210 protein-coding genes (1 of these 210 only partly in view) are annotated in these 225,358 nt (G+C 60.4%); 97 read left to right on the forward strand and 113 right to left on the reverse strand.

Going from position 1 to position 225,358, the window contains the following annotated elements; genetic code table 11:
• On the reverse strand, positions 1-292 hold the beginning of the coding sequence (locus LGH74_RS19025) for a M1 family metallopeptidase (protein ID WP_226178068.1). Its footprint begins 1,709 nt before the window's first position; only the first 292 of its 2,001 coding nucleotides appear in the window; its start codon is at positions 290-292; its stop codon lies beyond the left edge, outside the window.
• Between the two features lie 149 nt (positions 293-441).
• On the opposite strand from LGH74_RS19025, the gene LGH74_RS19030 reads away from it, so the two are divergent.
• Entirely contained in the window at positions 442-2,640 is a 2,199-nt protein-coding gene (locus LGH74_RS19030) for a T9SS type B sorting domain-containing protein (protein WP_226178070.1), read from the forward strand.
• A gap of 227 nt (positions 2,641-2,867) precedes the next feature.
• On the opposite strand, the gene LGH74_RS19035 is transcribed toward LGH74_RS19030, so the two are convergent.
• The 3 genes from LGH74_RS19035 to LGH74_RS19045 form a co-directional block, all read right to left on the reverse strand.
• On the reverse strand, positions 2,868-3,515 hold the full coding sequence (locus LGH74_RS19035) for a cytochrome c oxidase subunit 3 (RefSeq protein ID WP_226178072.1): 648 nt from the start codon (positions 3,513-3,515) through the stop codon (positions 2,868-2,870).
• Between the two features lie 135 nt (positions 3,516-3,650).
• Positions 3,651-4,007 carry a hypothetical protein gene (locus LGH74_RS19040; RefSeq protein ID WP_226178074.1) on the reverse strand — a complete coding sequence of 119 codons (357 nt, stop codon included), beginning with the start codon at positions 4,005-4,007 and terminating at the stop codon, positions 3,651-3,653.
• A complete protein-coding gene (locus LGH74_RS19045; protein ID WP_226178076.1) occupies positions 4,000-4,263 on the reverse strand; it encodes a hypothetical protein in 264 nt (87 codons plus the stop codon). Before LGH74_RS19045 ends, LGH74_RS19040 begins: the two co-directional genes overlap by 8 nt.
• Before the next feature lie 207 nt (positions 4,264-4,470).
• Here LGH74_RS19045 and LGH74_RS19050 point away from each other — a divergent pair, with 207 nt between their 5' ends.
• From LGH74_RS19050 to LGH74_RS19070, 5 genes are all read left to right on the forward strand, one after another.
• A complete protein-coding gene (locus tag LGH74_RS19050) occupies positions 4,471-5,280 on the forward strand; it encodes a TapB family protein (RefSeq protein ID WP_226178078.1) in 810 nt (269 codons plus the stop codon).
• A 74-nt stretch (positions 5,281-5,354) separates the two neighbouring features.
• A complete protein-coding gene (locus LGH74_RS19055; protein WP_226178080.1) occupies positions 5,355-5,870 on the forward strand; it encodes a DUF4920 domain-containing protein in 516 nt (171 codons plus the stop codon).
• A gap of 173 nt (positions 5,871-6,043) precedes the next feature.
• On the forward strand, positions 6,044-8,203 hold the full coding sequence (gene ligA / locus LGH74_RS19060; RefSeq protein WP_226178083.1) for an NAD-dependent DNA ligase LigA: 2,160 nt from the start codon (positions 6,044-6,046) through the stop codon (positions 8,201-8,203).
• Between the two features lie 170 nt (positions 8,204-8,373).
• Entirely contained in the window at positions 8,374-8,814 is a 441-nt protein-coding gene (locus tag LGH74_RS19065) for a rhodanese-like domain-containing protein (protein ID WP_226178085.1), read from the forward strand.
• A gap of 11 nt (positions 8,815-8,825) precedes the next feature.
• A complete protein-coding gene (locus LGH74_RS19070; protein WP_226178087.1) occupies positions 8,826-9,374 on the forward strand; it encodes a hypothetical protein in 549 nt (182 codons plus the stop codon).
• Between the two features lie 143 nt (positions 9,375-9,517).
• Here the strand turns inward: LGH74_RS19070 and LGH74_RS19075 are convergent, their stop codons facing one another.
• From LGH74_RS19075 to LGH74_RS19085, 3 genes are all read right to left on the reverse strand, one after another.
• Complete coding sequence (locus LGH74_RS19075) at positions 9,518-10,726, reverse strand: acyltransferase family protein (protein ID WP_226178089.1); 1,209 nt, start codon at positions 10,724-10,726, stop codon at positions 9,518-9,520.
• Between the two features lie 128 nt (positions 10,727-10,854).
• The gene (locus LGH74_RS19080; RefSeq protein WP_226178091.1) at positions 10,855-12,063 is read right to left on the reverse strand and encodes a helix-turn-helix domain-containing protein; all 1,209 of its coding nucleotides are present in this window, start codon (positions 12,061-12,063) and stop codon (positions 10,855-10,857) included.
• A 260-nt stretch (positions 12,064-12,323) separates the two neighbouring features.
• Positions 12,324-13,259 (reverse strand): polysaccharide deacetylase family protein, encoded by a 936-nt coding sequence (locus LGH74_RS19085; RefSeq protein ID WP_226178093.1) that lies wholly within the window; start codon positions 13,257-13,259, stop codon positions 12,324-12,326.
• Between the two features lie 135 nt (positions 13,260-13,394).
• Between LGH74_RS19085 and dapA the strand changes: the two genes are divergently transcribed.
• Positions 13,395-14,264, forward strand: a complete 870-nt coding sequence (gene dapA / locus LGH74_RS19090) for a 4-hydroxy-tetrahydrodipicolinate synthase (protein ID WP_226178095.1) — start codon at positions 13,395-13,397, stop codon at positions 14,262-14,264.
• Between the two features lie 170 nt (positions 14,265-14,434).
• Here dapA and LGH74_RS19095 read toward each other — a convergent pair whose 3' ends face one another.
• From LGH74_RS19095 to LGH74_RS19110, 4 genes are all read right to left on the reverse strand, one after another.
• The gene (locus LGH74_RS19095) at positions 14,435-15,169 is read right to left on the reverse strand and encodes a (Fe-S)-binding protein (RefSeq protein ID WP_226178096.1); all 735 of its coding nucleotides are present in this window, start codon (positions 15,167-15,169) and stop codon (positions 14,435-14,437) included.
• 135 nt (positions 15,170-15,304) lie between these two features.
• Entirely contained in the window at positions 15,305-16,153 is an 849-nt protein-coding gene (locus LGH74_RS19100; protein WP_226178098.1) for a hydroxymethylglutaryl-CoA lyase, read from the reverse strand.
• A 72-nt stretch (positions 16,154-16,225) separates the two neighbouring features.
• The gene (locus LGH74_RS19105; protein WP_226178100.1) at positions 16,226-17,203 is read right to left on the reverse strand and encodes a hypothetical protein; all 978 of its coding nucleotides are present in this window, start codon (positions 17,201-17,203) and stop codon (positions 16,226-16,228) included.
• Between the two features lie 132 nt (positions 17,204-17,335).
• Positions 17,336-18,094: a helix-turn-helix domain-containing protein gene (locus tag LGH74_RS19110; RefSeq protein WP_226178101.1), complete on the reverse strand. Its 759-nt coding sequence runs from the start codon at positions 18,092-18,094 to the stop codon at positions 17,336-17,338.
• A gap of 358 nt (positions 18,095-18,452) precedes the next feature.
• Between LGH74_RS19110 and LGH74_RS19115 the strand changes: the two genes are divergently transcribed.
• Positions 18,453-19,802 carry a M23 family metallopeptidase gene (locus LGH74_RS19115; RefSeq protein ID WP_226178109.1) on the forward strand — a complete coding sequence of 450 codons (1,350 nt, stop codon included), beginning with the start codon at positions 18,453-18,455 and terminating at the stop codon, positions 19,800-19,802.
• Positions 19,803-20,020: 218 nt separating this feature from the next.
• Here LGH74_RS19115 and LGH74_RS19120 read toward each other — a convergent pair whose 3' ends face one another.
• The 3 genes from LGH74_RS19120 to LGH74_RS19130 form a co-directional block, all read right to left on the reverse strand.
• Positions 20,021-20,617 (reverse strand): hypothetical protein, encoded by a 597-nt coding sequence (locus LGH74_RS19120; RefSeq protein WP_226178111.1) that lies wholly within the window; start codon positions 20,615-20,617, stop codon positions 20,021-20,023.
• Between the two features lie 174 nt (positions 20,618-20,791).
• Positions 20,792-21,508 carry a PorT family protein gene (locus tag LGH74_RS19125; protein ID WP_226178113.1) on the reverse strand — a complete coding sequence of 239 codons (717 nt, stop codon included), beginning with the start codon at positions 21,506-21,508 and terminating at the stop codon, positions 20,792-20,794.
• The gene (locus LGH74_RS19130) at positions 21,505-23,313 is read right to left on the reverse strand and encodes a S8 family serine peptidase (RefSeq protein WP_226178115.1); all 1,809 of its coding nucleotides are present in this window, start codon (positions 23,311-23,313) and stop codon (positions 21,505-21,507) included. Before LGH74_RS19130 ends, LGH74_RS19125 begins: the two co-directional genes overlap by 4 nt.
• Positions 23,314-23,532: 219 nt before the next feature.
• On the opposite strand from LGH74_RS19130, the gene LGH74_RS19135 reads away from it, so the two are divergent.
• Positions 23,533-24,366 carry an OmpA/MotB family protein gene (locus LGH74_RS19135; protein ID WP_226178118.1) on the forward strand — a complete coding sequence of 278 codons (834 nt, stop codon included), beginning with the start codon at positions 23,533-23,535 and terminating at the stop codon, positions 24,364-24,366.
• A gap of 168 nt (positions 24,367-24,534) precedes the next feature.
• On the opposite strand, the gene LGH74_RS19140 is transcribed toward LGH74_RS19135, so the two are convergent.
• The 6 genes from LGH74_RS19140 to surE all read right to left on the reverse strand — a co-directional run bounded on the left by LGH74_RS19140 (position 24,535) and on the right by surE (position 30,727).
• On the reverse strand, positions 24,535-25,089 hold the full coding sequence (locus LGH74_RS19140) for a 2'-5' RNA ligase family protein (RefSeq protein WP_226178120.1): 555 nt from the start codon (positions 25,087-25,089) through the stop codon (positions 24,535-24,537).
• Between the two features lie 260 nt (positions 25,090-25,349).
• A complete protein-coding gene (locus LGH74_RS19145) occupies positions 25,350-26,738 on the reverse strand; it encodes a M20/M25/M40 family metallo-hydrolase (protein WP_226178122.1) in 1,389 nt (462 codons plus the stop codon).
• 113 nt (positions 26,739-26,851) lie between these two features.
• Positions 26,852-28,066, reverse strand: coding sequence for a hypothetical protein (locus LGH74_RS19150; RefSeq protein WP_226178124.1), 1,215 nt, complete (start codon positions 28,064-28,066; stop codon positions 26,852-26,854).
• On the reverse strand, positions 28,063-28,644 hold the full coding sequence (locus LGH74_RS19155) for a histidine phosphatase family protein (protein ID WP_226178126.1): 582 nt from the start codon (positions 28,642-28,644) through the stop codon (positions 28,063-28,065). Before LGH74_RS19155 ends, LGH74_RS19150 begins: the two co-directional genes overlap by 4 nt.
• Before the next feature lie 13 nt (positions 28,645-28,657).
• Positions 28,658-29,659 carry a DUF1028 domain-containing protein gene (locus tag LGH74_RS19160; protein ID WP_226178128.1) on the reverse strand — a complete coding sequence of 334 codons (1,002 nt, stop codon included), beginning with the start codon at positions 29,657-29,659 and terminating at the stop codon, positions 28,658-28,660.
• A gap of 246 nt (positions 29,660-29,905) precedes the next feature.
• Positions 29,906-30,727 carry a 5'/3'-nucleotidase SurE gene (gene surE, locus LGH74_RS19165; protein WP_431357455.1) on the reverse strand — a complete coding sequence of 274 codons (822 nt, stop codon included), beginning with the start codon at positions 30,725-30,727 and terminating at the stop codon, positions 29,906-29,908.
• 199 nt (positions 30,728-30,926) lie between these two features.
• On the opposite strand from surE, the gene LGH74_RS19170 reads away from it, so the two are divergent.
• From LGH74_RS19170 to LGH74_RS19190, 5 genes are all read left to right on the forward strand, one after another.
• Positions 30,927-31,574, forward strand: a complete 648-nt coding sequence (locus LGH74_RS19170; protein WP_226178133.1) for a hypothetical protein — start codon at positions 30,927-30,929, stop codon at positions 31,572-31,574.
• Between the two features lie 117 nt (positions 31,575-31,691).
• A complete protein-coding gene (locus tag LGH74_RS19175) occupies positions 31,692-32,126 on the forward strand; it encodes a DoxX family protein (protein WP_226178135.1) in 435 nt (144 codons plus the stop codon).
• Between the two features lie 102 nt (positions 32,127-32,228).
• The gene (locus LGH74_RS19180; RefSeq protein ID WP_226178137.1) at positions 32,229-33,989 is read left to right on the forward strand and encodes a M14 family metallopeptidase; all 1,761 of its coding nucleotides are present in this window, start codon (positions 32,229-32,231) and stop codon (positions 33,987-33,989) included.
• An 83-nt stretch (positions 33,990-34,072) separates the two neighbouring features.
• On the forward strand, positions 34,073-34,969 hold the full coding sequence (locus tag LGH74_RS19185) for an ABC transporter ATP-binding protein (protein WP_226178146.1): 897 nt from the start codon (positions 34,073-34,075) through the stop codon (positions 34,967-34,969).
• Positions 34,970-35,086: 117 nt separating this feature from the next.
• Entirely contained in the window at positions 35,087-35,848 is a 762-nt protein-coding gene (locus LGH74_RS19190) for an ABC transporter permease (protein WP_226178148.1), read from the forward strand.
• Positions 35,849-36,088: 240 nt separating this feature from the next.
• Here LGH74_RS19190 and LGH74_RS19195 read toward each other — a convergent pair whose 3' ends face one another.
• The gene (locus LGH74_RS19195) at positions 36,089-36,868 is read right to left on the reverse strand and encodes a hypothetical protein (RefSeq protein WP_226178151.1); all 780 of its coding nucleotides are present in this window, start codon (positions 36,866-36,868) and stop codon (positions 36,089-36,091) included.
• A 168-nt stretch (positions 36,869-37,036) separates the two neighbouring features.
• On the opposite strand from LGH74_RS19195, the gene LGH74_RS19200 reads away from it, so the two are divergent.
• The 3 genes from LGH74_RS19200 (at position 37,037) to LGH74_RS19210 (ending at position 39,003) form a co-directional block, all read left to right on the forward strand.
• A complete protein-coding gene (locus tag LGH74_RS19200; protein ID WP_226178152.1) occupies positions 37,037-37,621 on the forward strand; it encodes a Crp/Fnr family transcriptional regulator in 585 nt (194 codons plus the stop codon).
• A gap of 92 nt (positions 37,622-37,713) precedes the next feature.
• Complete coding sequence (locus LGH74_RS19205; protein ID WP_226178164.1) at positions 37,714-38,088, forward strand: DUF4260 domain-containing protein; 375 nt, start codon at positions 37,714-37,716, stop codon at positions 38,086-38,088.
• Between the two features lie 225 nt (positions 38,089-38,313).
• Positions 38,314-39,003, forward strand: a complete 690-nt coding sequence (locus LGH74_RS19210) for a hypothetical protein (RefSeq protein ID WP_226178166.1) — start codon at positions 38,314-38,316, stop codon at positions 39,001-39,003.
• A gap of 116 nt (positions 39,004-39,119) precedes the next feature.
• Here LGH74_RS19210 and LGH74_RS19215 read toward each other — a convergent pair whose 3' ends face one another.
• From LGH74_RS19215 to LGH74_RS19225, 3 genes are all read right to left on the reverse strand, one after another.
• The gene (locus LGH74_RS19215) at positions 39,120-39,749 is read right to left on the reverse strand and encodes a hypothetical protein (protein ID WP_226178168.1); all 630 of its coding nucleotides are present in this window, start codon (positions 39,747-39,749) and stop codon (positions 39,120-39,122) included.
• Positions 39,750-39,883: 134 nt separating this feature from the next.
• Positions 39,884-40,525 (reverse strand): hypothetical protein, encoded by a 642-nt coding sequence (locus tag LGH74_RS19220; RefSeq protein WP_226178170.1) that lies wholly within the window; start codon positions 40,523-40,525, stop codon positions 39,884-39,886.
• A gap of 1 nt (position 40,526) precedes the next feature.
• Entirely contained in the window at positions 40,527-41,006 is a 480-nt protein-coding gene (locus LGH74_RS19225) for an RNA polymerase sigma factor (protein ID WP_226178172.1), read from the reverse strand.
• 389 nt (positions 41,007-41,395) lie between these two features.
• On the opposite strand from LGH74_RS19225, the gene LGH74_RS19230 reads away from it, so the two are divergent.
• Complete coding sequence (locus LGH74_RS19230) at positions 41,396-41,674, forward strand: hypothetical protein (protein WP_226178174.1); 279 nt, start codon at positions 41,396-41,398, stop codon at positions 41,672-41,674.
• A gap of 367 nt (positions 41,675-42,041) precedes the next feature.
• Here the strand turns inward: LGH74_RS19230 and LGH74_RS19235 are convergent, their stop codons facing one another.
• From LGH74_RS19235 to LGH74_RS19280, 10 genes are all read right to left on the reverse strand, one after another.
• Entirely contained in the window at positions 42,042-42,275 is a 234-nt protein-coding gene (locus LGH74_RS19235; protein ID WP_226178176.1) for a hypothetical protein, read from the reverse strand.
• A gap of 242 nt (positions 42,276-42,517) precedes the next feature.
• Positions 42,518-43,765 (reverse strand): bifunctional 3,4-dihydroxy-2-butanone-4-phosphate synthase/GTP cyclohydrolase II, encoded by a 1,248-nt coding sequence (locus LGH74_RS19240; RefSeq protein WP_226178178.1) that lies wholly within the window; start codon positions 43,763-43,765, stop codon positions 42,518-42,520.
• 397 nt (positions 43,766-44,162) lie between these two features.
• Complete coding sequence (locus tag LGH74_RS19245) at positions 44,163-45,344, reverse strand: glycosyltransferase (RefSeq protein WP_226178186.1); 1,182 nt, start codon at positions 45,342-45,344, stop codon at positions 44,163-44,165.
• A 13-nt stretch (positions 45,345-45,357) separates the two neighbouring features.
• Positions 45,358-46,575 carry a glycosyltransferase family 4 protein gene (locus LGH74_RS19250; RefSeq protein ID WP_226178188.1) on the reverse strand — a complete coding sequence of 406 codons (1,218 nt, stop codon included), beginning with the start codon at positions 46,573-46,575 and terminating at the stop codon, positions 45,358-45,360.
• Positions 46,576-46,890: 315 nt separating this feature from the next.
• A complete protein-coding gene (locus LGH74_RS19255; protein WP_226178197.1) occupies positions 46,891-47,907 on the reverse strand; it encodes a potassium channel family protein in 1,017 nt (338 codons plus the stop codon).
• 86 nt (positions 47,908-47,993) lie between these two features.
• Complete coding sequence (gene dnaG / locus LGH74_RS19260) at positions 47,994-50,078, reverse strand: DNA primase (RefSeq protein ID WP_226178199.1); 2,085 nt, start codon at positions 50,076-50,078, stop codon at positions 47,994-47,996.
• Between the two features lie 455 nt (positions 50,079-50,533).
• Positions 50,534-51,388 (reverse strand): DUF4097 family beta strand repeat-containing protein, encoded by an 855-nt coding sequence (locus LGH74_RS19265; protein WP_226178200.1) that lies wholly within the window; start codon positions 51,386-51,388, stop codon positions 50,534-50,536.
• A complete protein-coding gene (locus tag LGH74_RS19270) occupies positions 51,388-52,254 on the reverse strand; it encodes a DUF4097 family beta strand repeat-containing protein (protein ID WP_226178202.1) in 867 nt (288 codons plus the stop codon). The genes LGH74_RS19265 and LGH74_RS19270 overlap by 1 nt, the downstream gene beginning before the upstream one ends.
• The gene (locus LGH74_RS19275) at positions 52,202-53,143 is read right to left on the reverse strand and encodes a HEAT repeat domain-containing protein (RefSeq protein WP_226178203.1); all 942 of its coding nucleotides are present in this window, start codon (positions 53,141-53,143) and stop codon (positions 52,202-52,204) included. Before LGH74_RS19275 ends, LGH74_RS19270 begins: the two co-directional genes overlap by 53 nt.
• Entirely contained in the window at positions 53,133-53,657 is a 525-nt protein-coding gene (locus tag LGH74_RS19280) for an RNA polymerase sigma factor (protein WP_226178205.1), read from the reverse strand. The genes LGH74_RS19275 and LGH74_RS19280 overlap by 11 nt, the downstream gene beginning before the upstream one ends.
• A 416-nt stretch (positions 53,658-54,073) precedes the next feature.
• Between LGH74_RS19280 and LGH74_RS19285 the strand changes: the two genes are divergently transcribed.
• Both LGH74_RS19285 and LGH74_RS19290 read left to right on the forward strand, forming a co-directional pair.
• Positions 54,074-55,177: an Mrp/NBP35 family ATP-binding protein gene (locus LGH74_RS19285; protein ID WP_226178207.1), complete on the forward strand. Its 1,104-nt coding sequence runs from the start codon at positions 54,074-54,076 to the stop codon at positions 55,175-55,177.
• 131 nt (positions 55,178-55,308) lie between these two features.
• Positions 55,309-55,641, forward strand: a complete 333-nt coding sequence (locus tag LGH74_RS19290) for a NifU family protein (protein WP_226178209.1) — start codon at positions 55,309-55,311, stop codon at positions 55,639-55,641.
• Positions 55,642-55,930: 289 nt separating this feature from the next.
• Here LGH74_RS19290 and LGH74_RS19295 read toward each other — a convergent pair whose 3' ends face one another.
• Both LGH74_RS19295 and LGH74_RS19300 read right to left on the reverse strand, forming a co-directional pair.
• Positions 55,931-56,515: a hypothetical protein gene (locus LGH74_RS19295; protein ID WP_226178211.1), complete on the reverse strand. Its 585-nt coding sequence runs from the start codon at positions 56,513-56,515 to the stop codon at positions 55,931-55,933.
• Positions 56,516-56,699: 184 nt separating this feature from the next.
• A complete protein-coding gene (locus tag LGH74_RS19300) occupies positions 56,700-57,107 on the reverse strand; it encodes a hypothetical protein (RefSeq protein ID WP_226178213.1) in 408 nt (135 codons plus the stop codon).
• A 141-nt stretch (positions 57,108-57,248) separates the two neighbouring features.
• Here LGH74_RS19300 and fahA point away from each other — a divergent pair, with 141 nt between their 5' ends.
• Positions 57,249-58,532 carry a fumarylacetoacetase gene (gene fahA, locus LGH74_RS19305; protein ID WP_226178215.1) on the forward strand — a complete coding sequence of 428 codons (1,284 nt, stop codon included), beginning with the start codon at positions 57,249-57,251 and terminating at the stop codon, positions 58,530-58,532.
• Between the two features lie 74 nt (positions 58,533-58,606).
• Here the strand turns inward: fahA and LGH74_RS19310 are convergent, their stop codons facing one another.
• Positions 58,607-58,798, reverse strand: a complete 192-nt coding sequence (locus LGH74_RS19310; RefSeq protein ID WP_226178217.1) for a hypothetical protein — start codon at positions 58,796-58,798, stop codon at positions 58,607-58,609.
• A gap of 274 nt (positions 58,799-59,072) precedes the next feature.
• On the opposite strand from LGH74_RS19310, the gene LGH74_RS19315 reads away from it, so the two are divergent.
• The 3 genes from LGH74_RS19315 (at position 59,073) to LGH74_RS19325 (ending at position 62,263) form a co-directional block, all read left to right on the forward strand.
• Complete coding sequence (locus tag LGH74_RS19315; RefSeq protein ID WP_226178224.1) at positions 59,073-60,212, forward strand: zinc-dependent alcohol dehydrogenase; 1,140 nt, start codon at positions 59,073-59,075, stop codon at positions 60,210-60,212.
• Positions 60,213-60,238: 26 nt separating this feature from the next.
• The gene (locus LGH74_RS19320) at positions 60,239-60,757 is read left to right on the forward strand and encodes a hypothetical protein (protein ID WP_226178227.1); all 519 of its coding nucleotides are present in this window, start codon (positions 60,239-60,241) and stop codon (positions 60,755-60,757) included.
• A 651-nt stretch (positions 60,758-61,408) separates the two neighbouring features.
• Positions 61,409-62,263, forward strand: a complete 855-nt coding sequence (locus tag LGH74_RS19325; RefSeq protein WP_226178229.1) for an FkbM family methyltransferase — start codon at positions 61,409-61,411, stop codon at positions 62,261-62,263.
• 113 nt (positions 62,264-62,376) lie between these two features.
• Here LGH74_RS19325 and acs read toward each other — a convergent pair whose 3' ends face one another.
• The 5 genes from acs to LGH74_RS19350 form a co-directional block, all read right to left on the reverse strand.
• The gene (gene acs / locus LGH74_RS19330; RefSeq protein WP_226178231.1) at positions 62,377-64,293 is read right to left on the reverse strand and encodes an acetate--CoA ligase; all 1,917 of its coding nucleotides are present in this window, start codon (positions 64,291-64,293) and stop codon (positions 62,377-62,379) included.
• A gap of 132 nt (positions 64,294-64,425) precedes the next feature.
• Positions 64,426-65,595, reverse strand: coding sequence for an FAD-dependent oxidoreductase (locus LGH74_RS19335; protein ID WP_226178239.1), 1,170 nt, complete (start codon positions 65,593-65,595; stop codon positions 64,426-64,428).
• A 34-nt stretch (positions 65,596-65,629) separates the two neighbouring features.
• The gene (locus LGH74_RS19340; RefSeq protein WP_226178241.1) at positions 65,630-66,385 is read right to left on the reverse strand and encodes a helix-turn-helix domain-containing protein; all 756 of its coding nucleotides are present in this window, start codon (positions 66,383-66,385) and stop codon (positions 65,630-65,632) included.
• Positions 66,386-66,566: 181 nt separating this feature from the next.
• A complete protein-coding gene (locus LGH74_RS19345) occupies positions 66,567-68,048 on the reverse strand; it encodes an MFS transporter (RefSeq protein WP_226178243.1) in 1,482 nt (493 codons plus the stop codon).
• Between the two features lie 140 nt (positions 68,049-68,188).
• Positions 68,189-68,614, reverse strand: coding sequence for an IS1/IS1595 family N-terminal zinc-binding domain-containing protein (locus LGH74_RS19350; protein WP_226178245.1), 426 nt, complete (start codon positions 68,612-68,614; stop codon positions 68,189-68,191).
• 391 nt (positions 68,615-69,005) lie between these two features.
• Here LGH74_RS19350 and LGH74_RS19355 point away from each other — a divergent pair, with 391 nt between their 5' ends.
• Positions 69,006-69,290: a hypothetical protein gene (locus LGH74_RS19355; RefSeq protein WP_226178251.1), complete on the forward strand. Its 285-nt coding sequence runs from the start codon at positions 69,006-69,008 to the stop codon at positions 69,288-69,290.
• Between the two features lie 45 nt (positions 69,291-69,335).
• Positions 69,336-70,823: a phytoene desaturase family protein gene (locus LGH74_RS19360; RefSeq protein ID WP_226178255.1), complete on the forward strand. Its 1,488-nt coding sequence runs from the start codon at positions 69,336-69,338 to the stop codon at positions 70,821-70,823.
• A gap of 33 nt (positions 70,824-70,856) precedes the next feature.
• Here the strand turns inward: LGH74_RS19360 and LGH74_RS19365 are convergent, their stop codons facing one another.
• The 3 genes from LGH74_RS19365 to LGH74_RS19375 are packed head-to-tail and all read right to left on the reverse strand — an operon-like array spanning position 70,857 to position 73,800.
• Positions 70,857-71,792, reverse strand: coding sequence for a M28 family peptidase (locus LGH74_RS19365; protein WP_226178264.1), 936 nt, complete (start codon positions 71,790-71,792; stop codon positions 70,857-70,859).
• Between the two features lie 41 nt (positions 71,793-71,833).
• Complete coding sequence (locus LGH74_RS19370; protein ID WP_226178266.1) at positions 71,834-72,763, reverse strand: diacylglycerol kinase catalytic domain-containing protein; 930 nt, start codon at positions 72,761-72,763, stop codon at positions 71,834-71,836.
• Complete coding sequence (locus tag LGH74_RS19375; protein ID WP_226178267.1) at positions 72,760-73,800, reverse strand: SPFH domain-containing protein; 1,041 nt, start codon at positions 73,798-73,800, stop codon at positions 72,760-72,762. The genes LGH74_RS19370 and LGH74_RS19375 overlap by 4 nt, the downstream gene beginning before the upstream one ends.
• A 146-nt stretch (positions 73,801-73,946) precedes the next feature.
• Here LGH74_RS19375 and LGH74_RS19380 point away from each other — a divergent pair, with 146 nt between their 5' ends.
• Entirely contained in the window at positions 73,947-74,477 is a 531-nt protein-coding gene (locus LGH74_RS19380) for a hypothetical protein (protein WP_226178269.1), read from the forward strand.
• Between the two features lie 46 nt (positions 74,478-74,523).
• Positions 74,524-75,450 (forward strand): flavin reductase family protein, encoded by a 927-nt coding sequence (locus LGH74_RS19385; RefSeq protein ID WP_226178271.1) that lies wholly within the window; start codon positions 74,524-74,526, stop codon positions 75,448-75,450.
• 210 nt (positions 75,451-75,660) lie between these two features.
• Here the strand turns inward: LGH74_RS19385 and LGH74_RS19390 are convergent, their stop codons facing one another.
• The 3 genes from LGH74_RS19390 to tsaE form a co-directional block, all read right to left on the reverse strand.
• Positions 75,661-76,509, reverse strand: coding sequence for a GNAT family N-acetyltransferase (locus LGH74_RS19390; protein WP_226178273.1), 849 nt, complete (start codon positions 76,507-76,509; stop codon positions 75,661-75,663).
• A 135-nt stretch (positions 76,510-76,644) separates the two neighbouring features.
• Positions 76,645-77,871 (reverse strand): alanine dehydrogenase, encoded by a 1,227-nt coding sequence (locus LGH74_RS19395; protein WP_226178275.1) that lies wholly within the window; start codon positions 77,869-77,871, stop codon positions 76,645-76,647.
• Positions 77,872-77,964: 93 nt separating this feature from the next.
• Complete coding sequence (tsaE, locus tag LGH74_RS19400; protein ID WP_226178279.1) at positions 77,965-78,399, reverse strand: tRNA (adenosine(37)-N6)-threonylcarbamoyltransferase complex ATPase subunit type 1 TsaE; 435 nt, start codon at positions 78,397-78,399, stop codon at positions 77,965-77,967.
• A gap of 270 nt (positions 78,400-78,669) precedes the next feature.
• Here tsaE and LGH74_RS19405 point away from each other — a divergent pair, with 270 nt between their 5' ends.
• From LGH74_RS19405 to LGH74_RS19420, 4 genes are all read left to right on the forward strand, one after another.
• Entirely contained in the window at positions 78,670-79,101 is a 432-nt protein-coding gene (locus LGH74_RS19405; RefSeq protein WP_226178281.1) for a MarR family winged helix-turn-helix transcriptional regulator, read from the forward strand.
• A gap of 280 nt (positions 79,102-79,381) precedes the next feature.
• Positions 79,382-81,901: a TonB-dependent receptor domain-containing protein gene (locus LGH74_RS19410; protein ID WP_226178282.1), complete on the forward strand. Its 2,520-nt coding sequence runs from the start codon at positions 79,382-79,384 to the stop codon at positions 81,899-81,901.
• 327 nt (positions 81,902-82,228) lie between these two features.
• Positions 82,229-83,599 carry a sigma 54-interacting transcriptional regulator gene (locus LGH74_RS19415; RefSeq protein WP_226178284.1) on the forward strand — a complete coding sequence of 457 codons (1,371 nt, stop codon included), beginning with the start codon at positions 82,229-82,231 and terminating at the stop codon, positions 83,597-83,599.
• A gap of 129 nt (positions 83,600-83,728) precedes the next feature.
• Positions 83,729-84,250 carry a hypothetical protein gene (locus LGH74_RS19420; protein WP_226178286.1) on the forward strand — a complete coding sequence of 174 codons (522 nt, stop codon included), beginning with the start codon at positions 83,729-83,731 and terminating at the stop codon, positions 84,248-84,250.
• A gap of 158 nt (positions 84,251-84,408) precedes the next feature.
• Here the strand turns inward: LGH74_RS19420 and LGH74_RS19425 are convergent, their stop codons facing one another.
• The 9 genes from LGH74_RS19425 to LGH74_RS19465 all read right to left on the reverse strand — a co-directional run bounded on the left by LGH74_RS19425 (position 84,409) and on the right by LGH74_RS19465 (position 96,325).
• Entirely contained in the window at positions 84,409-85,233 is an 825-nt protein-coding gene (locus LGH74_RS19425; RefSeq protein WP_226178288.1) for an amidohydrolase family protein, read from the reverse strand.
• Positions 85,234-85,255: 22 nt separating this feature from the next.
• Positions 85,256-86,371 (reverse strand): GIY-YIG nuclease family protein, encoded by a 1,116-nt coding sequence (locus LGH74_RS19430; protein ID WP_226178290.1) that lies wholly within the window; start codon positions 86,369-86,371, stop codon positions 85,256-85,258.
• The gene (locus LGH74_RS19435; RefSeq protein ID WP_226178292.1) at positions 86,355-87,470 is read right to left on the reverse strand and encodes an aminotransferase class I/II-fold pyridoxal phosphate-dependent enzyme; all 1,116 of its coding nucleotides are present in this window, start codon (positions 87,468-87,470) and stop codon (positions 86,355-86,357) included. The genes LGH74_RS19430 and LGH74_RS19435 overlap by 17 nt, the downstream gene beginning before the upstream one ends.
• 6 nt (positions 87,471-87,476) lie before the next feature.
• Complete coding sequence (locus LGH74_RS19440) at positions 87,477-89,429, reverse strand: hypothetical protein (protein WP_226178294.1); 1,953 nt, start codon at positions 89,427-89,429, stop codon at positions 87,477-87,479.
• Positions 89,407-90,774, reverse strand: a complete 1,368-nt coding sequence (locus LGH74_RS19445) for a hypothetical protein (protein ID WP_226178296.1) — start codon at positions 90,772-90,774, stop codon at positions 89,407-89,409. Before LGH74_RS19445 ends, LGH74_RS19440 begins: the two co-directional genes overlap by 23 nt.
• Before the next feature lie 4 nt (positions 90,775-90,778).
• Positions 90,779-91,624, reverse strand: a complete 846-nt coding sequence (locus LGH74_RS19450; protein ID WP_226178298.1) for a hypothetical protein — start codon at positions 91,622-91,624, stop codon at positions 90,779-90,781.
• A 226-nt stretch (positions 91,625-91,850) separates the two neighbouring features.
• Entirely contained in the window at positions 91,851-92,735 is an 885-nt protein-coding gene (locus LGH74_RS19455) for a hypothetical protein (protein WP_226178300.1), read from the reverse strand.
• A gap of 405 nt (positions 92,736-93,140) precedes the next feature.
• The gene (locus LGH74_RS19460) at positions 93,141-93,818 is read right to left on the reverse strand and encodes an HAD family hydrolase (protein WP_226178302.1); all 678 of its coding nucleotides are present in this window, start codon (positions 93,816-93,818) and stop codon (positions 93,141-93,143) included.
• 107 nt (positions 93,819-93,925) lie between these two features.
• Positions 93,926-96,325: a TonB-dependent receptor gene (locus tag LGH74_RS19465; protein ID WP_226178306.1), complete on the reverse strand. Its 2,400-nt coding sequence runs from the start codon at positions 96,323-96,325 to the stop codon at positions 93,926-93,928.
• Positions 96,326-96,434: 109 nt separating this feature from the next.
• Between LGH74_RS19465 and LGH74_RS19470 the strand changes: the two genes are divergently transcribed.
• Both LGH74_RS19470 and LGH74_RS19475 read left to right on the forward strand, forming a co-directional pair.
• Complete coding sequence (locus tag LGH74_RS19470) at positions 96,435-98,108, forward strand: histidine kinase (protein ID WP_226178309.1); 1,674 nt, start codon at positions 96,435-96,437, stop codon at positions 98,106-98,108.
• A gap of 13 nt (positions 98,109-98,121) precedes the next feature.
• Complete coding sequence (locus LGH74_RS19475; protein WP_226178311.1) at positions 98,122-98,820, forward strand: LytR/AlgR family response regulator transcription factor; 699 nt, start codon at positions 98,122-98,124, stop codon at positions 98,818-98,820.
• Between the two features lie 218 nt (positions 98,821-99,038).
• Here the strand turns inward: LGH74_RS19475 and LGH74_RS19480 are convergent, their stop codons facing one another.
• Both LGH74_RS19480 and porX read right to left on the reverse strand, forming a co-directional pair.
• Complete coding sequence (locus LGH74_RS19480; RefSeq protein WP_226178313.1) at positions 99,039-99,560, reverse strand: hypothetical protein; 522 nt, start codon at positions 99,558-99,560, stop codon at positions 99,039-99,041.
• An 86-nt stretch (positions 99,561-99,646) separates the two neighbouring features.
• Positions 99,647-101,212 (reverse strand): T9SS response regulator signal transducer PorX, encoded by a 1,566-nt coding sequence (porX, locus tag LGH74_RS19485; RefSeq protein WP_226178315.1) that lies wholly within the window; start codon positions 101,210-101,212, stop codon positions 99,647-99,649.
• 363 nt (positions 101,213-101,575) lie between these two features.
• Between porX and LGH74_RS19490 the strand changes: the two genes are divergently transcribed.
• From LGH74_RS19490 to LGH74_RS19520, 7 genes are all read left to right on the forward strand, one after another.
• Positions 101,576-102,808 (forward strand): HD domain-containing protein, encoded by a 1,233-nt coding sequence (locus LGH74_RS19490; RefSeq protein ID WP_226178317.1) that lies wholly within the window; start codon positions 101,576-101,578, stop codon positions 102,806-102,808.
• 128 nt (positions 102,809-102,936) lie between these two features.
• The gene (gene lpxD / locus LGH74_RS19495; RefSeq protein WP_226178319.1) at positions 102,937-103,977 is read left to right on the forward strand and encodes a UDP-3-O-(3-hydroxymyristoyl)glucosamine N-acyltransferase; all 1,041 of its coding nucleotides are present in this window, start codon (positions 102,937-102,939) and stop codon (positions 103,975-103,977) included.
• A 134-nt stretch (positions 103,978-104,111) separates the two neighbouring features.
• Positions 104,112-105,506, forward strand: a complete 1,395-nt coding sequence (locus tag LGH74_RS19500; protein WP_226178321.1) for a bifunctional UDP-3-O-[3-hydroxymyristoyl] N-acetylglucosamine deacetylase/3-hydroxyacyl-ACP dehydratase — start codon at positions 104,112-104,114, stop codon at positions 105,504-105,506.
• A gap of 119 nt (positions 105,507-105,625) precedes the next feature.
• Positions 105,626-106,423 carry an acyl-ACP--UDP-N-acetylglucosamine O-acyltransferase gene (lpxA, locus tag LGH74_RS19505; RefSeq protein ID WP_226178322.1) on the forward strand — a complete coding sequence of 266 codons (798 nt, stop codon included), beginning with the start codon at positions 105,626-105,628 and terminating at the stop codon, positions 106,421-106,423.
• Positions 106,413-107,045 carry an ABC transporter ATP-binding protein gene (locus LGH74_RS19510; protein ID WP_226178324.1) on the forward strand — a complete coding sequence of 211 codons (633 nt, stop codon included), beginning with the start codon at positions 106,413-106,415 and terminating at the stop codon, positions 107,043-107,045. The genes lpxA and LGH74_RS19510 overlap by 11 nt, the downstream gene beginning before the upstream one ends.
• A gap of 50 nt (positions 107,046-107,095) precedes the next feature.
• Complete coding sequence (locus LGH74_RS19515) at positions 107,096-107,671, forward strand: Uma2 family endonuclease (protein ID WP_226178326.1); 576 nt, start codon at positions 107,096-107,098, stop codon at positions 107,669-107,671.
• Positions 107,672-107,807: 136 nt separating this feature from the next.
• Entirely contained in the window at positions 107,808-108,170 is a 363-nt protein-coding gene (locus LGH74_RS19520; RefSeq protein WP_226178329.1) for a hypothetical protein, read from the forward strand.
• Between the two features lie 120 nt (positions 108,171-108,290).
• Here LGH74_RS19520 and LGH74_RS19525 read toward each other — a convergent pair whose 3' ends face one another.
• Both LGH74_RS19525 and LGH74_RS19530 read right to left on the reverse strand, forming a co-directional pair.
• Positions 108,291-109,052 carry a DUF4197 domain-containing protein gene (locus LGH74_RS19525; RefSeq protein ID WP_226178331.1) on the reverse strand — a complete coding sequence of 254 codons (762 nt, stop codon included), beginning with the start codon at positions 109,050-109,052 and terminating at the stop codon, positions 108,291-108,293.
• Positions 109,053-109,215: 163 nt separating this feature from the next.
• On the reverse strand, positions 109,216-110,037 hold the full coding sequence (locus LGH74_RS19530) for a DUF4197 domain-containing protein (RefSeq protein WP_226178333.1): 822 nt from the start codon (positions 110,035-110,037) through the stop codon (positions 109,216-109,218).
• 100 nt (positions 110,038-110,137) lie between these two features.
• On the opposite strand from LGH74_RS19530, the gene LGH74_RS19535 reads away from it, so the two are divergent.
• The 3 genes from LGH74_RS19535 to LGH74_RS19545 all read left to right on the forward strand — a co-directional run bounded on the left by LGH74_RS19535 (position 110,138) and on the right by LGH74_RS19545 (position 113,224).
• Positions 110,138-111,391 (forward strand): competence/damage-inducible protein A, encoded by a 1,254-nt coding sequence (locus tag LGH74_RS19535; RefSeq protein ID WP_226178335.1) that lies wholly within the window; start codon positions 110,138-110,140, stop codon positions 111,389-111,391.
• Between the two features lie 132 nt (positions 111,392-111,523).
• Entirely contained in the window at positions 111,524-112,924 is a 1,401-nt protein-coding gene (locus LGH74_RS19540) for a dihydrolipoamide acetyltransferase family protein (protein WP_226178338.1), read from the forward strand.
• A gap of 78 nt (positions 112,925-113,002) precedes the next feature.
• Positions 113,003-113,224, forward strand: a complete 222-nt coding sequence (locus LGH74_RS19545; protein ID WP_226178340.1) for a hypothetical protein — start codon at positions 113,003-113,005, stop codon at positions 113,222-113,224.
• Between the two features lie 112 nt (positions 113,225-113,336).
• On the opposite strand, the gene LGH74_RS19550 is transcribed toward LGH74_RS19545, so the two are convergent.
• A complete protein-coding gene (locus tag LGH74_RS19550) occupies positions 113,337-115,967 on the reverse strand; it encodes a valine--tRNA ligase (protein ID WP_226178344.1) in 2,631 nt (876 codons plus the stop codon).
• Between the two features lie 236 nt (positions 115,968-116,203).
• Between LGH74_RS19550 and LGH74_RS19555 the strand changes: the two genes are divergently transcribed.
• Positions 116,204-117,127 (forward strand): carbon-nitrogen hydrolase family protein, encoded by a 924-nt coding sequence (locus tag LGH74_RS19555; protein WP_226178347.1) that lies wholly within the window; start codon positions 116,204-116,206, stop codon positions 117,125-117,127.
• 74 nt (positions 117,128-117,201) lie between these two features.
• Positions 117,202-118,365, forward strand: a complete 1,164-nt coding sequence (locus tag LGH74_RS19560) for an N-acetyl sugar amidotransferase (RefSeq protein ID WP_226178350.1) — start codon at positions 117,202-117,204, stop codon at positions 118,363-118,365.
• 273 nt (positions 118,366-118,638) lie between these two features.
• On the opposite strand, the gene LGH74_RS19565 is transcribed toward LGH74_RS19560, so the two are convergent.
• Positions 118,639-118,989: a 4Fe-4S dicluster domain-containing protein gene (locus LGH74_RS19565; RefSeq protein WP_226178352.1), complete on the reverse strand. Its 351-nt coding sequence runs from the start codon at positions 118,987-118,989 to the stop codon at positions 118,639-118,641.
• 194 nt (positions 118,990-119,183) lie between these two features.
• On the opposite strand from LGH74_RS19565, the gene LGH74_RS19570 reads away from it, so the two are divergent.
• The 3 genes from LGH74_RS19570 to LGH74_RS19580 all read left to right on the forward strand — a co-directional run bounded on the left by LGH74_RS19570 (position 119,184) and on the right by LGH74_RS19580 (position 122,113).
• A complete protein-coding gene (locus LGH74_RS19570) occupies positions 119,184-120,197 on the forward strand; it encodes an acyl-CoA reductase (RefSeq protein ID WP_226178355.1) in 1,014 nt (337 codons plus the stop codon).
• A gap of 111 nt (positions 120,198-120,308) precedes the next feature.
• A complete protein-coding gene (locus LGH74_RS19575) occupies positions 120,309-120,608 on the forward strand; it encodes a hypothetical protein (protein WP_226178371.1) in 300 nt (99 codons plus the stop codon).
• A 263-nt stretch (positions 120,609-120,871) separates the two neighbouring features.
• The gene (locus LGH74_RS19580) at positions 120,872-122,113 is read left to right on the forward strand and encodes a serine hydrolase domain-containing protein (RefSeq protein WP_226178374.1); all 1,242 of its coding nucleotides are present in this window, start codon (positions 120,872-120,874) and stop codon (positions 122,111-122,113) included.
• A 305-nt stretch (positions 122,114-122,418) separates the two neighbouring features.
• Here LGH74_RS19580 and LGH74_RS19585 read toward each other — a convergent pair whose 3' ends face one another.
• From LGH74_RS19585 to LGH74_RS19620, 8 genes are all read right to left on the reverse strand, one after another.
• On the reverse strand, positions 122,419-123,291 hold the full coding sequence (locus LGH74_RS19585) for a nucleoside phosphorylase (RefSeq protein ID WP_226178388.1): 873 nt from the start codon (positions 123,289-123,291) through the stop codon (positions 122,419-122,421).
• 154 nt (positions 123,292-123,445) lie between these two features.
• Entirely contained in the window at positions 123,446-124,399 is a 954-nt protein-coding gene (gene trhO / locus LGH74_RS19590) for an oxygen-dependent tRNA uridine(34) hydroxylase TrhO (protein ID WP_226178391.1), read from the reverse strand.
• A gap of 102 nt (positions 124,400-124,501) precedes the next feature.
• The gene (locus LGH74_RS19595; protein ID WP_226178406.1) at positions 124,502-125,134 is read right to left on the reverse strand and encodes a NeuD/PglB/VioB family sugar acetyltransferase; all 633 of its coding nucleotides are present in this window, start codon (positions 125,132-125,134) and stop codon (positions 124,502-124,504) included.
• Between the two features lie 96 nt (positions 125,135-125,230).
• A complete protein-coding gene (locus LGH74_RS19600; protein WP_226178976.1) occupies positions 125,231-126,487 on the reverse strand; it encodes a hypothetical protein in 1,257 nt (418 codons plus the stop codon).
• Positions 126,484-127,788 carry a DUF2851 family protein gene (locus LGH74_RS19605; protein ID WP_226178409.1) on the reverse strand — a complete coding sequence of 435 codons (1,305 nt, stop codon included), beginning with the start codon at positions 127,786-127,788 and terminating at the stop codon, positions 126,484-126,486. The genes LGH74_RS19600 and LGH74_RS19605 overlap by 4 nt, the downstream gene beginning before the upstream one ends.
• A gap of 188 nt (positions 127,789-127,976) precedes the next feature.
• Complete coding sequence (gene lolA1, locus LGH74_RS19610; RefSeq protein WP_226178411.1) at positions 127,977-128,621, reverse strand: outer membrane lipoprotein periplasmic chaperone LolA1; 645 nt, start codon at positions 128,619-128,621, stop codon at positions 127,977-127,979.
• Between the two features lie 110 nt (positions 128,622-128,731).
• Positions 128,732-131,725, reverse strand: coding sequence for a DNA translocase FtsK 4TM domain-containing protein (locus tag LGH74_RS19615; RefSeq protein WP_226178413.1), 2,994 nt, complete (start codon positions 131,723-131,725; stop codon positions 128,732-128,734).
• Between the two features lie 81 nt (positions 131,726-131,806).
• A complete protein-coding gene (locus tag LGH74_RS19620) occupies positions 131,807-133,516 on the reverse strand; it encodes a DUF6044 family protein (protein ID WP_226178416.1) in 1,710 nt (569 codons plus the stop codon).
• 125 nt (positions 133,517-133,641) lie between these two features.
• Here LGH74_RS19620 and LGH74_RS19625 point away from each other — a divergent pair, with 125 nt between their 5' ends.
• Entirely contained in the window at positions 133,642-134,094 is a 453-nt protein-coding gene (locus LGH74_RS19625) for a hypothetical protein (protein ID WP_226178419.1), read from the forward strand.
• Between the two features lie 299 nt (positions 134,095-134,393).
• Here LGH74_RS19625 and LGH74_RS19630 read toward each other — a convergent pair whose 3' ends face one another.
• The 3 genes from LGH74_RS19630 to LGH74_RS19640 form a co-directional block, all read right to left on the reverse strand.
• Complete coding sequence (locus tag LGH74_RS19630) at positions 134,394-134,837, reverse strand: hypothetical protein (RefSeq protein ID WP_226178422.1); 444 nt, start codon at positions 134,835-134,837, stop codon at positions 134,394-134,396.
• Positions 134,838-135,109: 272 nt separating this feature from the next.
• The gene (xerD, locus tag LGH74_RS19635) at positions 135,110-136,012 is read right to left on the reverse strand and encodes a site-specific tyrosine recombinase XerD (protein WP_226178425.1); all 903 of its coding nucleotides are present in this window, start codon (positions 136,010-136,012) and stop codon (positions 135,110-135,112) included.
• 39 nt (positions 136,013-136,051) lie between these two features.
• On the reverse strand, positions 136,052-136,627 hold the full coding sequence (locus tag LGH74_RS19640; RefSeq protein ID WP_226178428.1) for a Riean_0653 family protein: 576 nt from the start codon (positions 136,625-136,627) through the stop codon (positions 136,052-136,054).
• 90 nt (positions 136,628-136,717) lie between these two features.
• Between LGH74_RS19640 and aroQ the strand changes: the two genes are divergently transcribed.
• From aroQ to LGH74_RS19680, 8 genes are all read left to right on the forward strand, one after another.
• Positions 136,718-137,164, forward strand: coding sequence for a type II 3-dehydroquinate dehydratase (aroQ, locus tag LGH74_RS19645; protein WP_226178447.1), 447 nt, complete (start codon positions 136,718-136,720; stop codon positions 137,162-137,164).
• 418 nt (positions 137,165-137,582) lie between these two features.
• On the forward strand, positions 137,583-138,647 hold the full coding sequence (locus LGH74_RS19650) for an aminotransferase class V-fold PLP-dependent enzyme (protein ID WP_226178450.1): 1,065 nt from the start codon (positions 137,583-137,585) through the stop codon (positions 138,645-138,647).
• 112 nt (positions 138,648-138,759) lie between these two features.
• Positions 138,760-139,320, forward strand: coding sequence for a MarC family protein (locus LGH74_RS19655; protein ID WP_100335794.1), 561 nt, complete (start codon positions 138,760-138,762; stop codon positions 139,318-139,320).
• Between the two features lie 129 nt (positions 139,321-139,449).
• Positions 139,450-139,914 (forward strand): ribonuclease HI, encoded by a 465-nt coding sequence (gene rnhA, locus LGH74_RS19660; RefSeq protein ID WP_226178453.1) that lies wholly within the window; start codon positions 139,450-139,452, stop codon positions 139,912-139,914.
• Between the two features lie 232 nt (positions 139,915-140,146).
• Positions 140,147-141,301 (forward strand): acyltransferase family protein, encoded by a 1,155-nt coding sequence (locus tag LGH74_RS19665; RefSeq protein ID WP_226178456.1) that lies wholly within the window; start codon positions 140,147-140,149, stop codon positions 141,299-141,301.
• Between the two features lie 84 nt (positions 141,302-141,385).
• Complete coding sequence (locus LGH74_RS19670; protein ID WP_226178459.1) at positions 141,386-142,495, forward strand: acyltransferase family protein; 1,110 nt, start codon at positions 141,386-141,388, stop codon at positions 142,493-142,495.
• A 42-nt stretch (positions 142,496-142,537) separates the two neighbouring features.
• Complete coding sequence (locus LGH74_RS19675) at positions 142,538-143,266, forward strand: hypothetical protein (RefSeq protein ID WP_226178464.1); 729 nt, start codon at positions 142,538-142,540, stop codon at positions 143,264-143,266.
• A 32-nt stretch (positions 143,267-143,298) separates the two neighbouring features.
• On the forward strand, positions 143,299-144,021 hold the full coding sequence (locus LGH74_RS19680; protein WP_226178467.1) for a tRNA1(Val) (adenine(37)-N6)-methyltransferase: 723 nt from the start codon (positions 143,299-143,301) through the stop codon (positions 144,019-144,021).
• A gap of 122 nt (positions 144,022-144,143) precedes the next feature.
• On the opposite strand, the gene LGH74_RS19685 is transcribed toward LGH74_RS19680, so the two are convergent.
• Positions 144,144-145,508, reverse strand: coding sequence for a saccharopine dehydrogenase C-terminal domain-containing protein (locus LGH74_RS19685; RefSeq protein WP_226178470.1), 1,365 nt, complete (start codon positions 145,506-145,508; stop codon positions 144,144-144,146).
• A 257-nt stretch (positions 145,509-145,765) separates the two neighbouring features.
• Between LGH74_RS19685 and LGH74_RS19690 the strand changes: the two genes are divergently transcribed.
• Complete coding sequence (locus LGH74_RS19690; RefSeq protein ID WP_226178473.1) at positions 145,766-146,260, forward strand: cytidine deaminase; 495 nt, start codon at positions 145,766-145,768, stop codon at positions 146,258-146,260.
• A 200-nt stretch (positions 146,261-146,460) separates the two neighbouring features.
• Positions 146,461-147,117 carry an alpha/beta hydrolase gene (locus LGH74_RS19695; protein WP_226178476.1) on the forward strand — a complete coding sequence of 219 codons (657 nt, stop codon included), beginning with the start codon at positions 146,461-146,463 and terminating at the stop codon, positions 147,115-147,117.
• Positions 147,118-147,172: 55 nt separating this feature from the next.
• On the opposite strand, the gene LGH74_RS19700 is transcribed toward LGH74_RS19695, so the two are convergent.
• The 4 genes from LGH74_RS19700 to LGH74_RS19715 all read right to left on the reverse strand — a co-directional run bounded on the left by LGH74_RS19700 (position 147,173) and on the right by LGH74_RS19715 (position 151,784).
• Entirely contained in the window at positions 147,173-147,922 is a 750-nt protein-coding gene (locus tag LGH74_RS19700) for an SDR family NAD(P)-dependent oxidoreductase (RefSeq protein WP_226178479.1), read from the reverse strand.
• A 9-nt stretch (positions 147,923-147,931) separates the two neighbouring features.
• Complete coding sequence (gene porT / locus LGH74_RS19705) at positions 147,932-148,678, reverse strand: type IX secretion/gliding motility protein PorT/SprT (protein ID WP_226178481.1); 747 nt, start codon at positions 148,676-148,678, stop codon at positions 147,932-147,934.
• A gap of 5 nt (positions 148,679-148,683) precedes the next feature.
• Entirely contained in the window at positions 148,684-149,409 is a 726-nt protein-coding gene (ubiE, locus tag LGH74_RS19710) for a bifunctional demethylmenaquinone methyltransferase/2-methoxy-6-polyprenyl-1,4-benzoquinol methylase UbiE (RefSeq protein ID WP_226178484.1), read from the reverse strand.
• A gap of 128 nt (positions 149,410-149,537) precedes the next feature.
• Entirely contained in the window at positions 149,538-151,784 is a 2,247-nt protein-coding gene (locus tag LGH74_RS19715) for an OmpA family protein (protein WP_226178487.1), read from the reverse strand.
• 467 nt (positions 151,785-152,251) lie between these two features.
• Here LGH74_RS19715 and yihA point away from each other — a divergent pair, with 467 nt between their 5' ends.
• From yihA to LGH74_RS19730, 3 genes are all read left to right on the forward strand, one after another.
• On the forward strand, positions 152,252-152,869 hold the full coding sequence (gene yihA / locus LGH74_RS19720; RefSeq protein WP_226178492.1) for a ribosome biogenesis GTP-binding protein YihA/YsxC: 618 nt from the start codon (positions 152,252-152,254) through the stop codon (positions 152,867-152,869).
• 76 nt (positions 152,870-152,945) lie between these two features.
• The gene (locus LGH74_RS19725; protein ID WP_226178495.1) at positions 152,946-153,437 is read left to right on the forward strand and encodes an energy transducer TonB; all 492 of its coding nucleotides are present in this window, start codon (positions 152,946-152,948) and stop codon (positions 153,435-153,437) included.
• 29 nt (positions 153,438-153,466) lie between these two features.
• The gene (locus LGH74_RS19730; RefSeq protein WP_226178497.1) at positions 153,467-154,087 is read left to right on the forward strand and encodes a DUF5606 family protein; all 621 of its coding nucleotides are present in this window, start codon (positions 153,467-153,469) and stop codon (positions 154,085-154,087) included.
• Between the two features lie 83 nt (positions 154,088-154,170).
• Here the strand turns inward: LGH74_RS19730 and fbp are convergent, their stop codons facing one another.
• Positions 154,171-155,193: a class 1 fructose-bisphosphatase gene (gene fbp / locus LGH74_RS19735; protein WP_226178500.1), complete on the reverse strand. Its 1,023-nt coding sequence runs from the start codon at positions 155,191-155,193 to the stop codon at positions 154,171-154,173.
• A gap of 83 nt (positions 155,194-155,276) precedes the next feature.
• On the opposite strand from fbp, the gene LGH74_RS19740 reads away from it, so the two are divergent.
• From LGH74_RS19740 to rsgA, 5 genes are all read left to right on the forward strand, one after another.
• Positions 155,277-156,572, forward strand: a complete 1,296-nt coding sequence (locus tag LGH74_RS19740) for an aspartate kinase (RefSeq protein WP_226178503.1) — start codon at positions 155,277-155,279, stop codon at positions 156,570-156,572.
• A 101-nt stretch (positions 156,573-156,673) separates the two neighbouring features.
• Positions 156,674-157,135 carry a Fur family transcriptional regulator gene (locus LGH74_RS19745; RefSeq protein ID WP_226178506.1) on the forward strand — a complete coding sequence of 154 codons (462 nt, stop codon included), beginning with the start codon at positions 156,674-156,676 and terminating at the stop codon, positions 157,133-157,135.
• A gap of 116 nt (positions 157,136-157,251) precedes the next feature.
• Positions 157,252-157,890, forward strand: coding sequence for a peroxiredoxin (locus tag LGH74_RS19750; protein WP_226178508.1), 639 nt, complete (start codon positions 157,252-157,254; stop codon positions 157,888-157,890).
• Between the two features lie 171 nt (positions 157,891-158,061).
• Positions 158,062-159,315, forward strand: coding sequence for a 3-deoxy-D-manno-octulosonic acid transferase (locus tag LGH74_RS19755; RefSeq protein WP_226178511.1), 1,254 nt, complete (start codon positions 158,062-158,064; stop codon positions 159,313-159,315).
• A 104-nt stretch (positions 159,316-159,419) separates the two neighbouring features.
• The gene (gene rsgA, locus LGH74_RS19760) at positions 159,420-160,346 is read left to right on the forward strand and encodes a ribosome small subunit-dependent GTPase A (protein WP_226178514.1); all 927 of its coding nucleotides are present in this window, start codon (positions 159,420-159,422) and stop codon (positions 160,344-160,346) included.
• Positions 160,347-160,550: 204 nt separating this feature from the next.
• Here the strand turns inward: rsgA and LGH74_RS19765 are convergent, their stop codons facing one another.
• Positions 160,551-161,186: a fasciclin domain-containing protein gene (locus LGH74_RS19765; RefSeq protein ID WP_226178517.1), complete on the reverse strand. Its 636-nt coding sequence runs from the start codon at positions 161,184-161,186 to the stop codon at positions 160,551-160,553.
• A gap of 207 nt (positions 161,187-161,393) precedes the next feature.
• Between LGH74_RS19765 and LGH74_RS19770 the strand changes: the two genes are divergently transcribed.
• Positions 161,394-161,855: a peptidylprolyl isomerase gene (locus tag LGH74_RS19770; RefSeq protein ID WP_226178520.1), complete on the forward strand. Its 462-nt coding sequence runs from the start codon at positions 161,394-161,396 to the stop codon at positions 161,853-161,855.
• A gap of 215 nt (positions 161,856-162,070) precedes the next feature.
• Here LGH74_RS19770 and LGH74_RS19775 read toward each other — a convergent pair whose 3' ends face one another.
• From LGH74_RS19775 to LGH74_RS19785, 4 genes are all read right to left on the reverse strand, one after another.
• Positions 162,071-162,271 carry a hypothetical protein gene (locus LGH74_RS19775; protein ID WP_226178523.1) on the reverse strand — a complete coding sequence of 67 codons (201 nt, stop codon included), beginning with the start codon at positions 162,269-162,271 and terminating at the stop codon, positions 162,071-162,073.
• Positions 162,272-162,607: 336 nt separating this feature from the next.
• Complete coding sequence (locus LGH74_RS24940) at positions 162,608-162,730, reverse strand: hypothetical protein (RefSeq protein ID WP_262712954.1); 123 nt, start codon at positions 162,728-162,730, stop codon at positions 162,608-162,610.
• Positions 162,731-162,853: 123 nt separating this feature from the next.
• Positions 162,854-163,324 carry a radical SAM protein gene (locus LGH74_RS19780; protein ID WP_226178526.1) on the reverse strand — a complete coding sequence of 157 codons (471 nt, stop codon included), beginning with the start codon at positions 163,322-163,324 and terminating at the stop codon, positions 162,854-162,856.
• A gap of 333 nt (positions 163,325-163,657) precedes the next feature.
• Positions 163,658-165,178, reverse strand: coding sequence for a sigma 54-interacting transcriptional regulator (locus LGH74_RS19785; RefSeq protein WP_226178529.1), 1,521 nt, complete (start codon positions 165,176-165,178; stop codon positions 163,658-163,660).
• Between the two features lie 276 nt (positions 165,179-165,454).
• Here LGH74_RS19785 and LGH74_RS19790 point away from each other — a divergent pair, with 276 nt between their 5' ends.
• Complete coding sequence (locus tag LGH74_RS19790) at positions 165,455-167,107, forward strand: S8 family serine peptidase (RefSeq protein ID WP_226178532.1); 1,653 nt, start codon at positions 165,455-165,457, stop codon at positions 167,105-167,107.
• 104 nt (positions 167,108-167,211) lie between these two features.
• Here the strand turns inward: LGH74_RS19790 and LGH74_RS19795 are convergent, their stop codons facing one another.
• Positions 167,212-168,315, reverse strand: coding sequence for a vWA domain-containing protein (locus LGH74_RS19795; RefSeq protein ID WP_226178535.1), 1,104 nt, complete (start codon positions 168,313-168,315; stop codon positions 167,212-167,214).
• Between the two features lie 196 nt (positions 168,316-168,511).
• Between LGH74_RS19795 and LGH74_RS19800 the strand changes: the two genes are divergently transcribed.
• From LGH74_RS19800 to LGH74_RS19810, 3 genes are all read left to right on the forward strand, one after another.
• Complete coding sequence (locus tag LGH74_RS19800; protein ID WP_489146038.1) at positions 168,512-168,814, forward strand: DUF427 domain-containing protein; 303 nt, start codon at positions 168,512-168,514, stop codon at positions 168,812-168,814.
• Between the two features lie 65 nt (positions 168,815-168,879).
• A complete protein-coding gene (locus LGH74_RS19805; RefSeq protein WP_226178553.1) occupies positions 168,880-169,518 on the forward strand; it encodes a hypothetical protein in 639 nt (212 codons plus the stop codon).
• A 136-nt stretch (positions 169,519-169,654) separates the two neighbouring features.
• The gene (locus LGH74_RS19810) at positions 169,655-170,497 is read left to right on the forward strand and encodes a bifunctional transcriptional activator/DNA repair enzyme AdaA (protein ID WP_348533002.1); all 843 of its coding nucleotides are present in this window, start codon (positions 169,655-169,657) and stop codon (positions 170,495-170,497) included.
• A gap of 250 nt (positions 170,498-170,747) precedes the next feature.
• Here the strand turns inward: LGH74_RS19810 and LGH74_RS19815 are convergent, their stop codons facing one another.
• Positions 170,748-171,725: an acyl-ACP desaturase gene (locus LGH74_RS19815; RefSeq protein WP_226178556.1), complete on the reverse strand. Its 978-nt coding sequence runs from the start codon at positions 171,723-171,725 to the stop codon at positions 170,748-170,750.
• A 105-nt stretch (positions 171,726-171,830) separates the two neighbouring features.
• Entirely contained in the window at positions 171,831-173,453 is a 1,623-nt protein-coding gene (locus LGH74_RS19820; RefSeq protein WP_226178561.1) for a hypothetical protein, read from the reverse strand.
• Between the two features lie 156 nt (positions 173,454-173,609).
• Between LGH74_RS19820 and LGH74_RS19825 the strand changes: the two genes are divergently transcribed.
• Positions 173,610-175,307, forward strand: coding sequence for a hypothetical protein (locus LGH74_RS19825; protein ID WP_226178564.1), 1,698 nt, complete (start codon positions 173,610-173,612; stop codon positions 175,305-175,307).
• Between the two features lie 146 nt (positions 175,308-175,453).
• On the opposite strand, the gene LGH74_RS19830 is transcribed toward LGH74_RS19825, so the two are convergent.
• From LGH74_RS19830 to LGH74_RS19840, 3 genes are all read right to left on the reverse strand, one after another.
• Complete coding sequence (locus LGH74_RS19830; protein WP_226178567.1) at positions 175,454-176,413, reverse strand: glycosyltransferase family 2 protein; 960 nt, start codon at positions 176,411-176,413, stop codon at positions 175,454-175,456.
• 8 nt (positions 176,414-176,421) lie between these two features.
• Positions 176,422-177,723, reverse strand: a complete 1,302-nt coding sequence (locus tag LGH74_RS19835; RefSeq protein WP_226178570.1) for an MATE family efflux transporter — start codon at positions 177,721-177,723, stop codon at positions 176,422-176,424.
• Between the two features lie 276 nt (positions 177,724-177,999).
• Entirely contained in the window at positions 178,000-179,001 is a 1,002-nt protein-coding gene (locus LGH74_RS19840) for a hypothetical protein (RefSeq protein WP_226178574.1), read from the reverse strand.
• Between the two features lie 144 nt (positions 179,002-179,145).
• Here LGH74_RS19840 and LGH74_RS19845 point away from each other — a divergent pair, with 144 nt between their 5' ends.
• A complete protein-coding gene (locus LGH74_RS19845; protein WP_226178577.1) occupies positions 179,146-180,054 on the forward strand; it encodes a hypothetical protein in 909 nt (302 codons plus the stop codon).
• 181 nt (positions 180,055-180,235) lie between these two features.
• Here LGH74_RS19845 and LGH74_RS19850 read toward each other — a convergent pair whose 3' ends face one another.
• Positions 180,236-181,789, reverse strand: a complete 1,554-nt coding sequence (locus LGH74_RS19850) for a carboxylesterase/lipase family protein (protein WP_226178580.1) — start codon at positions 181,787-181,789, stop codon at positions 180,236-180,238.
• A 210-nt stretch (positions 181,790-181,999) separates the two neighbouring features.
• On the opposite strand from LGH74_RS19850, the gene corA reads away from it, so the two are divergent.
• The gene (gene corA / locus LGH74_RS19855; protein WP_226178583.1) at positions 182,000-183,202 is read left to right on the forward strand and encodes a magnesium/cobalt transporter CorA; all 1,203 of its coding nucleotides are present in this window, start codon (positions 182,000-182,002) and stop codon (positions 183,200-183,202) included.
• A gap of 240 nt (positions 183,203-183,442) precedes the next feature.
• Here the strand turns inward: corA and LGH74_RS19860 are convergent, their stop codons facing one another.
• Both LGH74_RS19860 and LGH74_RS19865 read right to left on the reverse strand, forming a co-directional pair.
• The gene (locus LGH74_RS19860) at positions 183,443-186,178 is read right to left on the reverse strand and encodes a PQQ-binding-like beta-propeller repeat protein (RefSeq protein ID WP_226178586.1); all 2,736 of its coding nucleotides are present in this window, start codon (positions 186,176-186,178) and stop codon (positions 183,443-183,445) included.
• A 39-nt stretch (positions 186,179-186,217) separates the two neighbouring features.
• Positions 186,218-186,730, reverse strand: a complete 513-nt coding sequence (locus tag LGH74_RS19865) for a hypothetical protein (protein ID WP_226178588.1) — start codon at positions 186,728-186,730, stop codon at positions 186,218-186,220.
• A 222-nt stretch (positions 186,731-186,952) separates the two neighbouring features.
• Between LGH74_RS19865 and LGH74_RS19870 the strand changes: the two genes are divergently transcribed.
• Complete coding sequence (locus tag LGH74_RS19870) at positions 186,953-187,519, forward strand: hypothetical protein (RefSeq protein WP_226178591.1); 567 nt, start codon at positions 186,953-186,955, stop codon at positions 187,517-187,519.
• Between the two features lie 55 nt (positions 187,520-187,574).
• Positions 187,575-188,135 carry a hypothetical protein gene (locus LGH74_RS19875; RefSeq protein WP_226178606.1) on the forward strand — a complete coding sequence of 187 codons (561 nt, stop codon included), beginning with the start codon at positions 187,575-187,577 and terminating at the stop codon, positions 188,133-188,135.
• 95 nt (positions 188,136-188,230) lie between these two features.
• On the opposite strand, the gene LGH74_RS19880 is transcribed toward LGH74_RS19875, so the two are convergent.
• Positions 188,231-189,163 (reverse strand): hypothetical protein, encoded by a 933-nt coding sequence (locus LGH74_RS19880; protein WP_226178609.1) that lies wholly within the window; start codon positions 189,161-189,163, stop codon positions 188,231-188,233.
• Positions 189,164-189,459: 296 nt separating this feature from the next.
• Between LGH74_RS19880 and LGH74_RS19885 the strand changes: the two genes are divergently transcribed.
• Positions 189,460-190,932 (forward strand): APC family permease, encoded by a 1,473-nt coding sequence (locus LGH74_RS19885; protein ID WP_226178612.1) that lies wholly within the window; start codon positions 189,460-189,462, stop codon positions 190,930-190,932.
• 76 nt (positions 190,933-191,008) lie between these two features.
• On the opposite strand, the gene LGH74_RS19890 is transcribed toward LGH74_RS19885, so the two are convergent.
• From LGH74_RS19890 to LGH74_RS19900, 3 genes are all read right to left on the reverse strand, one after another.
• Complete coding sequence (locus tag LGH74_RS19890) at positions 191,009-191,707, reverse strand: carboxypeptidase-like regulatory domain-containing protein (RefSeq protein WP_226178615.1); 699 nt, start codon at positions 191,705-191,707, stop codon at positions 191,009-191,011.
• 384 nt (positions 191,708-192,091) lie between these two features.
• Positions 192,092-192,469, reverse strand: coding sequence for a hypothetical protein (locus tag LGH74_RS19895; RefSeq protein ID WP_226178618.1), 378 nt, complete (start codon positions 192,467-192,469; stop codon positions 192,092-192,094).
• Positions 192,470-192,535: 66 nt separating this feature from the next.
• A complete protein-coding gene (locus tag LGH74_RS19900; RefSeq protein ID WP_226178621.1) occupies positions 192,536-193,300 on the reverse strand; it encodes a DUF547 domain-containing protein in 765 nt (254 codons plus the stop codon).
• Between the two features lie 152 nt (positions 193,301-193,452).
• Here LGH74_RS19900 and LGH74_RS19905 point away from each other — a divergent pair, with 152 nt between their 5' ends.
• The 4 genes from LGH74_RS19905 (at position 193,453) to LGH74_RS19920 (ending at position 197,830) form a co-directional block, all read left to right on the forward strand.
• A complete protein-coding gene (locus LGH74_RS19905; protein ID WP_226178624.1) occupies positions 193,453-194,778 on the forward strand; it encodes an NAD(P)/FAD-dependent oxidoreductase in 1,326 nt (441 codons plus the stop codon).
• 123 nt (positions 194,779-194,901) lie between these two features.
• Complete coding sequence (locus LGH74_RS19910) at positions 194,902-195,129, forward strand: hypothetical protein (RefSeq protein ID WP_226178641.1); 228 nt, start codon at positions 194,902-194,904, stop codon at positions 195,127-195,129.
• Between the two features lie 101 nt (positions 195,130-195,230).
• Complete coding sequence (locus LGH74_RS19915) at positions 195,231-196,616, forward strand: 4Fe-4S binding protein (protein WP_226178644.1); 1,386 nt, start codon at positions 195,231-195,233, stop codon at positions 196,614-196,616.
• Between the two features lie 5 nt (positions 196,617-196,621).
• Positions 196,622-197,830: a formylglycine-generating enzyme family protein gene (locus LGH74_RS19920; RefSeq protein WP_226178647.1), complete on the forward strand. Its 1,209-nt coding sequence runs from the start codon at positions 196,622-196,624 to the stop codon at positions 197,828-197,830.
• Here the strand turns inward: LGH74_RS19920 and LGH74_RS19925 are convergent.
• From LGH74_RS19925 to LGH74_RS19935, 3 genes are all read right to left on the reverse strand, one after another.
• Positions 197,813-198,802, reverse strand: a complete 990-nt coding sequence (locus tag LGH74_RS19925; RefSeq protein WP_226178650.1) for an alpha/beta fold hydrolase — start codon at positions 198,800-198,802, stop codon at positions 197,813-197,815. The genes LGH74_RS19920 and LGH74_RS19925 overlap by 18 nt on opposite strands.
• 104 nt (positions 198,803-198,906) lie before the next feature.
• Positions 198,907-199,473 (reverse strand): hypothetical protein, encoded by a 567-nt coding sequence (locus LGH74_RS19930; protein ID WP_226178653.1) that lies wholly within the window; start codon positions 199,471-199,473, stop codon positions 198,907-198,909.
• Between the two features lie 35 nt (positions 199,474-199,508).
• Positions 199,509-199,967 carry a peroxiredoxin gene (locus LGH74_RS19935; RefSeq protein ID WP_226178656.1) on the reverse strand — a complete coding sequence of 153 codons (459 nt, stop codon included), beginning with the start codon at positions 199,965-199,967 and terminating at the stop codon, positions 199,509-199,511.
• Between the two features lie 198 nt (positions 199,968-200,165).
• On the opposite strand from LGH74_RS19935, the gene LGH74_RS19940 reads away from it, so the two are divergent.
• Genes LGH74_RS19940 through LGH74_RS19950 form a run of 3 tightly spaced genes read left to right on the forward strand, consistent with a single transcriptional unit; the run spans position 200,166 to position 203,737 of the window.
• Positions 200,166-200,876, forward strand: a complete 711-nt coding sequence (locus LGH74_RS19940) for a glycosyltransferase family 2 protein (RefSeq protein WP_226178659.1) — start codon at positions 200,166-200,168, stop codon at positions 200,874-200,876.
• Between the two features lie 48 nt (positions 200,877-200,924).
• The gene (locus tag LGH74_RS19945; protein WP_226178675.1) at positions 200,925-202,403 is read left to right on the forward strand and encodes a cellulose synthase family protein; all 1,479 of its coding nucleotides are present in this window, start codon (positions 200,925-200,927) and stop codon (positions 202,401-202,403) included.
• Positions 202,400-203,737, forward strand: a complete 1,338-nt coding sequence (locus LGH74_RS19950; RefSeq protein WP_226178678.1) for an MptA/MptB family glycosyltransferase — start codon at positions 202,400-202,402, stop codon at positions 203,735-203,737. Before LGH74_RS19945 ends, LGH74_RS19950 begins: the two co-directional genes overlap by 4 nt.
• Here the strand turns inward: LGH74_RS19950 and LGH74_RS19955 are convergent.
• The 8 genes from LGH74_RS19955 to LGH74_RS19990 form a co-directional block, all read right to left on the reverse strand.
• Entirely contained in the window at positions 203,734-204,642 is a 909-nt protein-coding gene (locus LGH74_RS19955) for a hypothetical protein (protein ID WP_226178681.1), read from the reverse strand. The genes LGH74_RS19950 and LGH74_RS19955 overlap by 4 nt on opposite strands.
• 62 nt (positions 204,643-204,704) lie before the next feature.
• The gene (locus LGH74_RS19960) at positions 204,705-205,298 is read right to left on the reverse strand and encodes a TIGR04282 family arsenosugar biosynthesis glycosyltransferase (RefSeq protein ID WP_226178684.1); all 594 of its coding nucleotides are present in this window, start codon (positions 205,296-205,298) and stop codon (positions 204,705-204,707) included.
• 39 nt (positions 205,299-205,337) lie between these two features.
• Positions 205,338-205,856, reverse strand: coding sequence for a rhodanese-like domain-containing protein (locus LGH74_RS19965; RefSeq protein WP_226178687.1), 519 nt, complete (start codon positions 205,854-205,856; stop codon positions 205,338-205,340).
• A 15-nt stretch (positions 205,857-205,871) separates the two neighbouring features.
• A complete protein-coding gene (gene arsS, locus LGH74_RS19970) occupies positions 205,872-206,921 on the reverse strand; it encodes an arsenosugar biosynthesis radical SAM (seleno)protein ArsS (protein ID WP_226178690.1) in 1,050 nt (349 codons plus the stop codon).
• Between the two features lie 113 nt (positions 206,922-207,034).
• On the reverse strand, positions 207,035-207,373 hold the full coding sequence (locus tag LGH74_RS19975; protein WP_226178693.1) for an arsenosugar biosynthesis-associated peroxidase-like protein: 339 nt from the start codon (positions 207,371-207,373) through the stop codon (positions 207,035-207,037).
• A 98-nt stretch (positions 207,374-207,471) separates the two neighbouring features.
• Entirely contained in the window at positions 207,472-208,011 is a 540-nt protein-coding gene (locus tag LGH74_RS19980) for a heme NO-binding domain-containing protein (protein WP_226178696.1), read from the reverse strand.
• Positions 208,012-208,148: 137 nt separating this feature from the next.
• Positions 208,149-208,997 carry an anti-sigma factor gene (locus LGH74_RS19985; RefSeq protein WP_226178699.1) on the reverse strand — a complete coding sequence of 283 codons (849 nt, stop codon included), beginning with the start codon at positions 208,995-208,997 and terminating at the stop codon, positions 208,149-208,151.
• Between the two features lie 2 nt (positions 208,998-208,999).
• On the reverse strand, positions 209,000-209,557 hold the full coding sequence (locus LGH74_RS19990) for an RNA polymerase sigma factor (RefSeq protein ID WP_226178717.1): 558 nt from the start codon (positions 209,555-209,557) through the stop codon (positions 209,000-209,002).
• Between the two features lie 233 nt (positions 209,558-209,790).
• On the opposite strand from LGH74_RS19990, the gene LGH74_RS19995 reads away from it, so the two are divergent.
• Positions 209,791-211,188, forward strand: a complete 1,398-nt coding sequence (locus LGH74_RS19995) for an NAD-dependent succinate-semialdehyde dehydrogenase (protein WP_226178720.1) — start codon at positions 209,791-209,793, stop codon at positions 211,186-211,188.
• A gap of 256 nt (positions 211,189-211,444) precedes the next feature.
• Here LGH74_RS19995 and LGH74_RS20000 read toward each other — a convergent pair whose 3' ends face one another.
• The 3 genes from LGH74_RS20000 to LGH74_RS20010 form a co-directional block, all read right to left on the reverse strand.
• Positions 211,445-212,248 carry a YdcF family protein gene (locus LGH74_RS20000; RefSeq protein ID WP_226178723.1) on the reverse strand — a complete coding sequence of 268 codons (804 nt, stop codon included), beginning with the start codon at positions 212,246-212,248 and terminating at the stop codon, positions 211,445-211,447.
• A gap of 84 nt (positions 212,249-212,332) precedes the next feature.
• A complete protein-coding gene (locus LGH74_RS20005; RefSeq protein ID WP_226178726.1) occupies positions 212,333-212,689 on the reverse strand; it encodes a hypothetical protein in 357 nt (118 codons plus the stop codon).
• Positions 212,690-212,852: 163 nt separating this feature from the next.
• Positions 212,853-214,637, reverse strand: coding sequence for a DUF885 domain-containing protein (locus LGH74_RS20010; protein WP_226178729.1), 1,785 nt, complete (start codon positions 214,635-214,637; stop codon positions 212,853-212,855).
• A 249-nt stretch (positions 214,638-214,886) separates the two neighbouring features.
• Here LGH74_RS20010 and LGH74_RS20015 point away from each other — a divergent pair, with 249 nt between their 5' ends.
• From LGH74_RS20015 to LGH74_RS20035, 5 genes are all read left to right on the forward strand, one after another.
• Positions 214,887-215,459: a helix-turn-helix domain-containing protein gene (locus LGH74_RS20015; RefSeq protein WP_226178732.1), complete on the forward strand. Its 573-nt coding sequence runs from the start codon at positions 214,887-214,889 to the stop codon at positions 215,457-215,459.
• A gap of 168 nt (positions 215,460-215,627) precedes the next feature.
• Positions 215,628-217,076 carry a DNA/RNA non-specific endonuclease gene (locus LGH74_RS20020; RefSeq protein WP_226178749.1) on the forward strand — a complete coding sequence of 483 codons (1,449 nt, stop codon included), beginning with the start codon at positions 215,628-215,630 and terminating at the stop codon, positions 217,074-217,076.
• A 41-nt stretch (positions 217,077-217,117) separates the two neighbouring features.
• Positions 217,118-217,753 carry a DUF6896 domain-containing protein gene (locus LGH74_RS20025; protein ID WP_226178751.1) on the forward strand — a complete coding sequence of 212 codons (636 nt, stop codon included), beginning with the start codon at positions 217,118-217,120 and terminating at the stop codon, positions 217,751-217,753.
• A 98-nt stretch (positions 217,754-217,851) separates the two neighbouring features.
• The gene (locus tag LGH74_RS20030) at positions 217,852-218,415 is read left to right on the forward strand and encodes a cupin domain-containing protein (protein ID WP_226178761.1); all 564 of its coding nucleotides are present in this window, start codon (positions 217,852-217,854) and stop codon (positions 218,413-218,415) included.
• A 50-nt stretch (positions 218,416-218,465) separates the two neighbouring features.
• Positions 218,466-218,954 carry a nuclear transport factor 2 family protein gene (locus tag LGH74_RS20035; RefSeq protein WP_226178764.1) on the forward strand — a complete coding sequence of 163 codons (489 nt, stop codon included), beginning with the start codon at positions 218,466-218,468 and terminating at the stop codon, positions 218,952-218,954.
• An 11-nt stretch (positions 218,955-218,965) separates the two neighbouring features.
• On the opposite strand, the gene LGH74_RS20040 is transcribed toward LGH74_RS20035, so the two are convergent.
• Positions 218,966-220,159 (reverse strand): lactonase family protein, encoded by a 1,194-nt coding sequence (locus tag LGH74_RS20040; RefSeq protein ID WP_226178767.1) that lies wholly within the window; start codon positions 220,157-220,159, stop codon positions 218,966-218,968.
• Positions 220,160-220,570: 411 nt separating this feature from the next.
• On the opposite strand from LGH74_RS20040, the gene LGH74_RS20045 reads away from it, so the two are divergent.
• From LGH74_RS20045 to LGH74_RS20065, 5 genes are all read left to right on the forward strand, one after another.
• Positions 220,571-220,924, forward strand: a complete 354-nt coding sequence (locus LGH74_RS20045) for a DUF5713 family protein (protein ID WP_226178770.1) — start codon at positions 220,571-220,573, stop codon at positions 220,922-220,924.
• 125 nt (positions 220,925-221,049) lie between these two features.
• Complete coding sequence (locus tag LGH74_RS20050; RefSeq protein WP_226178773.1) at positions 221,050-221,487, forward strand: DUF4279 domain-containing protein; 438 nt, start codon at positions 221,050-221,052, stop codon at positions 221,485-221,487.
• Between the two features lie 162 nt (positions 221,488-221,649).
• Positions 221,650-222,045, forward strand: coding sequence for a hypothetical protein (locus LGH74_RS20055; protein ID WP_226178775.1), 396 nt, complete (start codon positions 221,650-221,652; stop codon positions 222,043-222,045).
• 42 nt (positions 222,046-222,087) lie between these two features.
• A complete protein-coding gene (locus LGH74_RS20060) occupies positions 222,088-224,385 on the forward strand; it encodes a GH92 family glycosyl hydrolase (RefSeq protein ID WP_226178779.1) in 2,298 nt (765 codons plus the stop codon).
• Positions 224,386-224,869: 484 nt separating this feature from the next.
• A complete protein-coding gene (locus tag LGH74_RS20065; RefSeq protein ID WP_226178782.1) occupies positions 224,870-225,358 on the forward strand; it encodes a hypothetical protein in 489 nt (162 codons plus the stop codon).

The raw sequence follows: 225,358 nt of genomic DNA on the forward strand, positions 1-225,358 counted from the left end.
CGAGGGCCGGGCCACTCAATGCCTTCATGCGCACTGAGCCGCCTACGGCGCGGGAGTTGTTTTCCAGCGCAATGTCCAGCTTGTAGTACTTCACGTCGTAGCGCTCCATCTTCTGGCGGTGGCGCACAGTGGTAGCGGGCTGCCGGAGCGCAGAGTTCTGGTGCAGCCGGGCACAGCTACGCGCGGCGGTACCGTCGAGGTCGGCCGGCTGGGGCTGGTAGGTGGGAATCTGGGCCTGGGCGGCTCCTACCAGCAGCAGGCTGGCCAGTAAGGAGTAAAAAAAACGATGCATAGGGTACGGAAAATGAATACCGGCGGGGCAGCCAGTCGGCGGCCCGGATAAGCATTGCCAAGATACGAAGCCGTGGACAAACTCAGTTTTTACGCTGGCCTTCCGGCCGAAGGTTTTGTATCTTTCGAGAGCAACTACTTTTCTCGCACATGGCCCGATTTTACTATTTAATTTTTCCGGTGTTTTTGCTGTTGCTGGCCAGCCCTGCGGTCCGTGCCACGCACATCGTGGGCGGCGAGCTGGACTTGCAATACCAGTCGGGCAGCCGCTACCAGATCAACCTGAATCTGTATTTCGACGCGGTGTATGGCAACCCCGGCGCGCTCGACAACAGCTTGTCGGTCGGCATTTTTGAAAAGGGCACCGACCGGCGGATGCAGAACATCATCATGCCGCTGGTGTCGAATACCGATGTGGCCTACTCCGATATTGCCTGCACCCGCCCCATTTTGGGCACCCACCGCATCCGGTATTCCACCGTCATCGAACTGCCGGCCGACAAGTATACCAACCCGACGGGCTACTACGCGGCCGTGGAGCGGTGCTGCCGCAACAACAGCATCCGCAACATCCGCAACCCCGGCAATGCCGGCCAGACCTACTACCTGGAGTTCCCGGCCGTGATGCGCGGCGGCAAGCCTTTCATCAACTCCACGCCCCGGATATTTCCGCCCTTAAGCGACTACGCCTGCCTTGGGGAGTTGTTCTACTACGAGTTTGGGGGCCAGGATGTGGATGGCGACTCCCTGGTTTATGAGCTTTCGACGCCGCTGAATGGGCACTCCAGCACGGCCGAGCCCAAACCCAACCAGGCCGAGCCCCAGCCCTACAGCTCCATTCAATGGATGCCGGGCTTGGACGAACTCAAACAGATTCCCGGCAACCCGGCCCTCACCGTGAACCGCTTTACCGGCCGCCTGCAGGTGCGGCCCAGCCAGCTTGGGCTCTACGTGTTCGGCGTGAAATGCTCAGAATACCGCAAGGGCGAAAAAATCAGTGAGGTGCGGCGCGACTTCCAGCTGCTGGTGGAGGACTGCCCCAAAAACATCAAGCCCACGATGAGTGTACTGATGCCGGGAACCAAGAAAGCCTACCAACCCGGCAAAGACGTGCTGGTGCTGGGACCTACTACTACCCGCTGCCTTACGCTACGCTTCACCGACCCCGACCCCAGCTCCCGCCTGAGCTTGTCGATGCACCCGGTCAACTTCTCGGCGCCGATACCCGCATTTTCGATTACCCAGGGCACGGTGCGCACGGCTGGTTTCCCTGATACCCTCGTTTCCCAGCTGTGTTTCCCCAACTGCCTCAACACAAAGGGGAAAGTATACCTGCTCGACGTCATCGTGGCCGACAACGGCTGCAGCCTGCCCAAGCGCGACACAGTGCGCGTGGCCTTCACCGGCATTCCCGACCCCAACGACCCGCCGGTGGTAGCTACTACGGCCGGCCCGGGCCTACCCCTGCACGTGCGTATCGGCGACTTGGTCACGTTTCAGGTGACGGGCCAGGATGCCGACGCCGACCCGGTGACGCTCGAAATGACGGGCCGGGGCTTTGCGCCGGCCAGCGTGGGCGCAACCATGGTGCAAAACACGACCGGGGCTAACGTACGGGGCACCTTTACCTGGCGTGTGCCGTGCCCTACTACCGATAAGTTTCTCTACGAATTCGAGTTTGGAGCCGCCGCCAGCCCCTGCGCCGACCGGCAGGTGTCGCCGCCCTTGGTTGTTCCCATCCAGATTGACTACACCAACGCCCCACCCACCTTCACGGCCAGTGACACTGTGACGGTGGTGAAAAGGCATCTGGGCGAGCCGTTTACGATGACGCTGGAAGGGCTGGACACCGACCAAGACGCGCTAACCATGACGGCTTCTTCGGAGGGCCTGAGTATGGCGGCGGCCGGCATGCGCTTCACGGCCCAGAACGGCACTGGCAAGTCGACGGGGGTCTTTGAGTGGAACCCCACCTGCGAAGGCGTCGACCGCACCGATATGGCCGTCACGTTTCGGCTGCAGGAAGCCACCTGCCGACCCGTGGCCAAAACCCGGATGCTGCGCTTTGAGCTGCTGCGCCCCGAAGCCCCGCCCTTCATGCCGGCCAACATCTTCACGCCCAACAACGACAAGCTCAACGACTTCTTTGAGCTGCCCACGCTGCCACCCGATTTCTGCGAGTCACGGCTGGCCAACATCAAAATCTTCAGCCGCTGGGGCAACATGGTGTACCAGACGACCAACCGCACCTTCAAGTGGGACGGTGGTGGGCTGCCGGCCGGCGTGTACTTCCTGCTGATTGAGTTTACCGACAAGAGCTTCAAAGGAACGGTTACCATTGCGCCGTAGGGTAGCAATGTCTTCTGAAACAGAACGTCATGTCGAGCCCAGCGAGGAACCTTGCATGCAATGCTTATTAGATTAAGATTACGCTGGCAACATCAGCACGCGAAATATCTCGCAGGCTCGACATGACGTTCAAAGGGTACCAGATTATACAACAGCTACCCACGCAAAAGCCCCGACGCCTGCTGGCAGCCGGGGCTTTTGCGTAGTATCGAGCTATTTATTTCAGCTTAATACAGGAAGAGGAACACGGCAAACAGCGCCACCCAGAGGGCATCGATAAAATGCCAGTAGATGTTCAGCATCCGGAGCTGGCGGTGGCGGTATGGGTCGCGGATAAATACCAAACTCCGCACCGCGTCGCGGGAGGCGTGCAGAGCCCGCAGCATCAGGGCCAGCACCAGCAGCATACCGCCCAGCAGGTGGGCCACGTGCAGGGCCGAAATCAGGTAGATGTAGGTGCCGCTGGCTTCACCGATGAAAAAGATACCCTGAGTCATCAGCTCCCGCCAACCCAGAATCTGGAGGCCGGCAAAAATGCTGCCCAGCGCCAGCGTAGCCCCGAGGCAGCGCGCCAAGCTCCGAATATCGTCGGTGCGGTAGATACGCCGGGCCTGGCTGAGCGTGTAGCTGCTAATGAGCAGCACAATGGTACTCAGGGAGAAATAGCGCGGCAGCGGGTGAATTCCGGTGGGCGTACCGCTCAAGTGGCGCGTCTGGACGTAGGCCGCCACCAGAATGACAAACATGACGGAAATGCCCACCATGGCCAGATACAGCAGCATGAGCAGCGGCGGTACCCGCTCGATGCGGGTGAAGGCCGACGGCGGCCGGCCGGCTCCTACTTTGTCTTTACGTTCCTTATCAGAATTCATCATCGGGGTGCGGGGAGCAGCGTACGTTCTGGAAACCAATCCAGGAGCCATAAGTTCCGTACTCGCCCATGCCGACGGTGCTACTGGCTATTTAGCAAGATACGTAAAATGCCATTCGTCGGGCACTAGTGTGTGGGCTTAATTACCCCGAAAAAAAGACCCGATTTTTCCAAACACCGCGTTGAGCGTAATCTTGGCCGTGCGGCCGGTGCCGAAGGTGACGTAGGTTTTGCCGGCCACCCGTAAGTCGAGCACCAAACCCAGCTGCCGGGCCAGGTCGTTGAGCTGCTGCAGGGGCTCCAGGGGGCCGCCGGATTTCTCCTTTTTTTCCTCTTTTTTCTCGCCCGGCGGCTTGGGTGGGCCGCTGGTCAGCTTGTCGAGCACCCGCTGGCTGGGCAGGTTCACAATCAGATACGAGCCCGAGCCCGCAATCTGAATATCGTCGCCATCCATGGTGATTACCAGCCGGGCCTCAATGTCGAGGCCGCTAGCCAAGGGGCTGCGGGTTGGAAGTCGGCAGCTGGGGAGCCGAAGGGCTGGCAGCCGGCGGGTTTTCGCCCCGGGTGCGGATGCGCAGGGAGCCATTCAGGCGCCAGGTGGCGGGAGCCGCGTTGGGGCCGCCCTGGGGGTTGGGCACCTGCAGCTCCATCTGGTCGAAGGCCAGGTTCAGCTCGACGCCGCCGGAAAGCTTGGACAGTAAGGAAGCGGCCGTGTCGGCCCAGCTGCCGGATGATTGGGAAGAATCAGCCATGGGAAGGAGTGGTTAGTGGGAAAAGAAATACTACCCCGGCAAACGTGGCCGGGCCGCGCAAGTTACGGGGCCGGCGGCTGCCGCGCCAGCCCGGCACTGTTGCGCTTCGGGTTGGCAGGCTGTTTGCCCTGGCCGTCCCGTATATCCAAATAAGGCGGCCTGCGTATGTTGCCCAGATTCCGCCCCACTGTTCACCTTACCACCGCCATGCCCGCTCTGCCCTTTTTTCGCCTTGTATATCCTCTGTCTCTGGTACTTCTGCCCTCCCTGGCGGCCTGGGCGCAGGTAGCCCAGCAACCCACGGATAGCGTAGCGGGCACCACCGGCGCGGCCCCGGCCATCGACTGCACCCACCCCTTTGGGCTGCACGACAATGCGGAGCGGGTGTACCGCCTCACCGACGGCGGCGGCAAGCCAAGCGGCGAAATCCGGATGCGGGTGGTGAGCCTGAGTTCGGAGATGAACAAGAAAAAAACCGTGGAGACCCACAAAGTGCTGCTCAAAAGTGGCCTCTACGATACCAAGAGCCGCTTGCTCAACATGCAGGACCTCACCTTCAGCTGTCGGCCCGATAGTAGCTTCACCGACGGCATGAGCGAGTTTAAGCCCGAAAGCATCCGCTCGTTCCGGGACCGGAAACTGGCATACGCCCCCGTAGCCCTGGTTTGGCCCCACCAGCCTAAAGTGGGCACCCAGCTACCCAGCGGCGGCAGCGAGGTGCAGGTGAGCAGCTCGGTGGTGGATATTGCCAAAGTGAGCAGCTTTGCCCGCAAGCGCAAAGTAGTAAGCGGCCCGGCCCCAGTAACGACGCCGGCCGGCACCTTTGCCTGCTACAAGATAGAGTCGGAGCACGAAGACGCCACGGCGGCCCGCAAGGATATGGTGATGCGCTCAACCTACAAGGTAGTCGACTATTACGCGCCGGCCGTGGGCATTGTGAAAACGGAGGTGTACGACAAGAAAGGTAAGCTGGCCCAAATCCGCACCCTGTTCAGCACGGGCAGCCAAAGCCGCTAGCCGCGTTTTGGGCTACGATGAAAACCAGTAGTTTAGGGGCCGAATCTTCGGCCCCTTCTTTTTTGCCCTGCCCCATGATAACGTTAAAATACGCTGTGCTGGCCACCGGCCTGCTTTCCCTGGCGGCCTGCCAATCGTCGCCCACTGCCGAAACCGCCGCTACGCCTGCCGTCACGGAATCTGCGGCGCCGGCCATCAGCGGCAAAACCTACGGCGCGGCCATTACCGCCGCCGGGGCCCGGCCCATAAGTGAGCTGCGCGAGGTGCTCGGCACCCAGGATTCGGCGCAGGTGAAGCTGGTGGGCACGGCCGCCGAGGTATGCCAGGCCAAGGGCTGCTGGCTCACGATGACCACCGCCGAGGGCAAGCCCATGCGCGTCCGGTTCAAGGATTACGCCTTTTTCGTGCCCAAAGACATCAGCGGTAAAACCATCGTCGTCAACGGCTGGGCGCACCGCGAAACGGTGCCGGTGGAAGATTTGCAGCACTACGCCAAAGATGCCGGCAAGTCGGCCAAGGACGTGGCCGCCATTACCCAGCCCGAGGAGCAGCTCAACTTCGAGGCCGACGGTGTGCTAGTGCAGGAGTAGCTCATTTTAGTGCGCTTAGTAACAAGGCCCTCCGCTGGAGGGCCTTTCTTTTTTGTGCGGCCCAACCCGCGGCAGTGGTTAAAACTGGCCGAGGCCCCGTATTTTTAGCCGGCTGAAGCCTGCCTACCTCCCGCCTGCGGTTCCTTTCCACCTTCGACTTCAGCCCCAGCCCCATGCCCGACCAAGATTCCATCCAGCAGAAAATAGCGGCCCTCACCGAGCGGCTCCACTACCTCAACCACCAGTACTACCAGCAGGATACCTCCGAGGTCAGTGACCAGGAGTTTGACCACTTGCTGGCCGAATTGCAGGCCCTGGAAAAGCAGTATCCCGAGCTGGCCCTGCCCAACTCCCCCACCCAGCGCGTGGGCGGCACCATCACCAAGCAGTTTCCTACGGCCCCGCATAAGTACCCGATGCTGAGTTTGGGCAACACCTACTCCGAGGCCGACCTGCGCGACTTCGACGAGCGGGTGCGCAAAGGGTTGGAAGGTGCCGGGTTTGCCTACGTCTGCGAAATGAAGTTCGACGGCGTGGCCATGAGCCTCACCTACGAAAACGGCCAGCTCACTCAGGGCGTCACGCGCGGCGACGGTACCCGCGGCGACGTGGTAACCAGCAACGTGCGCACCATCAAGAACCTGCCACTGCACCTGCGCGCGGCCGGCCCCCCGCAACCCGCCGAGTTTGAGGTGCGGGGCGAGATTTTCCTGCCCCTGCCCGTCTTCGACGACCTGAACAAGGAGCGCGAGCAAAACGGCGAGGCCCTGCTGGCCAACCCCCGCAACGCGGCCAGCGGCACGCTCAAGCTCCAGGACTCGGCCGTGGTGGCCTCGCGCCGGCTGCGTTTTTTTGCCTACAGCTTCCTGAGCCCCGAGCGCAACGTATTCCCGACCCACAGCGCCGCCCTGGAGGCCCTCAAAGCCTGGGGCCTGCCCGTATCCGACACCTGGCGGCGCTGCACCTCGCTAGAGGAAGTGCTGGAATTCATCCATTATTGGGAGAAAAAGCGCTTTGAGCTGCCCGTAGCTACCGACGGCATCGTGATTAAAGTGGACGACTTCCAGCAGCAGGAAGTGCTGGGCTTCACCTCGAAAAGTCCGCGCTGGGCCATTGCCTACAAGTACCCGGCCGAGGCGGGCCGCACCCGGCTCAACGAAATTCAGTACCAGGTGGGCCGCACCGGGGCCGTAACGCCGGTGGCCATGCTCACGCCGGTGCCCCTGGCCGGCACCATCGTCAAGCGGGCCTCGGTGCACAATGCCAACCAGATTGCGGCCCTCGATTTGCGCCTCGGCGACATGGTATTCGTGGAGAAAGGCGGCGAAATCATTCCCAAAATCACCGGCGTCGACCTCTCGGCCCGGCCCGAGGGCAGCCAGCCGATTCAGTACCCCACCGAGTGCCCGGCCTGTGGCACCCCGCTGATCCGGCCCGAGGGCGAGGCCCACTTCCGCTGTCCCAACGACACGGGCTGCGCCCCCCAACTCAAGGCCAAGCTGGAGCACTACGTGAGCCGCAAAGCCCTGAACATCGACGGGCTGGGCGCCGAAACCGTAGCCCGCTTCTTCGAGTTGGGCCTGGTCCGCACCCCGGCCGATATCTACGATCTGTCGGCCGAGAAGCTTACCGGCCTGGAGCGGCTGGGCGAAAAGTCGATTCAGAACCTGCTCAAGGGCGTGGAAGCTAGCAAGCAGGTGCCCTTCGACCGGGTGCTCTTCGGGCTAGGCATCCGCTACGTGGGCGAAACCGTGGCCGAAAAGCTGGCCGCCCACTACCGCAGCATCGACGCCATTATGCAGGCCACGGCCGCCGAGCTGGCCGCCGTGCCCGAAGTCGGCAACGTCATTGCCATCAGCCTGGCCGCCTGGGTGCAGGACGAAGCCAACCGCGCCCTGGTGGAGCGGCTGCGGGCCGCCGGCGTGCAGCTGGCCCTGACGGGCGAAGCGCCCCAGGCCGTGAGTGACCGACTGGCGGGCCTCACCTTCGTGCTGTCGGGCGTATTCGAACAGCACAGCCGCGAGGATCTGCAGCAGCTCATCACCCAAAACGGCGGCAAGATTACGGGCTCCATCAGCAAGAAGCTCAGCTACCTAGTAGCTGGCGACAAAATGGGGCCCGCTAAGCGCGAAAAGGCCACCGAACTGAAAGTACCCATTATCAGCGAAACCGACTTGCTAGCTATGATTCCGTCGGATTTCGAGACCGTCGAAGCGGATGACATCCTGGCCACCCAAAACCCCGATTCCAGCGCAGAAACGGCCTCGGAAGAAACTTTTTCGGCTCCCGGAAGCACCGCAAACGATTTAGGTGCGCAAGGTTCCTTATTTTAGCCCCCGAAACCACTGTTCCGGTGGTCGTTGGCACCAACCGTGAGCCGGACCGAGCCTTGCTGCAAGCCGGTCGATTCCCACCTCGGCTCACGGTTGTAGCGCCCCGGCGGCGCACTATTTGCGGCCGGCCGCTGTTGGCTGCTCAGCCTCTTTCCCCTTACTTTTCGCCTATGTTTCGCTTCGCCTTTTCGGCAGCCGTGTTCTGTGCGCTGTTGAGCGGTTACTCAGCCGTTGCTCAAACCGTGCCCCCTGCCAACGGACCCGGGCAGGTTGCCTCCGCTCCTGCTCCTGCTAAGCCTGCTCTGCCCGTCACGCCCGTGGCCGAAGCCAAAAAGCTGGTTAAAAAGCGGGAAGTCGTGGTGCTGGACGTGCGCACGCCCGAGGAGTTCGGTACCGGCCACCTGCGCGGGGCCCAAAACCTGAACTTCCGGGACCCGAACTTTCCCACCCTGCTGGCTGGCCTCGACACTGCCAAAACCTACGTGCTCTACTGCGCCTCGGGCAACCGCAGCGGCAAGGCCGCGGTGCTGATGCAGGAAAAAGGCTTCCGCAAGTTGGTGAATGCCGGGGCCTACAAGGATCTGAAAGCAGGTGGATTGAAAACGCAGTAGCTGCGATGATAATGCGACAACCGGCTGGCTATCTTTTCTTTGCTTTACTCCTATTCGGAAGCTGCCAGCAGGACAAGCCCGCAACAGCCGGGCCTGGGGCCGCTACTGCAACACCGGGCGCGAAAGGCCGTGAATTTCGCCGGCCCGCCAAAGCGTATTATCTCGATACAACCTACGCCATAGCGCTGTACCAAGGCCGCAACGACTTCCGGCCCTTCGCTCAGACGGAGGAATACCAGGAATTTGAGCTCCAGCACGATTCGGTGGTAGCCCTATTGCATACGTTGTATGGCACCGAGCCCGGCTTCAGTAGCAACCTGGCCCGGCTAGAGCAGAATAGAGGCAAGTTTCTAGTCAACACCCGGCAGAGCGTGCTGAGCGACTACAGAAAATTCCACATGATTGACAGCAAGGACTTCGACTTTCTGCTGGCCCGGGAAGACTCTATCGTCAAGCCTCTTTTGCTGCGCGTTCTGGCTGATGACAGCAGCAACGCCGATAACAAGGAATACGCCCGCAAAACACTGTTGACCTACTATAACATTCGGCCCAAGAGGTAATTGATGAAAGCCCGTGATGGCAAAAACAGCCAGCGTGCATCCTTTGGGTTGCGTGCTGGCTGTTTTTGCCTGGTAGCTCCGACCGTCTGGCTTAGAAGCGCTGCACGATACGGTTGGGCAATGGCAGTGGCCTTCGTGGCTGGTTATCCATTGCTGGCAGCCACTTCCTTCGATAAGGAACGGGTAACGGCCGGTACTGGAGTTGTTTTGCGGCCTGAGTGCTGGAGCTTGAGGCCAAACAGCACCCGCAGCACCGCAAAACGCCGAATTATCAGGTACAGCAGCAGCGTAAAGCCCAAGGTACCCAGGCTGAGCATCAGAAACTTAGCACCGTTGGTGGCGGGCCAGGGCAGCACGTAGAAAGCCAGAGTGATGAGCACCGTCTGGTGCAGGATGTAGAACGGGTACACGGCTTCGTTGGCCGCTTGCAGCAGGCGTGAGTTGCGGTTGAGGTGGCGCCGCCCGAAGCCCAGGCACACCAGGATCCAGCACCAGCAGTTGAAGCCCTGCACCGCGCGCTTGATGGCCCCGCCAACCTGGGCGTAATAGTAGTCGTCGGCCCAGTAGTAGAAGCTAAAGGCCAGCAGGCCCAGGGCCAGAAACAGGTAGCGCTGCCGCTCGGCCGCCTGCCAGAAACCGTTCAGAGAGCCCAACACGTAGCCGTAGAGGAACAGCGTGAGGTAGAAGGCAAAGTTGAACCAGTCGGAAATCAGGTTACGGTGGTCGGGCCAGTAGGGGCGCAGCACGAGCTGCAGCAGAATAAGGGGCAGGGCCCACAACAGCACCGCGCCCGGCCGGCTCAGCCACTGGCTGAGCTTGGCCAACACTGCCTGGGCCGCGGGGCGGCGCAATGGCAGCAGAATGGGCAGACTAATGAGCGAAAACACCAGCAGGTAGGCAATAAACCAGAGGTGGTTCCAGGTGAAATTGCCCTTCGGATAGGTGCCCTCAAAATAGTGCGGGTAAAAATCAAGCAGGGACGTGTAGGTAGCGCCCTGGCTCAGCCGCTCGTAATACACCTGCGGTACCACCACCACCACCATCCCAAACGCCAGCGGCAGCAGGAGCCGCTGCAGCCGCTCGCCCACAAACTGCCCCGCCGTGCGGTGGCGCAGGGCGAAGGAAATGCCAACCCCGGATATTACAAACAACAGCGGCATACGCCACTGGTTCAAAAACTCCATCGGCAGCTCCAGCATCGGGCTGCTGGGCTGGCTCATGAGGTGAAATTTCCAACCCACGAAAACCATTCCCGTGTGGTAGAAGATGAGTAGGCCAAAGGCCAGTACCCGAAGCCAGTCGAGGTCGTAGCAGCGGGCGGCCGGGGCGAGTAAAGGAAGCGAGGAAGACATAGCAGGAAGTGAGGTAGGTGAATCGATGCTCAAACCTACTTTTGCCACCGCCGCCGCACGACGCACCTCACAAACCCGGCGTACTACCTTACGAATCCGGACGCGACAATACTACCTAAACCTCTCTCCTACTGCACAAACGCGTTTTTACGAAATTGCGACGGGGTAGTCTGGGTATGCTTCTTAAAGGCCGCGTTGAAGGCCGATTTCGAGTTGAACCCCGCCGCAAACCCGATTTCCTCCAGCTTTAGGTGGCCCGATTCAGGCCGTAAGAGTTGGCGCTTCACCTCTTCGATGCGGTAGGAATTAACGAAGTCGAAGAAGTTTTGCTGGCACTGCTCGTTGATAACCTGGGAAAGCTGATAACCAGGCACGCGCAACTGGGCCGCCAGCTCCGCCAACGACAAGTCCGGGTTGCGGTAGGGCTCCCCGGTAGTCATCAGGGTGCGCAGCCGCGTCAGCATTTCAGTTGATACCTCGGGGCTAAGCGCGGTTTTTTCATATTTCCGGCGCGGCGCTGCCGGGTCCTCCACAGGTTCTTCCGCCGGAGCCGGCGCGGCCAGCAGGTCCGACTGGCTGATAGCCCAGCCGTTCATACCGTAGAAAAGCAGGGAAATCAGGGAGGCCAGCCACACGTCCCCGGCATCGTTGACGTCGCCCGTAGCGTGGTGGTAATAGGCCGTAGCTCCTACGTACACGAGCAGCACCAAACCAAACCCCAGCCCCAGGCGGCGCAGCCAGGCCCATTCGGTAGCGGCCTGGCCGGGCTGCGCCGCCCGCTGCCGCCAGTACGGAATCAGGGTGTAGAGCTGCAGGCCCAGGTAGAGCAGCAGGTAGCCGCTGAGCACGAGGTAGAAAACGGGGTAAAACCAGGCGTACGAAGCAAACCACCAGAAATTATGCGCGGCCTCTGGTGCTGCCGGGTGAGCCCGGTGAAACGACTCGGCCACGGTGCGCAGCTTCCAGGCGTCGCTCTGGGCGAAGAAGGGTATTAAGTACACGGCGTGCAGCACCGCCGGCAAAAACAGCCACAGATAGCGCGCATCCCAGCGGAACGCGGGCTTGGCGAGGCTGCGCAGGTAGAGATACAGCAGCGGCGGAGCCACGAAGGTCAGCGGCTCGGTGAGACTCACGAAAAACGGGACGAACCGGATGTAGCCCGAATAGCACAGCAGAATCTCGATGACCAGCAAAGCCAGGCAAAGCATGAGCAGCCCCAGCAGTCGGTTGCGCAGGCGCGGGCCGGGGGCCGAGACCAGGAACGTCCAGCTCAGAAACAGCCCCTGCGCCGCGCCCAGCAGAATCAGTACCGACCAGACGTCAAGAGTAGGCTGCATATACTGGTACATAGGCCGGAAACAGCCTTGGTGGATTGAACGGAACGTGTCCGGGTAAATATAGCGGGATTCAATTGCTTGTGCCGGTTCCTGCGTCATGGTGAGCATTCGGCGCATGAAGCCGGAACGAAGCCAGCTGTCCGCTGCAACGTACCGAGCCTTCTAACGTGAAAAGCCCTAACGTCTGCTCAGGCGTTAGGGCTTTCCGGTAAAAGGGCGCAGTGGACGGATGGCCTAGTATGCCATCCTCAAGCAGCTGCTTAGAAGCTCTGCACGATGCTGTTGTGCAGGGTGCGGGGCGTCCAGTAGCCGCTGGCAATGATGCGGCGGATAGTGAAGAGCGGGTCCTGCTGGTCGCGCTTTTCGGCCAGCACGAAGGCGGCCACCATGCCGCGCTGCTTAAGCTGCGGAATGGCTTCGGGGTTCCAGAGGCCGAAGGGGTAGGCAAAATACTTGATGTCCTTGCCGGTGATTTCTTCCAGGGTTTTGGTTGGCTTCTCAATCTGGGTTACCCAATCCTGGCCCTGGTACTTCTTCACGTTGTGGTGGTCCCAGGTGTGGGAGCCGATGACGTTGCCCTCGTCGGAGAGCTGTTTCACCTGCGCCTTGCTCATGTAGTTGGGGCGGCCCAGGCTCACGGTCATCACGAAGTACACGGCTTTGTAGCCGTACTTATCGAGCGTGGGGCGGGCTACCGTAAACTGGTCGAGGTCGGTGTCGTCGAAGGTGAGCATGATGGGCTTGCTCGGCAATTTGGCCCCGGTGGTCAGGTAAGCGTAGAGCTGATCGGGCAGAATAGTGTGGTAGCCCGAGTCGGCCAGCATCTTAATCTGATCCTTGAACTTCTGCTCCGGAACAATGTAGTCCTTAGCGCCTTTTGAATCCTTGGCACGCCAGTCGCGGATTTGATGGTAGCACAGAATCGGCACCTGGGGGCGGGCCGTGATGGTGGCGGCATCGGCAATGCTGCCGGCCGAAATGCTGCTCGGGTCGGGAGCCGGGGCGGCATTGGCCTCGTCGGTGGCCGTAGCAGCGGTGCCCGACATGGCGCCGGCTTTGGCGGCCGAGTCAGCGGCGACGGTTTCGGCGGTGGGGCTGCCACCTTCGGAAGCCGTGGCAGGCTTGGTTTCGCAGGCGGTGAACAGGGTGCTGGCAGCAACGGCCGCCGCGGCAACGTAAAGCGGGGTACGGAACAAAATCGGGGTGAGATAAGGCCGGCAAGGTGCCAACCGGTACTTTTAAGGAGAAAAAGGCAGAGCGAAGCATCGTGACAGGCGGCTTTGTACCTTTGCCCCACGCTTCCGCTTACAAAACAACAGCTTAATTCCCGCATGGACAAACTCCGTGGCACCGGCATTGCCCTCATCACGCCCTTCACTCCCGCCCCCGACCACGCTGTAGACTATGCCGCCCTGCGCCGGCTGCTCGATTTCTGCATCGAAGGCGGCGTGGAATACCTCGTCATCAACGGTACCACGGCCGAGTCGCCGACGACGACCGCCGAGGAAAAAGCCGAAATCCTGCGCGTCGTGAAGGAGCACGTAGCCGGCCGGGTACCGCTCGTGTACGGCATCGGTGGCAACGACACGGCCGGCCTCGAAATCCTGCTGCGCACCACCGACCTGGAGGGTATCGACGCTATTCTGTCGGCTAGCCCGGCCTACAACAAGCCCAGCCAGCAAGGTATCATTCAGCACTACCTGCGCCTGGCCGACCTGAGCCCGCTACCCATCATCCTCTACAACGTGCCGGGCCGCACCAGCTCCAACCTCACGGCCGACACCACCCTGCGCCTGGCCCAGCACCCCAACATCATCGGCATCAAGGAAGCTAGCGGCAACATGGAGCAGTGCATGGCCATTGCCGCCCGCAAGCCCAAAGATTTCCTGCTCATCAGCGGCGACGATATGCTGACCACGCCCATGATTTCCTTCGGGGCCGTGGGCGTTATCAGCGTGCTGGGTAACGCCTTCCCCAAGCGCATGAGCGACATGACCCGCTATGCGTTGGCAGGAAACTACGCCGAGGCCACCAAGCTGCTCTTCGAGTTTCTGCCCCTGAACCCGCTGATGTACGAGGAAAGCAACCCAGTCGGGGTAAAAGCCGTGCTGGAAGCTCAGGGCCTGTGCTCGGCCGCCGCCCGCCTGCCCCTGCTCGAAGCCACCGAAGGCCTGAAACAGCGGATTCAGAAGCTGCTGTAATACATTCGTGTCATTGCGAGGCACGAAGCAATCTGTCCTCTGCACAGTGACAAACACCCTTTACCCAGAAAGCCCTTTCCAGAACGTTCTGGAAAGGGCTTTTCACTTCAGGCAGCGCCGCACATTTCAGAGGACGGATTGCTTCGTGCCTCGCAATAACAAATGCAGAGTTACCAGCCGCTTGCCAGCACATCGGCGACGTGCATGGTTTTGATGGGCTTTTTCTCTCGCCGAATATACGCGTCCAGGTGCATCAGGCAGCTTGTGTCGGTGCTGATAAGGTAGTCGGCGCCGGTGGCCAGGGCGTGCTCCACTTTCTGCTCGGCCATGGCTACCGAAATGGCTTCAAACTTCACGGCGAAGGTGCCGCCAAAGCCGCAGCAGGTTTCGGTTTCGGCCATTTCCAGGCGCTCCAGGCCCCGCACGGCGTCGAGCAGCTGGCGCGGGGCCTCCCGGATGCCGCACTCCCGCAAGGCCGAGCAGGAGTCGTGGTAGGTGTATTTGCCGGGCAGCTGCGCCCCCTGGATGGACGATACGCCCAGCACGTCGACGATAAACTCGGTCATTTCAAAGATGCGACGCTGCACGCTGTGGTACTGCTTCTGCTCGGGCGTGTTTTCGAACAGCTCAGCGTAGGTATTGCGCACCATGCCCACGCAGGAGGCCGACGGACTCACGATGTAGCGGCCCGTGTCAGAGGGGAAGTCGCGCAGGAACTTGGTGGCCACCGAGCAGCTTTCAGCCTTGTAGCCGGCGTTGTAGGCCGGCTGCCCGCAGCAGGTCTGGTTGCTGTTGTAGTGCACCTCGCAGCCCAGCTTTTCCAGCACCTTCACCATGTTCATGGCGGTGTCGGGAAAAAGCTGATCCACGAAGCAGGGAATGAAAAGGTCGACGGCGGTTGGCATGGCGTGTGGTTGGAGGTTCGTAGATGGCCGGTGTAGAGACACATAGTTGCGTCTTGTCGTCCGCGCCGGGCAGGTGTAATCGTTCAACGACGAGACGCAAATATGCGTCTCTCCACGCAAACTAGCCGTTCAATTCTAAAAATGAAACACCGAGCCGGCCGCCTGCCAAGCCTGGGTAAAGGCCTTGGCATCAAGTCCGGTTTCCTGGCCGATTTCGGCAAAATACGCCACCAGGTTTTCCATGGGCATGTTGCCCGTCAGCTCGTCGGCGGCCATGGGGCAGCCCCCGATGCCGCCCAAGGCCCCGTCGAAGCGGCGGCAGCCGGCCGAGTAAGCCGCCTGCACTTTCTCGCGCCAGGTGCCGGGTGTGGTGTGCAGGTGGGCGCCAAACTCGATGGCGGGAAAAGCCGGAATCAGCTGGCGAAACAGCGGCTCGATTGTATCGGGGGTGGAAGCGCCGATGGTGTCGGACAGGGCCACCACGCGCACGTCCATATCGGCCAGGCGCTGGGTGAATTCGGCCACTATTTCGGGGCTCCAGGCGTCGCCGTAGGGGTTGCCGAAGCCCATCGACAGGTAGGTTACCAGCGTTTTACCAGCCTTTTCGCACAGATTCTGAATGGCGTTTAGCTCGGCCAGTGCCTCGGGGATGGTCTTATTGGTATTGCGCAGCTGAAATGTTTCGGACACCGACAGCGGAAAGCCGATGTACTGGATTTCGGGGTACGTAGCCGCCGTTTCGGCCCCGCGCAGGTTGGCCACAATGGCCAACAGCTTGGTTGTGGTATGACTCAAATCGAGGCCAGCCAGCACCTCGGCCGTGTCGCGCAGCTGCGGAATGGCTTTCGGCGACACAAACGAGCCGAAATCGAGCGTATCGAAGCCCACGCGCAGCAGCGCGTTCAGGTAGGCAGTTTTGGTGGCAGTCGGGATAAAGTCGTGGAGGCCCTGCATGGCGTCGCGGGGGCATTCGATGAGCTTCATGGGTGGCGGGGTTGGGTGGAAGGGCAAAGGTAAGCGCCCACCCCGATAACCACCCGCCGCCCCGGAACGTGCCTACTGGGGCAGCACTCCAAACCGCCCGCCGCGCACATCCAGCAGTAGGGTACGGCCGGCAAAAGGCGCGTTGCCCAGCATACCGCCCATGCCGGAGAAGCGCATCAGGTTTTTCTCTACGAAGCTGGTACCCTCGACGTGCGTGACGGTGCCCAGCGGCACGGCTACTTGCCCTACCGCTACCGTGGCGGCCGTAGCCGCCGTGTATGAGGTCAGGGTGCGGCCCAGGGAATTGACAGCTGCCACTTTTACCGGCGCGGCAGGTTGGGCCATTTCCTCAAAAATGGATTTGCTGGTGAGCAGGGCAAAGGCGCTGCTACCGGAATCGAACAATAGCTGCCGGGGCTGGCCCTGTACGGTAGAGGCAAACTGCACGCGGCGCTCGGCAAAGGACAGCGGCGCAAAGGCGGCGGTGCTGGCCAGCGTCGTAGGCAGACTATCATACAGACGGAACTGCTGGCGGGCAAAGTCGAGCGCCAGGGCGCGGCCGTCGAGCACATCGGCGCCCAGCGTGCCGATGATGATAAAGCGGGAGGTATCGGCGGGCAGCTCGGTGGGACCATAATTCAGCACGCGCACCCGGCGGGCCAGCACCCGGCCCTGGCCCAGCGGAAAGGCAAAGTTGCGGAGCGTATCGTTTTGCACCTGCAGGGCGGCCTGGGTGGCGGGGTAGCGTTGGCGCAGCGCGGCCAGCGGGTTGGCGTAGAGCAGGGACGTAGGTGCGCCGGTATCGAACTGCAGGTAGCAGGTGCGGGGGCAGCCGGGCAGCCGCACGGGCAGCAGAATGGCCGCGTGGGCCGTTACGGGTTTGGTAGAACTATCGGCCCGCCACACAAAGGCCGTGGTGGCCGGCAGCCCCGTAACGGACAGCTGATTGGCCGGCGCCTGGAACTTGGCGCGGAAGAAAAAGTAACCGCCGAGGCTGCTCAGCACAAACAATAGCAGGATAGAGAGCAGGACTTTGTAAATGGTTTTCATAAGGCACCAGATTGGGTTAGTTGATGGCTCAAAACTAGCCGCTCCCCCTCCCCGGCCGTGCGTCATGTTGCCGTCATTTACCCGCCACTCTATATAACTTGCTAAAAATCACCTAATTAAATACGCGTTATATCAGAGTCTGACGGGGTAAATGTCCAGATTGCCCCGGCGTAGCTGCACGGCGCTGCAGCCTACGGTCAGCACATTGAGGGTGTAGGAGACAATGAAAATCTCCAGATAGCCCCCGCGCCACATGGGCCACTGGTAGCTTTTGGCCAGAATGTGGGCCAACATCAACAGCAGGTACGCAAAGAAGCTGCCCACCTGCCACAGCACCTGAAAGCCCAGCACCCGCCGGCCTACTTCGGCCACGTGCGCCGTGGTGTGGCGGTACTTGCGCCAGAGCCACAGCGGCACCACTATATTCAACAACGGCAGCACCAAAAGGCTAAGCGCACTCAGGTTGAGAAGCTGCACCAGCTCCGGATCATGGCGCAGCATGGGCGTGGCGGCCTGTGGCAGCAGTACCAGCGGCTGATGCTCCGGGGCAGGTTGGGCTACGAGTTGGCTGGCCGGTTGAATGAAGAGCTGCGCAGCAGGTTGCGGAGCGGGCTCGGGCTGTTCGGGCTGAAGCGGAGCGGGCGGTGCTTCAGGCGCGGCCAGCTCCGGTTGTGGCTCGGGCGGCGCTTCGGGCGTGGGCTCGGCCCGGAACTGCTCCAGCGGTACTTCCAGGGCGGCAGCCAGCGCGTGCAGCGTGTGGCCCCGGGGCACGGTTTCACCCTGCTCTACCCGCTGAATGGTGCGCAGACTCACTCCCGAACGTTCGGCCAGCACTTCCTGCGACAAGCCCTTACTTTTTCGGATAGCATTGATGCGGGCAGCTGAAAACATAGAAACCAGGCCAGAATAGAAGATGTGGGGCCAATAATACTGCTTTCTGCCGGGGTTGCCGGCTACAGCACACGCGTATCGTGAGCATTTTGCCGCCCAACAAGCCATGGTACGCGCGTACTAGGCTGCTCCAGCTTCATTTTGCTGGCAGTACGCGCGCACTATGGCCTATTGGGCTCGTTCTGTCCATAGCACGCGCGTACCATGGCCGCATTCATTCCGTTGTGCCCACAGTGTGTGCGTACCAGAAGCTTTTCGGCCCCGTTTTGCCCTTGGGATGCGCGTACCACGCCCTTCCCGGCTGGCACCGAACTACCCGCCCGCCGATGGGGTTTATATCTTATACTAACCCCGTTCGATGTCCGCTATCCGCCTGTCCTGCCGCTTTCTTTTTCTGCTCTTCCTTTTTACCGCCTGCAGCCAACAGCAAACCCTGCAGGGCCTTTTCCAGAAAAGTACGCCCCACGAAGCCTACGCCCGCCGCCTGCGCCAGGCTCACCTCGATGAAACGGCCCTGGGCCGCGACTGGCTGGCCGCCGCCGACCGGGCCCTGCGCGACTCACTGGTGGCGACGCTGCCGTTTCAGGAAACCGGTCTGTTCCGGGCTGAGCGGGCCACGGCGGCCTCCTACCGCTACGCCGTGCGGGCCGGGGAGCAAATCAACATCAGCCTTACGCTGGCGCCCGGCACCGACGCCCACGTCTTTCTGGATGCCTACGAGCTGAGTCCCAATCAGCTACCCAGCCCCGTAGCCTCCGCCGATACCACGGCCCTGGCCTTCAACTACACGGCCTCCGACGACCAGCAGCACCTGCTGCGCGTGCAGCCCGAGCTGTTGCGCACCGGCCGCTACACGCTGCGCATTCAGCGGGCCCCGTCTTTGGGCTTTCCGGTGAAGGGCAAGAACGACGTAGCCGTGGCCAGCTTTTGGGGTGCCGACCGGGACCAGGGCAGCCGCCGCCACGAGGGCATCGATATTTTTGCCAAGCGCGGCACGCCCGCCATTGCCGCCGTGCCGGGCCTGATAACGCGAGTGAACGAAACGCCGCGCGGCGGCAAAGTCGTGTGGCTCGCCGACGCCCGCACCGGGCAGCACCTCTACTACGCTCACCTCGATAAGCAACTCGTGCAGCCCGGCCAGGTGGTGCGGGCCGGCGACACGCTGGGCCTGGTGGGCAACACCGGCAACGCCCGCACCACCGCGCCCCACCTGCACTTCGGCGTGTACCGGGCCGGGCGCGGCGCCGTCGACCCTTTCCCGTTCGTGCGCCGCGCCGATGCTTTGCCCGCCGCCCCCAGCACCAACCCCGAACGACTGGGCCAATGGGTGCGGGTGCGCGAAAAAACGACCACCCTGCGGCGCAGCCCGGCCGCGAAGGGAGCCACCGTGGCCGCCATGAGCCGCCATACGCCCCTGCTGGTGCTGGGCAGCCAGGCCAGCTGGTACCGCGTGGAGCAGCCCGACGGCCGCATTGGCTACGTGGCAGCGGCGGCCGTAGTACCGGCGGCCACGCCCGTGCTGCGCCAGGAAAACCTGGCCGCTACCGCCGATTTATACGCCTACCCCACAGCCGCCGCAGCCATGCTCGATACGCTGCCCGCGCGCAGCAAAGTGGCGGTGCTGGGCGAGTTTCGCGGGTTCCGGCTGGTCCGCAGCACATCAGGGGCCATTGGCTGGCTCACCCGGCCCATAGCGCCGCAGGGCTGATTTTTGGTTCTTCACTGAACCCTCATGCAGCGAGCCGCATCTTGCGCTCAGGTGATTGGATTTAGATCTGGCGCGGCTTCTCGTTTGGGGGTCGCGCCACTCTTTTTAACCCTGGCTACGGCCGGCCTACTCACCGATTACCTGTCTCATTATCAAGCAAAAAGCCCCACTGTGCTACAGCGGGGCTTTTTGCTTGGATGGTTGGAAAGCTACTTTATTTATTCGGCAATGACTACCGCTTTCTGCAGCTTCTTGGCGTAGGCAATACGGCGCTCCTTGCCACCGACGGTGATGTAGTCGAAGCCCACGGCGCGGGTGTCTTCCTTCACTGCCGACCACGACTGAGCGTCGACTTCGGCAGGTTGGGTAGCGGCTTTGGGCACGGCGGGCTGGGTAAACCGGTCTTCGCGGAAGAAATTATTCATGCCTTTCAGAATGGCAATTTCCTTGTCGCGCACGGTGGCGGCCTGCGGGTCTTCCAGCTCCCGCTCATCGAGCAGGGCGCTGGCGGGCATCACTTCCTTGCGCAGCGTGTCGCCGGCGCTATTTACAATGATAAACTTGGCCTGCGCATTCAGGATTTTGGGGCCCTGCAGCTGCAGAATGAAGTTATCCTTGGTTTTAGTATTGGAAAAATAGTGCGCGGCGCGCACCGTGTTGAGCACCGTCCGGCTGCTGACGCGGTTGGTTGTGGTGGGAGGCGTGTAGACTTTATCCGCGTTCTGCGACGTTCCAACCTCCCGCTCCGTGTTGATACACGAGGTAAGTTGCAGCGACAGAGCCGCGAATGCAGCGGGGAGAACGAGTTTTTTCATTGTGGGGTAATCAACCATCTTCTAATCAGTTCGGCAAAATACAAAACGTCCCGAACAGCCTTGCTACCTGGACAGTAAATCAGTGCCAATTTTTGTACCAAAGCAGGGTTGTTGGGTGCGTTTACCCCAAAAAGCCGCCGAAGGTTGCCTTTTCCCGGCCGGGTATTTTACAAATTAAAGCCAGCCCAGTTCCACCCCGATCAGCCAGCGCGGCAGCTCGGGATACCGCGCCGCGTAAGGCCCGGTAAACACGTCGGAAAAGCGGTAGCGGCCCGTTACGGCGTAGCGGCTTGAGCCCACCCGCGCGCCTACGCCATAGGACCAGCGGCGCATATAGTCGAGCCCATGCTCGGTTACGGACAGGCGCTTGGCGTTGGGGTATTGCTCGTCTTCGTAGTGGTGGGCCGTGCTGAGTACCCAGCCGCCCCAGCCGCCCAGGTCGAGGTAGCGCCCGATGACGTTGCCGCGCCGGCCGAAGTTGAGCTGGCCGAACAACTCGGCCTGGGCCTGGGGCACCGCCAAGTACTCGCGTGAATGAAGAGTGGCATCGGGCACCACTTTGCCCGGCTCCTGGGCCAGATAGTAAGCCACCCGGGCGTAGCGCAGATCGAGCCCAAACGACAGCGTCTGCGACACCCGCAGCTTGTTGCGCAGCCCCACGACTATTTCGCCCGAACTGCCGTAGCGTAGCTCGGCGCCCGGGCCCGCGCTGGTGCCGGCCACCAGCCCGTAGCCCACGTAGAAATGGTTGTAGTAGGCGCGGTTGGGGCCAAAATGGCTTTGGGCGGTATCCTGCGCCAAGTTTTCCTGGAGCAGAATACGCTGCGCGGCGGCCTGCCTAGTGCCCAGCAGCAGAAGCAGTGCTACAAGCAGAAAACGGCCGTTTTTCATTGCACAGAATAACTTTGGGTGATGCTGCGGTAGCACACGCGCACCGTGTCGCCGGGCTGCAGAAGGCGCAGCGGAATGCGCAGCACGGCCCGTTGCGTCACTTCCCGCACCTCGTAGGAGCGCAACACGCCCTGCCGGTCGGCAATGTGCCAGTAGAGGTAGCCAGGGCGCACCAGCGGCACAAGTTCCGGCTCCGGCTCGGGCGGCAGCTGACTCTGGGCGGGCTGCTTGCCGGGCGGCTTGTTCAGGGGCGGTACCAGCTCTTCGCGCCCCACGGCCGGCACCTTTTGCCCGGAGCCGACCAGCGTAACAGAATCGGAATACATAGGTAGCACCTGGGCCGGAATGATGGCCGCTTCGGGCCGGATGAGCACAGCCAGCATGGTATCCTGCCGGATAAAATCGACGGTAGGCTGGCTATGGTGCGGGGCAGCAGATGGCCGCAAAAAAGCCGCGGCCCGGGGCAGACCGTAGCCGTGGGCGTAGTCGAAATACGGGTACAAGTCGGCGCAGGCCTGGAGCTTCTCAAACAGCTGCATTACCGTTAATTGGCGGTTTTGCTGCCAGGCGCAGGCCGCGAAGCCCACCATCAGCGGACTGGAAAAGGACGTACCCTGCACGCGGGCATAGCCGCCGGGCGCGGCGGCCAGCACCGTGGCAAAGGCTACCACGTTGGGCTTCAGCCGCCCCGCCGCGCTGGGGCCGTAGCTGCTGAAGTCGATGTGCAGGTAAGTATCGGGGTCGAGGCCGCCCACGGTCAGCACCGAGTCGGCGTCGGCGGGCGTGCCAATGGTGTGCCAGTCAGGGTCTTCGCCGTCGTTGCCGGCCGCATTTACCACCAGAATGCCCTTGCGCACGGCCAGGGCGGCGGCGCGGGCCACCAAGCTGGTACGCCCGTTCATCTGCTCGGGAAAGTAGCGCCGGTCGGTGTAGCCCAGGGAGGAGTTGATGATGTCGGCCCCGTTGCGGTCGGCCCACTCAGCGGCGGCCAGCCAGGCTTCTTCCTCGGCGTATATCTCGCGGTTGAGCCGCTCGGTGCGGGCCAGCAGAAATTCGGCCTGCGGCGCCAGCCCCAGCGGCGTGCCGTCGGGTAGGCGGCCGGCCACGCACGAGAGAACCTCGGTGCCGTGCGTGCCGCCCACGAAAACGTTGGGGCTGCGGCGCACGAAATCATAGGTGGCCACGATGCGCTGGTCATTCTGTACCTGTTGGAAGGCCGGACTACGCATCGTGCCCACGAAGCCCACGTCGAAAATGGCGATGCGCAGGCCTTTGCCATCGAAACCAGCCTGGCGGAAGGCCGGGCCCCCAAGGCTGGCCGTCTGGCGGCGGGCCAGCTGCCGGTCGTCGGGCGTGAGCGTCATGGTGCCCCGGTCGGTGGTGCCAGAATGGGAAGCGGGCAACATCGGGCTTTCCTCCCACCGCTCCACGCTGGCTACGCCCGGCAATTGGTGCAACCGCGCCACCTGGGCCTCGGTAGCGCGGCAGGCCACAGCGTTAAACCAGCGGCTGACCAGCGTAACCGAGTCGACGGTGGCCTGTACTTGGCGCAGCAGGTCGGGCCGCACGGGAAAATCGGTGCTGTCGGCGGCGGGCAGGTGCTGGCGCACGCGCCGGGCCTGGGCGGGCAGCGTGAAATAGGTAGCCGCGTCGAACCTGACGCCCTTCTTGTTACGCAGCTGCACCCAGTAGCGCGCCACGGGTGCGGGCGGGCCCACCGGCGCCGCCTGAAGCGCCGGAGCTGCCAGCAGCAAGCCAATAAGGGTAGCCCAGCGCACACCAGACCAACGAACAGCCGAAGTCACAGGGAAATGGGGATGGGAATGAGACAAGAGGCGGAAGGTACGAGGAGCGTGCGAAAACCCGGCTTTTCCGGCCGAAAATTCCCCCACGCCACCGTGCTTTTAGGGCCTCAGCTACCCGCCGGGCCCCACCCACCGCCACTTAGCTTGTGGCAAGCTCGACAACTTGCCGCGCTGCCAGCCCGTTTGAAAGGGCGAATGTTTTTACCATTCCACTTTCCTATGAACCGCCACTTCCTCCGCCCCACCTTTGCCTTTGCCCTCAGTGCCAGCCTACTGGCCTTGGGCACCGGCTGCGTTTCGCAGAAGCAATACACCGCCCTGCAAACCCAGTACGATGAGCTGACCAAATCCCGCGAGCAGCTTCAGGCCCAGAAAACTGCCCTGGAGCAGGAAAAAGCCCGCAGCGAAGACGCGCTACGCTCCAACCTGCTCAATAAGAACCAGCAGGTAAATCAGCTCAACGACAACCTCAGCGGCGCCCAGCAGGCCAACTCTCAGCTTTCGGCCGACCTGCGCTCCAAGGAGCAGCGCATTGCCGAAATGCAGCGCATCCTGGACCAGAAAGACGCGGCCGTGAGGGCCCTGCGCCAGAAAGTGGGCGACGCGCTGCTGGGCTTCAATGCCAACGATTTGACCGTGAACGTGAAAAACGGCAAGGTTTACGTGTCGTTGTCCGAGCAGCTTTTGTTTAAGTCAGGCTCGACTAAGGTAGACCCCAAGGGCCAGGAAGCCCTGAAAAAGCTGGCCACGGCCCTCACTGGCAACCAGGATGTGAACGTGCTGGTGGAAGGCCATACCGACAACGTGCCCATCACGAAAGGTACATTGGGCATGAAGGACAACTGGGACCTGAGCGTACTGCGGGCCACGGAAATCACCCGGATTCTGACCGAATCGGGGCTGAGCCCGGCCCAGGTGACGCCCTCCGGCCGCTCGCAGTACGTGCCGGTAGCGGCCAATACCACCCCGGCCGAAAAAGCCCTGAACCGTCGCACCGAAATCATCCTGACGCCCAAGCTCGATGAGCTGTTCCGGATTCTGGAGGCCAATTAAAGGATACAAAGGCCGTCAGGCTTGATCTGGCGTCCGCTTGTTGAAGCATCCCTACTGCAGTAGTACATGATTTTACCATTGCGGTAGAAATGCTTCGACTACGCTTTGCTTCGCCCAGCATGACGGGCTTTTTTCATCTACTTCAGTTTATACAAAAGCCGCTGCTTCTCACGAGGCAGCGGCTTTTTGTATGTTGTCAGTCAGCAAGAATTCCTGAACCGGCTGCCACTGCTGCCCGTCGTGGCGAAACAGCACGAGGCGTTGCACGTCGAAGGTGGCTTCGTAGTGGCGGCGGGCAAAGTCAGCCTTTAAGCCGGGTACGGCGCTGGCGGGCAGGTCGCGGGTGGCCAGGGTCATGTGGGGCGTGAAGGGCCGGGTTTCGCGCGGAATTTGCGGCAGGTGCGCGGCACACCACGCCGTGAGGGCCGCGTGGAAAGCCTGCACGGCTTCGGGCTGGGCCACGTGCACGAACAACGTCCGGTTGTCGAACCATTTAAAGTCCCGCAGACCAATGGTGAAAGAGCGTTGGGTAGCGGCAAAATCGGCCAGGGAAGCCCGCAGCTCGGCTTCAAAGGCGTTGGGCTGGCGCAGGGGCGGAATCAGGGTAATGTGCGGCGGCAGCCGCACCGCGTTGCGGCTACCCGTAAGCTGATGTACTTCCTGCTTCAGAGCCCAGACCTCGGAAAAAACCGGCTCGGGTGGTAGTATGGCGACGAGAAACATCTGGTTAATGTGCTGATGTGGTGGAATGTGGGTAATGTGCTGATGCCCCAGCCGGGTCATTGCGAGCTTGTGAAGCAATCCGTCCTGTGAAATGTGCTGGGCCTCCTAATGTGAAAAGCCCTTTACTCCGGCGAGAATAAAGGGCTTTCTGGGTAAAGGTTATTACGTGCTGCGCAGAGGATGGATTGCTTCGCACTGCTCGCAATGACACTTCCTTTTGGATTAGCACATCAGCACATTCCCCACATTCGCACATTAACCTACAGTCCGTATTTGCTCAGCAAGTAGATGAGGCTGGCCATACTGGCGCCGCCCAGCTCCAGCTCGCGGCGGTTTACTTTGTCGAAGGTATCGGCGGCGGTATGGTGAATGTCGAAGTAGCGCTGCGAGTCGCAGTCGTAGCCGAAGAGGGCTTTGGCCTGGTCTTTCAGCGGCTCGATATCGGTGCCGGAGTGGCCGGCCAGGAACTCGGAGCTGCCGTAGGGCCGGAACAGCGGCTGCCACTGCTGCACCTTTTTGACGGTAGCGGCCGGGGCCTCAATGTTGAAGCCGCGCGGCGTGAACCCGCCCCCATCCGATTCCATGGCGGCCAGGTGCTTTTCGCCCCCGGTTTTGGCCAGCTCGGCATATTTGGTACCGCCGCGCACCCCGTTTTCCTCGTTCATAAACATCACGGCCCGCACGGTGCGCTCGGGCTTGAGGCCGGTGGCTTTCAGCAGGCGCAGCGCCTCTATGCTCTGCACGCAACCCGTGCCGTCGTCGTGGGCACCCTGGCCCAGGTCCCAGGAGTCGAGGTGGCCGCCCACCACGATGATTTCATCGGGGTATTTGCTGCCCTTGATTTCGCCTATCACGTTGTAGCTTTTCACTTCGGGCAGGGTCTGGCAGGCCATTTCCAGCTCGAAGTTCAGCCCGGGGTCGGCTTTGAGCAACTGGCTGAGACGGTCGGCGCCGTTGGTGCTCAGGGCGGCGGCCGGAATCTTGCTCACCTTCTCGTCGTAGCGCATGGTGCCGGTGTGCGGAAACTCGTCGTGGGCCAGCGTGAGGCTGCGCACCAGGGCCCCCACGGCCCCGCGCTTGGCGGCTTCGATGGCCCCGTTGCGGCGCTGGTCGCCGGCTTCGCCGTAGGCGTGGCCGGTTTCGATGTAGGTCGGGTTCATGGGGCGGTTGAAGAAGATGAACTTGCCTTTCACCTTGTCATCGGGCAGGGCGGCCAGCTCGGCCCAGCTTTTCACCTCCACCACCTGGGCTTTCAGCTTGCCATTGGTACCCACCGAGCCTCCCAGGGCGCACACGTTCATTTCGACGCCTTTGCCCTTGTCGCCCCTGATTTCGGCCTTTTCCTTGGCCCCGCGCACCCAGTGCGGCACCATCACTTCCTGCAGATACACCCGGTCGAGGCCCAGCTTTTCCATCGTGGTTTTGCTCCACTGCACGGCCTGCTCAGCTTGGGGCGAGCCACTGAGCCGGGCCCCGATGGTACCGGTAAGCTGGCGCAGGTTTTCGTAGCTCTGCCCGCGCAATAGGGCTTCATCGTAGATTTTGCGCAGGTTCAGCGAGTCGGCCTTATTAACGGTTTGAGCCTGAGCGGTGAGTGTGCCGAGACCAAGGCCGGCCAGCAGCAAGCCACGGTGGAGAAATGAGCGCATAGGAAACAGTATTCAGCGTAAGAAAAACGTTGGAACAAGGCCCGGACGGCGTAATTACGCCCCTGGCGACGGGCTAAGGTAACAGGAAACGCGGGTGGGCTGCTTGCCGGCCGCTACTTTTTTGGCCGCAGCCCCCGCTCCCGCAGTACCGGCGCCAGCGGCCCGCTAGTCCGGATTAGTGGTAGCAGATCGGCGTATGGAAGCTCGATTTCCAGGTTCCGGTCGGCGTGGTACGGACCCGGCTGGCTCAGGCGGACATCATCTCGGTCGTCGTAGGTGAACACCAGCCCCGCCGGCGTCAGCACGAAGCCCCCGACGGGCAGCGCCGGGCTTGGGCCACCAATGGGGCCGTAAGCGGGCTGGTCGGTCAATACTCGCCGTAACTCCTGGCGAAACAGCGTCAGCAGCCGTTTTTGGTAGTTTGGCACCAGCAGCTCGGCCAGTTGCAGCCGGCGGCCGGTGCGCAAATCATACACCGCACCGTCGTACCACTCGTGGGGCTGATACGCGGGACCTTCCAGCTGGCTCGTCACCCGCAGCACCGACAACAGGTAGTTGCCATTGTAAGTAACGTCGCTGGTGCCGTAGAACTGGTAGCCGGCGGCCTGTTGCTGCTTGCGGCGCAGCAGCGTATCGAGGTAGGCGGGCATGGATGCCGGGGCAGCCGGCGCGGCCAGGGCCCGGCGCAGGCGCTGCTCGGCCGCTGGGCTCTGCGGCAATGACACCTGAATATAAAGCTGGTGAAAAAAGGCTGAATCCAGCGCTGAATGACTCGTTTGGCTACTGTCGGGGCGAAAGTGGTAGCGCCGCAGCTCCCAGAGCGGCTGCTCGTAGCGGGCCGCTCCGGCGTAGGTTTCGCGCAGCACCACCGGAAACACCTGCCCTTCGGAGCTTTGCCAGGTGCCCTTGCGCTGAGTAGCCGTCTGGGTGAGCAGCCGAAACCAGCCGGCTTCCTCCCCCGCTACCGTATCCCGCCGGGGCAGTTGCTGAGTGGCCGAGGCCAGCCGCGCCTCCAGCCACCGGCCGCGCCGGTGAAAGTAGTAGCTGCCCCGGTAGCGCCCCGCCACCGAATCCAGCTCCATCGTAATGGCCTGCTCGCCGATAGTGCCCCGCAGCCGCTGCGGCCCGGGATATTGCACGTGGTATACCCGGCCGAGGGGCACCAGAGGAGCAGCAACAACAGTAGCAGCGGTGTCGGGCGCGGCTGTTAGGGCCGGGCCTTGCGGGGCTGCGCCAGTAGTATCAACCGGAGCAGCGGCAGTCTGGGCCCGGGCCAAAGAGCAGCTGCCCAACAAGCCGCCTAGCAGCGCCCAACGGAATCGGCTCATTTAGCGGCCGGCTGCTGACCAGAAGCCGCGCCGTACTGCCGGCTCGTGGCCGTGGCCGCGCCCGTGGCGGGCAGCTGCACTTCCAGCAGGTAGCTGAACTCATCGTCGCCGATAGTGGGCACGGGCCGGGCAGCGCCCAGGGCTTCGGCGGCTTCCAGGATGGTGTTGGAATGACCCACGACCAGCACCTTTTTGCCCGCGTATTCGGCCTTGATGCGCTCAGCCAGCGCGCTTTGCTGCCGGGCATCGTATACCTGCGGCGTGAGCTTGAGGGCCGTGGCCAGCGGAGCTACCGTGGCGCGGGTGCGGCTGGTATTGGTGGTGAAGATGGCCACAATGAGCTCCTGGCCCAGCTTTTCGCGCAGGGCTACGGCGCGCTGCTCCCCGGCCGGCGTCAGGGGCGGGTCGGCCAGGCCGGGCGTGGTTTCCTTTTCGGCATGGCGCACGATGTAAACGGTAGTAACGGCCGCGGCAGTAGGCCGGGAAGTGGCGCAGCTCAGCACGCCCAGCAGCAGTACCAGGACCAGGGTGGTGAAAGCAAAAAACCGCGAAGCGGCCAACGAGGCAGGAAATTTCATGGGCAAGGGCGGGTTATTTCAAACTCAGAATCTGTTGCAGCTCAGCGGGCGTCACGGTCAGCAGCCCTACTTTGGGTAGCCGCTCGGTGAGGGTGCGCCAGTTGGAGTCCTGGCGGAAGATGGGCTTCAGCAGGGCCAGTGCCGCGGGCAGCTGCTGCTTGTTGGCCAGCGTAATGGCGTGCCAGTACTGCATTTCCAGGTTTTGCGGAAACATCTTCTCGGCCGCCTGATACTCCTCAATGGCCTTGGGCATGTCGTTCTTTCCCACGGCCAGGTCGCCGGCATTCATATGGTCGTAGGCGCGGGTGAGGCGCAGCAGGCGGGCCAGCTCGGGCAGGGGCGCAGCGTTATCCTCCACCCGCAGGTCGATGAGCCGGTCGTCCCAGGGCGCGGCCGTGGCCTGGCCGCGCACCACCAGCAAGGCCACCGACTGCTTGCCCCGAATGTCGCCGCCGGCGGCCTGGGCCGCTTCCAGCGCCGAGAGGACCCGCTCGGCAAAGGGCAGCTTGGCGTTTTGCTCGTAGGCGCGGGCCATGGCCGGCCACACCTTGTCGGTGAGCATCATGTTGGCCTGCACCGAAAACTGCTTGCCCTGCTGGTGCCCGGCCATGTCCACGCACTTTTTGCCGGTGTGCGTGGCCACGTTGCCCCGGGCATCCACGATGGCCACCTGGCGCACGTCGCGGCCTTCGTCGGTAGCCAACAGCTCGTTGAGGGCCTGCTGGGCCGTTTTGCCGCTTTTCAGCAACGCCAGCCCCCGGGTGCCAAACGATTTATTGACGAACGACTGCGTGGCCACCACGCCCACGCCGGCCTCGCCCCAGCTCACGGCCGTGCCCACCGAAAACCAGTGGCTTTGCACGGCTACGGCCATGTCGCCGGTGGCCAGGTCGCGGGCCACGATGGAAAACGTGTGTGCCAGCGGATCGGTGGCGGTGTACACTTGCGCGGCAGCGGGCTGGCTCAGGCCCAGGGCCAAAAGCGCCGCTGCGAAAAGGCGGAATTTGAGCAGCATCGGAGAGAATTGCAAAGTGAATGAGGCGGGGAAGATAAAACACAAACGCGGTTAGCCCCGTCAGGCTGCTTCGGGCAAGCAAGCCGGCATCACTTCTAACTGCTTGTACCAAAACAGGCTGTACCAAAAGAAAATTGGTACAGCCTGTTTTGGTACAACATTAACGGCTGGCGTTGAGCAGACCCACACTGAAAAAGCCCGAGCCCCGAAAGGCTGTTTCGGGGCTCGGGCTTCGGTTGATTCTGCTTACTTCTTCGCGGCTTTCTTCGCCGCCGGCGCGGCTTTGGCCGGCTTGGCGGGTTGGGGCGACGTGGCCTTTTTTGCGGCGGCCTTGGCCTCAGGCTGCTCGCCGTTGAGGGCCAGCTGCCACTGCTCGTTCATCTGGGTAATGCCGTAGAGGGCCGTCAGGTCGAACTGGCAGGGCACGATGGAAATGTAGTTGTGGGCCAGGGCGTACTCGTCGGTATCCTCGCCACGGTCTTCGTTCACGAAGTTGCCAATCAGCCAGTAGTACGGGCGCTTGTGGGGGTCGAGGCGCACGTCGAACTCCTCGGCCCACTTAGCCCGGGCCTGGCGGCAGAGCTTAGCGCCGGCAATGGGCTGCTCCTGCTTTTTGGGAAAATTCACGTTCAGGGCCGTGCCCACCGGAATACCGTTGGCCAGCGCCTGCCGCGTGATATGCTCCACCCACTCTTCCACGTGCGAGAAATCGGCCTGGTGACCGTAGTCGCACAGCGAAAAGCCGATGGCGGGCAGCCCTTCAATGGCCGCTTCAATGGCCGCCGACATCGTGCCCGAGTACAGCACGTTCACCGAGGAGTTGGAGCCGTGGTTGATGCCCGATACCACTAGATCGGGGTTGCGGTCCTTGAGCACCATGTGCTTGGCCAGCTTCACGCAGTCGGCCGGGGTGCCGCTGCACTCGTAGGCCTCAATGCCCTCGAAGATGGTGCTCGGGTCGAGGCGTAGGGAGCTGCCGATGGTAATGGCGTGGCCCATGCCCGACTGCGGCGAGTTGGGCGCTACCACCACCACTTCACCGATGCGCCGCATCACGCGCACGAGCATGGCAATGCCGGGGGCCGTAATGCCGTCGTCGTTGGAAATAAGAATCAGCGGTTTGCGGGCTTTAGCTGGCACGGGCGGCTTGGTTTAGTGGCAGAATATGCGGACAAAGGTACACAAGGCGGCCGGTTGGGTGGTTACTCCCAGATAAAGCCGCCCAACACCAACGCAACGTCGCGTGCCCTCGTATTTGCTGCCAACCATGACCAAGAACACCCTGCTTTCCGCCGCCCTGCTGCTGGCCGCCCTCAGCGCCTGCGACTCGCCCACCGGCCGCACCCCGGCCGCATCCGGCGGCACCGAAACGCCGTTTGCCGGCGCCGAAGGCGCTACCGATGCCGCCGCGCTCAGCTCCTCGGCCGCCCGCCTCCCCGACTCGCTCCACCTCATCAGCCCCAGCCAGGTAGGCCGGCTGCGCCTCAATATGAAGGAGCGCGAATTGCTGGCCGTGGTGCCCGCCGCCCAGCTCACCAAAACTTCCTACCAATATAAAGGAGCCACGTACCCGGCCTACCGCCTGCGCGATGCCCAGCAGCCCAAGGCCCCGGAAACCATTCTGGAGTTTATCAGCGGCCCCGACTCGGTATACACGCTGCGCCGCATCCGCGTCTACGACCCGCAGTACCGCACGGCCGAGGGCATTGGCGTTGGCTCGCCGTTCGGGGCGGCCCGGCAGGTGTACGGCCTCACCCGGGTGCGCCAGGACGAAGACGACTTCGTGGCCATATCGGGCCAGATGCGCATCGGCTGGATTCTGGACGAAAAGTCGTTGCCGGCCGACCACGGCACGGACATGAGCACCTCGGCTATTCCGCCCGCTACCCGCATCATTGGGGTACGGGTGCGGTAGCTCAGCTGTGTCATTATGGGATTCCGTCATAATTCTTGTACTTTGGCAACGATGGTAGCACTGCTATATTATCGTTTCTTCCCCCACAAAACGTCCCGGACTATCCTCGCCTGATCTATGGTCTTGTTTGAAAACCGCTACCGTTACCACGATTTGGGCCTTTTACTGCTCCGCGTGGGGATTGGGGTCATGTTCACAATTCATGGCTACCCCAAGCTCATGGGCGGGCCCGCAATGTGGACTCAGGTTGGAAGCGTGATGAAACTGGTGGGTCTCGACTTTACCCCGGCCGCCTGGGGCTTGGTGGCGGCCCTGGCCGAGGCCGTGGGGGGCCAATTGCTGGCCCTGGGGCTGTTTTTCCGGGTTGCGTGCTTCTTTTTGCTGGGCACCATGATTATGGCCACACTCATGCACGCCCTCAGCGGCGAGGGTTTCAACGCCTACTCGCACGCGCTGGAGTCGGCGTTTCTCTTTTTGGGACTCCTCTTTGCCGGCCCCGGCAAGTACAGCCTCGACCAGGCTCTGTTCCCGGCCCGCCGCCGGCTGTATTAGCAGTAGAGCAAATGGGGTAGCTCACGCTGCCTCAACGCCAGGCAAAGCCGCCCAACCGGCAGTTTAGCACTAGCTTCGCGGCTCTTTGCTACATTCGCCCGTATGCTCGCCTTCCTGCTTTCCATCCTCCTTGCCGTTTCTGCCCCCGCTGCGCCCCCGGCGGCCGACTGGCGCACGCCCTTTGAAAAAGGCAACGGCAATACCACCACCACCCACGCCGAGTGCATTGCCTACTACCAGCGCCTCGACGCGGCTTACCCCGAAATAACCCTGCGCGAAGCCGGTACCACCGATATCGGCCTGCCGCTGCACGAAGTAGTGGTGTCGCTCGACGGGGATGCTGACCCCGTATCGGTGCGGCGCAAAAACCGGCGGGTGGTCTTTATCCAGAACGGTATTCACCCCGGTGAGCCCGAGGGCATCGACGCGGCCATGATGCTGGCCCGCGACTACGTGCAGAAAAAGGAGCTGCGCCGGCAGCTGGCCGACGTTACGCTGGTTATTATCCCGATTTATAACGTGGACGGCGCCCTGAACCGCAACTCCACCACCCGCGCCAACCAGAACGGCCCCGAGAGCTACGGCTTCCGGGGCAACGCCCGCAACCTGGATTTGAACCGCGACTATATCAAGCAGGACTCGCGCAATGCCCGCTCCTTCGCCCAGCTGTTTCGGCGCTGGCAGCCCGACGTGTACGTGGACACCCACACCTCCGACGGGGCCGACTACCAGTACACGATGACGCTCATTGCTACCCAGAAAGACAAGCTGCACCCCGTGCTGGGCCAGTACCTGACCAGCCGCCTGCTGCCGGCCCTGTACGGCGGCATGGACAAGCGCAAGTCGCCGATGACGCCCTACGTGGACTTTGAAGGCCGCACGCCCGACGCGCGCGGCTTAGTGGGCTTCCTGGAAACGCCGCGCTACTCCACCGGCTACACTACGCTCTTCAACACTATCGGCTTCGTGACCGAAACCCACATGCTGAAGGCTTACACACCCCGCGTGCGGGCTCAGTACGATTTCCTGGACCTGCTCATCCGGGCCGTACACCAGGATGCCCCGGCCCTGGCCCAGGCCCGCGCCGAAGCCGACCGGCAGCTCACCACCCAGACCCATTTCCCGCTGGCCTGGGCCCTCGATACCACCGTGGCCGAAAAGGTTATGTTCCGGGGCTACGAGGGCAAAACCAAGCCGAGCGAAGTAAGCGGGCAGCCCCGCCTGTGGTACGACCGAAAAGCGCCCTACACCCGCCAGCTCAACTACTACAACACCTTCCGGCCCACCGTGAGCGTGACGCGGCCCGTAGCCTATATCATTCCCCAGGCCTGGGGCGAGGTGGTAGAGCGCCTGCGCCTGAGCGACGTGGAGCTGCGCCGCCTCACCCGTGATACTACTCTGACCACGGGCGTCTATTACATTGCCGACTACAAAACCGGCCCGCGCCCCTACGAAGGCCACTACCTGCACAACAAGGTGGAGCTGCGCACCGAGCAGCAGCCATTGACTTTTCGCAAAGGCGACTACGTGGCCTACCTCGACCAGCCCGCCGCCCGCTACCTCGTCGAAACCCTGGAGCCCCAGGCCACCGACTCGTTTTTCGCCTGGGGCTTTTTCGACGGGATTCTGCAGCAGAAAGAGTATTTCTCCGACTACGTATTCGAGGACGTGGCCGCCGAGCTGCTCAAGCGCGACCCGGCCCTGAAGCAGCGCGTGGATAAGCTGCGGGCCGCCAACCCGGCCTTTGCCACCAGCGGAGCCGCCCAGCTCGATTTCATGTACCGCCAGTCGCCGAACTACGAGAAGTCGCACCTGCGCTACCCCGTGGTGCGCTGGCAGGGCGGCGCGTTGCCTACGGAATAGTTGTTAGTTGTTGGTGGCCAGTTGTTGGAAACTGGCATCAGCACGAACTAACAACTGACAACCAACAACTAACAACTAGAAGAATGTCCATTCTCCAGCTCGATAATCTTTCCAAGCGCTACGGCGGCACCACGGCCTTGCGCGGCCTCAGCCTGCAGGTGGAGGCCGGCAGCGTGTATGGGTTGCTGGGTCCCAATGGCAGCGGCAAAACCACCACGCTGGGTTTGGCCCTGGGCGTACTGCGGGCTGATGGCGGCGAGGTGCGCTGGTTTGGGCAGCCCATTTCCAGCCAGAGCAAGCGGCGGGTGGGAGCTTTGCTCGAAACGCCCAACTTCTTCCCCTACCTCTCGGCCCGCCAGAATCTGCTGCTGGCCGCCGACGTGAAGCGGGCCGCCCCCGCTACCGTGGACGCCGCCCTGGACCTGGCCGGCCTGACCGCCCGCCAGCACGATGCCTTCCGGGGCTTTTCGCTGGGCATGAAGCAGCGCCTGGCCCTGGCCTCCACCCTGCTCGGCTCCCCCGACGTGCTGGTGCTCGACGAGCCCACCAATGGCCTCGACCCCCAGGGCATTGCCGAAGTACGGGAGCTGATTCAGCGCCTCGCGGCCCAGGGCAAAACCATCATCATTGCCAGCCACCTGCTCGATGAGATTGAGAAAGTGTGCACCCACGTGGCCGTGCTGCAGCGCGGGGAACTGCGCGCTGCCGGCCCGGTCAGCAGCATCCTGGCTGCCACCGACCGGGTGCTGCTGCGCCTCGATGCCGATATTGCCCCGGCCACGCTGCTCCACGCCCTCGGCCAGCTACCCTGGGTAACGGAGGTGCGCCCTGAAACCGGCGGTGGCCACAGCGCCGTACTGGCCCCGGGCCACACCCCGGCCGAGCTGAACCGCGCCCTCTTCGCCAGCGGCGTCGTGCTGGCCGGCCTCGAAATGCGCCAGCGCAGCCTCGAAGCCCAGTTTCTGGAGCTGACCAAGTAAATGAAGCTGGGAGTTCTGCTGGCGCAGTTTGCGCGAGCAGAACCCGCAGCCTACCCTGTCTCACCGGGCACTTATTCACAACACTTCCCTTCACAACGTCACCCTTTCCCCTTGCCCATGCTGCGCGCTGAACTTCGTAAAATCCTGCCCTACCGCACAGTGTGGGTTATTCTGCTGCTCTACGTGCTACTGCTGGCGGGCTTCGTGGCAGTGGGCGGCAGCGTAACGGTGAACGGGCAGCAGTTTGGCGACACGCTCTACGCCTTTCCGGCGCTGTGGAGCCGGCTGGCCTACGTGGCCAGCTACTTCAACCTGCTGCTGGGAATTCTGCTCATTATTCTCATCACCGACGAGTTCCAGTTTCGCACCTTCCGCCAGCAGGTCATTGATGGCCGCTCGGTGGCGGGGCTGGTGCAGGGCAAGCTGGCCGTGTCGGGGCTGCTGGCGCTGTATGGGGTGCTGGCCGTGCTGGGCGTGGGGCTGTTTTTCGGGTTCACCCGCTCGCCCGACACCGTGGGCCGGGCCGCCGAAACCGTAGGCGCCGTGCTGCTCTACGGCGTGCAGGCCCTGGGCTACCTCGCCGTGGCGGCACTGGTGGGCTTTCTGCTGCGCAAAAGCGGCCTAGCCTTTCTGGCCTTCCTGCTCTACGCCTGGATTCTGGAGCCCCTGCTGCGCCTGACCACCCCCGACGACATCGACCGGTATTTCCCCGTCAAGATCTTCGACAGCCTCACGCCCACGCCCGGCCAGGAGCTGCTGAACACTGTAACGGGGCCTTCCAGCGCCCTGCTCCCCACCGAGGCTGCACCCCTGGCCCTGGTTTACATTGCCCTGTTCTGGGCCCTGAGCTACCTAGTGCTCCGCAACCGGGACTTGTAGACGCGTTTGTGTCTGTCTAATGTTGTTTCAACTGTCATTGCGAGGAGGTACGACGAAGCAATCCGTCCTCTGAAATGTGCCGAGCTTCCTTAAGTGAAAAGCCCTTTACCGCTGCGGCAGTAAAGGGCTTTTTACATTTAATGACGTTTATCACTCAGGGGAGCAAGGTCCTTCGCAAGCGTCCGCCAGATCAAGGATGACAGTACTAACAACTGACAACTAATAACGAACAACTAAAAACTACTTCCCTTCCGCCGGCTGCAGCGAGTTAGCGTAGTTCACGATGAAGGCCAGGTCGCGTCCCTGAGTGAAGCTCAGGTTGTTGTCCTTGGCGTATTTCTCAATCTGCTTGGCCTGGGGTTTGAAGATGGCCAGCAAATCCTTCTTCACGCTGCGTAGGGGCCGCACGTTGCCGGTGGGAGTAGCCAGGTAATATTTGTCGTCGATGTCGATATAGGTGGCATTGTAGCCCGGGGCGCCGCCGTAGCCGTATGGGCCGGGGCTATAGGCCCGCTTTTCGACCTGTACTTCGCGGCGCAGCAGCATGTAGGGGCCATTGCTGAGCTGCTCGAAAAAGCCCGGCGACTTGAAGTCGCTGTAGTCGTTGTCGTGGTTCCAGCGGTAGGTACGATACACGCGCACCAGGTCGGCACTTACCCGCGCCCGTCGGGAGGTGGGAGATATCATGCCCGGATTGATTACCGGATTGCCGTAATAGTAGCCCCGGCGGGTGTCGAAGAAGTCGTAGCCATCTACATTGCGGCGCTGCTGCTTTTCGCCTTTCACGGCAAAGCTCTCGATGGCCACGGCCGAGAGCGTACTCACCGTGTTGTCGGGCATGGTGATGCGGATTACGTCTTCGCCGCCATGCAGGGTCAGAGGGCCCTGCAGTGTGTCGCCGTTGGTGAGCAGCACGGTGCTGCCCGCAAATTCCTGCACGTAGTAGGTGCGCTGCGCCTGGGCCGGGGCAGCTAGCAGCCCCGTGAGCAGGAAGAGAAAGAGGAAGCGGAGCGTTGTCATGATGGGAGAAAGATAGCCGAAAAAAGAGCGGAAGCAACGGTGCTGACCCGGTTTTTACCGTGCCGGCGCGGTTTGCCTCCTCCAGTCACCAACCCGAAACCTCGTTCCGAAATTCACCGCGCGCTCCGGAATTGCTTTCTTTGCCCATCACCTCTTTTCCTGCCTGCCATGCATCCCCTGCGCGCCTATTTGCTCCGCTTCGTGCCCACGCTCACCGAGGCCGAGTGGGCCCCGCTGGCCGCTGCTTTGCGCCCCGTGTACCTGCCCCGGGGCGCGCATTTCGTGCAGGCCGGCCATTACCGCCCCGAGGTGGCGCTGCTGCTGCGCGGGGCCTGCCGCCTCTACTACCCCCGCCCCGACGGCGAGGAGCGCACCACCTATTTCTTCTTCGAAAACCACCTACTGGCCGACTACCCCGGCTGCCTCACCGGCCAGCCCAGCCAGCTCAGCATCCAGGCCCTCACCGACACCAAGCTGGTCGTGTTCGACTACGCCGTGCTGCGTCGCCTCTACGACGAGGTGCCGGCCTACGAGCGGTTTGGCCGCCTCCTGGCCGAGTACCACCTACTGGGCACCGATGCCCGCCTGGTGGAACAGCTGCTGCTTTCACCCGAGGAGCGGTACCGGGCGTTGCTGGCCAGCGGCAAAACCAAGATTCTGGAGCGGGTGCCCCAGCACTTGGTGGCCAATTACCTCGGCATCACGGCCGTGTCCCTGAGCCGCATCCGGGCCCGGGTGAACCGGGGCGGGTAGGCGCATTTCTTAGCTTTTGTTATCGTTGGGCGGGGGCCGGGGGCCCGACCTTTGAGGTGTTCAATACTTACTCACCTCAACGCCTTGCCGTCATGAAAAACCTGCTCAAATCCGAAGTCCTGGCCGAATTGCTACTGGCTACCCTAGTATTCAGCCGCCTGCCCTACGCTTGGTGGATGCTGCCCGCCCTCTTCCTGGTGCCCGATCTGAGCATGCTGGGCTACCTGGCCGGGCCACGGGTGGGCGCTTTCTGCTACAATGTGGCCCACCACAAAGCCCTAGCGCTGACCCTGGGCGTGGCCGGGTGGTGGCTGGCCCAGCCCCTGCTGCTGCTGGCCGGCACCGTGCTGCTGTTCCACATTGCCTTCGACCGGCTGCTGGGCTACGGCCTGAAATACCCCACCAGCTTCCACGACACCCATCTGGGCCGCACCGGGCGGGGCCAGGCCGCGCCGGTAGCTGCCTAGCGCCACCCCGAGCCGCCCGAACCATAGTGGCTTGTCCCCTTACACAAGTTTTAAAAGCGTTCCAGCCATAAGCTGAAACGCTTTTCTTATTGTTGTTGGTAACCTCTCAAAAACGGAAGGCATAGCACGTAAGCGGCATGGACCGATCCTTTAATGAAAACCACCCTTTGGCTGAACTAGGGTGCATTGCTTTGGCGGGTCACGGCAAGCGGACTACCTTTGGCCATGACGTGGTCTTTCCGTTCCCTGTTACGGGCGTACAGTGGCTTGCTGGCATGGATGATCGTGCTGGTCGTGTCGACCTGGCTTACCTATGATCCCGACGGATACGTGGGTAATCGTCCGGACCTACTGCGATTGATTACCCCGTCCCTGCACACGGTGCGCAATGCCCACCTGCTCTGGTTTGGGTTCGGCATCGGACTCTTGCTCTTTGTGGGCCGTGCCGTCGCCTTTAGGGTGCACGGGCGCTCCACCCGGCACCGAGTAGCTACACTGGTGCTGGTGCTGGCTGGGTATGCCGGTGGATGCTGGCTCGTCGAGCGAGGACTCCTCTGGTACTTGGCAGAAGAGTATTACACCATCTGGAAATACCAGTATGGGGAAAAGGTTGCTCAGCCGGTGCTCAACTCGCCCACGCTCTTGCCTTGGGCACTCCGGGACGTGCAGGACCCGGCCGAACCCTGGCACAGCCGTGATAAGCTGGTCTTTGCACTCGGCTTCTCAGGAGCGCAGTCCGCATTCCCGGTTCTACTGGACTTGGCGCAGGACAGCGTCCAGGAACCGGACCTGCGCCTACGTGCCCTGCTCGCACTGCGTGTTCTGCACCCTACACGCTTCCAGGCCCTGCTACCCACTTTGCCCACCGATACCGCCGTGGCACTCTACCAACAGCATCAGCGGCGTTACCAATAGCTGGTTTTACCAGAATGCCCCTCTCGCTGAACTATAACACGCGTTCTGCGGCTCAACCCTCTACTCCCTCCCCAGCAAGTCCTGCACTCGTGGAGGCGGCCCGGCCGGCGTTGGTCTCAGTAAGGGTTCTTCATGGTTTGCGCATCCGCGGGCAGCGCGAAGCGCGTGCTGCTGAGCTTCATAGGGTGCACCCCAGTCGCCACGCTCTCCATGCTAAACTGAGGGGTCTCGATCACCATCTTCAGGGGGACCGCACCAGCTTTTGAGAGGTAGGCGTACCAGTTACCGTAACGGTGCGCTTTGAACAGGCCCTGCTGCACCGGCAACCGCGGGCTGAAATAGTATTTCTGTACCCCGCTTCGGCACACCAGGGTCAACTCGTCGCATTGGTACCCCAGGACCTCAATGGCGCCCTTGCGAAGCGTCGTACTCAGCACGCTGTCGGGGTTCATGGCGCCGTCGTTCCAGAGCAGCCGGACTGAACCGGCGACCTTGCTGTACAGCTTGTTTTCGCTGTTACGGTATAATTGCCAGACCATCTGCGTCCCATTGACCTCTGACAAGTAATCGCCTTCTTTAATGTACCAGTTCTGCACCTCGCCCATCAGAGTGGTGAGCTGCCCGTCAGCGAGTCCTGGGATTTTGCTCTGGTAAGTGTTGTGGTAAACGATTTTGCCCTCAAAGTTCTGGGCCTGGGCGGCCAGGCAGCTAACGGCTAAGGCAAGGGTGAATAGGAGCTGTTTCATGGTAAGCGGGTAAGGGGTTAAAAAGTGGTCATTCGTAATGCGGGAGTTGACAAGGGGGCTACCTGGGCCGGTGGATGGCGGGTCGGTTTACCGGTTGCGCTCATTCGGGACGCTGCCGGTAAACAGGCGATGCGTCAACCGCCATTGCCCAGGGTGGATGAGAAGCCGGGGGGATCTTCCAGTTCGCGCAGATTGGCTTCCATGGCCTTTATCCGCCGGAAAAAAACAGCCCGGTAGTACCAGTACCGCAGCAAAAAAGAGAAACCGGTCAGGGCGGCGGAAGCCAGGCTGGTGGTTGCCAGCGAGAGCCCATAGCCGTGGATCTCGAACACCGCGTAGAAGGCCACTGGGGAAACCACTAAAAAGATGGCGTTGGTGAACCGGTAATAGTGGTTAAACGCCGCCAGGATCCGGCCGAGTGCTTCCCGTGAGCTGGCGTCGGGGTGCTCCGAGAAGAGCTCCTCCTGTCGGCGGTAGGTCCACCGGGAAAACAGGGCGAACCCCACCAGGACGGCGGCCAGCAGAAGCTTGCCGGCCAGCGCGCCCCCCAGGCTCTGGTGGCATTGCCACGCCAAGTACCCCACCGTCAGCAGCACCAGCAGGGCGGCGTTCCACCCGCCGAACCGGTTCCAGAAGGCGCTTTTCTCCCGCAACTCCCCCAGGGAACTGGCGTTGCGCGCGATGATCTGATCCACTGCCTCCCGGGTGCGCGCTCCCTGTTCGCGCCCTTCCCGGCGGGCGGCGCCCCAGCTTTTTTTGAATTCGTCCAGTTCCATGTTATGCGATGCTGATGAGTGTCCGTAGTTGGGCCTTGATCCGGTTGAGTTTGAACCCCACGTTCGCCTCCGAGATGCCCAGCACCTCGGCCATTTCCCGGTAGCTGCAGTCCTCCAGGTAGAGCAGGGTCAGGGCCTGGTCTACCTGCGAGAGCCGCTGGATCGCCCGGTACATGGCCGCCATTTCCTCGCCGCAGCCCCCCTCCACGGCCGGCACCTGAAACGCCTCGGGGCCCAGTTCGGCGAACTGCTCGGCCTTGGTCTCCTTCCGCAGCCGGGTGATGGCGGTGTTGAGGGCGACCCGGTACATCCAGGTGGTGACCTTGGCACCTCCCCGGAAAGCGGGGTAAGAGCGCCAGAGCTGCAGCACGATGTCCTGGAAAAGGTCTTCCCGGTCCTGCGTGGAGTTGCAATACATATTGCAGACCTTTTGGATCAGGCCCGGATGGTTTTCAAGGAGGAGAAGGAACTGCTCTTTCAAGATGGTCGGTATTTCCCGATTAGTCGGGGAAAGCGCTGAATCCTTAGGAAAACCCAGTTTTTTTTTACCCTTGAGGGGGAAGTAGCAGGGTGAACCCCTAGCGCAGGGCTGGATTCAGGCGGGTATTTAGCTGGTTCATAGGCAAAAAGCGAATAATCGTTAGCCCCACGCTGTGGGCTCCAGCCGGCCAACCCCGCACCCTGGCACAGGAGGATGTCGTCCTGGCGGACTCAAGATCGGTGTACGGGCAGGTGATTGCGCGCCGATGCATCCATTTGATAATAGCAACCCCTTTGGGTTATACAACTTTCTAGAAGGAAATGGCTCGCTTCACTTTGCGGACCGTTTCATTGAGCGAAGAGTGACTTCTTATCTTGCCGCTTTACTAGATGACTCTTGAACTACCTGTCGCGCATACCCTGAGCCTAATAGATGCTGCCTTGCGCACGCTGGATCCGCACGGTTTGGCCGATGAACAGGTGTTTACCTTGGATCAGGAAGTCAGCACGCCGTTTTATCAACGCTTTGTTTTGACCAATCCCCAGCCCACAAAACTTGCGGCGTGGTTTGAGGTAGCCACGGCAGGGACAAGTTTTTACCTGGACCGCAGCGCGGAACTGCCGGAGTGGTCCTACGACTGGATTCGCGATAATCCCGGTGGCTTCTAAGAAGAAATTCGCGTGCTGTTCTCGTCCTCTGTTTTGGTCGAGCACCAAGGCTCCCACACTGTGCTGCGCCTCTTTGGAGCCGACGGGGTACAGTTGCGGCAGTTCTCCTTCACCCATGGCGTGGCCCTTACTTTTTGCACCAGCGCCGCTTCACACTGTACACACCACTGTTCTCTTAGAACCCTCCTTTCCCTGAACTACTGACTATGCACGTCTACTGGCATGGCAAAGTGGTCCTGCGGCCCAGATTGAGTTCAAGAAACTGGTTCACTTTTCAAAGTTCAGGAAACTCAGATTGGTGATGAGTTTCCTGAACTCGTGGCTTTTCGGAAGATTGGGGTAAGGACAAGGTCGTAACGCCGGGGCCTCATTTCACCACTGGCGGCAGCAACGCGGCCAGCGCGGCTTCGAGGGCCTCGGCCCGCACCCGCAGCAGGTGCCGCTGGGCCGACTGCAACGCGTCGAGTTCGTCGGCGGCATCGGCCTGCCGGGCCAGCAGCTCCCGACTCACCCCGATATAGTCGGCCAGCTGCTGCTGCAGCCCAAAAAACTTACGAACCTCAGCTACTAGCGAGGCCGAGCGGGTGGGACGGAAAAGCATAAAGTGGTGCTAAAACTGGAACAGTATTTCAAAATATGTAAAATAACGTTCCGCACGAGGAACACTATATCTACAGTTTAAAAACAACGATCCATAGATTATTGCTTCGATTTGCCTTTCTGCATTCTGACCAGCAGAGGGCAGCAAACCAACTTCTTGCGCAAAAAAAAGCCCCCGCTCACTAATGAATAGGGGCTCTTTTCCTCTGGCTACAGTGGGTGAAAATATTCTCCTGCGCGCTGCTACCCTACCGACACGGCCGCGTCGGGGTCGGCGTGGGGGGTGCGGTCTTTGGTCAGGATGGTGTGGCCCAGCTTATCGCGCTTGGTGGCCAGGTAGCGGGCGTTGTGGGTATTGGCTTCGATTTCAATCGGCACCGAGTCTACTATTTCGAGGCCGTAGCCCACCAGGCCGGTGCGCTTGCGGGGGTTGTTGGTGAGCAGGCGCATCTTGCTAATGCCCAGCTCGCGCAGGATCTGGGCGCCCACGCCGTAGTCGCGCTCATCCATGCCGAAGCCCAGCTCGATGTTGGCTTCTACCGTGTCGCGGCCCTGCTCCTGGAGCTTGTAGGCGCGCAGCTTGTTGAGCAGCCCGATGCCCCGGCCTTCCTGGTTCATGTACACAATCACACCGCGGCCTTCCTTCTCAATCTGCTCCATGGCCTTGTGCAATTGCGGGCCACAGTCGCAACGGCAGGAGCCGAAGATGTCGCCCGTAACGCAGGAGCTGTGCACGCGCACCAGCACGGGCTCGTCGCCGCTGATGTCGCCTTTCACCAGGGCCAGGTGCTGGGCATTGGTAGAGCGCTGAGTGAAGGCCACCAGCTCAAAGTCGCCGTGCTCAGTGGGCAGCTGCACCGCAATTTCGCGGGTAATGAGACTTTCCTTCTGGAGGCGGTACTTGATGAGGTCCTGCACCGAAATCAGCTTCAGGTCCCAGCGCTTGGCTACCAGCTCCAGGTCGGGCAGGCGGGCCATTTCGCCGTCTTCCTTCAGAATCTCGACCAGCACCCCGGCCGGTTCGAAGCCGGCGAGGCGCGCGAGGTCAATGGCGGCCTCGGTGTGGCCGGCGCGGCGCAGCACGCCTTCCTTGCGGGCTTTGAGCGGGAAGATATGGCCGGGCTTGCCCAGCTCTTCGGGCTTGGTGTCGGGGTCGATGAGGGCCAGAATGGTCTTCGAGCGGTCGGAAGCCGAAATGCCGGTCGTCACGCCGTTCTTGAGCAAATCGATGCTCACGGTGAAGGGCGTGGCGTGCAGGGCCGTGTTGCGGCCCACCATCAGCTCCAGGCCCAGCTCGTCGCAGCGCTGCTCGATGAGGGGCGCACACACCAGGCCGCGGCCGTGGGTGGCCATAAAGTTGATGACCTCGGGCGTGGCGCAACGGGCGGCGCAGATAAAGTCGCCTTCGTTTTCGCGGTCCTCGTCGTCCACTACAATTACCACTTTGCCGGCGCGGATATCGGCAATGGCGTCTTCAATTGAGTCAAGCATGGGGAAGTGTGGGGCAGGGAGAGTAAAGTACCCGGCAGCATAACCACCGACGGCGGGGCGAAGTTACGAGGCTTCGACGGGCTTTTTGGCCGAAGGGCGGGAATGGGGCAAATCGGGGCTGTTGTTGACGCAGAAAACGACGGTTCTGCAGCGGCGAAGGTGAAGTATCTGGCGGGCAATGCTACTCCCACGTCTGTCATCCTGAGCCTTTGCGAAGGACCTTCCTCTCCTACCCCAGTACAGCTTATACCAACGTGCCAAAGCCCTTTGCCACCGGCGCAGTAAAGGGCTTTTGTACATTTAATGACGCTTGTCACTCAGGTGAGGAAGGTCCTTCGCTCTGCGGACATCAGATCAAGGATGACAAATAGAACAACGATAACAGAGTAAAACAACGTCAACCTGCTTCCCCTTCAAACAGCGCTTCCAACCGGCCGGTGGCGGCGGCCCAGTTGTAGTGCTGGCGCACAAAGGTGAGGCCCCGGGCCGCCAGGGCGGCCGTCGGCTCGGTTTCGGCGAGCAGCCGGGTGATGTGCGCGGCCAGCTCCTGAGCCGACTCCCCCACCAGCAGATCCTGGCCGGGCGTGCCGCGCAGGGCGTTGTTGGCCAGTGGGGTAGTTACGCAGGGCAGGCGCATGGCCATGGCTTCGAGCAGCTTGTTTTGCAGGCCCGTGCCCACCCGCATGGGGGCCACAAACACCCGCGCCGAGGCGTAGGCCGTCCGGATATCGGGCAGCCAGCCGCTGATAACGACGCTGGGCGAGGCCAGGGCCAAGACCCGGGCGGCCGGCGTGGTACCGGCAATGAGCAGGCGGGCCCGCGGGTGCGTTTGCTGCACCAGGGGCAGAATTTCGGTAGCCAGAAACTCGGCCGCGTCCACGTTGGGATGGTAGCTCATGTTGCCGCAGAACACCAGGTCGTATTCCTTGGGCTGAGCGTCGGCGGGCTGGAAAAAGTCGGTGTCGATGCCGTTGAGCACCACGTGAATCCGGTGCCGCTCGGGGTGGTCGATGAGCTGGCGGTCCTGGTCAGAAATGATGGTGTGGTGCTGAAACCAGCCAAAGGCAGCGGCTTCGTAGGCCAGCAGGCGGCGGGCTTCGAGGCTGATAACGGGCCGCTGCCAGGCCGGGGCCTGCCGGGCGCGCCGGGCCATGCCGGCCGAAAACACGTCCATGTAGTCCAGCGTCATCGGGTACTTTCCGGCGTGGGGCCGCAAATACTCGGCCATCCGGATGAGCTGGCAATACACGTGCTCGGGCCGGAACTCGCGCAGCAGCGCATCGAGGCGGCGCTGGGCGGCGGCATCGTAGAAGTATCCTACCTGAAACGGCCAGCCCCGGGCCAGCCCCCGGGCCATGTTGGCCACAATACCGGGCTTGCGCAACTCGTGCACGTGCAGCCCACCCCGGCACAGGGGGCGCACGGCAGCGTAGGCGTCGTCGGCTACGGGCTCGTCGGTGAGGGCCAGCAGGCAGATTTCGTGGTAGCGGGCCAGGTAGCGCAGCTGGTGAAAAGCGCGCAGCTTGTCGCCCTTATCGAGCGGGTAGGGAAACCGGGACAGCAGAACGAGCAGCTTCATAAGGAGGGCAAACTTACGCGCTTTGGGCGCGGCTGCGGGCAATGCTGTACAAATCGAGGAAGCCCTCGACCACCCGGCGGTTGTCGTAGAGGCGGGCAATGGTGCGGGCCGCTTCCTGCCCGATGGCCGTTTCGTCCAGCTCGCCGTGGTAGTAGCGGCGCAGGCGCTCCAGCCACTCGGTGGGCTCGTCGCAGAGCACGATATCGAAGCCGTTGCGCACGAAAATACCCTCCGAGCCCAGCCCGGTGCTGATAATGCACTTGCCCAGGGCCATGCCCTCAATGATTTTGATGCGCATCCCCCCGCCCGACAGCAAGGGCACAATCATCAGATCATACTGCTGCATAAACTCGGCCGCCGACTCCACAAAGCCGTGCACGATGACGTTTTTGCGGGCCAGGCTCTGCAGGCGGGCGGGCGTGTTTTTGCCGGCAATGTGCAGCTCCAGCTCCGGCAGTTGCTCGTGGGCGTGGGGCCACACGTGGGTCAGAAACCAGTCGAGCCCTTCCAGATTGGGCAGCCAGTCGAGCGAGCCAATCATAAACAGCGTCCGGGGTTTGGGCCGGATGGCGGGGTTCACCTGGAAGCGGGTCAAATCGACGCCGGCGGGCACGAATACTACCGGCTCGGGGCAGCCCAGGGCCCGCAGGCGGCGCTGGTCGGGCTCGGTAATGGCGGCCACGGCGTCGAAGCGGCTCAGGTACTGCTCCTCAAATTTTTGCAGGCCCTTGGCCAGATGGCGCAGATACAGGCGCTTGAGCGGGTTGGTTTCGCGGGCGGCCAGCATCTGCCAAATGGTATACTCCACGTTGTGGGCCCGCAACACCACCGGCAGCCGCGGCGCTTCGCGCTTGATTACATCCAGATACCAGGCCACGAAGGTGCCTTCCACCTGCACCACGTCGAAGGTTTCGGCCCGCAGCAGCTCTACCAGCCGCGCTTCCACCGCCGGGCTGATAAACCGCTCTACATTATACGGTACGGTGCCTGTCAGCAGGTTTTTCAGGGCCTTCACCGGCGAGAGGCTGGTATCGACGAACACCGTGACGAGGCGCACGCCGGGTAGGTGGCTGAGCACGGTATCGGGCTGGAAGTGCTTGGGCGTGTTGATGGCCAGCACCGTGACCTGGTGGCCCTGCGCGGCCAGGCCCGCCGCCACGTCGTGCATGGCAATGGCCCCGCCATCGTGGGGCGGAAACGGCACGCGCGGACAGATTTGAAGGATATGCACTAAGAAAGCAACGGTAGGGAAAGCACGGGAAGCAGGCGGCAAAGCTACACAGAAGCCTCCGGATGGCGGGTATGCGGGCCAGGGAGGTTTATTAGGCTGTCTTTTTTTCGTCTGTCATCCTGAGTACAGTGAAGAGGAGCGAAAGACTTTCCTTACCTACCCCACCGAAGCTCTTACCAATGTGACAAAGCCCTTTACCACTTCAGCAGTAAAGAGCTTTATGCGTTTAATGATACCTGCCGCTCTGGTGAGAAAAGTCCTTCAACACCGCTTGAAGCGCGGTATGTTCAGGATAACAGATGGAAAAACGGCCCGCTACACCCGGAATAAGTCAACCAGCGCGTTGATCTGCTCTTCGGTGCCCAGTACCAGCAGCACGTCGCCGTGGGTGGGGCGGGTGTCGGCGCTGGGGCTCACCAGAAACTCGCCGGTATATTGCTTCAGGCCGATGACGGTGGCGCCGGTGCGGGAGCGGATATCCAGCTCCCGAATGCTGAGGCCCTGCCACTCGCGCCGGATTTCGCGGTAGCTCAGCTCCTCCAGCCGCAGCTTATTGGGGCCCAGGCCGTTCATCATCTCCAGAAACCGGATTACCTCGGGCCGCATCACCAGATTGGCCATGTGAGAGCCCCCGATTTCGTCGGGCATCACCACCGAATCGGCCCCGGCGCGCAGCAGCTTGCTTTCACTGGTTTTGAGGCTGGCCCGGGCAATGATTTTCAGATTCGGGTTCAATTCGCGGGCCGTGAGGGCCACGAATACGTTGTCGGCATCCTTGGGCAGGGCCGTAATCAGGGCCCGGGCCCGGCGGATACCGGCGGCCAGCAGAGTTTCGTCGGTGGTGGCGTCGCCGAGCACCACCGGAATGGCCTCGCCGTGCTCGGAGGCGTCGCGCACCAGCTCCTGACTTTGTTCCACTACTACCACCGTGGCCCCGTTGGCGCGCAGCTCGTGGTAGGCCTTGCTGCCGTTGCGCCCGAAGCCGCACACAATGACGTGGTCCTGGTAGCCGCGGATTTCCTGGTCGGTTTTGAACATCTTGAAAATAGTACGCAGCTCGCCGTCAAAGATATAGGTAGTCAGCACCGAGACGAGGTAGGCAATGACCAGCAGGTTGAAGAAAATGTAGACCGATACGAACAGTCGCCCCGCCGTCGACAGCGGGTGCAGTTCCCCGAAACCAACCGTGGAAATGGTAATCATGGTCATGTAGAGCGCATCGAGCAGGCCATAGCCCTCGATGGTCATGAAGCCCACGATACCCGTCGCAAACCCGCCCACGGTCAGCAGCAACGCCAGGACAAAGCGGCTCAGGTTAGCGCGTTTCCACATTTCATTTATCGATCATAAGATTCCGGCAATACTACATTTTCTAACAGCCCATTACATCACGACTGTTAATTGATAAATGATCAATGTCAATTGGCACCGCGCGGGATGACGGTGCCGAGCATATTGCCCAACTCGTCGTCCATCTTCTTGAGCAGCTTGATGGTGTGCAGCGTTTCCATCAGGGCCAGCTCGTCCATGGGATGGCGCAGGGCTTCGAGGCGAATGGACAGCTCGTTCTGCACGTTCACCTTGTTGAGGCGCAGAATGGCGTTGTCGCAAGCCTGCTGAAGCTGGTCAATTTCGCGGGGTACGTAGATCTGGTGGGTGCTCCAGTTGGGGCTCAGCTCGTACTTTTCGGTGGCCAGGTCACTGACCATCATTCGAATATCACTGCGGGTGTGCTGAATGAAGGTGCGTACCTCGGGCCAGCGGCCTTCTTCCAGCTCCTGGCGGCAGAGGTGCATCAGGTCGGCGTAAATCGGGGTCTTGATGGGCGTTTCCTCCAGCTGCCCTAGGATGTACTGGGCCACGGCTATTTCCTCGGTGAGGGGCTGGGCGGCATAGAGCAGCAGCAGGCGTACCACTTCCCGCTCACTGGCCTGCAGCACGTCGGGCACGGGCTCCACGTCGGTATCCGCCGCGCTGCCGCCGGCAGCGGCCAGCTCGTCGGACGTGGCGCCGTACATGGCCATTTCGGCCTCTTCCTCGGGACTGAGGCTGGTTGTTGGCGGTTGGCGGTTGGTTGTTGGGGCAGAATACGGACGGCTGCTGGCCCCGCTCCCACCGCTACTCTGGCCGCTGCCGCTGCTGTTGCCCTGCTGGCCCGGGGCGGCGCGCTGCGAATCTTTCTTAACGAGCTTGTTGTACTCGGTAATGAGCACCTGCTCGTCGATGCTGAAGGTAGTACTGGTTTGCTGCAAAAACACCTGCCGCTTGATCGGGTCGGGCACTTTGGCAATGCTTTGGAGCACTTCCCGAATGGCTTCCGCCTTCTTCACCGGGTCGTGGGCCGCTTCCTGCGACACGATGCGGGTTTTGAAGGTGATAAAGTCCTGGCTGTTCTTTTCGAGGTAGTCCTTGAAGCGCTGGTCGCCGACTTTGCGGATATAGCTGTCCGGGTCGTCGCCGTCGGGAAAGAGCACCACGCGCACGTTCAGGGCGCCTTCGAGCAGCATGTCGATGCCGCGCAGCGAGGCCCGGATGCCGGCCGCGTCGCCGTCGTAGAGCACCGTCACGTTGTCGGTATAGCGCCCGATAAGGCGAATCTGGCTTTCGGTGAGCGAGGTACCCGACGAGGCCACCACGTTTTTGATGCCGCCCTGGTGCAAGCTCAGCACGTCGAGGTAGCCTTCCACGAGGTAGCACACTTCCTCGGTCCGGATGGCCTGCCGCGCCTGAAACAGCCCGTAGAGCACATCCGACTTGTGGTAGATGTCCGACTCGGGCGAGTTGAGGTACTTGGCCGTCTTGTCGTTGGCTTTCAGCGTGCGGGCCCCGAAGCCAATAACGCGGCCCGACACGTTGTGAATCGGGAACATGACCCGGCCCCGGAACCGGTCGTAGCGCCGACCCGAGTCTTTGCCCTGCTCATCCTCGCGGATAATGGTCAGGCCGGTTTTCTCCAGGTACTTCGCCTCGAAGCCTTCTTTCTGAGCCGATTTCAGCAGATCGTCCCACTGGTCGAGCGAGTAACCCAGCTCGAAGGTTTTGATGGTGGTCTGGTTCAGGCCGCGCTGCATCAGGTAGCTCAGCCCGATACTCTCGCCTTCCTCCGTTTCGTGGAGCAGCTTCTGGTAGTGGTCCTTGGCCCAGTTGGAGACGATAAACTGCGAGTCCTTCTCATTCTGGACGAGCTGCTCCTCGGGCGTTTTTTCCTCCTCCTGAATATCGATGCTGTACTTTTTGGCCAGGTACTTCAGGGCCTCCACGTAGCTGGTGCCCTCGATATCCATGATAAACTGTACCACCCCGCCGGCCTTGCCGCAGCCGAAGCACTTATAGAGCCCCTTGGCCGGCGCCACCGAAAAGCTTGGCGACTTTTCGTGGTGAAACGGGCAGCAGGCCCACATATTCTGACCCTTGCGCTTCAGGGTCACGAAGTCACCCACCACCTCCACAATATCGGCGTGGTGAATGATCTGGTCAACGGTTTCTTTGGGGATACGAGCCAAGGGTACTTAGGGGCAACAGGGTTTTACAGGAAGCGAAACGGGACAACGAAGGTACGAGGTTCGGGGGCCGAAATGGTTGTTTTCGTTTTGGATGCAGAGAGGCAACCTTGTATCTCAATCGTTGAACAATTGAACCCGCATATTACAATAACAGAACAACGCCCAGCACCGATTGAGACGCAAGGTTGCCTCTCTGCATCCCGGCCAAAATAGAGAAAGGCGGCCCCTGCTCGTGCAGAGGCCGCCTTCCGAAGGATTGTCAGCCGCGTTTCGCCCGGCGGCGGCTGACGTTTTCTGCCCGATTGTGGGCGCGACACTCACCAGCGCGCCCCCAAAACGCCCGGAGCCGTTGCAGCGACTCCTAAGGCGTGGCAGATTGCCGGGTTACTCTTTTTACTACCGATAATGTGCGGCAGAAGGTTGCGAAAAAGTCAATCTTCTATGAAGATTACAAGCTACTTAGCCTTGCGGATGTAGATGTTGCCCATCAGGGACTTCATCATGATTTCCGCGCCGCCGCCGTTGAGCTTGCCGTAAGTCCAGCCGTCGGCGTTGAGGCGGTAGACCCCGTTCTGGGTGGTGCGGCTCACCTTGGCCGGGCTTTTATCCGTTACTAGGTCGAAGTCGCTGTAGATTTCGCCCTGGTCCGACTTAAGCTTCAGCGCGGCTTTGGCCGAGGCGGGCAGCGTCACGTCTACTTCGCCGTTTACGGTGGAAAAGGCCATTGGTGAGCCGCCGGTTACCGATTTGAAGGTGGCTTTGATAGCGCCGTTCACCGTGTTGGCCACGGCCGAGCCCGCTACCTGCCGCAGCACCACGTCGCCGTTCACGTTGCTCACTTCCAGCTCCCCCGTCACGTTTTCGACGAGAATGTCGCCGTCGTTTACGGTCCCGATCTGTAGCGAGAAGCGCTGGGGCACTTTAATGGTCAGGTTGGTGGGCTGCTGCCAGGAGTTCGAATTGATGGTCACGCGGTTGTCGTTTTCCTCGGCCGTCACGTCGAAGCCGGCTTTGCCGGAAATGCGCCGCATACCGCCGCTTTCCCGGGGCTTGTCGTCCTCGTCGTCCCGGCCGCGGGCTTTGGTGCTGGCGTCGATGATGACGTCTTTGCCACTGTAGCCCAGCACGGTGATGGAGCCATTCACGGTTTTGACTTTGAGCAGGCCGGGCTTGCCAGGTGAGCTGAGCGGCACCACCAGCTGCTCCTTATTCTGGGCCAAAACGGCGCCGGCCGTCAGCAAGAGTAAGGCCGTAAGGTAGATGCGCAGGGCGTGGCAGTTGGGCACCAGCCGGTATGGAGGGGTTTTCATTAGGGTTTGCGTTTGATGGTCACGTCGCCGTTCAGGGTTTCGAAACGGAAGTCGTTGCCGCCCTTGCCCAGCCGCACAGCCGTGCCTTTGGAGAGTTTGTACTTGGTGCCGCCGGTGGTGCTTTGCTTGTTCTGCACTACTTGTACCGGTAGGCTTTCCACGTTGGGAAAGTCGGTGAGCAGCTCGCCGTGCATGCTCTTGAAGTGCACGTCGGCGGCCACGTCGGCCGGGTAGGTCACCTTAATGTCGCCGTTGATGGTGCTGTAGGAGCAGTTGCCGGCCGGGCTGCTTAGGTAGGCGGCCTCCACGTCACCGTTGATGGTGCGGGCGTCGGTGATGCCTTGCACGTTTTTGAGCGTCACGGCCCCGTTGATGTTGTGAGCCTTCAGCCGGCCGCTCACATCCTCCACCGTCACGGCCCCGTTGTTGATGGTAGAAACCACGAGGCTCATCTGGGCCGGCACCTTCACCACGTAGTCAAACGAGTAGTGGTACTCAATGTCGCGGTGGTTCTGGTTGCGGTGGTTGCGGGGCCGGGCATCGAAGGGGCCGGCCAGGTAAGCCACAATGCTGTCGTTGCGCTGGGTGAAGCCGAGCACGGCTTCCTTTTTGCCCAGCTCCAGGGTTTGCGCATCGTCGGCCCGGATGATGCGGGTAATTTCAAGCACGACTTTGTTGCCTGAGTAGCCCTGCACCCGCACGCCGCCGTCGATGTTGTAGATGGCCAGCACGCTGCGGCCGGGGTCGGAAGTAAGGGTAAACTCCCGGGTAATCTGCTCTTTGAACTCGCGGCTCTGGGCCTTGGCCTGGCAGCTAGACAGCAGTACCAGCAGGGTCAGCAGGCTGAGGGGTGTAATCCGTTTCATGGTAGGGTTCAGTGGTTGAGGGCGCGGCAGGCCGGCCGTTGGAGAGGTTTTTCAGACTTTCTTCAATCTTACTTTTTACCGCTTTATTCAGGCCGGGCTGATTGAGCAGGCGGCGCAGGGGCTGCACCGAGCGGCGCTCCTGGAGCTGCACCATCACATCGGCCAGCGCCGACTGCACCAGCGGCGAATCCTGGTTCTTGAGGGCTTTTACCAGCCCCAGACGCACGTTGGGCTCGTGGGCCAGCTGGGCCAGGGCTTCGAGGGTAGCCAGACGCACATTCACGTTTTCGTCGTGGTTGAGCGTGCTCAGCAAGGCATCCACCACCCGGTCGTTGGCCCCGCTCAGCTCCTTGGTGTAGCTCACGGCCCGCAGCCGCTCGGTGGCCGAAGGGTTTTCGATGAGCGACAACAGCATCACCTGCCGCATCTGCTCCACTTGGCTCGTCAGGGCCGCCAGCTGCTGCTGATCGGCAGTAGCGGGAGCCACAGCTTTGGGCGAGCTATTCAGCCAGTAGCCGGCCACAAGGCCCATCACCAGCAGCCCCAGCCCGTAGGCCAGCCGCAGCGCCGAACCAGGTACCAGCCACGCCTGCATTTTCTCCCAAATACCAGTAAGGGAAAACGTGGGCTTGGCGGCTTCTTCTTCCTTGTAGGCGGCCAGCATCGAGTAAAAGGCCGGGCGCAGGTTTTCGCTCGGCTCGGGCACCGGCACGGCACCCAGCGTGTGCCACACTTGCCGCAGCGCCTGCAATTCCTCCTGGCAACCGGCGCAGTGAGCTAGGTGGGCTTCCACGCGGGTCTGCTCTTCGGCCGGCAACTCTTTGCTCAGATAATCCAATAGCTCTTGCTGAGCCTGTTCACAGTTCATGTCCATCCCGTCAGTTTTCAATGCGCAGGTAAATGGTTTTCAGCTCGTTCATAGCCCGGTGCACCCGCACTTTCACCGCGCCTTCGGTCGTATTCAACACCCGTGCTATTTCCCCGTACTTCAGCTCCTGAAACCGGCTCAGAATCAACACTTCGCGGTTTTCGGCGCTCAGGTGGCTCAGCGCTTGGTGCAGGGTAGCTACTTCCTGCTCGCGCTGCAGGCTCTCGTCGGCCTGGGTGCCCCCGCCTATCTTCTCGGCAAAGTCGGCCACGTCGGCGTGGTGGGTGCTGTGGCGATTCTTCTTGATGTGGTCGGCCAGTACGTTGCGGGCCAAATGGTACATCCAGGTACGAAACTCGCCGTCGGCCGTGTAGGTGTGCCGGTACTTGAGCATCCGGTAAAACACGGTCTGCACCAGGTCTTCGCTGGTATCGGCGCGCCCCAGCATGTGGTAGAGAAAGCCGAAGAGCTTGCGGTGGTACCGCTCGAAGAGCAGGCCCATTCGGTCCACGTCGCCGGCTTTTACCCGGAGCATAAGCGCATTGTCAGTAAGCGAGTCCAACCGGGCTGAAGGTAGGTAGTGAAGGTTATTTGATTGTGGACACCGCGCCACAACGGGAAGGTTACAGCAAAGCAGGAATTATTTTTCTGGAAACTGTTATTGCCAGACCCGGACCCGTCATCCTTGATCTGGCGTCCGCCTGCGCAGGACCTTCCTCGCCTACCCCACCGCAGCATTGCTAACGCATCAGACCTTTCTGTTATAGCACGACAAAAGGGCTTCGTGCATTGAATTACGTTTGTCACTCAGGTGAGGACAGGCTTTCACTTCGTTCAGGATGAGAGACGAAAAGCGAATAGCTCTGCTATAAAACTTACTCTTCCGCGTCCGGTAACTTCCGCCCGCATTTCCGGGTTATCTTTGCAGTCCGCATTCTGCATTCCTGACCTATGGCTATTACCAAAGAAGACGTCCTCAAGGCCCTCAGCTACGTGGAAGAGCCCGATCTGGGCAAAGACCTCGTGACCCTCAACATGATTGAGGACGTGCATATCGACGGCAAAACCGTCTCGTTTTCCGTCATTCTCACCACGCCCGCTTGTCCGCTCAAGGAGCTGATTCATAACGCCTGCGTGCGCGCCATCCACACGATGGTGGATAAGGACGCGGACGTGAAAGTGAACCTGACCTCGCGCGTGACGACGGCCCGGGCCGCCAACTCGGCCGTGCTCAAGGGCGTCAAAAACATCATTGCCATTGCCTCGGGCAAAGGGGGCGTGGGCAAAAGCACCGTTACGGCCAACTTGGCCATTGCCCTGGCCCGCACCGGCGCCAAAGTGGGCCTCGTCGATGCCGACATTTCCGGCCCCAGCATGCCGCTCATGTTTGGTGTGGAAGATGCCCGCCCACACGTATTCCAGGGCCCCGACGGCCGCAACCTGATTCAGCCCATCGAGAAGTTCGGCGTCAAGCTGATGAGCATCGGCTTCCTGGCCCCTTCCGATAACGCCATCGTGTGGCGCGGCCCCATGGCCTCGTCGGCCCTGAAACAGTTTATCACCGAAGTGCAGTGGGACGACCTGGACTACCTGCTCATCGACATGCCCCCCGGAACCTCCGACATCCACCTCACGCTGGTACAAACGGTGCCCGTTACTGGCGCCCTCATCGTGACCACACCGCAGAAAGTGGCTCTGGCCGATGCTCAGAAGGGGCTGCAGATGTTCCGCCAGCCCCAGATCAACGTGCCGGTGCTGGGCATTGTGGAGAATATGGCCTGGTTTACGCCCGCCGAATTGCCCGACAACCGCTACTTCATCTTCGGCGAAGGCGGTGGCAAGGCTCTGGCCGACAAGCACGAAGTAGCCCTGCTGGGCCAGATTCCGCTGGTGCAGAGCATCCGCGAAAACGGCGACTTCGGCACGCCCGCCATTACCCAGCCCGGTACGCCGGCCGCCGCATTGTTTGAGCAGCTAGCCGAGGAGCTGGCCCGGCAGGTATCCATTCGCAACGCCGTAGCACCCCGCACGCAGGTGGTGGAAATGAAGTCGTAACCGCCGGCTGACGCACTTTAGCCGCGGGCCGGCAACTTTGCTGCCGCGCCGGCTGTTACCTTTCAGGCCGCCAAAAAGCCTATCTTTGCTTCTATTTCACTGATGCCGGCGTCAGTGCCAATTCCTTCCGAATGAATTCTTCCGCAGTTCTTGAGCACCCTTTGCTGGCCCGCGTTGAGCAGGCCCTCGACACGATTCGCCCCTACCTGGCGGCCGACGGCGGCAACGTGCGCGTGCTCGACATTACCGACGAGCTGGTGCTCCAGCTGGAGCTGCTGGGCGCCTGCGGCACCTGCCCCATGTCGCCGATGACGCTCAAAGCCGGCGTGGAAGAGTCGGTGAAGAAAGCCGTGCCCGAAATCGTGCGGGTAGAGGCCATCAACGGTACCTCCATGGCCGAGCAGCCCGCCGGCCAGACCGGCCACCCCGTGTCGCCGGCCCCGGTGCCCACGCCGGAGTTTTAGAATTCTGTTTTAATTGTAAAAAGCCAGCTTTCCTTGCGGAAGCTGGCTTTTTTTGCGTTATCCCGGCCACTGACGTGCTTCTATGGTAAGCGAAGAAGAAACCCTTTCCCCTGTGCTTCGCTGGTTCTGCAGCATCAAGAGCAGAGTTTTAACGCCTGCCAAGCCGAGAGGCCTCCGATAAAATCAGAAAACCGCATTCACAAGCTTAGAAACCAAGCTTGTTTACATAGGCGTTGCGCGATTTACACAATTACCTATTACTATGCTTACCGCTGTTGGTATTGACGCGCTAATCAGACCAATGAAAGAAAAAGTCAAAAACCTCGTAGGGTTTATCGGCAAGCACTGTTCGAACACTAATATCAAAATCAACTTGCTGCGCAAGCTCCTCTTGTGTTAACAGATTATACCTATACTGATGAAAAGTGTCTTTTACCCGGTCGATTTTTTCACCCCACAGCTCCTTGTTTACCTCAGCAATACTCTCGGGCCTTATAAATCCTGACGACCCACCTACGACTTTCCCATTTTCCGTAGTTACGGACCATTCGGAGGCACCATAATACCAGTAAGGTGTCAGATTGGATATATATACTAAAAGCCCTTTTGTATAATAAGTCATTCTATTTCTCTCCTGTAGTGCCTTGGTATCGGACTTATCTTTCTTAGAAATTCTGACTGGTATGTAGGAGGCGAATCCACTGCCATAATAGCTAAAATCAGGCTCCACGATTAGTTGATGATCATCTTTGAGCCTGTCAACAATTACTTTAACATACTTTTCAACCTGCTTGATGTTACCTGTGTGGAATGGCGGAAAATTACCTCTTACCTCATCCTTTGCTAATTGCTTTAAAAAATCTTCGTCAAACATGATTGTTCCGTTTTCAGGTTTTGCCCCAAGGGGTATACACCAGATATATTTCGGCTATTATCCTGCATAATGTGGCGGCAGCAACTTAGCGAGAGTTGCCGCGCTTTAAGGTAGCAGCTTCCTCAATTCCGCCCGACGGCTGCATCGTTCAGCTCCTTAACCTATCCTGTCGCTAATAGGGCTTTTAGTCCGTTTCCTTAGTTACGCTCTCTTCAACGTCCAAAAACAGATACAAGGATTTAATTACCTCATTCTCAATAATAGCTACATCCATTCCGGTTGCAACCGATTGCATTCCTTCAGGGCCAAGCTTCCAGAAGGCCACTTGTGTCGTGTGATTTACCTGTGCAGGCTTGCTTAATTGGAACTGGAATTCAATCGGCCATGCCGCCTGCAACTTTGAGATAAGGTCATTTATTTCTTGATGTCCGACAATGGCTTCTCCTGTATTACTTTCATAAAAATGAATATCTGATGCGTATATTTTTTGCATTGCATCCAAACGCCTGTCCGCATTTCGGTCATTCCAAATCACGAGCAGACTATCTTCCAGCAGTTGGGCTGTTGGTGCCATAAGTTCTTTTGTTACCAAGTTGTGGGATAGGTCGGTTCCAGCACTAGCGCTACTTGGAGCCGCAGCTCAAGGTAGCAGCTTCGCCCGGTTCTACCCAATGGCCGCGCCGTTCAGTGCCCTCTCCTATCTTTGCCCATCACCCTACGCTATTCCTTTCCTATGCCCAACCCGAACAACCCCGCGCTGCACTCCTGGATTGATATTGCCCCGACCCACGATTTTCCCATTCAGAACCTACCCTTCGGCATTTTTGAAACCCCGGAGCGTGGTCCGCGGGTGGGCGTCGCCATCGGCGACTACGTGCTTGATCTGTACGCGGTAAGCCAGTTCGGCTTTTTCGAAGACCTCGACATTCCGACCCAGCCCAAGGTATTCCGCCGCCGCTCGCTCAACCAATTTATTGCCCTGGGCCGGCCGGTGTGGCGGGCAGTGCGCCTGCGGGTGTCGGAGCTGCTGCGCCACGACAACGGCACCCTGCGCGACAACGAGGAAGCTATGCGCAGCTGCCTAGTGCGCCAGAGCGAGGTGCAGATGCTGCGCCCGGTAAAGCCCCACAACTACACCGATTTCTACTCCAGCATCGAGCATGCCACCAACGTGGGCATCATGTTCCGCGACCCGGCCAATGCGCTGCTGCCCAACTGGCGCCACATCCCGATTGGCTACCACGGCCGGGCCAGCAGCATCGTGGTGAGCGGCACCGACGTGCGCCGGCCCAACGGGCAGCGCAAGGCCCCCGACGCCACCGCACCCACCTTCGGCGCCTCCCAGCAGCTCGACTTTGAGCTGGAAGTAGCCTTCATCGGGGGGCAGAATACCGAGCTGGGCCACCCCGTGCCGCTGCAATATGCCGAGGAGCACATTTTCGGGCTGGTGCTGTTCAACGACTGGAGCGCGCGCGACATTCAAAGCTGGGAATACGTGCCGCTGGGGCCGTTTCTGGGTAAGAGCTTCGGCAGTAGCGTGTCGCCGTGGGTGGTAACGCTCGATGCGCTGGAGCCCTTCCGGGTGGCCGGGCCATTGCAGGAACCCGAGCCCCTGCTCTATCTGCGTCAGGTAGATGCCCACAACTTCGATATCAACCTGCAGGTTACTATTCAGCCCGAGGGCGGCCCGGAAACGACAGTTTGTGAGTCCAACTTCCAGTATATGTACTGGAGCATGGCCCAGCAGCTTACCCACCAGACCAGTAACGGCTGCAACCTGCAGGTAGGCGACCTGTACGCCAGTGGCACCATCAGCGGCCACACGCCCGACTCGTTTGGCTCGATGCTGGAGTTGGCCTGGAAAGGCACTAAGCCCTTGCCCCTGGCCGATGGTTCGGAGCGCAAGTTTCTGCTCGATGGCGACACGGTAACTATGCGCGGCTACTGTCAGAAGGATGGCCTGCGCATTGGGTTTGGCGAAGTACGAGGCACGGTGCTACCAGCCAATCCGCTGTAGACAGCTACTTCTTATACAACCAGAAAGGTCCGTTCTGTTAGTCAGAACGGACCTTTTTTATGCCGGATAGCCGCTTATTCATCACCTCTTTTCTTAGAAGAATCGGGTGGCACCGGGGAAGACGCGTCTTCGGTTTCGTCCAGGAGTTCTAACTCGTGCATAGCGGTGGCCGGATCAAGCATGTTCAGCGCCTCCATTACTGACTCCTCCAGGCTTTTGGGCTGAAATGTAGTAGTAGGGAGCGGTTCTTTTTGGGGAGTGTCCATAAGCGTAAAGAAATGGGTTGAACTGCTGACGTTATGTACATGAATCTGGCACTTTAGAATCTAATAATATCTATAAAATAGGATACACCAGCAACGAGAGCCCCGATTTTTACCCAATAAATACGTATTTATAACACATATCATGGGTATAAACACGCAATTGCTTCGGATTATTTAACTGCTCACAACTTTAAACATGAAGGGTAGTAAGTCTTATGTATACCAGAGGTAGTACACCCACTCTCTTTTCCTCCACAACCTTACCCAAAACTGTATGCTAGCTATGGATTACCGGGGCCCGAAGCGGGTCCGTGCCGTGCAAAAGCCCATGCCGGAAATAAAACATCCGCAGGATGCCATTGTCAAAGTTCTGCGCACCTGCATCTGTGGCTCCGACCTTCACTTATACAACGGTAACGTGCCCGATACGCGCGTAGGCTCTACTTTCGGGCATGAATTCGTCGGCGAAGTCGTAGAAGTTGGCTCGGAAGTTACCAAAGTAAAAACCGGTGACCGGATAATTGTGCCCTTCAATATTGCCTGCGGCGAATGTCACTTCTGCCGCCAGGGCATGTTCGGCAACTGCCACGAATCGAATACCGAAGCTACGGCCGTTGGGGCCATCTTCGGCTACTCGCACACGGCCGGCGGCTTCGACGGCGGGCAAGCCGAATACGCCCGCGTACCGTATGCCAACGTGGGGCCCACCATCATTCCCGAGGGTATGGATTTGGATGATGCCGTGCTGCTGACCGACGTGGTGCCCACCGGCTACCAGGCCGCCGAAATGGCCGGCATCCAGACCGGCGACACGGTGGTAGTATTCGGCGCTGGTCCCATCGGCATTATGGCGGCGCGCTGTGCCTGGCTATTTGGTGCCGGCCGCGTCATCATTATCGACCAGGAAGACTACCGCCTCGAATTTGCCCGGGGCTACTCCTATTGTGAGGCCTACAACTTCAAGGAAATGGATGATCCGGTGGTATTTATCAAGAAAATCACCGACTGGATGGGCGCTGACGTGGTAATTGACGCCGTAGGGGCCGAAGCCGCCGGCAATGCCATGCAAACCATTACGGGCCGTAAGCTGCTGCTGCAGGCCGGCTCGGCCACGGCCCTGCACTGGGCCATCAACTCGGTCAAAAAGGGCGGCGTGGTGTCCATTGTGGGCGTTTACGGTCCTACCGACAACCTCATTCCGATTGGTAACGTGCTTAACAAGGGCCTCACCATTCGGGGCAACCAGGCTTCGGTGAAGCGCCTGCTGCCTCGCCTGATAGAGCACGTACAGAACGGTATTATCAATCCGAAAGGACTCATTACGCACCGTATTCCGCTGGCCGAGGTGGCCGATGGCTACCGCATGTTCTCGGCCAAGCTGGACAATTGCATCAAAACGGTGATGATTCCTTAACCCACAACCCGTAACGCCGCCCAACCATGAAAAATCAAACGATAGACCCCAAGCAGATCAAAGGCTGGGGCATAGATGCCGACCCTAAGAACGACCCGACCTACCCCATGCGGGCCCGCATGAACGTGGGTCAGGACCCCGACAGCAAGCACCGCCCGGCTTCTTTGCAGCCACAGGATGTAGAAAAGCTCCGCTCCATTGAGCGCCCGAATGTATCGGCGGTATTCGGCACTACCATACCGCCCACAGGCCTCAGCGGCCTGATTCGTCGGGCTGCCTTTCACTACAGCGAAAACCGCTACCGGCACTGGCTCCCCCTGATAGTGGCCGACCGGGTGCAGGTGGTGGAAGGCGTACTTGATGACCTGGTGCACGGCAAGGTGCCTAATATATTTGCCGAGAAAGGCTACGCCGTGGAGTGGAAGTACAACCGCACGGCATTCGTAACCAAAATGGCAACTATTGCCGCCCTGACGACCGGAGCAATTATCTGGTTTAGCTCTAAGAGTGACAAGCAGGAATCCCGAAAGCGGCCCCGCTATTAATAAACTCGCAGTAGTGTAAGCAGTAACAACAAGACCCAGCTGGTAAGCTCACCAGCTGGGTCTTGTTGTATACACCAAATTCGATTGTGTACCACGACCAATCAAGAGGGAAAATTTATTGCGGCGATGTATAATTTTCACAAAAAATCATAGATAAATTATTGCATATATTTTGAAATTACTTATTCAATAAATTCAGCCTCCTGGTCCATAGGCACATGGGGTAACCAACTCCCTATTTTGCCAATATCAAAGTTATTGGCGCAACATTATTATACCGCATTTCTTCAACCTGATTGACTATTATATGTATACAACATACGCTATATAACTTTCGAGTTTCACGATTGGATGAAAGGTTTTACTTTCCCCAATAATAGCCTCAATTCGTTGGAAAAACCTAACTCCTCCAGTGCCAGGAAATCGTAGCGGCTATTGTGCCTAGCCAGTGCTCAAAGCCACTTATCAAACGCTCAACAGGTGTCCGGCTCCCACCTATAGCCAATTATTACGGGCCCGTTGAGCTTTCTTAACTACCCAATACCGTATAGCTCAGACCATTTCATTATGTTAGCCCTATATTGTGCCTTAACGGCCCTTTGCCTCAGACGTTCCAACCCAGCCCTAACCCACTGCTGCTAAACACCTCTCATGAAACAAGCAATTCTCAAGGCCATAAGATCCTTTTTAAAAAGTGTAAAGGTTGACTACCCAAGGTATTTGGTGCTGAAACCCTTGTTTAAATTGAACGGGGAAGTGCTAAATGGCTTCACCAGTCTGAATAATGACCGTTATTTTATCTATAATGTTAATGGCACCTTTCTTCCTTCAGATGCTTTACATTGGTTTAATAATTATAAGAAGTTTGAAAATTGGTGCGATAATACTGCGCTATATCAGTACCAAGTAAAGCCTGGGGATACAATAATTGATATTGGGGCAGGCATTGGTGAAGAAATCATTGTATTATCCAAAAGAATTGGCAGTACGGGAAAGGTATACGCCATTGAAGCTAACCCCGATGTGAGTGAAGTCCTGCAAAAGGTAAAATACCTGAATAATCTTAATAATACTGAGGTATATAATATTGCAATTGGAAGCACCAATGGCGATGTTGAGCTAGTCAATGCTGGGGACTCTTCTTTAGGCGGCACAATTGGAGACGTAGCCCCCTCGCTGGAGGATAAGACCTATACAGTTAAAGGCTACCGCTTAGACACCTTTCTGGAGGAACATAATATAACCAGTATCGATTTGCTTAAATGCAATATTGAAGGTGCCGAAAGGTTTGTTGTTGATTCAATTAGTGGCGCGCATATCAACAAGATAAAAAACGTAGCCATTGCCTGCCACGACTTTCGTTATCGAGTGGATGGCAATGAGTTTTTCAGAACCAAAGAATACGTAAGCAAGTTTCTGATTGACAACGGCTTTGAAATTACTTCCCAGCACACGGGAGAAGGTCACGTAGATGACTACGTCTATGGCATCAACAAGAACATTTGAGTTAGTTCCCAGTGGTAGGGGCTACCACCGCTGGTAATGCTTGTCGATGTCTCTTAATAAAAACGCCGGACTATCAAGACCGGCGTTTTTATTAAGAGACATCGACAAATAATTTATTTGCGGCCACTGACAATCTCGTCCACTACGCCCGGATCGAGCAGCGTGGTAGTGTCGCCTAGGTTGCTGGTTTCGCCCTCGGCCACTTTGCGCAGAATGCGCCGCATGATCTTGCCCGAGCGGGTTTTGGGCAGCCCCGATACCAGCTGAATCTTGTCGGGTCGGGCAATCTTGCCGATTTCGGCCACCACGGTTTCAATGATGCTGGCTTCCACGTGGGGCTTATCGGCCTCACTGTCGCAGGCCCCGTCGCGGCAGATAACGAAGGCGTAGATGCCTTGGCCCTTCACGTCGTGGGGGTAGCCCACCACAGCGCTTTCCACCACATGCGGGTTCTGGTTAATGGCATTTTCGATTTCAGCGGTGCCGAAGCGGTGCCCGCTCACGTTTATCACGTCATCGACGCGGCCGATAATACGGTAGAGCCCGTCTTCGTCGCGCCGGGCCCCGTCGCCGGTGAAATAGTAGCCCGGATACGGCCCAAAGTAGGTTTGCCGGGCCCGCTCATGGTCGCCGTAGGTGGTGCGGATAATGCCGGGCCAGGGCGCCTTAATGGCCAGGTAGCCTTCCTGGTCGTTGCCCTCTATTTCCTGGCCTTCCTGGCTGAGCAGCACCGGCCGCACGCCCGGCAGTGGCTGCCCCGCGTGAGCCGGCTTGGTGGGCGATACGCCGGCCAGGGCCGAAATCATAACGCCGCCGGTTTCGGTTTGCCACCAGGTATCGATGACGGGGCAGCGCTCCTTGCCCACGTGGGTGAAATACCAATACCAGGCTTCCTCATTGATGGGCTCGCCCACCGAGCCCAGCACCCGCAGCGAGTCGAGCGAGTAGCTGAGCACGTTGTCGAGCGGCGTGGCCATCAGGCTGCGAATGGCCGTGGGCGCGGTGTAGAATACATTTACGCCGTGTTTGTCAATCACCTCCCAGAAGCGGCCGGCATCGGGGTAGGTCGGCACGCCCTCGAACATGAGCGTGGTGGCCCCGCTGAGCAGCGGGCCGTAGAGCAGATACGTGTGGCCCGTAACCCAGCCAATGTCGGCCGTACACCAGTAAATATCGTTTTCCTCGACCTGGAACACGTTGCGGAAGGTATAGTCGGCCCACACCATATAACCCGCCGTGGTGTGCACCACGCCCTTGGGCTTGCCGGTGCTGCCCGAGGTGTAGAGGATGAAGAGCATATCCTCGGCGTCCATTTCCTCGGCCGGGCACGACTTGCTGGCTTCCAGGGCTTCTTCGTGGTACCATACGTCGCGGCCTTCCTGCATGTGCACGGGCCAGCCCAGGTGTTCCACCACAATCACGCGGCGCACCGTGGGGCAATGCTCCAGTGCCTCATCTACCACGCGCTTCACCGGAATCTGCTTGGGGCCACGGTTCAGCCCGTCGGAGGTGAGCACCACCGAGGCCTGGGCATCGTTGACGCGGTCGGCAATGGCGGTGCTGCTGAAGCCGGCGAAGATGACCGAATGCACGGCCCCGATACGGGCGCAGGCCAGCACGGCAATGGCCAGCTGCGGAATCATGGGCATGTAGAGACACACCCGGTCCCCTTTTTCCACGCCGTTGTTGAGCAGCACGTTGGCAAACTGGCACACCTGTTGGTGCAGCTCGCGGTAGGTGTAGCGAATCTGGCGGGTTTTGGGGTCGTTGGGCTCCCATATCAGGGCGAGCTTGTTGCCGCGGGTGGCCAGGTGCCGGTCGAGGCAGTTTTCGGTGATATTGAGCTTCGCGCCACTGTACCACTCGTTGTGACCTTCCACGAGGTCGGCTTTGAGCACGGTATTCCACTTACGCCGCCAGGTGAAGGGCGCGGCTATATCGGCCCAGAACTGCTCGGGGTTTTCCACGCTGCGGCGGTAGGCGTCCTGGTATTCTTCGAAAGTACGGATACGGGAGTGTTCGAGGGGCATAGAGTGTGGCAAATGGAAGTCTGGGCGGCAGTTTACGAAAAAGTTGGGCCCCATCCCTCCCGTATTGTCGCAGTTTGCTTAGTTGAAATAGCACAATCAGCAACTCACCCTAGTCCGCGCCCCGCCTGGCCCCTACTCCACTGCGCTACCCATCACCTGCCCTATCCAGGCCAGCGCCCCGGGCGAGTGCAGCTGCTCCATCGACTCTATCGACATCCGGGCGGCTTCCGCTGCCCGCTGGCGCATGGCAGTTTCGTAGTGGCCAATAGCCTGGCGGATGCTGGAAAAACCCGGGCTGGTCAGGCAATTACTCAGCTCCAGCGCGTCGAGCATAGCCATGTTCACGCCTTCGCCGGCGTAGGGTGGCATCAGGTGGGCCGCGTCGCCGAGCAGAGTTATACTAAGCTGAGCGTCCCAGTGCTGGTCGAGGGGCATGCAGTACTGCGGGCGCGGTACGAAGTACACCGCTTCGGGCGCGGTGAACAGCTCGCGCCAGATAGGACTCCAGCCGGCAAAATCCTGCGCAAACCAAGCCGCCACGTGCTGCGGGTCCTCGAAGTTGATGCCACTGGCGCGCACCCAGGTTTCGGTACTGCGCTGGCAGGTGTAGAACGAGAGGCTGCCGTCGCCCTTGGCACTAAGAATAATGGACTGGTCACCATCAAGGGCAAATACCTTCCCACCCCGAACCAGAGCCCATAGGTTGGGTGCGTGCTGGGCCGCGTCGTACACGTTGCCTTCCACCACGGTAAAACCCGTAAAAAACGGGGGCAGCGGCGTTACCAGGGGCCGCACTTTCGAGTTGGCGCCATCGGCCCCAATAACCAAATCGGCGTAAGCGGTGGTACCGTTGCTCAGGTGCAGCTGCCAGCCGTCGGCCACGGGCTCCAGCGTACGCAGCTGGCAGTTCCAGACGATGGTATGGGGCTGGAGCGAATCAATCAGCAGGTCGCGCAGCGGGCCCCGGTCAATTTCAGGACGAAAGTGGGCATCACCGAAGCCGGGCGAACTGGTTTCCTGGTGCTGGTCGAACACGATGGTAGCCTGGCCATCGGTGAGCCGCAGCTTGTCGGCCCCGGGGCGGTAGAGGGCCGTAAAGGCGCTCAGCAGCCCGGCCGCGCGCAGGGCCCGTAGGCCGGATTCGTCGTGCAAATCGAGGGTGGCGCCCTGCTGGCGGGCGTGGCGGTCGGCGTCGCGCTCATAGATGGTCACGTCGGCGCCGTGCTGCTGCAGCAGGCGGGCCAGGGTCAGGCCGCCGGGGCCGCCGCCGATGATGGCCGTTTTTTTACCGGTAAGAAGCATTGTCTTGCGTAGTTTGTTGATTACGAAGACAAAGCTAGAGAGCGGGCCAGGCGGAAAATTGTATAAATCGGTCGTCCTCGTTGCGGGCCAAGTCTTTGGGCCGGACGCCGGCAAACTTGCGCACTTCCCGGATGAAGTGGGCCTGGTCGGCAAAGGCCTGCTCGGGAAATAGCCGCCCCGCCTTGAGCTGCGGAAACGAGGCCCGAAACCGCAGAATGGCGCAGTATGTTTTCAGCGACAATCCAAAATACTCCTGAAAGTAGCGGTTGATCTGTCGGCTGCTCCAACCTGCACCGGCGGCCAGCTCGTGTACCGGCAATGCGCCCTCGGTGGCGTAGAGCAGCTCGAAAAGCCGCTGCCGGCGCGCGTCGATGGCCGGACTAAGCAGCTTAGGCAACTCGGTGCTTAGCCGGGCGCAGAAATGGTCGAAACTGGTCAGATCAGCCGGCGTGATGCCCCAAAAATTGGCAGGCAGCGGGCGGGCACTATTCAGAATATCGGCCACGCGGGTGTGCAGCAGGTACTCGGCCCCCAGCAGGCGCAAACTCACGGCGTAGATGACCGTTTCGGCCGCCAGAATGGTGTGCTCGGCCTGGGTACCCAGGCCCATGAGCATCACTTGCAGGGGCTCCGTTGGGGAATACGAAAACAGCACATCAATCCGGCCGTCGGGCAGCAGCAGGATGGGCTTATCAACTACGGCCCCGGTTTGCAGCCGCCAGAAGCTCTCGACAATCGATGCCAGGTCGGCCTCGGGTTGCCGGGTTTCATAGTCCAGGTCGGGAGTCATTTTTGGGCAGGGTGCTTCCACGTGCAATGGTAGCTATTTCTGTGCTGTCCTCCTGAGCAGCGCGAAGGACTTTCTCCACCTACCCCAGGCCGATTCTTGCCAACGCTTATCACTCAGGTGAGGAAGGTCCTTCGCGCTGCTTAGGAGGACAGTTCCTATTGCAATCAGCAACTGGCCCGCCTCAGTCCATAATCCGTACGTTGCGCACGTCCTTCATGTATTTCATGCCGACCACAAAGCAAATCAGGGCAATAACGACCGGATAGACCAAGCCGAGTAGGCTGCTGTGGGCTTTGAGGAACGTGCCGTCGGGCTGGGTGGCGGCCCACACCGAAATCCAGGTGGCGACCAGCGGCACGAAGCCCCCGAATACGCCGTTGCCGATGTGGTAGGGTACCGACAGGGACGTGTAGCGCACCTTGGTCGGGAATAGCTCCACCAGGTAAGCCGCAATAGGTCCGTACACCATCGTAACGAACAAAACCAGGCAAAACGTGAGGGCAATAATGGCCGGCAGGTTCGGGTCCAGCGCCTTCATGACGGCGGGCACCACTTTGCCGGCGGCATCCACGGTGGCAGGTGTGACTTCGGTGATGGGGCCGGCAAAGGCCTTGATGCCGTAGAAGAGCGGCACCGTGAAGAGCGCCCCGCAGAGCATACCGGTCATGATGATGCGCTTGCGCCCGATGCGGTCCGACAAGCTGCCGAAGTACACGAACAGCGGCGTGGCCAGCAGCATGGCCACCACCAGCACGATGCTGGCGTCCACGAGGTCCATTTTCAGGGTATTCTGCATAAAGGAATAGGCCTGAAACTGGCTGGTGTAGAAAATAACGCCCTGCCCCATCGTCACGCCAAACAGGGCCACGAGCACGAGGCGGCGGTTTACGGGGTTCATAAAAGAGTCGCGCAGGGGACTAGTGCTGGTTTTGCCCTCGGCCTTAGCCTTGGCAAACAGCGGCGACTCGTGCAGCTTGAGCCGGATGTAGTAGGAAGCCACCACCAGCAGGGCCGAGAGCAGAAACGGCACCCGCCAGCCCCACTCCCGGAAGGCCACTTCGCCCGTGAGCTTGCGGGTGATGACAATGACCAGAATACTCAGAATCAGGCCGCCGGTGGCCGTAATCTGAATAAAGCTGGTGAAGTAGCCGCGCCGCTTGTCGGGGGCGTGCTCGGCTACGTAGGTGGCAGCCCCACCGTATTCGCCGCCCAGGGCCAGGCCCTGCAGCAGGCGCAGCACCAGCACGATGAGTGGCGCGGCCAGCCCGATTTTGTCGTAGCTTGGAATCAGGCCCGTAACAACGGTGGAGCCGCCCATGATGAGCAGGGTGAGCAGAAACGTGTATTTGCGCCCGATCATGTCGCCGATGCGGCCGAAGAACAGCGCCCCAAACGGCCGCACCACGAAGCCCGCGCCAAACACGGCCAGCATGCCCAGCAGGGTTTCCTCGGGCTTGCCAGCCGAGCCGAACAGCACCGGCCCGATGATGGCCGCCAACGAGCCGAAAATGTAGAAATCGTACCACTCAATGACCGTACCCACCGACGAGGCCGTGATGACCTGCCAGATCTTGCCGGTTTCGACGGCGTTGTTGTCGTGGGCTACCGGGGCATCTTCGGCGGCGGGAGTTTCGGAGCTAGGCGTAGCGAGGCCGGGTGCCATAAACGGGGAATTGGTGGAGTGAGCCGGCCGGCCGAAACGGCGGCGCGGGAAAGAACCAGGATTGTTAGCCGGTCACAATGGCCGAAGCTGCGCTTAAGTAAAGCGAAAAATCCGGTTCCCGCTGCCTGCTCCCTCCTGCTTCAGCTTTTTTTGCCGCTCGGGCCTTCCCAGCGCAGCAGCAGAAATTTGTCGCCGGCCTCGGTGACCAGCGTGCCGCCGGCCAGGTTTTCGGGCTGCTGGAAGTAAGTCTGCACTTCCTCGCGGCTCAGCACCTGGCTGGTGGGTCGGGCCTCACTTTGGCGCGGGGCACTCACGGCGTACTTTTTCACCCAGTTCATCACGCTCACGTGGCTCACGCCCAGCAGCCGCTCAATTTCGCGGTAGCTCACGCCCTCCAGGTAGAGCTGCAGGGCCTTCACCACGTAGTAGGTATTGACTTCTCTGCCTATCTTGGCCACCGAGAAATGGTAGCCGCAGTGCTTGCACTTGTAGCGCTGCCGCCCCCCGACGACCCCACTTTTGGCCGCATCTTTCGAAGAGCATTTGGGGCATATGGGTTGGTCCATTATTTCTATTTTAAGCAATGAGAGGCTATAAACTATACCTGTTTAGCATTTCTATACTCTATTTAGCAGGACTGCGTTGCCTTATTTCACAGGCTTTATTATGAAGAAAGTCCGCGGCGGCAAACGCCACCTGAGAATGTTACGACGTACCAGCACAACCCCGGGGGAGTTGAGTCTCACCAGGCTGCAGACCTGGCTGCATCAGCACAATAAGCTAGGGCTGGGTATTTGGCACTGGCACCACCGCCAGCCTCCGCGTGCAGTTCGCCAGTTAGCCGTGCAGCACCTGCTCACAACCTTTTTTGCCTGGCAACCTATACTGGCGACGCTGAACGAGCCGGCCTGTTCTGCGGTCTGGGTTGTTGAGCCCGAGTTTGCTCACAGTTCGCAAGTGGTCGTCGCAATACAGGAGCCAAACGAGAACTTCCAACAATGGCTCGGAGAACCCAAAGCCGCCGGCCCGCCCCTGCCGCCCGAGTACCAGGAGCTACCCGGCGCCGACCGCCTCATCTGGACCACGCATGCCTGGGAAGTGCTGCACGAGGACTGTGACTACCCCGACGGTTGGCCCAATTATCTACTCCGCTTTCCTCACCATGATTACCAATCGGAAGGCCGCACTTTTCTGGTTGTGCAAACCGGGTGGGCTTGGGTGGGCCAGCTGCCCGCCGCCTAAAATCTTAACAACAGCATTCCATCCAGCAGCCTATTTTCTTTCCTAATGCGCAATACTGAGTACGATGCGGTGGTAGTGGGCTCAGGTCCGAATGGGCTGGCGGCGGCTATTGTGCTGCAACAGGCCGGGCTGCAGGTGCTGCTGCTCGAAGGCAAAAAGGAACTGGGTGGTGGCCTGCGCACGACCGAGCTGACGCTGCCCGGCTTCCGCCACGACGTGTGCTCGGCCATTCACCCACTGGCGGCCGGCTCGCCCTTTTTCCAGATCCTGCCGCTGGCCCAATACGGCCTCGAGTACATTACGCCGCCCATAGCCGCCGCCCACCCCTTCGACGATGGCACGGCGGCCACGGTGACCGGCTCCCTGGCCGAGACGGCCCGCCGCCTGGGCGCTGATGGCCCGGCCTACCAGCAACTGCTCGAACCGCTGGTGGCGGCCTGGCCCGGCATCGTGAATGACGTGCTGGCTCCGCTGCAGCTACCGAAACATCCGCTGGACATGGCCCGCTTTGGCTTGTCGGCCTTGCAACCCGCCACCTGGCTCACCAGCCGTTTCCAGACCAAAGAAGCCCGGGGACTATTTGCCGGCATGGCTGCCCACGCTATTCAGCCGCTAGCCAACCTGACGACCTCGGCCATTGGTCTGGTATTGCTGATTGCAGCCCACCGCAAGGGCTGGCCGTTGCCCAAAGGCGGCTCCCAAAGCATTGCCGATGCGCTGGCCGCGCACTTCGTGGCCCTGGGCGGCCGAATCGAAACCGGCACTTTCGTGAAAAGCCTGGCGGAGCTGCCTTCGGCCCGAGCGGTACTGTTCGACATTACGCCGGCCCAGCTGCTGCGTGTTGCCGGCCACAGCTTATCGACGGTGTACCAGTGGCAGCTGCGGCGCTACCGCTACGGCATGGGCGTTTTTAAGGTCGACTGGGCGCTGGATGGGCCCGTACCCTTTGCGGCGGCAGAGTGTGCGCAGGCCGGCACGGTGCATCTGGGCGGGACGCTGGAGGAAATTGCGGCCGGCGAAAAAGCGGCGGCGCGGGGCCTGCACCCCGAAAAGCCGTTTGTGCTATTGGCCCAGCAAAGCCTGTTTGACTCTACCCGTGCCCCAGCCGGCAAGCACACGGCCTGGGCTTATTGCCACGTTCCCAACGGCTCGCGCCACGACATGACTGAGGCCATTGAGCGGCAGGTGGAGCGGTTTGCACCGGGTTTCCGGGAGCGAATCCTGGGGCGCCACACCTTCGACACGGCCCAGCTCGAAGCTTACAACCCCAACTACGTGGGCGGCGACATCAACGGCGGCCTGCTCGACGTGAGCCAGCTTTTTACCCGGCCGGCCCTGCGGGCTTCGCCCTACCGCACCTCCCAGCCGGGCTTGTATCTGTGCTCGTCGGCCACGCCGCCCGGGGGCGGGGTACACGGCATGTGCGGCTACCATGCCGCCAGCCGGGCCCTGCGCGACATTTTCGGGCTGCGGCCTACGCCCCTGTACCAAGAAGTGACGGGGCCGTCGGCTTTGGCGTCTTTGCGGCGTTAGCCAGGCAGTAGAGCGGGTTGCGCGAGGCTGAAGTTACAGCGCCAGAATCGTAGCCAGCACAGCATCTACGGCTAGGGCCAGGCGGCGCATATCCAGACGGTCGAGGGTGTCGGTGGGCTCGTGGTAGTGCTTGTTGCGGTAGAAGGCCGTGTCGGTGAGCAGCACGGCCGGATAGTCGAACTGCCAATAGTTGAGGTGGTCGGAAAAGTCGATACCGGGCAGCCAGGCCGGGGCCTTGAAGCGCCGTACCGGTAGGGCCGCCGTGGCTTTGTAGCGGCGGGCAAACTGCCGGCCGAAGCGGCCGTTGCCGAATTTCTGGGCTACCGTCACGTAGTTCCCCCGGCTGCCATACACCAGCTTCAGCGGCCCCAGGGGGTAGTCTTGGCTGTTTTTCCGGTCGTCGTAGTAGCCCAGCGTTTCCAGGGCCACCATGCCTTTTACCTCAGTTTTAGCGTCGTGTAGCGACTTGGCATGCATGTAGCTGCCCATACTTTTGGTGCGAAAAAACGGCGGCTCTTCCAGGGTGTAGGCCACCAGTTCTACCCGATACGGCAACGTCGGCTGCTGGCCCAGCAGCCGCGCCAGCTCCAACAGCGCGGCCACGCCGGTACCGTTGTCGTCGGCGCCGGGCTGCTCGCCGCACACGTCGTAGTGGGCCCCGATGATGAGGCGTGGGCCGGTTTCGGGGCCGAAGGAGCCGATAACGTTGCGGTAGGTGATGCCCTGCACCTGATAGGGCTGCTCGCCGAGGTGGGCCCCAGCGGTCTGCAGCTGCTGCCCGATGTAGTCGGCAGCCTGGTTGAGGCTGGCCAGGTGGCGGTAGTTACGCGGCTCGGGCGTAGTAGTGAGGGCCAGCAGGTGCTGGCGCAGGCGCAGGGTATCGGTCGTGGCCGGCGCTGAGGCGGCCACGGCGCTGCGGCCGGGCAGCGCCAGCAGGAAGACCAGTAACGTAGAGACGATTTTTGGCATAAACAGCAACATATTCAGGCTACTTCCGCAACCACTCCGGCCTACCCTCGCTCCACCAGCCGGGCTTTTTCCGGAGCCACGCCGATGGTGGCAATAGCGCCGGAATTGAAGTGCAGAAAGTCGGTTTCCACGCCATCAGAGAAGATGACGCCGTTGGTGGGCATAAACGACTCGATGATGAGCGGCTCCTCTTCGTCGAGGATGCCGGCGGCAAGGCTGGCCTGGGTGCGCTTGCTCAAGAAGGCTTCGCGCACCACAAACATCAGCTCCGTTTCGGCAAAGGCCGGCTGAGTCAGCGGCAGTTCGCCCGGGTCGAGAAACTGGCTCATACCGGCCGTCATGTTGAAAATGGAACTGAGCCAGCCCGTCGCGCCCGACTTGGTGGAGACGATGATGCCCGACGAGGAGTGGTTTTCCTCCTCACCCTGGTAGCCGATGCGGTAGCGGGCCGACACGTGCGAAGCAGCCCCGATAAACAGGTCGTTGAAGGCCAGCAGCCGCTGCCCGTCGTTGAGGCGGGCTTCGGCCAGGGAAGCTTCGCGGGCGTGGTAGCGGCCGGCCACCACGCGCTGCACGACGGGCAGAAAATCGTGGGGCGTGAAAGGAAGTAAAACCCCGTCGTAGCGCTCCTGGTCGGGATTAACGGCAATAATGGGAATGCCGCCCACGTACTTGGCCGTGTTGGCCACCAGCCCATCCTGGCCCACCACTACCACCAGTTGCTGCGGGTTGAAGAGAAACGAGGGCAGAAACGCCCGCTCCACTACCTTGTTTTTGATAACGGATGAGAGGCGGCGCTGCACCAGGGAAAACGACTCCTGGAACCGGGCATTTTCCTCCTCATACTCGGCAAACTCACCGCCCAAGCTTTCGATGTAGAACTGCGCCTGGCCCTTGGTATTAAACCGCTCGACGAGCTGCTCCAACCGGGTTTTGTTGCGCACCAGGATGGCGTAATCAATACCACTCATCGTCTGTTCTGCGGGTTTTGGGGCCGCTCGGGCGCGTCATTCACCAGGGAGTCGAGCAGGTCGGGTGAAATGTTGAGGTTGCCGATTTTGGAGGCGTTTTCGGCCAGCTCGCGGAAGGCCAGGGCAATGTTGAACTTGGGGTCGGGGTTGTTGCTCAGGGCTACCAGCAGCTTCCAGTCCATGTCTTTGTAGGGCCGCAGGGTGGTTTCGAGCACGTAGCCGCGGGTATCGGCCTCGCGGCGCTGGTTTTCGGCGTTCTGCTCAATCAGCATCTTGCGCTGCTCTTCCACGGCAATGTCGGCCTGCACCTTCATTTCGCGCAGCTGCCGGGTGCTGGCCGCCCGCTGCATCTCGCCCTCAATCTTCTTCTCGGCAATCTGCTTGTTTTTTTCCTCCACCGCAATTTCGGTGTTCAGCTCACTTTCCTTGATTTTGCGCTCCTGCTCCACGGCAAAGTTGCGGCGCTCAAAAATGGCCTGATCGGCTTCCTGCTGCAGCTTTTCGCGGGTTTCGGTTTCCAGGGCCCGGCCCATTTCGGGTGTGGCTTTCACGGCCAGAATGTTCACGCCCAGCACCTCGATGCCCAGCAGCCCCACGGCCTTCGACGCGGCCAGTCCCTCCACAATGTTGACCTCAATGGCCTTGGCCGCCCGCATGGCGTCTTTCAGCGTGAGGCTCTGCACGAAGGTGGCCGTAGCGGTCTGGGCCTCGTTGATGATGCGCTGGTGGAGCTTTTCCAGGTCGTTTTTCTTGTACACGCCCCGGCTATCCACGGTGAAGTCGAGCACCTCGGCCAGCTGCTTGGGGTTGCCGGCCTTGTAGGTTATCTGGCCCTGAATCGAGACGGTCTGGTAGTCGTGGGTGGTTTCGTTGAAGATGAAGGGCAAGTCATTGCTGCCCATCGGAATGGCCACAATGGAGCTGTTGGGGCCGAAATAATAGAACGACAACCCCCGCCCTTCCTTCACAATCCGGCCATTCTTGTAGTGAATGGCGTAGGTCATCGAATCGAACTTGATATGGTTTATTCCGAACATAGCGGCGGGGTGAAGAGGTTGGCGCGACGGTAAAAGTATCCATAGTTCTGAATACTGCCCACGGGCCGGCCTCACTTCCTCACCCGAAACGAATCCGGCGCTGCATCTTTGGGCTTTGCTGCACCCTACTGCTGACTCCTGATCTTATGCCTGCTTTTTCGCGGCGGCTTTACCGCCCCTGGTTTTTCACGTTGCTGCTGGGGCTGGCATTGGTGCTGCTGGAGCTCGAAACAGGTGCCTGGCTTTGTCCGCCGGTTCTGGTCGTGGCCGGGCTGGGGTTGCCCATCAGCCTGTTGCTGACCTTTCTGGGTTCGGGCCGCCTACAGCGGCTGGCCCGCTCCGTTGCTATTGCGTTGGGGTTGGCAATTCTGGCTTTTCCCGTCGTCAGCCACTGGCAGCAGCAGGTTTCGCAGCGCCGGGCTGCCGGACTTATCCGGGCCCTGGGCGCGTTTCACACCGCCCAGCACGCCTATCCCGATTCACTTGAACAATTGGTGCCGGCCTATTTGCCGCAGTTGCCCCGCACCGGCTACAGCCTGCTGAGCCGAACTCCGTTTGCCTATATCCCGCCCCGCCTGACGCAGAATGTCACCGTCTATGGGCTGGGCTACGGACAGGGCTTTTTCGTGGAGGCCAGCTATAGCAGCAAAACCGGCCGGTGGCACTACGACGATTAAATCAGCGTAAACTCTGAACTTCGCCCGCCAAACCCAGCCCCGCGCCATGCCCACTACGCCCACCGCCCCGTTCCGCACCATCGACCCCGCCCTGATTAAGCCCAGCGAGCTGCACCCGTTTCTGGTGGGAGCTGTAGCGCCGCGGCCGGTGGCCTTTGCCAGCACCATCTCGGCCGATGGCAGCGTGAACCTGAGCCCTTACAGCTTCTTCAACTGTTTCGGCTCCAACCCGCCGATTCTGGTGTTTTCGCCCGCCAACCGGGTGCGCGACAACTCCCAAAAGCACACGCTGCAAAACGTGCGTGAGGTGTCCGAAGTCGTGATTCACATCTGCGACTACGCTATGGTTGAGCAAATGTCATTGGCCAGCACCGAGTATGCAAAGGGCGTGAATGAGTTCGTCAAGGCTGGTTTTACCGAAGTGCCGAGCCAGCGCGTGCGGCCCCCGCGCGTGGCCGAAGCTCCCGCCGCCTTCGAGTGCGTGGTCGAGCAAATCATTGAGCTGGGGCAAAACAACGGGGCCGGCAACCTGATTATCTGCCGCGTCGTGCTGGCCCATTTCCGCGAGGACATCGTGCTGCCCAGCGGCACCGGCATCGACCCGTTCAAGCTCGACGCCATTGCCCGCCTCGGCGGCGACTGGTACTCCCGTGCTTCGGGCAGCAGTTTGTTTGAAGTGCCCAAGCCCAACCGCAACATGGGCATCGGCTACGACCAGCTCCCCGAGCATCTGCGCACTTCCGACCTGCTCACCGGCAACAATCTGGGCCGCCTCGGCAACATCGAGCGCGAAGCCCTGCCCACGCCCGCGCAGGTAGCCGAATTCCGCCAGGAGCCGCTGGTAGCCTACACCCTGAACAAATACCGCGAAACGCCGGCCGAACTGAAAAAGCAGCTGACGCTGCTGGGCCAGCAGTTTCTGGAGGAAGGCAAGCTGCTCGACGCCTGGAAAGTGCTGCTGCTGGCCGAGTAAGCCTTCAGGACAACAAACAGGAAAGCGCGTCAAAAAAAGTTTTGACGCGCTTTCCAAAAAACTGATGACAGGGATTTAGGTCAGGTCTTACGAATTCTATTCCAGTAAACTATTAGTGCTATTCCCACTGCTACCGAGCCGAATATTTTAAGCATCCCAAACCAATTGACATGAACCTCTATTATTTCCATATAAATATAAATGACCTAGTTAGCTGATTCTCCATTCCATTTCAAATAATGACAAGTCCAGCGGCTCCCACCCGGCGGCTTGCAGAAAGCTGTAGCCCGGCCCCTGGGTTACCATTGGCATCATCAGCGGCGGCCCGGAAAAAGCGGATTCCATGGCCTGCAGGAGCCGGCGGCCCCAGCCCTGCCGCCGGTACGCCCGGGCCACAATTATCGTCAGCACCAACGTCCGCTCAGCCTCGGGGCGCAGCAGTACAAAGGCCTTATCATCGAGCGAAAATGCCCGCGTAGGTGCCGAGGCAGCCATCAGCGACTCCGCCGCAAACATCCAGGGCAAATTAGGCTTCCCTTCCCGAGCCACTAAGTAAGCCACTTGCAGCGGGTCGACTTCGGTGAGTGGAGCGGCATTTTCTACCGCGCCCGGCACGCGCCGAAACGTGAACAGCTCCCGGGTATTCTGAAAACCCAGTCGCTCGTAGAGCCGCCGGGCCCGCTCGTTGGGCACAAATACTTCCAGCAGCATGCTCCGGTCGTGGCGGGCTTGGGCTTCGTCGAGGGCCGCTTGCAGCATCTGCTGGCCGTAGCGTTTGCCCCGGGCTTCAATCACCAGGCCCATAGCTGCTACCCGGCTTGTGTAGCCCCGCCGGGCCATGAGCACCAGCCCCACCAGTTTCCCATCCGCAAACCACAGCTTGCTGGCCTGCGCGTCGAGATGCTCACTGCGAAAGCGCCGCTCAAAGGTTTCGGGCGTGAACACCAGCGGCACGAAATACTCCTCGAAGGAGCGGTTCATAGCCGTGGTTACCTCGGCCGAGGCGAAGTCGAGGATGGGACGGGCCGTGAGCAGTGTGGAGTTGGGAGCAGAATTCATAGAAATAGAATAAAAGGAGCTTTGAAGCCACTAAAAAAGCAAAAAGCCCGCACCGAAGCGCAGGCTTTTCAGATTTGAGCACAGCCACAAAATCCGACGACTCCGGAAAATCCGCCGTAATCTGTGGTTCAGAACCTAATTCCGTACGGCAATCATCAGCCCCAGCTCCTTATAGCGCATGTTGAATTTCTTGGCAATCGAAGCGTTGGTCAACGAGCCTTTGTAGACGTACACGCCGGAGCGGAAATGCTCGTTGGTAAACAACACCTCGTTGATGCCCCCGTGCTGGCTGATTTCCTGCAAAATGGGTGTGAAGATGTTGCTCAGGGCATTGGTGGCGGTGCGCGGCACGCGCGAGGCAATGTTGGGCACGCAGTAGTGCACCACGTCGTACTTGCGGAATACGGGCTTGCTGTGGCTGGTCATTTCCGAGGTTTCGAAGCAGCCGCCCTGGTCAATGCTCACGTCGATAATCACCGACCCGGGCGCCATGCTGGCTACCACGCTTTCGGGCACCATAAACGGAATCCTGCCTTCCTCGGCATTCAGAGCGCCAATAACCACGTCGGCCCGGCGGATCTGCTGGTTGAGCACGAATGTGTCGAGCGTGCTGGTATAGAGCGTGGTGCCCAGGTTTTGCTTGAGGCGACGCAGCTTATACAAATGGTTGTCGAACACCTTCACCTCGGCGCCCAGCCCGGTGGCGGCGCGGGCGGCGTACTCGGCCACGGTGCCCGCGCCCAGAATAACCACCTGCGACGGGGGCACGCCCGTAATGCCGCCCAGAATCACCCCTTTGCCCTCGTTGGAACGGGCCAGGTACTCGGCTGCTACCAGCATGACGGTAGAGCCCGCAATTTCGCTCATGGCCCGCACCACCGGCTTGGCCCCTGAGGGGTCCTTGATCAGCTCGAAGCTGATGGCATTCACCTTCTTGCGCAGAATGGCCGAAATGTAGTCCGACGTGAGGGAGCCGAACTGCAGGGCCGAAATCAGGGTCTGGTTGGCCTTCAGATAGTCGATTTCCTCGTGGGTGGGCGGAGCCACTTTCAGAATGATGTCGGCTTCGTATACTTCCTTGGCTGAATAGGCAATGGTGGCCCCGGCCTCGGAGTAGTCGTGGTCGGAATACTTGCTGGGCTCCCCGGCCCCGCTTTCCATCACCACTTCGTGGCCCTCATTCACGAGGTGCTTCACGGCTTCGGGCGTCAGGCAGATGCGGTTTTCCTGCAGCGAGGTTTCCCGGGGCAGACCAATAAACAGCTTGCGCTTGCGCGTTTCCACGGCCAGCATGGATTCCTGCGTGTAGAAAGCGCGGCTCGTGGCCAGCGACTCAAATCCGGGAGGTATTGCTTCGGGCATCTGTTTTCAATTAAGAAGTAAGAATCATGAGTTATGAATTGCAAGCCCCTCTTCCCACTAGTGCTACCATGAACAGCGGGCGGAGCTTACTTCTTAATTCTCAATTCTTAATTCCCTAGAAGTGGGTCCAGTAACGGTGAGCGTGACGAGCAGCCGGTCGGGGGGTAAAAGCGCCGCAACGCGGCTCGGCCACTCTATCAGGCAAAGATAGCCAGAATCGAAGTACTCGAGCGCACCAATGTTGACGGCCTCCTGCGGGTCGTCGAGGCGGTAGAAATCGAAGTGGTAGATGGGCTGGTCGCGGGCGTCGCGGTACTCGTTGACGAGGGCAAACGTGGGGCTGCTCACGTCGTCTAGCACGCCCATCGTGGCGCACAGGGCTTTGATGAGTGTGGTTTTACCCGCGCCCATTTCACCTTCAAACTCGACGATGGTGCGGCCCGAAGCAGCCACGGCGGCATGAAGCCGGGTGGCGGCGGCGGGCAGCTCGGCCAAACTGGCAACCGGAATAGTGAGAGGCAACTGCATCCGGCAAATGTCGGCAGATTTGGCGTTTTACCACGCTTGCCCGGCAAAGTGGCGGCGGAACATTTTTGGTAGTGCCCGGAAAGCAGCTTGCATAAGAAGGCGCCCGGCGGAGCATGTAGCGCACTGTGCCCCGCCGAAGCAGTTCCCGGCTCGATACACGGGAAGCGGGGCCGGCACCACTATTCTACCGACTCAGCACAAAATATCCGTTGGGCAGGCATCCTTCATGACATATCATGCATCTATTAGATACTGCTGGTCTACCTCGCTATGCTTTCCAACATTCTCTTTTACTCGCTCGACAAAGCCATCAAGCAGTATCGGCGCTTTGCCCAGGCCAACATTGACCGGGCCGGCATTGCCATTACCATCGACCAGTGGCTGGTGCTGCGCGTGATTCTGGAAACCGACGACCTGACCCAAACCGAAATCGGGGACCGGGTTTTCAAAGACCAGGCCTCGGTGGCCCGCATCATCCGGCTGCTCACCCAGCGCGGCCTGCTGGTGGCCGAGGCCCTGCCCCACGATGGGCGCCGCACCCAGCTACGCGTGACGGAGGAAGGGCAGCGCATTCTTGATGCCGTGCACCCCATTGTGCTCAGCAACCGCGCTGTGGCCCTACAGGGACTTTCGGCGGCTGATACGGCCCTGCTGCAACAGCTGCTGGAGCAGATTTATTTGAACTGCACCCCTCCTTCCTGAGGTGTTGTCAACGGTTGCTGCCACATAATTCTACTGAAAATACAAAATAAAGCAACCGCCTTTTTTGAATATACGAAATCGTTCGTATGTTTACTACGAAGAAATTCGTATCAAACTCTGCCCTTGTCCGTCGGCCGCGGACCGGTGGTGGGCCAGCCGAGCCGCTTGGCGGCTTTCGGCACCTTTTTGCCGTCTGTTTCCGGCTGGCTCTGCGGCACTTTGTTGCGCTGGCCGGCCGGAAACCAGCCTTCCTTAGCCATACACCCCACACTTTTCGCGTATGAAAACCTCTTTACCCGACCGGCCGCTGCGCCGGCCTGCCCTGCTCCTGCTGCTCTTCGGCTGGCTACTGAGCACGCCGGCCGGGGCTCAGACCCGCGCCACTGTAACCGGCCAGCTGACAACCAGCACCGGCGCGCCCCTCGACTTTGCCACCGTAACGCTGCACCGCGCCGCCGATTCGACGGTAGTGAAATCAGAGTTCAGCGACGAGAAAGGCACGTTCCGCTTCGAGCAGACGGCCGGGGGTAGCTACTTGGTTTCGGCGGCGCAGGTGGGTTTTGTGCGCACCTGGAGCAAGTCCTTTACTGTGGGCGCCGAAACGGTGGCTTTGCCGGTGCTGGCCCTGCCCAAAAGTGGGGCTACTACCCTGAAAGAAGTGACCGTAGTAGGCCAAAAGCCGCTTTTTGAGAGAGAAGCCGACCGCACCATCGTGAATGTGGAGGGCTCGACGCTGGCCGCTGGCAATACCTCGCTCGACGTGCTGAGCCGCTCGCCGGGGGTGACGGTAGACGGCAGCGACAACATCGGGCTGCGGGGCCGGCAGGGCGTGCTGGTGCTCATCGACGGCAAGCGCCAGCCCATGACGGGCACCGAGTTGGCCGACTATCTGCGGGCGTTGCCGGCCGAGCAGCTCAAAAGCATCGAGCTGATAACCAACCCGCCGGCCAAGTACGAGGCCCAGGGCAGCGCGGGTATCATTGCCATCAACCTGAAAAAGGACCAGCGCGTGGGCACCAACGGCACACTGAGCAGCAGCTACGGCCGGGGCCGCTTCGGCAAGTTCAGCTCGGGCCTGACGCTGAACCACCGTACCCCAAAAACCAACACCTTCGGCTCCTACACCTACGCCAACCGCCGCAACTACGGCGCGCTGACCATTCACCGCGACTTTTATCGGCCTCTCGACCAGGGCAAAGTATACGACGGCAGCACCGACCAGGACAACTACAGCATCGGCCACAACCAGTCGCACAGCTGGAAGGCGGGTCTCGACTACACCCTTTCGGAGCGCACGGTGCTGGGCTTTACCCTGAACGGCCTGCAAACCCGCAGCGTACAGGAAGGCACCAACCTGACCACGCTGCTGGATGCCGACGGCCAACCCCTGCGCGGCTACAACTCGACCAACGACCGGGACGCGGAGTTTCCTAACGTGGCCGGTAACGTGAACTTCAAGCACACTTTTCCGGATTCGGTGGGCAACCGGGAGCTGACCGCCGACGCCGACTATGCCCGCTACGACACGCGCCGCCTGCAGTTTCTGAACACCTTCCGCGACCGGGAGCCAGTAGAGCTGTTCGACCGGCTTAATGGCGACCAGGAAGGCCTGCTCACGATTCAGTCGCTGAAAGCCGACTACGTGCACCCGCTCAGCAAGCAGACGCGCCTGGACCTGGGTGGCAAGGTAAGCTGGGTGCATTCCGACAACGACGTGGAGTTTACGGTGCCGGACCGGGATGCTACCACCGGCCAGCCTGACCTGAGCCGGCTGGTGCGGGACCCACGCCGCTCCAACCGCTTCCGCTACGACGAGAACATCAACGCGGGCTACATCAACTTCAACCACACGCTGCCCAAATGGACGCTGCAGGCAGGCCTGCGCGGCGAGCAGACCAAGGGTGTGGGCCGGCAGGACGAGGTGCAATACTCGGACAGCGCCAACTTCACCCGCAACTATTTCCAGCTCTTTCCCAGCGCGGCCGTGAAGCACACCTTCACTGATAAACACGAAACGTCGGTGTCGCTGAGCCGGCGCATCGACCGGCCGGGCTACGGGCAGCTCAACCCGTTTCGCTCCTATATTGATGCCACCACCTTCGGAGCCGGCAACCCCGAGTTGCGGCCCCAGACCAGCTATAACGTAGAGCTAACCCACACCTACCGGCAGAAATACAGCCTGGGCGTGAGCTACAGCCGCACCGACGACCCCATTGTGGGCACGGTGCAGCCCACCAGCGCCACGAGCCGGGTGGTGGTGTCCACGAGCCAGAACCTGGGCACCCAGCACTACTACGCCCTCACGCTGACGGCCCCGGTGGAGCTGGCCAAGTGGTGGAATGTGTACAACAACGGCGTGCTCTACTACAACCGCTACGTGGGCAGCATTGCGGGCACCACCCTGGGCAGCCGCAATGCCCGCCCGGCCTTCAACCTGAGTAGCAACAGCACCTTCACGTTTGGCAAAGGCTGGAGCGCCGACCTGAACGCCGAATACCAGTCGCGGGAGCTAGATGCCTTCTTCAATACTAGGCCGCGTAGCCAGGTGGCTTTCGGTGTCCAGAAAAGCCTCTGGGAGCGGAAAGGCAACTTGAAGCTCAACGTAACGGACGCCTTCTACACGGGCGCTATCCGGGCCACTTCCAGCTACGACAACTACGTGGAGCGCTTCTACCAGCGCGGCGACTTCCGGGTGGTCACGCTGGCCTTTACCTACCGCTTCGGCAACGACAAGCTGGCCCCAGCCCGACGGCGCAGCGGCGGGGCCGAGGACGAGAAGCGCCGGGCCGGCGGCGCGTAGCCGTCTGCTCGTTTATTACCCCACGGCTCCGCTTTTCGCAAGGCAGAGCCGTTTTTTTTAATCCTAAATATCTGTTGCACAACTCTTTTACCAGACTCATCAGGAGCACACCACATATATATGTTATACTATATTAAAACCCAGTGTCGTATCTTCCTTATCCAACGCCTCTTCCCCTACCTTTTGGGTTTGCGGGCTGGCTCAGCTTAGTAAGTAAGCCAGTCTGCGGGCCCACAAGACCTTTTCCGCCCTATTGCAAAGTCCATTGGCGGAACTTCCTGCCAGTGCTGGTCCGGCCCGGTTGCGTGCCGCTACACCACCTTTGCCATGGCTGAATTCACTGTATGGTACAAGCCCTTTACTAGTCAGCACGCGCGGCTGCTGGACATACTGGGGGCGCTGGAGCAGGCCGGCCTGGCGCTGCAGGCCGTGCATATGGGCGACACCCCCAGCGGGGCGGGCATCATCTTTCTGGATCAGCAGGCTTCTCTGGACGACATCCGGGAAACGCTGGAAGCCTTCACGCTCTACGCCGATACCAAAATCATTGCCGTGGCCGTGGGGCTGCTGCCCACCACCAGCACCTGGGAGTTGCTGCGCGGCGGGGTGGCCGAAGTTTTTTCGTGGTTTGAGGTCGAGAAGCCGGTCCAGATCGTGCTGTCGCGCCTGCACTACTGGCAGCGGCTGGAAGAGCATGTGGCGTATCTGCAGCAGCGCATGGTGGGCAACAGCCGGTGCTGGGTGAACACGCTGCGCCAGATTGTGGATATGGCCCTGAGTAACTGCCAGGTGCTGGTGATGGGCGAAAGTGGCACCGGCAAGGAGCTGGTGGCCCAGGAAATTCATCAGCTCGACCCCCGCCCCGACAAGCGCGACTGTGTGGTGGTCGACTGCACCAATCTGATTCCGGGCTTGTCGGGTTCCGAGCTGTTTGGCCACGAGAAAGGCGCGTTTACCAACGCTATCAGCACCCGCGACGGGGCCCTGGCCTTGGCCCACGAAGGCACCTTGTTTCTGGATGAGCTGGGTGAGCTGCCACTGCCCCTGCAGGCCGAGCTGCTGCGGGCCCTGCAGGAAGGTACCTACAAGCGCGTGGGTAGCAATACCTGGCGCAAGGCCCGCTTCCGGCTGGTGAGTGCCACCAACCGCGACCTGCTGGCCGAGGTGCACAAAGGCACATTTCGCCAGGACTTATACTACCGCATTTCGGGCTGGACGTGCCAGCTGCCGCCCCTGCGCGAGCGGAAAGAGGACATTGTGGTGCTGGCCGAGCACTTCTTCCGCCAGCAGCACCACATCCGCCAGCCCGTGGACCGGCAGGTGTACGACTTTCTGCTGCTGCGTGACTACCCCGGCAACGTGCGCGAACTGCAGCAGCTCATCACCCGCATTGCCAACAAGCACCTCGGCGAGGGCCCCATCACCATCGGCGACATTCCGCGCTCCGACTGGCCCGACTTTGCCCGCCTCGGCCCCACCCTGCAGGGCAACGACCTGGAAGCCGGCGTGAAAGGCCTGCTTTACCAGGGTCTGGGCCTCAAAGAAATAAAGGACCAGGTGACCGAAATAGCCAAAAAAGTGGCCATTACCCACGAAAACGGCAACCTGAAGCTGGCCGCCCACCGCCTGGGCTGCAGCGAGAGAATCCTGCAGATGCACCGGCGCGGCGAGCCGGAACTGACGGTGCAGCAGGGATGAGAGTGTTGTATGGGCTTAAGCTGAACCGCTGTGAGAGCCACAATCACCTGACGACAACTATATTGCCGACTGCTACTTCGTACTAAAAGCAGCGCGGCAAACAACGGAGCCGTTGCAAAATATCAAATCATGAAACTTGCGGAACCTGTAGATATTGATCTGCTCGATTTTATTAAGAATGGCAGGTTTGACTACATTCTGTTAGGCAAAACGAAAGAATGGATAATCAATAATTTCCCCGACCCTGATGACATTGACCATAACTGCTACCAAGATCCTATTTGGCGCTACGGGAACATCGAATTTCATTTCCATGAAGACGAAACGTTATCATCAATTTATTCCGACTACATCGACACGTTGAGCGGCGGAGACAGTCTACGACTGGAGAAATGGATATTTAACGAGTCGCAAAAGCTGACAATCGAAACAGCTGTACGTCATTTAATTAAAGAGAGAATAGCCTTTAAACTGGAATATGGGAGTCTTTCGGATGGCTATACCACAGCAGCCGTAAGAATCATCAAAAGCCAAGTAAAACTAAGCTTCGCACTTCCTGAAAGGGAAGAAGATTACGAAGAATACTTAGCACGATGCAAGAGCGAAGACAGTAACTCATTTCGGCTTTTTGCTTTCAGCCTGGGGATTTAACAAATTGATTACCAATGTACGCGAGGTGCTGCGACTCCGCTTTGCTTCGCTCAGCATGACGTTTTAATTGACTCACTTATTAACCAATTCAAACCACCCCAGCAGTGCTTTCTTGTGTTGTTGGGGTGGTTTGGGTAGCTTTTCGAGCATGAGTCGGCTCACGGGCGCACCAGCCACGGGTCGCGCCACTCCTGCTCCGGCTCGCCCGCAGCCACTGAAACCCGCTGTAGCGCGGCAGGCAGGGGCTGTTGCCGCACTTTTTCCAGCAGGCGCAGCAGGTTGCCAGCCACTACCTGCCGGGTTTCGGCAGGGCTCAGGTGCAGGGCGTTGATTTTAGCCAGCTCCACGCCGGGGTGCAGCCAGGGGCCATCGGAGCCGAAGAGAAACTTGTGGGCCCCGGCCCGCGCCACGGCCCGCTGCAGAATATCGAAGCGGCGCACCCCGCTGGTATCGGTGTAGATGTTGGGGAAACGCACGAGGTGGTCGATGAGGCCGGCTTGAGCGCGCCAGTCGTCGGAGAAGCTGCCCAGGTGCGGAATGATGAAGTCGACGTCGGGGTATTGCTCGCCCAGGAGCTCCACCACCGCTATTTCGCCCACCACATCATAGAGCACCGGCAGGCGAAAGGCGCGGGCCACGTCGCAGATTTCGCGGCTGATGCGCGCGTCGAAGCGGTGGCACTTGATGCCGCAGAAGCCGTATTGCTGCACGGCTGTGGCTACCAGTTCCAGCACGCGGCCCCGGTCGCGCTGAGCGTGCACGAAGGCAAATCCATAGAACCGCTCCGGCTGCTGATGCACGAGGCGGGCTACCTGGCGGTTGGCCACGGCGTAGTCGGAGTGAAAGGCGGCAAACAGCACGGTGCGCTGAATGCCGGCCTCGTCGGCCCAGGCCAGGTAGGGATTCAGCGGGGCATCGGTGTCCCAGGGGCCGGTCAGGCCGTCGCCCTGGCCGGCGTGGCAATGGCAGTCGATGATGAGCATGGCGGGCTGGTCGTACGGGAGCCTAAAGTCGCTTCGTTTGCAGGCGTACTGGCGGCACGCGCTGCCGTAGGATGGTGGCCGGATTGGTCCAGTTGGTAGCCGGCTGGGCCAGGCGGCCGGGCCGGGGTGGCGGCGAAGCCCCGGCGGCGGGGCGGTTGGCAGCCTGCGTCAGGCTGGCCATTTGCTGCTGGCCCACCAGCCCCTGCTGCTCCACTACGGCCTGGGTCTGGTCGGCCAGGGCCGCGTCCCGGGCCGGGGCGGGGTTAGCAGCATCCAGCATGCCTTTGAAGACGGCGGCTTTCACCGGATTTTGCCCGAAAAGCCGTCTAAACTTCTCAAACAGGCCCTCGTATTCCAGCACCAGCTCGTTCAGCTCCGACCCGGCTTCGTACTCACCGCTTAGTTCCAGCTCTGTATTGCGGCTGTTGCCCAACCGGATTTTTCGGTTGCGTAGGGCCTGCATCAGCTCCCGTTCCCGCGCCAGCAGTGTGGCCTCATTGGCGGCGGGGTAATGGTGAATCTGTACGGTATAGGGCGCCAGCGGCACCAGCAAATGACTCAGGCACAAGGCGTGCTGCTGCACCCGCACCGGCAGGTCGCTGGCCTTGCCCACGTAGATAGGCGTGCCCTGCCGGTGAATAACGTACAGGCCCCGCTTCCACCCAGGCGCCCGCAGCTTCTGGCTGGCTTCCTGCAACGAAAACGTTTTGGTTGCGCCGGCTACCCCATTTTCCTGGCTCAGGCCCGGCAGGGCTTCAAACAGGGTTGCTGCCAGCTCATCATCCGGCTCTGAGTCATCGTACCCGAAGGTGGTGGGCCGGGCATCGGGCCCACCACCCGCAGCACAGCCACAGCCGCCTCCCGGCGCCCTGGGAGTAAGCAGGCGCAGCTTGCCGGTTAGATTCCAGCGGCGCAGAAACTGGCGTAGCGCGGCCCCACAGGCAGCGCAGGGAGGCCGTTGCAGCACCAGCAGCACGCTTTTTACTCGCACCGAAAAGCCCGGGTTAGCGGCCATTTGGCGTTGGAGCCAGCCGATCAGCTGCCGCTCGGGCGAGGAGCCGGGGCGCAACGGTACGCGTAGCGTATGACCCAGCGTGGTGTACACGGTAGCCCGGGGCGCGCTAGGATGGAGTATCATATTCATGGTGAATTGGGGTAGAAGAAGAGGAAAACCAATCGGTAGTGCGGGCAATTCGCAGCAGCCAGCCAGTAGCGTGGCGGATGTCGGCCGCCGAATGGTCGGCACGCAGGCAGAAGGCCACTTCGGGCACGGCGGGCTGCTGGGCGCTGGCCAGCAGCAAGGCCTGCACGCCCCGCTGTCGCAACTGCTGATACAGGCCCAGCGCGGCCGTAGCCCGGGGTAGTACTAGTTTCTGCACCGGAAAAATTCCGCCAGTAGGCCAGATGCCGCCCGCGCCCAGCTCCCTTCGAAACTGCACCACGCGGGCACTCAGCCGGCGGCGGGCCGCCTCGCCGTGGCGGGCATCGTGGCACAAAGCCTGCTCGGCGGCCCAGGCGTGTACTTCCGAAACCGGACTCGTATGCACCCGCACGTCGCTGCTTTGGCGGTAGCGGGCCAGCAGCGCGGCGGGGCCGGCCAGTACGGCTACCGGCACGCCCAGTCCTTTGGCCAGCGAGGTAATAGTGAGAACTTTGTTGCTAGACAGGCCAGCAAAAGGCAGACTACCGCCCCCGCCCTGCCCCAGCGGCTGTCGTGCTCCGGGTTGGCAGCCCAGCAGCCCAAAGGCCTGGGTATCGTCGAGCAGCAGCACGGCTTCCGGAAAAGGATCCAGCAACTCCAGGTACCAGGCCAGCGGCGCGGGCCGGCTGGCGGCCAGTTGCCAGCCGTCGGTGAGCAGCCAGGGCACTTGCTGCTGCTGCCGGCAGGTGTGCAGCAGGCGGGCCAACTGCTTGGGGTTATCGGCATCAAACTGATACACCGGCCGGCCCCGCAGCAAAGCGCGCAAACTGCCCCACTTGCCGATAGGGTACATCCGGGCATCGAGCAGCACTACGCCCCGGGGCGGCAGCAGGCAGAGAATATCCCAGAACAGGTGTAGCGTGGAAGGCGCCAACAAACCGGTTTCTAGCCCCTGCCGCCGCGCTACTTCCCGTGCTACCCACTGGTGGCGGGCTGGCTCCAGCAAGGCCGCCGGCCGCCCGGTAGTGAGGGCCAGGCCGGCGGGCCAAGTGAAGCGGCGCGCCCCCAGGTACAGGGCCGAGGTGAAATCAGCCACGGGCCGCTAGTAGGCGTCGCGGCGCAGCATGGGGGCGCCCACCATGGGTAGCGGCGGGGCGGCCAGCGGCGTGCTCAGCTGCCGGTTGCGCTGCAGCTGCCCTTGCTGCAAGGCTACCTGCCGCTCAATCAGCTGGGCCGGCTGCAGGTAGCGCTCCTCGTTGTCGGGCAGGTTCAGGCGGGCATCCACTACTTCGGAAGCCAGATCAACGCCCGTTACGGCCTTGTAGGCGTGGATGTAGCGCTGAATTTCCTCGCGCCAGTCGTGGGCCCAGTTGGCAGCATTCTTGGCCCCTACTTCCAGCGTATTCCAGTTGCCGTAGCGAATCGACAAGAGCAACTGCTCGCCAAACGAGGCCAGGTCGTGGAAGTGGGTAATATTGGTCGGGTTCCAGCCCTGGAGCTGCTTCATGTTGTCCACGCGGTCCATCCAGGCCTCGGTGTAAGGCACCATGATGCGGCCACCCAGGAACTCGCGCACCTCGGGCCGGGCCAAAAGCCACTGCTGGGTCAGCATTTCGGAGCGGGCCGTCCAGGGCAGGTCGCCGTACTGGTTGTGGGCGCCCTCGGCCAGCATCAGGTGCACTTCCCGCAGGTGGTTCAGAATTGGGAAGCCGTCGGGAATGACGGTGGTGAAGTTGGCCTGCTGGTAAAACTCGGTGGCGGCCCGCAGCAGACTGTGGAAGCCCCGCAGGAAAAACGTGCGGTGCTCGGCCACGGGAATGTTCTGCACGGCCCTTCCGATGAGCCCGATGCCGTACTCGTACTGGTATTCCAGGTTGCGGCGGTTCAGGGTCAGGCGGTTGCGCTCATCCTCGATATAGCCCCAGAGCAGGTTGTTGAGGGGCCGCAACGGGTCGATGTTAAAGCTGGCCAGCGGGTCGGGGCCGCGGCCGTTGCCCTGGCGCACGTTCTGGAAGCGCAGGCTAATGGCGTTCATGGTTTGCACCAGGCCGCCTTCCTCGTGCCAGTACGACCAGATCAGCTCCATCAGCGGCGGGGCCTGCAGCTTCGATTTGAGAATGCCGTAGCAGATGTCGTAGTCGCCGGCGCTGCTGAGGATGCTCAGGTCGGCCGCATCCTTGAGGGGCACCTCGGCCAGCTTTTCCCGAATCAGGTTGAAATACGGCAGCACCTTGCCTTCCTCGTTGCCCAACTGCTCCAGGTATTCCTCGTGCAGGTTAGTCATTTCGATGCTGTCGGGGCCGGCCAGTATCAGCTGCCCGCTGTTCTGGTTGATGCCCCCGCCCGTGGCCGGCACGATGGCCAGCCCGGCTTCGTGCATCAGATACAGTTCGGTAGCATACTTGAGCATGCCGTAGGAAGCCAGCCGGTTGAAGGGCAGAAACCGGTCTTTCTGACCCTGCCCATCCACGGGCGGCGTGCAGAGCAGGCTGTCGATAAAGGTGCGGTAGCGGTTGAAGCTGATGGTGCGCCGCCGGATCAGGGCCCACAGGGTTTCGTCGGCGGTGGCGCGGGGGCGGGTTTCCTGCAGCACCACCTTCACCGGCTCGGCTTTGGCATCTTGTAGCACGCGCACCTTGGCCGGACCGAAATCGGTATTTTCGGCCACGGCTTCGCCCTTCATAAAGTGGCCCCGCACGGTGTAGGTGCCTTTCCGGTCCCAGCCGTTCACTTCCCAGCTCAGGGTCAGCTTCCGGTCTTTCAGGGAAATTTCCTTGGGGGAAAAGCTGATGTGGTCGAACAGGTGCTGGCCGTCGGCCCGGGCGTTGAGGTCGGGCTTGAGCTGGTTGTCGGCCGTGATGGTGAAGGGCCAGTGGTAGTGCACTTCACTGCCCGATGAGAGCTTGTCGAACTCCAGCTCAATGCTCGTGCAGCCCCTGAGCACGTCCCCAATCGTGTTGCGGATATCTTGCTTGGTCAGCTGCAGGGTGAGCGTGAGCGTGGACGTTTCTCCCAGAATTACCTGCGGAGCATCAATGCTTAGTTTGCGGTTCATGAGTTCGTGAGATTAAAGAGTGAGGAGAAGCCGAATCGAGGCCGGCTTGGGCTTTTGGCCGGGGCGCCGGTGGCAGCAGTTCCGCGCCGTAGGTGCGGGCCCGGTTCAGGGCCCAGCGCGTGAGCAGGCGGGTGAGCACCCGGTACTCTTCGCCCACGGTAATCTGCCCATCGGCGCGGGCCTGCCCGATGACGGCAAACACCAGGGAGGGCGGGCTTTCGTCGCAGAGCGAGGGGCGGCCCTGCCACTCTCCGTACAGTTCCCGCAGCTGGGCCGGCTGGCGCTCGGCCACGGGAAATACATCGGCCAGGCGCTGCCTGTGCAGGCTGGGCGAGCGGTGGTTGAGCACGAGCCGGGCAAAGTCGGGCAACGTATTTACCAGTTGCTCAATCAGGTCCTGTTTGGCTTCGGGCAAGCCTTCAGTGGGGTACAGGCCCGACCATTGCCGGGCCAGCGCCCTCCACTGCGGGTGCGGGTACAGGGCCTCGCCCAGGGCAATGCTGATGCGGACCCGGATCCAGGGAAACGGGTGGGGCCCGTCGGTGCCGATGCGAAACACGAAGTAGCTGGGCAAGCTCACCACGCTCATCAGCCCGTAGGTGGCCGCAATGCCCAGGTGGCCCAGCGCCCAGAAGTCCGACAGGATTTCGTTCAGCCAGCGGCTCAGCAGCTGCCAGCTCAGCACGTTGGGCCCACCGGCCGTTACCTGCCGGTCGATTTCGGCCCGGATGGTGGTCGTCAGATTCAGCAATTCGGAGCCCTGGTGGCCTACTTCGTGAATCAGGGAGGAGGCAATACCGCTGCCCACCATCCGCTCCCGCGGAATCTGAATCACACCGACCGGGTTTTCGTCGCCGCCGGGCAGGCGGGTGCGGGCCCGGCGGATGGCGGCCCCGTGGCCCCGCTCCAGAAAGCAGATCAATGGGGGCGCGTCGTAGCGGGCACCGGCCAGGCGCAGAGCATCGTCGGCCAGCACGTCGAGGCCCGCCAGCCAGATGCCGGTGCCGTGCTCCCCGCGCTGGTTGAGCACGTCGGAGAAGATATCGACCTGGTCGAGCAGGTTGTTGAAGCGCAGCTTGAGCAGCACGAAGCGGGCCTGGGCCTTTTCGGCCGGCAGGTGCTGGCTTTCGGGGCTATTCACCCACTGAATAAAGCTTTTCAGCTTGCGGCGCAAATCGAAGGCAACCTTGGCCAGATGGGCATTGATGGCCGCCTGCGCCGGCGCCGACACGGCCGCCGCCAGCACCATGGGGGTGCTGAGCGTGAACGAGCGCACCGTTTGGAGGCGGCTGAATAGCGCCAGGGCCTCATTGGCCAGAAAGCGGGTATCGGCGGCGGCGCGCATCGGCTCAGAGCTGAATCACGAGGGTGCGCCCCTGCCGCTGCCAGGTGCCCCGGCGCGGCGTGCGGCCGTAGAGCGCGGGCGTATTGCCGCCGCCGTAGTCCTGGCCGTTGCCGTCGCCACCGTAGTCTTGGCCGCCATAGTCCTGATCCGGCTCGCCGTTATAACCGCCCTGCTGGGCATAGCCGGGCATGGCGTAGCCGCGGTAGCCGCGGGGCCCGCGCAGCCGGCCGCCCTGGCGCAGCAGCCCCGGGGCGTGCTGGCGGGCGGCCTGCGAAAGGGCCGAGCGCAGCAGATTGCGCGGGGGCGTACCGGGGCGGCGGCGCTGCATGCCGGCGGCCCGGGAGGCGGCCGAGTTGGCGAAGCGCACGTAGGCCCGGGCCATTTCAAATTCCTGATCTTCGGGGCTCAGGCCTTCCAGTTCCAGCTCGAAAAGGTTGCTGGCCGCCGAGCCCAGCTTATTGCCGATCATGCCGCCCAGGGGTCCGCCGAAGAAGGTACCGGCCGCGCCGCCCACGATGGGCAGGGCTTTTTTGGCCACGGTTTTAAGGATGTTGCCCAGACCCTTGCCCACCGAGGAACGGGCGAAGTTGCCCACGGCCTTGCCAGCACTCTTAATAAGCTTGCCCAGGAACATGTTCAGCTCCTGCTCATTGCTGACTTCGAGTAGCTCGTGGGCCAGCTCCATTTCTTGAGTTTCGTTGAGTTCCTGCTCGCCGTTCATTTCGAAGGTTTCGCCGCTCAGCTCCCCCATGAATTCGGGGTTAAACTCGAAAGCTTCGTTTGAGCCGTACTCCTGCTGCTCCTGGCCTAGCTCCTGCTCAAATTCCTGGGAAAATTCGTTGTTGTACATGGCTGTGAAAGGTGAAATGGTGAAAGTGTGACTTAGCTACTTAGTGATTTAGTGAGTTGATGTTCACGCGGTGCAGCTGGCGCGCATGGCGCGAAGGCTTGCTGCGGCGGCGGCATCCTGCGGGTTCCGACTTAGGAAATAGCGGGGTGGGTTGTCGTTCCGGCAGCGCATGGCGCACCGCCTAAACGTCAACTCACTAAATCGCTAAGTCACTAAATCACCGCCGCTAGGCATTGAGCAGCACGACGGTAGTGCCGCGCCGGATCCAGGTGCCGCTGTTGCGGCGGGGCTGGGCGCCGCCGTTGGCTTTGGGGGTGGTGGGCAGTTTTTTGGCGGCCGCGCCCAGCAGGCCGGGGGCATGCTGGGGGGCCGAGGCACTGAGCACCTGCCGGCCCAGCTCGGCGAGGCCGATGGTGGGGTTGCGCTGCACGGCCTGGGCGGCGCGCTTGGTCACGTCGTTGGCGAAGCCCACGAAGGAGCGGGCTATTTCCAGCTCCTGGTTTTCGGGGCTCAGGGTTTCGAGCTCCAGTCCGAAAATGCGCTGGGCGTTGCCCGCAATCCAGTCGCCGGCCTGGGTACCGGCCCAGTTGCCAGCCTTGCTGCCCGCCCAACTGCCGGCTTTGGTACCGGCCCAGCCGCCTACCTTGGCCCCGGTAGCGCCCAAGCGGCCACCCACGGCCGCGCCCAGCTTGCCCCCGAGCGAGGCGCCGGCCTGCCCACCGTACTGGGTGGCGAGCTGGGGCAGGGTTTTCTTGCCGAAATCGACCAGGTACTGGCCCACGCTGCGGCCGGTGGGCGAGGCCACGAAGCGTGAGGCGGCCCCGGCCACGGTGCCGGCGGCCTTGCTCATTAAGTCGCCTAGGAACATATTCAGCTCCTGCTCGGTACTGATTTCGAGCAGCTGGTAGGCCATTTCTAGCTCCTGCTGCTCCTGGCTCTGGCTGGTTTCGTAGGTTTCCTGGCCAAACTCGTGGCCGAACTCCTGACCGAAAGCCTGCTCCATTTCCTGGCCAAACTCGCCCTGGGTTCCGTACTCGTACTCGTTTTCAAACTCCCCGGCTACGGGAGCGCCGTTTTCCAGCTCTTGTAGCGTCCGATCAATGTTGTGCATGACTCAAGCGGTTAGGTTAGGGTGAAGGATAAATGCCTCCTCCCCTTTTCCAAACCGGGTGCCAGCCTGCCAAACCCCATTTCCAGCCCGCTACGGCCGCTGCCCCCGAAACCCGTTTCGCCCGGCCCCCAAACGAGGCAGCGGCGGCGAAATGTCTTTCGCCGCCGCTGCCATTGCGCGGTTCTACACCGCAGGGTCGCGGTAGTATACCGCAAGGGCGCGGTGCCCGACCGCAGGGTCGCGGTTAAGCATCGGAAAGTCGCGGTGCAGAACCGCAAGAGCGCGGTGCGCAACCGCCAGAACGCTGTATAGACGCATACTTGCGTCTCGTTGTTGAACGATACACCCGCGCAATCGGGCACTTGAAACAATGCTCAGCAACGATTGAGACGCAAGTATGCGTCTCTACCGCAGGCGTCGCAGGGCCGGAATTTCCAGCAGGTGGCCCACAGTGTGCGTAGGCTGCAGGGCCCGGCACTCGGCTTCCTCGCCGAAGCCGAAAGAGACCCAGCAGGAGTCGATGCGGCTGTTGTGGGCAAACTGCAGGTCGGCTGTGGTGTCGCCTACCATCAGGATTCTATCGGCGGGCACTTCGGGGAAGCGGGGCTGCACCACTTCGTGAAACACCATGGGGTCGGGCTTTTTGGCCAGCTGCTTTTCCGGCATCGTACCATCGCCAACTACCAGGGCCACGAAGGGCAGCAGGCCGAGCTGGGCCAGGGAGGCTTCGAGCACCGCCGCGCCCTTGTTGCTGAGCACCCCAATGGTGACGCCCTGGGCCGCGAGCTGCCCAAACAGGGCCAGCGCCCCGGGAAAGGGCGTCACCAGCGGTTCGGCCTCCTGGGCGTAAATAGTGCGGTACGTTACCACCCATTCCGCCACCTCGGCCGCCGACAGCGCCGGCAGCAGCTCCCGAAACATGTCGCCCAGCACCAGCCCTTTGTTGATAGTCGCCTGCAATACCTCGGGCGCGGGCGCGGCTGTCTGGTAGTGGCTGAAGGTACGCTCAAAGCTGAAGACGATGGCGCGGCGGGTGTCGCAGAGCGTGCCGTCGTAATCGAAGAGAAACAGGGAGTACGGCATGAAGCGGGGCTACGGGTAAAAGCTTCGTAAGCTACGACGCCTTAGCTGATTGGGCACCATTCCCACCCGCCATCCGCGTTGAATTCGCCTTACCCTCCCCCCGCTGGCTAGTTGCGGTTGCTGCTCCGGGCCTGCCGGATAGCCTGCCCATCCTGCAGGTTGAAGCGGTAGGTAAAGCTGAGCCGGTAGCGGGCCGCGTTGGGGCTGCTGACCTGGTTGAACACGTAATCCGGGCCGGTAGTCTGGGTGCGGGTCTGGTTGGAGTCGAAAACGTTGCTGCCGTCCAGCACCAGCGTGGCTTTATCGCGCAGCAGGTTTTTGCTTACAGCCACATTCACGAAATGAATAGCGCTGGTGCGGGTCTGGGCGTTGCGCTGGGCCCCGTTGACGTTGTAGCGGGCCTGCACGCCCAGCTTCAGCGGCAGTTTCAGCTGGGTGCTAAGGCGGCCCGTCAGCGTCTGGCTGCTGAAGGCAAAGTCCTGCTCCCGGTAGCGGCCCTGCTGGGTAAAGGTGTACAGGTTGAGCTCGGTATTGAAGCTGAGCCACTTTAGCGGGTTGTAGAGCACCGACAGCTCCAGGCCCCGCCGGGTTTCGCGGCTCAGGTTGATGGGCGTACTGATAAAGGTGCCCGTCGCGTCGCGGTAGGTGTAGGTCTGGATAAAGCCGCTGGTCTGCTGGTAGTACACGGAGGGGTTCAGGGTGAGCGTGGTCCAGTTGCGCAGCAGGCCCAGCTCCAGCACATCGGCGTAGGAAGGGTTCAGGTCGGGGTTGCCCACGTATTGCGCGTTCAGGTCGGTCAGCTCGTTGAACGGGTAGAGCATCCAGATGGTGGGCCGGTTGATGCGGCGGCTGTAGTTGAGCTGGGTGGTCAGGCCTTCACCGAGCTGGTAGCCCAGGTTCAGGGTCGGAAACAGGCGGTGGTAGTTCTTCTCGTTGTTGTAGCGGCCTTCCTCGTCGCGGATGGTGATGCGCGTCAGCTCGGCCCGCAGGCCCAGCAGGTACGACAGCTTTTTCACTTTGCTGCCCCACTGCGCGTACCCGCTGCTGATGAGCTCGTCGTAGCGCAGCTGGTTGTCGATGCCCCGGAACACGGCCCATTCCGCGCCCTGCTCCTGCTCGGCCCCGAAGTTACTGGTTACCTGCCGGCCCTCGGCCTTGAGCCCAAATTCCACCGTGCTTTGCTTGCCAAGCGGCTGCACCAGGTCGGTTTGCATCAGCAAGTCCTTGCTGGCCCCCACCGAGCCGGTCCGAATGCCGGGCAGGGCCTGCGCCTGGGGGTAGAGCCGGTTCGTGGCCAGCTGCCAGCTTTTGTCGCTGTTCCAGAAATCATACTGCACGTCCACCGTGTATTTGCGGCCGGCCTGGGCAAAGAGCCGGGTGTAATTCAGCTCCAGCTGGTTGTAGCTCCGGCTTTCCCACGATTCGCCCTGGCGCTGCAAGGTACTGTCGGTTTGCCCCGCGCCATTCAGGTACGCGTAGTCCAGCCAGGTCTTGTCGTGGTCCTTGGTGTCGTTTTTCAGAAAGGCGGCGGTGATGGTGTTGTGGTCGTTGATGAAATAATCGGCGCCCACGTAGAGCACGCGCCCGTCGTCGTGCCGGTTTTCGCGCTGCCGCTGCTGCAGGCTGGCCGGGCGCCCGTCGGCGAGGCCCGTTGCCTGGTCGGTGCGGTAGCGGCCCCGGTAGTCGGACCAGCGCAGGCCGGCCGTGGCAAACAGGTTGACTTTCGCTGATTTAAAGGTCAGGCTCGGAGTCAGGCGGGTGTCGTTGGGCAGGCCACCCACCAGGCGCACCTGTCCGCCCAGGCCGGGCTGCTTGTTTTTCTTCAGGATGACGTTGATGATGCCCGCGCTGCCGGCTGCGTCGTAGCGGGCCGAGGGGTTGGTAATAACTTCCACCCGTTCAATCTGGGACGCCGGAATCTGGTCCAGGCCGTTGCTCTGCGTCAGGCCCGAGCGGCGGCCGTTGATGAGCACCGTCACGTTGGCATTACCGCGCAAGCTGATGCCGCCCCCGGGGCTCACCGCCACCGAGGGCACCCCGTTGAGCACGTCGTGACCCGAGCCGCCCTGCGAGAGAATGTCCTTGCCCACTTCAAACACCTTTTTATCGAGCTGCAAGCTCACGGTGGGCTTTTCGCCCGTCACGGTTACCTCGCCCAGCTGGGTGGTTACCGGTTGCAGCTTAATCGGGCCCAGGTCGAGCCGGCTGCCCGCCGCCAGGGGCTGGCTCAGGGTTTGGTAGCCCATAAAGCGGAACTCCACCGTGAGCGGGCCCGCCGGAATTCCGTCGAGCCGGAAGCCACCGGCCTCGTCGCTGATGCCGCCGGTAACGAGCTGCGCTGCCGCGTCCAGCACGTTAATGGTGGCGTAGGGCACCGCCGCGCCGGAGCCGGCATCGAGCAGCTTGCCGGTCAGGGCGTGGCCTTTGCCGGGGGCGGTGGTGGGTTGCTGCGCACCGGCAGTCAGGCCCAGCAGCAGGAAAAGACAGAGGTAGAACCAGGTTTTCATGGTCCAAGAGTACGGGGTACCGGGCCAGCTCCCGAGCGAATACATGCCAACAGCTCTATATGTTAATGAACGACACGAGCCGCGCAGCCGCCCGCCTTACCTTTGGGGTATGTACCGACTCAGTGTGTTCCTGTGCTTGCTGCTGACTTTAGGGTCCTGTCAACCGGATGTGGAGTTTGAATCGTCCGGAGCCGTTTTCCGCACCGGCGACAACCCGCAGTGGGCCGCCCCAGGCTACGACGACGCCGGCTGGCGGACCGAGCGGGGCACCACCGGCAGCCAGGTTTTCTGGGTGCGCCACCACGTATTGCTGCCGCACTGGGATTCTACCGCGGCGCTGGGGCTGGTAGTGCGGTCCTTCGGCGGGTTTGACGTGTACTGGGACGGCACCCGCATTGGCCGCAATGGGCAGCCCGCCACCGCGACGCGGGCGGAAGTACCCGGCACCGAAACCAGCTACTATCTGGTGCCGGCGGCGCTAGCCAAGCCCGGCCCGCACGTAGTGGCCCTGCGCGCCACGCAGGTCTACCAGGCAGCTGAGCAGCGTTTCAGCGACGTAAAGCTGCACAGCTACCCCCGCCTGCTGCGCGACCCGCTGCTGATTATGGCCTTCGTCAACCTGATGGCCGGGGCTCTGCTGCTGGCGGCTATTTACTACCTGTTTCTTTTCAGCAGCAGCCGTCAGAAGGACTATGGCACCCTGATCTTTAGCACTATTTGCCTGCTGTGTTTCGCGCTGCTGATGGTGGAGTACGTCAAGTTTTACGTGGACATCCCCTACCCCCGCTTTTACACCCGGCTGACCATCATCGGGCTGCTCACGTTTGCCATTGCCCTGCTGGTGCCGCTGTACTTTACCATTCAGTTCGGCCTGCCGCGCAAGGGCCTCGTGGCGGGCGGGCTGCTGGTCGTACTCAGTGGCATTTACGGGCTCAACTACCCGCACTACGACCAGACGGCCATTTACCTGAGCCAGGCCATGTGGCTTGCCTCGCTGCTGGTGGTGGTGCTGGCTATCCGGCAGCGGGCCAAAGGCAGCCGCCTGGTGCTGGCGGGTCTGCTGGCCAGCGCCGTGACGCACTACTTCCTGTACTTCGATTATAGCCTCTACATCACCTTCACCGTTATTCTGCTGTGCATGCTTTACCTGCACGCGCTGCGGGTGCGGGTGGTGGAAAACGAGCGACAGGCGGCCCAGCAGCTCTCCTCGCGCCTGAAGCTGGAACTGCTCAAAAAGCATATTCAGCCCCATTTCATCAAGAACACGCTCACCTCGATGCTCGATTGGGTGGAAGAGTCGCCCAAACAAGGAGCCGTTTTTATTCAGGCCCTGGCCCGGGAGTTTGACTTGCTCAACGACATGGCCGAAGCCACCCTGATTCCCATCGGCCAGGAGCTGGAGCTTTGCCAGCACCATTTGCAGGTGATGCAGTTTCGCAAAGAAGTGCGCTACGAGCTGGAGCAGTCGGGCCTGAACCCGGAGGAGCTGATTCCGCCGGCCATTTTCCATACCATCCTCGAAAATGGCATCACCCACAGCATACCGGCCGCCGATGGCTCCATCCGGTTCAGAATCAGCGCTGAACCCTGCGCTACCGGCCGCACCTATGCGCTGCTCACCCGTGCCCGGAACCGGCCCGCCGAGCCGGGTGCCAAAGTGGGCAACGGCACCGGGCTGCAGTACATTAAGGCCCGCCTGACGGAAAGCTACGGCACAGGCTGGCGGCTGCACTCGGGCGCGGTGCCCGAAGGCTGGCTCACCTCCATTACGATTAGTCACTAACCAGCCCGGCCCGATGAGAATTGTACTGGTAGAAGATGAGGCCCGCATTGCCCGCCGCCTGGAGCGCATGACGCGGGAGTATTTCGGCAATCAACTGCAGCAGCTGGTCGTCTGCGACTCGGTAACCGAGGCCTTGCAGGCCCTGGACGCCACCGCCCCCGACCTGGTGCTGCTCGACCTGAACCTGAACGGGCAGGATGGTTTCAGCCTGCTGGCCAATGCGGCGGCCGGGGCGTTTCATACCATCATTATTTCGGCCTACACCGACAAGGCCATTACCGCCTTTGCCTACGGCGTGCTGGATTTTGTGCCCAAGCCGTTTGGGGAAGAGCGGCTGTTTCAGGCCTTTGCCCGGCTGGCTACCGCCGAGAAAAAGCCCGACGGCGGCCTGCGGTTTCTGGCCGTCAAAAAGCACGGCGACATCGTCTTGCTCGACATTCAGGAGTTGCGCTATATCAAAGGGGCCGGCATCTACTCGGAGCTGCACCTACAGAATGGCAAAAAGGAGCTGCACGACAAGTCGCTGGAAAAGCTGGTCCAGCTGCTGCCCGCTTCCTTCGAGCGAATCCACAAGTCCTACATCGTGCCTATTGCCCAGGCCGAGCGAATTCTGGTGCAGGAAGGCAGCCGTTACCACTTGCAGCTCAAAAACGGAGAGCTGCTGCCCATTGGCCGCTCCCGCTACAAGGAACTCAAGGCCAAGCTTATTTAGCCGGGCACCTGTCAAGAGCTGCAGGCACCAGCCTACAACTCGCCTGGAGCAACACAAAATAGTACTGGGCCTATATGGCCCGGAGCTTCACTAGCTTCGGCAGGCTCCTAGGAAATGGAAGCACAGTTTCCATTTCCCCACAAAAACCGCGGCCGCAGCTTGCGCAGCTAACAGAAAAGGGCGCCTCAACAGGTACCTTTTTTGTTTAAGATGGGTTTTTACGCTACTCCATTTGCCTGCAGGTCTTCCCAAGTACCTTCCGTTAGATTTAGTCTGACGTTGAAAAAACAATTGCCGCCATCTGTTATATCTACAATTTCCCTTTTCCAATTAGGAAAATCAGCTTCGTCACTACAAAAACAATTTACCCATACTGTTTTAACGCCTTTGCTATTCACGCTTACGACCAACTGCTTCTTATAGGCAGACAGGTCGATGACGTAATTTTCCTTGCGAAAAGGTATTTCTGAATGCGTCTTGTGCATATCTGCATAGTCTGCTTCCGCTGCTCTATTAAACTCGGCAACACAGGCTTTCAACAAACTATCTACCTGGTTCAGCTCCACAGCCGAAACCAGATCTGGGTGGAGAGTCGGTATGACTATGAAATCTGTAAGCGTAGTTTTCGGCTTATACTCAAGCTTTGCAGGAATCGGCAAATGGCTTTGAGGCTCTATTTTACTATCCGGAGAGTTACAGCCGCTCATCAAAGTCAAGCATAGTATAGATAAAGCTTTCATATTTCGGCTTTTACTGATAAGACACAATAGCGGCGGGCCTCCGAAGAAACCCGCCGCTACCAATGTATCTAAAAACTTAACTCCCGCTACGCCTTCGACGTGAGCGTGATGAACGGGATAATCACCTCTTCGAGCGAGATGCCGCCGTGCTGGAACGTGTCCTTGTAGTAGTTCACGTAGTAGTTGTAGTTGTTGGGGTAGGCGAAGAAATAGTCGCCCAGGGTGAAGACGTAGGCGGTGCTCACGTTTTCGCGGGGCAGGAAAATCCGCTCCGGCTTGCGCACCACGTACACGTCCTTATCGGTGAAGCCCAGGTTTTTGCCGTGCTTGTAGCGCAGGTTGGTGTTCGTGTTCCGGTCGCCCACAATCTTGAAGGGACGTTTCACCCGAATCGTGCCGTGGTCGGTGGTGATGATGAGCTTGCCCTTTTTCTCGGCAATGGTTTGCAGCATCTCATACAAAGGCGAGTGCAGAAACCACGAGCGGGTGATGCTGCGGTACGCCGACTCATCGGCGGCCAGCTCCCGAATCATGGCCATGTCGGTGCGGGCGTGGGAGAGCATATCCACGAAGTTGTAGACGATGACGTTGCACTTATAATTGTTGTGCAGGTTGCTCATCTTGCCCAGCAGGTCTTTGCCAGCCTGCAGGTTCGTCACCTTGTGGTAGCTGAACTTGTGCTTCTGGTTGGCTTTCTGGAACATGATTTCCATGAACTCGGCCTCGTTCATGTTCTTGCCCTCGTCGTCGTCGTCATTCACCCACAGGTTGGGGTACTTCTTCTGAATCTCGCCGGGCATCATGCCTGAGAAGATGGCGTTGCGGGCGTAAGCCGTGGTGGTGGGCAGGATGGAATAGTACATTTCCTCCTGATCCACGGTAAAGAGGTCGGCAATGATGGGCTCCAGAATCTTCCACTGGTCGTAGCGCAGATTGTCGATGAGCAGGAAGTACACGGGCGTGTCGCCGGTTTCCTTCAGCAGCGGAAACACGCGCTTCTGAAACAGCTCGTGCGACATCATGGGCGCGTCGTCGGCTTCGTTATTCACCCACTCCTCGTAGTTCTCCATGATGAACTTACAGAAGTAGTTGTTGGCCTCGTCCTTCTGCATATTGAAGACTTCGGCCATGCTCTTGCCTTCCGTCTCGTCAATTTCCAGCTCCCAGTACACCAGCTTTTTGTACACGTCGGCCCACTCGCTCGGGCTCAGCCGGTCGCCGAGCTGCATGCCGAGCTGGCGGAAGTCGCGCTGGTAGCTGCTGTTGGTTTTCTCCGAAATCAGGCGCTTGTTGTCGAGCACCTTTTTCACGCTCAGCAGAATCTGGTTCGGATTAACGGGCTTGATGAGGTAATCGGCAATCTTGGAGCCGATGGCGTCCTCCATGATGTGCTCTTCCTCGCTCTTGGTAATCATGATGACGGGCAGCGTAGGCTTCACGGCCTTGATTTCCGTCAGGGTTTCGAGGCCGGTGAGGCCGGGCATGTTCTCGTCCAGGAATACGATATCGAAATTCTGCTCCTGCACCTGCTCGATGGCGTCGGCCCCGGAATTAACGCCGGTTACGTCGTAGCCTTTTTCGGTCAGGAAGAGAATGTGGGGTTTGAGCAGGTCGATTTCGTCGTCGGCCCAGAGGATGGAGTAACGTTGCATATGGGGTTTTTGGAGACTTAAAAAGGTAGCGTCGGGCCCAAAGGCCCGGCGGGTTTACGAACCGGCACTACAGCCATTGTGTGGCTGCCGCTACGCGCACTCCAATAGAGGGCCGTTGGCGCCGGCAGGTTGCAAATGACGTTTCGTAAGTAGCTTTACTCCCAATCCCCGGTTTTTGGTTCTGAAAAATTACGGCAATCCGATATTCGGCCGCCCAACTCCGCCGTAAAGAAGCCGAAAATTGTTGAGTTGGGTTCCAATGCCCGCCGGTCCGCCGCCCGCTGCGGGGGTTGAGCCGTCGGTCGTTTACCTCGTCCTGTTCCGTTCCACGCGCTTTTAGCAGCGCGCTACTGCCTCTGTCCTTTGAACAAAAAGAAAATCTTCAACGACCCGGTGTACGGCTTCGTCACGGTGCCTACCGAGTTGCTGTTCGACCTGATTGAGCATCCGTATTTTCAGCGCCTGCGCCGGATTCAGCAGCTGGGCCTCACCGGTTTCGTGTATCCGGGCGCGTTGCACACCCGCTTCCACCACGCCCTGGGCGCCATGCACCTGATGACTCTGGCCCTGCGCACGCTTAAAGACAAGGGCGTCAAGATTTCGGCCGCCGAGGGCGAAGCCGCCCAGGCCGCCATCCTGCTCCACGACATCGGCCACGGCCCCCTCTCCCACGCCCTGGAGCACGCCATTTTTCACGAAGTGCCCCACGAGCAGCTCAGCCTGTTTCTGATGCAAAAGCTCAACAAGGAGCATAACGGCGCCCTGGATCTGGCCATCCGCATCTTCCAGGGCACCTACGAGCGGCCGTTTTTCCACCAGCTCGTCAGCAGCCAGCTCGATATGGACCGGCTTGACTACCTCAACCGCGACTCGTTCTACACCGGCGTGCAGGAAGGCCGCCCCGGCGCCGACCGGCTCATCAAGATGCTCACCGTAGTGGATGAAAAGCTGGTGCTGGAGGAAAAAGCGGTGTACAGCATCGAGAATTTCCTGGTGAGCCGCCGGCTGATGTACTGGCAGGTGTATCTGCACAAAACCGTGACCAGCGCCGAGCAGATGATTATTCGCATCATTCAGCGGGCCCGGGACTTGGTGCGCTCGGGCCACGAGGTGCCCGCCACTCCCGATCTGCACTTCTTTCTGGCCAAGCCCGTCAGCCTGTTGCACTTCTCCCAGGACGACACCATTCTGCAGCGCTTCGTGCAGCTCGACGACACCGACGTGTGGAGCGCCGTCAAGATGTGGGCCCAGCACCCCGATAAGGTGCTCAGTTACATGTCGCGCAGTATCCTGGACCGCAAGCTGTTCAAAATCATCCTCCAGTCCGCGCCCTTCGACGACGACCTGGGCCTAGGCATTATCGAGCTCATTGCCGAGAAGTTTGACCTCTCGCCCCAGGATGCCAGCCAGCTGATGCTCGCCGGGCGCATCAGCAACAACGCCTACGACGCCGACGGCAAAGACACCATTGACGTGCTCACCAAGAGCGGCCGGGTTATCAACGTGGCCGAGGCCTCCGACCTGCCCAACATCCGGGCCCTGGGCCAGCGCGTGGAGAAGCACTACATCTGCTACCCCAAGGAAATTGCCCACTAAGGAAGTTTAGGGTCCTTGACGGGTGGTTTTTGGCGCGCTTAGGGAGTTTAAGCGCAATGCAGCAACGCGTTAGGGCATAACCAACGACCAAAAACCAAAAACCAAAAACCAACCGCTACTTTTGCGCCATGGAATTTACGGTAGGCCAGATTGCGGAAGTGCTCCAGGGAATCGTCGAAGGCGACGCCACCCTGCGGATTGACCGCTTGGCAAAAATCGAAGAAGCACAGGCCGGGGCCCTCTCCTTTCTGTCGAATCTGAAGTACGAGCCCCACCTGTACACCACCGGTGCTTCGGCCGTCATCGTGAGTAAAACCCTGATACTGAAGCAGCCCAGCGCCGCCGCCCTGATTCGCGTCGACGACCCGTATACCAGCTTCACCACCCTGCTCGAATTCTACCAGCAGGCCACCCGCACCGGCCGGCGCGGCGTGGAAGAGCCCGCCTTTATCGGCGCGGACTCCGTTATCGGCGACAACCACTACCGCGGGGCCTTTTCCTACATCGGCCAAAACTGCCGCATCGGCCGCGACGTGGTTATTTTCCCCCAGGCCTACATCGGCGACCGGTGCGTTATCGGCGACGGGACCATTATCTACGCCGGGGCCAAAATCTACGCCGAAACCGTCATCGGGGCCCGCTGCACCATTCATGCCGGGGCCGTTATCGGCTCCGACGGCTTCGGTTTCGCGCCCCAGCCCGACGGCTCCTACAAAACCATTCCCCAGATCGGCAACGTGGTGCTCGAAGACAACGTGAGCATTGGGGCCAACGCCACCATCGACTGCGCCACAATGGGCTCCACCATCATCCGGGAAGGGGCCAAAATCGACAATCTGGTGCAGATTGCCCACAACGTGGAAATCGGCCGCCACACGGTGGTAGCGGCCCAAACCGGTATTTCAGGCTCCACCAAAATCGGCGACTTCTGCGTGCTGGCCGGCCAGACCGGTATTGCCGGCCACCTCTCGCTGGCCAACCGCACGACGGTTACGGCGCAGTCGGGCGTGGGCAAGTCCATCAAGACCGAAGGTGTGCTGCTGCAGGGCTCCCCGGCCTTTAACTTGCGCGACAGTCTGCGGGCCAACGCCATTTTTCGCCACCTGCCGGAGATAGAGAGGCGCCTCAGCGACTTGGAGCGTAACTCATCCGTGCCGGAAAAGTCCTAGCTTTGCACTCTGAAAAGCTGCTGGCACTTGGCTACTAGCTAAGGCCCGCAGCTTTTTTATTGTCCCCTTCCCGAATCCCCGAAGTTTTTTGCCCGTCAGCTAGCAGCTGATTGTCAGCCGCTAACAGCCCCACAATGAACGATAAGCAACACACTATCAAGGCCCCGGTAACCGTGAGCGGCATCGGCCTGCACACCGGCGTTTCGGCCACCATGACGTTCTGCCCCGCGCCGGTAAATCATGGCTATAAGTTTCAGCGCATCGATTTGCCCGGCCAGCCCGTGGTAGATGCCGACGTCGACAACGTGGTAGACCTCTCCCGCGGCACGACCATCGAGCAGAACGGGGCCCGCGTGAATACCGTGGAGCACACGCTGGCCGCCCTGGTCGGCCTGCAGATTGATAACGTGATGATTCAGCTCGACGGACCCGAGCCGCCCATCATGGATGGCAGCAGTTTTGAGTTCATCAAAGCCATTCAGGAAGTGGGCCTGGAAGAGCAGAACGCACTGCGCAACTACTTCGAGATTCCCGAGGAAATCCGCTACGTGGAGCACGGCCGGGCCGTGGAAATTGCCGCCCTGCCCCTGAACGACTACCGCCTGACGGTGATGGTGGACTACAACTCGCCGGTGCTAGGCTCGCAGCACGCCTCGCTGAACGACATTACGCAGTTTACCACCGAAATTTCCAGCTCCCGCACCTTCTGCTTTCTGCACGAGCTCGAAGCCCTCTACAAGTCCAACCTCATCAAGGGCGGTGATTTGAGCAACGCCATTGTGGTGGTCGACCGGGTGGTGAGCGACGAGGAGCTGACGGAACTGGCCACCATGCTGGGCAAGCCCAAAGTGGCCGTCAAGAAGGAAGGCATCCTCAACAACGTGGACCTGCGCTACAAAAACGAGCCGGCCCGCCACAAGCTGCTCGACCTCGTGGGCGACCTGGCCCTGGTAGGCCGGCCGCTGAAAGGTCAGATTCTGGCCGCCCGGCCCGGCCACGCGGCCAACGTAGCCTTCGCCAAGAAGATCAAGAAGAAGATGATGGAGGCCAACACTTCCTCGGTGCCGAGCTACGACCCGGCCCGGGAGCCGGTGCTGGACATCAACCAGATCAGCCAGATTCTGCCCCACCGCTACCCGTTCCTGCTCATCGACAAGATCATTCACCTCGACCAGACGACGGTAACGGGCGTGAAGAACGTGACGATGAACGAGCCGTTTTTCCCCGGCCACTTCCCCGGTAACCCCATCATGCCCGGCGTGCTCCAGATTGAGGCCATGGCCCAGACCGGCGGCATTCTGGTGCTGAACACCGTGCCCGACCCGGAAAACTACCTGACCCTGTTTCTCGGCATCGAAAACTGCCGCTTCCGCAAGAAAGTAGTGCCCGGTGATACTATCATTTTCCGCTGCCAGCTGTTGTCTCCCATCAAACGCGGTATTGCCAAGATGAAAGGCCAGGCCTTCGTGAATGGCAAAGTGGTGATGGAAGCGGAGATGAGCGCGGCCATTGTCCGCAAAGACGCCTAGTTTCAATTAGCAGTTATCAGGTACTATTTAACCGAACGGTCCATTTCCACACGAGAAAGACTTCCGAATCCGTTAGATGCGCTTGATACCTGTTAAATGTTAATTGTTAATTGATCAGAATGAACCAGCCGCTCGCCTACATTCACCCCGAAGCCAAAATCGCCCAAAACGTGGTGGTGGAGCCTTTCACCACCATTGATAAGGATGTGGAAATCGGGGAAGGCACCTGGATTGGACCCAACGTGACGATTATGTCGGGGGCCCGCATTGGCAAAAACTGCAAGATTTTCCCCGGGGCCGTTATTGCCGCCATGCCCCAGGACCTCAAGTTCGCGGGCGAGAAAACCACGGTCTACATCGGCGACAATACCGTTATCCGGGAGTGCGTGACGGTGAACCGCGGCACTGTGGATCGGCTCAAGACCATCGTGGGCAGCAACTGCCTGCTGATGGCCTACGTGCACGTCGCCCACGACTGCATCATCGGCAACCACTGCGTGCTGGCCAACGGCGTGCAGCTGGCCGGCCACGTTGAAATCGGCGACCATGCCATCATCGGTGGCACCTCGGCCGTGCACCAGTTCGTGAAGGTGGGCCCCCACGCCATGATTTCGGGCGGCTCTCTGGTGCGCAAAGACGTGCCTCCCTTCGTGAAGGCCGGCCGGGAGCCCCTTACCTACAGCGGTATCAACTCCATCGGCCTGCGCCGCCGGGGCTTTTCCGACCAGAAAATCAGCGAGATTCAGCAGCTCTACCGCCTGCTATTCCTGAGCGGCCTGAACAACAACGACGCCCTCGACAAGATTGAGCTGGAGCTGCTGCCCTCCCCCGAGCGCGACGAAGTAGTGAACTTTGTGCGCAACTCGGGCCGGGGCGTGATTAAGGGCTATTCCCGCAACGGCAACGGTGCAGATTGAAGCCAGCGGGCTGGGCAAGCGCTTCTCCCGGGAGTGGATTTTCCGGGGCCTGAGCCACGTCTTTCACCCCGGTACGGCCACAGCGGTGCTGGGGCCCAACGGCTCGGGCAAAAGCACCCTGCTCAACACCCTTTCCGGTCAAATTCTGCCCACTGAAGGCTCCCTGGCATATTCCTTTCAGGGCGCGGTAGTACCTGTGGAAGATGTGCCGCGCCGCCTGGCCTACTGCGCGCCCTACCTGGAGCTGATTGAGGAGCTAACCCTGACCGAGCTGCTGCACTTTCACACCCGCTTCAAGCCTCTGCGGCCCGGCACGAGCCCGACGCGGCTTATCGAGCTGATGTATCTGGAAAAGTCGCGCCACAAGATGGTGCGCGACTTCTCGTCGGGAATGAAGCAGCGCCTCAAGCTGGCCCTAGCCCTCTACGCCGACTCGCCGTTGCTGCTACTCGACGAGCCCACCACCAACCTCGACCGCACCGGCGTGGCCTGGTACCTGGAGCACGTAGCGGCTACCGTGGCCGGCCGGCTGGTTATCGTCAGCTCCAACGTGCCCGAGGAATACAGCTTCTGCCAGCACCAGCTTAGTGTCACGGACTTTGGGGCGCAGGCGGCCCGTTAAGCGCGGCTTTTGTCGGGTCCGCTGCGTATTTTTGGCTAAACCCCACGCCGATGTCAGCCCAGCCCAAACCGCACTACACGCCCACCGAATACCTTGCCTTCGAGCGGGAGTCCGAAACGAAAAACGAGTATTTCCAGGGCGAAATCTTCGCCATGTCGGGAGCCAGCCGGGCGCATAACCTGTTGGTTACAAACCTCATCATGGGGTTTGGCAACCGTCTGGGCGACTCCTGCAGCGTGTTTCCCAGTGATATGCGCGTACACGTGGCGGCCAATGGTCTTTACACCTATCCCGATGTATCGGTAGTATGCGGCGAAGAGCACTACCTCGACGATGCTCATCTGGACACCCTGCTCAACCCTGTGGTGCTGGTGGAAGTGCTGTCGAAAACCACGGCTAAGGATGACCGCAACAGTAAGTTTCTGCTGTATAAGAGCATTGCGAGCTTACAACATTATGTGCTCGTCGACAGCCAGCGGGTGAATGTGGCGCTGTATTCGCGGGGCGCGGGCAGCAGCTGGCTGTTTGAGGAGTATCAGGGACTTGATGCCATTTTGCCCGTCCTGGCGCTGGGCATCGAGCTGCCACTGGCGGAAATCTACCGCCGCCTGGAGCTGCCGGGCTGAAAAATTTTCGGGCGGCGGCGGCAACTAATTTTGCGTCCCAACAATTAACCCAAAGCGTCGGCTGCCGTATCTTCGCAGCTGAAAGCGCTTCTTTCAGGCTTCCCCATCTTTCACCCAATACCGCCCTCATACGGCTATGAAACAATACGACGACTTCGAGGATGACGACCTGCTCGGCGACGATGATGAGCTGGATACTTTCGCCAAGACCGGCGGCAGCAAAACCCGCGGCAATGAAGAAGACCGCCTTTCGGCCAAGTACGCCGATTACCTGATGTGGCGCGACACGGGCTCCTCGCACGACGAGGCTCTAGATTTGGCCAGCATGACCGAGGAAGAATACACCACTGCCGAAGCCGCCGAAGACCCCGACAGCAGCCGCGGCTTCTCCAGCCTCGATGACGACGATGACGACTTCGCCGACGACGAGGACGACGATTCGTTTGGGCGTAGCAGCAGCCGGGGCGCCAAAGGCCGCTACGACGACGACGATTATTAATGGTTGCTGATTGTTGGTTGTTACTTGTTGACAGCCTCACTAACTAAATAAGCCCGCCCGAATCATTTCGGGCGGGCTTATTTAGTATAAACTTCAACAATCACCCATCAACAACTAGCTCTACCCCTGCTTGCCACCGAATACGCGGCGCAGCAGCTCGGTGGTGCGGGCCACGGGGTTTTCCCGGATGTTGGCTTCCTCCTGCGCAATGAGCGTAAACAGGCCGCCAATGGCCTTATCGGTGGCGTATTGGTTAAGGTCAGTCTGCACGGGCTTCACCAGCGGAATCATGTTGTAGCGCGTAGTCAGGTCGGTGTAGTAGCGCGTAGCGTTTACTTTGTCGAGCGACTGTTGAATGATGGGCTTGAAGGCCGTGGTAAGCTGGGTGGTGGTGGTGCGCTTCAGGTAGTTGGTAGCCGCATCCTTCTGGCCCGTCAGGATGCCCCACACGTCGCTGAACGTGAGGCTCTTGATGGCCGACAGGAAAATCGGCTTGGCACTGCGGGCGGCGTCTTCGGCGCCCCGGTTGAGCGACAACTCAAACTTATCGACCTGGGAACCCAGCCCAATGGCCCGCAGCGAAGTAGCCACGCGCTGGGCATCGGGCGGAAACGGTATCCGAATCAGCTTGTTCAGGTAGAAGCCATCCTGCTTAGAAGCCTGGTCGGCTCCTTTCGAAATACCCTGGGTCAGCGCCTCTTTCAGGCCCATGGCGGCCTCGTTCTGACTCACGCTGCCGGTGGTGGTGCCGGTTTTGGCCGCAGTGCCGACTTTGCCAGTCAGAATCTGGCCAATCTTGGACAAGTCAATCTTCTGGGCCGAAGCGCTAAGGTTCAGACCGAAAATAGCGGCGGCGAGGATGGAATAGCGGAGCGTTTTCATACACGGGAGCAACAAGGAAAAGCGGCCAACGAGGCAGCTACCGGGCATAAGACAGAAACCGGACCAAAAAGATTACCGGCATTGCAGGAAATGCAAAACGGTCCGGGAAGGCCGCTTGGGGCTTCCGGACCGTTTTGCGGTGGGCTACAAATGTCGGTTTAAGCTACTTGCTACGGCCAAAAGTGCGGCTCAGCAGCTCGGAGGTGCGGGCGGCCGGGTTCAGCCGGATGCGGGCTTCCTCGGCGGCCATCAGCGCAAACAGGCCGTTGACCGTCTGCTGGGTGGCATAGGTCGTCAGGCTGGGGTCGAGCTTGGTTACCAGCGGAATCTTGTTGTAGCGGGCCACCATTTCGGCGTAGAGCTTGTTGGCCCCAGCCTGCTCCAGCGAAGCCTGCATAATGGGCGTAAAGGCGGCCAGCAGTTGGGGCTCCGTTTTCTCGTGCAGATACAGCGTGGCCGCGTCTGAGTCGCGGGTGGTGAGCAGGCTCAGCGCGTCCGTGAAGGTCAGGCCCTGAATGGCGTTGGCGAAAATAGGCTTGGCCTGGGCGGCCGCGGCTTCGGCGGCGTGGTTAAGAGCCACCTCGAAGTTACTAACCAAGGCCCCGAGCCGCATCTTCTGCAGCGTAGTGGAAACCAGCACCGCTTCGGGCGGCGTCACCAGGCGGATGTCGGCATTGGCGTTGAAGCCGTCGGGGGCGCTGGCTTCGGCTACGGCCTTGGCAAGGCTCGTGTTCAGGGCCTCGCGCAGGGCCGAGTTGGCATCGTCGGCGGTGAGGGCGGGCAGCGCGGGTACCACCGGCGTGGTGGTCTTCACCGTCGTTTTGGTGGTCGTGGCGGGCTTGGCGGCTACCTTCTTGACCGGCGTGGCCTTCTTGGTGGTCGTCGTCTTTTTAGTAGTGGTGGTCTTTTTGGTCTGGGCCTGAGTGGCGTGGGCACCAGCCAGCGACAGGGCCGCAAAGGCAAAGAGGAGGCGAAAACGGGTCATGGACATAAAAAAAACGAAAACCAGACGCCCTTTGTGGTGGTCTTATTCGCTCAAGGGCACAAATTGCACCAAAATACTCCTCCTTCCTAACTCCCACCCCATGCCCCACATACCCGACGCAGAAATCATTACCATCGGCGACGAGCTGCTCTACGGCCAGGTCATTGATACCAATTCCGCCTTTATGGGCCAGGAGCTGGGCAAGCTCGGCATCCGGGTACGGCAGATTACGAGCGTGTCGGACCGGGCCGATGAAATCGTGCAGGCCCTCGACGCGGCCCGCACCCGCGCCCAGGTGGTGCTCATTACCGGCGGGCTGGGTCCCACCAAGGACGACCTGACCAAGAATATCCTTACCGACTACTTCCACACTGAGCTGGTGCTCAACGAGGCTTCCCTGCGCGACGTGGAAGCCATTTTTGCCCGCTTCAACCGGCCCATGATGGAAGTAAACCGCCAGCAGGCCTTTTTACCGGCTTCCTGCACGCCGGTGCGCAACGTGGTAGGCACCGCGCCGGGCATGTGGTTCGAAGACGAGGGCGTAGTATTCGTATCAATGCCCGGCGTGCCGTTTGAAATGAAGCGCATGCTCACCGACACCGTGCTGCCCCGTCTCAAGCGCCACTTCCAGACCCCGCCCATCGAGCACATCGTGGTGCAGACCGTGGGCTTGGGTGAGTCGTTTCTGGCCGAGAAAATAGCCGCTTGGGAAGACGCGCTGCCCGCCAACATGAAGCTGGCCTACCTGCCTTACCTGGGTGGTGTGCGCCTGCGCCTCACCGGCCACGCCGACGGCCAGCCCGACCTGCGCGGCCGCATGGAAGCCCGCATGCCCGAACTGCGCGCCCTGCTCGGCGACTTTATTTTTGCCGAAGGTGAGGTGCCACTCGAAGCCGCTGTGGGCCAGTTGCTGGCCGCGCGGGGCCTCACGCTGGGCACGGCCGAGAGCTGCACCGGGGGCTACATTGCCCACAAGCTTACCAGCGTACCGGGCAGTTCGCGCTACTTTCTGGGGAGCATTATTTCGTATCATAACGATATCAAAGTCAAAGAATTGGGCGTGCTTCCCGAAAGTCTTGCTGCACATGGCGCCGTGAGTGAGGAAGTAGTGCGGCAGATGGCTGAAGGTGCCCGGCGGCGCCTGGGCGTGGATGTGGCTATTGCTACCAGCGGCATTGCCGGGCCCGACGGTGGCACCGAGGAAAAGCCCGTGGGTACCTTCTGGCTGGCCTACGCCGACGAGCATCAGACCGTGGCACGTAAAATAACTTTCAACCGGGGCCGCCAGCTCAACATCGAGTACGCCACTACCAGCGTGCTGAACCTGCTGCGCCAGAGCCTGCCGACCCGCTAGTTTGCTGCTTTAGCGGCGGCCTTTCTGCCGACCCAGCGCGGCTATTCAGCTCGGGAGCGTTCCGCTTTGCGGTTTCTGTTACCTTTGAGGCCTCAATCTCCCACCCAACAACCCCCAACAACCCAAAACCGCATGGCACGAGTGGAAATGGTGATGCCCAAAATGGGCGAAAGCATTATGGAAGGCACCGTCCTGAAATGGCTGAAGCAAGTCGGCGACGCCATCGAGCAGGATGAATCGGTGCTGGAAGTGGCCACCGACAAAGTAGATACCGAAGTCCCTGCCATTTATGCCGGCGTACTGCAGGAAATCCTGGTGCAGGAAGGCCAGGTAGTCGCGGTGGGCGCCCCCATTGCCGTTATTGAAACCGATGTGGCCTCGGCCGGCACTGCCGCACCCACGGCCGCTCCCGCTGCGCCCCAGGAAACGCCTGCTCCTTCCGTCAATGGCGCGGCTGCTAACGTTCCCTACCTGCCCGAGCAAGCTGATCCGCAGGCCGACCAGCGCCTGGCCGTAGCCCAGCCCGGCCGCTTCTACTCGCCGCTGGTGCTCAGCATTGCCCGCCAGGAAGGCATTTCTATGGCCGATCTGGAATACCTGCCCGGTACCGGCAAGGAAGGCCGCGTAACCAAGCAGGATATTCTGGCCTACGTGGAAGGCGGCAAAAAACCGGCTCCGCAGGCTACTCCCGCCGCTCCGCAAGCTGCGGCCCCGGCCGCCCAGCCTCAGGCTGCGCCGGCGCCAGCCGCCGTAGCCCCCGCGCCGCAGCCCACTGCCGCACCGGCCGCCGTAGCAACTAGCAAGCCTGCCCCATCGGTGAGCGGCAACAACGAGTTGATCGAAATGGACCGCATGCGCAAAATGATTGCCCAGCGCATGGTTGATTCGAAGCGAATTTCGCCCCACGTTACCTCTTTTGTGGAAGCCGACGTGACGGAACTCGTAAACTGGCGCAACAAGCACAAGGACGCCTACAAGAAGCGCGAGGGTGAGAATCTGACTTTCACGCCCATCTTCATTCAGGCCGTGGCCCGCGCCATTCAGGACTTCCCGATGATCAACGTTTCCATCGATGGTGACTACATCATCAAGAAGCGCGACATCAACATCGGCGTGGCCGTGGCCCTCCCTTCCGGCAACCTCATCGTGCCCGTGATTCATAACGCCGACCAGCTCAACCTGAACGGGCTGAGCAAGAAGGTAAATGACCTCGCCAACCGCGCCCGGGCCAACAAGCTCAAGCCCGAAGACCTCGAAGGCGGCACCTACACGCTCAGCAACGTGGGCTCCTTCGGCAACGTGATGGGCACACCTATCATCATGCAGCCGCAGGTGGCTATTATGGCCGTGGGCGCTATCAAGAAGAAGCCCGCCGTGATTGAAACGCCCCAGGGTGATTTGATCGGGGTGCGCCACTTCATGTTCCTCTCCCACAGCTATGACCACCGCGTGGTCGACGGTTCCCTCGGCGGCATGTTCGTGCGCAAAGTAGCTGATTATCTGGAACAGTTCGACCCGAATACGGCTATCTAAGTTAGCCGGGCCCGCCTTTTCTTTACCAGAACAAGCCCATCAGGTTGATGGGCTTTTCTTTTTGATTCTCAAACACCTATGAAGAACACGTTATTTCTCACCGCGCTGGTTGTGGCCCTGGGCCTGATTGGTTTTCTGTACCGGCAGGTAACGGTGTTGGAAGAATCCCTGAAGCTGGAGCAGCGCCGCTTTGCCGACTGCCAGCAGGTTAACTTCCAGCTCCAGATGAAGGCCAACGGCAACGCGCCCCGTGGCAACGGCCCCACCCAGCAGAGTCCCGCCGCCACCCCGAACCGGTAGTCATTCGCCAGCCTTGCTTTGGCTGGCAACCAGTATTGGCACCAAAAGCACAGCTCACAAAAAAGCCGCTCCTGTCGGGAGCGGCTTTTTTATTTGTCCAAAAACCCAGCGGCTACAGCGCGGCTAAGCTTTGCTCCAGGGCCGTAATTTTCGATTCGGCATCGGCCAGCTTCTGCCGCTCCCGCTCCAGCACGTCGGGCTTGGCGTTCTGCACAAACTTCTCGTTGCTGAGCTTTTTGAGCACCGTGTCGCGGAAGCCGCGGGTGTAGTCCAGCTCCTTTTCCAGGCGTACTTTCTCCGCGCCCAGATCAATCTGGCCTTCCAGGGGCACGAAGAACTCGGCACCACCCGAAACGAAGCCTACCGAAGCCGCCGGGGCTTCCTGCACCAGGTTTACTTCGGTCAGAGCCGCCAGCTTGCGGATGATGCCGTCGTAGTCCTGCAGCAGTTGAGCGTCGTCGGTTTTGGCGGCCAAGGTCAGGGGCTTGTTGGGGCCCAAGCCCTTCTGGTTGCGAATGTTGCGTACCCCGGCCACGATGTCCAGCGCCTTTTCCATGCGGCTGAGCAGCTCGGCACTACCGGCCACGGGGGCCAGCTTGGGCCACGGGGCCACGCACACATACTCCTTGGGACCCCGCTCCTTCAGCTCGTGCCAGATTTCCTCGGTAATGAAGGGCATGAAGGGGTGCAGCAGCTTGAGCAGGGTTTCGAGGTAGCCCAGCGTGTGCTTCAGCGTTTCGGCGTCGATGGGAGCCTGGTAGGCAGGCTTCACCATTTCCAGGTACACCGAGCAGAAATCGTCCCACACCAGCTTGTACACGGTCATCAGCGCGTCGCTCATCCGGAACTTGGCGAAATGCTCGTCCAGCTCGGCCACCGTGGTTTGCAGCCGGGCTCCGAACCACTCCACCGCCTTAGCCGAAGCAAAGGGCAGCTCGGCATTCACCTCCCAGCCCTGGGTGAGACGGAAGGCGTTCCAGATTTTGTTGGTGAAGTTGCGGCCCTGCTCCACGAGTTTGATGTCGAAGAGCAAGTCGTTGCCGGCCGGTGACGAAAACAGCATGCCGGTCCGTACGCCGTCGGCACCGTACTGGGCAATGAGGTCGAGCGGGTCGGGCGAGTTGCCGAGCTGCTTGCTCATCTTGCGGCCCTGGTCGTCGCGCACGATGCCGGTGAGGTACACATTGCGGAACGGCACTTCCTGGCGGTATTCCAGGCCGGCCATAATCATGCGGGCCACCCAGAAAAACAGGATTTCGGGGGCCGTTACCAAGTCGTCGGTGGGGTAGAAATAGTTGATATCGGCATTGTCAGGGTCTTTGAACCCATCGAACACCGAAATGGGCCACAGCCACGACGAAAACCAGGTATCCAGCACGTCCTCATCCTGGCGAAGGTCCGTGAGTTGCAGCTCCTCGTTACCGCTCTGCTCCCGGGCCTGAAGCAGGGCCTGCTCCTCGTTCAGGGCTACCACGAACGAGCCGTCGGGCAGGTAGTAGGCCGGAATCCGCTGGCCCCACCAGAGCTGGCGCGAGATGCACCAGTCGCGCACGTTCTCCATCCAGGCCCGGTACATGTTCTTGAACTTGGGCGGGTGCAGCTTGATTTCGTCGTTTTCAACGACCTCCAGGGCCTTTTTGGCCATGTGGTCCATCTTGCAGAACCACTGCAGGCTCAACTTGGGCTCGATAACGGCCCCGGTGCGCTCCGAGGTCTGGAGCACGCTGTTGTAGTCCTCAATCTTTTCCAGCAGGCCGGCCTCTGCCAAGTCCTTGGCAATCTGCTTGCGCACGGCAAACCGGTCCTGGCCCACGTAGAGCTGCGCTTTTTCGTTGAGCGTGCCGTCGTCGTTGAGGATGTCGATAACGGGCAGGTTGTGCTTCACGCCCAGCTCGTAGTCGTTCAAATCGTGGGCGGGCGTCACCTTCAGGCCACCGGTACCGAAGTCCATAGCCACGTACTCATCCAGGATAATCGGAATGTCGCGGCCCAGCAGAGGGATGCGCACTTTCTGCCCGTGCAGGTGGGTATACCGCTCGTCGTTGGGGTTTACGGCCACGGCCACGTCGGCCATAATCGTCTCGGGCCGCGAGGTGGCAATAGTGATAAACTGGCCTTCCTGCCCTACTACCGCGTACTTGAGGTAGTACATCTTGGCCACGGTGTCTTTGGCAATTACTTCCTCGTCGGAAATGGCGGTACGGCCCTGCGGGTCCCAGTTTACCATCCGGATGCCGCGGTAGATCTGGCCTTTCTGGTAGAGGTCCACGAACACGCGCAGCACGGCCGCCGTCAGTTCGGGCTCCATCGTGAAGCGCGTCCGGTCCCAGTCGCAGGAGGCACCCAGCTTCTTGAGCTGCTCCAGAATGATACCGCCGTACTTTTCTTTCCAGTCCCAGGCGTGGGTCAGGAATTCTTCCCGGCTCAGGTCGCGCTTCTCAATTCCCTTCTCCTTGAGCAGGGCTACTACTTTGGCCTCGGTGGCAATGGAGGCGTGGTCGGTGCCGGGCACCCAGCAGGCTTCCTTGCCCTGCATCCGGGCCCGGCGCACCAGCACGTCCTGAATCGTATTGTTGAGCATGTGGCCCATGTGTAGCACGCCCGTCACGTTGGGCGGCGGAATCACGACCGAGTAGGCGGGTTTGCGCGGATTGGGTTTGGCCTTGAAAAAGCCCTGCTCCTGCCAGCGCTGATACCATTTGGCTTCAACGTCGGCGGGGGTATAGGTTTTGGCGATGGACATCGTCAACGGGGAATAAGCGGTTCGGAATAAAAACAAAAGTAGCTAATTCAGGCCGGGGCGGGAAATTCCCGGGTGCAGCTGCTCCGTAGCCTACCCCCCAGCTGGACATTAACATTGTTTTAATCCATTATATAGCGGATTCGCCTTACCTTTGAGGGCGACATAAAAACTGTGCGGAGGTTTAATCAGATTTTGATAACTTCTGATAATTTTTCTCCACCGCCTTCCCCGCCTCCATGGCTGCGCTATTCTCTTTTCGGAAGACCAAGAAACCGGACCCAGCACCTGTTTCATCCTCAATAACCTCACCATCAACCACAACTATCCGAATTGGGCTAGGTCAGCTGCTGGTTGAAGGCGGCGAGCCAGAACGCAACCTGGAACGAGCGGCCCACATGATTGGGGATGCGGCCAAACAGGGCTGCGACCTGGTTTTGCTGCCCGAAACCCTGGATTTTGCCTGGACGCACCCCAGTGCGCTGGAAGAAGCCCAGCCCATTCCCGGCCCGTTCAGCGACCGGCTCTGCCAGGAAGCGTTGCGCAACAATATCATGGTGTGCGCCGGGCTTACCGAACGCCTCAACGGCCGCAACTACAACGCCGCCATCCTCATCAGTGCGCAGGGCGAAATATTGGTCAAGTACCATAAGATCAATCTACTCACGGTGGAGCAGCCCTTTTACGCCGTGGGCCAGACACTGAACGTGGTGGATACGCCCCTGGGCAAGATTGGCGTCAACGTTTGCGCCGACAACTACATCGATGGGCTGGCTATTGGCCACACCCTGGCCCGCATGGGCGCCGAGTTCATCCTGGCCCCCGCTTCTTGGACCGTGGACTTCTCGATTACAGAGGAAAACGACCCGTACCGTGACAAATGGGTGCGGCCATTTTCCATTCTGGCTAAGCTCTACAACGTGGCCGTGCTGAGTACAACTTCGGTGGGCTATATCGTGGGCGGCCCTTACGAGGGCAAAAAAAGTATCGGCTGCTCGTTGGCCGTCGATGCCTCGGGCGTACGTGCCCAGGGCGCTTTTAACGAATTTGCCGGGCAGCTGGTGGTGGCCGATATGCCCCGGCCGGTGCGTCTGGAACAGGGCACGGCCATCGGCGAGATGCTGCAACGCAAAGGCTACCGGTTCGACGAGCTGCCTGTCTAGTACCCTTAAAGAATTTCGATTTGACTTCAGCTCTACTCAACCCTACTCCTGTTGCGTCAACTTTGCCCGCTTCTATGACGTCCAGCTACCAATGCTGCACCCGCTGTATCATGGACACAACCGTACCCGGCATCCGCTTTGATGATCGGGGTGAGTGTAATTTTTGCCTGCTGCACGACAAGATGGACCAGTCTTTCCCACTAGGTGAGGCCGGGCAGCAGAAAGTGCAGGAAATGGCGGCCGACATCAAGGCGTTGGGAAAAGGTCGTAAATACGACTGCGTATTAGGCGTAAGCGGCGGCCGCGACAGTTCCTTTACGCTCTGGTACTGCGTCACGCAGCTTGGGCTGCGCCCCTTGGCCGTGCATTTCAACGACGGCTTCGGCAACCCCGTGGCGGGCGAAAATATGCTCAAGGCCTGCCGCAAGCTGGGCGTAGAGATGCGCACCATCACCTCCGACTGGCGCGAATCGAAGGACCTGAAAATAGCGTTTCTCAAAGCCTCCACGCCCGATATGGAGGAAGGCACCGACGTGGGTATTGCCACCGCCCTCTACGGCGTGGCCGCCAAGGAAGGCATTCAGCGCATCATCATTGGGCAGTCGTTTCGCACCGAGGGCATTGCGCCGTTGTCGTGGAACTACCTCGACGGCAAGTACCTCAAAGCTGTGCACAAGCGTTTTGGCACGGTGCCGCTGCGGCCCTGGTCGCCCAACGACCCGGGCTTCAATCTGGGCCTGAAGGAAATGTTCTATTACGCTTTCGTGCGGCGCATCAAGACCGTTACGCTGCTCTACCACGTCGACTACGTGCGCAGTGAGGTCGATGAGCTGCTGGAGCGGGAGTTGGAATGGCAAAACCCGGGCGCCCATTACTTCGACGACCTCTACCAGAGCGTTATCTACTACCTGAACCGCACCAAGTTCAACATCGACCGGCGGCTGTTCAACTACTCGGCCCTGATACGCTCGGGGCAGATGAGCCGCGAAACCGCCCTGGCCCGCACCAGCCGAATCAACTCCATCGAAGACCCGCGCGTTATCGACCTGTGCATTAAGCGCCTTGGCCTCACCCGTGCCGAGTTCGACCAGATTGTGGCCGCTCCGCCCCGCACCTTCCACGACTACCCCAACAACTACCGCCTGATTCGGCGGCTGCGCTGGCCCATCAAGGTACTGAGCCGCATGAACCTGATTCCCGAGTCAGCCCACGACAAGTACTTCAACTGCGGCACCTGAGGGTAATGTGCTCAGGTGCTAATGTGGTTGAATGTTGGAAATGTGAAAAATGTGCCATTGCGAGCTTGCGAAGCAATCCATCCTCTGCGCAGGTAGTCACACTCTTTTACCAGAAAGCCCTTTCTCGTTGTTACGGGAAAGGGCTTTTCACTTTAGAAGGCTCAGCACATTTCAGAGGACGGATTGACGCCGCTTCATGCGCGGAATGTTCCTCGCAATGACACATTTCTCACATTAGCACTTGAGCACATTCAACCACATTAGCATATTAAACTATGCGCCGGCGTGGAGCCACTCTTTTTTGCTGATGAGCTTTTCCTGGCTTTCGCGGTAGTCGGGGTCGTCTACGCAGCAGTCGACGGGGCAGACGGCGGCGCACTGAGGCTCTTCGTGGAAGCCCACGCACTCGGTGCACTTATCGGAAACGATGTAGTAATACTCATCGGAAACGGGCGTCTGGGGCGCCGAGCCCGATACGGTAGCGCCGCCATCGACCTGCACCTCCTTCAGAGTGGTGCCGTCGGCCCAGCGCCACTGGGCGCCGCCTTCGTAGATGGCAGTGTTGGGGCATTCAGGTTCGCAGGCACCACAGTTGATGCACTCGTCGGTTATCATGATGGCCATAGCCGGGGTCCTCGGGGTTGAGTGGATGCAGATTCGCTACGTATACGCAGCAATTGCGCGGGGAGTAATTCGTAGGGGCACGCAAAAGTAGAAACTAACCCGTACTCTTGCGAGTTTTTTAGTCATTCCGTCGGGCCAGTTGGCCCGGCGGCGTCCGGCCGGGCTTCCGGCCGGCTTTTTCTTCGTTGGTATTTATGAATCATTCCGAACGTCTGGCTGCTTTTGTTGCCCTGGGCCTGCGCCTACAAACTTTGTCTGAAGATGAGCTGGCCGCGCTGGTAAGCCGTGCCCGCAACAGCAACAACTGGTTTGACGCGCCCAATGTGCAGGCGGCCGTGCTGGGCGTGGCCCAGCTGCTGGAAGAAAGCACACTTCGTACCTGGGCCGGCCACTACCCGGCCGAACCGGCTCAGCCACGCCGCGTGGGCGTAGTTATGGCCGGCAACATTCCGTTGGTAGGCTTCCACGACCTGCTGTGCGTGCTGCTCAGCGGCCACCACCTGCTGGCCAAGCCCAGCTCCGAAGACAAAATACTGATGACCTGGATTGCCCAGGAGCTGACCACCATCGAGCCACGCTTTGCCGAGCGGATTGCCTTCGTCGAGCGCCTTAACGAGGCCGATGCCTTCATTGCCACCGGCTCCAACAACACGGCCCGCTACTTCGAATACTATTTCAGCAAGAAACCCAACCTGATCCGGCGCAGCCGCACCAGTCTGGCCATTCTCACGGGCCAGGAAACGCCCGAAACTCTGGCCGCCCTGGGCCGCGACATTTTCCAGTACTACGGCCTGGGCTGCCGCAACGTGAGCAAGCTCTACGTGCCCGAGAACTACTCCTTCACGCCCCTGCTCGATGCCCTGGAGCCCTGGAACACGGTGTTGCACCACAACCGCTACCAGAACAACTACGACTACAACAAAAGCCTGCTGCTGGTCAACAGCGTGCCGCACTACGACAACGGCTTTCTGCTGCTCACCGAAGGCGGCGCGCTGGTGTCGCCCATTTCGGTGCTGCACTACGGCACGTATTGCAGCGAGGTAGATTTGGTAGACCAGCTGACGGACGTGGCCGAGCAGATTCAGTGCATCGTCTCGGACGGGGGCCGCTACGCGGGCAGCTTCGCTTTCGGCCAAGCCCAGTCGCCCAAGGTTACCGACTACGCCGACGGCATTGATACCATGGCCTTTCTGGCAGAAATCGGTTGATAACAGTTGGGGGTAAAAACCGAGTAACATACTGGCATCTAGGTCGCTACCGTTGTATTGCTCAGGTTTTTTCCGCAACTTAATAGAGCCCGTACTATCGGCTGGCTCTATATGCAAACCCTCGAACAGACTCCGGAAATTGTAGCCAAGGAAACGGTTGGGGCGTTGCGGTTCCCGGCTCACGATGTGCTGACCCTGCCCGTGCAGCGGCAGTGGCGCCGCTACGAGGCCGAACGTGCCACTACGCTCGGCAACGGCTACCACACCAAAGTTGATATCTACTTCCAGACTGCGGATGGGGCTACCAAGCGGCTCTATACCACCGTATGGGCCTGCGACCCGGAATACCTGACGCTGAAATCGGGCGCGTCTCTGCCCCTGCGCGCCGTCATCGGCTTCGACTTTTACTAAAGGCCGAAGCCTTTTTTACAAAAAAGCCCAACTGCTACCGGCTTGTCCTTACCCCTATCTTCCAAAAAGCTAGAAGTTTGGAGAACTCGTCGCAAATCTGCGTTTCCTGAACGCTGAAAGGTGAATGAGTTTCCTGAACTCAATCTGGTCCGTAGGACCACTTTGCCTTGCCAATAGACTACATGGGCAGTAGTTCAGGAAAAGGAGCCTTTCTTTGTTCCTTAAGCTGCTCAGCGGCATTATTTGTTCTCTTAGCTTATCGTATGCGTCACCTTCTATTGGTATTTTCCCTTTGTCTCGCGCTCGGCACTTCCACCCAGGCGACTGCGCAGCGGGCCCGGCACCGGGCCGCGCAGGACTCGTTGACGGCCGAACTGGAGGCGTTGCGGAGCCAGGGCCACTTCACCGGCTTCGGGGTGGCCCTCGTGACCCGCCGGGGCGCGCTCTACCAGCACGGCTTTGGCTTTGCCGACGCGCAAGCCCGCACGCCCTACGACGTGCACACCCTCCAACCCATTGCATCGGTGACCAAAACGGTGGTTGGGCTGGCCCTGCTCAAGGCCCAGGAACTCGGCAAGCTCACCCTGGACGACCCCATCAATAAGTATTTGTCCTTCCAAGTCGTCAACCCGTCCTTTCCCAGGGTGCCGATTACGCTCCGTCAGTTGGCGAATCACACTTCCAGTATCCGCGACAACGATTTCTACCTGAGCAAGAATCTCTACCTCAAGCCCAGCCAACCGCTCGCGGGCTTGCCGCGAACCTTCCGGGAGGAGCAGGCCTTCATCCCCGCAGACTCGGCAGTGGCCCTGCCCGTGTTTCTCCAAAATGTGCTGACCCAGCAGGGCAAGTGGTACCAGGCAAAGGGCTTTCTGGCCCGCCCACCCGGCGAGTTGTACGAGTATTCCAACGTGGGGACGTGCTTGGCGGCGTACGTCGTGGAATTGGCTACCGGCCAGTCCTTCCAAGCCTTCACCACTCGCTACCTTACCCGCCCGCTACACATGGGGGCGTCGGGGTGGAATGTTGGTGACGTCGATTTCGCCCGGTACGCGCGGCCGTATCAGGCCCCCGCCGTGCCCTTGCCCTATTACTCGCTGACCACCTACCCCGACGGCGGCTTCATTTCGTCCGTCACCGACATGAGCCGGTACCTGCGCGAATTGATTCGGGGCTACCAGGGCCAGGGCACCGTGCTGCGGCCGGCGAGCTACCGCGACTATTTCCGCCCCCAACTGGCGGCCAGCAATTTTGAGGAGCGCAACGAGCGCAATCCGTTTAGTGAATCCTACAACGTGGGCGTCTTCATGGGCTTCGGCTACACGGGCTACATTGGCCACACCGGCGGCGACCCTGGTGTGGTGACGCTGCTGTTTTTTGACCCAAAGACCGGCACAGGCCGGCTTTTGATGCTGAACACGAATCTGTCCGGCAGGGCTGCAGAAGTCGCGATGTACACCATTTGGAACACGCTGGAAAAATACCAATACCGGCTCGGTCACTGATGACCACGCCGCGGGGCTATTGGGCTCGGGGGCTCCAATGCTTTTCGCTCCTTTGTAACGGGAACCCGTGTCATGTTAAGTACTGCGAAACGATGGTTTTCATTAAAGGAGCGGCGGTTGCCACTCACCGTGCTATACCTTCCGCTTTTGAGAGGCCATCAACAGTAATAAAAAAGCGTTTCAGCTAATGGCTGAAACGCTTTTTTATTTGGATAAGGACAAGCCAGTACCGATCAGGGCTTTTTGTAACGTACTGTGAAATACAAAGCCATTAGGACTGATCTATTTGTCCAGACTAGCTGCCGCTAAATCCGGTCCAGGGTTTTCATGATCAGGTCGTTGACGGCGACTTCGGCGTTAGTAGCAAACTCGCCGGTGGCGCGGTTGGCCACAATGGCGTTCAGCGACACCACTTCGTGGCCCAGCATACGGCCCAGGGCGTAGTAGCCGGCGGTTTCCATCTCGAAGTTGGTTAGGCGGAACTCGCCCTCGGCGCTCTGGTGGCGGAAATTCTGGAAGCGGCTGATCAGGTCGGGCTGGCGCAGGTCGAGGCGCAGCACGCGGCCCTGGGGACCGTAGAAACCGGGGCAGGTGAGCGTATTGCCCACAATCATGCCGGCGCCCAGCTGCTCGCGCAGCAAATCGGTGCCGCGCACGCAGTACGGGCGGTAGCTCAGGTCCAGGCTTTGCTGAATACCGGTAGCTACTTCCACTTCCAGGCCAGTTTCCACCAGTGGATAAAACTGCATCAGCGAGTCGAGGCCCACGGCGTGCTCGGTTACCAGGTGCGAGCCAACCGGAATATCGGCCTGCAGCGCGCCACTGGTGCCCACGCGCACGATGCGCAGGGCAATACGCTCTTCCAGAGGCCGGGCCTCGCGGGTCACGAAGTCGATGTTGACCAGCGCATCCAGCTCGTTGATGAGAATATCGATGTTATCGGTACCCATGCCCGTCGAAATAACGGTGAGGCGCTTGCCCTTGTAGTAACCTACGTGGGTAACAAATTCCCGCTTGTGAATCTGGGTTTCGATGGAATCGAAGTGCTGACTGATCAGCGGCACGCGCTCCGGGTCGCCAACGGTGATGATGGTATCGGAAATATGGTCGGGCAGCAGATTGAGGTGGTACACGCTGCCGTCGCGGTTGATGATCAGCTCCGATTCGGGAATAGGCATGGGAAAGAAATTAAAAGGGTGAGAATGTGAGGTGGAACGGGCGGGCTCCGAGGCCGGTAGCCCTGGAAGCCGCCACGATTGTAACGAAAGCAGCCGGAATAGGTAGTTCCGGCTGCTTTCATTGGATTGCCTTACGGCATGAAATTCGGATAGTTTACGCGCCCGGCGGGCGGTACGAAAGCAGACCCTGCTCGGGATTGTAGTGGTTGCTGAGCTTGGGGTAGGTGCCGGTGCCGTCGTAGGGGCGCTTGTCGGGGTGCTCATAGCAGGCCGGGGAGCAGGCACCCTCCAGTTGCTGGCCGCAGGTTTCGCACATAGCCACGTGGGCGTTGCAGTGCGGATTGGCACAGTTGATCATCCGATCCGACGGCGTAGCGCAGTGATGGCACTGGGCAATAACGCTGGGGTTTATGCGGTTCACGTCGACCGTCACGCGGTTGTCGAACACGTAGCACTTGCCGTCAAAGTCTTCCCCGCCGGTTTCGATGCCGTACTTGATGATGCCGCCGTGGAGCTGGTACACGTTTTCGAAGCCCTGCTCCAACAGGTAGGCACTGGCTTTTTCGCACTTCACGCCGCCGGTGCAGTAGGTCAGAATCTTCTTGTCCTTGAACTCCTTAAGCTTTTCGAGCCGCTCGGGGAAGTCACGGAAATTCTCCATGTCCAGCGTCAGGGCATTCTTGAAGCGGCCCACGTTGTACTCATAGTCGGAGCGCACGTCAACTACTACCACATCGTCGCGGTCCTTGAGCTCCTTGAACTCCTGGGGCGAGAGGTGCTGGCCGGTTTTTTCGTGGGGCCGCACGTGGTGCAGGCTGCTGTGCACAATTTCGGGCTTCACCCGCACGTGCAGCTTCTGGAAAGTATGCTCAGCCGACTCATCGACCTTAAACTCCAGGGCCGCGAAGCGCTGATCGGCTTTCACCACCCGCATGTATTCCTCACAGTCCGCCGCGAGGCCCGAAACGGTACCGTTCAGGCCCTCGTGCGCCACGATGATGCGGCCCAGCAGGTTCAGGCGCAGGCACAGGCGGTGATGCTCAGTGCGAAACGCCTCCGGATCCTCGATAGGCGTGTAGCAGTAGTAGAGTAAAACGCGGTAATCCATAGGGTAGAAATGAGAGCTTAGAACTCAGACCTGAGAGGTTACGACAGAGAGCCGCTGGACAGCAATTCTGAGTTCTAAACTCGCAGCTCCAGGCTCTATCATTTAAACTTTAACAGCCGGGTTGCCGAAAACGGTCTGGTTGGCGGGCACGTCGGCCACGACTACCGAGCCGGCGCCCACGCGGGCCTTGGCGCCAATCTTGACGCCGGCCACCACAATGGCGCCCGAGCCGATGAAGGCCTGCTCCTCGATTTTCACCCCGGAGTTGATGATGGCTCCGGCCCCGAGCTGCACGTAGTCGGCCAGCTCGGCCCCTACTTCCACCACGGCATTGGCCCCGATCAGGCAGCCGTTGCCCACCTTGGCGTTGCTGCCCACTACCGCGCCGGCGCTTACGAGGTTGCCGTGGCCCAGCCAGGCGTGCTCGGCCACGCTGGCCCGGGCATGAATGGAATTAACGGGCACTACTTCGTACTCGTCGCGCAGCATGTTGGTCAGGCTGCGGCGACTGGCCACGTCTTCGGTAGCCACGAATACCTCGCACTTCTTGCCCAGCAGCTTCAGCAGTTGCTTATCGTCGGTGTTGCCCATCACGGGCACCGTGTTCAGCTCCGAGTTCTGCAGCTTGGCATCGTCGTCGAGCAGGCAATAGACTACTACATCATTGCTGGTGAAGGCATCGAGGGCCGTGGTGCCGAGGCTTTGTGCCCCCAGAATAATGACAGGATTTTCCATGCAGACAAATGAAAGCCGGGTGGCTGTTGTGCTTTTAAACCAAACCGCAAAGATACAACGGCTATTGGGCCGCACCAAGTGCCCTGCTAAAGCTGCCTACAACCCAATGCGCCGCAGCCAACGAGCCGCGTAGTCGTTTTGCAGGGCCAGCAGCAGCAGATACGGCAGCATTACGGAGCGGTAGCGGTTGAGCGTGCCCAGATTGGGCGTACTCAGGCCCAGCAAAGCAGCCAGGGCCAGGCAGTAAAACCCCAGGGCCAGCACCAGGGCAAAGGGCAGCTGCCCCGGCTGCCGGCGTACCATGGCTACTACTGCCAGCACCAGTACCAGCAACAGCAGCACGTTTTCCAGGCCGGCCGCCACCGATGCCGGCAGCGCATCTTCCCAGGGCATGGGCCGTACCACGGTGCTCACCACTGCTTTGGGTGCGTTCTGCAGCATACTTTCCACCGTCGGAGCCAGATTGGCGTATTCGATATGGGGCCGGTGACGCGACACCTCGCGCAGCTCGGAGTAGTTGCGGATTAGCTGATTGGTAAACTTATTGAGCCGGAATACGGGGTTTATTTCGCTACCTACCCAACCGCCAGCGGCCAGCGTAGCCGCGAATAACAGCACCTGCCAACGCCGTCGTTGCGCCCCGCCCAGGTGTTGCGCTACCCGCACCACCACCAAGCCGGCCAGGGCGCCCAGCAGCAGCAGCGCAAAGAAAAAGCGCATTTTGAAGTGCAGAAAAACCAGCAGCAGGCCGCCCAATACAGTGCCGGGCCGCAGAGGTTCTGCGCCGTAGAGCCAGCGCAGCACAAAGGCCAGTAACCATGCGCCACTGCCCAGCAATAAGCATTCTTTGGTCAGGCCAGCCGTCCAGTATACCACTGTGGGCCACGCCAGAAAGGCCAGGAGCGCCGCTGCTTTGGGAGTAGCAGGAAACAGCCGGGCCAGCGTGGTGGCCAGCTCCCACCCCCCCACGAAAGCAAACAACGAAAAATACAGACCGTTGAGCAGCAGCACCCCGCCCGAGGCCAGATTCAGCACCGACAGTACTTTGATAACGAAAAACGTATTGGAGTAGCCGTGAAACACCAGCTTCTGTTCAAACGAGTCGCCTAGCATGGTGTGCAGCCAGGCGCCGGGCTCAGCCCACAGCTGGGTAGTCAGGGCGAGGCCCCAGCGCTGAAAGTATCTGGCATCGTCGCTCAGCAGCCAGCAGGCCAGCAGGCAGGCTACCAGCTTCAGGGCCAGCAAGGGCAGCAGCCAGCCCCGAAATGGCGACGTGCGGTGGTGGTGGCGAATCCAGAAAAAGAGCAGTGCCAACAGGAATCCGTTCAGGCCAAGAGCAACGAGCAATTTCACCGGACCAATAGGTTTTGCCGCAGAATATGGCTGCCAATGGTGCAGCGCAGGCATTGGCGCGGCTGGCAGTAGCTGCGGCTCAAAGTCAGCAGCCCCTGCGAGTCGGCGGCTGACTGGTGCACGAAACCCAGGGCCTCGTAGGGCTCGGTAAGGTGGTTGTGTTCGGCAGGCAGTTGTTCGAGAAGGGCCACGGCAGATTCGATAAGCTCGGGTTGGCCCACGTAGCGGGCATACGCCACGCGCAGGGGCACCACCACATTGGCAATAAGCAAATGTAGGCTGCTGCGGCCAAGCGCGGGTACTTTGCCCGGCCGACCCGGCTGAAAGTGCCCACGCCAGTAGGCTGGCACCGGCGCAGTAAAGAATTGCTCCAGCGTCCGGATATCGGTGGCCGTGAGCAGGGCGCTGAACAGCACCGGCCGCGCGTGCAGCACCGCCACCAGCTGAGCCAGCCGCACGGGCGGGAAATTGGCGGGCCGCAGCCGCAGAAAATTCCACTCGTGCACCGGCATTGTTGTGGCCGCCAGCTGGTACTTATGGCGCAGAAACTCGTACTCGCGCCGCAGCTCCTGAATGTAAGCATCGTCGGCCGTGGCCTCGGTTTCGGCCAGAAACCCGGCCTGCCCGAACACCAAGGCTTCGAGCTGCCGCACCTCGTGGCGGTGGCGGCGCACCACGGCCAGCGGCAGGGCTTTGGCCAGCCGGGCCAGGGGCTCCGTGTTCTTTTTGAAGCCAAACCCGGCCGCCAGCGCATGGTAGGCCGTAGCTTCCCAGTCGTCGTCGAGCTGGGCGTGCAAGGCGGCTATAGCCTCTGCTTTCTGCTCCACCCGCTCCAGCAGGGCCCGTTCTACCATCATGGTGCGCGTAATGACGGGTACCTGATCCAGCAGCGCGCCGCAGGGCAGCACGGCCGAAGCGGGCGGCAGTTCCACCAGGTTGCGGTAGGAGTTTACCAGCGCCAGGGCAATGCGCGGCCCCAGCGCCAGGGCCGGAATAACCGAGCCGTTGGTGCGCCAGATATCCTGGTCGGCGGTGTACACGACGTGCAGAATTACCTGGTCGTACTTTTTATCAGTCTGGTGCTGGTGGCGCAGCCAGTCGGAGGCCCGCAGGTGTATTTCGACTGCGCCGTTCCACTCCACTTCGCCAATCTGCAGGCGGGCATCCAGGAAATCGGGGCCGGCATCGGCGTTGCGGCGGCCGGGCCGCAGCACGGTTATCAACTCCCCGGCCTCGGTGCGCAGCTCGTTTTTATCGTAGTACTGGTGCTGCCAGACATAGTGCAGGAATTCTTCTTTCATAACGGATATAGCGGATACGAATAATGCTGCCTAATGCAGTGCGGGAAAGTACTCAATCGGCTTCTCTCTCCCTAACGTAGCCTGCGGCACCTATCCATCAGCTATATCAGTACGCCCAAAACGCAAACCGGCCCGCCCCTGCGCGAGGCAGAAGCGGGCCGGACATTTCGGCAGTCGGACTGACGAGCTTAGCGCAGGTCAATCACCTTCACGCCTTTATACTTGGTTTTATCGAAGTTGAAGGTCGTGGCATCCAGCGGCGGGTTAGGCTGGAACTTGCGGATGGTATAGGTGTAGCGGTTGCCGTTCTTCTTGAACATCTTCCAGCTTTTCACCGACTTATCGGCCTTACTCACCGTCAGACGCACTTTGAAAACCGGGTTGTCCTTGTTTTCCGGCGACAGCTCGATGATGTCGCAAGCCTCGCCGGCTTCTTTGGTCTCCTGCACGTAGGCGTACTTATAGCCCTTTTTGTAGAGCGTGAAGATCTGGGTCGGCGACACGTCCTGCTCCTCGGGGTCGAAATCGGAGATGTTCACCTCGTTTTCGGCCTTCATGTAGGTCCACATGGTCTGGCCGTTGTTGATGACTTCCTGACCGTTGAGCTTGAGACGGAATTTCTGGCCGCTCACGGTAATATCACCGCTCAGATTCTCCTTTACCTTGGCCGCGTCATTCTCCAGAGTCTGGGTGAAATTGGCCTTGAAACCCTTCAGCGCCTGATATTTGGCGCTCATCTGGTCGAGAATCTTGCCAGCTTTGGGGTCCTGCTGAGCTGAGGCCGCGTGGGTCAGCGTAACCGAGAAGGCGAGCAGGGCGAATACTTTTTTCATTACGAGAGGATGGTGTCTTGAGAGAAGGTAGAGGCGGCTGGAGGAACGAGGTTTAAGCCCAGTACGGATTTAATACTAACCGCGGCTAACCCGCTTTTGTCGCACTACCGCTAACTTTTAGGCAGGTTATTCAACAACTGTTCCAAACTGTACTCATCCGGAATTAATACCTCCCGGGCCTTGCTGCCCTCGAAGGGTCCCACGATACCGGCGTGCTCGAGCTGGTCGATGAGGCGGCCGGCGCGGTTGTAGCCCAGCTTGAGGCGACGCTGCAGCAGCGAAGTACTGCCCTGCTGGTGGGTGACGATAACGCGGGCGGCTTCCTCAAACATACTGTCGCGGGAGGCGGCGTCGAATTCTTCGTCGCCGCCGTTGCCGCCGCCGCTTTCCCCGGCCACTTCGGGCAGCAGGTAAGCGTCGGGGTAGCCCTGCTGCTCGCCAATATAGTCGCAGAGCCGGTCGACTTCGGGCGTGTCGATAAAGGCACACTGCACCCGGATGATGTCGGAGCCCTGCGAGATGAGCATGTCGCCCTGGCCCACGAGCTGGTCGGCCCCGCCGGCGTCAAGAATGGTGCGGGAGTCGATTTTGGAAGTCACCTTAAAGGAAATCCGGCAGGGGAAGTTGGCCTTGATGATACCCGTAATAACGTTCACCGACGGGCGCTGGGTGGCTACAATGAGGTGAATACCGATGGCGCGGGCCAGCTGGGCCAGGCGGGCAATGGGCGTTTCGACCTCTTTACCGGCCGTCATCATCAGGTCGGCCAACTCGTCGATTACCAGCACGATGAAGGGCATGAAGCGGTGGCCCTTCTTCGGGTTGAGACGTCGCTCAATGAACTTGCGGTTGTACTCCTTCAGGTTGCGGCAGCCGGCATCCTTGAGCAAGTCGTAGCGCTTGTCCATTTCCATGCACAGCGAGTTGAGCGTGTTCACCACTTTCTTGGTGTCGGTGATAATGGCTTCCTCGGTGTCGGGCAGCTTGGCCAGGAAGTGCCGCTCAATCTTGTTGAAGATGCTCAATTCCACCTTTTTGGGGTCGACGAGCACGAACTTGAGCTGGGCCGGGTGGCGCTTGTACAGCAGCGAGGCTAGTATCACGTTCAAACCCACCGACTTACCCTGGCCCGTGGCCCCGGCCATCAGCAAGTGGGGCATCTTGGCCAAGTCAACTACAAACACCTCATTGGTGATGGTGCGGCCGAAGGCAATGGGCAAGTCCATTTCGGTGTTGATGAACTTATCGGTGGCGAAAACCGACCGGATGCTCACCATTTCCTTCTTGGTATTCGGCACCTCGATACCGATGGTGCCCTTGCCCGGGATGGGCGCGATGATACGAATACCCAGCGCGGCCAGGCTCAGGGCAATATCATCTTCCAGGCTCTTGATCTTGGAAATCCGCACCCCGGCGTCGGGCACGATTTCGTAGAGCGTGACGGTGGGCCCGATGGTAGCCTTGATGCTGGCGATGTTGATGCCGTAGTGCCCCAGGGTTTCCACGATGCGGTCCTTGTTGGCTTCCAGTTCTTCTTTGCTCACCTGAGCTTTGGCTACTCCGTAGTCGTTGAGCAGCTCCAGCGTGGGGTATTGGTAGCGCGAGAGGTCCAGCGTGGGGTCGTAGTTGACGGCGGGCATGGTGTCCATATCCTCGTCGTCGTCGGCAATGGCGGCCATATCGGCACCGGCGGCGGGGTCTAGCTCGCCGGGCTTGCTCTCGATCTGCAGGGCCGGGCCGGCCGTTTCCCGGGGCGCGGGCAGGGGCAGCGTGGCGGGCAGCGGCGCGTCATCGTCGCCGGCCAGGTCGGCCATCGACAACGGCGTGGGAATACCGGACGGCGCGACAGTGAGCGGCTCGGGGTCGGTGGGCGTCTCGAAGGAGAAGCTCGGGCCTTTTGGAGCACTGGCAGCGGCACCCGCAGCGGCACCCGCAGCGGCACCCGCAGCGGCTACGGTAGCCGAAGCGGCGGCCAAGCTGGCAGCGGCGGCCGGCGCTACCGTGAGCGGTAGTGCGGCGGCGCCGGCGGCTAGGGTCGGGGCCGTTTCGGGAGCGGTGATACTGAAGGCCGGGCCGGGCGAGTGGATTGGGCCAGTGCTCATGACGGCTGGCTCAGGCTCATCCTCCTCGTCGTATTGCTCCGGTTCGGGTTCCGGCGCGGGGCGGCTGGCGGCCGTAGGCGTCGCTACGGGGCCCACCCGGATCAGCGTCATGGCCGGCTCGTCCGGTTCCTGCTTATCTTCCTCGAAAGGTGCCGGAGCGGTGGCGCGGCCGGTATTCTGGCCCGCTGTAGCGTAGGTAGCAGTGGTGGGCAGGTCGGCTTCCTCCGGTTCATCGGCCGCGCTGCCGCGCAGGTTCAGGCTAGTGACGTTGAAGAAGTATACCACGAAGGAAATTAGCAGGAAGGCCAGCAACAGCACGGTGCCCCAACCAATGAGGCTGTCGAGCCACAGCGCAGCTTCGTAACCAATGCCGCCGCTGAGGAAATCGAGGCTGTGGGCCAGGCCAGCATCGGCATCGGGGGCTTCGAGCGACAGGACCACGTAACCCAGCAGAATGCTCAGCCAGGCCATCGAAAACAAGCATAGCGCCAGCACGTAGCTCAGTGAAACCTCAGCCCGGCGGAACACGATTTTGTAACCCAGGAAAAACACGATGGGAATGACGGCAAAGGCCGCTACGCCGAAGCCCTTGTAAATCAGTGCCTGGGCCAGCATAGCCCCCACCAGCCCCAGCCAGTTGCCCGACTCCTGGCCGGCTTCCTTCACCGGCGTGCTGCCCAGCGTCTCAACCACGCTCTGATCGGCGTGCCCGGTGAAGAGGAACGAGACGAAGGCAATGGTGAGGTAGATGGAGCTGAGCAGGAAAAAGAAGCCCAGAAACAGCTGGAAGCGCCGGTCGCGCAGAAAAGCAAACGGGTTGCCGAGCTTAATGGACGGCAGCTTGACGGCCGGCCGGCCGGCGGGCTTGGCGGCTTTGGGGGTACTCGTCCGGGGCTCCCGGGCAGGCTCGGGAGCAGGGCGCGTCTGGTTGCGGGCGGGGCGGGGCTCATTGCCCCGGCCCGGAGGCGCGGGAGTGTTCTGCTTGTACGTATTTTTTGCCATTATTATGACGCACTAAAAGGCCAAATCTAGGGAATTCCGGCGGGTTGAAGGCCCCGCCGGGGCTCGGGCAGCCGGGCTTGGCTACGGCTGCACTTCGTAAAGATACAGGTGCCAGTACGCGTTCCTAACCGAAAAATCCTGCCGCAGCCGCAATCCGCTGCGGGCGGGCTGGGCTAACCGGGCGGCAGCCAGCACGTAACGCCCGCCGAGCCGGCGAAAAGCGGCGGCATCGAAGGCAAAATCCTGCACCGTGCGCGCTGGAAACGCCCCAACCCGGAAATTCTTGCCCAGCTCGGCCGAAAACAGGTAGCACCGGTTGCCCCAGGCATCGAAGTAGGCTTGCAGCTCGGGGCTCTTGGCCAGCTCGCCGGCAATAACGGGCCGAAAAGCCTTTTTGTAAGCCAGTGGGTAGTTGTTCTGGTAGCTGTCGAGGGTGTAGAAGCCGTTGAGCTGGGCCACGCCGGGCGGAAATCCCAGGCAGGCCACGCGGTAGGCGGCCGGCAGCTGGCCACTCGTCTGCTGAATGGATTGGCGTACCTGGGCAAACAGCGCCGGGGCCACGTAGGCCTGGTAGCTGGGCTCGGTGGGATTAGGCCGCCCGGCCAGCTCCCGCAGATTGTTCAGCCACTCGGTATTCATAGCTAAGCCAACTAATAACTGCATCATGACCAAAGCAATACCTATCTTCTTCTGACTTAGCCCTTGCAGGCTCAGAGCCAGCACGACAAACCAGAGCAGCGGCATCAGGAAGTTAAACCGGCTCATGTTGAAGGTGCGCAGCACGGGCAGGGCATTCTGCACTTGCTCAATCAACTGGGGGTAGAAGCCGCAGAACCCCGCCACCGCCGCCAGCACGGCCAGCAGCAGCAGCAGCTCCCGCCGGTAGGCTCGGTGAGGGCTGCGCCCGGTGGTCAGGGCCAGCCCGGCGGCCAGCAGAATGGCCCCGTGGAAAAAGCGGCTGGCGTGGTACTGGCCCACGAGGAAATACTGTACCGATGACTTCAACCCGGCCCCAAACGTCTGCGGGCCAAGCCGACCCAGGTCAAACTCCAGGCGGTGGGGCACAAACTGCTTGGCCACGAACAACGAGTAAAACAGCGGGTACTCAACCACCAGGTACACCATCGTGAGCAACACTAGCCCGCCCACCATCGGCCACGACCAGCGCCGGCCCCGGGCTACATCCCAGAGCAGCAGTCCGCCAATGGCGGCCACCACAAACGGGCCCACGAACACAAACATCGACCAAAAGGGGAAGGCAGCAATCAGCAGCCAGTTGGTGGGATGGGCGGGGCCACGGCGCAGGTTCAGGAAGGCGTAGAGCAGCCAGGGCTGGCCCAGCACCGTGAGGCCGTAGATGGTGTAGCCCGGCAGCACGGCCCAGGCCAGGCTGAGGACGGCCGCCAGCCACCGTTTATCGGGGGCGGGCAGCAGGTGACGGCGCAGCAGCAGGTACATGCCCAGCAGCGCCAGCAGCCGCACCAGGGCCTGTTGCACCAGGTAGGCCGGCAGCGGCTCCAACAGCCCAAACAGCAGCATCGTGGCGCTCAGGCCGGGCCGCAGCGCATTGCGGGCCAGTCCGTTCATGATGGGCGGCACTACCGTTGTGGGCCGGTAGTCCAGCGCCACGTGGTGGCGCGTGAGCAGGTAGGGAATGGTCAGCTCCACGTCGAGGTTGTCGTCGATGGTGACGTAGCTGCGCTCCTGCAGCAGGGCAAAGGGCAGCAGAAACAGCAGCAGCGCCAGCAGGGCCCAGCCCAACGGCCTCGAAAACAGGGAATGTGTACGCATGAGCTTACAAGACAAGCCGCAAAAATAGTGACTCCCTCCTCCCCCATTGGCCCAAACATTTTCCTGCCGCCTGCGTGCTACTAAAAGATATTGCCCCAAGTGTCTTACCCTATACCTGTTGGAATATGACTACGCCGCATTTTGCCCTTTCCAGCCGCAGCCTGGACGTATACTGCGCTGCCCGGTACGAACCCGTGCACGAGTGGTTCCGGGTTACCTGGCGCGGCTTCGTGGTGAATGAGGACGGCGTACGGGGCGCTACGGCCTACCTGCAGCTGCTGGGCGCGCTGCCCTGCGCCATGCTGCTCAACGACAACAGCGGCGTGACGGGTCCCTGGTTCGACTCGCTCGACTGGTTGGAGCGTATCTGGGCCCCGCAGGCCATAGCGCTGGGTCTGCGCTACGTGGCCCATGTGTTGCCGGCCCACGATTTCCCATCAGTTTTGCCCCCGGCCGATGCCTTTGCCGGGCAGTTTGAGTTGCAGATTTTCACTACCGTAGCCGAGGCCGAGCAGTGGCTGAGCAGCTGCCGCGCCGCCTTGCACTCCACCTTATCTTCCGGCTTTCAACCCCAGTGAGGTAGGTTTCAGCAAGTGTAAAATCCGGCTACGCACAGCTCAGCCATACACCTGCGCCTGCTGGGAGAAGTCATCGAAGTAAACAAGTGGAAAGCCGAAAAGAATGCTCAAAAGCGAGTTTGCCTATTGTAGATGTTATGTATCCTAAAGTATAAATTCGGACCCTTACTAAGGGTACTCATTTTTGCTAAAAAAGCCCCTCAACGCGAGCTGAGGGGCTAGATTGGTAAAGCAAACAATGGTCTGCAGCGTATTGCAGAGAAAATTTTCATCTGCAATACTGCTGCGTATTTTCGTCTCTATTCATCAAAAATAGGAGTATCGAGACAACCAGGTGTATTAGGTGGACATGGGCAAGTAGTGCACGGTGGGGTAGGCAATGGGAAAAAGGCCATGCCTCCTGCTGATGTTCCTCCCGTAGTGCCGGTATCGGGTAGTTCGCCATGGTAAGGAGACCAGCCGCCGTCGGCGATAAAGTCCGTGTGGAACTCTGGGTCACAGGTTACCATCAGGCTACTGCCATTTGTATACCAATGGCAGGTTCCGGAGACAACCTTCGTTTTGTTCTGCTTCTTTTGGGCTTGTGCTGTGCTGGGCTTGTTTTCTTCGCTCACAGCAGAAGAGGCACGCAATTGATTGGGAAAGCTGGTTACCATTAGTAGGGCTAGCGGAAGCATCCCAAAGGATAGGCGCTTGAAATTGCCCGCAACATAGGAACGAATCGTTGTTGAGTATTTTTTCATGGTATCGGTATAGGTGGAAAAATTGCAAAAAAGTGACTGAATATAGAGAGTATTCAGCAAGAAAAAAGCCTTCTGAATTTAGAACGTTAATTCTTTGTGAAAGAGAGCTGGGGATATGAGCTAATGGCAAGCCGGCCAGTAACAAGCAGTATTTTCGTAGCGAAAAAACAAAGCTCCGAAACTGTGAAGTTGGGCGCCAACTTGTTCGATTATGCGACGAAAAGTTGGTGGTAAGCCGCGCTTCAGTAACTGTGGACCGGCCCGGCCGGACCCTAGCTACGGGGGTGAAACTCGGTGATAATCTGGCGCAGGTAGTCCCGGTCGAGGTGGGTGTAGATTTCGGTGGTCGTGATGCTTTCGTGGCCCAGCATTTCCTGCACGGCCCGCAGGTCGGCGCCGCCCTCAATGAGGTGGGTGGCAAAGCTGTGGCGGAACGTATGGGGGCTCACCACCTTCGGCACCCCGGCCTTGTCGACGAGGTCTTTGATGATGTTGAAAATCATGACCCGGGAGAGCTTAGCCCCGCGCCGGTTCAGAAACACGAAGTCCTCGTGGCCGGGCTGAATGTCGAGGTGGCACCGCACGCCGCTGATATAGAAGCCGATGTGCTTCAGCGCATCGCGCCCGATGGGCACCAGCCGCTCCTTGTTGCCCTTGCCGGTCACGCGCACGAAGCCCTGGTCGGCGTAGAGGTTGGAAAGGCGCAAATCCGTCAGCTCCGACACACGCAGGCCCGAGGAATAGAGCGTTTCCAGGATGGCGCGGTTGCGGGTGCCTTCGTTGGTGCTCATGTCCACGGCCTCCAGCACCTGGGTTATTTCCTCATAGCTGAGCGTATCAGGCAATTTGCGGCCGGTTTTGGGGGCTTCCAGCGTGTCGGTGGGGTCCAGGGTCAGCAAATCCTCCATTATCATAAAGCTGTAGAAGGCCTTGATGCCCGACAGGGTGCGGGCCTGCGAGGTGGCGCTCATGCCCAGCTCACCAAGCCAGGCCAGGAAGTCGCGCAGAATGCGGGTAGTGACCTGGGCGGGGCTGGCGGGCAGCTTGCTTATTTCCAGGTACTGACGCAGCTTGCCGACGTCGCGCACGTAGGCTTCCACCGAGTTGGCGGCCAAAGACTTTTCGAGCTGGAGGTAGCCCTCAAACTGCTTGATGCTAACGGACCAGTTGGACATTCTATAAAGGAGCTTGCAAAGAAAAATGCCGGGCCGGCGCTAGAAGGCTTTCACATCGAACCGGCCTTCGGTGAGCCGGACTTTCTGCCCGGCGGGAGCGGCCGCCTCAAAATCAAAGGTACCCGATACGATGGTATAGCGCACTTCGCCGCCGGTGGGCGTCTTTTCGGTGCGCGGCTCCACCTTCGTAATGGTGAGCGTGGCCGGACCCGCCGCCGAGGTCATGAAATCCTGCTGCGCTTCGAGGCGGCCAGTGAAACCGCTGGCTACGGCATACGTGCCGGGCTTGAGCGCCACCCCCGCCGGGTTATACACGGTAAGGTGAATGTACTGCGAAGTACCAGTAGACGGTTCCTGCTCGGCACGCAGCGTAAACGTACCACCGGCGGTAGACGAATAGCTGGCTTCCAGCTTACTATCGAGCGTGTGCTGCACGAAAGGCAGCCACAGGCTGCCATCAACCAGGCAGCCGAAGGTGCCCTGCCCTTCCTGGGTAGCCTCGGGCAGCTTGGGTTTCACAATGTCCTCCACTTTTTTGCAGCCGCTGCCAGCCAGTAAGCCCAGGGCAAGGAATAACATAACCGGCGCAGCGTCCTTAATAGATAGTTTTTTCATAAGCTCACAAGGTAGAACATTAAACCTGACTGCGGCCGGCTCCCGCCGGATGGGTTTACCTTTACCGCTCAAGCTCCCCAAACCTCCTCCATGCAGATCCTGATCATCAACGGCCCCAACCTCAACCTGCTCGGCCGCCGCGAGCCGGGCATCTACGGCACTCGCTCCTTCGAGGAGTATTTGCCCGAGCTGCGCGCTGCCTTCCCCGACTTCACCCTCGAATACTTCCAGAGCAACCACGAAGGCGAGCTGATCGACAAGCTGCACGAGGTGGGCTTCACCTACCACGGCATTGTGCTCAACGCCGGCGCCTACACCCACACCAGTCTGGCCCTGGCCGATGCGCTGGCCGCCATCAACTCGCCGGTGGTGGAAGTACACCTCTCCAACGTGGCCGCCCGCGAGGAAATCCGCCACAAGAGCCTCATCGGCAAAAACTGCATCGGCAGCATCAGCGGCTTTAAGCTAGACAGTTACCGGCTGGCCCTGCACTACTTCGAAGGCCTGCGCCCCAAGCGCGTGGGGTTCAAAGTCTGATGTGGGTTAATGTGCGAATGTGAGAAATGTGCTGAGGTGCTAATGCCCACTTTGTCATTGCAAGGCGCAAGCCGAAGCAACCCGTCCTCTGCGCAGGTAGTCACGTCCTTTCACCAAAAAGCCCTTTGTTCCCACCGGAGTAAAGGGCTTTTGCCTGTACCGCGAAGTTCTACTTTGCGACGCGTTGAACAACAATCGTTGAAGCGGTGCGGACGCCTCGCGAAGCTCCACTTCGCGATACATAGCTCAGGCATCAGTGCTTGTCGCGAAAGGAAGTACTGCACATTTCAGCGGATGGATTGTTTCGTCGTGCCTCCTGGCAAGGGCACATTCCTCATTAGCACATTACCCACATTTCCCACATTAGCATATTAACCTTCCCTACCTTTGCAGCTCCTTCCTCTAGCCTTTTCCACCTATGTATACATTCAACCCCGGCCCGTCGCAGGTGTATCCCGAGCTGCGCGGCTATCTGCAGGATGCCTTTGATGAGGGCTGGCTCTCGGCCCCGCACCGCGGCGAGCGGTTCACGGGCCTGATGCGCCAGACCGTAGCCGACCTGAAAACCAAGCTCAACATTCCCCAGGACTATACCGTGTATTTCCTGAGTTCGGCCACCGAGTGCTGGGAAGTGCTGGCCCAGGACCTGACGCCCACCAAGAGCTTCCACCTCTACAGCGGCGCATTCGGCGAAAAGTGGTTTGAGTACGCCAAAGCCCTGCGCCCGGCCAGCACCGGCCAGCAGTTCGGTATCAACGAGCTGCCGGAGGTGTACACCCTGCCCCTGCCCGCCGACGATACCGACCTGGTCTGCATCACCCAGAACGAAACCAGCAACGCTACCCAATTGCGCGACGGTTTCATTCTGAACCTCTATAACCGCCTCGGCAACGCCCTGCTGGCCGTGGATGCCACCTCTTCGCTAGGCGGCATTCAGCTCAAGTACATCAAGGCTGACATCTGGTTTGGCTCGGTGCAGAAGTGCTTCGGCATGCCGGCTGGCCTGGGCATCATGGTCTTGTCGCCACGAGCGGTGGCCCGCTTCCGCCAGATCAACGAGCGGCGGCGCTACAACAGCCTGGTAAACCAGTACGAGAAGATGCTCAACTTCCAGACCACCCACACGCCCAACGTGCTCGGCATCTACCTGCTGAGCCGGGTGCTGCAGGATCGGGAGCCGATCAAAGCCGTGCACCAGCACCTGCTCGACCGCGCCACCAAGCTCTACGACTACTTCGACCAGGCCACTCAGCTCACGCCGCTGGTCACGAACCCCGAAACCCGCTCCACCACCGTCATCGGCCTGCAGGGCCCACCCGCCCTCATCGACGAGGTGAAGCGCCGCGCCCTCAGCCAGGGCCTGCAGCTGGGCAACGGCTACGGCAGCTGGAAGTCCAACTCGCTGCGCATCGCCAACTTCCCCGCCATTCCCGACGCGGCCTACGAGCAGCTCGTGCAGTTCTTCGCCCGCGAATTCGCCTAAAGGGTGAAGTTGTGAAAGGTGAAATTGTGAATCGTGCAGTAGATGCAAACTGAGCGGAATCAACAATTCACAACTTCACCTTTCACAACTTCACCATTTCACAACTTCACCTATGTTCAGCCTCAAGGAAATCTTCTCGGTTACGCTCACGCTCTTTGCGGTAATTGATATTCTGGGCTCCATCCCAATTATCATTCAGATCCGGCAGCGCGAGGGGAAGATTCACTCCGAAAAGGCCACGCTGGTGGCCGGCGTGCTGATGGTGGTGTTCCTGTTTCTGGGCCAGAGCATTTTGTCGCTGTTCGGGGTCGACTACCAGTCGTTTGCTTTGGCCGGCGCCATCATCATTTTCCTGATCGGCATGGAGATGATTCTGGGCATCGAGCTGTTCAAAAACGACCCTACCACCCGCACCGGCTCTATCGTGCCGCTGGCGTTTCCCATCATCGTGGGCGCCGGCACCATGACGACCCTGCTTTCCCTGCGGGCGGCTTACTCGCTGCCCAATGTGCTGGTAGGTATCGGCCTGAACCTGGTGTTCGTCTTCATCGTGCTCAAAAGCTCGGCCTGGATTGAGCGCAAGCTCGGCAAGGCCGGCGAAGACATCCTGCGCCGCGTGTTCGGCGTGATTCTGCTGGCCATTGCCATCAAACTGTTTAAGAGTAATTTTTGAGTTCAATCAAACCGTCATATCGAACGAAGTGAGACATCTCGCGTGCTGACGCATAATTAGTGTTGCAACGTCAGTAGGCGAGATTCCTCGGCTTCACTCGGAATGTCGTTCAGTTAAAAACGTTTTTCCTTGATTCAACTTTTCACCGACGGCTCTTCGCGCGGCAACCCGGGTCCGGGTGGCTACGGCGCTATTCTGCGCTACGGTCCCCACGAGAAGGAGCTTACCCAGGGCTTCCGCCTCACGACCAACAACCGCATGGAATTGCTGGCCGTCATCGTGGGCCTGGAGGCCGTGACGCGCCCCGATATTCCGATTACCGTGACGACCGACTCGAAGTACGTGGTAGACGCGGTAGAGAAAAAGTGGGTATTCGGCTGGGCCGCCAAGCCCGACTTCGGCAAAAAAGCCAACGAGGACCTGTGGCGGCGCTTTCTAAAGATTTATAAGCAGCGCAAGGTGCAGTTTCGGTGGGTGCGCGGCCACAACGGCCACGCCGAAAACGAGCGGTGCGACCAGCTGGCCGTGCACAGCGCCACGCGCGGCCCCTTGCTCATTGATGCCGGCTACGAGATGCAGGAAGCCAAGCCCTGAGATAAGCTGCCGCCATAAGTACCAGCTAGTTGCGGCATCCAGACCAGCCACTACGCCCCGGCCGGCCGGGTAGCCGGCAGCGTTGCTTTTCGTAACTTGCCGGCTACCGAAGGTGCTTTACCCCTGCCTGTTGGCTTTTTTTTGATCTGTTGTAACCGTACGCTTTACCGGGCTTTTTCCAGATTCTGGCACCTGCTCACCAAATTTCTTCTTAGTCAGCCAACTTTACCTTATGAAGCAGTATTACAAGTCATTAACCGGCATCAGAGCTATTGCTGCCTTTATGATTTTTTTCCATCATTACAATCCAGGTGAATCGATATTTGATAGCAACACCTTATATGACATATTCAATGAGCTGCACGTAGGTGTCACGGTATTTTTCACGCTGAGCGGCTTTCTTATTGCAAACAGATACCTAGGCAAAACCGAATTTACAGTCCCTTACTTTCTGCGTTATTTCACCAATCGTTTTGCCCGAATATATCCGCTATACTTCCTGCTGACAAGCATAATATTCGGCAAGTATTATTTATCGGACCCGAGTTCGAAAGTAGTGACTGAGTATTTAATGAACATCACCTTTCTGAAAGGGTTTTCCTGGTTCTATTTTGGAACAGGCATTCAACAGGCCTGGTCGCTGACGGTAGAAGAATGCTTCTACCTATTTGCCTTCTTCTTTTTTCTGGCCCTGCAAGGCAGCAAAATCCGCAAAATCCTTGTCTGGCTGTCGGCTATCATTCTGCTCCCTGCCACCGGCTATCTGCTCATAGAGCTGTTTGCCCACCTTGGAATGCCCTTTTTTGAGGACGACAAGCTGGTGCTGTCGTATTCTTTCTTCGGCCGCTTTATCGAGTTCTTCGTCGGGATAGGTCTTGCGCTTCTGATCAGACGCGCCAATTTTACGTTCCGATATTTTACCCACGTCGGCACTTTGCTGTTTGCGTTAGGCATCTATTTCTTAATTCGAATAGAATATATCTACGGGGTTGAATTTGGTATTAAACATCCGCTCGGCGTAGCCATCAACAATATTTACCTACCCTTTACCATCGCCACTGTTTTTCTGGGCCTGCTCCAGGAAAAGACCGTGCTTTCCAGAGTGTTGTCGACCAACCTGTTTTCGGTGCTGGGCAAAAGCTCCTATGCGTTTTACCTGATTCACATGGGCTTTTATCATGCCCTGATTCTACCCTACTTCGACGAGTCGTCTACTCTGGGTTATTTCGGCTCGTTTGCAACGCTGGTGGCTATGTCTATTGCGCTCTTCTACTGTTTCGAAGAGCCCATGAACAAGGGCATTCGGGCGTTATTTGCCCGCATCAGCAAATCGCCAGCGCCCCCCGCTAGCACTGTTGCCGAATTGCATCCAACTCCTGCTGCCTAAAGTCTTTCCCCTACGTCGGATCAAGCCGGCGCTTAGGTAGTCGTTAGAAACGCAATTCATCAGCATCGAAATAGTCATTTCTCCGTGGTAAAACCGGCTTCCTACTTCCCCGCCCTCACCGGCCTGCGGGCAGTAGCCGCCTATTGCGTGTTCCTGTTTCATTTTCCACCGGTGGAGGCCGCCGGTTCGGAATTACAGCAGGTGCTGCACGCGCTGTGCCGCGAAGGGCATATCGGGGTTTCCCTGTTCTTCACCCTCAGCGGCTTCCTGATTTGCCAGCGCTATTATCAGCAGCCCTTAGGCGGGCCGCAGCTGGTGAGCTACGCTTTGCGGCGCTGGGCGCGTATCTGGCCGGTATTCTTGCTGGCTACCACAGCTACCTTTCTGCTGAATAAGCTCTATCTGACCGATAACGCGCTGTGGCTGTACGTGGCTAACATCACGCTGCTCAAGGGCTTCACCGATTCGTTGGCCTTCACCGGCATCGTCCAAACTTGGTCACTCACGGTGGAGGAATGCTTTTACCTGCTGGCCCCGCCGCTATTCTGGCTGGCCCGCCGCTTTTCGCCCGTGGCCTGGCTGGCCGTAGCCGCCGGGCTGCTGGCGCTGGGCTGGGGCATATATGGTAACGCTGAAACCGACTTTCAATCCGCGCACTTCATGCTCGTGGCCACTATTTTCGGGCGCAGCAGCGAGTTTCTGCTGGGGGCGGCTTTTGCGTTGGCAGCGCGCTCTTGGCTGCCGCGCCGCGCTACCTGGCTCGGTGGCCTGCTGCTGGGGCTGGTCGTGGGTACTCTCACACTTATTCAACTCCACACCGGCAAGGTCAGCATCGATACGCTGCCGGGCGTAGCCGTGAACAACTTGCTGCTGCCCCTCGCTACCGGCTTGCTGCTCTGGGGCCTTACCGCCGAAAAAACCTGGCTTCAGCGCGGGCTGAGCACGCCGCTGCTGCAGGTGCTGGGCAAATCATCTTACTGCTTCTACCTCATCCACATGGGTGTGTGGCACGACCAACTTACGGCCTGGCTGCCGGCCGGCTTGCCCGCCTTGTTGCAGTTCGGGCTGGTTTTCCTGCTAACCGTCGCGGCCTCAATTGGCCTCTACTATCTGGTTGAGAAGCCGCTGCACAAACTGCTGACCCGCCAGATTGACCAGGCCGGACCTACTCGGCCGGCCCTCACTTTCCCCTGATCCGGCTGGCTGTTGCCGGCCCGCTTCGCGTAGAATACCCGTATGACAAAGCCTGCCCTTTCTTCCGCCTTTGTGCTGACCTTGTTGGGCCTGACGACGGCCTGCCAGCAGCAGTTGGAACGCTCGACGCCGGCCTCGGCCCAGAGCATTCCGGTGCGGCCCGCCGTGCAGTGCAGCTGCCCCGCCGAGGTGCCTATGGCCAGCACCGCGCCCGACAGCCTGTTTGTATTCTCGACCGGCCAGGCGCTGTCGGTATGCGGCTACAAGGAGAAGCGTAAGCAGCAGGAATTCTTCTCGGAGTTTGCCGTTTCGACCTGCCAGCCCCGCAAGATTCTGAAATATTGGGATATCCGGGAGCGGTGTCGCCTGGTTTTCCGCCACGATACGCTCACCGTCGAATCGTTGAAAAACCTACCGGCCGGCAAAAACTTCACCTACGAATTCGTGCGCTTCCGCCTCGACCAGTTTTACCTGGGCAAAGGTCAGATTCAGCACCGCTCCTTCCTCGATAAGAGCCTGCCGCCCTACACAGCCGCCGAAATAGCTCGGGTAAAGCAGGAATTTGAAACGACGACCACGCTCAAGGAGGAAAAGCGCATCGAGCTGGCCAACCGTCTGCTGCTCAGCGCCCTCAGCGGCGACCAGCAGGCGGCCGTTTACTTCCGCCAGTTTCCGGCCAAATTCCCGCTGCAGGGCGCTTACGAGGCCGAATACGCCGATTTGCAGCGCATGCTGCGCGACTGGGACCGGCAGGCCTCGGCGCGGCGCTAAGCTGATTTGTTTCTGTAGTATCCGCCTCTGCTTTGGCTAACTCTTACTTCCGCTTCAAGCACTTTACCATCGAGCAGGACCAGTGCGCCATGAAAGTGTGTACCGATGCCTGCGTGCTGGGCGCCCTAGCCGAGCTGACGGCTGCTCCCCGAATCCTGGATATTGGCACCGGCACCGGCCTGCTGGCTCTCATGGCCGCCCAGCGCAACGCTACGGCCCACATTGAAGCCGTAGAGCTGGAGCCGCAGGCCGCCGCCCAGGCTGCTGCCAACGTGGCCCGCAGCCCTTGGTCCGGGCGGGTGCGGGTGCAGGCACTAAGTCTGGCGCAGTACGCCGCCACCCGGCCCGCGCCATTCGACCATATTCTCTGCAACCCGCCCTTTTTCCGCCATTCCCTCCCCTCGCCCGACGCGGCCCGCACCACGGCCCGCCACACTACCCCCGATACGCTTTCTTTCCCGGATCTAGCCCGCTTTGCCGCCGATTTTCTCATGCCCGCCGGCCAGCTCACGGTGCTGCTGCCACCGCCGGAAATGCAGCATTTCGAGCGGGCAGCTGCCGTAGCCGGCCTCTACCCTACCGAGCGGGTCATCATGTGCCACCGGCCCGGCAGCAAGCCCCTGCGCCACATTACCCGCTTTGGCCGCATTTCCGTGCCTACTGAACAGCGAGTCTTGCCTCTGCACGAGGCGAGCAGTGAAGCCTACACAGCCGAGTTTCGGCAGTTGCTCCAGAATTTCTACCTGGCGCTGTAACTAATTTTAAAGCACATCATGCAGGGGCAAAGCTGAAGCATCGCGCCCAGCACTATTATCAGGAGCGCACCCAATAGCAGCCGCAACCTCATGGAGTGAGCCATTCTCGCGTAGCCCCTAGATTAAAGCGCTACAACGGCCGCCAGGCTGGTTTCGTGTTCCGCAAACCGGATTCCGTAGTCGGCTGCCAGCTCGTCCAAAATAGGCTCGTAGAGGTTAGCCTCAGTGGGAATCACGACGCCGCGCTGCGCTACCAGCCCGGCCGCCAGCCGCCGCACGGCCATTGCCACGGGCAGGCCCACGGTTTTGGCCATGGCCGTGTGCGTGGCATCGTCGCCGAGCACCACCAATGACGATTCCCAACGGTGGGGCACGCCGGCCAACTCGTAGTCCAGTGTGTGCTGCATCACAATCATATCGTGGTCGTCGGCTCCGAGCTGCCATTTTTCCGTGAGCAGGCGCTCCAGCAGCTGGGCCGGCGTGGCATCAGCCAGCTCCACGGGCCGCGCCGTGAAGATATCCAGCCACGCCAGGCGTTGCATTTCCATGCCTTCGGGCTCCAAGCCCAGGTACTCGGCCGTGCGGGCGGCCAAGGAAGCGTCGCCAGTAGCAGCGGGCAAAAACGACTCGACCAGCGCGGCCCAGGTCATGTCGGCCGGGTTGCTCAGGCGCACCGAGTCGTCGGTGAGGCCCAGGCGCACGAAGGCCTGCCAGGCGGCGCAGTAACCGGCCCGACGCAGCGTACCGCGCAGCATCGTCGGAATGGTTTCCAGGCCGTAGGGGGCGCGGTAGCTCAGTGAGTCGCGGTTGGCATAACCGTCGAAGTCGCCGTAGCCGGCCACCGAAATAGGCGTGGTGCGGGCAAACAACTGCTGGTAGGGAATAAAGCGCAGGTGGCCGTTTTCGAGGTATTTGGCGGTGCTCTGGCCGGCCAATACCACGTTGCGCGGGTTCCAGGTGAATTTATACTTCCACGGATTGTCGCCTTCCGAATCGGGGGCCAGCAGCCCGCCGCAGTATGAGCGGAAGGCTGTAAGCACCCCGCCCCGGTTCCGGATATCGGCCAGGGCCCGCATGGCCGACATATGGTCGAGGCCGGGGTCGAGGCCGCACTCCATCAGAATCAGGATATCGGATTCAGTAGCTGCCGCATCCAGTCCCCGGATTTCCTCCGACACGTAGCTGGCCGTTACCAGATGGCGCTTATGCTGCACGCAGGCCTGGGCCACCGGCAGGTGAAACAGCGCGGGCAACATCGAAATAACGATATCGGCCTGCTGCACCAGCTCGACCAGCTGGGTTTCCTGCTGAATATCAAACGCCACAGCCCGGGCATACTCGGTGTGGGCGGCCAGCACGGGCGCCAGGTGGGCCGGATTTACGTCGGCCACCGTTAGCTGCCAGCCTTCGGTAGCGGCGTGGCGCAGCAGGTAGTGAATCAGGGAAGATGCCGAGCGGCCGGCACCTAAAAGCAGAATCCGGGACATGAGTCGGGGCACAATTTTCATTTACCGACGGGCCATTCAAGACCTTCGGTAAACGGGGTGGGAACTGGAAAGGGAGAATTTCCGCCAATAATCGGCAAAAAAAGCTGTTTTCACTTTCCCCCAACATGCTGCGGCCGGCCTGGCGCCAACTGATAATTGCGAAATGCTAACCGATCCATGTAATTGTAGTACATTCACCGCCCCTTACCGCAACGGGGCCGCCATTCGGTACCCGCACTTAGTTTTCTTACTCCCCGATGGCCCACCCGCTCCATCTGACCATCACCGTTGAGGTGCTGGCCTCCGAAGCCGAACTTTCTCCCGCCGAAGCAACTACCTGGCAACAGGCCCGCGCCGCCACCGACCAAGCCTACGCGCCCTACTCCCACTTCCACGTGGGCACGGCCTTGCTGCTCGACAACGGCACAATTCACAAAGGCACCAATCAGGAAAACGCCGCCTACCCCTCGGGCCTGTGCGCCGAGCGGACGGCCCTGTTTGGCCTGGCCTCGTCGCAGCCCGAGCGGCGCATTCTGTGCATGGCCGTAGCTGCCCGCCCCGCCTCCGGCGACTTCGTGGCCGTTACGTCCTGCGGGGCCTGCCGCCAGGTCATGACCGAGTACGAAAACCGCCAGGGCAGCCCGATTCCGCTGCTGCTGCCCGGCCCCAGCAACACCATCTACCGGTTCCGCTCCCTGGCCGACCTGCTCCCCTTTCAGTTTTCCGCCAGCGACCTGCCGACGGTGAAATAGTGAATTTGTGAGGTGGTGAATTTGTCAGTCGTCGTTTCGGTGGCGCGCTGTTGCGCGGCTTTTGTTATGACTCAGCTTCTTGCCTTTACTATTGCTGTTGCTACTTGCTGAATTCAAAAGATGAAGTCATTGCTCGGCCTGCGTAATCTTGCGCAGTTTGGACAAAAACTCACTATTTCACCATTTCACAATTTCGCCTCATGGAGCGGCACATAGCGGTTACTCGGTCGGCGCGCTATTATCAGGCGGGTGAGCTGAGCAAGGCTACCCGGCAGGTGTGGTTTGTGTGCCACGGCTACGGGCAGCTGGCGGCCTACTTCATCCGCCACTTCCACCACCTCGCCCACGCCGACCCCGCCACGGTTATTATTGCGCCCGAAGGCCTGTCGCGCTTCTACCTGAACGGTACCGGGGGCCGCGTTGGGGCTACTTGGATGACGCGCGAAGACCGCCTGGCCGAAATTGCCGATTACGTGGCTTACTTCAATCAGCTGACCGGCACGGTGCTGGCCGAGTGCCCACCCGACGTGCAGGTAACGGTGCTGGGCTTTTCGCAGGGCGCGGCCACCGTCAGCCGCTGGCTGGCCCAGGCTAGCTTCCGGCCGGCGCGCTTGGTGCTGTGGGCCGGGGCCTTTCCGCCCGACGTGGACTTTACCGTAGCGACCCACCTGCTGCACCAGTTCCCTGTCACGCTGGTGTGCGGCGACCAGGACGAGTTTATCAGCCCCGAGGACCTGACCAAACAGCAGGATTTCCTGCGCAAGCTGGGCGTCGAGCCCACGGTAATTCACTTCCAGGGCAAGCACGAATTAAACGGCCCGATCTTACAACGTCTGCATCAGGCCTTGCAATCATAAAAAAAGCCTTCCCAGCTAGTGGAAAGGCTCTTTTATTGTCTTCAATCAATTCAGGCTAATCCCGCCGGATCAGGGTGGCGGCGCCCTGGGCTCCAGCAAAGACGGTGATTTCCGCAATATGCACGTTGGCCGGACGGGTTACCATAAACTGGATAACTTCGGCAATATCCTCCGGCTTGAGCGGGTCGTAGCCCTGGTACACTTTAGCCGCCCGCTCGGTGTCGCCTTTGAAGCGAACCTCCGAAAACTCGGTCTCCACCGCGCCCGGATTCACCTCGGCCACCCGGATATTAAGCGGCAGCAAGTCGATGCGCATAGCTTTGCTCAGGGCCGCCACGGCTGCTTTCGACGCGCAGTACACATTGCCGTTGGCGTACACCTCGTGGCCGGCAATGGAGCCAATATTGATGATATGGCCCCGCTGCCGCTCCCGCATGCCCGGCAATACCGCCTGGCTCACATTCAGCAGTCCTTTCACATTGCTATCCAGCATTGTGTCCCAGTCGTTGGGGTCACCGTCCTGAATCGGGGCCAGGCCGTGGGCCCCACCCGCGTTGTTGATCAGCACGTCAATCTGCCGGAAGTCGGCGGGCAGGCTGGCTACGGCGGCATCCACGGCGGCCCGGTCGCGCACGTCGAAGGTGAGCAGGTAAGTAGGCACGGGCGCCAGCTGCTGGGCCAGCTCTTCCAGCCGCTCGCGGCGGCGGCCGGTCAGAATTAGCTGGAAGCCTACCTGGGCCAGGGCCACGGCCGTGGCCCGGCCAATACCGGAAGAGGCACCGGTAACGAAGGCAGTACGAGTCATACGGTCAGGCTATTCGAAGTTCAGGTAAAGCGTCACGGTGTTGCTTTTCATGCTTTGCAGGCTGCGGCTGTACACATCCTTGCCGGGCTGCAGCAGGTTGGTCAGGCCGTTGGAAAAGCGCAGCTCCGGAGCGAATTTGAACAACGGATAAAACAGGTCCAGCCCGACGCCATATTCAATGGCAATGTCGTTGCTGGAGGCCTGCAGCTGGTTGCGCACCGGGTCTTTGCGCCGGTTGCCCACGTTCACACTCGACCGGATGCCGCCCACCACGTACACCCGCGCATTGCGCCGCCGCTCCGAGTGAAACTTGAGCAGCAGCGGCAAATCAATCTGGGTGCCGCCTACCTCCTGGGTTTGCACCGAATCGGCCGGCGAATACCCGAAAGGCTTGTACTCCACGCGCCGAGTCATAAAACTCACGCCCGGGGTAAACCGCAAACTGAAATAGTCAGCCAGCTTTATATCCCCGATAAAGCCTACCGACAAACCCGGACTCACCAGTGCGTTGGCCGAAACCCCCGTGCCATTCTGAATAGCCAGAATATAGGCCGAGGACTGCTCGATTTTGTAGCGGGAAAAATTGGGCGCAATATAGAAGCCTGGATGAAACCACTTATCGTCGTAGCCCGGCAGGTTATTCACGGTAATGGACTTCACCCGCCCGCCGCCCCCGCGGCTGGCACTGGACTGGCTGTTTTTCTGGGCCGTGGCGCTGTGCGGCGCCAGGCCGGCCAGCAGCGCTACGGCTGCCAAGGGCGCTATTTTTGGGCCGTATAAATGGAGCTTATGCCAAAAGTGAGGGGTTGCCATGTAGGATTTTTAAAACCAACCTGCGTAAGAATAGTCAGAAAGCTCTGCCCATCCGGAAATGCCTGCACCGACTCGGGTAAGTAGGTGTAGGCCGCACGGTCCTTGGAAATCAATTTGCCGAACACCGGCAGAATGTGCCGGAAGTAAAAGTTGTAGGCCTGCTTCATCGGAAACACCGTGGGCTTGGAAAACTCCAGAATCACGACTTTTCCGCCCGGCCGCAGCACCCGCTGCATTTCGGCCAGGCCTTTCTGCAGGTTTTCGAAGTTGCGCACTCCAAACGAGGCCGTTACAGCATCAAAATGATTATCGGGAAACGGCAGGTTTTCCGAGTCGCCCAATTCCAGCTGAATCCGGTTGGCCAGGCCTTTGGCGGTGAGCTTGCGCCGCCCTACTTCCAGCATACCTTCCGAAATATCGACACCCGTCACCTTCGTTTCCGGCGATAGGCGCAAGCTCTCAATGGCGAAGTCGGCGGTGCCGGTGGCAATATCCAGAATGCGGGCTGGCCGCAACGTTTTGAGCTCGTTCACGGCCTTGCGCCGCCAGTAGATATCGGTGCCGGCGCTGAGGAAGTGGTTCAGGAAGTCGTATTTACCAGCAATGCTGTTAAACATCTGGGCCACCTGCGACTTTTTGCCGGCAGCATCATCTTTGTAGGGAACAACGGACATACTTCTGTAACGAAGAACGAAGACTTAAGGGCAGAATTGCCCAAACATAACGCCAGGCGTTAGATTATGTTGAAAAAAAACGGGCCGGGCGAAATGCCCGGCCCGTTTTACGTGGTGCGAAAAGAAGCTTAGTCGTTGTCCGTCTTCACTTTGGTCTTCTCACCATTGGCATCTTTTGTCTTGGCGTCAATCGTACCTTCTTTGGTTTTGGTCTTCGATTCTTCGCCATTAGCGCCCTTGGCTTTCACCTTCACTTTGTCGCTGTCCTCGTCCACTTTGGTTTTCACCTTGGTGCCGTCGGCCATCTTCACCTTGCTTTTGCCGGGCTGCAACGGAGCGGTAGTGCGGGTGCTGCCCGAGGTAGAAGTACCAGTGCTGGTGCTCGTACCGCTGCCGGTCGACGAAGCGCCGGTGCCGGCGGGGTTCATCGTAGGCATGGTTTCACCTTCCTTCAGAATCACGCGGAACTCTACGCGGCGGTTAAGCTGCATGTTCTCGGGCGAGTCGTTGGTAGCTGCTGGCTTCCGCTCGCCGTAGCTTACAGTCGTCAGGCGGGTCTCAGCAATGCCGTTCTTCTTCAGGTAGTTGTAAGCAGCATCAGCACGGTTCTGGCCCAGCACGATGTTATACTCATCCGTGTTGCGCGAGTCACAGTGGCCTTCAATCGAGATGTTGATGCCGGGGTTAGCCTTCAGAATGCCGCTGATGTTGTTCAGCTCCTTAATAGACTCGGGACGCAGCTTGTACTTGTCGGTATCGAAGTAGATCTTCTTGAACTGAGCAAGGTTGGCATTGGTCGTATCAACATACGGCACGTAGAAATTCTTCTCGATGACGGTCGAATCGTTGGTCGAAATCGGCACCGCGAATTCCTGCGTCTCGATGTTCTTGCCATCCTTGGACACAGCTACCTGATAGGTACGGCCCGAAAGCACATTTACCTGATAGTCGCCGGTTTCTGGCTTGGTTACGTCGCGGTAGCTCAAAGCCGTTTTATCGGCCTGGGTACCCGAGAATACCAACTCTACACCGGGAATAACGGTGCTGTCGCGCAGCGAATACACCTTACCACGGATGATGGCATTTTTGATGTAGTTGATGGTGTAAATGTCTTTCTCACCGTAGCCACCAATGCGGTAGCTGGAGAGGTAGGCATAGCTGCCATCGGGGCTCAAACGGTAATAGGTATCATCGTCGGGCGTGTTTACGGGGTAGCCCATGTTTTCGGGGCGCCCCCAGGTGCGACCCACCGAATCGAACTCCGACTTGAAGATGTCGTAGCCACCCATCGTGTTATGACCGCGTGAGCTGAAATACAGCGTCTTGCCGTCTTTGCTCAGGTAGGGGCTGTCGTCGTCGAAAGGCGTGTTAATCACGTTGCCCAACGACTTAGGCGTGCCCCAGTCGCCACCGGCCTGCCGGGTAGCGTAGTAGATATCCAGCGTGTTCTGATCCGAATACTTGCTGGTCGAGAAGTAAATGGTCAATCCATCGGGCGTGATATAGGCATCCGACTCGAAGGCTTTCGAGTTGATGTTGTTATTCAGCTTCTTAGGCTCGGTCCAGTCGGTGCCACCTTTCTCGGAGTAGAAGATGTCACCGTTTTCATCCTGCCGGTACATCAGCATCTTGGTGTCGTTGTCGAACACCTGAATCGAGGCATCGTGACCTTTACCGTTGAGGGCACCACTCAGCGAGCGGGGCTTTTCCCAGTTTTCGTCATCGATGCGCTTGGCTTCGAAGATGTCTTCATAGTACTCGCCGTCGGCAGCAATGCTCTTGTTCTTAGGGTTAGCCACCGAACCGGTAGCACCGGTTACGTTCTCGCCGCGCGAGGTGAAGAGCAGCAGCTTGTCATCATTGGAAATCACGGGGCTGTGCTCCGAGAAAGCCGTGTTGATGGTCGGGCCAAGGTTTTTCACGAAGATATCCTTGGGGCTGTTGAACTGGATTTTCGCGTTTTTGCTGTGCTGAATCAATTGAGCCAGAGCAACTTTACGCGTATCGTTCTTCTTCAGGGTCGTGTTGTAGGCCTGGAAGTGCTGAATTGCTTCGTCGAAGTTGTAGTTCAGGTGGTCTACGCGGCCGAGCCAGTATTCCACATCTTTCGACACCTTGGGCTTAAGCCGCTGGGCCTTGTAGATATAGTCGCTGGCCTTTTCCTTGTCAAAGGACATGTACGAAATACCAGCCCGGAAAAGGGCTAGGGCATTGTTCGGCTCCTTGGCCAACACCTGCTCGTAGAAAGGGATGGATGCCCGGTAGTTCTCTTGGTCAAAGAACTTGTTTGCAGTCTTTAGCGTCTTGCGAGTGCTCTGGGCCAGCGCAGGCTGGGCCACGGCTGCGGCAAGAGCGAAGGTGCAAGAGGCTTTCAATAACCTTCTGACTAAGTTGTCCATTGTAGGAGGGGTTTGAGAATAAGGAGTTGCAGGGAGGTTTTGCAGAAATAAGGAACCACCAATGTGGCCGCAAATTTTTCAAGAGTTGCCTCTTATACTGAAAACCTGTTCCAGGGTTAAGCCTACCAACCAATTTTTCTGGCCGGAAGCGCTAAGAAAAGACATTCACGCTTTTTGAGAACCAGCTTGACGATACGGAACAAGGCAAGTTGCGGGCAAAGATAGAAATTTTATAATACGACCTTAGCCGTATCCAATTGTAAAGAAGATTTACATAATCTAAGGGTGGAAAAGGGCGTAACCCGTACAGTACCCAAACAGGATGCAAACCGCGCAAATATAGGTGTGCTTTGTAAACTACAAGGATTTCCTGTAAAAATTTATGTCGCGGCACGGCCCACATAGATATGTTACCTTTGCGCCCGTACCCTAGTTTTTGGCTTATGATTATCCGCGAAGCGAAATTTCTGATGAGTAATTCGCGCGTCGACCAGTGCCCGGCGCCCACCTTACCGGAATACGCCTTTATTGGCCGCTCCAACGTGGGCAAGTCCTCGTTAATTAATATGCTGACTGGGCAAAAAGGATTAGCCAAGACCTCTTCCCTACCCGGTAAAACCCAATTAATCAACCACTTCTTAATTAACGAGAATTGGTACTTAGTTGACCTACCTGGCTATGGTTACGCTAAAGTCAGCAAGGATTCGCGGGCTACCTGGGGCAAGATGATTAATTTTTACCTGCGCAATCGGGAAAATCTGGCCTGCGTTTTCGTCTTAATTGACTCGCGCCACGCACCGCTTGCCCCCGATTTGGAGTTCATGGAAATGCTCGGTGCAGGAGGTATTCCGTTTGTAATGGTTTTTACCAAAGCCGACAAGCAGTCTTCTTCCAAGACGCAGCAGAATATCAGCGCATATCTGCAGAAAATGCAGCAGACTTGGGATGAGTTGCCGCGGCATTTTATTAGCTCGGCAGAAGAAAAAACTGGCCGGGGCGAATTGTTGGGCTTCATTGACGAAATCAACCGGCAATTAGCCCAACAAGCGGATAATGCGTAGATTGGCCCTGTAATTGCCACGCTCACCGGCCAACAATTCACCCCTTATTCCCTCTTTTTTCTCCCCGGTTTTTTCCATGAAAAAAATCTCATTTGTATTGGCCCTCGGCCTATTAGCCGGTACCACGTCGGCTTTTGCTCAGAAAACCAAAGTAAAGGTCAAGACCGATGGGCCTGCGCCTGAGCAGCCGACTACGGCTACAGAGGCTGCGCCGGCTGCCGCTGCTGTGCGTGGTCCCAAATCCATTCCGGTGGCCGAGTACTACGAAGGTGGCCAGGAGGCTTTGTATGCCTTCGTGGAGAAGGAATTGAAATACCCGATAATGGCCCGCCGCAACCGGATTCAGGGCACCTGTATCGTGAGCTTCACGCTGAACACCGACGGCACCATGTCGGGCATTAAGCTGGTGAAAAACATCGGGGGCGGCTGTGGCGAAGAAGCTTTGCGCGTGGTACGCCTGCTCAAATTCAACAAGCCCGGCTACGCCGTGCTTACCAGCATGCCCATCGTCTTTAAGCTACCTACGCCCGGTAAGCCCGCCGACGCGGCTGCCACTGACGCCGAATAACTGCATTTTCTTACCCAACCCTTTTTTCTATGCCCTACGACCTCAAGGAGATTGCCGCAATCAGTGGAATGCCCGGTCTTTATCGGCTGGTGCGTCCTACCCGGGCCGGCGTCATTGTAGAGTCGCTTGATGAACGCGGCACCCGCTCCGTAGCTTCCGCCCGCAACAAGGTTTCGCTGCTGCAGGAGATTTCCATCTACACCCAGGACTACGACCAGACCGTTCCGCTGACGGAAGTATTTGACCGGATCTACCAGAAGTTCGGCACCGACCTGGCCGTGACCAACAAGTCGGACGACCGGGCCCTGGCCACGTTCATGGGCGAAATCATCCCCGATTACGACCGGCAACGCGTGTACATGTCCGATATCAAGAAGCTGGTATCGTGGTACAAAGCCGTCAGTGCCCGGCTCGAATACCAGGCCGCCGAAGCCGCCGAGGAAACTCCGGCCGTAGAAGCCACCGAGGATTCGGCCACCGAGCAACCTAAAGCCAAGAAGAAAGCCGCCAAAGATTCGACGGAAGCCGCTGCGGATGAGGCCCTGAGCACGGCGGGTGTAATTCCGGCCGAGCAGGAATCGACGGAGCCTATCAACCCGGAAATCACCGAAACTGCTCCGGCCAAAAAGTCCAAGAAGAAAGCCGAGTAGGTTTCTTTCTGGTTTTAAAGCCAACAAAAAGCCCGGCCGATAGATATCGGCCGGGCTTTTTGTTGATTCTTAGTATTGGCTTTCTAGAGCGAGGCTAGTGCGTCGGAATACTCGGCAGCGAGAAACTCCTCAGCTTTTTCAACCAACTCGGTAGAGCCGATGAACAGGGGGCTTCGCTCGTGCAGGCTCTGCGGGGTTTGCTCCAAGGTGCGGCTGCGGCCGTTGCTTGATTTGCCGCCGGCCTGCTCCACGATGAAGGCCAACGCATTGCACTCGTACATGAGGCGCAGCTTACCGTTGGGAGCCTTCTTCGTGGCTGGGTACATATAGATACCGCCCTTGAGCAGGTTGCGGTGAAAATCGGCTACCAACGAGCCGATGTAACGGGCCGAGTAGCCCTGCTGCTTGCAATGGGCCACAAAAGCGGCGGTGCCTTCCGAGAAATACTCCGAGCTACCTTCGTTGATGGAGTAGATGGCGCCAGTTTTGGGCGTGGTGATGTGCGGGTGCGAGAGGAAAAATTCGCCCAGGGAGTTTTCGTACGTGAAGCCGTTTACGCCATTGCCGGTGGTATACACCAGCATCGTGCTGGAGCCGTAGATAACGTAACCAGCCGCTACCTGGTGGGTGCCGGTTTGGAGGCAGTCCTGCTCGGTGCCTTCGGTACCGGTGGGCGAAATGCGGCGGTAGATGCTGAAGATGGTGCCGATGCTGACGTTGACGTCGATGTTGCTGGAGCCGTCGAGCGGGTCAATGGCCACCACGTACTTGCCCTGGTTGTTGCCGGTCTGAATCATGTCCTCGTCTTCCTCGGAAATGATGGTGCAAACCTCGCCTCCGTTGCGTAGCGCCCGGATAAAGCGGATGTTGGCAATGACGTCGAGCTTCTGCTGGTCTTCACCCTGGATGTTCTGGCTGCCGTAGGCCCCGGCAATATCAATGAGGCCCGAGCGGTTGATTTCCCGGTTCACAATCTTGGCGGCCAGGGCAATATCGCGCAGCAGCTGCGAGAGCTCCCCGGTGGCGTAGGGGAAGTCTTCCTGCTTGCGCATAATGAATCGGTCGAGGGTGGTACCGACGGGGAGAGCCAGTTTGTTGTGGTCCATAGAGTGGGTGGGTGAGCGGTGGTTCTGGCTTACAAAACTAAGGTTTTTCGCCACATCTGCGGCTGGCTGCCTACTTTTGGCCCATGCAGGAACAGCAGTCTTTACAGGTTTATAAGTTCGGCGGCGCCTCGGTGAAAGACGCGGCGGCCATCCGGAATCTGGCGGGAATCGTGCGGGAGCACGCCGTCCATTCGCAGCTGCTCATCGTAGTGTCGGCCATGGGCAAAACCACGAACGCCCTGGAGGAAATCTTTCAACTGGCCTTCACCGGGCAGGACTTTGCCCCGCCGCTGGCTACGCTGCACCGCTTTCATAGGGCCGTAGCGCAGGAGCTGTTTGAAGATAAACCGGCTGAAAATGAGAAGCTGGCCGAGCTACTCGCACAGCTGGAGCAGCACCTGACCGAGCTGCAGCAAAACCCCGCCCCCGCCGACAGCTACGACCAGCACTACGACCAGATCATCAGTTTCGGCGAACTGCTGGCTACCTGCATCGTGGCCCGGGCCCTGGGCGCGCAGTGGCTCGACTGCCGCCCGCTACTGCGCACCGACCACACCTGGCGCGAGGGCCGCATCGACTGGCCGACTACGGAGTGGAACGTGCGCGAACAGCTGCCCGATATGCTGCAACGTGGCCCCGTGGTGACGCAGGGCTTTTTGGGCGGTACGGCCGCGGGCCAAACCACCACCCTGGGCCGGGAAGGCTCCGACTACACCGCCGCCATTTTTGCCTACTGCTTGCAGGCCGAGGCCGTCACTATCTGGAAAGACGTGGCGGGCCTGCTCAATGCCGACCCCAAGTTTTTTGCCGACACGGTACGCTTCCCGGCCATCAGCTACCAGGAAACCATTGAAATGGCTTACTACGGCGCGTCGGTCATTCACCCCAAAACTATCAAGCCGCTGGCCGTGCGCCAGATTCCGTTGTTTGTCAAGTCGTTTCTGGCCCCCACGGCCGAGGGCACGCGCATCGGTGAGGGTCGGCACGAGCAGCTCAGTCCGGCCTTTATCCGCAAGGACGGGCAGTGCCTGATTTCGTTTGAGTCGAAGGATCTGACCTTTATTTCGGAGGAAAACCTGGAAGTAATTTTCGGCGCGCTGGCCCAGGTTCGGCTGAAAATCAACATGATGCAGAACTCGGCCATTTCCTTCTCGGTCTGCACCGACTACTCGGCCTACCGGCTGGAGAAGCTGCTGGGCTTGCTGCGTGAGCAATTCACGATTCACTATAACACCGGCCTGGAGCTCTACACCATTAAGAATTACGACCCGGCCAGCATCGGGCGGCTCACTGCGGGGCGCGAGCTGCTGCTGGAGCAGCGCACCCGCCAGACGTTTCAGTTTGCGTGTCGGGGGCGGGAAGTCAGCGGGCTGCTGTAGATAGCAACGGCTATTCCGAATATTGATTTCAGGCCAATTTTTAAACCTTTTTGCCCCGTATTGGCTTCTCCAACTACCTTTGTGGAGAATCATTCTTACCTGTGACGCTTTCATCTGACCATCTGCCTTCTTCCGCCTGCCAGCCCGACCGGGCCATTCTTCGGCAGCGCCTGACCGCGGCAGGCCTGCGGGCTACCACCCAGCGCATCCTCATTCTGGAGAGCCTGATGGTGCTGCCCGGCCACCCCACCGCCGAACAGGTACACCGCCAGGTGGTGCTGGCCGAGCCTACCGTGTCGCTGGGCACGGTGTATAAAACGCTCGACAGCTTTGTGGCCGCCGGCCTGAGTAAGCGCGTGGCATCGGCCGAGGGCCCCTGTCGCCGCTACGACTCCGACTGCAACGCCCACCACCACCTGTACTGCATCGATACCAAGGAAATCATCGACTACAGCAACCCCGAGCTGGACGCGCTGATTCGCGACTTTTTCGCTACCCACGGCCTGGGCAACTTCCAGCCCCACTCCTTCTCGCTGCACGTGGCTGGTTCCCGCATTTCGTAGTCAGTTGTCAGTTGTCAGTTGTCAGGAAAAGGTAGTCCGAACGACTAACAACGGACAACCAGCAACCAGCAACTCTCCCTTCTCATTCCCCTTTTTCACTTTTCATACTCAATACAATGGCAGTTCTCGTTGGCAAACGTGCTCCTTCTTTCAAGGCTACGGCCGTAATCGACAGCGAATTCGAAGAGGATTTCTCTTTGGACCGCTACCTGGGCAAGAAGCACGTTATCTTCTACTTCTATCCCGCCGACTTCACTTTCGTGTGCCCTACCGAAATCATTGCGTTCCAGGACCGTCTGGCCGATTTCGAAGCTAAAGGCGTGGCCATTGTGGGTTGCTCGACCGATACCCACTTCTCGCACTTCGCCTGGCTGCAGACGCCCCGCGACAACGGCGGCATCGAAGGCGTAACCTACCCGCTGGTGGCTGACGCTACCAAAACCATTGCCTCGAACTACGACGTGCTGGGCGGCCACTACGACTACAACGAAGCCGGCGAGATGACCTTTGTAGGCTCGCCCCTGGCCTACCGCGGCCTGTTCCTGATCGACAAGGACGGCATCGTGCGCCACCAGGTGGTAAACGACGGTCCGCTGGGCCGCAGCATCGACGAAGCCATGCGCATGGTAGATGCTCTGCAGTACTTTGAAGCCAAAGGCGAGGTATGCCCCGCCAACTGGGAAGAAGGCAAAGAAGCCATGCACGCCACGCGTGAAGGCGTTGCCAACTACCTCGGCAAGCAGGCTGCTCACTAATTTCAAAGTCTTGGAGCTTAGGTTCTAGGACTTAGAAATACGAGCCTGAGAAGGCCCTAACCGCTTGGTTGGGGCCTTTTTTCGTTTGTCGGTCGTTAAAAGCCTATTTTTGCGGAATTCAAGCGAATCTGTGCTGGCCGAACTGCAGCACTAGACACTAAGCATCAAAACTTGCGTTTTATCTATACCGTTGGTATCCACCTTTATGCGCTGCTGTTGCGGCTCGTGGCACCTTTCGTGCCCAAGGCTGCCCAGTGGGTGGCCGGGCGGCGGGGGCTGCTAGCTCACATCCGCCACACGCTGCAAACCGATACCGCGCCTCGGGTGTGGTTTCACTGTGCCTCGCTGGGCGAGTTTGAGCAGGGCCGCCCCCTGATTGAAGCCTACGCCCAGCAGCACCCCGAGCACAAAATCGTGCTGACGTTCTTCTCGCCCTCGGGCTACGCGGTGCGCCACAACTGGCCCGGGGCACATTACATCTTCTACCTGCCGCTCGATACCCGTCACAACGCCCACGAATTTCTGGAAGCCGTGCAGCCCCAACTGGCGGTGTTTGTGAAGTACGAGTTCTGGCACTATATGCTGGCGGGCTTGCAGCAGCGTGGGGTGCCTACTATCTGCGTATCAGCCATTTTCCGGCCCAGTCAGGTGTTTTTCAAACCCTGGGGCGGCTTCTACCGCCGGATGCTGCAGTGCTTCACGCATATCTTCACCCAAAATGAAGCCTCGGTGCAGCTGCTGCGGCAGGCGGGCATCACCCGGGCCAGCGTAGCCGGTGATACGCGCTTCGACACGGTGGTGCGCACGGCCTCGGCCCAGCCCCGGCCCCTGCCGATGGTCGATGCCTTTACCGACGACTGGCTGCCGGTCTGCATAGTGGGCAGCAGCTGGCCCGAGGATCTGCCCGTGCTTACGCCACTGCTGGAGAAGTATCAGCAGGAAATGCGCTTTATAGTGGCGCCCCACGAAATCAGTGAAAACAACCTGCGGCTGGTGGAAGCGGCCCTGCCGGGCCAAGTAGTGCGCTACTCCCAGGCCGATGCCGCCACCGTGGGCCAGTATAAAGTGCTGCTCATGGATAACGTAGGGCTGCTCAGCCAGCTCTACCGGTTTGGCCACTTTGCCTACATCGGCGGGGCCTTCGGTAAAGGCCTGCACAACACGCTCGAAGCCGCTGCCTTTGGGCTGCCGCTGTTTTTCGGCCCTACTTACGAGAAATTTCAGGAAGCTATAGACTTGGTGGAAATGGGCTGTGCTTTCCCCGTCCGGACCGCCCAGGAGCTGGAAATTGCCTTTGCGCCCCTTTTCTATCAGGAAGCCAACCGCCTTGTGGTGCAGGACCTAAGCCTGGAATACGTTCACCAGAAAGCCGGTGCCACAGCCATCATTATGCGGTGGCTTGAAAGTGAAGTTGTGAGATTGTGAAGTTGTGAGTTTTAGTTCTGCTTGCGCAGTCTTGCACAAGTCGGGTCAATCCACATTTTCCTATTCAGCAACTTCACAACCTCACAATTTCACAACTTCACCTTATGATCGGTATTGTAGTTAAGTCGACGGGCTCGTGGTATGTGGTGCGCGAAACGGCGACGAACAAGCTGCATCGGTGTCGGCTGCGGGGCAAGTTCAAGAATAAGGGCCTGAAGGTGAGCAACCCACTGGCCGTGGGCGACCAGGTGGAGTTTACGGTGGAAGAGCAGACCGAAGGCGCGGGCGTGATTCATCACATTGAGCCGCGCCGCAACTACATCATCCGCCGCTCGGTGCACAAGGCCGAACACGCCCACATCGTGGCCGCCAACCTCGACCAGGCCCTGCTGGTGGTGACGCTCGTGTCGCCGGCTACCTCGTTCGGGTTCATCGACCGGTTTCTGGTCACGGCCGAGGCCTACAGCATTCCGGTAACGCTCATCTTCAACAAGACTGACCTCTATGACGAAGACCTGGCCGATTACCAGGATCAGATTCTGAAGATGTACAAGCGCACCGGCTACCCCGGCCTGCGCTGCTCGGCCGAAACCGGGGAGGGCGTAAGCGACGTGGACGCCCTGCTTGATGGCAAAGTCTCCTTGCTTTCGGGGCACTCGGGCGTGGGCAAGAGCACGCTCATCAATGCCCTGGTGCCCGATCTGGACATCAAGACGGCCGAAATCAGCGAGTTTTCCGACAAGGGCGTGCATACCACCACCTTCGCCGAAATGCTGGAAGTACGCCCCGGTACCTACCTCATCGACACGCCCGGCATCAAGGAGCTGGGGCTGGTGGATATTCCGCCGGGCCAGCTGGCCCACTTTTTTCCCGAGATGCGCGCCCTGCTCAATCAGTGCCGCTACCACAACTGCCAGCACGTGCACGAGCCCGGCTGCGCCGTGCGCGAGGCCGTGGAAAAAGGCAAAATAGCCCTGCCCCGCTACGACAGCTACGTGAGCATGCTTTCGAATGACGACAACCGGCATTAAGGAATACTAATGACGTTGTTTTCGCCTGTCATGGCGAGCGAAGCGCGGCCATCCGTCCTCTGAAATGTGTTGGGTGTTCTAAACTGAAAAGCCCTTTACTACACGAGTAGTAAAGGGCTTTCTGGTAATAGGTCATTTCGTACTGCGCAGAGGACGGATTGCTTCGTGCCTCGCAATGACGGACGAAATCAGCTTGACTCCAGCTTACGCGCCCGGCGCGGGCGGCAGCAGTACTTGGTCGATGACGTGGGTAACGCCGTTGCTGGAAATAACGTCGGGAATCTGGATGGTGGCGTTGTTAATCATGATTTTGCCACCCTTCACCGAGATTTTAACTTTCTCGCCATTCACGGTGGTCAACTCCTGGCCGTCTTTCAGGTCGGAAGCCACGAGGCGGCCGGCAATGACGTGGTAGGTGAGCACACCTTTGAGCTTCTCCTTGCTTTCGGGCTTCATCAGGCCGGCCATAGCACCCTGGGGCAGCTGAATAAAGGCCGAGTTGGTGGGCGCGAATACCGTGAACGGGCCGGGGCCGCTGAGCGTGCCGCCCAGATCGGCGGCCGACACGGCCCGTACCAGCGTGCTGACGCTGCTGGCCTGCACCGCGTTCTGGATGATATTCTTATCGGGAGTCATGGCCACGCCGTCTACCATCACGCCTTCGGGCTTGGCCATGCGGGCCGAGTCGGTGAGCATGGCGGCCGAGTCGACGGTGGCAATGGCTTCGGTTTCGGCGGTGGCGTTTTCCTGGGTTTTGGTGTCGTTGCAGCTGCTTAGGCTACCGGCACTCAGCACGGCGGCGCACAGGGCGAAAGAGGCGTTTCTCAGGTTCTTTTTCATCGGAGGCAGAACGGGGTTAGGGGATTGGCTTAGAAAAGGGCTTGGGGCAAGGGCGGGCAATATCGGAATATTCACCTGCCAACATACGTGCACTGTGTACAGAACCCCGGCCGTAGCCGGATGTTTTGCCCCGGGGCGAATTGGCTACCTTTGTCCCGCGCGAAAAACATTTCGCGCTTGTACGCATCCACCTATTCCTTTTCCCGCATGAAAACTGCCGAAATCCACACTACGCACGGCGTAATGAAAGTCGAGTTCTTTGAAGCCGACGCACCCAACACCGTCAAGAACTTCACCGACCTGGCTAAGAAAGGCTTCTACGACGGCCTGAAGTTTCACCGCGTCATCCCAAACTTCGTGGTGCAGGGCGGCTGCCCCAACACCCGCGAAGGTGCCAAAGGTGCCCCTGGCACTGGCGGCCCCGGTTACAAAATCGACTGTGAGCTGAAAGGCGGCAACCAATACCACGACCGGGGAGTGCTGAGCATGGCCCACGCCGGCCGCAACACCGGGGGCTCGCAGTTCTTCATCGTGCACAGCCGCGACAACACGGCCCACCTCGACCGCAACCACACCGTGTTCGGCAAAGTAGTGGAAGGCCTCGACATCATCGACCAGATCAAAGCCAACGACGAAATCCAGAAAATCGTAGTGAGCGAGCAGGTGTAAGCAGCAGTTAGTCGAACGATGTAGAGACGCATACTTGCGTCTCCTCGTTGAACGACAACCATTGCAACGTCAGCAACGATTGAGACGCGGGTACGCGTCTCTACACTGCCCAACAACAGAAAAGCCGGCTGAGGATATCAGCCGGCTTTTTGTGTTGCAGAGGTCGGGTGTGTAAAAAAACCAGCAGGAATTTCTCCTAAGCAAGGAGCAGCGGCCTACCAGCGCTGGAAGAACCAACGAGTGCTGTTGGCATTGTATTGCTTGTAGTTGGGGCGATGCAGCGCCACGCGGCCTTTGCTCACGGCCCGCACGAATGGCGTCCGGCCCCGGCCAGCGGCAGCAGCCGGAGCGGCGGGCAGCAGCAGTACCACAACGAGGAGCAGCGAGGCGAAGCGGGCAATGAGGGAAGCAGACATGGCAGAAAAATAATGGCTGGAGAAGTGGCTGAGTTGGATTCCAAAGCCCGTTTGGCCGTTGGAATGATACAAAGCAACGCCAGCGCCGCCGGCCTTTTCCGAAGATTTGCTACGGCGTATATTTTCCTGGCTGAATGAACGATTTTTCTTTCCGAACGGATTTCGGGCTAGCGAAAAAGGATAAAAAAAGCCCTGTAGCACCGCTACCGTTTAGCTACAGCCTAACATCGGCGACCAATCACCAGCAACGGCCTCGCACTCACCATGAGGAAACAACAACGCCCCGCGCACCTTTCGGCACGCGGGGCGTTTGGGTATAGTAGCGCGGTTACGCGGCTATTTCTTCTGTGTTTTCACGGTCTTGCCCGAGGGCTTGTCCTTGATTTCCGTTTCGTTTTCCTTCTCCTTGGCTTTGGTAGCGGGGTCGGTATGCTTCGGAGTGCTGGTGGTATTGGCCATGTTGGGAAGTCCTGATTGTGAAAGAATACTTCCTGTACGGCCGTTGAGCTACAATGACTAGGCACCGGCCACTATTTATTTGGCGCGGGCCGCGCGGCAAGTGCTGCCGGCTACCGTTTGGCGCTACGGTTTCAGCCTTACGTAGCGCTCAATATTCACCCTGTCCACGCCGGCACTTGCTACCTTTTCCACACCGCTTTGGGTGAGGGTATCGTTTTTTAACGTGACGGTGAATGCAAAATCATTATCCTCCCAGTTTCGGGCGCTGCAATACTCCAGGTGCTCACTGTAGAGGCTGTCTTTGAGTGAATACTTGCCGCCCCCGGCCACGAATACGGCAGCTGAATCCTTGCCTTTTTTCAAGTCGTGCTGTAAAAAGGCAAAGTGGCTGTCATTAATGACTTTGATAAAGGATTCGTTTTTGTTGCTGGCAGTGGTTACCGTGTCTCCCTTCTCAATAACCGTTCTGCTAACAAGCTGCCAAGTACCCGTTATGGGCATTTTACCGGCTTCGGGAGCGGTTTCCGTTCCTGACGTGCAGGACAGGAAGCTGCCAAGCACAGCGGTGAGGGCGACTACAGTTACTATTCTCATTGTATTGATTTTTTCACAAACCCAGAAACACTGCTACTGAATTAGCCATGGGCACCGGGCTTTTCTACGACCAGCGCAACTAGCAGCGGCTAAGGTAGCAGTATCTTATATATAGCGTTTTGCATAAATACTTATTGCACGATAGAGCACTATCTTGCTTGTCTGCATTTGGGCGTACGCATCGCGAAAAGCGCTTCGACTGACTCTTATTTCCCCTTGAAGGGCGTTTTCAGCAATTAGAAAATAGTCTGAAATAAAACGCCCCGCGCATCTTTCGATACGCGGGGCGTCTGAGGGTGCTAGCAGCGTGTACTTTGTAGTTCGCGTTAGGCTCTACCGGCGCCGGCGGGGCTTTTCTTCTTCGTCCTCATCATCCTCGCCGCCAAAGCTGGGCATGGTGAACATGGAGGAGAGCAGGTCCTTGAATTGGGTGCCGGCCTGCACCCGGTTGCGCGAAATGAGGCTGTGCTCGGCCAGGCCGTGCAGGCAGAACTCCATCAGGAACCAGGTGGTATCCGCGTCTTCCTTGGGGTGCAGGAAGGTCACGATGTTGCGCAGGCCGGGCACCTGCTCCAGGGCTTTGTGGTAGTCCTTGTCGGACGAGTCGTTGAGCACGTCCACGGTGTTGCCGGCCCCGAACCAGTCCTGCACCTCTTTGTAGGGGTTCGGGATGGTCTTCTTTTTCTTCTGCTTGTCCGGGTCAGGGAAGTAAGTCAGGAACAGCGTGCGGATGGCTTTGCCCATCAGCTTCTCGGCCACGATGCCGGCTCCCTCCTGCTCGCCTTCGTACACCAGCTCCACCTTGCCGGTGAGGGCGGGCACGGCAGCCAGAAAGTCGGCAATGCGCACGTAGGTCTTCTTCTCGCCGTTAATCAGGGCGCGCCGCTCGGCGGCACTGATCAGGCTTTCGTAGGCCGAGATGGTGAGGCGGGCCGATACGCCGCTCTTAGCATCCACAAACTCCGACGAGCGGGCCTCCACGGCCACCTGCTCCACGAGGTCGTGGATGATTTCGTTGGTCGTTACCATGCCCTTTTGCTCGGGCTTGATGCGGGCCTCCTGCTTGGTGATGCGCTTCCCGATTTCGACGCTCTTGGGGTAGTGCGTGATGATCTGGGAGTCGATACGGTCCTTGAGGGGCGTCACGATGGAGCCCCGGTTGGTATAGTCCTCGGGGTTGGCCGTGAATACAAACTGGATATCGAGCGGCAGGCGCACCTTGAAGCCCCGGATCTGGATGTCGCCTTCCTGCAGAATGTTGAAGAGTGACACCTGGATGCGGGCCTGCAAATCGGGCAGCTCGTTGATAACGAAGATGCCGCGGTGCGAGCGGGGAATCAGGCCGAAGTGAATTACCCGCTCATCGGAGTAGGGCAGTTTCAGCGTGGCAGCCTTGATGGGGTCGGCGTCGCCGATGAGGTCGGCCACCGATACGTCGGGCGTGGCCAGCTTCTCGGTGTAGCGGTCCGAGCGGTGCATCCACGCAACGGGCGTGGCGTCGCCTTTTTCGGCAATCAGGTTTTTAGCGTAGATGCTCAGCGGCTCCAGCGGGTCGTCGTTGAGCTCGGAGCCTTCCACGACGGGAATGTACTCATCGAGCAGTTCGACCAGCAGGCGGGCAATGCGGGTTTTGGCCTGCCCGCGCAAACCGAGCAGGTTGATGTGGTGCATGCTCAAAATAGCGCGCTGCAGGTCCGGAATAACGGTTTCCTCGTAGCCGAAGATGCCGGGAAACACGTCCTCTTTGGCCTGGAGCTTGGCAATAAGATTGTCGCGGAGTTCCTGTTTTACGGAGCGGGGCTGGTAGCCAGACTTTTTCAGGTCGCCGAGGGTGCGAATGTCAATTCGGTTCATATAGGGAAAGTAGTACGGCGCCCGGCAGCGTGGTAGCCTGGGCGCGGGAAGATACTAGTATAACTCCCCGAAGGGGTGGTTGGTTCGAGCCCAGTGGGCCGAAGGGCGCGGCTACCGGGCCGCCCATCACCCAAATATGTGAGGCGGCATATTAGCGGATCAGTATATTCTTACCTATTCTTGCAAAAGTTCAAGCCTGCGAACAGTTTGACAGCGGCTCCGCGCCAGAATGCCTTTATGTACTGCTGCCGGCGGGCCACGCTTACTTTCCTGCCTATGAAATCCTTCCCTATTCTGGCGGCCCTGCTGGTGCTGCCGCTGGCTGGCCGGGCCCAGAGCCAGCCCGTCGAGCAGTGGCACCACCTCGATCCGGCTGCCGACCACGCCATGGGCATCAGCACCGCCCGCGCCTACGAGCTATTGCGGCAGTTGCCCGCGCCCAAGGGCGCTCCGCTTATCGTGGCCGTTATCGACGGCGGTATTGATACGGCCCATGCCGACCTGCGCCGGGTGCTGTGGCACAACCCGCGGGAAGTAGCTGGCAACGGGCTCGATGACGACCACAACGGCTACACCGACGATGTGTACGGCTGGAACTTTACCGGGGGGCGCGACGGCCGCAATCTGTTTGTGGAGCAGAAAGAGGAAACCCGCATCTACGCCCGTCTCAAGGACCGCTACGAGGGCAAAACTGCGGCCACGGTACCCGCAGCCAACCGGGCCGAGTTTCAGCTTTACGAGCAGGCCAAGGCCGAATACCTGGCCCGGCGCGCCGAGGCCGAGGCACAACTGCAAGCCGACACCCGCCAGCTGACCGAGGACCGGGCCAACCTGACCCGGCTCAAGCAGGGCCTTAAGGTAACGGTGCTGGACTCGGCCCTGCTCCGCCGCCCCACCACGGCTGATACGGCGTTGCTGCGCTCGGCCAGTATGTACTACGGCGGCCTGCGCCAGATGCGCCTGCCCAACACCGATTCGCTGCTCAACCGCTTCGTGCGCTACAACGAGAAACTCCGCAAGCGCGTCGACTACGCCTACAACCTGGCCTACAACCCCCGCCCGCTGGTGGGCGACCATCCCGACGATCTTACCGAACGCCACTACGGCAACGCCGACGTAATGGCCAGCCGCTCCGACCACGGCACGGTACACGGCTCACACTGCGCCGGTATCATTGCCGCCGACCGCCGCAACGCCGTGGGTAGCCAGGGCATTGCCGACCAGGTCCGCATCCTGTCGGTGCGGTGCGCCCCCGACGGCGACGAGCGGGACAAGGACGTGGCCAACGCCATTCGCTACGCCGTCGACCACGGAGCCAAGGTTATCAGCATGAGCTTCGGCAAATATTTCTCCCCCGGAAAAGCCGCCGTGGATGAGGCCATGCGCTACGCCGGGGCCAAGGGCGTGCTGCTGGTGCACGCGGCCGGCAACGACCACCTGGACGTGGACAAGACTACGCAGTATCCCAGTCCGCGCTTTCTCAATGGCCAGGATATTCCGAACCTGCTGACCGTGGGCGCCAGCGGCCCTACCAACAACGAGCAGCTGATTGCGCCCTTTTCCAACTACGGACAGCAGTCGGTGGATGTGTTTGCGCCCGGCCTCAACATCATGTCGACGGTGCCGGGCAGCCAGTACGCGCCCCTGAGCGGCACGAGCATGGCTGCACCCGTAGTGGCGGGCGTGGCAGCAGTGCTGAAATCGTATTTCCCCCAGCTCACCCCCGCCGAGCTGAAGCATATTATCATGCAGTCGGCGCGGCCTCTGCACACCCAGGTAATGAAACCCGGCACCAAACAGCTGGTAGACTTCGCCACACTGTCGAGAACCGGCGGAGTAGTCAACCTCTACGAGGCCCTGAAGCTAGCCCAGGCCCAGCAAGCGGCAGTAGCCAAAAAGCCGGCACGCAAGACTGCCCGGAAGTCATAGCCGTAGCCATATCCGGCCGCCCGCTGAACGCAAAGGCAACCCAGCAAAAAGCCCGTTACCCTTGCAAGGGTAACGGGCTTTTTGCTGGTGGTATGTGGGGCCGCCTACAGTGTTTTGCGGCGGTTCTTCTTATAATCTTCGAATACCAGGTGGCCCAGGCCTTTGAGGCCCGAATAGTAAGCCTTGCCCTGATTGACCTGGGTGAATTCCTCCACGAACTGCTGCAGATAAGGGTCGGAGGCAATCATGAAGGTGGTAATCGGGATTTTGAGGCGGCGGGCGGCGGCGGCCAGGTTCAGGGTCTTGTTCACCACTTTCCGGTCGAGGCCGAAGCTGTTCTTGTAGTAGCCGTTGCCTTCCTTGAGGCAGGTAGGCTTGCCGTCCGTTATCATGAAAATCTGCTTGTTGGCCGTTTTGCGCTTGCGCAGCAGGTCCATGGCCAGCTCCAGGCCCGCCACTGTGTTGGTGTGGTAGGGGCCCACTTCCAGGTAGGGCAAATCCTTGACCGTGATAGGCCAGGCGTCGTTGCCGAATACGATAACGTCGAGGAAGTCTTTGGGATACTTCTGCTTCACGAGCTCGGCCAGGGCCATAGCCACCTTCTTGGCGGGCGTGATGCGGTCCTCGCCGTAGAGAATCATCGAGTGCGAGATGTCAATCATGAGCACGGTGCTGGTTTGGGTTTTGTGCTCGGTTTCGCGCACTTCCAGGTCGCCCTCGGCCAGCATGAACTCCTCGCCCAAGCCGTGGTTGAGCTGGGCGTTGCGGATGCTTTCGGTCATCGAAATCTGCTCCAGAGAGTCGCCGAAGCGGAAGTCGCGGATGTCGGTGCTCATCTCGTCGCCCTGCCCGGTCTGGGGCGTGCGGTGGTTGCCGGAGTTACCTTTCTTGAGCTTGCCGAAGATTTCCTCCAGAGCGCTTTTACGAATGCCCTGCTCGGTTTTGGGCGTTATCTTAAAGGCGCCCCGCTCCTGCTCGTTCTCATCGATGTAGCCCTTTTTCTTCAGGTCCTCGATGAAGTTGCCGATACCATAGTCGTTGTCGGTCAGCCCGTACTGCTTGTCCAGCTCCGAGAGCCACGACAAAGCTTCCCCTACGTCGCCGGAGGTGATGGTAACCAGCTGCATGAATAGCTTAAACAGCGTCTCGAAGCCTTTCTCGGACGACTCTTCGGGCACGAAATCCCGGAAACGAAAACCTGCGGCCATAATACTGAAGATTGAAGTCTGATAACAAAGCGGCGGGCGGCAATGTTCGTTTATAGATCCCCGCCTGCCATCCTGAACTCTTGCGAAGAGCCTTAATAGGATACGAACGGTGAGCTTAACAACGTCTTGTTCTACCGTAATAAGGTCCTGCGCAAGCTCAGAATAACAAACGATTTTTCAATTCTCGCAGTACCCGATACTTCCAACCACACCCACCATGAAAGCCATTTGGAACGACACCGTAATTGCGGAAAGCAACGACACGGTGGTAGTCGAAAACAACCATTACTTTCCCGCCGACGCCATCAAGCGGGAATATTTCGAGGACAGCATTGCCCAGACTTCCTGCCCCTGGAAAGGCCGGGCCAGCTATTATTCCCTGCGCGTGAATGGCGAGCTGAACAAAGATGCGGCCTGGTATTATCCTCAGCCGAAGGACGCGGCCCAGGAAATTAAGAACCGGGTGGCCTTTTGGAAGGGCGTGAAAGTGGTGGAATAAGCGCGTAGATCTATCTTCACGCCACCGTTGCCGTATAGGCAGCCATACCCTTTTTCGCCTTTTGTATGCGTACCTCTTCCCGCCTCCTGCTGGCGGCTTCCGTGCTGGCTCTTGCCGCTAGCTGCGACAGTGCCCGCGAAACCACTACCGGTCAGCCCAACCCTACCACTTCCAGCGCCCCCGAGGCCCGGCCCACCCCACCGCCCGGCTTCAGCAAAACGCTGACAGCGGCGCCCTACACGTTCGTAGTCAGCACCGCCGGGCCGCTGGGGCAGCGGCAATTGCAGGTGCGCGCCGAGCAGGATGGCCAGGAGCTGACCACGGCCCAGGACACGATTTTGGGCGAAGTCACGGATGCGCGGCTGGTGAAGCTGACTGCCGGGCCCGGCTCCGAGCTGCTGGTGTTCGTGGAAGGGGCGGGCAGCGGCTCGTATGGCGAGCTGCGCGGCTATTGGTTTGGGGGCAAAGACTGGGAGCGGATGACAATGCCTACGCTGAGCGAAGTTGCCGCCCGCGGCTACCAGGGCCAGGATAAATTCCGGGTGCAGGGCAAAGAAGTGGTGCGCTCCTTCCCTATTTATGCCCCCACCGATGCCAACTGTTGCCCCAGCGGCGGCACCCGCACCATTCGCTACGTGCTGCCTGAGCGCAGCCTCACTTTCCGGCAGACGAGCGTAGTAAACGAAGCTCCGGCCGTACAATAGGCGCCTGCCGGTTTATCACGAAGCCGTTTTCCGGATGGAGAACGGCTTTTTGCGTCTACTGGGAGTAAGTGCGCAAGAATCGGGTTTTGAGGCGGCGGGTGCGGCCGTAGCTTTGGAAACCAATTTGCCTACTGCCATGATGACTGACTACCAACGCATTGCCGCCGCCATCGGCTACATCCAAGCCAACTTCCGGGAGCAGCCCACGCTGGAACAAATTGCCGCCCAGGCCCATTGGAGCCCGTTTCACTTCCAGCGCAAGTTTCAGGAGTGGGCCGGGGTAAGCCCCAAGAAGTTTTTGCAGTATGTAAGCATTGAGCACGCCAAAAGCCTGCTCCAACAGCAGCTTTCCGTGGCCGACGCTACCCACGCCACCGGTCTGTCCGGCACCAGTCGCCTCCATGACTTATTCGTGACGCTGGAAGCCATGACGCCGGGCGAGTACCGGCAGGGCGGCGCGGCCCTCACCATTAGCTACAGTTTCGGCGACAGTCGTTTCGGACCATATCTGGTGGCCTCCACGCCCAAGGGCATCTGCCACCTGCACTTCGCTGACGATGCCGACCTAGCCCTGGCCGAGCTGCACCAGCAGTGGCCCCAGGCCGCACTACTGGCGCAGGCAAGGCCGGAGCACGCCCAGGTAGCCCGGTTTTTTGCCCGCGAGTTTCAGCCTGCCGACCGACTCCACCTGCACCTAAAAGGCACCGATTTTCAGCTAAAAGTGTGGGAGTCGCTGCTGCATATTCCCGAAGGTCGGCTTACTACGTATTCCGGGCTGGCCACCGGCGCGGGCTTCGAATCGGCGGTGCGGGCTGTAGGCACGGCCATTGGGGCCAACCCAGTCGGCTACCTCATTCCCTGCCACCGCGTTATTCGCCAGGGCGGCGAGCTGGGCCAGTACCGCTGGGGCGTCACACGCAAAGCCGCGCTGATGGGCTGGGAAGCGGCGCAAACGACAGCGTTGGTTGAGGCAAAGTGAAGGGCATTCAGGAAACAACCTAAACGCCCTCTCGACCATTCTGCGCTTCGAGCAGAGAGGAGGCATGCTGCGTGCAATGCTATTACGTCACGTTACGCTTGCGAAGCATCTCTGCCGCTTCGTTGGGCAATGAGTTACCACTGTGGTAAAGACACTTCGGCAAGCGCAGCATGACATTCTTTACTATCGTCCCTAACGCAAAAAAGCCCTTGTTCCACCGGAGCAAGGGCTTTTCTATCAGCAGGATTCGTTACTCAATCCACTTGAATTTGTATTCCAGCTTGGGCACCGGCATCCGGTCGGCTACCCGGCGCAAGCGCATGGGCAGGGCCATGATATAGTCGCGGGCTTTTTCGGCCGCACCGTTCAGGCCCGTAATCTGGTCGAGCTTCCAGGTAGTGATGAGGCCTTCCAGGATGTCGGTGTAGTCCTGGCTGGTATACACGCCCAAGCGCTGAGCGGCATCGGTGAAGTGACCGAAGGTTTTGCCCATTTCCACGCCCATTTCCCGCATGTAGTGGGCCGGCATCACAATTTTCTTGCGCATCATGTCTTCGAAGGCCAGCATCATTTCGGAGGCGTCTACTTCGAATATTTTGTCGACAAACGTCTGGTAGACCCGGGCGTGGCGGGTTTCGTCGCCGGCAATCATGCCGCAGATCTTGGACAGCTGGGCATCACCGGCCTTGCGGGCCAGGGTACCCACGCGGCGGTGCGAGAGGTTGGTAGCCGCTTCCTGGTAGCTGGTGTAGATGAAGGCGCGGTACGGGTCGTGGGCAGTGCCCAGGTCAAAGCCGTCGGCAATGAGGTATTGCGTGCTGGTTTCAAACTCGCGCATGTTCACGCGGCCCGACAGATAGAGGTAGCGGTTGAGCAGGTCGCCGTGGCGGTTTTCCTCGGCCGTCCAACCCCGGATCCACTGAGCCCAGCCATTGTTGGGGTCACGGTTTAAATCGTCGAGTTGGTGGAACCAAGCTTCGTAGTTGGGCAGGGCTTCTTCGGTGATGGTGTCGCCGATGAGAACTGCTAACAGGTCGTAGCTCAGTCCTTTGGCCCGCTCACGGAGCTCACGCACTTCGTCGAAGAAGGTATCGGAACGGGAATCGGGGAGAAAGTCGGCGGGCTGCCAGCTGTCCTCGACCTTTCTAAGAAAGCCGTCCATATTCTCTTTTAGAAAGGATTCGAGATGCTGAAGCACCTCCCCGCGGGAGGCCACAGTTGCAATCATAGGAAGGGGAAAAGAGGGATTCTGGGGTCAAATGTAGGCATTCGACAATCACACATACGTAAAGCGTCCTTACTCTGCCACCTATAAAATTTTGGCATTTTACCTTTATTTCATCTTCTCCACACGAACTAGGTACTGTTGAGGCTGTAGCGAATCACTGCTGGCACTCCCAGCCACGCGCTGAATGCTCGTTCGTCCGCTGCGGGCCATGAGGTAAGCAGTTAGCCAGGGCACTATTTCTGGCGTTAGCCACCACTGGGCTGCCGGGTTCCCTGCAAGCCGCTTCAACGCCAATGCTTGGTCGGCAGTGCCGGTGAGTTGCCGCAGAAGCTGCCGGTGCGACGGGTCGAGGGTCGTCCAGCCGGTGAGGGGCAGCACCGAATGGGGCGCAAAACGTAGCACCGCAAACGGCGACTGGGACTTGTAGGCGGTTTCCAGGCCGGCCACTACCAGCAGCTGGCCCCGGTGGGTGGCGGCCTGCAGCGGCCCGAGCAGCGCCTGCCCCCGGGCCTGCTCCCGGCCCAGCACCTGCACCCGATGCGCGGTTTTGAAGGTGTAGGCAATAAGCAGCAGCAGCACCGTAGCAAAAAACAGCGGCGACAGGCGCGGCAGCGGGCGGCGGGTATCGCGCAGGAAATAGGTCAGGTTGCTCAGGGTCCAGAGGCTGAAGAGAGGCATGCCGAGGCGAGGCGGCAGCTTCAGCACCAGGCCCAGGCCCAGCAGCAGGCTCAGAAAAAACAGCTGCCCCAGCCAGAAGCCCCGGCGCTGGGCAAAACGTGGGCTGCGCGCCACCAGCCACCAACCCACTGCCAGCAGAATCAGCAGGGCAAAATAGTCGCGTGCAAGCAGGCTACCCCAGGCAGCTAGCTTGCCCGGAGCCATTTCCCGCAGAAAATACACTGCATCAAAGTGGCCGGCCCGTTGAAACAAGCCTTGATTAACCAGGGCTGAGTCGCCAAAAGCCCAGTGGCCCACGGCCTGCATGCCGAGCTGGTCGGCGGCCGTACGCGGGCGAGGCTGGTAGAGCTGGTAGTCGTTGAGGTTGGACTTGAGCACATCCAGAGTGCGGTAGGTGGCCGTGGCCGGACTGCTGGTGAGCAGCAGTACCACGCTGGCCGCGCCCAGCAGTAGCAAAGCCCCACCGGCCAGAGAAGCCCCGCGCCGGCCAGCCAGCCACACTGCGCCCGGCCCCGCTGCCAGCACGCCCAGCACCGCCGCGCTGGGCCGCACCATCCAGGCCAGGGTCAGGGCAACTGCGGCTACGGCCAGCATCCGGCGGCGGCCGGCCCGCTGAGCGGCCAGCAGCACCGCGCCCCCGGCCAGCAGCACCGGCACCCGCACGTAGTTGAACCATAGGCCGTGCTCCAGCCAGGCTAAAGCGTAGAAGCCCACCAGCACCAGCGTAACCTGCGTGCCCGACAGCCGGGTGCGCAACAGCTTATCGAGCACGGCGAAGGCCAGGGCGGTAGCCGCGTAGAGCAGGCCGTAGAGCAGCAGGCCGTACCAGGGCAGGGCGGGAAACTGCTGGTACAACCAGGCCAGCACCGGAGCTAGGCCGTGGAAATACAGGTGCAGATCGGTGACGGGCAGCGCGGCCGTACTGCCCTGCAGCAGCAGCGTGATGCTCACGTCGTCGTTGGTTTCGTAGTAGCAGCCCAGAACCACACCGGAAGCCAGCAGTAGCAGGGCCGGCAGCAGAACAACGCGCAGAAACCGGAAATTGAGCATCGGGGCCGGAAAGGCAGACTGGAAGTGGTGTAGGCGAAGCTTGCCCGGGTAAAGATGGGAAACGGCCGACGGTTTAGCAGCATTAAGCGGCCTGCCCCGCGCAGGCGGTAGTAGTCAGCGCGGGCAATTACGGCTAATATCGGTTGCTTTGCAGCTGTGAAGCCTCTCTCCTCCCGCCTGCCCGATCTGACGCTGGTTTTTGTGGTGCTGTTTACCGTGGCCTACTTTTTCCTGACCCACGAGGGCCTCTACGATCTAGACGACTATTTCTACTCCCGCTACGCCCACCAGCTGGCCGCTGGTACCTTCCGAGTGCTGCCCGACCCGCAGGGGATGCTGCACGACCCGCTGAAGGAGCGGTGGCTGATTTTCGGGCCGGTGGCCCTGCTCTACCGGCTGCTGGGCATCAACATCATTTCCACCACCCTGTGGCCGCTGCTGGCTACGCTGGGGTGTGCCGCGATTATCTGGCGGGTGTACCGCCGGCGGGAGCCGGTAGTAGCGGCGGCGGCCATGCTGTTGCTCGGGCTGCATTATTTCACGCTTAACCTAACCAATTACCTGTATCCAGATAACATTCTGATGTTTTGGTGCTTATGCTGCGCCTTGTGTCTGCTGGCCGGCCGGCACCAAGCCCGCAAGCAGCTGCTCTGGGGCGGTGGTTTTGCCTTGCTCAACTTCGCCGCCTTGCTCAGCAAGGAAACCATCGTGTACTACCTGCCCTTTTACCTAGGCGTACTGGCGCTGGACATTTTCGGGCGGCGGCACGGCCGGTTCTGGCTGGCGGCCGTGGGTGTTGGTGTGGGTTTGCTAGGGGCTTATCTGGCGTTTTACCAAGTCTACACCCACGATGCGCTCTACCGGATTCACCTCATCGAGCATACCAACGAGTTTCTGAAGGAGGGCAACTTTCTGGTGGGCAACCGCGCGGCGCTGCTGGCGCGCATCACCTACCAGCCGCTAGTATTTCTGGTGGGCACCGGGCTGGGCGTAGCCCTGGTGCTGGCCCTGGCCGCGGCCTTTGGGCGTCGGCGCCACCCTGGTTCCGATGCGGGCTTCTGGCTGGCCCTAGCCTTTTCCACACTGACGTTTTACTGGCTGGGCAGCACCTCGCTCACCCAGTACAACCCCATCACCCTCATTCCGCGCATGACCACGCCGCTGCTGCCACCGCTGTGCCTGGCGGCCGGGTTTGGGCTGCGCGACTTTCTGGCCCGCCCCCGCAGCAGCGGCTACTGGCTGGCCCTGGCGCTACTGGCCTGCGCCGCTTGGCTGCACACCAGCGTGGCGGTGCTCTACGGCGGACTGGCGCTGTACTTCGGGCTAGCTACCTGGCTGGCCGATTCGGGCAGTGTCGCCACCTGGCGCCGCCCCGACACGGCTGGGTTTGCCGCGCTGGGCGTACTGGCCCTGGCGGCCGTGCTCAGCATCCGGCCGTTGTACTTTATGCGCAAGCCTAGCGTGTCGGCCCACTTCGAGCAGCAGCAGATTATCCGGCAACAGTTACAGGCGCCGCGGCGGGGCGTGGTTTTCGTCGATGACTTCCTCATTGGCAACTACGATTTCTACTATGGCTACCAGGTGCCGCCGGGCCTGCGCTTCCGCCGCTACTCCGCCGCCGACTCCGTGCCGCTGGGTCCAGGCGAAAAAGCCTGGCTGCTGGTCAACGGCCGCACGCTCACCAACCCCGAGCTCACCCGCAAGCTGATCCGCTATTCGGAGGCCGACGTGCTGGCCCGGTTTCCGGAGCGCCGCCCTGTGGCGCAGGCCGGCGACGTGCGGCTCTATGAAGTGAAGCCGGCCACAGGCCCTGAGCAGCGGTACCAGGCTGGTCAGGTTGGGAATGAAATGTAACTACGACGGCCCTTGTCGTAGGGTACTGCTGTCGGCAAACCGGCCGTAGTTTGCCTGCTTTTTCTCAATTCCGCAAAGACAGTCTTATCGACATAAAAACCTGTAAAACAAATTTATACTAGCCCAACTTTAAAGCCCTGCTGTTTCTAGCGACGCAGCCTGGCGTAGAGGGCCAGGGCGCGGTCCAGGGGGCGGGCGGCCTGGGTGGCGCGCAGCAGGTCGTACAAGTCCTGGGCCTCGCGGTAGTTGCCCCAGCGCACGGCCTGCCGCAGCTCCCAGCGCAGGCGCACGGCCAGGGCAGCCCGCTCGGTGGGCGTGCGGCACAGAGCCAAGGCCTTGCGGCATACCCGGATGGTAGAGGCCAGAAACGGGTCGTTGGGCTGGTAGCCACGCCGCGACATAGAGGCCGGGTGCAGCCGCTTTTGGGTCGTTACCTCATCCTGAAAGTAGAAGCGAAAGTCGCGGGCGGCGCGCACCCAGAAGTCGAAGTCCTCGTAGGCCAGGGTTTCGTCGTAGCCCTGCAGCTGTTCGAGCACGGAGCAGCGCATCATCATGGTGGGCGTGCTGATGAAGTAGCGGCTGAGCACGTCGGCAAAGACGAAGCCCGAGGCGGGGCGCGGGTGCAGCTGCCCCTGCGCGTCGCGGCGGTAGTGGCGGCGCACCAACTGGGAGGCTTCGTCGATTAGCTCAGCATCGGAATAGACCACGCCGTAGTTGGGCGCCAGCTGCTGGAAGCAGGCCACCTGCCGGGCTACCCGCGCGGGCAGCAGCACGTCGTCGGTGGCAAAGTCGATGAAAAACTCGCCCCGCCCCTGCCGGAAGGCCTGATTGAAGGCGCGGCAGTTGCCGATGTTGTCATCCAGAAAAATGGTTTGCCAGGTAGGATGCGCGGCGGCGTATTGCGCCAGCATCGTTCGGCTGCCATCGGTGCTAGCATCATCTACCAGTATCACCTCAATGTTAGGGTAGGTCTGGGCCAGGATGGAATTCAGGGCTTCGGCCAGAAACGGCGCGTGGTTATAACACAGTGCCACGATGGTTACCAGCGGCGCAGCAGCGGCGGGAGGAGTATCTTGGTGCGGGCCGGTGGCGGTGGAGTGTTGCATAGGAGCGGTTAACGCCAGTAGGGCCGAAAATAAACGAGGCAGCCCAGCAGCAGGATGCCGAAGCGGGCGGCGTGGGCCAGGGGCGCGCCCAGCAGGCCGTAGCGAGGCAGCAGCACGGCCAGCAGCACGGCATACAGTGCCGCCGAGCCGGCCTGCACCGCTACGTAGCGCCCCACCTGGGCTTTGGCCATGAGCAGAAACAGGAAGGTCCAGGTCAGGAACTTGGCCCAGTCGCCGAGGAACTGTGGGGCCAGCAGCCCGCGGGCGGCGGCAAACTGCGGGGCGAAGAGCAGCGGCAGCAGCCAGTCGCGCAGCCCAAATAGCACCGCCAGCCCCAGGGCCAGCCCGGGCGCCAGCACCAGCAGCACGGTGCGCACGTAGCCACGCAATGCCTTGGGCTGCCCCACCAGCGCCGCCAGCCGGGGGTAGTACACGCTGCCCATCACGGCCGAAAATACCATCGTGTAATTGTCGGAGAGCTTGGCCACGGCCTGCCAGAGCCCGGTTTGGCCCAGGCTGAAATAGCGGATCAGCACGTCGCGCATTACGAAGTCCACGGCTTTGCTGAAGAGCAGTACGCTGGCAGCCATCAGCAGAAACCGGCCCAGCTGGCGCACGGCCGGGCGGCTCACACGGCCCCGCAGCGGCTGCAGCAGGCCATACCGGGCGCAGAGGCCCAGCGTGGGCAGCAGCGTGGCACCCTGGGCCAGCAGGTAAGTCAGCAGCACATTCGCCACCGGCAGGCCCGCGTACAAAGCCGCCGCCACGCCTGCCACCCCGATGCCGCTCAGAATCCCGGTCAGCCACACGTAGGCCCGCAGCCGCCCGGCCGCCAGCAGCACCGCCACCCAGAAGGTATTGGCCGTGAGCAGCACGATGCCCAGCGCAAACAGCGCCACCCAGCCCACCGACGGCCCAAACACGCCTACCAACGACTGCCGGCCCAGCAGCAGCGCCGCCGTACCCAGGGCCAGGGCCAGGCCATTGAGCAGCAGCCCCGCGCCCAGCCAGGCCCGGTAGCGCCCCGAGCCAGCCCGCAGCGGGGCCAGGTATTTCACGATGCCGATGTGCACGCCGTCGTTGGGCAGCGTGGTAAAGAGGGCCATCAGGTTCTGGAAATGGGCCAGCAGCGTGAGGCCGCCGGGGCCGCCGTACACGGCCAGCAGCTTGTTGAGCAGCAGCGCCCCGGCCGTGCGCGCGCCCACGGCCAGCCCCGAGCTGAATGCGCCCCGCAGGAAACGGCCCACGCCGCTACCGCCGGCTACGGGCGCGGCCAGGGAAGGCGTTTCGGAAGAGTCGTCGGGCTGCATAAGAAGCAAAAGTAGCGGATGTACGGGCGCGGGCCACGCCCGAATGATGGCGCAAGGCCTGTTTGGATGCTTGCCACCGGTAGGCAAGGCCTGCTAGGCCATCAGCAGCGTATTCCCACCGGTGGCAAGGCACCAATGTCTGCCTCGGAACCTCTTGCCACCGGTGGTAAAGCTCTAATGTGTGCGTCGGAAGCTTTTGCCACCGGTGGCAAGGCCCTAATGTCTGCCTAAGAAGCTCTTGCCACCGGTGGCAAGGCGCCGCCAACGGGACTATGCCTACCCCTCGAACGTGAGCTTGAGGCTGGGCACGCCGCCGAGGTGGCGCTTGAACTGTAGCAGCGACTGGTTGAGACCCTCGGGCAGCGTGGAGGTACCCAGGTCCAGCAGCTGTTGCCCGTTGGCCCGCCCAAAGGCGTGCAGCCCCTCGTTGAGCAGCACCACCGGGCTGTAGGTGTTGTAGGCCAGCGGACTGGCCGGATAAAAGTTGTAGAGCACCCCGCTACTGACCCGAATGGCAATGGTGAGGGCGGCCCAGTCGCCGGAAGGAGCGCGCACCGAGAACAGGAAGTGGTCCTGGGGAAACTGCGTGAACAGCTCCTGCAGCCGCTCCAGGCTCAGCGAGAGGCTCTGGCCCTTCTCCTGCCGGCAGCGGCTCAGAAACTCGTAGGCCAGGGGCAGGTACAGCGGCGTTTCCTGCTCCACCACGAAGCCCTGCTGCTGGCACTTGCGCAGCCGCCGCCGCTCCGAGGGATGAAGCCGCGCCCGGAAGTCCTGGGCCAGCGGCAGGTGGTTGTTGATTTCGGCCAGCGCCACCTCGTAGCCCAACTGCTGCAGGGCGTGGGCCAGCTTGGTGCTGCCGGCCGGGTCGTAGGCGAAGGGGTAGCTGCGCAGCCGCAGCCGCAGCCACCCCCGGGCGGCCAGCTGGGCCTGCACCAGCCGCAGAAAAGCCAGCAGCACCGCCGTCGGCAGGCATTCGGCCAGCTGCACCGCGCCAAACGGCGCCTGCCAGGGGCTCTGCGCCAGGCCGTTGCCCGCCTCGCCGAAGATGTGTAGCTGGGCCACGGTGCGCTGGCCGGGCTGGTCTTCGAGGTAGAACGTGAGCAGCTCGCCCGTGTGGCGCTGCAGGCGCAGGTGGGCCGGCCGCAGGTACAGAAACGGCTCAAAAGCCAGCGGCAGCGTGGGTTCGGCGGCCTGGCCGGCGGGGCCCACGTGCAGCCGCACTCCATACTGGCTGCCGTCGGGGGGCAAGGGCAGCAAATGGACGGACTCAGCGGGCATGCGGAAAATAAAAAGGCGACGGACGGGGGCAACAGCGGCGAAAGTACAAGTAAAATCGGGGCGCAGGCGGCAAACCACGCGGCAGAGTCGTATTTTTGCGGCCCTTTTGGCGTTTCCTACCCGTTTATTTCCTTCCCACCCCGCATGCTCGCTCTGCTTTTATCGGTACTCTGTTCGGTTACCATCGTTTTCATCTTCAAATACTTCTCCCGCTTCGGCGTCGATACGTTTCAGGCCCTGATTGTAAACTACATCACCTGTGTAGTAGTGGGCTGGCTGGCCTCGGGCGCCCCTTCCCTAGCACCGGTGTGGGCGGGTGGGCCCTGGCTGGGCGCGGCCGTGGCCCTGGGTGGCCTCTTTATCGGCACGTTTTACCTGGTGGCCCTCACGGCCCAGCGCGTGGGCGTAAGTGCCGCCTCGGTGGCCAATAAAATGTCGCTGATTCTGCCCGTGCTCTTCAACCTGCTGGTGCTGCGCCTCTCGCAGCGGCCCTACACCTTCATCAACTACGCGGGCATGGCGCTGGCCCTGCTGGCTATTCTGCTCACGGCCCTGCCCCGCCGCTCGGCCACCGATGCCGACGGGGCCAAGCCCGGCGCGGGCTGGTGGCTGCCGCTGGTGCTGTTCGTGTCCAGCGGTGCCGGCGACTCCCTGCTCAACTTTGCCAGCTCCACGCTGCTGCCCGATGCCGCTACCCGCACCCTGTTTCCGCTCGTGACCTTTGGCACGGCCGGGGCCATCGGCCTGCTGCTCTTGCTGAGCCGGGTGGCGAAGGGGGGGCAGCAGTTTGCCGGCAAAAACGTGCTGGCCGGCATCATCTTGGGCATTCCCAACTACTTCTCCATCTTCTTCCTGATCAAAGCCCTGGGCAACTTCGGCAACGACGGCGCTTTCGTGTACCCCGTAGCCAACGTGGCCACTATCCTGCTCGGGGCCGTGGGCGCGGCCTTCCTGTTCCGGGAGCAGCTTGGGGCCCGGGGCCGCTTGGGCCTGGCCACCGCCATAGTAGCCCTCATGCTGATTTCCTACCAGGAAATCGTGGCCGCGTTTTAAGCGCTGAAGCTGTGTAAAGCGGAAGCCCGCCTGAGACTTGCTCAGGCGGGCTTCCGCTTTTTCTACCAAACGATGTAAAGACGCAACCTTGCGTCTTCGTAGTTGAACGAGGGGAAACATGCCTAAATAACACCATCAGCAACGATTGAGACGCAACTATGCGTCTCTACAGCTTGCTGGCCTACTGTAGCTCCAGCAGCTGCTTATCGTGGTTCTGGCGCAGCTCGCAGGTGGTGTCGAAAATCATGGTGGCGGTGGTGCCGGGGGCGTAGGGTTTCCAGGTGGGCAGGCCTTGGTGACTGGGGTTGCCGGTGCGGGCAAAGCTCACCCAGGCCTGACTCACCTTCTCGGCCAGGGCCGCCGCTTCGGGCCCGCCGCCGGTCATGCCCGCGCACCGCTCGGTGTTATTGAACACGAAGGGCAGCTCTAGGCAGTGAAACGACTGCATGCGCCCCTGCAACACCGGCGACTGCCAGGCAAACAGGTAGCAGTACACCGGAGCCGCCTTGGCGCGGTGGTTGGCCAGCAGTATCACCGAGGTGCGCACGTCCACGTCCATCAGGTCGAGAGGGCGGGTGGCGGCGGGGTAAGCTTTGCGCACGGCTTTGATATAGGCGTCGGTTTTGTTGCCGTACTTCTCGGCCAGAATCTGGCGGGCTTCGGCCTCCGTTTGCGGGCCGGCAAAGCCCGGGTTGTGGAAGGCCGCCACGGCTTCGTTTTTGGTGGAACCAATGAGCAGCGGCACGCGCCGGGCCACAGCCAGCGCCTCTTCCGAGAGTGGCTGAAAGAGAATAAAGTCACCGTCACGCGAGGGAGCCCAGTCGATGCCGAAGCGGCCGAGCTGGCGGTTTACCTGCTCCAGGGCCCGGGTGCTGGCCGCTTGCAGCCGCTCGTAAGGCATCGTGCGCAGCGAATCGACTTGGCCGGGCTGTAGCCCCAGCTCTTTCAGCAGGGCCAGGCCTACGAGCTGACTGTCTTCGGCTTTGTTGTAGCGCAGGTGGGCCCCACTCTGAATAATGGCCTTGTGAAACAGACCCTTGGCCGAAGGCGCCACCAGCAGCGCGCCCACCTTGCCCCCGCCGCCCGACTGCCCAAACACCGTCACGTTGCCGGCATCACCGCCGAAGCGGCCGATGTTGCCCCGCACCCACTCCAGCGCCGCCACGATGTCCATCATGCCCACGTTGCCCGAGGCCTTGTACTTGGGCCCGCAAGCCGCCAGGTTCAGGAAGCCCAGCACGTTGAGCCGGTGGTTGAGGCTGACGACCACCACGTCGCCGCTGCGGCTCAGGTTTTCGCCGTCGTAGGCGGGCAGCTCCCGGTCGGAGCCCGATACGAAGCTGCCCCCGTGCAGCCACACCATCACCGGGCGCTTTTTGCCATCATTCACGCCCGGCGTCCAGATGTTGAGTTGGGTGCAGTCTTCGCCGGGCGTGCCGGCTTGGCTCTGGAATACGGCCGACAGCTCAGTGCTGCCGGGGGAGGAAGCTTCCTGGGGGCATACCGGGCCGTAGGCCAGGGCGCTGCGCACTCCTTGCCAGGTGTTGGGCTTTTGCGGGGGCATAAACCGCTCCGTCTGGGCGTAGGGAATGCCTTTGTAGGTAACAATGCCGCCCTGCACGTAGCCCTGCACCCGCCCGTACTCCGTGGCTACCACGGCCGCAGCCAGGTTCTGGGCCGGGGCCGCGAAGGTCCGTAGCGCGGCTATCAGTAGCAAGCAAGCGTATTTGAGCATAGTTTACCGGTGGTTATCAGCGCCGGAATATGCATAGAAATTAATATAAAGTTGGGCCGGCCAGGTCCGGAATGGGGCACCGGGCTGGCGGGGCTACCTTTGCCGGCTCCGCCCCACACGGCACCGTGGCTAAAGACACTTGCCTTCCTAAGCCAGCAAACGCTTTGCCCCCTTGCCTACGTACAAGCCCTGCGCTCCTACTCCACACACATGACGGCCGTTACTTCTACTTCCAACCTTCCCACTGCCGAACCCACCACAGCAGAAACGGAGCCCGAAGCCCCGCGCTCCGGCATTTCCGATAGGGCGGCCACCCAGCAGGCCCGCGAGCAGCAGGTGGGCCTGCGGCCCGGCACGCTCACCATCCGGGAAGGCTCCCTGAAACCGCGCCTGTTTCTGATTTCCTACGACAAGTCGTTTTTCGAGGAAAAGGAATACACTCGCTACGACGATATGCTGGCCTATTTCCGGGCCAACGAGCACCTCAAGCACTGGATTGACGTACGCGGCTACAACGACCTGGAGCTGATGCAGCGCATCATGCAGGATTTTCAGATTCACCCGCTGCACATGGAAGACGTGCTCGGCGACTACCAACGGGCCAAGGTAGACGTGTTCGACGACGACCGGTTGTTTCTGGTCTCGCGCATGACGGATTTCACTTCGCTGCTCGAAATTGACGACGACCAGCTTTCCCTGGTGACGGGCGACAATTTCGTGCTTTCATTTCAGGACGATTACGACGACTGCCTCGACGCGGTGCGCAACCGCCTGCGCTCGGGCTTCAGCATGATTCGGCACAAAACCCCGATCTACCTGGCCTACGCCCTCACCGACGTGGTGCTCGACCACTACTACCCCACCATGGCCGCCATCGGCGACTATATCGAGGTTTTAGAAGACCGGATTTTCAACGGCCGGCCCAACCGCCACCTGCTCAGCCGCATCCTGCAGATGAAGAAGGATATCGTGCGCTTCCGGCGGCTGGTATATCCCGAGCGGGAGAAGATTGCCGAGATTCTGCGCATGCCCGAAAACGTGGTGCCGGAAGACACCAAAGTCTTCTTCAAGGACTGCTACGACCACGCCATTCAGGCCATGGACTTGGCCGAGAGCTACCGTGAATCCATCAGCAGCCTGATGGACCTCTACCTCTCCGACCAGAGCAACCGCATGAACGAAGTAATGAAAGTGCTGACCATCATCAGCAGCATTTTCATCCCGCTCAGCTTCGTGGTGGGCCTCTACGGCATGAATTTCCAGCGGGAAAAGCCCGACGGTACCATCAATCACCTCAACATGCCGGAGCTCTACGAGCCTTGGGGCTACCCTGCCCTGCTGGGCCTGCTGGCCCTCATCGTCGCCGGCCAGCTCATCTATTTCTACCGCAAAGGCTGGCTCACGAATCGGTGATTGGTTGGTTGTTACAGAAAGAACGCCATTCCGAGCGAAGTCGAGGAATCTCGCGTGGCGTCGTTGTTTAGCCTGTCGTCCAGAGCCCTGCGACGCACCTGCCTTGCTTGCCCCATTACAGCTAGTACCAACATGACAAAGCCCTTTTCCAGCGGATGGAAAAGGGCTTTGTGCATTCAATGACGTTTGCTCACTCAGGCGAGAAAGGCCCTTCGCAGGGCTCAGAATGACAGTTCCCAATCAATTCATCTTCACGGCTGTGCGCCGCAGCTCGTTACCGATGACGCGGTAGAGTTGGTAGGTATTGCTACCGGGGTCGTAGTTGAGGCCCACGGTGGGCGTGCTGCTGTCGAAGGGCTGGCCGCCCACCAATCGGCCCTGGGTGTCGTAGATGTAGGCCTTGTGCGGGCCGGGCTCGGTAAGCACGTAGGCGCTGCGGCCCAGGCCGAAGTTGAGGTACTGCACCGATTTGGGGCCCGACGTGACGAAGCGCTGACTGAGCAGCGGGCGGCCCGTGGGGTCAAATAAGCTCAGCTGCCCGCCCTCTTCGCGAGCCACCACGTAGCCGCGCTGGTTCTGGTCAGGAATGAGCTGAAACACCGAGCTGCGGCTCCAGGTAGCTACCCGGCTCCGGGCCACCACGTCGCCACTCAGGTTGAAGCTTACCCGCTCGCCGTGCTGCGTTACCACCGTGAGGCGGGCGCGGCGCAGCGTGGGGCCGTTTTCGACGAAAGCGCCCGAGCTCAGCCGTGCCCCCATGCTGATCGGGAAGCCCGGATACACGCTGCCCTGCTCGTCGTAGGCATAGATATAGCCGTTGTTGAGCAGCACCACTATTACGTCGCGCCCCCCTACAACGAGGTAGTGCGGCGGCGCGGCCAGTCCGAAGTCCATGCGCTTGGGCTGCCAGCCTGGGTACGCGCGGCCGTTAGTATCATACAAAAACAGGTTGCTGCCGCCCCCGCCCACCAGCAGCCGCGGGGCCAGCCGCCCGCTTACCGGCGACACGGTCAGGGACGTGGCCTGCACGCTGTCGGGCAGGTTCAGGGGGAAGTTGGGCTGTTCCCGGCCACTTTCGTCGAGCAGGTGCACCCGCGTGGGCGTGGCAAACAGGTAACCGCTGCCCGTGCCCACCGGGATGCGCCGGATGGGGCTGATGAGCGGCCCAGTCAGCGAATCGGACCAGGCCACCACGTTGTCGGGCGTCACGTAGTGGAGCACCTGCTGGGTATCCTGCACCAGCACGCCCGGAATACGCGCCCCGTTTACCGGCACCAGGGTAGGCACGCTGGTCAGCGGAGTTTTGAACGCCAGGGCGCCGCCCGTGCCATTGGCCGACTGCGGCTTGGCCACGGCCGGCCCGATGGCCGGGTGGCGCAGCACGAGCTGGGTGAAATACTGCGCCCCGGGCTCGGCCTCATTGACGGCGGGCACAAACTGCAGGGCAATCTGGGGAAAGCGCTGAAACAGGGTTTCATTGCGCAGCAGGCCCGCGCGGCGCTCCTCGGCTAGGGCCCGCAGCAGCACGTTCCAGCTATTGTGCGTGTCAATCAGCACCCGCATGCGGGCCAGGGGCTGGGTTTCCTGCAGAAAGGCTACCTGTGTAGGCGAGCGGCTCCATACTTCGCCAGCCGCCACATCGGTCAGCCAGACTTTCAGGGCCGCGGCATCTTCGGCAAAGGCCACGTAGTTGCCGACCTGGGCCACATACGGGGTGCCAAAGCCAGTGAACATGGAACCTAGCAGCCGGGCAGGCAGCTCGGAGCTCCCGGTTTGGTAAATCTGGTAGGGCCCCACCCGCTCGAAGGCCGGACTAACCCCATTGAGGCGGCGCAGCTGGCCGAGCAGGGTGGCGGTTTTCAGCGGGGCCGCACAATACGCCAAAGCCAGCCGGGCCGGCCGGATGCGAGCCGAAGGCGTAGCCAGAATGCACAGCGCCGCTTCCTCACGCAGCCCGGCAGCCAGACTATCAATTAGCGGAGCGGCTTGCTGGCTGAGCGAATCGGTAGCGACGGGCCGGGCCGGGCGCAGCACCTGCACCGGCCCCAGCCCCAGGTGCACCAGCACGGCCGTACGCAACGAGAGCACCTCGGCCATGCGCAGGCGCTGGGCGGGCTGCCGGTGCAGGCGCTGCTGCAGAGCATCACGGGCCGTTTCGGGGTTAGCAAAGCCGTTGAAAACGACCTTATTGCCCGCCAGCTTCATTTCAAACTGCCCGTTGCGCGCCAGGCTGGTCACGGCCGCGAAGCCCGGCTGCGACTCATTCCGGAAAAACACGCCCAGAAACTGCGGCAGGCGCCGGTAGTTGATCAGCAGGGTGGCATCCACATCCTTAAGCTGCAGGAAATCGGTGCTTTGAAAGTCGGCGGCTACGGAAGGCAGCCCGGGGTGCTGCAGACGCTGCACCACGCCCTCCACCAGCCCGGCGTTGGCACTCAGGATAAGGTGGTTGCGGTAATTAAAGAACGTGACGCCCTCCTGCGTGGCCCGCTCCCGAATGTCGGTCAGCTCCTCGCCCTGGTAGTCGCGGCGGCTGACCTGGTAGCGCGGGTCGCGGCCGAGACCATCGACCAGGGTGCGCACCTGCCGGTATTCGCGCACGCTCCCGATAGGCACCTGAAACAGTACGTCGAAGGTTTTGGGCCCGGTTACGTGCACCGAAGTCAGCACCTTTTTCGTCCCGAGAAATTGCAGCACGGCCGTGCGGGCCCCCGTGATGCTGTCGACCAGGGCCACGTGCTCTTCCACCTGCTGGAAATAGCGCACCGCCGTCAGGTTGTCCCAGAGCTGGGTTTCCTTGAGGTGACGCACCAGCGTGGCATGGTCGCGGGTGGCTACTACGAACACGGCATCGTCGGGCACCAGCGCCCAGGGGTCGACGGGCACGCTGGCCACGGCGCGGCGGTAATACACGTAGGAGCCGAGGGCCGAAACCAGCAGCAGGCCTATCAGAAACACCAGGAGCTTTTGCGACATTACGCGGTGGCGGGGAGGAGATGCGGGCGGCAAAAGTAGCTATTTGGCACCCAACTGCTTCAACCGGGCCCGGGCGGGCTGCACCCGGACCCGCACGGCGTTGCTCTCCAGACTCGCGCGGGGCACGCGCCGCAACCGCGCTTCGGTAGCCGGCACGTCCAGGGGCTCGTGGCTGCCACCGGTCCATTCCAGCGGCTGGGTAGGCATTGTCGAATACTGAAACGTGATTTCGTAGGTGCCCGCCGGCAACAGCGGATACAGCGTCGGCAGCTGAACCGTGGATTGCGCCTGTTTGTACAAGGGGTCGAAGCTGGCCCCGGGCAGCAGCGTTATAAAGTCGGTGGAGTCGATGCCGGCTACCTGGGCGCAGCGGTAGGACGGGGCCGGCAGCCGGGCCGGGGTGAGCTGGCGCGCCACAAAATAAGCTTCCGGCGCGCGCCAGGGCACATCGGAGCCTTCCAGGGCGTACACCAGCGTCAGGGCCGAATCGGCTTTGTTCTGAATATTCACCCGAAAGAGAATGGGCTCGTCGTCGTAAAATTCAGTTTGCACCAGTTCAATTGTGCAGGCCAGCCGGCCGGTCGGCAGCAGGGTCCGCCCGGGTTGCTGACTTACTGCCAAGCGAGATATCAACGTAGTAAGCAGTAGTAGAAATAACCCGCGAAACAGCATTAGCAAGCAGTACTAGAAATAATGGGCCAGATCAGGCCCTCTGGGCTGCGGCTGGTTTGAATACGAATCGTATCTTCGACAAGATACACTCTTTCGCGCTCCATGCTTCGTCGTTGGCTTCTGCTCCTTGTGCCCGCCCTGCTGTGCGCGGCCTGCTTTCAGATTCGGGAGCCGGAGCCCGCCGATGCCGCCAGTGACTGGATTACGCCCACCCAGATTGATTTGCTGCTGCTCAACTTCACGGCCGCCGTGCAGCGCCCCAACGTGACCAACTACGAGCGGTGCTTCAGTGGCCCTGCCTACCGCTTCGTGCCCGACCCCACGGCCGCCGGCACGGCCGCTTCGCTCTTTGCCAACTGGAGCGTGAGCGAGGAGCGGGACTATTTCACCAGCCTGCGCCGCCGCACCGCCACCAACGCCACCAACCAACTGGTGCTCAGCAACCGCCGCGACCAGCTCTTCACGGCCGATTCGGCGGAGGTGTCGGCGCTGTACCAGTTGCGCATTGCCCAGCAGGACACGGCTTTTCGGCCCACGGTGCTCGAAGGCAACATCCGGCTGCTGGTGCGGCGGCGCAACAACGAGTGGAAAATAGCCGGCTGGCGCGACCAGCGCACCTCGGCCCAGGCCACCTGGACCGATCTGAAAAAATATTTTATTACGCATTAACTTCCGACCTTCCGGACGCTGCGGCTCCATTCCTCTCTCCCACTGCCCTGTGCGTATGCTGTCGTCCTGGCTGACATCGGCTTTTTCTTCGCCGGCCGCCTGCTTCCGGAGCGGGCTGCTGGCCGTAGGCGGCGCATGGGTGCTGGCCGCCTGCAACCCATTTGCCCCGGCCCTGGACGACGTACCCACCGACCCCAACCAGCTGCTGGGCAACCCCGTAACGGTGCGCGGCTTTTTCGAGCGGTTCCGGGCCAGCTACCAATTGCGCGACTCTACACTCTACGGGCAACTGCTCGACCGGCGCTTCACCTTTACTTTCCGCGACTTTGCCAACAACGTGGACCGCTCCTGGAACCGCGACGTGGAAGTGAATACCACCTACCGTCTGTTCCGGGCCTCGCGCACTGCCAACCTGCAGTGGACGCAGTACCTGCCCACCTCCGACACCGCCTTTTCCGACACGCTGGCCTATGTGGAGCGCGCCTTCAGTCTCACCATCGAGCAGCGCGACAACCAGACCTTTACCGGCGCCGGTAGTGCCCGCCTGGTGCTGGTGCGCAAAAACCGCACGGACCCGTGGCGCATGCGCAGCTGGTACGACCGGAGCGAGTTCTGAAGCTCTCCAAACCAACGAAAGCGGCGATACCAGGCACCAAAAAGCCGGAACACTTGCGTGCTCCGGCTTTTTTCCAATGCTTACCGTTTAGTAATCTAGCGCTTCACGCACACATAGATATAGTCACCACCGGCACCCTTGTTGAGGTCGACGCCTACTCGCTCCCAGCCGGCTGGGGGCTGCTGGGCCTGATTGCGGCTGGAAAGCACGCCTACTTCCCGAATCGGGGCCCCGAAGCTGGTTTCGCGGGCGGCATACGCAAAAATATAGTCGCCACCGGCCCCGCTGTTCAGATCCAACTGGCTGTCGTAGGTATTAAAGGTGTTCGTGGTAGCATTGTACTGCCCGTACCAGATCGGCTGGTGCTGATCGGGCCAGCTGCCGGGTTGGCCGAAGCTCCGGGTCAGAATGCTTACCCGCGTGAGCGGGCTGCTGCCATAGTCGCCCTGCCGGGTGAAAGTCAGGTAGATATAGTCGCCACCCGCTCCTTTATTCAAGTCCGAGTTCAGTCGGATATGTCCTGGATACAGCCAGCTCGAATTACTGTCAGTTACCAGTTTCAGGTCCAGAATATAATTACTGGGGTAATATGGGCTTGCCCCCAGATTTTCGCTGGTAACAAAGGTGTAGGGCGGCGGGTAGTAGCCACCGCCACCGCCGCACCCGTCGCAGGGCTCGTCGGGCTGCACGTATTTCGACTCCACGGTGCCGCCAGTGCCGCTGCCAGCCTTCAGAGCCACTTCCCGCTTGGGCCGCACGATACGGGCGCGCCCGTTGCTGATGACCCGGGTTTCTTTGCTCACATACTGGCCAAAAGCATCGACGCGCTTACCGGCTTCGACTTCCGTGATAAACTGCTGCCAATTGAGGGTTTGGGCCGTTTCGCTAATGCCACGGGCGTTTTGAGCGGTGGCAGAAGCTGAGCTGGGCGCAATGTCCTGCGTGTCTTCTTTGCTGCAGCTCAGCAGGCTGCCTAAAGCGCCCAGAGCCAGGGCCGTGATACCAAATCGAAGTGTTGAAAATTGCATAACAGGTGAATAAGGATTAGAAAAAAGTGAACAAACGAATGGAGGCCAGCACCACTAATAAGCTGCGAATAGAAGCCTGCTGGACTGTTTTACTTACCGATGAATCAAATGTAGGCGCACTGCCACGGCTGACAAGAATAGTACACTAACGGGTTGTTTGGCAGGACCAAACCCGGGTTGAACTACACGCAGCATTTTGCGCCGGCAGCTTGGGCCACCCAGGCGCATGGTCGGGCTTTACCAAGCGGGGCTTTTCTTTTCTATCTTCCGGCCCTCAAAATTCAGAACCCTGCTTTATGCCCGAACAACAAGGCCACTTTAAGCGCGCCATTACCCTCTTCGACGCCATTATGCTGGTCACCGGCAGCATGATTGGCTCCGGTATCTTTATCGTGTCGGCCAACATTGCGCGGCAGGTCGGCAGTGCGGGCTGGCTGTTGGTAGTGTGGCTACTCACCGGTTTCATCACCATGGCCGGGGCCATCAGCTACGGCGAGCTGGCTTCCATGTTCCCGAAAGTAGGCGGGCAGTACGTGTACCTGCGCGAAGCTTTCGGCCGCCTCACGGCCTTTTTGTATGGCTGGACGCTGTTTCTCGTCATTCAAACCGGCGTTATTGCCGCCGTGGCCGTGGCCTTTGCCAAGTTTACCGGCGTGCTCATCCCGTGGTTCAGCGTCAAAAACCTGCTGTTTTCCATCGGGCCCTTCGATTTCAGTAGCGTGCAGCTGCTGGCCATTATACTGATTGTGGTCATCACGGCCATCAACGCCCGCGGGGTGCAGGCCGGCAAGCTGATTCAGAACGTGCTGGGCAGCACCAAGCTCATTGCCCTGGCCCTACTCATCATTCTGGGTGTGGCCTTCGGCATCAACTCGGAGGCTATTCAGGCCAACTTCCACGACCTGTGGACGTCCACCCGCCACGCGGCACCCGGCATTACGGCCGCTACCACGCCCATCAACGGCTCGGCGTTGCTCATTGCCATCGGCATGGCCATGTCGGGCTCCCTGTTTTCGTCCGACTCTTGGAACAACATCGGCTTCGCCGGCGAGGAAATTCAGAACCCGGAACGCACCCTGGTGCGCAGCATGGCCATCGGCACGGCCATCGTCACGGCCCTCTACATCCTGATCAACATTGTATACCTACTGGTGTTGCCTCTAGAAGGCTCGCCCGAGGCTACCACCATTGCCGGCCGGGGCATCATGTACGCCACCGACGACCGGGTAGCCACCGCCGTGGCCGAATCGGTGCTGGGGCCGGCGGGAGCCTACGTGCTGGCTGTGCTCATCATGCTGAGCACGTTTGGCGCCAACAACGGTATTATTCTGAGTGGGGCGCGGGCCTACTTTGCCATGGCTAAAGACGGCCTGTTCTTCCCCGGCTTGGCCCAGCTCAACCGCGCCGGCGTGCCGGGCCGGGCGCTGTGGGTGCAGTGCCTGTGGGCCTGCCTGCTGTGCCTGAGCGGCTCCTACGGCCAGCTACTCGACTACGTCATGTTCTCCGTTATCCTGTTCTACGTCGTCACCATCATCGGCATTTTCGTGCTGCGCCGCACCCGCCCCGATGCTCCCCGGCCCTACCGCGCCTGGGGCTACCCGGTGCTGCCGCTGCTGTACGTGGTGCTGTCGTCCACGTTCTGCATCATTCTGCTCATTGCCCCCGACACGGCCGAATTTTCCCGCCGGGGCCTGCTGCTGGTAGCCGTGGGCGTGCCGGTGTACTTCCTGTTTGGGAAGCGCTTTGCCAACAAGCAGCCGGCGGAATAAGACGACTCAAGCCAACAAAAAGCCCTGCCGTTTTCACGGCAGGGCTTTTTGTTGGGCAATAAACCAGACTGGGCTACTACCGGCGGCGGCGCTTCCCACCTTCCGAGGGCGTCAGCGTCACGTTGAGGGGCTGCCCGCCCTTGGCGCGCATTTCCTGGTCCTGGTAGCCGCCGTAGCCATACACCAGCGTGTTGTCGCCGGCTGGTACTTCCAATGTGTAGTTGCCGTTGGCATCGGTGCCGGTGCCTTTGCGCGAGCCTTTCACCAGCACGGTAGCACCCGCCAGTGGCCGGCCGTTCTCGTCCAGAATCCGGCCTGACAGCGTCACGGTTGATGGCTCAACGGGGGCGGCCGGGGCAGCCAAGGCTTCGGGCTCGGGGGCGGCTTCGGGCTGGGCGGCCTCGGTAGTGGCAACAGGCTGCGCCGCTACTGTAGCGGTAGCGGCCATGGGGCGGGCCACGGGCCGGGCGGCCACGGTGGCCGTAGTGGCGGCGGTAGCAGCGGCGTCTGCGGCTTCATCGGCGGGCTTCTCTTCGTCTACGGGGCGGCTGCCGGTTACGGTAGCATCGCCGAGTACCACGGAAGGCATCACGCTGGCAATAGCCGATTTGGCCGTTTTGGCGGGTACGAAAGCGTAGCCCAGGCCAGCAAAGAGAACTATGGCGCCCACAATTATTGCCAGTCGGCCATTGCCGGACGACAAGTCTTCTTCCTCACTGTTCAGCAGTTCGGCGTCGTCGGTTTCAGGCTCATTGGAGGGGGTAGAAGTGCTCATAGATGTGAAAATGGTGGGTTAAAGAGGATGATCAGTTAGCCGAAGTCAATGCAGCCAGCCAAGCCGCTAGGAGGCGCTTTTAGTTGCAGCGTTAATTCGGGTTTCTAAAGATATAGAAATACTCTTTCACGGTCCTAACATTTGCGTAACCTAAACGCAGCAGCTTCCGTAGTGCCAGGTCCTTGTCAAACCGCTTTCTTATAGAGCCATACCACTTTGACAAAGGTCAAGCAGCTGGGCTCGGTAGTACCGCATCAACGCTAGCCAAGCACCAATGGAACCTATGCGGCCGTCGTCCGCCACCCAGCTTCTGCGGTAACCGACAGGCACAAAAAAAGCCTCGTACCGCACGGCACGAGGCTTTTTTACCGTCTAAGCACGAGGTTAGTCGCGGGGGGTGCGGGCGGGGCCGCTGGGCTCTTTCTCGCCGAACTTCTGCTCCCGGGTGCGCAGGTCCATGTCTTTTTCTACGCTGCCCTCCATTTCGAAGCCCGGGCCCTGGGCCTGCTCGCCAGCATTGGTGTGGTCGTTGGCGCCGTAGGGCGTCAGGTCGTCGCCGCCAATGTGCAGGTTTTCGAGCTGGTCTTTCTGGTCGCTACGCTGGGTGTAGCCGTTGGGGCCCACGTTGCGGTGCGCGGAGGGGTCGTCGCCCGATTTGCCGTTGCTTTCGCCGGCTTTGTATTCCTTTTCGTTTTCCAGCCGCTCGTTTTTGCTGAATTGAGTGCCTTCGGTGAGATTCTTGTTTTCGTTATCGGTAGCCATAGTCTTGGGTGCTAAGGTTGATGGTGGGTATGTGCATACTTACGCACCACGGGCGCCGAAGTTGGCTTACCGGCTGCCATCGTTCAGGGCCCAGTTGTAGTCGTAGTAGCCAATAACGAAGCTGGCCGGAATGGGCTGCTCGCCCCGAAATTGGTTGATATAGGCCACCGTGGATTTGCCGGTAGCCTTAAAATCGGCCTCGTACCAGTGGAAAATCTCCGACAGGAGCACTTTTTTCGTGCTGTTGTCTACCCGGATAAACTGCGAATTCTGGAGCACGCGCCGGGCCTGGGTTGTAAGCTGCGCCTCCACCGTAGTCGGGGCGTAAGCCTCGGGGCTCAGCTGCGGGCAGCCTTGGGCGGCGCACACCAGGGCAAAATGCACCCGCGGGTCGTTGTAGGGCTTGCGGAGCTTGTTGGTTTCTAGCTCATTCAGCGTCATTTGCTCCCCGGCTACCAACCGTTGCTGCTTGTCGAAAAAGCCCGGCAGCTTCATCACCGAGGTTAGCGGATACTTTTCGACCACGGCTCCAATTACCAGCAGGTTGTAGGCATTCAGGTAAAACGCCTTCTGCCCGGCCGCCGGCAGCATCTGCGTCTTCATCGTCCGGACCTGCTCCAGCAGGCCCTTTAGCGCGGCCGGCCGGCTTTTGATGGCGCGGTAGTTCACGTTGCCTTCCGGGCCCACGTACTGCCGCAGAAACCCGTTGGCGGCGGCTACGAAGGAATTTATATCCGGCGCGGCGGGCCGGGCCTGGGCAACGGCCGCACTATTGCCCGTTAGAATAAGAAGGGCCAACGCCAGCCCGGCAACGCGCATAAATCCAAACATGGACGAAAAAAGTAAGTTTAGGGAGCAATGGGTAGGCCTGCTGGCAAACCTGACGCCACAAACGTAACAGCCCGGTGGCCGGATTGTGCGGCCGGGCGGCTACATTTGATTCCGGCCGCTTTTTCTCCCGCTTTCCGCGCCTTTCCCTTCCTATGCGCCTTCTCATTATCGGCAACGGCATTACCGGCGTCACGGCGGCCCTCACCGTGCGCCGCCTGCAGCCCGAGGCCCAGATTACCCTGGTGTCCGACGAGAGCGAGCAGCACTACTCGCGCACGGCGCTGATGTACGTGTACATGGGCCATATGCGCCAGCAGGATATTCGGCCCTACGACGACTGGTTCTGGCCGGAAAACCGTCTGACGCTCCTCCACGCCACCGCCACCAGCCTCGATACGCAAGCCCGGCAGGTAACACTCAGTAACGGGCAGCAACTGCCCTACGACAAGTTGCTGCTGGCTACCGGCTCAGTAAGCCGGCTCACTGGCTGGCCTGGCCGGGAGCTGCGCGGCGTACAGGGCCTCTACGGCCTGCCCGACCTGGCCCGCATGGAGCAGGATACCCACGGTATCAAGCAGGCGGTAGTAGTCGGCGGCGGCCTGATTGGGGTGGAGTTGGCCGAAATGCTCCACTCCCGCGGTATCGGCGTTACCGTGCTGGTGCGCGACGCGCACTACTGGGGCTCAGTGCTGCCCGCGGCCGAGGCCCGGCTGGTGCAGCAGCAGTTCGAGCACCACGGCATAACGGTACGATACCTCACCGAGCTGGCCGAAATCGTGGGGAATGCGGCGGGGCGGGTGCAGGCCGTGCGCACCACCGCCGGCGAGGAGCTGGCCTGCCAGTGGGTGGGCCTGGCCACGGGCGTGACGCCCAACCTGGCGCTGGCGCAAACCTCGGCGGTGGAAACTGACCGGGGAATACTGGTGGACGAGCAGCTGCAAACCAACGTGCCCGATGTGTATGCCGCGGGCGACTGTGCCCAGTTTCGCCAGCCCGGCCGCGGTGAAGTACCCATCGAGCAGCTCTGGTACACGGGCCGGATGCAGGGCGAAACGGTAGCCCATACGCTGTGCGGTACACCCACCGCCTACCGGCGCGGGGTATGGTTCAACTCAGCCAAGTTTTTTCACCTCGAATACCAGACCTACGGCCGCGTGCCGGTCCAGCCCGAAACCGGCACCGACAGCTTCTATTGGGAGCACCCCGGTGGCCGCCACGCCCTGCGCCTCAACTTCAACAGCGCGCCCGGCCACGCCGTAACGGGCTTCAATGCCCTGGGCCTACGCCTGCGCCACGCCGTGTGCGAACAGTGGATCAGCAACCAGACGCCTGTGCGGGAAGTAGTAGCTACGCTGGGAGCCGCTAACTTTGACCCGGAATTTTACCGCCAGCACGAGGCCGACATCGTCCGGCGCTTCAACCAGCAGTTTCCGCAGCACGCGGCCGTTTTGCAGCGCCGCAAGGGCCTTTGGGGTTGATTCAGGGTTTGCGGGTGAGTGGTTTTTGCCCATTCGCTGTTCCTACTCCGGCACCGGAAACCACCGCCCGCCACTATTCACGTCCCGGCTCTTCGCCTTCACCACCAAGCATCACGCAACCCCATGGATTTTAGCAAGCTTTACCGCCCCAGCGCCCTCAACAGCTACCAGTTTATTGCGCTTACGGGCCTGATTATGAGCGTAGCGGCTCACCTCATCCTGCATTATTTTGTGCACCGGATGCCCGAGGGCTTCAACTGGCTGTACCTATGCTGGGCGGGCCTCTACATCGTGGGCTCTTTGCTTAACTTGTTTGGCAAGCCCGACGAAGGCCACCATCACCACCACTAAATTCAGAAACCAGTATACTTCCCAGCGGGCAAAAGCTTAACTTACTGCTCCGCTTCCCGCTCCGCCCTGCTCCTGCCCTCCCCCATTCGCCTTCTCTCTCCATGTCTTCTTCTCCCGCTGCTCCCAGTCTGGCGCTGGCGCAGCCGCCTCTGAACGATATTTCTCTTGGCGAAAAAGCCGCGCTGACGGGTATCGGACTCGGGTTTCTGGCGCTGCTGGCCGCCGCGGCCGATGCCGATGCGTGGCGTGCCCGCCTCAGCCTATACGTGGCCCTGGCCCTTATCAGCGGCGGCACGCTGGGCTGGTCGTGGCTCAAATACGGCCGAAAGCCCGCCGGCCTGCAGCACGACAACCTCTGGCTCCGCAGCAGCACCAGCCGCGGGGCCGTGGCCTGGATTACGGCCGTGGTACTGACGGGCTTCTACGTGCTGCTTTACTGGTACAGCTCGCCCGATGACAAAGGCCATTTCGGCTTGCTTAACGGCCTGGTGCACACCCTCGACCCGTTCAGCCAGCTGCTGCGCCGCCGTGCTGCCGACCAGTGGTTTCTCTACGGCACCTTCTACACGCTGGCTATTCTGCTCATGGGCGGCCGGGCGCTCTGGAAATACCGCCACTCGCGCTACCAGCTTATCCGGACCGGTTCGGTTATGTTTTTTCAGCTGGGCTTTGCTTTCGTGCTGCCAGGGTTGCTGCTGTTTTTTCAGCAGCCCGAGTTCTATTTCACCTATTTCTGGCCCCTGAAATACGACTATCTCCTGCCCGGCACCGTGGATTACCTGGTGAAGGATGGGCAGGCGCTGGGCGTATTCATGGTGTTCTGGGGCGCGGTAATGGCTTTTCTGGCCACGCCGGTGCTCACCTACTTCTTCGGCAAGCGCTGGTACTGCTCGTGGGTGTGCGGCTGCGGCGGCCTGGCCGAAACCGCCGGTGACCCCTACCGCCAGCTCTCTGACAAAAGCCGCGCGGCCTGGCGCTGGGAAGTGCGCATTATTTACCCGGTGCTGGCTCTTATTATTATCGTCACGGCCGCTATGTGGCTCAACCAGGTGCTGCACGGCGCAGTGCTGGGCGCGGCGGCCGACGGCCTCTATCGTTTCTACGGCTTCTTCGTGGGAGCTGTGTTTTCCGGCGTGGTGGGCGTGGGCTTCTACCCCCTGATGGGCAGCCGGGTGTGGTGCCGCTTCGGGTGCCCGATGGCCGCGTACCTGGGGCTGCTGCAAAAACACTTTTCCCGCTTCCGCATCACCACTAACGGTGGGCAGTGCATCAGCTGCGGCAACTGCTCCAACGTGTGCGAAATGGGCATCGATGTGAAGCAGTACGCCCAGCGCGGTGAGCCCATCGTGCGGGCGTCGTGCGTGGGCTGCGGCATGTGCAGCACGGCCTGCCCCCGGGGCGTGCTCAACTTGGAAAACGGTCCGCGCGAGGGCCGTTATGCCGCTTCCACCCTTATTCACGCAGATAGCCTGCGGATTTTGTCTTAGCCGTGATGCGCTGCCTGAGTAGTACCCGGTTTTTTCTGCTGCTGATTCTAAGCGGGCTTACGGCCTGCCAGACAGCTTTCATCCGCTATCAGTTTCCGACTGCCTCGCGCAGTGGGCTGCCCACCAGCACCCAGCCGGGCAGCCTCAGCACCCAAACCGGCGTGCCCTTGCAGTTCTGGAGCCCCGACCAGCTCCCCGACGCGGCTGAAACCGACGCTGAAGCCACTCTGGTGCGCGTAGCTACGCCCGCGCCGCTGCCCCGGCCCTACCGCGGCTTTTCCGATGCCCGCGTGGTGGGGCTGCGCTTTGCGGCCGATACGGCCACGGTTGCTCTGGCCCGCCTGCGGGCCCTGCCCCCGCCGAGCCTGCGGATTCAGCAGGCCGAGTACGAGGGCGTGACGCCACCGGGCGTCGTCTGGATCGGGGACCGGTTTCAGATGGATGAGGTGGAAGTGCCCAACGTGGAGTGGCAGACGTTTTTGCAAAATCTGGCCAAAACCCGGCCCGCTGCCGAAATCAAGCTGTATTTGCCCGACTCGACCGTGCAGCCGGTGCGCGGCTACTTCACCAACCCATTTTACCGCCTCTACCCGGTAGTGGGCATTTCCTACGAACAGGTGCTGGAATACTGCCGCTGGCGCAGCCGCCGCGTCACGAAGCTGCTCAACGAAAGCCGGGGCATCCAGAGCCTGCGCGACCGTGACTACGTGCGCGTAACCTACCGCCTGCCCACCGAGGCCGAGTGGGAATTTGCGGCCCACTACGGCACTCGCCTGCCCTACGGCTACGAAGTGTCGACGGCGGAGGTAAACGTGAATCCGCAGGCGGCCGACTACCTGCGCCGCCGCTCGGGCAGCACCAATTCGGTGGCCCAGATCCGGCAGGACATTCAGGCGTTCAACCGCCAACGCTCGGAAATCGTCATTTTCAACTGTCGCCGCGAAGCGCCTTATTTCCTGGCCGCTTCTACACCCAGCTACGTCTACGACTTGCCTATGAACGGCCTGGGCCTCTACCACATGACCGGCAACGTGGCCGAGCTGGTGCAGGAACAGGGCGTTACGAAGGGCGGTAGCTACCAAGACCGACTTTCCGAGTGCGCCATCAAGGAGTGCGGCAGCTACCAGGGCCCGGCGGCGCACATTGGCTTTCGGGCCGTGTGCGACATCGAGTTTCCCAACCAAGCACCGGTAGCTTCATCGCACAAACCCTAGCAGGGCGTCCCGAAACTGCCCGAAAGCCTCCAGATGCGGAATGTGGCCCACTTTGTCCAGTGCCACCAGCTTCGCCCCTTTGATCTGGGCCGCCGTGCGCCGGCCCAGTTCGGGGTATTGTCCCATAGCGGCCAGCACTTTCGGGTCTTTGATGAGGCCTTTGCCCACCACGGTGCGGTCGGCTTGCCCAATGATAAGTAGCGTGGGCACCTGCACCCGGCTAAACTCGTAGCTAACCGGCTGCTGGTAAATCATGTCGAACGTGAGGGCATTGGCGCGGGCTACCTTGGCAAAGTCTGGGCTTTTGGTTTGGGCCGCCAGGGGCAGCAGCCACTCGTCGTGGGCTTTGGGGTAGCCACCCGGGTAGTAGGTAGCGTGATATTTCCGGATGCTTTCCTCGTTGCTTTTGCGCTCGGTAGCCTCGGCCTGGTCAATGGGCTGAAACGGAACGCCCACGCGGTAGTCTTCCAGCCCGATGGGGTTTTCGAGCACCAGCTTCTCGGTGGCCCCGGGGTACATCAGCGCAAAGCGCGTGGCTAGCATGCCGCCCATACTGTGGCCGATAATCACGGCCTTTGGCACGCCCAGCGTGTCGAGTAGCCGCTTGGTATTATGGGCCAGCTGGTAAAAAGAGTAGTGCATATCGGGCTTATCGGACTTGCCAAATCCCACTTGGTCGGGCACGACTACGCGGAAGCCCGCCGCCGTCAGTGCCTTGATGGTTTCGCGCCAGTAGGCCCCGAAAAAGTTCTTACCGTGCAGCAGCACCGCCGTACGGCCGTTGGCCCGGGCCGCGGCCGGCACGTCCATATAGGCCATGCGCAGCGTCTGGCCTTCCAGCTTCAGGGGCAGATACTTAACCGGAAACGGGTACTCGTAGCCGTCGAGCGTGGCGTTGAGCGGAGTGGGTTGGGCCGGGCTAAGGCGTGGGAGCAACAGGGCCAGCAGGAGAATACCGAAGAAGCGAAACATGCGGAAAGCAGTTGGGTGAAGTGCCTCTGGTTACGCAAAAACGGCCTGCGCGGCTACCCATGCGCTGCTTGCCCTGTTATAGCTTCCGGCCGGGCGACGCGGTTTTATCCCTGCGGTGGATCCAGGGCGCCGGGCTGCCGGAGCAGCAGCTCGATGGTGCGCGTGTCCTCACTGCTCCAGATGATGTTGCGCACACTATCCACATCGAGCACGCTGCGGCCGTCCAGCTCCCCAAACTGGGTGTACACTTCCAGCAGCAATTCATCCTCCGTGAGGCGCACCACGTACCCGTAGAAACTGGTTTCCGACTGGGTTTCGAGCTGAATCAGCTGGTGAGTTTCCTGGGCGCGCTGCAACAGGGTGGCAATGGTCAGGTAGGCCGCCGCGGTGTCTTCGGGAGCGGCGGGCAGCCCGTATACCACTTCCGGGTTATGCTCCTTGAACTCAATGAGACGCACATACCGGTCGTCGAAATGCACCTGTGTCACGGCGTGCATGCTGATGGTTTGCACGCCGGTGGGTAGGCCCTGACGCGTGAGGGTGCGCATGAGCAGCAGTTCGGGGTTGTGGCTCAGGATATAACCCAGAAACATCGGCCCGCCGGTTTGCACGGCCACCACGCGACGGTTGCGCTGGGCGCGCTCCAGCATATCGGTTAGTAAAGCTCCCATAAATCTGATTTTCCCAGTCTGATATGGCGGTGGCGCTACCCGACCAGGCCCTGCAACACCTCCTTGGTGTTGCTCACGTGGTCGGCCGCTGCGTTCATGGAGTTGAAGATGTACTGAATAACCCCATTTTTATCGATGACGAACGTGACGCGGCCGGGCAGAATGCCGAGCAGGGCGCGGGGCACTTCGTAGAGGCGACGCACCCGGGCACCCACGTCGGCGAGCAGCGGAAACGGCAGCCGGTGCTTCTGACTGAACTTCTGGTGCGAGGTTTCGGTGTCGGAGCTGATGCCGACTACTTCGGCCCCCAGGTCCTGGAAATCCTCGTACTGGTCGCGAAATGAACAGGCCTGAGCCGTGCAGCCAGGCGTGTCGTCTTTGGGGTAGAAATACAGCACGATGGAGCGCTGCCGCAGCTGCTCCGACAAACGAAAGGTGTCGCCGGTGGTAGTTTTAAGGGTAAAATCGGGAGCCTGGTCGCCAACCTGAAGCATACATAAAAGGGTAAGACTACAAAAGAGTGTAGCCGGAAAACGATTCGGGCGGCGTAAGGTTCTGCTTGCGGGAGCCGCGCGCGGCAGATAACCCCGCCGATAGTGCATCTTTGTACCCGGTTTGGCTGCCTTTGGGCCGACCGTTCCGATCTTTTTTCCTCCTGGCTGTGGTGCCGCCCATGCCTGCCCTTCTGCTTCATGCCCAATTTGCCCGCCGCGCCGCGTATTCACGTCATCATCCCGGCCTACAACGAAGAACAGTCCATTGGCCGCGTGCTGGCCGAAATTCCGGCAGATCTGGTGGCCGAGGTTATCGTGGTGGATAATAACTCGCGCGACAATACTGGGGCCGTGGCCCGGGCGGCCGGGGCCACGGTACTGCGCGAAAACCGCCCCGGCTACGGCCACGCCTGCCTCTGCGGCATGGCCTACAGCTTTGGCCTGCCCCTGGCCCAGCAGCCCGACATTATCGTGTTCCTCGACGGCGACTATTCTGACTACCCCGAGGAAATGGCGGCCGTGGTAGCGCCGCTGCTGCGCAACGAGGCCGACATGGTGATTGGCTCCCGGGCGCTGGGCGAGCGGGAAAGCGGCTCGATGATGCCCCAGCAGATTTTCGGCAACTGGCTGGCCACTAGTCTGCTGCGCGGCCTCTACGGGGTGCGCTACACCGACCTGGGCCCGTTTCGGGCCATCCGGGCCGAGGCCCTGAAAAATCTGGGCATGGCCGATACCACGTATGGCTGGACCGTGGAAATGCAGCTCAAGGCCGCCAAGCACCGCCTGCGTACCCAGGAAGTGCCGGTGCGCTACCGCCGCCGCATCGGTGTCTCGAAGGTATCGGGCACGGTGAAGGGCACGCTGGGAGCCGGCTACAAGATTTTGTGGACGATTTTCAAGTATTTGTAGTTCGTCCGGCTTGCCTGTGTTGATTCGTATTCTGCTTCTCCGCCCCCGATGAAAGAACTGGAAATTTTGCTTCTGGTTCTCTACGGCCTGTGCCTCGCCTTTATTCTGGGCTTCAGCCTCACCCAGCTCCACCTCACGCGCCTGGCCCGCCGCGCCTACCGGCAACCGGGCCGGCCCCTGCCGCCCGCCCCGGCGCAGTGGCCCCGCGTGACGGTACAGTTGCCCATCTACAACGAACTCTACGTAGTGGAGCGCATCATTACGGCCGCCGCCGGGCTCGACTACCCCGCCGACCGGCTCCACATTCAGGTGCTCGACGATTCGACCGACGAAACCGTGGCCCTGGCCGCCGCGCGGGTGGCACACTTCCGGGCCCTGGGCCTCCGCATCGACCATGTGCGGCGGCCTACCCGGCAGGGCTACAAAGCCGGGGCCCTGGCCCACGGCCTGCTCGAAACCGACGGCGAGTTTATTGCCATCTTCGACGCCGACTTCGTGCCCGAACCCGATTTTCTGCGTTGCACCGTGCCGCACTTCACCGCGCCGGAAATCGGAGTGGTGCAAACCCGCTGGACCCATCTGAACGAGGATGATTCGCTGCTCACCCAGCTGCAGGCGTTTGGGCTGAATGCGCATTTTCTCATCGAGCAGGTGGGGCGCAACGCGGGCGGGCATTTCATCAACTTCAACGGCACCGGAGGCGTGTGGCGGCGCCGCTGCATCGAGGATGCCGGGGGCTGGCACGCCGATACGCTCACCGAAGACCTCGACCTGAGCTACCGGGCCCAGCTGCGCAACTGGCAGTTTGTGTACCTGCCCCGGGTGCAGGCGCCCGCCGAGCTGCCCGCCGCCCTCGACGCGCTGAAGTCGCAGCAGTTCCGGTGGACCAAGGGCGCGGCCGAAACTGCCCGCAAACACCTGGGACACGTGCTGCGCTCGGGGCACAAGGGCAGTACCAAGCTCCACGCGGCCTTTCACCTACTCAATAGCACCGTGTTCGTAGCCATTCTGCTGATGGCCGTGCTGAGCGTGCCGTTGGTGTTTATCCGGGAATACGTGCCGGAATTTAAGCCCGTGTTTCGGCTGGCATCGGTGTGCATCCTGGGCTTTTTGCCCCTCACCTACTACTTCTACACCGCTTGGCGGCACGACAACCCGACGGCGGCCCGTCTGCGCTTCGTGCCGCGCTTTGTGCTGTTCCTGGCCGTGTCGATGGGGCTTTCTTTGCACAATACCCGGGCCGTGCTGGCTGGGCTGGCGCGGCAGCCCACAGCCTTCATCCGGACGCCCAAGATGGGCCTGGCGCGGCGGCAGAGCGGCTGGCGCACTCACCGCTACCGCACCGGCAGCTTCGACGGCCTCACGGTGCTGGAGGGCTTGCTCACGCTGTATTTTCTGTTTGGACTCGGCACCGGGGTGTACTTCGGCAACTACGGCCTGCTGCCTTTCCACGGCCTGCTCACGGTGGGTTTTGGCCTCGTGTTCTACTACTCGCTGCGGCATTCCCGCGCCTCGGCTAGCGCATGAAGCCGCGCCTTGCCGCTGGTCAGTGGGTTGCCGTGGGGGGCAGCCTCGTAGCGTATGGGCTGCTGGCCTACGCTACGCCGCGCCAGCACTTCGGGCAGCTGCTGGCCCTCTACACGCTGGCATTTGGCTGCTACGCTTGGCTGCTGTGGCGGCCCCTGGCGTTGCGCTACGGCCTGCTGCTGGCCCTGGCGAGCCGCTTGCTGTGGCTGCCGGCCGTGCCCGCCCTGTCCGATGACTACTTCCGCTTCCGGTGGGACGGGCACTTAGTAGCAACTGGGCAAAGTCCTTATCAATACCGCCCCGAGGAAATCCGGTTTCGCCTCGAACCCTCAACCGCGCCCGAGGACCGGGCGTTGCTGCGACTATATCCCCGGCTGAATTCGCCCCACTACCACTCCGTGTATCCGCCCGTGTGCCAGGCGGTTTTTGGCGCGGTCAGCTGGATTTTTCCGAACAGTGAGCGGGGCTTCGTTATTGTACTGCGGCTGGTGCTGCTGGCGGCCGAAGTGGCTACGGCGGTGCTACTGCTGCTGCTGCTACGCCATTTTCAGCGGCCCGGCAGGCAGGCGTTGCGGTATCTGCTCAATCCCCTGGTTATCGTCGAGCTTACCGGCAATCTGCACTTTGAAGCCCTGATGCTCTGCGGGTTGCTGGCCGCCATCTGGGCGCTGGCGCGGCAAAGCCGGACCACGGCGGGTGCGTTACTGGCCGGCGCTGTTGCCACCAAGCTACTGCCGCTGCTAGTGCTGCCGCTGCTTGTCCGGCGACTGGGGTGGCGGCCGTGGCTGCTGCTGGTCGCTACCGTGGTGGTGGTGCTGGCCGTACTGTTCGCGCCGTTTTTGTCGGCGCCGCTGGTGGCTAATGTGGGCCGCAGCCTCGACTTATATTTCCACAAGTTCGAGTTCAACGCCAGCTTCTACTACCTGTTGCGGGCCGGGGGCTACTATCTCACGGGCTACAACCAGATTGCCCGCCTCGGGACCTGGTTGGGCGCGGCCATGGTGGTGTGGGTGCTGGCCGTGGCCGCCCGCGAAAAGCAGCCCACCTTGGCCTCTTTGCCCCAAACGCTGCTGGTGCTGCTCACCGGTTATCTGGCCCTGGCTACCACCGTGCATCCCTGGTACCTGACGACACTAGTGGCGCTGAGCGTATTTTCCCGTTTCCGCTACGCCCTGGTGTGGTCGGCCCTGGTGCCGCTATCCTATGCGGCCTACCAAACCACGGCTTACCGGGAAAACCTCTGGCTAGTGGCCCTGGAATACGGCGTGGTAGCCGCGGTGCTGATTTGGGAGTTGCTGGCCACGCGCCGACAGTCGGCGGCCGGGCCGGCCTAGTGCGTCCAGTAGGCGTAGCGGCGCACTTGCTTTAGCTGCAGCGTGCGGCCGTCCCAGGTGGTTTGGCGCAGCAGCACATTGGGGTACTCGCGGTCAAACCAGTATATGTTCTGCTTCTCCTTATCAAGCTGCACACTCACTCGCCAGGCGGGCCGGGTAGTTTCCGCCGCGGTAGCCTCAGCTACCTGCACCTGGGCCTGGTAGCTCACGGGCGCTTTGGCCTGACTGGTTTGCTGTAGCTCAAAAATGTTCGTTGAGAACGAAGGCCGGGCCTCGAAGCGCAGGGCCCGCAGCGTGTAGGGCAGTGCGTCCTCAAACAGCGCGTTGCGGCGCAGCTGCCGCTGCCCGGCCCCCTGCCCGTCCCAGTACGAGTTGTAGACTTCGGTGTACTGCTCCCCGTCGTCGGTAATGGCCTTGAACGTGGTGCCGCACCATTCCTGGGACGACGTAGTGAGCTTGTGCAAAGCCACGGGCTGGTCGCGCCGGAAAAACAGCGAGGTTAGGAAGTGGTACGGGTACTGGTCGGTGGGAATGCGGCAAAACTGGTTGACTTTCAGCACCGGAAACTCGTCAGGTCGCTCGTAGGCATCGGTCTTGACGTTGAATTCCTGGTTGAATTCCTCCTTCACCGTTATCTGAGTGAGCTCAAACCGGCGCATTTTCTTGTAGATAACCCGCTCGGCCTCGTAGGTAGCTACTTCCGCCAAGCCGTCTTCCCAGAGCTTGTCCATAGCCCACTCGGGGTTGAAATGGACATTTAAAGCACTCAGCGCGTTGGGAAACTGTATGAGCCTGCTGGTCGCCGGCTGCCGGTCTGCATCCTGCCCCGAACACCCCTGAAACAGTAGCAGCACGCTTATCGAGGTCAGCAGGGCAGGAAATATTCTTCGGCGGGATACGGGCATGGTTTGGGATAAGGGAAGCGCTAAAGTACGCCCAATTGCCAGTCGAATTTCCCTTTCCTTGGCTACCGGCCCTGCTGCCAGGCCCGCAAGTCCTGCTCCGTATCAATATCGCGCAGCTCAGGCAGTTGGTATACGTGCAGCTGCAGCTGCCGGGCATCGGCCAGCAGCTCGGCCAGCACCGAGTTGGTACTCCAGGTTTTATCCCGAAAAAAAGCGGGCTGTAGCACCTTCATTCCCAACAGGTAATACCCGCCATCGGCGGCCGGGCCCACTACCACATCGTGGCTGAGCAGCGCGGCAAAAGCTTGACTGAGGTGCTCCGTGGCCAGATCGGGGCAGTCGGTGCCGATGATAATGGCGGCCGTGGCGCCCTGGGCAAAGCTGTGGGCAAAGGCACCCTGCATTCGGGCACCCAGGTCGGCACCGGCTTGCAGCTGGCGGGCATAGCCGGGCCAGAACTCCGGGGCAGCTCCGGTTTTATCCTCAGCCAGCCACACGGTTTTGTGGGCGGGCAGCGCGGCCGTTACGGCGTGGGTATGGTCCAGCAACTCTTCGTAAACCGCCAGCGCGGCCTGGTCGCCAATCGTGCGGGCCAAGCGCGTTTTGACGCGGCCCAGTTCGGGGTAGCGGGCAAATACCAGGAGGTGTTGATTCACAGCGCAGCGCGGTTGACGGCCCGCCGGCCGGTTCAAAGGTTACTCGTATACCTTCGTGCCGCGCGTCAGCCAGGGGCTCCACAGGGCCGAATAGGGGTGCACGTTCGGGGTGAGGCCCTGGGCGTTGTACACCGGTCGGCCCTCATTCACCCACTGAAAAATACCACCGTACAGATTGCGCACGTGCTTGAAGCCCAGCGACTGCAGCCGCTCACCCACCCGCTCACTGCGGGCCCCCACCGAACAATACACCACTACTGGCCGGTCGCGAGGCACGTCGGCGAAGGTGGCTTTTTCGTATTCGTCGAAGTTCACGAACCGGGCCCCGCGCAGGTGGCTCACCTTGAACTCAGCCGGCGTGCGGGTATCGAGCAGCAGCACTGCATTGGGTGTTTTGCTCAGTTCCCGGGCCAGGGCCGCGGGCCGGACGGTGTGCACCGTCTTATGATACAGTGTGCTGAGCAGTTGGTCGTAGGCCGGGTTGTTGCCGGTCTGGGCATTCGTGCCGCAAGCTGCCAGGGCCGGCAGCCACAACACCAGAAAAGCCAGTCGTTTCATCTTCTTTCCCAGAAGTTAGGTGGTTGCGCCGCCGCAGCTGGAGCCCGCCCCGGCCGTGCAGCCGTAGCAGTGCTGATTCACTACGATGGCGCGGCCGTTCAGCGTTTCCAGGTTGAAGTCGCGAATGTGCTGCGGGGCCCGGCCTTCCACCAGCAGGTCGAGCTGTTGGTTGAAGTCACAGTCGTAGAGTTGCCCGTCCCAGCCGACGGACAGCGTGCTGCGGCACATCACATTGGCCGCCGCCACGGGGTTGTAGGCCTGCACCAGCTTGTCCATGTACGACTCGTAGTTGCCGCTTTCCAGCAAATACTCCAGAAACCGGCTGATGGGCAAGTTAGTAATGGTCAGCAAGTTGTTGAACACCACGCCATGCTCCCGCAGCAGGCGCTGCTTGAAGTCGCGCTCCAGCCCAGCCTGGCTGCCCGGCAGAAAAGCCCCCGACGGGTTGTAGACCAGATCCAGGGACAAGCCAGTGCCTTCTACGCCATAGCCGGCCTCGTTCAGCATCCGCAGGGCCTTGATGGAGCGGCCGAATACGCCTTCCCCGCGCTGGGCATCGGTGCGCACGGCTGAGAAGTGCGGCAGCGACGATACGACCCGCACCCGGTGCCGGGCAAAGAACTCGGGCAGGTCGTGGTACTTCGGGTTGGCCACGATGATAGTCAGGTTACAGCGCACGATGACCTCCCGGCCCAGGGCCGAAATCTGCTCCACAAACCAGCGAAAGTCCGGGTTCATTTCCGGCGCGCCGCCCGTGAGGTCCACTACCGCAATATCCGTCCGGGCCAGCGCATCGAGGCAAAGCTGCATGGTAGCGCGGGTCATAATTTCGGTGCGGTCAGGGCCGGCATCTACGTGGCAGTGGCGGCAGGTCTGGTTGCACATCTTGCCCACGTTCACCTGCATTACCGTGATGCCCGTGGGCCGCAACGGCAGCAAACCCGCTTCCCGCAGGCGCATGGCAAACAGCGGCTGGTGCGCACCTTCCACCTCGGCCTGGGTAAGCACGGTGAGCTGGTAGCCGGTATCGGCCAATGGGTGGTGTTGCGCGTGAAGACTCTTCATTCCTTAATGTGCTGATGTGGCAAGGTGCTGATGTGTTAATGTTCTTGGATTAATGGACGTTCAAAACCAACTGGCTGGTTTGGTTCTTCCCCTGGCTTCAGCACATTTCCACATTACATACTCAATTCCTTGGCCTTGTTCATCATCTGCACGCCGTGCACTAGGGCGGCACCGCCCTTGATGGCAGCGGCTACGTGCACGGCTTCCATCATCTGGGCTTCGTCGGCACCTTTTTGCAGCGAGTCGGTGGTGTAGGCATCGATGCAGTAGGGGCACTGCACGGCGTGGGCCACAGCCAGGGCAATGAGGGACTTTTCGCGCTCGGTCAGGGCGCCCTCCTTGAATACCTCGCCGTAGTAGTCGAAGAACTTGCGGCCCATTTCGGGCTGCCAGTCGGAGATGTTACCAAATTTGGCCAAGTCGGCGGGGTTGTAGTAAGTTGACTTTTCCATGCGTGGGAATAGATAAAACGGGCTCTAATGGCTCGTGGTGACAGAAAAACACAATACGGCCGAAGCTTGCAGGCTCAACCGTCAATCAAAAGCAACGCTTAACGCTGACGCACCCGAATGATGACGCTATCCTCGTTTTCACTGGTCAGCGGGGTTACTTCTATTTCCTCGGCTTCGTCGAAGTAAGTGGCCAGGCCCCGGATGATACCCACGGCCAACGCCCCCATCCGCCGCTCCGACTCGTAGCGCACCTCCAACTCCTTAGCCGCCACGCGCGTGACGTGCAGCACGGGGGGCCGGGTGCCCGGAGCATCGCGCCTTACGGCACCGTGCATGGCCTCTTCGGTGTTTTCAATCATTTCGAGCGTGCCCCAGTCGGGCTGCACGTAGCGCTTGTACACCAGCATAAGATCGGGCACTAGAAACTCCCCGAACTTTTCTTGCAGCTGCTCGGCCGGAATACCGGTCATTTCGGCGGCCTGCCCTACCAAGGCGTACATCTGCTCGTCGGGGTACACTTGCATCATCCCGAAATCGGCGCTGGGCAGGCCGGCGCCTTCTACCAGCTTCAGCCAGGTACTGTGGTCGTATTGCGTCTGAACGAAGCGCTTGAGCAGATTAATAATGGAACCGTGCACGGAATGGGCGGAAAAGATACTGGCACTACTACAATCAGAACAGCGGGAAAGTTACCGTCGTCAGGTTGTGGCAGTGCCAGTCAGGCAGCATAAACCGTATCCATTGGCTTTTATCCGGTTAGGATAATTGCCGGAAACTAGAATTTACCCAGCACAGTCATCGTTTCCATCGTGGGGTTTTCGCTGCCCCCGGCAGGTTCTACCGTCATGGCAAAGGCCTCGGCGTTGGCAATGTTCTTCATCTGCTGCAGACTGTCGCCGGCAGTAGTGGCGGCGGCCAGCATGCCCGCGTCCACGGGCTTGCCTTTGTCCATGGCCCAGAGCTGGTATTGCTTGCCCTCGGGCAGGGTGGGCAGGTTGCGTACGTCCACATACACGGCTTTGGTAGCCTTATTATAGAGTACGCGGGCTTTGGCCTCGGGTGCTACCGGTGTGCCGGCCAGCTCCACGGCGTTGAACTGCTCACTGCGCAGCACGGCCAGCTCCTGGGTGCGGGTGTCGAGGCGCTTTTCCACAGCCTGCATTGTCGAAGCCACCCGGGACTGGTCGGCCTGCAGGGCCACCAGCTGGGTTTCGCTGCTCTGCCAGCGGTTGTAGAGAATCAGGTTGGCCGCGGCACTTAGCACCAGCAAAGCCACCGAAGCAGCCATCAGCCAGTTGAAACCGGCTGCTTCTGCTTCCCCGGGCTGGGCCGAGGCGATAGAACGCACCACGGGCTCAGCGGCAACGGCTACCGGCGCGGCAGCCTCGGGCTGCCGGATAGCGGCTTGGAAGCCCGCCAGCACCCGCTCACGCATCCCGGCGGGCGGGTTTTGCGTATGCGCCTGAGCATAGCTTTCCAGCCCTTGCTGGATAAGGTCGAGTTCTTGCTGCACAGCCGGGTATTCGGCCGCGTAGCGTTCCACTTCGGCGCGCTGCGCCGCATCGAGCACGCCCAGGGCGTACTCTTCCAAAATACCGGATTCGATGTATTCCTGAATGTTCACGGCTATCGAATCAGTTTTGCAAGTACTTTGATGGCCGCCCGGGCCCGGGTTTTCACCGTTCCCAGCGGCAGGTTGAGTTCTTCAGCCACTTCGCTTTGTGTAAATCCGCCAAAATAAAGCAGGTCAATAATTTGCTTTTGCTCCGGGTTGAGCTTGCTGGTCATTTCCTGCAGACCAATGTGCTCAGGTCGGAACGTGGGGGTAGCGGCCTGGCGCAGCGCGGCACTTTCCTCCAGTGGCTGCGTGCGACTACTTACGCGGTACTGTCGGGACCGGATTTTGTCGATAGCTAAATTGCGGGAAACATTCAGCACCCACGTAAAAAGCCGCCCCTTGGAAGCATCGTAGGACTGAAATGAGTTCCAGATCTTAACCAGGCTTTCCTGCAGCACATCCTCGGCTACTTCCTCGGTTTTGACTATGCGCAGGATGACACCGTACAGAGCCGATGAATACTTGTCGTAAAACAAGGTCATGGCCGACTCGTCCCGGGCGCGCAGGCGCTGCACGAGCAGATCTTCGGTAACGGATGTCGGTGATTCGGGAGTGGTGGGAGACACAGGGGAATTACATAAGAAAGGCCGACAGCACGCTGCTTACGCGCCAAGGATGAGACGAAAGTACACTATAAAGCTTATTCTGCGCTATGCTTGGCCCTGCCAATTGCCGGAGGCGACTTCATCCGGCCGCTATGACTGAGCCTGGCGCAAAGCTACACGAGTGCAACCTATGTTGTGCGTAACAGTACGCCTTGGTAGTTGTTTTCAATCCGGCAGTCCAATTTCGCCCTTTCATGGCCATCGAATCTTTCAATCCTTATACCGGCAAAGTGCTGCGGCACTTCCGGGCTTTTTCCTGGGCTAAAACCGAGCGTATTCTGGCGCAAGCCGCCCGGGCAGCTGTTTCCTGGCCCCAAACCCCCTTTGCCGAGCGCAGCCACCTGCTGCACCGCGCCGCCGACTTACTGCGCGAGCGGCAGCAGGAACTGGCCCGCCTCATGGCCCTGGAAATGGGCAAGCCCGTGGCCGACGGCCGGGCCGAAATCTTGAAATGCGCCCTTACCTGCGACTATTACGCCGACCACGCCGAAGAATTTCTGCGCGACGAGGAAATCAAAACCGAGGCCCAACGCAGCTTTATTGCCCACGAGCCGCTGGGTGTGGTGCTGGCCATTATGCCCTGGAATTTCCCCTTTTGGCAGGTTATCCGCTTTGCGGCCCCGGCCCTAATGGCCGGTAATGTGGGTTTGCTCAAGCACGCCTCCAACGTGCCGCAGTGCGCCCTGGCCCTGGAAAGCATCTTTCACGACGCGGGCTTCCCTCCTGCCACCTTCCGCACCCTGCTCATCGGCTCCGATCTGGTGGAAAAGCTGCTACAGGACGACCGGGTGAAGGCCGCTACGCTCACGGGTAGTGAGCTGGCCGGCTCCAAAGTAGCGGCCGTGGCCGGGGCCAACATCAAGAAAACCGTACTGGAGCTGGGTGGCTCCGACCCGTTTATCGTACTGGCCGACGCTGACTTGGAGCTGGCCGCCAAAACTGCCGCCCAGGCCCGCATGGTCAATGCCGGGCAGAGCTGCATTGCTGCCAAGCGCTTCATCGTCGATAAGTCCATCGTGAAGCCCTTTATCAGCCAGCTCAAAACCCACCTGCTGGCGTTGCGCACCGGCGACCCGCTCGACGAGGCCACTCAGTACGGCCCCCTGGCCCGCCCCGACCTGGCCGACGAGCTCACCAAGCAGGTAGAGGATTCGGTGAAAGCCGGGGCCAAAGTGGAGCTATTCGGCGGGCAGACCAAGCCCGGCACGGCCCTGTTCCGGCCTATGATTATTTCCAACGTGAAGCCCGGCCAGCCCGCCTATTATGAGGAGCTATTCGGCCCCGTGGCCATCATTCTGGAAGCCCGCAACGAGGAAGAAGCTATTCGCCTGGCCAACGACTCCCCTTTCGGCCTGGGAGCCGCCGTCTGGACGCGCGACGTGCCGCGCGGCGAGGCCGTAGCGCGCCGCATCGAGGCCGGCGCGGTCTTCGTGAACTCGATGGTGAAGTCGTCGCCGGAAATGCCCTTCGGCGGGGTCAAGAAGTCGGGCTACGGCCGGGAGCTGTCCTACCTCGGCATCCGGGAGTTCGTCAACCAGAAAAGCGTCTGGATCGGCGGCGCCGCCCCGGTGGCGAAGAAAAAAGTGGAATAGGTTAATGTACTCAAGTTCTAATGTGTTCATAATGTACTGCGCAGAGGATGTGTCCTTGCGAGGCGCAGCCGAAGCAAGGACACATCCTCTGCGCAGTACGACCCGTCCTGTTGCCAGAAAGCCCTTTACTACTGCGGTAGTAAAGGGCTTTTCAGTAAAGGCAGCGCAGCACAATTCAGAGGACGGATTGTTTCGCGTTGCTCGCAATAACACAGAACGGCAATCAGCACATTTCCCTCATTAGCACCTGAGCACATTAACAGTATCCTAGCAGCTTATAGGTCAGGTAGCCGGTAATTTCGTGGAGCAGGTGGCTCCAGCGGCCGAAAGAGGCAGCGTTGGGCAGCCAGTAGAAGGGACTGAACAGGTGGCGGTTGTCGGAGCGGAAGTCGGCGGGAAAAGGTGTGGGCGTGAGGCCAACCTGGCGGAAGCAGCCGATGGCCCGGCGCTGGTGAAAGGCCGAAGTGATGAGCACCAGACTCTTTATATCGGGGTGTTGGGCCAACAAGGCTTTCGTATTGAGGGCATTTTCACGGGTGTTGCGACTGGTTTCTTCTAGCAGAATAGCCTGCTTGGGCACCCCCGCCAACTGGAGCAGCGTGGCTAGGTCGCGGGCTTCGGTATGGGCTGCTTTGCGTAACGAGCCCGAGCCGCCGCTGATAATGATGTACCGGATTCGACCGGCCCGGTATAGCCACAGCGTGTTGGTGAACCGGTCGGCCCCCTCGGACAGGTACACCCGGTCGTGCGGCGACTTTTGCGAGCGGCTTATGCCCGTCAGCAGTACGCCCGCATCGTGGGGCGCAATGGTGCGCATAGGCACCGCCGGCAGCTCCCAGGCCAGATAGGCCTCGTTGATAAGGCCGGCGTTGGTGCCAATGAGCATAAAAACCAACGTGGCCACCAGCAGCCCACGCTGGCGCTTAGGGTGGCGAAAACTCAGCAGCGTGGCAACCAGCAGCAGCAGCAGCCACACGGCCGGCTCGAAAGCCAACCCGAAAATCTTGGAGACGATAAAAAACACGGCCGCGAAGCTACGGTGAAAATGGCGGGCAGCCATGCGCACCGCTGCTTTAGCGCAGTAGCATCGTCGTTAGCAAGCAGTAGGTGACACCCACCGTGTTTGGTAAGAATACCGCAGTGTTTAGTTATTCTGGGGCAGCCAGTCGCGCAGGCGTTCCAGCATGGCACATACTTCGGCCTCCGTCGTCAGCGTGTCGCACTCCAGAATACGGCCCTGGCAGTAGCTCACGAAAAAGGGCGCTACCTTCTCCTGCATCAGCTTTTTGGCCACCGGACTCTCCTCCGAGGCCAGACGCAGAAACAGAATGGTTTCGAAAGGCTCATCGTCGGCAAACTTGGCGAAGGGTGGGGCCAGCAGTTCACACGTTGCGCAGTTGTTGGAAGTGAATTTGGCAAACACCTTCATGTGCTCGTGGGTGTAGCGGCGCAGGCCATCATCGTTGGTTTCATGCACCCGCTGGCGGTCGGCTTCTTTCATATTGGGGTAAATGCGGCTTGAAAAGTAGAACAAGAAACGTTAGGCGGAGCGTGAGCGAAGCGAAACGTTTTTACAGCCCTAAGAAGGATTTGGCTAGCCGACAAAAAAGCCGCCCCGGATGTTTCCAACCGGGGCGGCTTTTAAGCACGAAAAGCAGAATACCTTACGCCTTTTTGAGCATCATGTTGCGGATGTAGCGCACCGGGGCGCTGCCGTAGCTGAGAAACTGCTCGTTGAACGTTTTCAGGTCGTACTGGCTGCCCTGCTGCTTTTTGAGCTCTTCGCGCAGGTCGTAGATTTCGGTGTAGCCGGTGAAGTAGCTGCTCAGCTGCACCTGGCTCAGGGTGGCGCGCTTCCACTTGCTGGTCGCCTCGGCCTGCTCCTGGAAACCGTCGCGGGTGAGCTGGGCCACGATGCTGGCCTCACTGGCATTGCCCACCTGGATTTCGTGGTCGATGATGGCGTTGATGGTCACGCGCATGTTCCACTTGTCCCACATCAACCATATTTCGTCGGAGTTGCCGCCGTAGCCGCTTTCCAGCATCATGCGCTCGGCATACACGGCCCAGCCCTCCACCATGGCCCCGTTGCCCAGGATGGATTTGATGAGCGAGGGCGAGCGGTTGGAGTACACGAGCTGGGTGTAGTGGCCCGGAATGGCTTCGTGAATGTTCAGAATCTGCAGGGTGTATTCGTTGTACTCGCGCAGGTAGCTCTCGGCCTGCGCGGCGGGCTGCCCGTCGAGGGGCTCCACGTTATAGTAGGTATCAGCGGCCGTGTCGTAGGGGCCCGGGGCCGATACCGAGGCGCCGGCCCCGCTGCCGCGCATATAGGGCGGCGTTTCGCGCACTACCAGGGGCTTGGTCGGGTCCTGGGTCAGCAGCTTCTTATCGTTCACAAACTTGGTCAGGGTCGGAATCTGGGCTTTCACGGCGGCCACGAAGCCGGCCGGGGTGGCGTGCTTCTGCGAGAGGTGGCTGATAACCTGCTTCACGGCCAGCAGCGTATCGACGGGCAGGGGCTGGTCGGCAAAATACTTGGGCCAGAGCCGGGTGGCCCGCTGTTTCATGTCGCGCAGCAGCTCCTGCTTGTGTGCCAGGGCCTTTTGGTATACCTCATCGGCCGAGGAACTGCTTTGAATGTCGTAGTAAAACTTCCGGTCGTAGAGGGCCTTGCCCAGCCGGAAGCTGCGGAAGTGGCCGGCTGGCAGCACCTCCTTTTCCAGGAAGGCAATGTAGTTTTCGAGCACCAGCCGGGTGGTGGCTACCCGGTCGCGGAAGTCTTTCTTTTCCCGCTCCGACAACCCCGAGCGGTTGAGCGAGTCGAGCAGCGCCGGCCCGAATACGCTGAGCGCGCCCCGATTCTGTTCGATAGCCAGCTTGGTATGTTCCAGCGTCGGATTTTTGATGTTGTCCTCAGCGGCGGCGTAGTAATCGGCAGACCGGGAAATCTTCAGAGAAATGCTGCGTAGGCGGCGGTCCAGGGGCTGGTAGCGGCCGTTCAGGATTTCGGCCACCGACGAGCCCAGGTTGTAGATGGCCGGGTTCCACTGCCAGCTTTTGAGCGTGTCGGCATACCAGCGGGAGCTGTTCAGGTAGTTTTCAATCAGCCGGAAATCGGTCTGGTTGTTTACCGACAGCTCGCCTACCGGAAACGTGGCCAGCTGCTTGCTCACCCGGGCCCGCACGGCGGCTTCGGTTTGGCGGCGGCCGGCGCTGGGCACTACCAGCAGCGAGTCGTAGCGGTGGTAGCCCTGGCTACTGGCCCACTCGGGGTCGTAGTACCAGAGCGAATCGATAAACTGACCCTTGAACCGGTCGAAGTTGGCATCGGCGGTGGGCACTTCGGTGGTGCCGGCGTGCTGGTCGGTGCCGCAGCTGCCCAGCCACAGGGACGTGGCGCAGCCGGCCGCCAGCAGGAGCAGTTTCGGGGTAGAGGTGTTGGTCATATGGAGTAGAGAAGAGAGGACGAATTCGGGTAAGCAAGGTAGACCACAATGACTTGAATTTTCGCACGACGTTGCCAGCCCAGCAGGGTTCTATCCGTAGCGGCTGACGTGGACGTGTGAGTTGTCACAAAATTTGTCGGCCTAAGTTATTTTGTGACAAGAGCTATGTCACAAAATTCCCGCACTTCACTTAAGTTGTGACAGTCAGCGTTGGTTCGCGGGCTGGTTACACCGCTTAAATCTCTATCGATGTCCGACTACACCAATGAAGGAGCCCTGCGCCAGCTGCTGGGCCTTACCCAGCAGGTGCTGGCCATCTATCTGCGCGTGTCGCGCGAGCTGCTGGCCCAGGTGGAGCTGGGCCGGCGCAGCCTGCCGCTGGCGGCGCTGGAGCGGCTAACCCCACTGCTTACACGGTTGCACGGGGCCGGCGGACTGGCCTCCATCGAGCCGCCGCTGGCTCCCAGCGAAACCAATCCGCAGCACTCGGCCGCCGAACAGCAGGAAATACGGCAGCGCCTGCGCACCTGCCGGCACAAAGCCGGCAATAGCCGCTACCAATTAGAGAATATGCGGCGACAGGCCAGGCCTTTCCATCGGCGGCTGGCTTTGCTGGCGCCGCTGCTGGCGGCTCTGCCCCCACCCACCGGCCCCGACCCCGACGAGCAGGACCGGCGCTGGTACACCCACCGCCTGGAAGATGCCAATTGGCGCCTCTCCTCCTGCGGCACCCTGGCCCAAGGCCGCCTCGAAGCCACCATTCTGGCCCTCGACACCGAAATTGCCGCCCTGGAAAAACTGCTGCCCGCCGCGCTGGAATAGAACGGTGTAGAGACGCATACTTGCGTCTCGTCGTTGAACGACAACCGTTGCAACGGAGAGGAAGAACCGGCCTTACTCAATGAAAATCGTTGTAAAGGCGCGGACGCCGAGACGCAAATATGCGTCTCTACCCCGTTCTGCAACCTCACTCCTGCTTACCTTCGCCCCATGCCTCGCTTCCTGCTTCTGCTGCCCCTCACGCTGCTGGCCTGCTCCCAGCAGACGCCCGAAACCACTCGCCCCGCCTTGCCCGACGGGCCGCCGGCCATTCCGGTGCAGTCGGCGGGTGGAGTGGCCCAGAATGCCGGGCGCTTCCCCGAAACCTTCGAGGCGGGCAGCAAAGGCGCGTATTCGACGGCCGACGAAACGCTGGGCACCGGCAGCTGGCACTTCGAGGATGCGCTGATCGGCTCGGCTGAGGAAGATCACAAAAACGGGCAGCACGCGGCCCGGCTGCGCAACCAGGGCCGGCTGCGCATGAACTTCGACGCCCCGGCCGGGGTGGGCCGCATCCGGGTGAAAGCCGCCGCCTATGGCTCTGATGGGGCCAGCACCTGGGAGCTGTGGGGCAGTGTGGATGCGGGCCGCACGTTCCGCCGCATCGGGCAGCCGGTACGCACCCAGGGCCCGCGCCTGGTGATAAATACCTTCGAAGGCGGCACTACCGGTCCGCTGCGCCTGGAAATCCGCAAAACCGGGGGCAGCGGCCGGCTCAATATTGACGATGTGACGCTGGAAACGGCTGCCGGCAGCGCCGTGGCGGGCAGCAATGCTGGGGCGGCCCCGGCCACCGGTTCTGCCCCAGCCAACACCTCATTGCCGCCGGCCACCACCGGCCAGGCCACGGCCGTAGTGACCAGCCGCGACGACAACATGGCCCTGGGCAACCCCAGCGGCGCCACCGCCAGCCCCGACAACCTGACCAACTTTCTCATCACTAAGCCCCAGTTCAGCATTGGTTACAATGCCCTGCGTGGCACGCCGGCCTGGGTGAGCTGGCACCTGAATCGGGCCTGGATGGGCTCGGCCCCACGCCAGGACGACTTCCGGCCCGACCCCGCCCTGCCCCGGCAGTTCTACGCCGTGACGCCCCGCAGCTACGCCAGCTCGGGCTTCGACAAGGGTCACAATTGCCCCTCGGCCGACCGCACCACTGACCTCGACGACAACTCGGCCACGTTCCTGATGACCAACATGATTCCGCAGGCACCCAACAACAACCAGCGCACCTGGAGCAGCCTCGAAGAATGGGGCCGCACGCAGGTGAGCCGGGGCCAGGAAATCTACGTCATCATGGGCTGCTACGGCAAAGGCGGCACCGGCGCGAAAGGCTTTGCCACCACCCTCGACGGCGGCCACATAACGGTGCCGGCCCGGGTCTGGAAAGTGCTGGTCATTCTGCCCGAAGGCTCCGACGACCTGCGGCGCATTCCGACCCAGGCCCGCATCCTGGCCATCGACACGCCCAACGACAACGGCGTGAGTGCCGACTGGAGCCAGTACCGCGTTTCGGTAGATGCCATTGAAAGCGCCACCGGCCTAGACTTGCTCAGCAAGCTGCCCGTAGAGGTGCAGGCCCGCCTGGAAGCCCAAGTGGACAAGGGTCCGACGCGGTAAGCCGGATGCAGGAACGCTATTCCTTACCTGACACCGGAATCTTGCCCCAGCCTGAAGAACTGGTTGAACTGCTGCGGGAATACCGAGAGGTGGGCATCAGATACACTGCTCTGCCAGACGGATACCTGGATGCGCTTGCCGATACACTGGAATATCACACGTTCATGCACTGGCTAGCAGCATCCGGAGGGGTCATTATCATCACGCCAGCCGTTTCCACCCAGAGTATCATAGCCCGTAAAGACGCCATCTATGACTGCGCTAAGGAGTTTCGGCGGCAGGCCATTTACCTAATAGGCTTGCTATATGACACCTTTGAAATTCCCCAAAATCAACGCAACGACTTACAGAGCTTATGGCTTATCAAAGGGACGCAACCGCAGGGACAAGTCAACAGGGAATGGCGGTATTACTTTCATGGCTATGAATGCCGATTTGAAAATACCAAGACCCGTCAGGTAGTCGAAGCAGTTATTATTAACTGCCCGGAATTTGGGTGCCTGACTGCGTTCTTTTTTTTGGAATACATCAACACGACTAAGCAGTTTATCGAGCTACGTCAATGGTTCGACAACAAAGAATCAAATGCCACAAAGGCACTTACCATTCTGGGGAAACAAGGCGTTCTGAAACAGTTGGCTTCGGCGCGGGACGACCGGAATCTGTTTGCCGATTAAAGCCAACTGGTGTGGCGTTGGGTCGTCTGTTAATAAACGGAAAGCCCTATATTTAGAGAAGCCCGCCGCTCCCGGCTCCACCTCTAACCGCTATGGCTATGCAGCGCCGCACCTTCATCCGGACTTCCCTGGCCGCCCTTCCCCTGGCTGCCACGTTTCCCACCCGGCCCCAGCTGGCTAGTCGGCCTGCCAAGGGCTTTAAGATACCGGCCGGGGAAGGACGCTACCACGGGCACATGCAGCTGAAAGGCGTCAATCAGAACGTGCTGGACGTGAAGGTATCGGGCAAGGATACCAACGGCGACCTGGCTATTTTCGAGCAAACCAGCCTTTCGCCGGGCCGGGGCACGCCGCTGCACATTCACCCCCACCAGGACGAAATCTTTACGGTGCTCGACGGGGAGTATGCCTTTCAGGTGGGCGAGGATAAGCATCGCCTCCGCACCGGCGACAGTATCTTCCTGCCCCGGCAGGTGCCCCACGCCTGGACGCAGGTGAGTGCCAGAGGCAAAATGCAGGTGACGCTGCAGCCCGCCGGCAAGCTCGAGGAGTTTTTCGTGACGATGGCCGCGCTGAAAACCGAGCCCACGCCGGCGGAAGTGGCCCGCCTCTTTGCCGCCCACGACATGAGCGTGGTGGGTCCGCCGCTGAAGATAGACTAACTCCCGCCTTTTGCCGGGCTATTGCTGCCTACGCTTTTACTGCCCTACCTATGCGTTGCCCGCTGCCTGCCATCCTGCTGCTGACTGCTACCCTGGCCTGCTCCACCACGCGGCCGGCGGCCGGCCCGGCAGTTTCCGCCGCCCCGGTGTCGCCGGAGCTGTATGCTACCATTGCCCGTCAGGATAGCGCCATGTTTGCCGCCTTCAACCACCACGACCTGAGCCAGCTGCAAACGTTCTTTGCCGAAGACCTGGAGTTCTACCACGACAAGGGCGGGCTGGCGAACTACGCCCAAACGATGGAAGGCTTCCGGCGCTTGTTTGAGCAGAACAAAACTACCGGCCTCAACCGCCAGCTCGTGGCCGGCACCCTGGAAGTATACCCCATCAAAGACTACGGCGCCGTCGAAACCTACCAGCACCGCTTCTGCCACCAGGAAAACGGCCACGACGACTGCGGCACTTTCAAGAATATGATGGTGTGGCGCCTGCGCGACGGGCAGTGGAAAGTGACGCGGGTCGTCAGCTACGGCCACTGAAGCCGGCAGAATTACCTCGCCGTAAAATCGGGCAGCAGGCGCAGGCACACCGGCGCGGGCACCTGAGCCGAATGACCCGTAGGCGTAAGCTGGCCCGTTTTGGCGTCGACGTGAAAGGAAAAGATACTGTTGGAGTTCTGATTGGCCACCAGCAGCAGGCGGCCGTCGGGTGAGAGGGTGAAGTTGCGCGGCGTTTTACCCTGGGTACTTACGTGCTGCACAAACCCAAGCCGGCCGCTGCCCGCCTCCACGGCCAGCACCACCAGGCTGTCGTGCCCCCGGTTGGAGGCGTACACGAAGCGGCCGTCGGGCGACACGTGAATATCGGCGCAGGCATTGGCCCCGGCAAAGTCGGCCGGCAATGTGGGCACGCTATGCAGGGCCGTAAACGTGCCCTGCGCCGCATCGTACGCCAGGGCCGTGACGGTGGAATTCAGCTCGTTGACCACGTAGGCCCAGCGGCCATTGGGGTGAAACGCTAGATGGCGCGGCCCCGCCCCCGGCTGCGCCACGAAGGCAACCTTACCCGGCAACTGCGGCAGGCCCGTTTCGGCGCTCAGGGCATAGCTCAGAATCTGGTCGTTACCCAGGTCCACGGCCAGGGCGTAGCGGCCCGCCGGGTCGGGCAGGATGCAGTGAGCGTGGGCGCGGTCCTGATTTTTGTGCGGCCCCGCACCTTGGTGCTGATCCACTACCACGGCCGGAGCCAGCGCCCCGTCCGGCTGCACCGGCAACGCGCTGATGGTACCGCCAAAATAGTTGGCCACCAGCAGGCCCCGGCCATTGGGCGTGAGACTCACGTAGCACGGCCCCGCGCCCTCGGAAGTCTGCTCGTTGAGTAAGCTCAACGCGCCGCTGCGCTGGTCGAGGCCAAAAGCCCGCACCGAGCCCGTAGCGCGCCCCTGAAACTCCAGCGTGGCATTGACGGCGTAGAGGAATCGGTGGTCGGTGCTTAGCGTCAGGAAACCGGGCTTTACTCCGCCCCGAAAGCCGGCCACGCGGGTAAGGGCGCCGGTGCTGGGGTGCAGGCGGCAGAGAAAAATATTGTCCTGCTCGGGCGGCCCGTAGGTACCGATGTAGAGCAGCAATTCCCGTTCGGCGCGGCCCGGGCGGCCCGCCACGCAGGCGGCCAGCAGCGGCCCGGCGGCCAGGAAAGCGGCGCGTTGCAGGAAGGCGCGGCGGGTACTGATGGAATTCGGAAGCATAGCAAAGCCAGTAGCAGGAGCCGCCAAGATACGGAAGCAGCCGAGTGCAACACCCGATGCTGCCAGGCAGACAATGGCAATTGTCACCCGATTAGCAGGCATTGTCACGAGGACAATAGGCATTGTCACGAGGACAGCGGCCATTGACACGAGGACAATAAGCATTGACGCTTGGTCACTGCTCAATGTCACCAGGGCAACGGCCATTGTCGCTAGGGCAGCAGCCATTGACACTTGGTCAAACCCTATTGTCACTCGGTCATTAGGCATTGACACGAAGTCAGCGGCCATTGTCACCAGGGTAGCACGCATTGACACAAGGTCAGCAGCCCCTGTCACTGTCGCTGTCCGAGGCGCTACGGAGGAAAAAGTCGTTACTTGAGCGCTAATACTCACTTCACAAAACCCCGCATGGCCCAGCAGCAAGCCCAGCTTCAGAACGAAGCCGCCCGGACGTATTCGTTCCTGGCCGAGATGTACCAGGACTCCTACTTCCCCAACAACCTCGTCGACAAGGGCAAGGCCATCCTGGTAGCGCTGTGCTTCGATATCGAGCAGCAGCAGCCTAAGGATCTGGAGGAGCTCTACGCCCTCACCCACGCTGCCACCGAGGAGTTCAACGACCTACAGGAAGAGTTCTGGGAAGCCAACAGCGAAATCGAAACCGCCGCCCGCGACTGTATTGCCGTGGATTTCGACTTTGTAGCCAAGGCGTATGGCTTTGAGGCCGATATGGAAGAGCTGACGGCTACGCGGGACTGGTGAGGGATTCATCGGGCCAAGCAACCCTAGTAATCAGCTAATCGGCGTGCATGTCACTCTTACGAAATGCACGAATCTTCCTGCTTAAAACTACCGCGCGAATCGGTCAACAAAGCCCCCGACAGAGTATGAGCGCCTCTCAATCTTACGTTTATTTTAGTTTACAAGGCGCAGACTTTGACCCGGATGAAGTCACTACGCGCTTGGGAATAACGCCTACCAAAACCTGGCGCAAAGGCGACCAGAAATCCTACGGAATTCCGCGTCAGAACACTGCTTGGATCTGGGAAACTGCCCGAGGTACTGAGCCTATCTGGATTAATACCCTTGTTGATGAAGTACTAAGCACTTTCGAAGCCAAGGCAGATATTATCATGGAACTGAAACATACGCTTCAGCTGGAGTCCATGCTGTGCATCATTCTCTATATCGATAGAAATGAAGACGAATCCACTCCCTCGGTAGGACACGACCTTCGGACCATCAGCTTCTTATACCATACCCAGACCACTACTGACATCGATATGTATCATTACAACTCAGCTGAAAACGAACTTACCTCTTAGCCTCCTACTTGTAGAAACTCCGGCAGCCACTCGGCCCATACGTTGAGGAGAATACTTTCCTAAAACGATTTAGCAACCCCCAAAGGCGACTTATCCGGTCTTCTTTCCTGCCTCACTGTCTTCAACCCCGAAGCTGATGCAACGAAAGTTATAGTCCTTGACATGCCCGCTGGAGAACAGATTACTATTAGCGCAGCGGATGCCGAAATAGTAGCAGCTAGCTTGGCTATTCTTGTGACTGAAACGCAACACTGTTTTGCCTTCCGGTTATCGAAAGGCACTCATGAAATAGCTATTGAGCTACTAAAAAACGGGCAATATATTTTCGTAAGCCTTATAGTTGACCAACTGGAATACCCTATTGAACATATGGAGTTTTACATGCAGGAAACGAAAACCGAGATACTGCAGGAAGCGTGGGCAATGACCGAATTGCTTTACACCCATGAAACCCGGTTCGCGCGTGCAGTGAAAGGCAGTGCATCTAAGCTGGCGCTTGAAGTGCTGCGAGAAGGTAGCTGGACTCAGTTCGGCTACTTCAATACTGCTAAAACGTAGCGCCTTTCCTACCTTCCCAGCTTCAACGCCCTATCGAAGCTGATGAAACTCTCGTTCCTTCTCGCCCCACTCCTGCTGGCCGCCCCCGCCGCCTTGGCCCAGAAAGCCCCGGCCGCCGAAAACCTCGTGCAGTACGCCCGGCCCATCATCGGCACCCAGAAGATGGGCCACACCTACCCCGGCGCTACCGTGCCCTTCGGCATGGTGCAGCTCTCCCCCGATACCGACACGCTGCTCTACGCCAAGGACGGCAAGTACAACCCCGACATCTACCGCTACTGCGCCGGCTACCAGTACGACGACCCCACCATTGTGGGCTTCAGCCACACCCACTTCAGCGGTACCGGCCACTCCGACCTCGGCGACTTCCTGGTGATGCCCACCACCGGCCCGCTGCAGCTCAATCCCGGCACCGCTCAAAAGCCCGAATCCGGCTTCCGCTCCCGCTTTTCCCACCAGAACGAAACCGCCGAGCCAGCCTACTACAAGGTCAAGCTCGACGACCACAACATCGGCGTCGAGCTGACGGCTACTACGCGGGTGGGCATGCACCAGTACACGTTTCCGAAGTCCGACCAGGCCCACATTATCCTCGATTTGATGGCCGGCATCTACAACTACGAGGACAAGAACACCTGGACCTACGTGCGCGTCGTCAACGATTCGCTCATTACCGGCTACCGCCAAACCAACGGCTGGGCCCGCACCCGCACGCTGTACTTCGCCATGGCCTTTTCCAAGCCGTTCAAGCAGTACGGCTACCGTAATTATTCCAAAAAGCAGGTCTACCGCGGGTTCTGGGGCAAGTTCGACCAGGCCCACAACTTCCCCGAAATGGCCGGCGAGCAGCTGCGCGCCTACTTCGACTTCAATACTCAGGAAGGCGAGAAAATCAAGGTAAAACTGGCCCTCTCGCCCGTCAGCCAGGAAGGCGCGGTGGCCAACATGCAAGCTGAACTGCCGGGCTGGAACTTCGAGCAAACCAAGGCGCAAAGCCAAGCCCTCTGGCAGCAGGAATTGAGCAAAGTCACGATTCAGAGCCCCAAGAAGGACGACAAAATCAACTTCTACACGGCCCTCTACCACACCTTCCTGGGCCCCACCGTGTACCAGGACGCCGACGGGCAGTACCGGGGCATCGACCAGAACAACCATAAAGCAGAAGGCTTCACCAACTACACCACCTTCTCGCTCTGGGACACCTACCGTGCCCTGCACCCGCTCTTCAACCTGGTGCAGCCCCAGCGCAACGCCGACATGGTGCAAAGCATGCTAGCCCACTACAGCCAGAGCCCCGAGCACATGCTGCCCGTATGGAGCCACCACGCCAACGAAAACTGGTGCATGATTGGCTACCACAGCGTCTCGGTCATTGCCGATGCCGTGCTCAAGGGTAATGCCACCTTCGACGCCAACAAGGCCCTGGACGCCTGCGTAGCCACTGCCCGCCACGATTCCTACGACGGTGTGGGCTTCTACCGGCAGTTGGGCTTTGTGCCCGAAGACAAAAACTCGTCTTCCGTCAGCAAGACCCTGGAATACGCCTACGACGACTGGTGCATTGCCCAGATGGCTCAGAAGCTCGGCCGCCAGGATATCCACCAGGAGTTCAGCCAGCGGGCCCAGAACTACAAAAACGTGTACGATGCCCGCATCGGTTTCATGCGCCCCCGCCTCGCCGACGGCTCGTTCCGTAAGGAATTCGACGTGCTCAGCACCAACAACCAGGGCTATATCGAGGGCAACTCCTGGAACTACAGCCTCTACGTGCCCCAGGACCCGAAGGCCCTGATCCAGCTTATGGGCGGCTCGAAGCGCTTTACCGAGCACCTCGACTCGCTCTTTACCATGCACCTGCCCGATAAGTTCTTCGCCGAAACCGAGGATATCACCCGCGACGGTATCATCGGCAACTACGTGCACGGCAACGAGCCCGCCCACCACGCGGCCTACCTCTACAACTGGACCGACCAGCCCTGGAAAACCCAGCAGCGGGTGCGCATGATTCTGCCCAAAATGTACCGCCCCACCCCCGACGGCCTCGGCGGCAACGACGACTGCGGGCAGATGTCGGCCTGGTACATCTTCTCGGCCCTGGGCTTCTACCCCGTGGCCCCCGGCTCAACGGAATACGCCCTGGGCAGCCCCGCCATCCACGGTGCCACGATGACCCTCGAAAGCGGCAAGACTTTCCGCATCACGGTCAAAAACCAGAGCGACAAAAATGTGTATGTAAAGGAAGCCCGGCTAAATGGGCAAAAGCTGACCCGGCCGTTTCTCCAGCACCAGGACATTGTAAAAGGTGGTGAGTTGGTGTTTACGATGGGCGGAAAGCCGTAATAGATAAGTTTATACCTGTAGGTAAGTGTAATTGGGAAATGAAGAAGTATCTTTTATTGTATGCTGTAGTCGTATCTGGCATTTGGCTCTTTCATGTGCTGGATTATACATATGCAACCAAGTCGAAAAGCCCTTTTTATGTCACTCGCTTCTCAGGCAAGAGGTTTGTGCGGTTCCAGGGTGAAAATGTGACGCATATTGAAGATGAATATGAATATAATGGCAGCTCATCGTATCGAGTAAATGCCAGTTTGAATACTATCGACATGGAGTCATTCCATCGAATCAGCAATGAACATGTGGCTGATGTTCAGTATAGAGATAAGAACTATTCGTATACCATTCATGATGGTGAGGAAAAGTATATAATCAGGACAAAGCTCCAGTAGTTGATTCACTCGTTGGCGCGGGTTAATTATTTCGCGCCAGTGAGGGAGCTTCCAAACTTACTTATCCTCGTTAACCCTCATTCTATTCTATCCGGATGCCCAAGCGCTGCTTACTGCTATTTCTTATTCCCTTGCTAGCCGGCTGTACCGCCCAGGATTCGCTGCGGAAACAACCCGTTGCCGTGCGGGAGGCCTATTGGCCCCTAGATACCACCGTAGCCCGTACCGACACGGTTTTCCGCGGCCCCGACTTGTACCGGGTCACGATTACGACGCGCAGCCTAAACGACAGCGCGGCGACGTACAAAGCCACCGATGACGCCGGGGAGCTGCTAATTCACGCCCACCAAGTGGTTTCGCAGGTTACGATTTACAAGGATGGTGAGCCCCTAACCCAGGCCGCCTTTACCAACGCGCTTTTCCGGGGGCATGACCCGGAGCTGATACTCGCCAATACCTCCTTTACGACCCGGCAAAACAGGGAATTCCTGTTCAGCGTTGAAGCCTGCGTGCCTGACTCCGATATCTGCGAAAAAGCCCAAGTAGCTCTAAACTCTGCCGGCCGCATCAAGGTCAGGCACTAG

The organism is Hymenobacter lucidus, from assembly GCF_020447265.1.
GTDB lineage: Bacteria > Bacteroidota > Bacteroidia > Cytophagales > Hymenobacteraceae > Hymenobacter > Hymenobacter lucidus.

Excerpts from the sequence above, each read along its gene's own strand:
- LGH74_RS19030 (WP_226178070.1), top strand. The coding sequence starts at position 442 with ATGGCCCGATTTTACTATTTAATTTTTCCGGTGTTTTTGCTGTTGCTG.
- LGH74_RS19035 (WP_226178072.1), bottom strand. The coding sequence starts at position 3,515 with ATGATGAATTCTGATAAGGAACGTAAAGACAAAGTAGGAGCCGGCCGG.
- LGH74_RS19045 (WP_226178076.1), bottom strand. The coding sequence starts at position 4,263 with ATGGCTGATTCTTCCCAATCATCCGGCAGCTGGGCCGACACGGCCGCT.
- LGH74_RS19050 (WP_226178078.1), top strand. The coding sequence starts at position 4,471 with ATGCCCGCTCTGCCCTTTTTTCGCCTTGTATATCCTCTGTCTCTGGTA.
- LGH74_RS19055 (WP_226178080.1), top strand. The coding sequence starts at position 5,355 with ATGATAACGTTAAAATACGCTGTGCTGGCCACCGGCCTGCTTTCCCTG.
- ligA (WP_226178083.1), top strand. The coding sequence starts at position 6,044 with ATGCCCGACCAAGATTCCATCCAGCAGAAAATAGCGGCCCTCACCGAG.
- LGH74_RS19065 (WP_226178085.1), top strand. The coding sequence starts at position 8,374 with ATGTTTCGCTTCGCCTTTTCGGCAGCCGTGTTCTGTGCGCTGTTGAGC.
- LGH74_RS19070 (WP_226178087.1), top strand. The coding sequence starts at position 8,826 with ATGCGACAACCGGCTGGCTATCTTTTCTTTGCTTTACTCCTATTCGGA.
- LGH74_RS19075 (WP_226178089.1), bottom strand. The coding sequence starts at position 10,726 with ATGTCTTCCTCGCTTCCTTTACTCGCCCCGGCCGCCCGCTGCTACGAC.
- LGH74_RS19080 (WP_226178091.1), bottom strand. The coding sequence starts at position 12,063 with ATGCAGCCTACTCTTGACGTCTGGTCGGTACTGATTCTGCTGGGCGCG.
- dapA (WP_226178095.1), top strand. The coding sequence starts at position 13,395 with ATGGACAAACTCCGTGGCACCGGCATTGCCCTCATCACGCCCTTCACT.
- LGH74_RS19095 (WP_226178096.1), bottom strand. The coding sequence starts at position 15,169 with ATGCCAACCGCCGTCGACCTTTTCATTCCCTGCTTCGTGGATCAGCTT.
- LGH74_RS19100 (WP_226178098.1), bottom strand. The coding sequence starts at position 16,153 with ATGAAGCTCATCGAATGCCCCCGCGACGCCATGCAGGGCCTCCACGAC.
- LGH74_RS19105 (WP_226178100.1), bottom strand. The coding sequence starts at position 17,203 with ATGAAAACCATTTACAAAGTCCTGCTCTCTATCCTGCTATTGTTTGTG.
- LGH74_RS19110 (WP_226178101.1), bottom strand. The coding sequence starts at position 18,094 with ATGTTTTCAGCTGCCCGCATCAATGCTATCCGAAAAAGTAAGGGCTTG.
- LGH74_RS19115 (WP_226178109.1), top strand. The coding sequence starts at position 18,453 with ATGTCCGCTATCCGCCTGTCCTGCCGCTTTCTTTTTCTGCTCTTCCTT.
- LGH74_RS19120 (WP_226178111.1), bottom strand. The coding sequence starts at position 20,617 with ATGAAAAAACTCGTTCTCCCCGCTGCATTCGCGGCTCTGTCGCTGCAA.
- LGH74_RS19125 (WP_226178113.1), bottom strand. The coding sequence starts at position 21,508 with ATGAAAAACGGCCGTTTTCTGCTTGTAGCACTGCTTCTGCTGCTGGGC.
- LGH74_RS19135 (WP_226178118.1), top strand. The coding sequence starts at position 23,533 with ATGAACCGCCACTTCCTCCGCCCCACCTTTGCCTTTGCCCTCAGTGCC.
- LGH74_RS19140 (WP_226178120.1), bottom strand. The coding sequence starts at position 25,089 with ATGTTTCTCGTCGCCATACTACCACCCGAGCCGGTTTTTTCCGAGGTC.
- LGH74_RS19145 (WP_226178122.1), bottom strand. The coding sequence starts at position 26,738 with ATGCGCTCATTTCTCCACCGTGGCTTGCTGCTGGCCGGCCTTGGTCTC.
- LGH74_RS19150 (WP_226178124.1), bottom strand. The coding sequence starts at position 28,066 with ATGAGCCGATTCCGTTGGGCGCTGCTAGGCGGCTTGTTGGGCAGCTGC.
- LGH74_RS19155 (WP_226178126.1), bottom strand. The coding sequence starts at position 28,644 with ATGAAATTTCCTGCCTCGTTGGCCGCTTCGCGGTTTTTTGCTTTCACC.
- LGH74_RS19160 (WP_226178128.1), bottom strand. The coding sequence starts at position 29,659 with ATGCTGCTCAAATTCCGCCTTTTCGCAGCGGCGCTTTTGGCCCTGGGC.
- surE (WP_431357455.1), bottom strand. The coding sequence starts at position 30,727 with ATGCTCGTGCGCGTGATGCGGCGCATCGGTGAAGTGGTGGTGGTAGCG.
- LGH74_RS19170 (WP_226178133.1), top strand. The coding sequence starts at position 30,927 with ATGACCAAGAACACCCTGCTTTCCGCCGCCCTGCTGCTGGCCGCCCTC.
- LGH74_RS19175 (WP_226178135.1), top strand. The coding sequence starts at position 31,692 with ATGGTCTTGTTTGAAAACCGCTACCGTTACCACGATTTGGGCCTTTTA.
- LGH74_RS19180 (WP_226178137.1), top strand. The coding sequence starts at position 32,229 with ATGCTCGCCTTCCTGCTTTCCATCCTCCTTGCCGTTTCTGCCCCCGCT.
- LGH74_RS19185 (WP_226178146.1), top strand. The coding sequence starts at position 34,073 with ATGTCCATTCTCCAGCTCGATAATCTTTCCAAGCGCTACGGCGGCACC.
- LGH74_RS19190 (WP_226178148.1), top strand. The coding sequence starts at position 35,087 with ATGCTGCGCGCTGAACTTCGTAAAATCCTGCCCTACCGCACAGTGTGG.
- LGH74_RS19195 (WP_226178151.1), bottom strand. The coding sequence starts at position 36,868 with ATGACAACGCTCCGCTTCCTCTTTCTCTTCCTGCTCACGGGGCTGCTA.
- LGH74_RS19200 (WP_226178152.1), top strand. The coding sequence starts at position 37,037 with ATGCATCCCCTGCGCGCCTATTTGCTCCGCTTCGTGCCCACGCTCACC.
- LGH74_RS19205 (WP_226178164.1), top strand. The coding sequence starts at position 37,714 with ATGAAAAACCTGCTCAAATCCGAAGTCCTGGCCGAATTGCTACTGGCT.
- LGH74_RS19210 (WP_226178166.1), top strand. The coding sequence starts at position 38,314 with ATGACGTGGTCTTTCCGTTCCCTGTTACGGGCGTACAGTGGCTTGCTG.
- LGH74_RS19215 (WP_226178168.1), bottom strand. The coding sequence starts at position 39,749 with ATGAAACAGCTCCTATTCACCCTTGCCTTAGCCGTTAGCTGCCTGGCC.
- LGH74_RS19220 (WP_226178170.1), bottom strand. The coding sequence starts at position 40,525 with ATGGAACTGGACGAATTCAAAAAAAGCTGGGGCGCCGCCCGCCGGGAA.
- LGH74_RS19230 (WP_226178174.1), top strand. The coding sequence starts at position 41,396 with ATGACTCTTGAACTACCTGTCGCGCATACCCTGAGCCTAATAGATGCT.
- LGH74_RS19235 (WP_226178176.1), bottom strand. The coding sequence starts at position 42,275 with ATGCTTTTCCGTCCCACCCGCTCGGCCTCGCTAGTAGCTGAGGTTCGT.
- LGH74_RS19240 (WP_226178178.1), bottom strand. The coding sequence starts at position 43,765 with ATGCTTGACTCAATTGAAGACGCCATTGCCGATATCCGCGCCGGCAAA.
- LGH74_RS19245 (WP_226178186.1), bottom strand. The coding sequence starts at position 45,344 with ATGAAGCTGCTCGTTCTGCTGTCCCGGTTTCCCTACCCGCTCGATAAG.
- LGH74_RS19255 (WP_226178197.1), bottom strand. The coding sequence starts at position 47,907 with ATGTGGAAACGCGCTAACCTGAGCCGCTTTGTCCTGGCGTTGCTGCTG.
- LGH74_RS19265 (WP_226178200.1), bottom strand. The coding sequence starts at position 51,388 with ATGAAAACCCCTCCATACCGGCTGGTGCCCAACTGCCACGCCCTGCGC.
- LGH74_RS19270 (WP_226178202.1), bottom strand. The coding sequence starts at position 52,254 with ATGAAACGGATTACACCCCTCAGCCTGCTGACCCTGCTGGTACTGCTG.
- LGH74_RS19280 (WP_226178205.1), bottom strand. The coding sequence starts at position 53,657 with ATGCTCCGGGTAAAAGCCGGCGACGTGGACCGAATGGGCCTGCTCTTC.
- LGH74_RS19285 (WP_226178207.1), top strand. The coding sequence starts at position 54,074 with ATGGCTATTACCAAAGAAGACGTCCTCAAGGCCCTCAGCTACGTGGAA.
- LGH74_RS19290 (WP_226178209.1), top strand. The coding sequence starts at position 55,309 with ATGAATTCTTCCGCAGTTCTTGAGCACCCTTTGCTGGCCCGCGTTGAG.
- LGH74_RS19295 (WP_226178211.1), bottom strand. The coding sequence starts at position 56,515 with ATGTTTGACGAAGATTTTTTAAAGCAATTAGCAAAGGATGAGGTAAGA.
- fahA (WP_226178215.1), top strand. The coding sequence starts at position 57,249 with ATGCCCAACCCGAACAACCCCGCGCTGCACTCCTGGATTGATATTGCC.
- LGH74_RS19310 (WP_226178217.1), bottom strand. The coding sequence starts at position 58,798 with ATGGACACTCCCCAAAAAGAACCGCTCCCTACTACTACATTTCAGCCC.
- LGH74_RS19315 (WP_226178224.1), top strand. The coding sequence starts at position 59,073 with ATGCTAGCTATGGATTACCGGGGCCCGAAGCGGGTCCGTGCCGTGCAA.
- LGH74_RS19320 (WP_226178227.1), top strand. The coding sequence starts at position 60,239 with ATGAAAAATCAAACGATAGACCCCAAGCAGATCAAAGGCTGGGGCATA.
- LGH74_RS19325 (WP_226178229.1), top strand. The coding sequence starts at position 61,409 with ATGAAACAAGCAATTCTCAAGGCCATAAGATCCTTTTTAAAAAGTGTA.
- acs (WP_226178231.1), bottom strand. The coding sequence starts at position 64,293 with ATGCCCCTCGAACACTCCCGTATCCGTACTTTCGAAGAATACCAGGAC.
- LGH74_RS19335 (WP_226178239.1), bottom strand. The coding sequence starts at position 65,595 with ATGCTTCTTACCGGTAAAAAAACGGCCATCATCGGCGGCGGCCCCGGC.
- LGH74_RS19340 (WP_226178241.1), bottom strand. The coding sequence starts at position 66,385 with ATGACTCCCGACCTGGACTATGAAACCCGGCAACCCGAGGCCGACCTG.
- LGH74_RS19345 (WP_226178243.1), bottom strand. The coding sequence starts at position 68,048 with ATGGCACCCGGCCTCGCTACGCCTAGCTCCGAAACTCCCGCCGCCGAA.
- LGH74_RS19350 (WP_226178245.1), bottom strand. The coding sequence starts at position 68,614 with ATGGACCAACCCATATGCCCCAAATGCTCTTCGAAAGATGCGGCCAAA.
- LGH74_RS19360 (WP_226178255.1), top strand. The coding sequence starts at position 69,336 with ATGCGCAATACTGAGTACGATGCGGTGGTAGTGGGCTCAGGTCCGAAT.
- LGH74_RS19365 (WP_226178264.1), bottom strand. The coding sequence starts at position 71,792 with ATGCCAAAAATCGTCTCTACGTTACTGGTCTTCCTGCTGGCGCTGCCC.
- LGH74_RS19370 (WP_226178266.1), bottom strand. The coding sequence starts at position 72,763 with ATGAGTGGTATTGATTACGCCATCCTGGTGCGCAACAAAACCCGGTTG.
- LGH74_RS19375 (WP_226178267.1), bottom strand. The coding sequence starts at position 73,800 with ATGTTCGGAATAAACCATATCAAGTTCGATTCGATGACCTACGCCATT.
- LGH74_RS19380 (WP_226178269.1), top strand. The coding sequence starts at position 73,947 with ATGCCTGCTTTTTCGCGGCGGCTTTACCGCCCCTGGTTTTTCACGTTG.
- LGH74_RS19385 (WP_226178271.1), top strand. The coding sequence starts at position 74,524 with ATGCCCACTACGCCCACCGCCCCGTTCCGCACCATCGACCCCGCCCTG.
- LGH74_RS19390 (WP_226178273.1), bottom strand. The coding sequence starts at position 76,509 with ATGAATTCTGCTCCCAACTCCACACTGCTCACGGCCCGTCCCATCCTC.
- LGH74_RS19395 (WP_226178275.1), bottom strand. The coding sequence starts at position 77,871 with ATGCCCGAAGCAATACCTCCCGGATTTGAGTCGCTGGCCACGAGCCGC.
- tsaE (WP_226178279.1), bottom strand. The coding sequence starts at position 78,399 with ATGCAGTTGCCTCTCACTATTCCGGTTGCCAGTTTGGCCGAGCTGCCC.
- LGH74_RS19405 (WP_226178281.1), top strand. The coding sequence starts at position 78,670 with ATGCTTTCCAACATTCTCTTTTACTCGCTCGACAAAGCCATCAAGCAG.
- LGH74_RS19410 (WP_226178282.1), top strand. The coding sequence starts at position 79,382 with ATGAAAACCTCTTTACCCGACCGGCCGCTGCGCCGGCCTGCCCTGCTC.
- LGH74_RS19415 (WP_226178284.1), top strand. The coding sequence starts at position 82,229 with ATGGCTGAATTCACTGTATGGTACAAGCCCTTTACTAGTCAGCACGCG.
- LGH74_RS19420 (WP_226178286.1), top strand. The coding sequence starts at position 83,729 with ATGAAACTTGCGGAACCTGTAGATATTGATCTGCTCGATTTTATTAAG.
- LGH74_RS19425 (WP_226178288.1), bottom strand. The coding sequence starts at position 85,233 with ATGCTCATCATCGACTGCCATTGCCACGCCGGCCAGGGCGACGGCCTG.
- LGH74_RS19430 (WP_226178290.1), bottom strand. The coding sequence starts at position 86,371 with ATGATACTCCATCCTAGCGCGCCCCGGGCTACCGTGTACACCACGCTG.
- LGH74_RS19440 (WP_226178294.1), bottom strand. The coding sequence starts at position 89,429 with ATGAACCGCAAACTAAGCATTGATGCTCCGCAGGTAATTCTGGGAGAA.
- LGH74_RS19445 (WP_226178296.1), bottom strand. The coding sequence starts at position 90,774 with ATGCGCGCCGCCGCCGATACCCGCTTTCTGGCCAATGAGGCCCTGGCG.
- LGH74_RS19450 (WP_226178298.1), bottom strand. The coding sequence starts at position 91,624 with ATGTACAACAACGAATTTTCCCAGGAATTTGAGCAGGAGCTAGGCCAG.
- LGH74_RS19455 (WP_226178300.1), bottom strand. The coding sequence starts at position 92,735 with ATGCACAACATTGATCGGACGCTACAAGAGCTGGAAAACGGCGCTCCC.
- LGH74_RS19460 (WP_226178302.1), bottom strand. The coding sequence starts at position 93,818 with ATGCCGTACTCCCTGTTTCTCTTCGATTACGACGGCACGCTCTGCGAC.
- LGH74_RS19465 (WP_226178306.1), bottom strand. The coding sequence starts at position 96,325 with ATGAAAACCTGGTTCTACCTCTGTCTTTTCCTGCTGCTGGGCCTGACT.
- LGH74_RS19470 (WP_226178309.1), top strand. The coding sequence starts at position 96,435 with ATGTACCGACTCAGTGTGTTCCTGTGCTTGCTGCTGACTTTAGGGTCC.
- LGH74_RS19475 (WP_226178311.1), top strand. The coding sequence starts at position 98,122 with ATGAGAATTGTACTGGTAGAAGATGAGGCCCGCATTGCCCGCCGCCTG.
- LGH74_RS19480 (WP_226178313.1), bottom strand. The coding sequence starts at position 99,560 with ATGAAAGCTTTATCTATACTATGCTTGACTTTGATGAGCGGCTGTAAC.
- porX (WP_226178315.1), bottom strand. The coding sequence starts at position 101,212 with ATGCAACGTTACTCCATCCTCTGGGCCGACGACGAAATCGACCTGCTC.
- lpxD (WP_226178319.1), top strand. The coding sequence starts at position 102,937 with ATGGAATTTACGGTAGGCCAGATTGCGGAAGTGCTCCAGGGAATCGTC.
- LGH74_RS19500 (WP_226178321.1), top strand. The coding sequence starts at position 104,112 with ATGAACGATAAGCAACACACTATCAAGGCCCCGGTAACCGTGAGCGGC.
- lpxA (WP_226178322.1), top strand. The coding sequence starts at position 105,626 with ATGAACCAGCCGCTCGCCTACATTCACCCCGAAGCCAAAATCGCCCAA.
- LGH74_RS19515 (WP_226178326.1), top strand. The coding sequence starts at position 107,096 with ATGTCAGCCCAGCCCAAACCGCACTACACGCCCACCGAATACCTTGCC.
- LGH74_RS19520 (WP_226178329.1), top strand. The coding sequence starts at position 107,808 with ATGAAACAATACGACGACTTCGAGGATGACGACCTGCTCGGCGACGAT.
- LGH74_RS19525 (WP_226178331.1), bottom strand. The coding sequence starts at position 109,052 with ATGAAAACGCTCCGCTATTCCATCCTCGCCGCCGCTATTTTCGGTCTG.
- LGH74_RS19530 (WP_226178333.1), bottom strand. The coding sequence starts at position 110,037 with ATGACCCGTTTTCGCCTCCTCTTTGCCTTTGCGGCCCTGTCGCTGGCT.
- LGH74_RS19535 (WP_226178335.1), top strand. The coding sequence starts at position 110,138 with ATGCCCCACATACCCGACGCAGAAATCATTACCATCGGCGACGAGCTG.
- LGH74_RS19540 (WP_226178338.1), top strand. The coding sequence starts at position 111,524 with ATGGCACGAGTGGAAATGGTGATGCCCAAAATGGGCGAAAGCATTATG.
- LGH74_RS19545 (WP_226178340.1), top strand. The coding sequence starts at position 113,003 with ATGAAGAACACGTTATTTCTCACCGCGCTGGTTGTGGCCCTGGGCCTG.
- LGH74_RS19550 (WP_226178344.1), bottom strand. The coding sequence starts at position 115,967 with ATGTCCATCGCCAAAACCTATACCCCCGCCGACGTTGAAGCCAAATGG.
- LGH74_RS19555 (WP_226178347.1), top strand. The coding sequence starts at position 116,204 with ATGGCTGCGCTATTCTCTTTTCGGAAGACCAAGAAACCGGACCCAGCA.
- LGH74_RS19560 (WP_226178350.1), top strand. The coding sequence starts at position 117,202 with ATGACGTCCAGCTACCAATGCTGCACCCGCTGTATCATGGACACAACC.
- LGH74_RS19565 (WP_226178352.1), bottom strand. The coding sequence starts at position 118,989 with ATGGCCATCATGATAACCGACGAGTGCATCAACTGTGGTGCCTGCGAA.
- LGH74_RS19570 (WP_226178355.1), top strand. The coding sequence starts at position 119,184 with ATGAATCATTCCGAACGTCTGGCTGCTTTTGTTGCCCTGGGCCTGCGC.
- LGH74_RS19575 (WP_226178371.1), top strand. The coding sequence starts at position 120,309 with ATGCAAACCCTCGAACAGACTCCGGAAATTGTAGCCAAGGAAACGGTT.
- LGH74_RS19580 (WP_226178374.1), top strand. The coding sequence starts at position 120,872 with ATGCGTCACCTTCTATTGGTATTTTCCCTTTGTCTCGCGCTCGGCACT.
- LGH74_RS19585 (WP_226178388.1), bottom strand. The coding sequence starts at position 123,291 with ATGCCTATTCCCGAATCGGAGCTGATCATCAACCGCGACGGCAGCGTG.
- trhO (WP_226178391.1), bottom strand. The coding sequence starts at position 124,399 with ATGGATTACCGCGTTTTACTCTACTACTGCTACACGCCTATCGAGGAT.
- LGH74_RS19595 (WP_226178406.1), bottom strand. The coding sequence starts at position 125,134 with ATGGAAAATCCTGTCATTATTCTGGGGGCACAAAGCCTCGGCACCACG.
- LGH74_RS19605 (WP_226178409.1), bottom strand. The coding sequence starts at position 127,788 with ATGAAAGAAGAATTCCTGCACTATGTCTGGCAGCACCAGTACTACGAT.
- lolA1 (WP_226178411.1), bottom strand. The coding sequence starts at position 128,621 with ATGAAAAAAGTATTCGCCCTGCTCGCCTTCTCGGTTACGCTGACCCAC.
- LGH74_RS19615 (WP_226178413.1), bottom strand. The coding sequence starts at position 131,725 with ATGGCAAAAAATACGTACAAGCAGAACACTCCCGCGCCTCCGGGCCGG.
- LGH74_RS19620 (WP_226178416.1), bottom strand. The coding sequence starts at position 133,516 with ATGCGTACACATTCCCTGTTTTCGAGGCCGTTGGGCTGGGCCCTGCTG.
- LGH74_RS19625 (WP_226178419.1), top strand. The coding sequence starts at position 133,642 with ATGACTACGCCGCATTTTGCCCTTTCCAGCCGCAGCCTGGACGTATAC.
- LGH74_RS19630 (WP_226178422.1), bottom strand. The coding sequence starts at position 134,837 with ATGAAAAAATACTCAACAACGATTCGTTCCTATGTTGCGGGCAATTTC.
- xerD (WP_226178425.1), bottom strand. The coding sequence starts at position 136,012 with ATGTCCAACTGGTCCGTTAGCATCAAGCAGTTTGAGGGCTACCTCCAG.
- LGH74_RS19640 (WP_226178428.1), bottom strand. The coding sequence starts at position 136,627 with ATGAAAAAACTATCTATTAAGGACGCTGCGCCGGTTATGTTATTCCTT.
- aroQ (WP_226178447.1), top strand. The coding sequence starts at position 136,718 with ATGCAGATCCTGATCATCAACGGCCCCAACCTCAACCTGCTCGGCCGC.
- LGH74_RS19650 (WP_226178450.1), top strand. The coding sequence starts at position 137,583 with ATGTATACATTCAACCCCGGCCCGTCGCAGGTGTATCCCGAGCTGCGC.
- LGH74_RS19655 (WP_100335794.1), top strand. The coding sequence starts at position 138,760 with ATGTTCAGCCTCAAGGAAATCTTCTCGGTTACGCTCACGCTCTTTGCG.
- LGH74_RS19665 (WP_226178456.1), top strand. The coding sequence starts at position 140,147 with ATGAAGCAGTATTACAAGTCATTAACCGGCATCAGAGCTATTGCTGCC.
- LGH74_RS19675 (WP_226178464.1), top strand. The coding sequence starts at position 142,538 with ATGACAAAGCCTGCCCTTTCTTCCGCCTTTGTGCTGACCTTGTTGGGC.
- LGH74_RS19685 (WP_226178470.1), bottom strand. The coding sequence starts at position 145,508 with ATGTCCCGGATTCTGCTTTTAGGTGCCGGCCGCTCGGCATCTTCCCTG.
- LGH74_RS19690 (WP_226178473.1), top strand. The coding sequence starts at position 145,766 with ATGGCCCACCCGCTCCATCTGACCATCACCGTTGAGGTGCTGGCCTCC.
- LGH74_RS19695 (WP_226178476.1), top strand. The coding sequence starts at position 146,461 with ATGGAGCGGCACATAGCGGTTACTCGGTCGGCGCGCTATTATCAGGCG.
- LGH74_RS19700 (WP_226178479.1), bottom strand. The coding sequence starts at position 147,922 with ATGACTCGTACTGCCTTCGTTACCGGTGCCTCTTCCGGTATTGGCCGG.
- ubiE (WP_226178484.1), bottom strand. The coding sequence starts at position 149,409 with ATGTCCGTTGTTCCCTACAAAGATGATGCTGCCGGCAAAAAGTCGCAG.
- yihA (WP_226178492.1), top strand. The coding sequence starts at position 152,252 with ATGATTATCCGCGAAGCGAAATTTCTGATGAGTAATTCGCGCGTCGAC.
- LGH74_RS19725 (WP_226178495.1), top strand. The coding sequence starts at position 152,946 with ATGAAAAAAATCTCATTTGTATTGGCCCTCGGCCTATTAGCCGGTACC.
- LGH74_RS19730 (WP_226178497.1), top strand. The coding sequence starts at position 153,467 with ATGCCCTACGACCTCAAGGAGATTGCCGCAATCAGTGGAATGCCCGGT.
- fbp (WP_226178500.1), bottom strand. The coding sequence starts at position 155,193 with ATGGACCACAACAAACTGGCTCTCCCCGTCGGTACCACCCTCGACCGA.
- LGH74_RS19740 (WP_226178503.1), top strand. The coding sequence starts at position 155,277 with ATGCAGGAACAGCAGTCTTTACAGGTTTATAAGTTCGGCGGCGCCTCG.
- LGH74_RS19750 (WP_226178508.1), top strand. The coding sequence starts at position 157,252 with ATGGCAGTTCTCGTTGGCAAACGTGCTCCTTCTTTCAAGGCTACGGCC.
- rsgA (WP_226178514.1), top strand. The coding sequence starts at position 159,420 with ATGATCGGTATTGTAGTTAAGTCGACGGGCTCGTGGTATGTGGTGCGC.
- LGH74_RS19765 (WP_226178517.1), bottom strand. The coding sequence starts at position 161,186 with ATGAAAAAGAACCTGAGAAACGCCTCTTTCGCCCTGTGCGCCGCCGTG.
- LGH74_RS19770 (WP_226178520.1), top strand. The coding sequence starts at position 161,394 with ATGAAAACTGCCGAAATCCACACTACGCACGGCGTAATGAAAGTCGAG.
- LGH74_RS19775 (WP_226178523.1), bottom strand. The coding sequence starts at position 162,271 with ATGTCTGCTTCCCTCATTGCCCGCTTCGCCTCGCTGCTCCTCGTTGTG.
- LGH74_RS24940 (WP_262712954.1), bottom strand. The coding sequence starts at position 162,730 with ATGGCCAATACCACCAGCACTCCGAAGCATACCGACCCCGCTACCAAA.
- LGH74_RS19780 (WP_226178526.1), bottom strand. The coding sequence starts at position 163,324 with ATGAGAATAGTAACTGTAGTCGCCCTCACCGCTGTGCTTGGCAGCTTC.
- LGH74_RS19785 (WP_226178529.1), bottom strand. The coding sequence starts at position 165,178 with ATGAACCGAATTGACATTCGCACCCTCGGCGACCTGAAAAAGTCTGGC.
- LGH74_RS19790 (WP_226178532.1), top strand. The coding sequence starts at position 165,455 with ATGAAATCCTTCCCTATTCTGGCGGCCCTGCTGGTGCTGCCGCTGGCT.
- LGH74_RS19795 (WP_226178535.1), bottom strand. The coding sequence starts at position 168,315 with ATGGCCGCAGGTTTTCGTTTCCGGGATTTCGTGCCCGAAGAGTCGTCC.
- LGH74_RS19805 (WP_226178553.1), top strand. The coding sequence starts at position 168,880 with ATGCGTACCTCTTCCCGCCTCCTGCTGGCGGCTTCCGTGCTGGCTCTT.
- LGH74_RS19810 (WP_348533002.1), top strand. The coding sequence starts at position 169,655 with ATGATGACTGACTACCAACGCATTGCCGCCGCCATCGGCTACATCCAA.
- LGH74_RS19815 (WP_226178556.1), bottom strand. The coding sequence starts at position 171,725 with ATGATTGCAACTGTGGCCTCCCGCGGGGAGGTGCTTCAGCATCTCGAA.
- LGH74_RS19820 (WP_226178561.1), bottom strand. The coding sequence starts at position 173,453 with ATGCTCAATTTCCGGTTTCTGCGCGTTGTTCTGCTGCCGGCCCTGCTA.
- LGH74_RS19830 (WP_226178567.1), bottom strand. The coding sequence starts at position 176,413 with ATGCAACACTCCACCGCCACCGGCCCGCACCAAGATACTCCTCCCGCC.
- LGH74_RS19835 (WP_226178570.1), bottom strand. The coding sequence starts at position 177,723 with ATGCAGCCCGACGACTCTTCCGAAACGCCTTCCCTGGCCGCGCCCGTA.
- LGH74_RS19840 (WP_226178574.1), bottom strand. The coding sequence starts at position 179,001 with ATGCCCGCTGAGTCCGTCCATTTGCTGCCCTTGCCCCCCGACGGCAGC.
- LGH74_RS19845 (WP_226178577.1), top strand. The coding sequence starts at position 179,146 with ATGCTCGCTCTGCTTTTATCGGTACTCTGTTCGGTTACCATCGTTTTC.
- LGH74_RS19850 (WP_226178580.1), bottom strand. The coding sequence starts at position 181,789 with ATGCTCAAATACGCTTGCTTGCTACTGATAGCCGCGCTACGGACCTTC.
- corA (WP_226178583.1), top strand. The coding sequence starts at position 182,000 with ATGACGGCCGTTACTTCTACTTCCAACCTTCCCACTGCCGAACCCACC.
- LGH74_RS19860 (WP_226178586.1), bottom strand. The coding sequence starts at position 186,178 with ATGTCGCAAAAGCTCCTGGTGTTTCTGATAGGCCTGCTGCTGGTTTCG.
- LGH74_RS19870 (WP_226178591.1), top strand. The coding sequence starts at position 186,953 with ATGCTTCGTCGTTGGCTTCTGCTCCTTGTGCCCGCCCTGCTGTGCGCG.
- LGH74_RS19875 (WP_226178606.1), top strand. The coding sequence starts at position 187,575 with ATGCTGTCGTCCTGGCTGACATCGGCTTTTTCTTCGCCGGCCGCCTGC.
- LGH74_RS19880 (WP_226178609.1), bottom strand. The coding sequence starts at position 189,163 with ATGCAATTTTCAACACTTCGATTTGGTATCACGGCCCTGGCTCTGGGC.
- LGH74_RS19885 (WP_226178612.1), top strand. The coding sequence starts at position 189,460 with ATGCCCGAACAACAAGGCCACTTTAAGCGCGCCATTACCCTCTTCGAC.
- LGH74_RS19890 (WP_226178615.1), bottom strand. The coding sequence starts at position 191,707 with ATGAGCACTTCTACCCCCTCCAATGAGCCTGAAACCGACGACGCCGAA.
- LGH74_RS19895 (WP_226178618.1), bottom strand. The coding sequence starts at position 192,469 with ATGGCTACCGATAACGAAAACAAGAATCTCACCGAAGGCACTCAATTC.
- LGH74_RS19900 (WP_226178621.1), bottom strand. The coding sequence starts at position 193,300 with ATGTTTGGATTTATGCGCGTTGCCGGGCTGGCGTTGGCCCTTCTTATT.
- LGH74_RS19905 (WP_226178624.1), top strand. The coding sequence starts at position 193,453 with ATGCGCCTTCTCATTATCGGCAACGGCATTACCGGCGTCACGGCGGCC.
- LGH74_RS19910 (WP_226178641.1), top strand. The coding sequence starts at position 194,902 with ATGGATTTTAGCAAGCTTTACCGCCCCAGCGCCCTCAACAGCTACCAG.
- LGH74_RS19915 (WP_226178644.1), top strand. The coding sequence starts at position 195,231 with ATGTCTTCTTCTCCCGCTGCTCCCAGTCTGGCGCTGGCGCAGCCGCCT.
- LGH74_RS19920 (WP_226178647.1), top strand. The coding sequence starts at position 196,622 with ATGCGCTGCCTGAGTAGTACCCGGTTTTTTCTGCTGCTGATTCTAAGC.
- LGH74_RS19925 (WP_226178650.1), bottom strand. The coding sequence starts at position 198,802 with ATGTTTCGCTTCTTCGGTATTCTCCTGCTGGCCCTGTTGCTCCCACGC.
- LGH74_RS19930 (WP_226178653.1), bottom strand. The coding sequence starts at position 199,473 with ATGGGAGCTTTACTAACCGATATGCTGGAGCGCGCCCAGCGCAACCGT.
- LGH74_RS19935 (WP_226178656.1), bottom strand. The coding sequence starts at position 199,967 with ATGCTTCAGGTTGGCGACCAGGCTCCCGATTTTACCCTTAAAACTACC.
- LGH74_RS19940 (WP_226178659.1), top strand. The coding sequence starts at position 200,166 with ATGCCCAATTTGCCCGCCGCGCCGCGTATTCACGTCATCATCCCGGCC.
- LGH74_RS19945 (WP_226178675.1), top strand. The coding sequence starts at position 200,925 with ATGAAAGAACTGGAAATTTTGCTTCTGGTTCTCTACGGCCTGTGCCTC.
- LGH74_RS19950 (WP_226178678.1), top strand. The coding sequence starts at position 202,400 with ATGAAGCCGCGCCTTGCCGCTGGTCAGTGGGTTGCCGTGGGGGGCAGC.
- LGH74_RS19955 (WP_226178681.1), bottom strand. The coding sequence starts at position 204,642 with ATGCCCGTATCCCGCCGAAGAATATTTCCTGCCCTGCTGACCTCGATA.
- LGH74_RS19965 (WP_226178687.1), bottom strand. The coding sequence starts at position 205,856 with ATGAAACGACTGGCTTTTCTGGTGTTGTGGCTGCCGGCCCTGGCAGCT.
- arsS (WP_226178690.1), bottom strand. The coding sequence starts at position 206,921 with ATGAAGAGTCTTCACGCGCAACACCACCCATTGGCCGATACCGGCTAC.
- LGH74_RS19975 (WP_226178693.1), bottom strand. The coding sequence starts at position 207,373 with ATGGAAAAGTCAACTTACTACAACCCCGCCGACTTGGCCAAATTTGGT.
- LGH74_RS19995 (WP_226178720.1), top strand. The coding sequence starts at position 209,791 with ATGGCCATCGAATCTTTCAATCCTTATACCGGCAAAGTGCTGCGGCAC.
- LGH74_RS20000 (WP_226178723.1), bottom strand. The coding sequence starts at position 212,248 with ATGGCTGCCCGCCATTTTCACCGTAGCTTCGCGGCCGTGTTTTTTATC.
- LGH74_RS20005 (WP_226178726.1), bottom strand. The coding sequence starts at position 212,689 with ATGAAAGAAGCCGACCGCCAGCGGGTGCATGAAACCAACGATGATGGC.
- LGH74_RS20010 (WP_226178729.1), bottom strand. The coding sequence starts at position 214,637 with ATGACCAACACCTCTACCCCGAAACTGCTCCTGCTGGCGGCCGGCTGC.
- LGH74_RS20015 (WP_226178732.1), top strand. The coding sequence starts at position 214,887 with ATGTCCGACTACACCAATGAAGGAGCCCTGCGCCAGCTGCTGGGCCTT.
- LGH74_RS20020 (WP_226178749.1), top strand. The coding sequence starts at position 215,628 with ATGCCTCGCTTCCTGCTTCTGCTGCCCCTCACGCTGCTGGCCTGCTCC.
- LGH74_RS20030 (WP_226178761.1), top strand. The coding sequence starts at position 217,852 with ATGCAGCGCCGCACCTTCATCCGGACTTCCCTGGCCGCCCTTCCCCTG.
- LGH74_RS20035 (WP_226178764.1), top strand. The coding sequence starts at position 218,466 with ATGCGTTGCCCGCTGCCTGCCATCCTGCTGCTGACTGCTACCCTGGCC.
- LGH74_RS20040 (WP_226178767.1), bottom strand. The coding sequence starts at position 220,159 with ATGCTTCCGAATTCCATCAGTACCCGCCGCGCCTTCCTGCAACGCGCC.
- LGH74_RS20045 (WP_226178770.1), top strand. The coding sequence starts at position 220,571 with ATGGCCCAGCAGCAAGCCCAGCTTCAGAACGAAGCCGCCCGGACGTAT.
- LGH74_RS20050 (WP_226178773.1), top strand. The coding sequence starts at position 221,050 with ATGAGCGCCTCTCAATCTTACGTTTATTTTAGTTTACAAGGCGCAGAC.
- LGH74_RS20055 (WP_226178775.1), top strand. The coding sequence starts at position 221,650 with ATGCCCGCTGGAGAACAGATTACTATTAGCGCAGCGGATGCCGAAATA.
- LGH74_RS20060 (WP_226178779.1), top strand. The coding sequence starts at position 222,088 with ATGAAACTCTCGTTCCTTCTCGCCCCACTCCTGCTGGCCGCCCCCGCC.
- LGH74_RS20065 (WP_226178782.1), top strand. The coding sequence starts at position 224,870 with ATGCCCAAGCGCTGCTTACTGCTATTTCTTATTCCCTTGCTAGCCGGC.